This window comes from Silvimonas amylolytica, assembly GCF_014645555.1.
Taxonomy (GTDB): Bacteria; Pseudomonadota; Gammaproteobacteria; order Burkholderiales; family Chitinibacteraceae; genus Silvimonas; species Silvimonas amylolytica.
In genome coordinates this window covers 1-167,534 of sequence record NZ_BMLY01000008.1, presented here as the reverse complement: position 1 = coordinate 167,534, position 167,534 = coordinate 1, and the positions used below count along the sequence as shown (strand labels likewise).

Sequence of the window (167,534 nt, the reverse complement as noted above, 5' to 3'; positions counted from 1 at the left end):
ACACTCCTCCTGCCTGCGCAGGTTCTAGTGTGTTGCATCGACCGGTTGAATCCACACCGAAGAGCAGTCGAATTACCTTCGAGCCGTTGCATAGCAAACTCGGAACTCACCCCTGAGCGACACTGAGGCGTATGTTGATTGCGGCTTGGCTTGGCTTGGCGCTGTTCAGGCCGGGGCGTACCTGCTGGAGCCGCTATTGCAGCAACACACCCTGGCATCGCTGCCCGTTCCCTCAAGCTGTGACACGATTTGCAGCAAGTCCATCTTGCGCAGCACATTTTCCAGTCATTGCAACAACGCGTCGCGTGGGTTGGGTAACCGGATCGTCCATCGTGACAGGCAAAGAGCGTGGATTGGCTATGGTCGGGATGGCGCTGGGGTGCAGCCAATTCGGTTACATGATGGCCGAAGACTAAAATCAGCAGGAATGCGCTAGATTGCTAATTCGCTGATTTTAAAGGGAGTGCCCGGGATCGGACTTGAACCGACAAGCCTAACGGCGGCGGATTTTAAGTCCGCTGTGTTTACCAATTTCACCACCCGGGCGGGGCAGATCAGAGGGGCGCATTGTAGCAAACTTGAAGCCTTCGGGGGGAATCTCGCTATGGGCTTTGCCTTGGCCGCCGTCGGTGTGGCCACGTCGGGTTTTGTGGCTATACTGCGGCGGCGTATCGCCAGGCTGGATGTTGTTCCGCTGGCTCTTTTTGTCTCTTGCCGGGCTGGGTTCTGATGGCATCAATCAAACTTCTGGGTGTGTCGGGTAGTTTGCGACAGCAGTCGTTCAATAGCGCCTTGTTGCGTGCTTGCGCGGCCATGTTGCCGGGTGAAGCGACACTTGAGGTGTATGAAGGGTTGGGGGCCTTGCCCTTGTTCAGCCCGGATGTTGAAGCGCAAGGTACGCCAGCGGCAGTGGCCCGGTGGCAGGCGGCGTTGAAAGAAGTGGATGGCGTGGTGTTTTCCACGCCGGAGTACGCGCACGGCGTGCCAGGGGCGTTCAAGAATGCGCTCGACTGGGTGGTGGGTAGTGGTGAACTGGTCGGCAAGCCCATGCTGCTGCTGGGGGCGTCGTCCTCTGAGACCGGTGCGGATAAATCTGTTGCGCACGTGTTTGGTACGCTCAAGGTGATGACGGGTGATCTGGTGGGCAATGGGCCCGTTTGTGTGGGTAGCGTGGGGCGCAAACTGGCCAATGGTGAAGTGACGGATGCGGCCACGCGAGACGCGATCCAGCTGCGGTTACAGATGTTGCTGGCGCGAATCAAGGTGGTGCGTGAGGCCGGGCAGGCATGAGCGCATCAGCGCGTTACCCATAAAAAAACCGCCATATTCTGGCGGTTTTTTTATGGGTGAACACCGATCTCAGACGCTGGGGATCAGTGGCGCAAAGCGATCACGCCCGTCTTCCAGTTTGCCATTGAACATGTCGGTCGGGCGGACCCACAGGCCTTGCTCATGCGGCCAGAGGTGTTCATACACCGTCATGGACTCTAGCGTTTCAGAATGCCGCGCCAGACCGACCACGCGGTACAAACCGCCTTTGTAGTGGCGGTGGGTGGCCAGTTGCAGGGCTTGGGTTTCAGTCATGGTCAGTTCCGGCGGTTGGATCAAAGCTGGAATTGTTCCACCAGACCATGCAAAGCGCGAGCCCGATCATTCAACTGGCGCACGGTACCTGAGGCATGCTGTACCGCCGCGTCGGTCTCGTTAGAGAGCCGGTTCAGTTGCTCAGCGGCCTTGGCCATTTCATTGGTCGCCACCGATTGCTCACGGGTCGCATCGGCAATTTCACGAATGCTCGATACCACGTGTTCCATGCGGCTATGAATGCCACCAATGCGATCGGCCACCGCGTGGGATTTATCCACGCCAGCGCTCACCGATTGCCGCGTGCTGGACATATCGCCCAGCGCAGCCTGGATCTGGTTGTCGGTCTCGCCAATCAGGCCGCCGATCTCCACCGTCGCTTTGGCGGTGCGTTCGGCCAGTTTGCGCACTTCATCTGCCACCACGCTGAAACCACGACCGGCTTCACCGGCGCGGGCGGCTTCAATCGCTGCGTTCAGCGCCAACAGATTGGTCTGGTCCGCAATTTCCTTGATCACATCGACGATATGGGTGATCTGGCCAGAGCGCACACCCAATGCTTCCAGCGTATCTGCCAGCGCGTCGACAGAGCGGGAAATCGCGTCGATCTCATTGGAGAGTTGCTGCACTTCGTCGGCCGATTGCAGCGATACCGCGCCGGTTTCGCTGGCCGTGCCTTCGCTTTGGCGGGCGCCATCGGCAATGTGATTGATACTGACGGTGATCTCTTCAATGGTCGCCGCGGTAGCGCTGGAAATATCGGCCTGGCGCTGCGATTCGTTGGATAAACGCTGCGTGACGTCGTTCAGATCACGCACGCCGCTGGTGAGGTGTACGGCGTTATCGCGCACATCTACAAACAGCGTACGCAGGCGTGAGACAAAGCGGTTGAAGGCTTCTGCGGTCAGGCCGATTTCATCACGGCGACCGACCGGAATGGTGCGGGTCAGGTCAGCGTGGCCGGTGGCGATTTCAGCCAGCGCATCACGCAGGCGGTTCAACCCGGCCAGCATGCTGGTGAGCGCTGCGGTGGCCAGAATAATAGCCAGTACACCGACCACGGCGCCAGAGACCAGCAGTGTAATCAGCAAGCCATTGAGCGGTGCCAGCATGGCTGATTTATCGCTGACTGTGGCCAGAACCCAGTCGGTGCCGGGCACGGCCGATGCGGTCACATATTTGTCTGCGCCGCCAATGGTGATCTCGACCAGATCATTTTGCTTCTCTGCATTATCCAGCGCATCCGGCGTGAGGCCCGGCATGATGTCAGAGACCGCCTTGAGTGTGGTGTCCGGGCTCGGGTGTGCCACGATCTTGCCATCGTGCGTGGCCAGGAACGCATAGCCATCGCCGCGCAATTCAATACCGGTCACCACCTTGATGACGTCTTCGAGCGCCACGTCACCACCGATCACGCCAGTCAGCGAACCGTTCTGCGTGACCGGCGCAGCAAAGGTCACACCCAGTTTGCCGGTAGAGGCGAACACATACGGGTCAGACACGATCGGACCATTGGCTTCAGCCGCTTTTTTGTACCAGGTGCGCCCGGTCGGGTCATAGCCAGCAGGTGGGTGCTTGTCCACAAGGTTGTAGATCATGCGCTTGTCAGCATAACCAGCGAACAACTGGTCGAACTCACCCGCTTGCTTGCCGACCAAAAGGAAGGGTACGGGATCGGCTACACCGGGCGCTTGCGCGGCCACGGCGGTGACGGCATTGCGGTGCTGGGTAACCCAGCGTGCCAGGGCGGCGCTGTTGCCATGCACGGCAGTGTGAATTTCATTGCGGGTGCCAGTGATGATTTCTGACTTCATGCGCAAAAAAGCCACGCAGGACAACACAGCAATGACGACGGCCACGAGCAGGGCCACGAAAACGAGCAATCTGGATTTGAGTGACATAAGAACCAATGCTTTAAAGACGACGGGCAACCGGACATTAAACCGCATCCGCTCCCCGTATGTTATTGGGATATTCCGTAAGGTTTGATGACAAATTAGTTCTGATTCGCCCCGATTGCGTTCGATTTGCTGTCATGCCGACAAACGGAGTGGCTTTTGCCTCTCGTAAATCTGGTGACCTAAACCTGCCTTGCCGGATGCCAGATCGCTTCTAGAATGAATCGTCGCGCTGATAACCTGATAGGGGAAAAAATGGAAAGCGACCTCGTTCGCCTGACTGAATCGGTCTCTGCTGCCCGTAGTCTTGAAGATCTCGCAAGACCTTTGCTGGAAATGCTGCATCACCTCACCGACTACGAATCCACCTATGTGACGCGTATCGATACCGAGGCTGCCACCCAACTGGTGGAGTTTGCCCGCAATGTTGGCGCGCTCAATATCGGCGAAAACATGACGGTGCCATGGTCAGATACCTTGTGCAAAAGGTCATTCGAAGAAGGCCGTCAGTACACCGATGATGTCCCTGGCCACTGGCCCGATTCCGTCGCCGCCAAAGCGCTGGGTATCAAAACCTATGTCAGTTCACCCATCCGGAACGCTAACGGCGAATTGCTGGGCACGTTGTGTGCCGCCAGCAAACGCCAGATGCCGTTGTCGGATCGCGCGCGCAGCGCGATTAATCTGTTCTCCAAACTCATATCCCAACACATGGAACGCGAAGCCGTGCTGGAACAACTTAAGAGTGCCAATCAGCGTCTCGCACTGTTCGCGCTGACAGACCCTTTAACCGGTATTCCTAACCGGCGCGCAATCAGTGACGAACTCTCCCGCTTGCTGGCGGCGGCCCGGCGTGAACAGACCACCGTACTGGTCGGGCTGGTTGATCTTGATAGTTTCAAGGACGTGAATGATCTGCATGGCCACGAAGGCGGCGATCATCTTTTGCGTGAGATCGCCATCCGCCTTTCTGGCGCAGCCCGGGGTACGGATATGGTGGGTCGGCTGGGTGGCGATGAATTCGCGGTTGTTGGCCCCGGGCCGGCCAATCGGGGTGATGCGCACATTGCCACCATTGCGATGACCGAGCGTTTTTCCAGTGCAGCCAGCGGTGTGTTTGGTATTGGCGGTAAAACCGTCAATTACCCCGGTGCCAGCGTTGGTTTTGTGGCGGTAGATGGCTCTGTGTCGGTCGACCAGGCACTGCGCCTGGCGGATAACGAGATGTACGCCATCAAGCACCGCCGCAAAAATATGGAGAACATCCGGTAACGTGGCTCAGGCGCGTTGCCGTATCAAGCGCCTGTCCCCGATGCGCAGGCCGGTCAGCAACAACAAGGTGCCAGACAACACCAGACACTGCACGCCCAGCGTCCAGAATACGGTGGGTGCCGCCAGGTGGCTGACCAGTAGCGCGCCCAGGAACGGCGCCAGAAACTGGATGGTTTGTTGAACCGATTGCAGTGTGGCGGTTGCTGCGCCGACCTGATCGCCAAACTGGGAAACCAGATAAACATTGCGCTTGACCGCGATCGCCGCGCCGTTAAGGCCAGTCCCGAAGAAACATAAACCCAGTCCGAAAATCCCGACGCCTGGCGGCAATAACAATGCGCAACCTAGCGCCAGAAAGACTAGCGCTGCCACCATGCCCAGCCTGATCAACCCGTGCAGTGTGGCTTGTCCACTACTACGTCGTGCCAGCACCAAACCACCCAGAATGCCGCCCGCCGCCGCGCAAGACATCAAGATACCGACTGCGCCTGAGCCATATCCGCTGTTCTTGAGCACGAGCGCAAACTGGCTGTTCACCGCCAATGTCAGCCCGCCATAAACCACTACGCTCGCAAAAAACGGCCATGCGCGCCAACCAGGGGTGTGCACTGGCGCTGCTTTGGCTGGCGCCGGGCGGGCGAGGGGGGCCGCAGTCGGCATGATCATGAAGGCGCCCGTTGCCAGAGCCAGCAAGACCACAGAGAGCAGCATGGTGTGCTGATCGCCGACCAGTGCAGCCGCCGCCGCACCCACTGCGGGCGCCAGAATTTTGGAGAGATTGCGTGACAGGGTCAGCTGTGAAAAAGCCCGCCCCAATTCATCATCAGCCATGCTGGCACGCGCCTGGACATTAATGGCCGGGTCCGCAAAGCTGACCGCCATGTACTTGATGCAAACCACGCCGATGAACAGGGCAAACGAGGGCGCCCATATCAGCCCCAGCGTCGCCAGTACCACCACCAGGGTTGATACACACAACACGATCTTCGGTTTGCAAGTGCCGGTGATGCGCCCAACCCACCGTGTCATCAACACCGATGGCAGCAGCGATGCTGCATTCAGAATCAGCAGATCGGTGGCTGTCCCGTGAAAGCGGTAGACCGCGATGTTGAGGATGGCCAGAAAATTGACCCACCCGCCAAACTGCGAAAAAAAGTGACCACAAAGCAATGGCGTGAAGCGTGAGTTGAGCATGTTCGGACTGAATGGGCGAGGTTGAAAGCCGGGCGCGGGGGAGTGATTCTGACATGAAATCCGCCAGCCTCTGCGTGCGACAAAAAGGACTGTGGTGTAACCGCCAGGGCTACAAAAAAAGCCACCCGAAGGTGGCTTGTTCAGGCTGGTTCAGCGTGCCGCCTGGCATACGCTTTCCATGCGCCAGTGCCGCGCCAACGTGCGTGTCTGGCCGGTGACAGTAATCATGGTAGAGAGCCGGATATCGCTGCTGGATGCGCCAATCTGGATGTCGAACTCGCCGGGTTCCACAATACGCTGGCCGCTATGGCCGGTGAAATTGAGCATGTCTACCGGTATGCGTACTTCCACTGTTTTACGTTCGCCAGCGGCCAGTTCAATCCGCCCAAACGCCTTCAGCTCTTTGACCGGGCGGACGGCGGAGGCCAGTTTGTCGCGCACATAGATCTGCGGGATTTCCACGCCGGCGCGTTGGCCGGTGTTGGTAATGTCAAAAGTGAGGACGACATCTCCCGTGTTGATATCGACTTGATCGGCACGTACAGCCAATGTGTCGTAGGCAAACGTGGTGTAGCTCTGACCGTAGCCGAAGGGGTAAGCGCTGCCAAAGTGAAAGGCAATCGGCGTGCCGGCACTTTTGAGTTTGTGGTTGTAGTAATACGGCACAGCACCGACGTTTTTGGGGATAGAAATCGTCATGCGGCCGCTGGGTTCGGCGATGCCGGCCAGTACCTCGGCCAGTGCAATGCCGGCTTGCTCGCCGCCGGTAAACGCCATGACCATGGCCGCCACGCGCTGCTCCAGCCCCTGCAGGTTGTACGGCCGGCCGCCGGTGAGCACCACGATGACTGGCTTGCCCGTATTGACCACGGCTTCAAGAAGTTGCTGCTGTACGCCAGGCAGGTTGAGCGAATCGGCATCGGAGCCTTCACCCACGGTGCCGGTCTGGAACAAGCCGGCCAGATCACCCACGCAAACAATGGCGACATCGGCATTGTTTGCGGCTTTGACAGCAGTGTCGATATGTTCTGCGTTCTGGCTCACCGGGGACGCATGCGCCAGTTCGGTGCTATTGGCTACATCGCCCGGGAACACCGGCGAACCATATTTGCGTTCTTCCAGAATGGCGCAACCCTGCGCGTAACTGACGTTCTCTGTACCGAAGATCTGGCGTACTCCGGCCAACGGTGTGACGACATGGGGCTCGGCCTGCGCCTGCTGGTCTTTGCTCAGGATCAGGTGCACTGGGAAGCTATAGCCACCCAACATCGCAAGGCTGTCATCGGCGGTCGGGCCAATGACCGCAATCCTGGGCTGGGAGGCCGGGTTCAGCGGCAAGGTGCCGTTGTTTTCCAGAATGACGACCGACTGCCGGGCGACTTCACGCGCCAGTTCCAGCGCGCGTGGGGTGCGCAGGCGGATGGCATGTTCATCCACGTAGGGGTTTTCGAACAACCCCAGGCGGAATTTCTCGGTCAGCACGCGGCTGACGATTTCATCAATGCGCTCTTCTGTGATCAGACCGCGTTTGAGTGCATCGGCCAGGCGCGTGGTGCAGTCGTCGCCGGGTAGTTCGATATCGAGGCCCGCGTTGAACGACAGCGCTGCGGCTTCGGCCGGGTCGGCGGCGACACCGTGGTGCTGGTACAGCAAACTCACGCCCACATAATCGGCCACCACAAGGCCATCAAAGCCCCATTGCTCACGCAAGATGTCGGTCAGCAAGTGGTGTGATGCGTGGCAGGGTTCGTTATCGATGTCGTGATACGCCGGCATGACCGAACCGGCATTGGCCTGCTTGACCGCCATTTCAAACGGCAACATGAATGTATCGTTGAGTTCACGCCAACCCAGATGAACCGGTGCGTGGTTGCGTGCGCCCTCAGAAAAGGAATGCCCGACGTAATGCTTGAGCGTGGCCAGCAGATCACGCTCGTCACCCTGCAAACCGCGCACATAGCGCGTGGCCATGACACCGACCAGATACGGGTCTTCGCCAAAGGTTTCTTCGGTACGGCCCCAACGCACATCGCGCGAGACATCTAGCACAGGTGCCAGGCCCTGGTGGCAACCAATGCTCCGGGCTTCGTCACCGATGACGGCCGCCATCTGTTCAATCAACCCCGGATTCCAGGTCGCGCCAAAAGCCAGCGCAGACGGAAACAGGGTTGCGCCGCTGGCCATCAGGCCCACCAGGCACTCTTCATGCGACATCACCGGAATGCCCAGCCGCGTGTTTTCCATCATGGTTTTTTGCAAGGCGTTGAACGCACGCACGCCTGCAGCGGCATCAATCTTGTGACTGCCCAGCGGGCGAGTGATCTGGCCCAAACCCAGTTGCAGCCGCTTTTGCAGCGATTCCTGATCGCTGGCGCCGGTAAAGCTGTCCGCACGGACGGTGTGTTTGCCGTCTTCAGACAAGATCAGCCAGAAGGCGTGCATCTGCGCCACTTTTTCTTCGGGTGTCATGCGGGCCAGCAGGTCTTGCACGCGGGCGCAGACAGGTTGGGATGAGTCTTTATAAATGGCAGTCATGATGTTTCCTGCGGCCGGCTGGGGCCTGGTTTTTGTATGGATGGGTCGTGCAAACAGGGGGTGTCTAGCCTTTGAGCGCCCCGGCCATCATCCCTTTCACAATTTTCTCCTGCCCAAAGGCATAGGCCGCAATCAGGGGCAGGGCCGTCAGGGTCACCACGGCCATCATGCCGGGGATGTTGGAGGCAAACTGGCTTTGGAAGTCCCACACGGCCAGGGGTAAGGTGCGGTGGTTGGGGGTAGAGGTCAGCACGTAGGCAAAAATGAATTCATTCCACAGATTGATGCCGTTGTAGATCGCTACGGTGGAGAGCCCCGGCCCGCACAGTGGCAAAAAGATGCGGGCGAAAATGGCGATCGGTCCGCAGCCATCCAGTTGTGCGGCTTCTTCCAGTTCACGCGGGATTTGTTTCATGAAACCGGTCAGGATGAAGATGGACACGGGCAGGCTCATCGCCACATAAGGCCCGATCAGTGCAAACATCGTGTCGTACAGCCCGGCCTGGCGCGTCATCAAATACACCGGCACCAGGGTGACATGCAGCGGCACGATCATGCCGGCCACAATCAGCCCGAACAGCGGCTGGTTGAACTTGAAACGCAAGCGGGCAAGGGCGTAAGCCGCCATGGCACCGAACAGCAAAATCAGCGCAATGGACACGCCAATCACAAAGACGCTATTGCGCAGGTAGATCAGAAAGTCCCCCTGCAAAACGGCCTTGTAGTTGATCAGATCCAGATGCGAAGGCAGCGCCCAGATGGGCGTAGCAAAGCTGTCTTCCTGGGTTTTGAAACTGGTCATGACCATAAACAGGAACGGCAGCAGCGTGACGGCCAGCCAGAAAAGACCCAGGGTCGGGACCACAACCCGGGATGGTGCAAAGCCGCGGCGTGGCAAAACAGGCGTGGTCAGCATGTTAAACCTCCGGCTCGAAACGGCGGGTCAGGCGCAGCGCCAGGCTGGCCACCAGCGTCACCACAATAAACATGGCCGAGGCAATGGTGCTGCCGTAACCCAGCTGGAATGAATCAAACACCGTGCGGTACATGTAGGTCGCCATCAGTTCGGAAGAATGCTCGGGGCCACCGCCCGACATCACGAAGATGAGATCGAAATATCGCAGCGAACCAATGATTGCCAGCAGCGCGCCGGTACGCAGCGTGCCGTACAGATGCGGCAGTTTGATATGCCAGAAGATGGTCCATTCGCTGGCGCCATCGAGGAGTGCGGCTTCTTGCAGTTCATCCGGAAACGACGCCAGCCCGGCCATGAACAGCACCATGTAAAACGGAATGTTTTGCCAGCACACCACCGCAATGATCGAGCCCAGCGCGTAGTGCGTATCGCCCAGCCAGTCATGCGCAAAGGCATCCATATGCAGCGCTTGCAGGATCAGGTTGATCGGCCCGAAGTTGGGGTCGTACAGGTTCTTGGCCAGCACGCCCAGCGCCACGCTGGACATGAGTAGCGGTAGAAAATAGACGATCTTGAGCACGCGCGAATAGCCGCCGGCTTTATCCAGCAAGACCGCCAGAGCCAGAGCGATAGGTAACTGGATAACGACGGAAAACACCGCCAAAAGACTGTTATTGCGCAAGGACAACCAGAAGATAGGGTCTTGCAGCAAATACAGCCAGTTATCCAGCCCGACAAACTTGCCCTGCGTACCCAGGCCATTCCAGTTCAGGAGTGACAACTGAAAACTCGAGAGCAGCGGGTACAGGAGGAAGACCACCAGCATGATGACGGCTGGGGCGAGAAAAAAGGTGGGGACGAGCCAGGCTGGCCAAGCCCGGACCGGGCGGGCTAGCGGTAAGACCTGGGTTTCGGTGTAACTTGTCATTGGCGGTTCTCGGGTGATGCGGTGGTCATGCTTTTATTGCAAATGCGTTCATTGCAAAGGTGATGAGTTGGCCTTTTTACTGTCTCGTCATTCCGGCCCTGAGCCGGAATCCAGTTATGTCGTTGGCAGATGCCACTTCGTAGCCCGGATGAAGCGTTAGCGGGAATCCGGGGTGGCGGACCTGGTTTATATTGTTGTGAGGTTTTAGCGCCCTGCGGCGCGTTGTTTACATACCCGGGGGTGCCCGGACCCACGTCACTTTCTTTGCTTCGCCAAAGAAAGTAACCAAAGAAAGGCGACCCCTGCGACAACGCCCTTCGGGCTCCCTGCGCTTCTCGCAAAGTCCGGCTGGCTCCAGGGAACTCGGGCTAAAGCCCTCAAACACCCTTACGCCGAAACCCCGGACTCCGCTGCGATGCTCGGCGCTGCCGGAGGGGACACGTCAAAAGCAAATTCAACGGCAACCCCAACTTCGTCTGCTTATTCCGGCGCGCTGTATGGCTTAACCGCGCAGCGCGCCGGCGACCCCTTATTTCAACTCCGTCTTCGCCGCAGTTTCCATCTGCTGCGCAGCCTCTTGCGGGGTCATGGACAGCCCAAACAGCGCTTGCAAGGTGTCCTTGTGCAACTCACCCATCTTGGGTGGCAGTTCCTGGTCGTACCAGAGCTGAATGCTTGGCGCTTGTGTCACCAGGGCCTGAATCTGCTTGAGGTATGGGTCAGATACAGCCAGCCCCTTGAGCGGAATCAGGCGCTTGTCCGCCAGGCGGGCCTGGGCAGAAGCGTCGTCGGTCATGGCCTTGATCAGTTTGAAGGCGGCATCCGGGTTTTTGCAGGCGGTGGAGATGCTCATGAAGTTGTCGCCCACGGTGCCGATCACGTCTTTTGGATCACCCTTGCCACCGGTGACGGACGGGAAGGCAAAGAAGCCGACCTTGCTGACAAAACCGGGGTTTTCGTTCTGGATGGTGGACAGCTCCCAGCTGCCCATCAGTTCCATGGCGGCTTTGCCGGAGTACATCAAGCGGCGGGATGCACCAATGTCGTAATCCAGCCCGTTGTAGCCCGGCGCGAAGGCACCGGCTTTCACGAGTTCCTGAATGCGTTCGCCCGCTGCAATAAACGGTTGAGCGGTAAAGCTGCCGCCCGGTTTGCGCTCTACCGCATTGCGGAAGGTGTCCGCGCCACCAATGCGGTCCACGAGGTACATGTAATACATCGACCCTGGCCACTTGTTCTTGTTGGCCAGTGCAAACGGTGCAACGCCGTTGGCTTTGAAGACCTTCACCACATTCATCAACTCATCCCAGGTCTGGGGTGGTTGCAATTTGTATTTGGCAAAGAGTTCTTTGTTGTAAAACACCACGGCGGCGGTGGTGTTCTCGGATGGTACGCCGTAGACCTTGTGGTCAATGGTGGCGGACATGAAGCCCGTTGGAATGAAGCGATCACGAAAAGCCGTGTCTTTGGCCAGATACGGTGTCAGATCAACGACCTGGCCGGATTTCACGTACTCCCGTAGCGGGCCGCCACCCCAGGTGGCAAACACACACGGCGGCTGACCAGCGCCAAAGGCGATCTTCAATTTGGTCTTGTAGGCGTCGTTCAGAATGTGGGATTGCTCGGCCTTGAAGCCAGGATTGGTGGCTTCAAAACGGACGCCGGCGTCGTTGATCAGTTTGGCGGCGGCGGTGTTGGTTTGCAGGTCCCACTCGGTAATGACCTGATCGGCCGCGCTGGCGCTGGCAGAGGCCGCCAGGGCCGCAATACAGAGCAGCGCGGACAGCGTACCGGTTCTGGCTTTTTGCATTTTTTCCTCCGGTAAAGCGGTAATTGGGCAGAGTCGCTTGAGGCGGAGGAAACGTTATGTTTTAACGTTATGTAGCGTCAATTGGATAACTACATCGTAACGTTGTCATACAGATGAACGGCAAGTTACGAAAGTCATTTTGCTGCGTTCATTTTTTTACCAATTCGTTGAAATATTGATGTTTTATAGCGTGTTTCATGATTTTTATTGCGGTGCGTCATGGCAAGGGGTATGCCGTGGGGTTTGATGCTTATAACGTAGTTTGTAACGTATACTCAATAGCGTGCAAAAACACACCGAACAGGGCGCTTTATGAGCAAGAATGACGTCTCGTTGATGGCCATCGCCAACGCCGCCGGGGTATCGCAGATGACGGTCTCGCGTGCGTTATCCAACAAACCGGGCGTATCACGTGAACGGCGGGAAGAGATTTTGCGGATCGCCGCAGAGATGGGGTACGTGGTGAACCGCACGGAGCAAAAGTCCTCCAGCCGGCGCAGCCACGTGATCGGCCTGGTGACGGCCGAGTTACATAACCCGTTTGTGAGTGAACTGGTTGCTGGCGTCGGCCGCGCGGCCCGAACAGCGGGTTATGAGTTGCTGGTGTATTCGCTGGTTGAGCCTGACCAGCCACCATTGCCGCGCGTGATCAAGCTGATGCAGCAAGTCATCGACGGCATCATTGCACTCTTGCCCTACGAACACAGTTATCTGGAAGTCCTGGCCGATGCGCGCGTACCCATCATCACGGTCGATCAGTACGGGCGCTTTGTGCGTTTTCCGTCGATAGCCTCTGATAGCTATGCCGGTGCTTGCCTGGCTGTACGGCATTTGCTCGGGCTGGGGCACAAGCGCATTGCCTTTCTGACGGGGGATGAGCGCCTGGCCTCTGCGCAGGACCGACACCGGGCCTACCTGGATACGCTCACCCAGTCGGGCATTGCAGTTGACCCGCAGCTGATCATCCCCGGTAACTATTCGCTGTCGCGCGGGCAAAGCGCGGTGAAAACGTTGTTGGCGTTGCCAGATCGGCCTACGGCTGTGTTTGCTGCCAATGACATGAGTGCAATTGGTGTGATGGCGGGCTTGCGGGAGGCCGGTTTGCGGTTGCCGGATGAGATGTCGGTCATTGGTTTTGACGACATCCCCGGCGCGGCGCAATGTCATCCTGCGTTGACCACCATCCGCCAGCCGATCCAGCAAATGGGGCGCTCTGCGGTAAACACCTTGCTGGCGCTGATCGCAGGACTGGAAGCGGCCTCCCCGCAAATTGTGCTGCCAACTGAACTGGTGGTGCGTGCGTCCACTGGCGTGCCGCGGGGTGGGTGAGGAAGCGCTCCGCGCCGCAGGGAGGAGCCTAGCGCCGTTGTTCTTCTGCGCGCAGCGTCAATACCTGGACGCCAGTGCGAGTAACGGCCACCGTATGTTCAAACTGTGCGGATAACTGGCCGTCGCGCGTGACCACCGTCCAGCCGTCGTCCTCAGTCCGCACCGCATGCCGGCCCTGGTTGAGCATGGGTTCAATGGTGAACACCATCCCTTCTTGCAACAGCAGACCCGTTTTCGGCTTGCCCCAATGAAGGACTTGCGGGTCTTCGTGCATTTCCCGGCCAATGCCGTGACCGCAATATTCGCGCACAACCGAATATCCGTTCTGGCGTGCATGCCGTTCAATGGCATGCCCCACATCGCCTAGCCTTGCACCAGGGCGCACGGCGCTGATGCCCTTCCACATGGCTTCATAGGTCACTTCAACGAGGCGTCTGGCCAGCGGAGAGACCTCGCCCACCAGGTAAGTTTTGCTGGAGTCGGCGATATAGCCGTTCTTTTCCAGTGTGATATCGAAATTCACAATGTCGCCGCTCTGCAGTACGTCTACCGCGGATGGCACACCATGACAAACCACGTTGTTGCGAGAGGCGTTCAATGCATACGCGTAGCCGTATTGGCCCTTGCTGGCCGGGCGCGCTTTGAGTTCCTGCACGATGAACTGATCGACCAGATCATTGACCTGCATGGTCGACATGCCGATCAGTTCCAGCGCGTTCAGAAAGCCAAAAACATCGGCCAGCAGACGGCCAGATTCAGCCATCAGCGCAATTTCTTCCGGCCGCTTGGTCATGCCGACGCTACTTTAACGGGCTGCGGCACGATGCCCGCCGTGCGTAATTCCTGCGCGACGATTTCGTTGAAGCTTTGCGTCGGGTTCATTTCGCACAGCATGCCGATCTTGATCCAGAACGCGGCCTGCGCGTTGATGGAGCGGCACGATACGGCGCTGGCTTTGCGCAGTTGATCGTGCAGATCGTCCTCAATGTTCACAATGCCCATACCCGTCTCCGTATATACGTTCCATATATGAATCATATATTGTTCATGTATCCCGAGGCAAGTAACCGGCATTTGCCGGTGTCCGTATTCGCAATAAAAAACCCGGTCACAGGACCGGGTTTTTTTGTCACAGCATTGACGATACTCAGGCCAGGTTGAGCGACACCGGCAACGCGCTGGCCGTGATTTCCACTGCAGCGCCCAGCGGTGTATCACGAACGGTCACGCCTGCTGGCTGCGCGCCCGCCTTCAGGTTGCGCAATACCAGCCGCACCACGCCTGCTTTGCCAGACTGCGCGACACGCAGTTGCTGACCCATGCGGGTGACGGACACGGTGCTGATCTCCTGGCCAGTCAGGTCGCGCAGCGTGGCTGCGGCGCTGGTGTGGTCGTCAAGCGCAAACAAATGCAGTTCGTGTTCAGCGACGTAATCGTAATCCGGACGCTGATCATTGCGCCCCAGTGCGAGCAGTGTGTTCGGACGCACGTACAGCGGCAGACTCATAAAACCATGCTGCTCACGTTGCCAGCAGCCGCCTTGGGCTTCGGTATTGCTGAATAGATGTGTCCAGCGGCCTGCGGGCAGGTAGAAATCCACATGGCCTGCTGCGTTGAATACCGGAGCCACCATCAGCGCATCGCCCAGCATGTATTGGCGATCCAGATAATCGCAGGCCGGGTCTTGCGGGAACTCCAGCATCATGGCGCGCAACGTGGGTACGCCCTGGGTGGCCTGGACGGAGGCGTCATACAGGTACGGCATCAGGCGGGATTTCCACTCGGTAAAGTGGCGCACCACGGCCACCGCCTCGTCATCAAACAACCAGGGCACCCGGTAGGATTTGCTGCCGTGCAAACGGCTATGGCTGGACAAGAGGCCGAACACCGACCAGCGCTTGTACACATCGGCGGGCGCGGTATTTTCAAAGCCGCTGATGTCGTGGCTCCAGAAGCCAAAACCCGACAGCCCAAGCGACAAGCCACCGCGCAGTGTTTCAGCCATGGATTCGTATGTCGCGCTGCAATCACCACCCCAGTGCACCGGCAACTGCTGGCTGCCTGCTGTACCAGAGCGCGCAAAAACCACCGCATCGCCCACGCCGCGTTTTTCGACCAGCACATCAAACACCACCTTGTTGTACAGGTAGCTGTAGTAGTTGTGCATCTTCTGCGGGTCAGAGCCGTCGTGGTACACCACGTCGGTGGGGATACGTTCACCAAAGTCAGTCTTGAAGCAATCTACGCCCATATCCAGCAGGCGGCGCAGATGGCCGGCATACCACTCGCATGCGGCCGGGTTGGTGAAGTCCACGATGCCCTGACCGGGTTGCCAGCGGTTCCATTGCCAGACGTCACCATTGGGTTTGGTCAGCAGATAACCCTTGGCCATGCCTTCGGCAAACAGCGGCGATGGTTGTGCAATGTAGGGATTGATCCACACACAGATCTTCAATCCGCGCGCTTTCAGGCGTTTGAGCATACCTTCCGGATCGGGGAAGGTCTCTTTGTTCCAGGTGAAGTCGCACCAGTGGAAAGCCTTCATCCAGAAGCAGTCAAAGTGGAACACATGTAGCGGAATGTTGCGTTCTGCCATGCCATCAATGAAATGATTGACCGTGCCCTCGTCGTAGTCGGTGGTAAACGACGTGGTTAGCCATAAACCAAACGACCAGGCCGGTGGCAGGGCAGGGCGACCGGTCAGGCGGGTGTAGCGATCCAGTACCTGCTTGGGCGTGGGGCCGTCAATCACAAAGTATTCCAGTGCCTGGCCGGCCACGCTGAACTGCACCTTGGCGACTTTCTCGCTGGCTACTTCAAAGCTGACGTTTTCCGGGTGATTCACGAACACGCCGTAGCCACGATTGGTGAGGTAGAACGGTACGTTCTTGTAGGCTTGTTCTGTGCTGGTGCCACCATCGCGGTTCCAGGTGTCGACCACCTGGCCATTCTTCACAAACGCGGTAAAGCGCTCGCCCAGACCGTAGACGTTCTCGCCCACACCCAGGTCCAGCCGCTCGAACATATACGGTGCACCGCCTTCATTGTTGTCGATCACCTGGCCGCTGGCACGGAAACCGCTGCCGGTGATGCGTTCACCGGCGCGCAAGAAGTCGATGGCCCAGTCGCCGGTCTTGGCAATGCGCACGGTCAGATTGCCGCTCGTGAGCGTGACGGCTTCATCGGTATTGGTGATGCTGACCGGGTGCGACTGGCGATTCAATTCAAAGTGCGGGCCGGTATTGGCGACGCCCTGGAAATGCGCCATCTTGATGCCAATCACGCCTGGCAGTGGTGAATGCACGCGCAGGGTGATCAGGCCGGTATCCAGTTGATACGCGCGGGAGGTCACGTCGCGAGGGGCGGCGTAGATCAGCAGTTCATCACCCACAATGTCCACGCTGTGGACCTGCACGGCGTACATCAGGTTGAGGCCATCGCGGATGAGCCAGTTGCCGTCGCTGATTTTCATGGTGGTTTTCCGTTGTAAGTCTGGCATGGCCGGAAACGTTTCCGGAAGTGCCTGTAACATTTGTTCAAAGATGTCGGGTCGGGTGGATTGCTGCGCGAATCCCCCCGACGATTTCAAATTGCTTTTTCGGTCTCTTTGTCGAAGACGTGCAGGTTTGCCGTATCGATAAACAGGTTCACCTTGTCCCCAACCACCACGGGCGCTTTGCCGCCGTGGGTGATCAGCATCGGTGTGTCGTTGCTGCCTTCGGGCTGGACTTCAATAAACGTCATCGACCCGGTGCTTTCTACGTTCTCTACCTGGCAGCGCAGAATCTGGCCGTTGCCTTCCAGTTGCAGGTGTTCCGGGCGCAGGCCCAGCCAGACGGGTTTGCCTACGGGTAGTTCGCGGCCAATGTTCAGAACATGGTTGGTACCAAACTGCACGCTACGGCCATCTGCGCCAATGCGGCCCTCCACAAAATTCATGGCTGGCGAACCAATAAACCCGGCGACAAACTTGTTGGCGGGTTTGTCGTACAGATCAATCGGCTTGCCTTGTTGTTCGACCTGACCGGCACGCAGCACCACGACGTGATCGGCCATGGTCATGGCTTCGACCTGATCGTGCGTCACATACACCGACGTGGCATTCAGGCGGTTGTGCAGCTTGCGGATTTCCGAACGCATATGTACCCGCAGGGCGGCATCCAGGTTGGAAAGTGGCTCATCAAACAAGAACACCTTGGGGTTACGCACAATGGCGCGACCCATGGCGACACGCTGGCGCTGACCGCCAGACAACTGCCGCGGCATGCGTTCCAGCAAATGGGTCAGGCCTAGCGTTTGCGCTACGCCGTTGATGCTGTCTTTGATCACTTGCGGCGCGCTGCGCTTCAGGCGCAATGAATACGACATGTTTTTTTCGATATTCATGTGCGGGTAGAGCGCGTAGCTCTGGAACACCATGGCGACATCGCGCTTGCGCGGCGGGGTTTTGTTCACCACATTGCCATCAATTTTCAGCGTGCCGCCGGTAATCTGCTCCAGCCCGGCAATCGTGCGCAACAGCGTGGATTTACCGCAGCCGGACGGGCCGATCAGTGCCACAAACTGGCCTTGAGGCACGGCAATATTGATGTCCTTGAGGATTTCAACCGGACCGTAGGCTTTGTACAGATGTTCAATTTCAATACGATTCATGATCAGTCATTCCTGGCTGCGCAATCAGAGGATGCGAAGTAGAGCGAATTCATTTGAGTGCCCCTGCGGTGAGCCCGGCCACAATGCGCCGCTGCAGCAACATGAAAGCAATCAGAATGGGCGTCACAAAGACGGCGGAGTAGGTCATGATCCCGATCCAGTCGATTTTGGTGGCGCCAATAAAGGCAGACAGCCCCACGGTGGCGGTCTGGTACTGGTCATCCAGAATCAGCGAGCGGGCGTAGACGTATTCGCCAAACGACTGCAGGAATACGAGGATCGCCGTCACCAGAATGCCGTTCACCGCCAGTGGCAAGATCACGCCAAAGAACGCACGGGAAGGGGAGGCGCCATCGACCAGCGCCGCATCACGCAACTCACGCGGGATCTGCACAAAGCTGGCGCGGCACAAGACGATGTAGAACGGTAGCGTCTTGGTGATCTGCGCAATCACCACGGCCAACCGTGGCGTCTCCAGCAAGCCCAGACCTTTGAAGGCGGTGAAGATCGGTGTGACCATCAGGCTGGAAGGCAAGGCCTGCAAGACCAGCACGGCGAAAATGGCAAAGGCGGTCCAGCGGTTTTGCACGCTAGCCAGCGCATAAGCCGCACCGGTACCGACAAACACGGTCACTGCGGTGGTACCGCAGGCAATGATGAACGAGTTCCACAAGAACTTGCCCATACCGCGCTCGGTAAACACCTGCCAGATGTGCGACTCGCCATGCGCCGGCCAGAATGTCGGCGGTGTCTGGAACATCTCTGCCGCGCTTTTGAACACGGTGATGTACATCCAGTACAGCGGGAACAGATAGACCGCGGTGACGATGAGCGCGATCACAAACAGCACGTAGCGCTTCATCACACCATCCTCTCGCTGCGGGTAGAACGTACGTAAAACACGGCGATGACCAGCACCAGCACCAGCATCAGCGTGGCGACGGCAGAACCGGCCGATACTTCAAACGTCTGGAACGACAATTGCCAGGACCAGTACTGCGCCACTTGTGACGAGTTGGCCGGGCCGCCCTGGGTGAGCGCGGCGATCAGATCAAACTGCTGCATGGTCATGATCGCGCCCAATGAGATCACCGCACCCAGCGTGGCTTTCATCATGGGCAGGGTGATGCCGAAGAAGCGCTGGAAAGCATTGGCGCCATCCAGTTCGGCGGCCTCATACAGGTCTGCCGGAATAGCCGCGATGCCCACGGACAACAGCAGCATGTTGAACGGCACGCCCAACCAGACGTTGGCGATGATCACGGCATAGAGGGAATAGCTCGGGTCAGAGAGCCAGAAGATGCGTTCATGCATCAGGCCAGAGGTCAGCAGCAGGTGATTGAGTACGCCAAAATCGCCCGCGAACAGCAGTTTCCAGATCACGCCAACCACAAGGCCAGGCATGATCCAGCCTGCCAGAAACAGGCCGCGCATAAAGCTGGCGAGCGGAAAATCCTGGGCAAACAGCAGCGCTAGCAAAAAGCCGATGACTACCTGGAACGTGAGCGACAAACCGACGAACAACAACGTATTGATCAGCACCTGGTGCATTTCAGGACGGCTGAAAATGTCGCGGTAATTGGCAAGGCCCGCAAACGGGCGCAAGAGCGTGGCGGGTTCCATCAAGTCGACTTGCTGGAACGACAACATGATGTTGTACAGCAGCGGCAGGCCGGCAAAAACCAGCAGATAAAGTAGCGCGAACACCGCCAGTGCGATTTCGAAACCACTTCTTTGCTCAAAGTGGCTCAGGAATTTTTTCATGGGTTGCCCCGAAATACGTGGCTACCAGGGTGGTAGCAAGACAGGCTCGAAACTCAAAAAAGCGGCCGGGCGCGGACAACGACCGGCCGCAAGAGGAGTCGTGAAACGTTATTTCTTGATCGACTGCACGGTCTGGTAGGCCGTGTTCATGGCCTGTTCTGGCTTGGCCTGATGGGTCAGCACAGACTGGACTGCAGTAGAGATCGCCTTGGACACTTTCGGCCATTCCGGATTCGGGCCACGCGGACGGGCGTACTGCATTTGCTCGTTGAAAGTCTTGTAGGCATCAGGCCATTTCGGGTTGCTGGTTACAGTGTCTTTGGACGGCGGCAGCATGCCGAACTCGTTCCAGTTACGGTTACGCTGGGAGTACATGTACTCCAGGAACTCGAATGCGGTTTGCGGATTCTTGGCCGTGCGCAAGATGGCATGGCTTTGTTCGCCCAGGGCAGACGCACGTACACCACCGGCCTTCTCCGTCGGCAACAGGGCTACGCGCCATTTGAATTTGGCTCCCTTTTCAACTGCCGGCAGTTCCCACGGGCCATTGATGTCCATGGCGGCGTTGCCGTTGATGAAGGTCGCAGCGGCTTCAGACTGGCGATGGCTCAGGGTATCGGGCGAGGCCAGTTTGTCATCCAGCAGTTTTTGCCAGAATGCGGCAGCACGGGCCGCGCCAGGGTTGTTCAGCTTGTCCCAATCGGCGCCGGTGGCCTGAATGAAGGGCAGGAACTGGAACACACCTTCTTCATCGCCCACGGCAGAGAACGCCAGACCGTAAACATTCTTGGCCGGGTTGGTCAGTTTTTTGGCATAGCTGTACAACTCATCCCACGTTTGCGGCGGCTTGTTCGGGTCCAGCCCGGCAGCCTTGAACTGGTCTTCGTTGTAATAGAGTGCCAGGGTATTGGCGCCGCGCGGAATGGCATAAACCTTGCCGTTCCACGAGGCATTTTTCAGCGGGCCGGGGAAAATCTGTTTGACGTCGATGACCTTGGATTTGGCCAGATAAGGTGTCAGATCCAGCAGCGCATTGCGGGCGGCAAACATGGCGGTATTCGGGTTGTCGACCGGGATGACGTCCGGGCCATTGCCCGACATGACCGCGCGCATGGCTTCGTCATTGAGCGCAGAGAACCCGACCTTGCGCACCGTCAATTGCACATCCGGGTGCAGTTTGACGAACTCACGTGCCATTTTTTCGGTGTAGTTGTCCGGTTCGTCTACGGCCCAGACCGACAAGCTGGCGGCCAGGCTAGCAAAAGACGTCAGGGAGAATGTCAGGCCCAGCGCCAGGGCAGTGGCGCGGATGTTCTTCTTCATAACTCCTCCAGAGTGTGCAAAGTCGTTGCCGCTAATATATTAGCTGGCATTGGTGACGCTGCGGGCGTCACTCGTGCGTTTCGCTTGCGTTACGGAGCGCGTCCGGGTGGCAGCCCGGCGCGATGTTGTGTTCAGTCCGAATGCGCTTGCGAGATGAATGTAGCGTTTTCTGGAGCGTTACGGAAACGTTTCCGGAAAACGTGGAGGGGATTTTTGATCTGCGCAAGAAGGGTGTCAAGCGGGGTGGTGAAAAAAGGAATTGGCGTTGCGAAAAAACGGTAAGGCAGAGTACTGATGCCGTGCGCGCAACTGACCCGCCCGGTAGCGTGGATTCAGGGTTTTTGGTGCCTGACCCGGGTCATCCGATCATCCCGCCATCGCTGTCGCGCACCCGCAACTGCAATGGCCAGAGCTGTTGCCGGGGTTCTTTCTGATGTTGCAGGGCAAATTCCGGCCATTGCGCCAACAGCGCGCTGGCCATATGCCGCCCCAGTTCATACGAATCCACCGTATAGCCCGACAGGCGTGGCGACAGATACTCCGGTACGTCGCCCGCCAGCACGCCACCGCAAATAGCGAGGTCTTTGCCCGGCGTGCGGCCGAGCTCATGCAGTTTGCGATAGGCGCCGATGGCCATGCTGTCGCTCTGAAACATGATGGCCGTGGGCGGTTCAGGCAGCGCGAGCAACGCTTCAGTGATCAGGTAACCACCGCGTTCAGACAACTCGTTGATCTGCACGCAAGATTCATGCACCGCTAGCCCATGCGCCGCCATATTCGCACGCCAGGCATTCAGGTAAATGTGCGCCTGCATGGCATCGTTACCGGGAATACCAATGGCGATGCGCTGGTGCCCGAGGGCGGCCAGGCGGGTAATGGTCGCCGCAGCGGCGGATTCAAAATCCAGATCAATCCACACATGATCGCCAGCAGATTCGCTACGCCCGAACGCCACGAACGGAAAGCGGCGACTGGCAACGTAATCCAGGCGCTCATCCGTACACCGCGTGCCAGCCAGAATCACGCCATCGACGTGCCGGCGTTCGACCACGCGGCGCAGGCGGGTGAATTCTTCCTCATAAGACTTGCTGCCATACATCACCAGATCCATGCCGTGTTCGGCCAACACGGATTGCAAGCCATCGGCTAGCCGCATGAAGAGGGCCAGCGTGTAGTTTTCCTCTTCCAGCCGCGCTGGCAGCATCAGCCCGACGGTGTTCATGCGCCCTTTGCGCAGGCTTTCAGCCGCGCGGTTAGGCGCATAGCCGTGGCGTGCAGCGGCTTCACGCACACGCTGACGGGTTTCGTCGCTGACTTCGTCGCTGTCGTTCAGGGCTCGCGAAACGGTAGAGACCGACAATTTCAGTTCGCTGGCGAGTTTGCGGATGCCCATGCGGTAAACCTTGCTGCTCAAAGAGACACATTGAAAGGGAAAACGCTGGCAGCGTAGCGCGTGATGGCGAATGGATACAAGCGGTGCAGGCGCAGTCTGCGGCTAGCGTGCAACGCGCTGACCGCAATAAAAAGAAGGAGCGGCCGACAGGTTTAGCGTGCGGGGCCGGTCGAATCGCGTGCGACCAATTGCGGGCGGGACGTCACCAGCATGGGGCGGGCGCCATCGGCCGGCTTGCCCTTGATCAGGCTCAATAGCAGGTTCACGGCCATCTCGGCCGCTTCTGCTGTCGGTACCGCCACCGTGGAAAGACTCGGCCGGATTTGATGCGCCAGGTTGATGTCGGTAATGCCGATGACAGATAAATCCGCAGGCACGCGCAGGCCCAGATCGGCTGCGCTTTGCAGCACGCCAATCGCCGGCAAATCGTTAGAGACAAAGATCGCTGTCACTTGTGGATTGGCGGTCAGCAACTGGTGCGCCGCTTCGTGGCCGGCTTCGATCGTATCGTGGCCAAACACCGTATGTTCGGCCAGATCGTCAATGCCCGCACGCGCCATGGCATCGGCAAAGCCGCGATAACGCCAGATATGGTTGCCGTTGCGTTCACTGCCCACGACCGCCGCGACACGACGATGCCCCAGGTCAAGCAGGTGCTCTGCCGCAATTTCACCAGCACGGTAAAAATCGACGGCAATGGAGGGCAGTGCGGGCGGCTGCTCTGGCCGCTCCCACATGCACAACACGACGGGCGTGCCGCGACGTTCAGCGGCCAGCAACACGTCCTGTTCCACAAAGTCTGCATTCATGACCAGCACGCCATGGGCCAAAGAACCACCCACTTGATCCAGATAGGCTCTCTCCAGTTCCGGGTCGTCATTGGTGTTACAGACAATCAGAAAGTAGCCCTGCTTGCGTGCAGCTTGTTCAGCGGCCAGCGTGAATTCCGGATAGAACGGGTTGGCGATGGAGGACACCACCAGCGCCAGCGTCAGCGGCCGGCCTTCAACCAGCGCGCGCGCGTGCAAGTTGGGCCGATAACCCAGTTCTTCGGCCAGCGCCAGTACGCGTTTTTTGGTGTCTTCCCCCACCTTGCCACGACCACGCAGGACGTTGGAAACGGTGGCCGGTGTAACCCCGGCTAGCTGGGCAATCTGGGCAAGTGTGGCCATACATGAGTCCTGCACGCTCAAAGCGTGAGCAGAAAGATTAAACGATTAATTTCATCTGATCAGATTACAGATCAAGCGTCAATCAAGCAGCTTGAACCTGGCAATGCTGGCAAAAGTGGGCAGTTTGCGACAAATCTGATGGCTCTTTTGTAACAAATCGGGCTGCTAAACCGCATTCAACCGTTGACATAGGTGTAAACCCTTATTGTCGATCGTGCGCTGACAAGAGAAATTCGTAGCAGGTAAAACGTTTAACTACAAATTAATCCACCCGAAACGACGCTCAAAGGCCCGATTTTCGGTGTATAAGGCGACCAGCGGACTCAACGGTATGCATTTTTCTGAAACAGAAGTCAAGCAACTACATGCGCAAGACATCACGGCCAGTGCGGACGTGCATGTTCATGTGCCGCTGGAAAACTCAGCGCCTGAGACCGGTTTTTTGTTGCAGAACTGGCAAACGGGCCCGCACGGTCATATCGGCATCAATAGCCGTTATCTGACCCGTGATGGCCTGCCGTGGATGCCCATCATGGGTGAGTTTCACTATTCGCGCTTCCCGCAGTCTGAATGGGCCGCCTCGCTGGCCAAAATGAAAGCGGGTGGCATCCAGATCGTCGCCAGCTATGTGTTCTGGAATCACCACGAAGACGTACAGGGCGAGTTTGACTGGCAAGGCAACAAGAGCCTGCGTGCCTATGTGCAAGCGGTGGCCGATGCCGGTCTGTTATTCTGTCTGCGCGTTGGACCATGGGTGCATGGCGAAGCGCGTTACGGCGGTTTCCCGGACTGGCTGATGGAGAGCGTGCCGGCCAGCGCCCGCCGCAGCAATGCGCCGGCTTATATGAAACACGTCAGCCGCCTGTATGCCGAGATCGGCGATCAGGTACGTGGCCTGATGTGGAATGATGGCGGCCCGATTGTCGCCGTGCAGCTGGAAAACGAATACGACCGTGTTGGCCCGGAATGCGGCGCCGAACACATTATTGAACTGAAGCGCCTGGCGATTGCATCCGGCCTGATGGTGCCGCTGTATACCGTCACTGGCTGGCCAACGCTGGATATCCCCGCACAAGAAGTGGTGCCGGTCTCTGGCGCATACGCCGATGGCTTCTGGCAGGGCTCGACCGATCCACTGCCGCCATCTGGCGTATTTGTGTTTGATACCGAACGCACCATTGGCGAGATGGGCAATGTCGGCGGTACGCCGGCGGAAGGGTTGATTGATCCACAGCATTACCCGTTCTTCCTGGCTGAGGCTGGCGGCGGCATGCATCAGTCTTATCATCGCCGCCCGGTAATCAGCACAGAGGACGTTTATGCCACTGCGCTCACGCAGATTGGCTCTGGCGCGAACCTCTACGGTTATTACATGTACCACGGCGGCACCAACCCCGTGGGCAGCCGTGGTTACCTGAACGAGACGGTCGATACCGGCTACCCCAACGACGTGCCGCAACTGGGTTACGACTTCCACGCACCGCTGGGTCAGTACGGGCAGATCCGGCCGTCCTGGGGCAAGCTGGCGCTACTGCATCACTTTGTTGCCGCCTATGGGCCGCAACTGGCGCCGTTGCCGGCGGTATTGCCGCAAGGCGCATCGCGTGATGCGCATGACCGCAAGCTGCGCGTGTGTGTCCGCGCTGATGTGGAAGGTGGTTTTGTCTTTATCAATAACCACGTGCGCCATCACCCGCGTCCAACCTTTGAAAATACCCGCATTCATGTACAGATCGGCGATGAAACCGTGGCTTTCCCACCGGTGACCTTTGCCGATGGCGTGGCCACCATCTGGCCGGTGTTGCAACGTCTGGGCGCTGCGCGTCTGCGTTACGCCACCGTGCAGCCGCTGACGCGTCTGTCGCAAGAGGCGGTGCCGTGCCATGTCTATGTCGCCATGGATGGCATCCCTGCAGAACTGGCGTTTGAAGCGGCCAGCGTGCAGCGCATTGACGCGCCGGCCGAATGGCAACAACGCGATGGCACGCTGCTGCGCGTATTGCCGCAAGTGGGCGATGCCCCGGTTGACATGCTGGTGACCGATACCAACGGTCGCCCGCATCGCATCATCCTGTTGAATGAAAGCCAGGGTCGCGGTTGTACGCCGACGCAGTTGCGCGGTCGCACGCGCCTCGTATTGAGCGAAGCAGGTAGCTGGGCGGACGGCGACGTTATTCATGTTGCCGCCGCAGCCGGGGCGATGACCGCCATTGATGTGTTCCCGGCCGATGGCATTTACGTGGCCGATCGGGGTTTTGCCCGCTTCAGTTGCCTGCAACCGGGCGCTGCCAGCGTGGCCGTGACGCCGCGCCTGATTCAGCAAGCCACGCCGCAACCGCTGCGCTTTGGCCCGCATATCAGCTGGCGACCAGGCCCGATGCCGCAAGCACCTGATGACGCCATTTTTTCGCAGCACGCTGCGCACTGGACGCTGGCTGTGCCTGATGCGGCAGATGCGACCGCGGTGTGCCGCTGGTTGCTGCGTATCAGCTATGCCGGTGACGCTGCACGTTTGTACGCCAACGATGTGCTGATTGATGACCAGTTCTTTGATGGCGCCACGTGGGAAATCGCACTGGATCGTCATATCGCAGAAGGTCAGTGGCCGCGTTTGCGACTGGAGGTTCTGCCTGCGCACAAAGAGGCACCGATGTTCCTGGAAGATGCCGCCCGCAAGGTGTTGGCAAACGCGGGCGTCCCGGCGGCATTGATCTCGGCAGAACTGGTGCCGGTGTATGACCTGACCTTTGACCTCGGCGGTGTTGCCGTTTGATTTGGAGCACCTGATAAAACCCGCCTGGCTGCGTTGCAGCGGGTTTTGTTAGCCACTCCCGGACCTGATTCAAGAAGGAGGCCATGTGGCCAGCGTTTCACTGCAGAACGTCTGCAAGATTTTTGATAACAATCCGCCGACCATCAACGATGTGTCGCTGGAGATTGCCGACGGCGAGTTTTGCGTGTTCGTCGGCCCGTCCGGCTGCGGCAAATCCACGCTGTTGCGCATGATTGCCGGTCTGGAAACCGTCACGTCTGGCGAGTTGTTCATTGGTGGCAAACGCGTTAATGAACTGGCACCGTCCGAGCGCGATGTCGCCATGGTGTTTCAGAACTACGCGCTGTACCCACACCTGACCGTGGCCCAGAACATGGGTTTTGGTCTGCGTCTGGCAGGGGTCAGCCGAGAAGAGATTGACCAGCGTGTCGGCGGCATTGCCAGCATGTTGCAGATTGAACGCTTCCTGGATTCCCGCCCGCGTGTGCTCTCGGGTGGTCAGCGTCAGCGCGTTGCCATCGGCCGTGCACTGGTCCGCGAACCGGAAGTGTTCCTGTTTGATGAGCCGCTTTCTAACCTGGATGCCAGCCTGCGTACGCAAATGCGCGTGGAAATTGCCCGCTTGCATCGTCAGTACGCCAAGGCCAGCGCGATCTACGTAACACACGATCAAGTCGAAGCCATGACTCTGGCTGACAAGATTGTGCTGCTGCACAGCGGGGCGGAAGTGGCCAGATACGGCAGCGTGGCGCAGATCGGCTCGCCGCTGGATTTGTACGAGCATCCGCGCAACCGTTTCGTGGCGGGTTTTATTGGCTCGCCCAAAATGAACTTCATTCCGGGCCGTGTGACTGCCATCAACCAGGGTGGTGTTGAGGTCACGACGGTAGACGGTTTTGTACTGCGCGCAGCGGTGAACCCGGGTGCCTTGACGGTGGGGGCAGAAGTGACCTTCGGTATCCGTCCGGAACACGTCGAACCAGGTCATGCCGGTGGCGCGAATGTGTTTGTACGTGAAGTGCAATGGGTGGAGCGTCTGGGCGAAAGCACCTACGCCTACCTGCGCGGCGACACCACGGTCCCGCTGATCGCCCGTCTGCCTGCCAGCAGCCGTGTGAACACGGGAGAGCAATTGGCGGTGTACGCGCCAGCGCACTGTGCGCATCTGTTTGATGCGGATGGCATTGCGTTGCAAAGACTGGTCGGTTGAAGACCGGGGAACATGGTCTGCGACCAGGTTTTTGAAGACCGGGTGGGTTCAATCCCCCCGCAGCGAATCCGGTGTTTGCCGGTTTCATTCCTGAAGTGATTGATGGTGAGAGGGCGAATATAAAATGGTATACAAGACTCTGACGAACCGGCTTGCACGCCTTGGCATGATCGTGGCCGCAAGCGCACTGGCCCTGCAGGCGCACGCCGCCGAACCGGGCAAACTCCTGATTTGGATTAACGGCGACAAAGGCTACGACGGCATCGCCAAGATCGCGCAGAAATTCACCAAAGACACCGGCATTCAAGTGACGGTGGAACACCCGGAAGACGCCATTGCCAAGTTTGAGCAATCGTCTGCTGCCGGCAAAGGCCCGGACATCTGGATGTGGCCGCATGACCCGGCTGGCAACTGGATTGCCGGTGGTTTGATCTCCCCGATCCAGCCGACCAAAAAGACCATCGACAGCATCGACCCGCTGGCATGGAAAGCCTGGACCATCGGCGGCAAGACCTGGGGCTACCCGATCTCCATCGAAGCCGTGGCCCTCTTGTACAACAAGGACATGGTGCCGACCCCGCCCAAGTCTTTTGATGAAGTGCTGACCCTGGACAAGAAACTTCAGGCCCAGAACAAGCACGCCATCATGTGGAACTTCACTGAAATTTATTACTCGTGGGCGCTGCTGGGTGCTGACGGTGGCTACGCGTTCAAGCGCAATCCGGATGGTTCGTACAACTCCAAGGATGTCGGCGTGAACAACAAGGGCGCGGTTGAAGGCGTGGAGATGATCCAGAAGCTGATCGCAGCCGGCGCCATGCCCAAGACCACGTCTTACGCTGAAGCGGAAGCCGCCATGAACGAAGGCCGCACCGCCATGATGATCAACGGCCCGTGGGCATGGAACAACCTGAAGAAGAGCAAGATCAACTTCGGCGTGGCCCCGATTCCGGGTATCAACGGCAAGCCAGGTGCACCGTTTGTTGGCGTGCTGGGTGCAATGATTGCTACCGCCAGCCCGAACAAGGAAATCGCGACCGAATTCCTGGAAAACTACCTCTTGTCGCAAGAAGGTCTGAAGGATATGAACGCAGCCGTACCGCTGGGCGTTCCGGCCAACAAGCAGTTCTACAACGAACTGAAGGGTGACCCGCTGATCGCCGGCACCATGGCTGCCGCCCGCGCTGGTACCCCGATGCCGTCCGCACCGGAAATGCCGCGCTTCTGGACTGCCATGAAGGCCGCGCTGGAAAACGTCACGCAAGGTCGTCAGACCGCACCGGTCGCGCTGGATCAAGCTGCAAAACGTCTGAAGGGCGATGCGCAGTAAGTGATGGTCCCCGGCCAACAAGGCCCCATTGGCCGCGTTACGCTCACTTGCCGTACCCATATGTACTGTCTGCGTTCGCGTGCCTTGCCACTGGGGCCTTGCTGGCCGGCTTTAGATGATGTTGTTTGCCTGGGTTGAAAAACCTTCGCAAATCGACGGTTTGCGGGGTTGCAGTGGTTGTTGGGGTTGGGGTTGTTTTTTGACTTTCTCCCCCTGTCGAGCGATTTGCCGATGGAGTGGAGGGAGACCTCGGGCTCCCGACCGACTGAGGGAACGCCGGAGGCGCAAATCGCGGGGGTCGCCTTTCTTTTGCCTACTTTTCTTTGGCGATCCAAAGAAAAGTAGGGTGGTCCGGGCACCCCCGGTATCAAAACGCTTTTCAAACTTGCGCCGCAAGGCGCTGAAACTGGTTGCCGCACCGCATACACCCTCCCTTTACTCGGGGTATTGGGAGGGTGTATGTCGGGACGGCACCACCAGGCCGGATAAATACCTGGCCATGCACGATAAAAACGGGTCGGCCGCGAAAAGCGGATCTATCCGCTCAAGACTTTTCCGGGGTATTTCATGAGACGTTCGCCTCTGCATTACGGGCTGGCGGCATTGGGTGTGATCAGCCTGCTGGCTGGCCTTGCACTCGTACCGCTGTTTTACCGCGCGCATCAACCATTGTTCGCGCTGGGCATGGTTGTCTTGCTGGGGGTAGCGGTATTCATTTACACCTCACCGCGCTTTTACCCGTACCGCTACGTCGTGCCAGGCGTCATGGCCGTGGCCGTATTCATTGTGTTCCCCATGGCATACACGCTGGGGATCAGCTTTACCAATTACAGCTCGCAGCACTTGCTCTCTAAAGAGCGCGCTACCGACGTGCTGCTGCAAAAGCAGATTGCCGGTGACCAGAGCTTTGATATGAAGCTCTACACAGCGGGCGATCGCTATCAGTTGTTTTTCCAGAGCGACGATGACGACAGCAAGAAGTTTGTCACCGCGCCGTTTGAACTCAAAACCGGCAAGGACGAAAACCACGTTCCGCTGACTGCCGCCACGGCTGAGCCCAATGGCCAGCCCGTGCTGCTCAAAGACTTGTTCAAGCTGCAAGCTGGTCTGAAGAACACCGTTGCCGTTTTGCCGACCGGTGAAGAACTGCGCCAAAGCAGCCTGCGCCGCTTTGCTCAGAGCAAGCCCGCTTACAAACTGGCTGCTGATGGTTCGCTGGTGGGGACGGATGGCAAATCCGTGCTCAAAGCCAATATGAAAACGGGCTTCTATGAAGACGCCCAGGGCCAGCAATTCGAGCCTGGTTTTCGCAGCAATGTCGGCTGGAACAACTACTGGCGCGTGTTTAACGACCCGGCATTCCACCAGCCGTTCTTGCGCATCTTTGCCTGGACCATTGGCTTTGCCTCGCTCAACACGCTGTTTACCTTTGCCATCGGCATCATCCTCGCGGTGCTCTTGAACTGGGAAGCGCTCAAGTTCCGCGGCACGTATCGCATGATGTTGTTCTTGCCGTACGCCGTGCCTGCGTTTATCTCGATCCCCGTGTTCAAAGGGTTGTTCAACGAAAACCTGGGTGAAATCAACATGGCGCTAGGCCTGTTTGGCCTGCACCCGGGCTGGTTCTCTGAACCCAACCTGGCGCGCGCCATGGTGCTGATCGTGAATACCTGGCTGGGTTATCCGTACATGATGATTCTGTGCATGGGCCTGATCAAAGCCATTCCGGAAGAACTGTATGAAGCCTCGGCGCTGGCCGGTGCCGGCCCGCTGATGAATTTCTTTCGCATCACACTGCCGCTGATTTTGCGGCCGATTGCACCGCTGTTGATCGCCTCATTTGCCTTCAACTTCAACAACCTGACGCTGATTGCACTGTTGACGAGCGGCGGCCCGGACTTCCTGGACACCCAGGTGCCCGCTGGCGCGACGGACTTGCTGGTGTCGTACACCTACCGGATCGCTTTCCAGGATTCCGGCCAGAACTACGCACTGGCCTCCGCGATTTCTTCCATCGTGTTCTTGCTTGTGGCGACGCTGGCCGTGGTCAACCTCAAGCTGTTTAAAGTCAACAAGAACTGAGAGGCGCACACCATGCCTGTCGTACTGAAAAAATCCACCCGCTGGCGGGTACTCGTAGCGCATATCGGCCTCATCGCCTTCATTGCGCTGACCGTGTTCCCGTTCTTGATGATCATCTCGATCTCATTGCGACCGGGCAACTTTGCCGGTGGCTCTTTGATCCCGCATTCCATCAGTTTTGAACACTGGAAACTGGCGCTGGGGATGTCCTACGTCGATGGCGATGGCAACCTGGTCAAACCGCCGTTCCCGGTGCTGTTGTGGATCTGGAATTCGGTGAAGGTGGCGTTCATCAGCGCAACCGTGTCTTTGGTGCTGTCGATCACCAGCGCTTACGCCTTTGCCCGCATGCGCTTCAAAGGTAAGGGCACGCTGCTCAACAGCTTGCTGCTGCTGCAGATGTTCCCGTCGGTACTGGCGCTGGTCGCCATTTACGCCTTGTTTGATCGCATTGGTTACTACGTGCCTTGGCTGGGGATTGATAGCCACTGGAGCCTGGCGCTGGCGTATACCGGCGGCGTTGCTCAGCACATCTGGCTGATCAAGGGCTACTTTGACTCTGTCCCTTATGAGCTGGAAGAGGCCGCACGCGTAGATGGCGCCACGCCGTTCCAGGCCTTTGTCTACGTGCTGTTGCCCATGGCCGTGCCGATCCTGGTGGTGGTGTTTGTGCTGGCCTTCCTCGGCGGCATGATCGAATACCCGGTGGCGTCTGTGCTGCTGCATGACGAGCAAAAACTGACGCTGGCGATCGGCTCACGCCTGTTCCTGTTCAACCAGCGTTACTTGTGGGGCGACTTTGCGGCAACGGCCATTCTGGCCGGTATTCCGCTGACCGCGATCTTCATGATCACCCAACGCTGGCTGGTTTCTGGTCTGACCGCAGGTTCCGTCAAGGGATAACCATGTCCACAACCGTTTTCTGCATGCCGGCACTGCTGGCAGGGGCCGTGCTGTCCGCCAACCTGTTTGCGGCCGGTACGGTAGAGGTTCAACCGGTCCCCAATCTGCCCAAAGATTTCATCATGGGCGCGGATGTCTCCACACTGGATCAGGTAGAGAAGGCCGGTGGCAAGTTCTACAACCTGGCTGGTCAGCAGCAAGACGCCCTGGCGATACTCAAGGCCAATGGCGTCAACTGGTTGCGCTTGCGCTTGTGGCACACGCCGGTCAACGCGGCGGATGTGATCGAAGACGGCAAAGTGATTGCCCACAAAGGTGATCCGGTCGGCGGTGGTAATAACGACCTCGCCACCACCGTACGCCTGGCCAAGCGTGCCAAAGCGTTGCAATTGAAATACCTGCTGGACATCCACTACAGCGATTTCTGGGCCGATCCACTGACGCAAACCAAGCCTGCCGCCTGGCAAGACCTGCACGGCGCAGCGCTGGAAAAAGCGGTGTACGACTACACCGCCAATGTCATGCATACGCTGGATGACGCCGGTGTTGCGCCAGATATGGTGCAAGTGGGTAACGAACTCAACGGCGGCTTCATGTGGCCGGATGGCAAAACCTGGAAAGCCAAACCCGATGAAGTCATTGGCGGCGACGCCGGTTTTGTCGCACTGATGCGTCAGGGCATTGCGGCGATCCGGGCCGATGATGCCCGCTTTGCTGGCCGGCACACGCGTATTGCCATTCACCTGGCCAACGGCACCAGCAACGATCTATATCGCCGCGTGTTCGATATGTTGACCCATGAGAAGGTCGACTTCGACATCATCGGCTTGTCTTACTACCCGTATCTGCATGGTGGCGTGGCCGATCTGCGCGCCAATATGGATGACATGGCGTTCCGTTACGCCAAGCCCGTGGCCGTGCTGGAAACCAGCTACGCCGCCACGCTGCAGAACGGGGATGCCACGCCCAATATCTTCAACGCGGATTCCCAAAAGGTCATCGGCTACAAAGCCACGCCGCAAGGGCAAGCCAGCCTGGTGCGCGATGTCATCGACGCCGTCTCGCAAGTGCCGGCGCAGCGTGGTCTGGGCTTGTTCTATTGGGAGCCGGCCTGGCTACCCAACGTGGGCTGGCGCACGGGTGACGGCAACGGCTGGGACAACCAGATCATGTTCGACTTTGACGGCCACGCGCTGCCTTCGCTGGCGGTCTTCAAGCGCGTGCGGGAGAAGTCTGACTACCAGCCCAAATTGCTGCAGCCCGGCCCGATTGAGCTGACTGCCTTTGTGGGCGAGCCCTTTGTGCCGCCAGAAACCCTGCGGCTGCCCTTCAGTGACGACGCAGAACGCCCGGTACTGATCGATTGGGCCAATGTCCCCGCCGGCAAAACCAGTGCACCGGGCGAGTTCACGCTCAAGGGCGAGATCACCGGCCAGCCCGATGTCACGGCGCACGTCACGGTCTCGCCACGCCGCAACCTGTTTACCGACGCCAGCTTTGAAAACGGCAAGCTCGACGACTGGACGATGACCGGCGACAAAAGCGCCGCCAGTAACGAGCGCAATCCGGGCAATGCACACAGTGGCCAGCAATCGCTGCATTACTGGGCCTCTGGCGCCTTCAAATTTGAGGCCAGCCATACCTTCAATGGTCTGAAGCCTGGCATCTATCACTTCAAGGCCTGGGCGGCCGGCGGCGGGGGTGAGAAATCCTTGACGTTGTTTGCCAGAGATTGCGGCGGCGAAACACAAAGTGTGGCGATGCATAACAACGGCTGGCAGCAATGGCACGGCTATCAAATCAACAACATCAAGGTCGGTGGCGAGCGTTGCACCGTCGGCGTGGCAGTGGATGCCAATGCCGGTAACTGGGGCAACGTCGATGACGTGGAATTCGCGGCCGACTGATCCCCCGGTCTTGCCAATCAAGTGTTCAAATCAACATTGCAGAGAACAAACATGATGCAACTTGGCGTTTGCTATTACCCCGAACACTGGCCACAAAACCAGTGGGAATCCGATGCCCGCCGTATGGCCGAGATGGGCATTACCCATGTGCGGATCGCTGAATTTGCCTGGTCACGCATGGAGCCGCGTCAGGGCGAGTACGACTGGTCCTGGCTGGATCGAGCCATTGAAGTGTTGACCAACGCTGGCTTGAAGATTGTGCTGGGCACGCCCACCGCTGCACCGCCGTACTGGCTGTGCAAAGCCATGCCTCAAATCATGGCCGTGCGTGCAGATGGCAAACCTTGGCGCTTCGGTTCGCGCCGCCACTATGATCTGTTCAGCGCAGATTACCGGCGCGAGTGTGCCCGCATTACCACCGCCATGGTCGAACGCTACGGCCAGCATCCGGCTGTGGTGGCCTGGCAGACTGACAACGAACTGGCCTGCCACGACACCGTGCCAAGCTATTCGGATGAAGCCAGAGCCGGGTTCCAGCGGTGGCTGGCTGCCAGATATGGCGACATCAACAAGCTCAACACGGCCTGGGGCAATGTGTTCTGGAGCATGGAGTACCCCGCGTTTGAGGCTATCGACTTTCCGGTACAAACGCCGACTGATGCCAACCCGTCGCACCTGCTGGATTTCCGCCGCTTCTTGTCTGATGAAGTGATTGCCTTTCACCAGCTGCAGGCAGACATTCTGCGCAAGCACGCACCAGGCCGGGATGTGCTGCATAACTTCATGGGCTTGTTTGGCGCGTTTGACCACTACCAGTTTGCCAAAAACGGCATCGACGTTGCTGCGTGGGACAGTTATCCGCTGGCCCGTACCGAAACCCAGGCGCTGCCTGAAGAAGAAAAAGCACGCTGGGCGCGCACCGGCCACCCGGACATCTCCGCGTTCAGCCACGATTTGTATCGTGGCGTTGGCCGTGGCCGTTTCTGGATCATGGAACAGCAAGCCGGCCCGGTGAACTGGGCGCCGCATAACCCGGTGCCTGCGCCTGGCATGGTGCGTTTGTGGGCATGGGAAGGGTTCGCCCACGGCGCAGAACTGGTGTCCTGGTTCCGCTGGCGTCAGGCGCCGTTTGCCCAGGAACAACTGCATTCCGGCCTGAATCTGCCCTCTGATGGTTTCTCGCCCCGCGGCGAAGAAGGCCTGGCCGTGGGCAAAGAGTTGCGCCAGTTCCCTGCGGCCGCCAACAACACCAAGGCCCAGGTCGCCATGGTGTTTGACTATGAGTCACTGTGGCTTTGCGACATCCAGCGCCATGGCGCGAGTTTTGACTACCAGCTTCACCTGCTGGCCTGGTATAGCGCGCTGCGCCAGTTGGGGCTGGATATTGACATCCTCCCGCGTGATGCAGACTTCAGCGGCTACGCCATGATCGTCGCCCCGACGCTCACGGTGGCCGACCTGCCGCTGGTTGAAAAGGTGAGCAAATCGGATGCGCTGTGGTTGTTTGGCCCGCGCACGGGCTCACGCACGGCGGATTTCCACATCCCCGCCACCTTGCCGCCTGGCCCGTTGCAAGCCGTGATGCCGATCCAGGTGCTGGAAGTCGAGTCTCTGCGCCCCACGCTGCGGCCGCAAACCACCATTGCCGGTCAATCTGGCGCGGTAGAGCGCTGGCGTGAGAACGTGCGCCCGATCGGCGATGTAGAGGTATTGGCCCGCTTTGAAGACAACTGGCCGGCACTGCTGCGCAAGGGCAATGTGCAGTACGCAACGGGCTGGTTTGAGCCTGCTTTGCTCAAGCACTGGCTGGCCGAATGTGCACTGGAAGTGGGGCTGGAAATCACCCATCTGGGCGCCGGTCAGCGCTTGTCACGCCGCGGTGATGTGACCTTTGCCTTTAACTACGATACGGAAACCTGGCAAGCACCGGTGCCCATGGATGCGGAGTTGTTGATCGGTACCGCCGAACTGGGGCAAGGCCAATTGTGTGCCTGGCGGGAATGAGGGTGGTCAATGGCTAACAGAAACGCGCTGCTTGTCGGCGCGTTTTTTTATGCCTCCGGCAAGGTGCTATCCCGCAACATCTCTGCGACCAGCCTCCAGAACGCCTCCACCAACGCGCCCGCATCCCCGGGCGGGCGCATCAAGCCAATCAACCAGCTGGCTGCCTCATCCTGCAGGGGAATGACCCGTACCCCAGGGTCATCAATCGAGGTGGAGGACGGCACTACACCCCAGGCCACCCCCGCCGCGGCCAGCGCCACTACAGAGACAAAATCCTGAACTGGCTGAATCTGCGCAATACGTAAACCTTTGCCCGCCAGGTAGTTCATCAAATGCGTATGAAACGCTGGTGCGCGGTGATGCTCGATGATCGATACCGGCTGGCTGGCCAGTTCTGGCAGTGTCAGCGCGGGGGACCAACTGGCGGGGATCACGGCCATGAAACGGGCCGCCACCACGGGCAAGTGTGGCCAGCCTGCTGGCGCGGGTAGTCGGCAGAAAGCCAGATCAAGCCGGCCTTCAATCAGCGCCTGGATTTGATGGTGGCTGGATAAATCGTTGAGTTCGATCTCTACACCGGGCCGTTCAACCCTGAAACGCGAGATCGCCGCGGGGACAAACAGCTTGGTGCCCACACCAAAACCAATCCGCAAGGTGCCCGCACTGCCACATAACGACGCACGTGCTTTGTAGCCCAGCGCATCGGCGGCGTGGATCAACTTGCGCGCATCAGCCAGCAAGTCCCGGCCAAGCGGGGTGAGGCGAGTGCCTGCATTGCTACGGCTGAATAGTGCGCCGCCCAGATTGTCTTCCAGCCGTCGTATCTGCTTGGAGAGGGCGGACTGCGTGACGTGCAGCCGCTCTGCGGCATCCGTGAAGTGCAGCAAATCTGCCAGGGTAACAAAAGCACGCAGGTCTCTGAGTTCCATGATTCCATGATGGAATGAAGTTGCTGAAAATATATCATTGGCCGGAATGAGATGGCTGCGCGCAAGCTGTGCGGTATCCCGCATATCGGAGGTCATCATGCATCACGCCAGACTCACACCCTTCCCGCAGGGCTTTCTTTGGGGCGCAGCCTCTGCCGCCTACCAGGTCGAAGGCGCTCACGACGCAGACGGCAAAGGGCCATCCGTGTGGGATGTCTTCACACACCTGCCCGGTAAAACCTTCCAGGGCAGTAATGGGGACGTGGCGGTAGATCACTATCACCGCATGGAAGAAGACGTGGCGCTGATGAAGGAAATGGGCCTGACGGCGTACCGGTTCTCGGTCAGCTGGCCGCGCATTTTCCCGACTGGGCGCGGTGAAGCGAACGAGGCGGGCATGGCCTTTTACGAACGCCTGATTGATGCCCTCATCGCAGCCGGTATCGAGCCCGTGCTCACGCTCTATCACTGGGATTTACCGCAAGCACTGCAAGAGGAGTACGGCGGCTGGGAAGACCGCCGCATCATTGCGGATTTTGAGCACTACTGTGTGGCGCTGTTCCAGCGGTTTGCCGGCAAGGTGAAATACTGGGTTTCGCTCAATGAGCAGAACTACAACACCACCAATGCCTATCAACTGGGTACGCACCCGCCTGCCGTGCAGGATCGCAAACGCTTTTTTACCGCCAATCACCACGCATTCCTGGCCAATGCGACCGTGATTGCTGCGTTCCGCAAACATGTGCCCAATGGCTTGATCGGGCCCAGTTTTGCGTATTCACCCGCGTACCCGGCCTCTTCAGCACCGGCCGATATGCTGGCCTTTGAAAACGCCGAGGAATTCACCAACTGGTGGTGGCTGGATACCTATTGCTTTGGCCGCTACCCGCAAGCCGCGCTGGCCTGGCTGCAAAAAACCGGTGAAGCGCCGGATATCCAGCCGGGTGACGTCGCCATTTTGCAAGCGGGTTTGCCAGACTTTGTCGGCGTGAATTACTACTACACCACCACGTTTACCGATAACCCGCGTGACGGCGCGACGATGCAACGCATCAACACCACGGGCCAGAAGGGGACCACGCCATCCAGCGGCGTGCCGGGTTTGTACCGCACGACACCGAACCCGCATCTGCCCACCAGCAACTGGGACTGGGCGATCGACCCCACCGGGCTGCGCATTGCCCTGCGCAGATTGGCTTCACGCTATGACTTGCCACTGATGGTGACTGAAAATGGTCTCGGGGAGTTCGACAAACTGGAAGCCGGCGACAAGGTACATGACGATTACCGTATCGACTACCTGCGCGCGCATCTGCAAGCCTGCCAGGAAGCCATGAGTGATGGCGTACAACTGCTTGGGTATTGTCCGTGGTCGTTCACCGATATCCTCAGCTGGCTCAATGGCTACCAGAAGCGCTACGGCTTTGTGTACATCAACCGCGATGAAACTGACGCCAAAGACCTGCGGCGCATCCGCAAGGACAGTTTTTTCTGGTATCAGACAGTGATCGCCAGCAATGGCCAGAAGCTGTGATGGATTGAGCAAAATACGTAAACAAAAAGCGCGACCGAAGTCGCGCTTTTTGTTTTCGGAGCGTACCGGTGATCAGCCCGTGATCTGGATCTGCATGCCGGTGCTGGTGTACACCGGTGTGGCTTTGAAACCAGCTACGTTCACGGTGGTGAACTTGCCTTGCAGTTTACCGGCGGTGATGACGGTCAGCGTGCTGCCCACCGCCGGGGCAAAGCCGCTGGCGAATTTCACATTCAGCGTGCCACCGACCAGGGTTACCGTCCCGCTGGCCTTCAATTGGCCCTGACCATTGTTGCCCAGATTGGCTTGTGTGCTACCGGCAGCCAGTTGGGTGTAGTTCACGGTGGTCACCGGGCTGGTGGCGTTGAACACGGCCGTGCCGCCAGCCACATAGACATCGCCATTGCCAAAGCCGGTCACCGAGTCTGCTTGCAGCGTACCGCCATCAATCTCTGTACCGCCGGTATAGCTGTTGTTGCCGTTGAAGACGAGTGTGCCGGTGCCAGAGAGGCTGAACTTGCCCTTGCCGGCAATATCGTTCTGCCAGTAATCCAGCGCGTTGAATCCACCTTGTGTGGCATCCATGGCCACGCTGACGTCACCGTTGAATGCACCATAGCCATCGGCAGCGGCAAACAGGTTCAGGCGGCCCCAGCCTTCTTTGTCATCCATGACCGGGTAGCCAGAGGCCACTGCGGTCGTCTTGAGCACGATGCGACGCTGGTCAGCGCTGAGGTAGGGCAGGCGGGTTTCCAGCAGGATTTCGGCATCCTTGGGCACTTGTGCGGTCTTGCCGGTATCGGCGATCTGCGGGAAACCATAGGTCAGGCGGCGCAGGTAATTGGCCTTGTTGGTGGCGTGATCAGCGAAGCGATCCGTACTGGTGGTGCCAGAGTGCGCGTACTGGTTGAACGCAGCCAGCGTGGTGGTGTTGGTCGCAGCCATCAGCGCGGTATGCGCTTGCGTGACAGCGGCCTGGCGGGTGGCGGCGGTGTTGGCGACCAGGTTGGCGGCGACCAGGGCTTCAGACTGGATACGACCGCCCATGACATCCAGCGGGGAATGCATGCCGGCAATGATGCGGTTCTCGCCCAGTTCCAGCGCACGGGTTGCCATTTCCTGGAAGCGTTCTGGCACCAGATAGGCCATGGCCAGACCATCGCGACCCGCTTCGGCGGCGTGACCGCTGGGGAAGCCACCGTCAACGTTCGGTGTACCGCTTTCCGCAGGCACCAGCGCCGGGACGACGATCACGCTGCTGCTCCAGCGCCACGGGCGGGCGTATTTGTAAAAGCGCTTGGCGGGTTCGGTCGAAGCATTGTTGCCCATGCTGCTGATCAGATCCACCGCAGCGCCAAAGCTCGTGTTGCCCGAAGACGTACCTACACCGATGTTGTTACCGTTGTCGTTGTACAGCACGGTGGTCGCATCAGAAGCCACGCTGGTGATGGTTGTGGTTTGCTGGGCGGCGGTACGCCAGGCGCCCGTCAGTGGGCCCATGCCATCCGTGACGCTGTAGCCTTTCTGGCGGCGGTCATCCAGGTACGCGGCAGTTGCTTGATCGGCTGTGCGGCTGGTGGTGGCGTTGATGACGTAATTGATATTGGTACTGAGGATGGACGCGTTGACGATGGTGCCGTCGGTGGAGTCCCCCGGAATACCTGTCCAGCTTGATGCCACCACAGCAGGGTAGCTGCCGTTTGCGGCGGCGGTCACGCCGGCATCGACGATCAGTGTGCTGGGCGTCCACAGCGCCAGGTAGCCATCCAGTACACGCACGCCAGCATTGGTGGCATCTGTCGCGTAGCGGGCATCGCCGCGCTGGTTGGTGTAGGCGTAGTCCACAAATGGCAGGATGCTGGCTTCGTCCTGGACCGGCGCGGTATCAGCGGTACCCAAGCCCTTGGGGGCTGCCGGCACAGAGAAATTATCAGGGCTGGAGGTGGCGGTTGAGTCATCACTACTACCACCGCAGGCCGCCAGGGCCAGGGTAACAGCAAGGGCGATGGGCAGAAGGGCGGCGGGCGGTGCGTATCGGTTGTTATGCATTTGGGTACCAGGCGTCGAAGAGAGAAACCCTGCAGTGGCAGGGCAAGAAAAAACGTCTGATATATTAGAAAGTTCATGTGATACATCAGTGACGGAAAATTGAAGATCAAATTGCAAAATTGTGGCGGCGCGTCATATTGTGCAAACCCGCATGCAGACTTGATACAAACCGGTTTGAAATAAATTCTGGAAAAGAAGCGCAAAGCCGTCAGAAATGCACTGCAGCATGACTGTAACCAGAGTGTCATTCAGGTAGAAAACGGGCAATTGTAGGCAATGGCCTACGTTTGGCGGCTGGGTGAAACAGCTTTGCTTGCAAGCAATGACAGCTTGCTATACTTGCGCAGGGCAAATATCCCGGGGTGGTGAAATGACACCATTGCAGCAATGTTATTACCGCAAGGCGATAGAACATCTGTATGCCTGGCCCGAAGATTTTGACCGGCTTAATCTGGCGATGTCGGCCATCGCGCAGTTGAGTGGCGCTGGTGTCGGGCACTATGTGGCCGTTGATCTGGCCACCCGGCAGTTGACCGAGTCATGTATTACGGTGCCGGCCCTGATCAAGGCTGATCAGGAATATCGTGACTACTTCGGCACCATAGACCCGCGGATTGAGTGGTATATCAATGCCGCGCTCGCGCAATGGCGGTGCGATCAGGATCGCTATGATTTGCGCTTTGTGCGCCAGAATGAGTTCTACAACGATTATTTGATTCACTATGGCTTTTGCCGTACCACTGCAACCGTCTTGCGCCGGACCGAGCGCATTGTGGAGTGCGTCGTGTTGGTCAAGGCCAGAGACGCACCAGATTACACGGCCAGCAGTTTGCAGCTGCTGTCCTGTATTTCATCACACATGGTGCGTGCCGCTCACCTGCGGGCGCGTCTGCGTGAGCTGGAAGCCCAGCAGAAGGCTTCAGAACAAACCTTGTCGGTATTGCCGTTTGGGGTAGTCTGGCTGGATCAGCAAGGGCAGGTGTGCTGGATGAACGCCTCTGCAAGATGCAGTCTGGCCAGCAGTGACGGATTGGGTATTCGCCAGAATAAATTATTTGCCAGCAACACGAACGTAGACCGTTTGTTGCAGCTGGCATTGCGACAAAGCCTGTGGGCCACACCCAGAACAGGTCAGGCATTGCGCGTGAACCGGCGAGATCTACCATGGCCGTTGTTGGTCTCTATCCTGCCCATGACGCGACCCACGGGCGAAGCATGCGGCGTGGCCGGCCAGGGACCTTGTGCGCTCGTGATCATCCAGGACACAGCCATCCGGGCAATGACGCAACCTCATCTGCTGGCACAGATGTTCGGGCTGACACCCGCCGAAGTGCGTTTGGCTCAGGCCTTGCTGGAGAACACCACAGTGGAAGAGTTCGCCACTTCGCAAGGCGTGAGTCGCACGACAGTGCGCACGCATCTGGCGCATCTGTTTGCCAAAACGGGAACCAGCCGCCAGGCAGAACTGGTCCGCATGCTGGGTCTCATCATCGGGTTCGTGACAATGGATGGGTCCAATACGGCATTACTGTCCTGACCACTCAGCAGACAAAACAAAACGGGCCGCATGTGCGGCCCGTTGCAGGTCAGGTCAGGCTTACGGTGCCGGGTTGGCCAGGCTACCCCACAACGTGCCGCCTGCCAGTTTGCCGGTTAGCACCTTGATTTTGGAGTTCGCCCAGGTGATCGCGCCCTGGTTAGCTGTATCGGTCCGGTCGATCTCATCTGTGGTCGTGTACACCGCGCCCAGTTGTGGCACATGGTGTTCCACATCATTTTCGGTCACGTTATAGCTATTGCCGGTCTGCGTCTGCGTGAAGGTGGCAGATACCTTGCAGGTCGCAAATGTGCCCAGCGGTGTGGTGATCGAACTGCGACCGTTATAGGTGTAGGCCCCCTGGAAGACGGTCTGGTTGACTGACCCCGGGGTGGTCCAGCTGTTTTGCTCATACTGGTTGATGGCCGAAGTGATGGTTTCACCCTTGCGCAGGCCATTGAACCAGACCAGCGGCATGCTGTGCGGGTCATAGAACACGCGCTGGAAGTAGCTGCCATCGACTGGCGCGTTGCTGGCGCTGTTTGGATCACCATCTTGTTCCCAGCCCGCCGGCGCACCGAACGGATCGAGCCAGGTATGCCCGTTCAGTGCCCACATCACACCGTTGTTGCTACCCGTGGGGCGGGTCGTTGGTGCCACAGAACCGGTGCCCGTCCAGCTGCCATTCACGAGGTAGCGGTTGGTCGCATCGCTGCCGCCGCTCAGGCGCGTTGGCTGACCCGCCACGAAGGCATAGTAAAACTGGTTGCTGACCGGCGTGTCCTGGATGACCAGACTGGAGTTACGCCACTCCCAACCTGTTGCTGTGCCGCTGGTGTAGGTAGTGACCAGGTCCTTGTCCAGACGGTAAATGCTTTGTGCGGCGTGCGTGGTATCGCTGCTGCTGGCCAGGCCGGCCGGCAGCGTGGTGCTCTTCAGGCAGCTTTCCAGCGTACTGTCATCGGGCACCAGCGATTGCCCATAGTTGGTGTTGCCGACCACAGCACCGATCAGATCGCGGTTATTGGTCATGACATAGGTGGTACCGCCGCTGCCATTGGAGTTCTTCTGGCTGTATTCGCGACGCACCGCACCGATCGTCGGCGCCGTATACATGATGGTTTGATAGCTGATGTTCACCTGGTTGTCCGGCCGGGTGAGCGTGCCCTTGGTGGTGTAGCTACACACATTGAGCGAGCCCAGCGGCGTGGTGATCGTTTTCTTGCCACTGTAGGTGACGGTGTAGTTCTCTTGCCACGGCGTCTGGTTGCCATCGTTCAGCTGATATCGCGTCCGTTGATACGACTGCCCTGAGCCAGTGAGCCCATCCAGCGGTGCTTCTGCCGTCTGGCCGGCTGCGTAATAAAAGCCAGACAGATAGTTGTTGTCGGCGCCCGCTGCGGACGGGTTGTCACTGCTGCCATGTTCTTGATAACCCAGGTAGGCGCCACCGATTGGGGCGTAGTAGTCGTCCAGATTCAGGAACCATGCCAGCGGATTGCCATTGCTACTACGGACAATCAGCCGGGTCGGGGTGACCGCCGCAGCGAGCGAGCCATTGCTGTCGAGGTAAGAGGCCGTCTGCCGTGGCTGCATTTCCCACAGCGCGGCGTTGTTCGTGCCTTCGGTGTCTGCACCGCGTGAAGCGCTCCAGGTCGTATTGCCACCGCCATCCAGATCGGATTGCTGGTAGCTGGTGGCGATCCAGCGTGCGTTGATATCCGGCAGCGTAGAGAGCGTACTGGTGGTGACACTGGCAGGCAGCGGGCTATTGAGCGTCAGGTCAGTCAGGCAACCGCCGTAGGTGGAGGTGTCGATATGCGCTGACGGAGGCGTGCCGCCAGAGGGCGGGGTCCCGCCGTTGTTCTGGGTGGTGGTTTGTGCCAGTTGGGCAATGAACGCGCTCAGGCTGGGCAGGGTGGCCGTGGTGTTTTCCAGGACCTGGTCCGCTGAATTGCCAGCGACAATATGGGCCGTGAAAAAATCACCGATATTGGTCGGATCAACACCCGCAGCAGTGAGTGTGTTTTGCACCATGGTTCTGGCGTTGGCAATGGCCGTTGCGTTGATCAGTGCCGAGGCCTGATGGCTAGTGCCCACCAGGTCAAAAAAGTCGGCAGGCAACTGGCCCGACAACGCAGCAACGACCATGCTGGTCAGCGGTGTGACATTGGTGGTACCGCCACCGGTTGAAATCGAATACAGATCACCGCTATTGCTGCTGGCCTTGATCACCAGCGGCGGCACAAGCCCGGCCAGTGTGGCTTGCGAGAGCGTGTAGTTGCCATTGCTGTCTGCGGTGGTGGTCACCGTCTTGCCGTTGCTGTCTTTGACGGTGATGGCTGCACCAGCGACGACCTGGCCCGTGGCGACGGTGCCGGTCATGGCGGCGGCCTGCGTGGCCGTAGCCGGGTTGTCAGAACCACCGCCGCCGCAACCGGCCAGCAGGGCGGTGGCGATCACACACGACAGTAACGGAGGGAGCGCCCGGCGCAAGGCGGGGCGTGTACGTTGGGATTTCATGGCTCATCTTCCTGATTCTGGGTTGTTATGTTTTCGTGCCTTTGATCACACCGGACACCGGTCTGTGCCAGGTTCCATGTTGTGATGCACGCTAGCGGCGATTGTAGGAAGCGCCCGCCGGGCCTGACCTCATCTGAATGAATGAGGCAGGCCCGACGCCGGTCGGGCCGTGTAAATTCGTGTATCCGAAAACACGGTGGACTGACCGAAGGCATAACTTTGTCATCTGGATGAATGAGGTCAAGCGCAGGCATGGTGCGCCATACTTCCCGTCGCATCGTTACAACACCAAAGACGGGCATGCAAAGGCGGGGGTGATCATGAAGCAGTGGCTGTTTTGCAGCGGGTTTTCAGCGACCTTGCTGGCTTTGGGCCTGGTGCTGGGCCAGCATAGCGTGGCGAGTGACGAAGTCGTGGTGTTTGAAGACAGCTTCAGCACCGCCCCGGATGCACGCTGGACCGGGCAAAAAGGCGGTTCACACGGCGGCAAGGTGGTGGATAACCCGATCGGGGAAGGCAAGGTGCTGACCTTCAAAAAGCCGGTCTTTGGCGGTGATCTCTTTACCGCCAAACTCATCGGGCCGGGGCATTATCGCTTGAGCGTGGATTACCTGGTGAAGGGGTGCCCGGATGACCGATGCGGCGGTGCAATTGCTCTGGTGGATGAGAGTGGCAAAGAACTGAAGTTGTTGTTCGGGCCATTCAATGTAGAGGGCACCAAAGCCTATCAAGGTGCCAAGTTTGACCAGGTGGTACCGCCCACTGCCACCTGGATGCCGCTAGAGGCAGATTTCATTGAGCAGGAGCCGTTTCGACTCTTGCTGGAACACTGGAATGCCGACGGTGCGAAAGAAGGGCACGTGTATTACCGCAATCTGAAGCTGGTAATGCAGAACCCCTGAACCTGGCCCGCCCGCGTCCGGTCATGTATCAGTCTGTATTGATATGCAGCCGTAAATGCAGGCTGCGATACGCCCGGGGCGATGTACCGGTCGCGCGCTTGAATACGCGGCGGAAATAGCCAGGGTCATCAAATCCGCACTGCAGGGCGATCTCGTCGATAGTGTGTTTGCCATCAGACAGCAGATTGGTGGCGTGGCGCACGCGCCGGGTGTGGATCGCTTCGGTCAGCGTGCACTGGTAATGCTTGCGGAACACGCGTCCCAGGTAGTCCGGATTGCACGCCAGTTGTGCCGCCAGGCTGGATGCCGTAATCGGCATATGAAAACTGGTACGGATCAGCGCCTCAGCACGTCCGGCCAGCACGGCAGACTGGCTATCGAGTTCACCGCCCACTGCGCGTGATGAAGTGACCTCCCACAACATCTGCATGGCCATCAGGTTCATCGGTACCGCACGTTCACCCAGCAAGGCTTGTTCATTGAGCAAGCGCCGGAATAAACCGGTCATGTGTTCGGGCCTGCTGACATAGGCGTGCTGGGGCACCTGCAATTGTGTGGCATCGCTGCACATCAGTGGTGCAGGCAACGTTAAATGCACCCAGAAAAATTGCAGGTCGGGTGGGAAGGGCGCCGTGCCGCCGTGCTCGCGATCAGGCCACAGCAGGAGGGTTTCCTCCTCTCCCACCTCAAAACGACGGCCGGATTCTTCAATCGAGAGCATGCCGCGTTTGACATAAATCAGCTCAAACGAGTCGATGATCCGCCGCGGATGCGTGCCTACGCCACGGGAAATAAACAGCCCGCCGTTAGAGACATGCACTGGCATATGGACATTCAGGCTAAGTTGCGTATCCATGGCTTAAAAGTCGGAATTGTCCCGTTCTGCAAGGTTTTCGTCATCTTGTCGGTCATTACGGCGGGCGTCAACATGCTCACACGTCATTGCCCTCATGTGGGGCAGTCGGAATGGCAACAGACCATCTCCCGGTGGCGTCCTGGTCGATAACATGGAGGAGACAGAAAATGAAAATTTCTGCTTTTGTAAAACGACTTGCAGGTGTACTGGGCACTTCCGCCCTGGTAGTCAGCGGTAATGTGCACGCAGAAGAAATCAGCTTCTGGGTACGTGCGGCTGATCAAGCTTTTGTAGAGCCCATGGTCAAAGCGTGGAACGACAAACACCCCACCAAGGTGGCGCTGACCGTGATTCCCAGTGACGATTTTGTCACCAAGTTTGGCACCGCAGTGGCTGGTGGTGGCGCGCCGGACGTGGTCGCCATCGACCTCATCTTTGTGCCCGCGTTTGCACAGGCGGGGCAGTTAAGTGACCTTTCCGCCGAGGTCAAAGGTCTGCCATACGCCAAGGAGTTGTCGCCCTCGCACATGCGGTTGGGTGCCTATAACGGCAAGCAGTATTCCGTGCCATTCAGTGCGGAAAGCTCCATCCTTTTGTACAACAAACAACTCTTCAAACGCGCTGGCCTGAACCCGGATGTCCCGCCTAAAACCATGGCGGAAATCCAGGCTGCGGCCAAGAAGATCACCGGGCTGGGTGGCGGGGTCAAAGGGTTCTATTTCTCTGGTGCTTGTGGTGGCTGCAATGTCTTCACGCTGACCCCATACGTCTGGGCATCTGGCGGAGATGTGCTGTCTGCCGATGGCAAGAAAGAAACGCTGGACAACCCCGCCCTGCGCAACACGCTCACCATGTACCGCCAAATGTGGACAGATGGCTTGATGCCCGGTGGTGCCAAAACCGATAACGGCAGCAACTTCATCAACCCGTTCTTCACCGGCAAGATCGGCATGATGGGTTCGGGTGCGTTCTCGATTGGTCTGCTGAAAAAAGAACACCCCGAAATCGACTTTGGCGTCGCACCATTGCCGGGTGCCAAGGGTGGTTCGGCCAGCTTTGCCGGGGGCGATTCGATTGCCATTCCGGCTACGTCAAAGAACAAGAAAGCCGCATGGGAGTTCATCACCTGGTGTCTGTCGTCTGACGTGCAGATCGACCAGTTTGCCAAGGGCGGCAGCATTCCGGTGCGCGCTGACTTCGCCAATAACACTTATGCCAAACAAGACCCGCGTGTCGGGATCGTGTCGGCCGCCATGCAATCTGGCAAAACGCCGTATTCGCCTTATTTCAACCAGCTCTTCAACGATCCCAACGGCCCTTGGCTGGCCATGATTCAGGAAGCCGTGTTCGGCAAGGGCGTTGATCCGGCGATCAAGGATGCGCAAGGGCGCTTCAAGCAGATCCTCGGCAACTGAGCGGCACTTACGTTGAAACCCTGCATCTGGCGGCAGGCAGGTTCTGGCTGCCGCCAGTGCAAAGGTGAGAACAGATATGACTCTGCTGACACGCCCTGTTCCGGCACGGCAGCTTGCCGGGTACTGGTTCATCCTGCCTTGTCTGACGGTGACGACGCTGTTTTTTATCGTCCCGCTGTTCATGACGATCTGGATGTCATTCAATCACTGGCCCTTGCTGGGTCACCCTGAATTCAGTGGTCTGTCCAACTACGTTGACCTGCTGCAGGATTCCTCGTTCTGGGCCAGTTTGTGGTTCACCGTCAAATACACCCTGGTGGTGACGCCGGCCATTTTCATCCTGGCCTTTGCGCTGGCCTTGCTGGTGCATCGCAGTGTCGGATTTGTCGGGTTTTTCCGCACAGCATACTTCTTGCCAGTCGTGATCGGCATGACTGCCGCCAGCTTGTTGTGGACGTGGATGTTCAACGATCAAGTGGGCATTTTCAGCGCCATTCTGATGGACCTGCATCTGATCGATGAACCCATCCAGTGGCTGGCCGAGACCAACTCCGCGCTCGGTTCCATTGTGGTGATGGTGCTGTGGAAAGCCACGGGTTTCACCATGGTGATCTTGCTGGTCGGTATGCAGGCTATTCCGGAGGACCTGTATGAAGCGGCCAATCTGGATGGTGCAGGCCGCGTGCAGCAAATTCGCTATATCACCATCCCCATGATGCGCCGCACCTTTGCGCTGGCGCTGATCATGTCCGTGATTGGCTCTTTCCTGGCGTTCGAGCAGTTTTACGTGATGACGCGTGGTGGCCCATTCAACAGCACCATCACCGTGGTGCACTGGATTTACCGCGCATCGTTCACGTATTTCAAGCTCGGATATGGCGCGGCCATGTCGGTGGTATTGCTCCTCATTCTGGTAGCGCTCTCGGTGCTGCAGATGTACCTGTTGCGAGAAGACAATGACTAACTTCGTCCCTATCGCGCTGGAAGCGCCCGCGTTGTCGGTGGAGATCGCGTCCTCCAGCAAAGTGTTGAAGCAGCGGCTGGTCGACACCGCGTATTACGTCATTGCCACGGTCCTGGCGCTGATGTTTCTGTTCCCGATCTTCTGGTCTTGCATGACGGCCCTGGAGACCTCGTCGGAAGCCATGGCCTCGCCCCCGCATTACTGGCCCAGCCGGTTTTCATTAGAAAACTTTGCCAACCTGGCGCATTACGGCCAGGGCATCGGGCAGTACTTGTGGAACAGCACCGCCGTGGCATTGATGACGGTTTCGGCCACGGCGGTGTTGTCCACGCTGGGTGGTTACGGGTTCTCCAGGTTCCGTTTTCCGGGTCGCAATCTGATTTTCATGCTGATCCTGTCGACGCTGATGATCCCGTTCCAGTCCATCCTCAACCCGCTATTCATCTTGCTGCGCGCCATGCACCTGCAAGACACCAAGGTCGGGCTGGCGCTGGTGTACACCACGTTCCAGCTACCGTTTTCGGTGTTCATGATGCGCAACGCCTTTGATGCTGTGCCAAGAGAGATCGAAGAAGCGGCGGTGCTGGATGGTTGCCGGCCATTGACGATGTTGCGCCTTGTCATGTTGCCGCTGGTAGGGCCAGGTCTGGTGACGGTCTGCCTGTTTGCTTTCTTTGGCTCCTGGAATGAACTGCTGGCCGCGCTGATTCTGATTTCCGACGCGCGCCAGTTCACCTTGCCGGTGATGCTGCTCAACGCACAAAGCGGCCAATTGGGTGCCGTGAACTGGGGGCTGATGCAAGCCGGCATCACGCTGTCCATCCTGCCTTGTGCAGCGCTCTTTTTGTTACTGCAACGCTATTACATCCACGGCCTTGTGGCCGGTGCTGTCAAGTAATGATTCAAAAACAAGGGGTTGTGTATGAATTCGCCTGATCGGATCAGCAAATATGCCGTTGACTTCAGCCGTTCCTGCCATGTGCAACTGCGCCCGGTGCCTGTTGGCGCTGTCACGCTGGGCGGAGATTTCTGGCAGCCGCGCATGCAGCGCAATATCGCCGTCACCCTGCCGTCACAGTACGCGCTGCTGGAGAGCACAGGCCGGCTGAACAATTTTCGCCGGCTGACGGGGGAATGCACCGACCCGTACGCCGGTATTTTTTTTAACGATTCGGACATCTACAAGTGGCTGGAAGCTGCGGCCTGGGCCCAGGTACACGGCCCGGTTCCTGAACTGGAAAAATATGTCGATACCGCGATCACGCTGATCGAAAAAGCGCAGGACAAAGATGGCTATATCAACACGTACTTCAGCCTGGAGCGCAAACACCTGCGCTGGACTGATCTGAGAGACTTGCATGAGATGTATTGCGGCGGACATTTGATCCAGGCCGCCGTGGCGCACCACCGTGTGACCGGGAGCGACCGGCTCTTGAACGTTGCTACACGTTTTGCCGACTTGTTATGCGAGATCTTCGGCCCGACCGAACAGGGCAAACGCGTGGCTGTCGATGGCCATGAAGAAATCGAAATGGCGCTGATTGAACTGGCGCGCGAAACCGGCAATTCCCGCTATCTGCAACAGGCCAGATTCTTTATCGAGGCGCGTGGTCAGCGCACGTTGACCGGCGGGCGCTGGGGAGTGGACTACTTTCAGGATCACGTACCCATCCGCGAGATGACCACGCTGTGCGGCCACGCTGTGCGCGCGCTGTATATGGCTTGCGGTGTGACAGATCTGGCGCTGGAAACCGGGGATGCCAGCTTGCTGGATGTCCTGGAAAAGCAATGGACCAATCTCGTCACCCGGCGCATGTATATCTCTGGGGGGTTGGGTTCCCGCCACGATGGCGAGGCACTGGGCAAGGATTTTGAACTGCCTAACGAGCGCGCCTACACGGAAACCTGCGCGGCCATTGGCAGCATGATGTGGAACCACCGTCTGCTGGCCGCCACAGGCAACGCCCGTTATGCCGATCTGATCGAATGGACGCTCTATAACGGCATGCTGCCGGGCTGGGGGCTGGACGGAAAACACTATTTCTATGTGAACCCGCTGGCGGATGACGGCGAACATCACCGCCAGGAATGGTATGACGTCGCCTGCTGCCCCCCGAATGTTGCGCGCACGCTGGCCGAGTTGCCCGGCTACGTTTACAGCACCAGCGAAGATGAAATCTGGGTCAACCTTTATATGCACAGCGAAGCCCGGATTCCGCTGGGCGATCGGGTGGTGACGCTTTCCCAGCTCAGCAACTACCCGTGGGATGGCCATATTGACCTGAGCGTGGGCACGGCGGGCAGCTATGCCATCAATGTCCGTATCCCGGGCTGGTGCCAGGAGGGGGCCTCGGTACGCGTGAATGGAGATGCACTGGCCAGCCGCGTTGTTCCGGGCGAGTACCTGGCCATTGAACGCTTGTGGAAGCCTGGCGATGTGATCGCACTGGATTTCCCCATGACCGTCCAGACCTGGCAAAGCCACCCGCATCTGCATGACAACGCGGGGCGCGTGGCGCTGTCACGCGGACCGGTGCTGTATTGCCTGGAAGAACTGGATCACTCTGGTGGCGACCTGCAGGACCTGGTCATCAAAGGTGACGTGCCACTTCAGGCCGTGTTCGAGCCAGGCTTGCTGGGTGGCGTGACGGTTCTCAAAGGCGAGGCGACGCGCAAGCTACCGGATGACGCCTGGCGCAACACGCTGTATCGGCCAGTCTCAGCAGTGACCAGGTCGGGTGGAGTCAGCCTGCCGGTGTTGGCGATTCCGTACTTTGCCTGGCAAAATCGCGGCGCATCACGCATGTCGGTGTGGCTGGAGCATGATGGCCAATGTGGCTGCGCGGGCTGAGGAAAACACCATGGCCAGCCTGCAACTCAGACATATCGGCAAGCAGTACGACAACACCGGGCCGGAGATCATCAAGGACCTTTCCATGGATATTCACGACGGCGAGTTTGTCGTGTTTGTCGGCCCGTCCGGCTGCGGTAAATCCACCATGCTGCGCATGATTGCGGGGCTGGAAGACATTACCAGCGGCAGCTTGATGATCGACGGTGTACGTGCCAATGACATCGCGCCCTCACAACGGGGGGTAGCGATGGTGTTCCAGAGCTACGCGCTCTACCCGCACATGACAGTGGGGGAGAACATGGGTTTTGGGTTGAAGCTGGCTGGCCATGACCCGCAAGAAGTACGCGAGATCGTTGGCAAGGCGGCAGAGATTTTGCAACTGTCGCACTTGCTGGACCGCAAACCCCGAGCGCTCTCCGGCGGGCAGCGGCAACGCGTCGCCATCGGCCGCGCCATTGTGCGCAAGCCCAAGGTGTTCTTGTTTGATGAGCCACTCTCTAATCTGGATGCCGCGTTGCGGGTCAGCATGCGGATCGAACTGGCCCGGCTACACAAAGAACTGGGCACAACCATGATCTATGTGACGCACGATCAGGTTGAAGCCATGACACTGGGCACGCGCATCGCGGTATTCAACCAGGGCACCGTGGCACAAATGGGGCCGCCGGTTGAGTTATATGACCGGCCGGCCAATCAGTTTGTGGCTGGTTTTCTGGGTTCGCCGACCATGAACTTCATTGCTTGTACACCGGCCTCTTCGAGCCGGGGTGAAGGCGCGAGTGTAGAGATTGGCGGCGGGCATCGTGTGACCGTGCCCAATATCATGCTGGATCAACAAGGTTTGCCCGCCACGCTTGGTATCCGGCCGGAGCATGTGCGCATTACCACCGAGTCTGAAGGGCTTGCGGCACGGGTCGATTTTGTAGAACACCTGGGAGACCATCAGGTGGTGCACGGCAAGCTTTTGCACACCGATCAACCTGTGGTGGCCAAGGTACCCATGTCAGTCAGTCTGGATGACGCCAATCCGGTGGTGGGGCTGGCGTTTAATCCGGCAGCGTGCCGCCTGTTTGATCAGCAAGGCGTCGCGTTGGTTTAAACCACAACGGCCTGTCCGCCTGGCAGGCCGTTGTGCGTTGGTGATGCAATTTAGCAATTGCGGCTAAGTGCCGAACAAGCTGATGCGCAATACTGCACGGCATGAACCCGCGACAATCCCAGGCGCTTTACCGAGAGCGCATCGCCCGTGCCGTGGCCGCCATCGTGCGCGACCCGCTGGCCGAGCACACGCTGCAAGGTCTGGCCGCGCTGGCGCATTTTTCGCCGTTTCATTTTCATCGGGTTTATCTGAGTGTGACGGGCGAAACCGTCGCCGCCACCATTCGCCGCGTGCGGCTGGCGCAGGCCACGCGGCAATTGGTGCAGCGTGAACCCAGCGTGACGCGGATCGGGCAGGATGCGGGTTATGACAGCCCGCAGGCGTTCTCCAGGGCGTTCCGGCAGTTTACCGGCGCATCGCCGCAGGCTTTTCGCAGCAGGTTGCGGCAACACCAGGGGCCGCCGGTCTTGCTGGAAACCCTGCCTGCCATGCAGGTACAGGCACTGCGTCATGTCGGCCCGCCTGCAACCATCCCCCACACCCAACGCCAGCTAAGGCAAATGCTGGGACCAACCCCGGTACGCACCTGGCTGGGTCTGGCTTGGGGTGATCCGCAAGTCGCCGGTGACTTTACCTACTACGCGGGTGCCGTGTTCGATCCCGCGACATTGATCCAGGGGATGACTCAACTGGAGGTGGCCTGTGGCCTGTATGCGATCTACACCCTGGCCGGCCCTTATGCGCAGATTGGCGCAGCGATCAACGCACTCTATGCAGTGTGGCTACCGCAAAGCGGCTATGAGCCGGAAGACCGGCCCGTACTGGAGCACTACCTGAATTCCCCCCGAGATACCGCGCCGGAAGCACTACAGACCCGGCTGATGATCCCTGTCCGCGCCATCAATGCGGCTGCCGGAGCAAGCGTATGAATCTGTTGTCTCAAGTCTTTGTTGCCGCGGTCATGGCGACGGCCAGTCTGGCTGCATCTGCCGCCGGTTTCGCCTGGATTACCGTGCCGGCCGATGCCACCGGCCCGGCATTGACGGGGGCGGTCTGGTACCCGTCGGCCGCGCCACCAGGCGCGCTGGCGCTGGCGCCCTTTACCTTGAATGTGGCCAAAGATGCGCCGTTGCAGGGCGATCATCTGCCGCTGGTGGTGATGTCGCATGGCACAGGCGGCAGCGCGCTCGGGCACCAGGACACTGCCGCTGCACTGGCTGATGCCGGTATGGTCGTTGCTGCCATCAATCATCCGGGCGATAACTTTCAAGACCTGAGCCTGCAGATGCATGTCGCGCCGTTTATATCCCGGCCACGTGATATGTCGCGACTGATCTCCTGGATGACGCATCAATGGCCAGGCGCCGGGCATATCAACGATCAAGCGATCGGGCTGTTTGGATTTTCACGCGGTGGCTACACGGGCCTCGTTGAAATCGGTGCCGTGCCGGATCTGAAACTGGGTGAAACTTTTTGCGTGCACCAGCCTGATTTACCTTTCTGCACTGAAATCAAAGGCCCGTTGCCCGCTTTCCCACCGGCGGACCCCCGGATCAAAGCCGCGGTGATTGTTGATCCGTTATCCGTGTTCAGCGCGGCGGGGTTGGCCAGAGTCAGCGTGCCTGTCCAGTTGTGGGCTTCTGAATTTGGGGGCGATGGTGTGACGCCAGAGCGCGTCGCGGCCATTGGCAAAGGCTTGCCGCAGGCGCCGGAGTTCTACAGCGTGCCGGGGTCAGGCCACTTCAGCTTTCTGGTGCCATGCCCGGCGCAGCTGGCATCTGCCCGACCGGAACTGTGCAAAGACCGCCCGGGGTTTGACCGGGTGGCCTTCCATCAGCGCTTTAATGCTCAGGTCACCGCGTTTTTCCAATCACATCTGGATCCGGCGCAGCCAGCAACGCATTGATGTCCACTGCCGCGGCCATGGCCTTGTTGCCGGCATCGCCAGGATGCAGGTGATCGCCCGAGTCATACGCTGCTTTCAGATGTAGTGGATTGGCCGGGTCTTGCATCAGTGCATCGAAATCGATCACTGCATCAAAGGTGTGGCTGGTTTTGATCCAGGCGTTGACCTGCTGGCGCAATGCATCTTTTTCTGGCTGGTAGTAGTTATCCAGCGGCGTGCCCGGTAATGCGCCGGCAAACGGGGTGAGCGTGGCGCCGATAACCCGCACTCCATGCAGGTGCGCCTGCCTGACCAACTGCGTATAACCCGCAGTCAGCATGGCACTTGGCGGACGCCTGGCTTGCGGGGCAAAGGCCGTGCCGGGCCAGCTGATGTCGTTGATGCCAATCAGTACAATGACTGTATCCACGCCGGGCTGTGCGAGTACATCGCGCTCAAACCGTACCAGCGCGCTTTCGCCCATGCCATCAGCCAACAAGCGCCCGCCAGAGATCCCGGCGTTGATCACCGCAATCCCATGCGGTGCCAAGCGCTCGGCCAGTGCGTCAGGCCAGCGAGTATCTGCATTGAGGCTGGCGGCGGCGCCGTCGGTGATCGAATCGCCAATAATGGCTACAGTGCGCGCAGGCTGCGGGGTTTCAATCAGGATGTCGCTGAGCAGAATGCGGGCGCTGGTACTTTGCACGCCAGCGGTTTCATCCTTTTCGGGCTGCGCGCTGGTCGTCTGGTTCCCTGGCATGATCCACGCGGTTTCCCGGCCATCCCAATGAAAGGTGGTCAGCGGCGTTGGTCGAGGCAAATACAGGTTGACGACCAGCCTGGCCAGCGCGGGCACCGGCAAATCAAGTGGATCGCTGATCAGGGTTGCACCGGGAGCGATCCGGGCGACGGGTTTGCCGTCAAACAAAAGCGGGTGGGTGGCCGCGCCAACCACGGCAACACTGGCGGCGCCCAACTGGATGGGTTGCGTCCCGTAGGTATTGGAGAACACAAGGCGCACGCGTTGACCACCCAGACTGATACGGACCACTTGGCGCACGGTCTGGTCATGCAGTGATTCGGGCACACGAGTGGGCAAGACAAACCCGGCACGCCAAACGCGTTGCGGGCTGGCGGTCCAGGTGGCCACCCAGTGATTGCCGGGCTGTTCTGCCCAGGCGGGCGCGGTGACCAACAGCGTTGCAATCCACAGCGCCGTACCCAGCCAGCGCGGTGCGGTCTGCCTGATGAAATGAGCTAAATGTGGCTTCATGATTTGTGACTTCATCGTTTAAAGGTGACTCAATGATGAAATCAACGACATGAATGAACTAGACTCTTCGCAGGAACAACATTTGTGACGTCAATTCATGGCCAGACTGGATATCAACCGCGCCGGCGAAATGGAAGTTTTTGTCCGCGTGATCGAACTCGGCGGTTTCTCTGCCGCTGCCCGCGCCTGCAACATGACCCCATCGGCCGTCAGCAAGCTGGTCTCGCGGCTTGAACAACGGCTGGGTGCGCGGCTGATCAACCGTTCCACCCGCCAGTTGCAACTGACACCCGAAGGCTGTGTGTTTTACGAGCGCGGCATTCGCGTACTGGCTGATCTGGAAGAAGCCGAACGTTGCGCCAGCAGCCACAGCACCCCGCGCGGACGTGTGCGGATCAACGCCAACGTGCCATTCGGCCATCACTTTCTGTTACCGCTGGTGCCGCAGTTTCTGGCGCAATACCCGGATGTCACGCTGGATATTGTTCTGACCGATGAAGTGGTGGACATCCTGGAGCAGCGCACAGATGTGGCGGTTCGTGCCGGGCCGCTCAAATCATCCAGCCTCACCGCCCGCAAGCTGGGCCAGACCCGCATGATGATCGTCGGTGCGCCAGACTACCTGGCCCGCTGTGGCACACCCACCACGCCGGATGAGTTGCTGGCACACAACCGCCTGGGCGCCAATTACGCGCGCGCCCAATCCGGCTGGCCACTGCGGTATGAAGGTGAAGACCTCATCCTGCCGGTGACCGGCAACGCGCAAGCCAGTGACGGCGAAGCACTGCGTCATCTGGCACTGGCTGGCTTGGGCCTGGCGCGGCTGGCGGCGTTTCAGGTGCAGGATGACATCGCCGCAGGGCGGCTCGTGCCGGTGCTGGAGCACGCTAACCCGGGCGATGAAGAAGAAGTCCACGCCGTGTTTGTCGGGCAGGGTGGTTACTTGCCATTGCGGGTGCGGGCGCTGCTGGATTTTCTGGTGGAAAAGGTCAGATTGTGAACAGAAGGCACCCCGCATTGGCAGCGAGGCGCCGTTGGCTCAGTTCGGGTCCAGGTAATACACTGCAGTGGGCGTTGCTAGCCAGATACGGCCGCCGACAACGGTATAAACGCTATTGCTGAGCGCATCGGGCAACACGTAGTCGCGCCACGTTGCGCCATGGTCGGTGCTGGTATGCAGGGTATGCCGGAAATCGGCCGCGCTTTTGGCAATGTCTGTTTTGTCTACGGTATCAATCAAGAGCAACCCGGGTGTCGCCCGAAAACGCGCAATCAGGCCTGGTTGCTTGCGTATCGCGCTGATTGCATCGCGCTTGACTGCAAACAGGGTGCCCGGTTCGGTTTCGTTGTCGGGCACGTGCAGCAGGTAGCCGGTACGCCCATCATCCTGAATGGATTGCAATATGCGCCCGTCAGGAGGCAATGTAGCGACGACGCTGTCCCGCTCTGGCGCGTACGGCAACACGATGGCATGAATCAGCGCGGGATGTTCGCCTTCTACATAGATAATGGTCCGGCCAGCGACGTGGACCAGAGACTGGCCGACATTCAATCGGGTGTGGGGCAGTGCATCGACCCAGCTTTTTCCTCCATCCTGCGTCTCTAGCACTTGCGTGGTGAAGTCAGGTTTCGCGTCCTGATGATATGTGCTGGCCAGGAGGAAATAGTGAGTCCCGCTTTCGGGATGAAGCGAGCAGCTGACCGGGCCGGTGCACGACACGGGCAGTGGGACAGGTGACCAGGTTGTGCCTTGATCGGCTGAACTGGCAAAGGTAGACCACCGGCTGTCCAGATTGTCGGCCGCATATTGTTCAATCTCTGCAGTCCATACGCCCTGGTGTTCTGCCTGCACATGCGCCACCTCGCTGGATGCAAAGATCTTGGCTGTCTGGCATTCACGGGTGGACGCAGTACAACGCATGAGTGGATTCCCGGCCCCTGATTGAGCGCTCTGCCATTGCCAGCGCATATTCACGCCGATCATGGCCGCATCATGGTTAGCGCCGATACGCAGATAGTCCTTCGCTTTGGCGGGCAACGGGAATGGGGCGGGCAGCAACTTGCCGGCGAAATGCCAGGGGCCGCAGTCGCCTTCCGTTGCGCCAGGGGCGCAGGCTGCACCAGTATTTGCGGCGGCAGGCGCAGCGGGTTGGCCCCACGCCGTATGAAGAGCCAAGCCAAAAACAAGTGCGCTCAACAGCGCGACGGGACGAATACGATCAGGCTTCATTTTCGGGGGGACTGAACCATTAGCATTGGATGTGCGACGGGCAGCACGCAGTCTACCAGCCTGATTGTTTTTGCAGCGAGGCTGGCCCGCCAGATTGTTTCATCCGGCGGGTTGGTGCCATTACATCATCAGAACGTCGTTGTCACACTACCAAACACGCTGCGCCGCGCGCCGTATTGCGGGGCGCCGACGCCCACGCCGGTGCCGTCTCGCAGCAGGTAAACGTGATCAAACACATTGAGCAACGCCAGTCGCCCTTCAATCTGCAAATTGCTGGCGGTTTTCCAGGTATGCGTATAGGTGGTGTTGAATACGGTGTACGAAGGCAGCGAGGCGCTGTTGGGCGCGCCGCCGCCCGGTGTACGGCGCAGGCCACTGCCAAACAACATGTCACCACTGACCAGGTTCTGCCCAAACCGATAGCCGACGCCAGATGACGCCGTCCAGGTCTGGTCGTGGTCCAGGTAGATATTGTGGTTGGCAATCCAGGCCAGCTCATCCGGATCAAACAAAGACTGGCCGGACACAATGTTCTTGCCCTGGGCTTTCTGGTACGCCACGTTCAGATAGCCATTCCATGGCCCGCTGCCGTAGGTGGCCGAGAACTCCACCCCGCGCGCATAGCCCTCTGCATAATTGAAGGGGGAGAGGATCAACGCCTGGCCAAACTGGCCTTCATCGAGCAGGTTTTTGATGCGCTTGTAGTAGGCATCCAGCGCAATGGTGAGTGCCGGTGTGAGTTTGTGGCTGGCGCCCACATCAAAGTAATGCGTGCGCTCTGCCTTGACGCTATCCGAAGTCGATACCGCAGGCTGGTTGGTGGTGCCGTTGTACAGATCAATGCTCGATTGCGCCGCCAGCTCTTGCGGCGGCGGCGTGAAATAACGCGAATAACCGGCGTGGATCAGCGTGTTATCACTGGCTTGCCAGGCCAGGTTGATACGGGGGCTGAACTGGTGTTCCTGGGTGAACGCGGAAACTTCATCAAACCGCAGCCCGTAATTGAGCGTGAACGCCGGGTTGATCCGCCATTCATCTTGCGCGTACACGCTCACCAGGCTACCGGTTTTGCTGCTGTTATCGATGACGGTGGTGGGGGCGTTGCTGGTTTGCGTGCCATCTTCATCCACCGCAAAGACCGATACGGTGTTGTTGCTGGCCGTCCCCTGGCGTTGCAATTGGGTGCCTGCCCGCAGCGTGTGTGCGGGGTTGATGCGCCAGGCGGCATCCAGTTGTACACCATTGGCAGAATTGGAGCGGAAGGTATCAGAGGCGACGCCGTTGTAGACCAGATCGCCAATCTGGTCTGGATAGAAGTGCAGATCTGAATACTGGTGGAAGACGGACAGCTGGTAATCGACCGCTTCAAAGCTTTGTTGCAAAGACAGTGCGACAAAGCGGTTGACCTCGCGCTGGCGCTCATCCACCTGGCTGGATGGATAGGTGTTGAACCCAGTGGCAGGATCGCTCACGCCGGCCAGGGCATAGGCCGGGTCTTGATCCGGATTGGCCGGGATTTCATAGCGCCCGTTGTAGGTGCCAAACAGCAAACCGACACGAGTTTGGTCATCCACAAAGTATTGGAAATTGCCAAAGCTGCGCGATTGCCAGGTGTCGTCATGCAGCGGGTCACGTGTGGGCTGCGGGTTTTCCAGCCCGGCAGAACTGGTCAGATAACTGCCAGACACGTAGTAGTTAAGCCGTCCGGCACTGCCAAACAGGGCGGCGCTGGGCGCGAAGGTATCGTTGCTGCCCACTTCCACCCCCACGCGGCCACCCGGCGTGATGGGGCCAGAACGCGTCTGGATGTCCACCACGCCTGCCGTACGCAAGCCGTACTGGGCGGGCAGTGCGCCGGTCAGGAAATCCAGGCTATCCACATAACGCGTATCAAATGCCGAGCCAAAGCCGGAGATCGCCTCGGGCAATTGCACGCCATCCACGCGGTATTGCACGTTGCCGTGATCATCCCGCACATGCAATGAACCCGAGCCTTTTGAGTCTGCATCCACGCCTGGCAAGCGCAGCAGAATCTGGTCGAACGAGGCGGCATCGCCACGGCCGAAGCTGTCGATGGTGCTGCGATCGATGTGATAGACCGTGGTGCCGACATCGGGTGACAGCTCGATCCGTGCATTTTTTAAACGCTCTGCCGTGACGGTGAGGCTGGGCAAATCAGCATCGGCGGCTGCGGTGTCAGCCTGCGCAATTTGGGGCAACGACAAACCGGCCAGCAGCAGGGCCAGCGGGCGCAAGGGGAACGGGAACATGGATTTGCTCTCTCTTTGATGATGCCGGGGATGGCGAAACCGAATTTGCAACAATGTTGCATTTGCCGCGCATGCTACCGGAATAAATACAAAATGCAACATTGTTGCAAAATGAAGGGGCAAAAAAAAAGCCTTCGCAAGGAAGGCTGCAGGGTGTGCGGAGGCTGTTGTTATTCAGGGTTATCCGCCGGCCTGCAAGGCAATGCAGGCAATCGGGTTGGCTGCGCCCTTTTAGCCACAGCAATTGTTGCTGGACGAGTGGATGTACCTTGCCCTGTGGGCCGGCCGGCCCGCATGCACGGCCGGCCGGCCTGGGTCACAGTGCGTATTTCAGTTGCGCATAGAAAGTACGTTGCGGGAACGGGTGATACAGGAAGTACTTGCGGTTGTTCAGGTTGTCGATACCGACAGCGCCTTGCCAGTGGGTGTCGATCTGCCACGCCAGGCGTGCATCCAGTACCAGAAACTGGTCAAAGCCTTGATAGGTGGATGCGTTGACATCGCTGTTGTCCACGGTGGCATACATCCGTGAGCTGTATCGGCCCGCCAGAGTGGCTGCCAGCCGTTCATCAAAGTGCCAGGTGCCTGCCAGCGTGGCGCGCCAGGTCGGGATATACGGCACCTGCTTGCCTACTGCGCTACTGCCGGGTGTGGTTGATACAAAACCGTCATCGGCCACGATGCGGCTATCCGCCCAGGTCACACTGCCAGAGAGCGAGAGTGGCCGCACAAACACGTGATCTTGATCCAGCGCCAGTTCCACCCCCGTTTCCCGCGTGCGGGTCACATTTTGTGTGAATGACACGGGTGTGGCGTAGCCGGCGATATTGGCGGTTTGCGAGATCAGTGCATCAGAGACGGACTCATCAAACACGGACAAGCGCAGCGGACCATTCCCGGTATCGCGCACGATAGCAAGCTCACCCGACAGCACGCTTTCCGGTTTCAGATACGGATTGGCTTGTACATAGGTCGTACCGGTCTGCACGCTTTGATATAACTCTCCCACCGTTGGGAAACGCAGTGCTTTGCCAAACGACCCCGTGACTGTCCAGGCTTCGCTGGCTGCCCAGGTCATCGAGAACTTGGGCGAAAACCCGCTATCTGTCACGCCTGGCTGGTTGATGCCGATGCCCGTACCTTTGCTGGTGGTGGCGAAGTTGTAGCCGTCAAATGCGTGCCATTGTTCATAACGCAGACCCAGCGTTGCAGAGAGGTCTGGCGCCAGACGCCAGACATCTTGCGCCCAGAACGCGCTGGTACGCGTCTTGCCAAGCGCATTGCCATACAGCGCGCCGTTGTCGCCAGAGACCCAGTTGCTGGTGGTGTACGTCGGGCTGGACAGTTTGAACTGATCGGCATGCACGCCTGCGCTGAAGGCGTGCGTGCCACCCGGGCCATCGGGCCGCCATATCCCTTGCACGTCGCCGGTCACCCAGCCGGTACCTTGCATATCGGTGGTGCGGCCCGGCCCGCCACTGAGGGCTGCGGGGTAGAGGCCGGTGGAAAGGCGGCTTTCGTCTTCCAGATAAGTGAACTGGCTGATCGCCACTTGCCAATCGAACACACCCGGGTGACGTGTGCCAACGGTGAGGCCCTGCATCAGATGCTGCTGCTCCACATTGTTGCTGGAGAACTGGCCGGCGAGGCTGCTGGCTGAATACGCATAACCGCCCAGGTTGATGCTGCCACTACTGGCTCCATAGTACGGCGTGCCCTCGGCCGTTTGTAGCCAGCTTTGCGCCGTGGCTTTACTGCTGTTCTGCCAATAGCCCAGGGTGTACAGCGCGCGCACATCGGTCGGGAAGTCATAAGCCAGCTTCAGGCTGGCGTTGTCTTGCAAGGTATGGACCAGGTTGCCCGCACCAAATACCTGAATGGCTCCCCCTGTGCGGTTGTGGTCTGCATAAGCGCCGGTCACCACCGGCAAGTTGCTGCTGGCCGGCGTGATGGACTGGCTGACTGTGGCAAAGCTCAGCGGCTGGCTAAAGCTATCGAGGTGGCTGGCAGAGAGCCACCATGACCAATCGCCACTGCGGTTGCCAATATTGGCGCTGTATTGCTCGGCGGGCTCCGTGCTGCTGTAGCCGTACAGCTTGAAAGGTTGTGTACTGACGGAGACATCCACGCTGCCTTCCAGTCTGGTCGGCATACGCGTGGTGATCTGCGTCACCGCGCCCCAGGAATTGCCCGGAAACTGTGCTGCAAACGGGCCGTACATGACGTCAATGCGGTCGATCTGGTCTGGCGTGACCATGAACCACTGTGGCGATCCGTTGCCGTTATTGTTGTTGATCAGGGTGGATAGCAAGAGGCCATCAGCGTAAATCAGGCTGCGGGCGCTGGCATTGATACCGGTTGTCCGCGTGGCCATTGGGGCTTGGGTATCGCCAATGAAACGTTTGCGTACCAGCACGGATGGCATGTACTTGAGCGCGTCTTCAGTATCCGTAGCGTTGATGGATGTACTGATGTCTTTACGGGTGACGCTGGCCGTGGTCTGTGGCAACTGATGTTGCTCCGCCCAGGATTGCTGGCCGGTGACATCAATGCGGGTCAGCGTGGCGGAGTCGTCGGCAAGCACGTTCAGAGTCAGGCTACCAAGCGCGAGCGCCAGTAATGTCGGGGCGTGACGGTACGCACCCGGACGGATGGATTGCGAAGTAAACATATGGGGTTCTCTGCAAAAAATAACCGGCAGCCAGCAGACCGCGCGGCATGGGCGGGCTCACTGGCCGGTAAAAGGTCAGATCAATGCAGAGGCGTGAGGAGGGGCGCGCGTGCGCGCCAGCGGGAACACTGCGGGCTCAATGGCCCGTACCCGCAGGTGCGGCAACTGCAGCACGGCCACCAGGGGCACCGCTGAGGGCGCCACATGCGGCAGGGTGGGCAGCAGCAGATGCGTAGCCTGCAAGGTGCAGTAGTCACACGCAGCCATGGCATCCGGGCTGGTGCCATGATCAAGCAACTGTTCGCTGTGCGGGCTGACCACGGAACACATCGCCACGGCCATGGGCGTGCTGCGGCCGGCCATAAGCAGTTGGCTGACCACAGGGGCCAGCACAAACAGGCTCATGGCGATCAGGCCGAGCCAGACAGCAAGCAGTTTGCGGGTGCGAAGGTTCATGGGGTGGGCTGCGTGAAGTGTTCACATAGCCTGAAAAAGTAGAAAAACCGTACTTCAGGGGCGAAGCAACGCCCGCAATATAAATGAGAATGACTCTCTTTTGAAACGATATTGCCTGTGCTGTGGCGAAACCGCCGCGCCCGCAGCTAGCGGGCGGTTGCCTGTGCTGCCGTTTCTGCGGCCAGATACCTGCCCGGCGTGGTGCCCAATGCACGGCGAAACATCTCGATAAACGCGCTGACGTTGTCATAACCCAACTCCAGCGCGATGTTGGTCACCGGAACCCGATCTGCAATCAGCTCCAGTGCCCGCAACAGGCGCGCTTGTTGCCGCCATTGCGCAAAGGTCATGCCTGTCTCGGCCCACCAGTGTCGGCTGAGCGTTCTGGGCGACAAACCGGCCCAGGCGGCCCAGTCTTCCAGATTGCGGCTGTTGGACAGGTCGGCTGCCAGCGTATCGGCAATGCGTATCAGGCGCGCGTCTGCCGGTTGCAGTAAACCCAGTGCTTCTGGTCGCGAGTTGGCCACCTCATCCAGAATGACTTCCGCCACCCGCGTTTGCACGGCATTCAGCGTTGTGCCGGGCCAGGTTGCGGCGCGACGTGCTGCTTCACGCAGCAAAGGTGTGGTCTTGATTGAGCGTGGTTCGGCTGGCAATTCAGCGCAACGGTGTTCGGCGACAAACACGCTCCATCCGGCAAACGGGCCAAACGAGCGCAGAGAATGCATCCAGTGTGGCGGAATCCAGATGGCATGCACGGCGGGCACCACCCACTGTTGCCGGTCCAGCCCGATGGAAATCAGACCATGCAAAGCGCCGACCAGTTGACCACGTTCATGGCTGTGTGACGGCGTGACCCGCACTGCGTCGCGCGTGAGTTCTGCTGCTGCCAGAAACGGGCCCGCAGAAGAAAGCACCAGATCGGGTCGGATAATCAGATCTTCCATGGCCCAAATACCGTATCGAATGACCTCCATGCCGGAGACCGACCAGATCAGTATGCCTAGACTGGCTACAACCTCACAACAGGAGCACACACCATGCGTGCTGAAGATTTACTACCCGATGAGCAAAACCGGATTGAACTCGCGGGTACCGTCATCCGCAAAGGGACGGTGGGCGCATTCCTTATGAATGCGGCGGTCTGGCTCGATCCGCATGCAGGGGTTGTTAACCGCAGTCAGGCCGAAGCAGATCTGCAAGCCGCACTGCCAGCGTTGCGCGCGCTGGGCCTGTTTGAGGTACTGGAAGTGCGCGATGCGGCCTTGCGCCAGTGGCTCGCCACGCGCTAATCCCGGTTTTGATTTACCGCATCCGCATCCGCACTTGTATCAGGAGTCATCATGAAAGCCGCTGTTGTTACTGCCGCAGGTCAGTTGCCTGTATTTACCGATTTTGAACAACCCATCGCCAAAGAGGGCCAGTACCTTGTACGCGTGGCTGCATCGGCGCTCAGTCAGCTGGCGCGCGCCAAAGCGTCGGGTACGCATTATTCCTCCCATGCGGTTTTCCCGTTTGTGGCGGGGGTAGATGGCGTGGGGCGGCTGGAGAACGGTCAGCGCGTGTATTTCTTTTCTCCTCAACCCCCCTTTGGTGCGCTGGCTGAATACACCGTGGTTGATGCCATGCAGTGCGTGCCCGTACCTGATGATCTGGATGACATCACCGCCGCAGCTGCCGCGATTCCCGGGATGTCATGTTGGGCGGCGCTGGTCGAGCGGGCCGGTTTCATCAAGGGCGAAACGGTGCTGGTGAATGGCGCGACCGGGGCATCCGGCCGTTTGGCGGTGCAAATCGCCCGGTATCTGGGGGCGGGCAAGATCATCGTGACAGGGCGCAACCCGGTGGCACTGGAGTGGCTCCGGTCAGCCGGTGCTGACGTGGTGATCTCGCTGGATCAGTCCGAAGACCCACTCAGTGCAGCACTGGCACCGCACTTTGCAGCGGGTGTTGATGTGGTGCTGGATTATCTGTGGGGCCCGAGTGCCCGCGTCGCGTTGATCACTGCCGCCAAAAACCTGCCTGAGGGTCGCCAACTGCGTTTTGTACAGATTGGCTCAATGAGCGGCGCAGAAATCAGCCTGCCGGCAGCTGTATTGCGCGCCACGGCCATTCAGCTGATGGGCAGTGGCATTGGCAGTGTTCCGTTACCGCGCTTGCTGCACGTGGTCAAACAAGTGCTGGCGGCCGTGATCCCGGCGCAATTGCAGGTCAAAACCCAGGCCGTACCGCTGGCCGAACTGGCAGGCCACTGGGCACAGGCAGATAGCCAGTTGCGTACGGTGTTTACCTTGGCGTGAGCGCATTCAAGCTGTCTGGTCTGACCTGACGGTTATTCTCTGCTAGCCTGAGTTGGCATTGATGACGCTACAAGAGACCTGACATGAGCAAAACAGAGGCTGGCCCGGATGGGCAATTGCGTTGCCGCTGGTGTACCGCCACGCCGGAATACCTCGATTACCACGATCAAGAGTGGGGTTATCCGGTCAGCAATGATCAACGACTGTTTGAAAAGCTAAGTCTGGAAGGATTCCAGTCTGGCTTGAGCTGGCGCACCATCCTGACCAAACGCCCAGGTTTTCGCGCTGCTTTTGCAGCGTTTGATTTCAACCGTATCGCCGACTTTACCGAAGCCGATGTAGAGCGTCTGGTTCTGGATGCGGGCATAGTGCGTCATCGCGGCAAGATTGCGGCCGTGATCAACAATGCAAAGCGCGCGCAGGAAATGGTGGCAGAGGAGGGCTCGTTGGCGGCATTCTTCTGGCGCTATGAGCCAGCGACCCTGCGCGTTCCGGATGGCACGGCCATGGCGACCTCGGTCGAATCAGAGGCGCTCTCCAAAGAACTCAAAAAGCGTGGCTGGAAGTTTGTCGGACCGACCACGGTGTATGCCTTTATGCAGGCCATGGGTCTTGTGAATGACCACGCGCCCGATTGCGTGATCCGCACGCAGGTGGCTAACGCGCGGGCAGCCTTCAGTAAACCGGCTGGCCAACCTTGGCCCAAGCCCTCGTAATCAGGTCTTTTCCCGCAAAAAGCCAGCACAGGTGTGCTGGCTTTTTGTTTACCTGCTTTTGTCACAAACCAGATACATACATCCCGTTGCATCGTTTTATTGATAACGATTATCATTATTGAAACAACGATACCGATGCTGCCACACCCATGCTGGCTGGCACGATCCCTGGATACCCACTCGCGCCCATGTCGGCCCTTATTGAAAACCAGCCCGCCGCCAGCCGGCAGCAGCGGGCGTTCTGGCTCAAGCATCTGCACCGCTGGCACTGGATCAGCTCGGCTCTGTGTCTGATCGGCATGCTGCTTTTTGCCATCACCGGCATCACGCTCAATCATGCAGCGCAGATTGAAGCCCACCCAACGGTAAAAAAGCGTGACGCCCATGCACCGGTACCGTTGTTGCAAAGCCTTAAACAAATCACGCATGCCGACAAAGGCCCGGTACCACTCCAACTGGTGGCCTGGTTGCACAGCGCCATGGGCATTGAGGCGGCGGATCGTGAAGCCGAATTTTCTGCGGATGAAATTTATATCGCACTCCCCCGCCCGGGTGGCGATGCTTGGGTGAGTGTGGCGCTGGCCGATGGCACCACGCATTACGAACTGACCACCCGTGGCTGGATTTCTTACCTGAACGATTTGCACAAAGGCCGCAACACCGGCAAGGCGTGGAACTGGTTTCTGGATGCGTTTGCCGTGTCCTGTCTGGTGTTCAGTCTCACCGGGCTGTTTTTGCTGAAGCTGCATGCGGGCGGCCGCGTTGCCACCTGGCCATTGGTGGGCCTGGGTGTTGTGCTACCGCTGGTGCTGGCTCTGCTGTTCATTCATTGATCAACGTTACTTTTCAAAGGTTTGATATGCGTCGTTTACTCACGGTCACGTTGACCGGTATGGCTGCCGCGCCGCTGGCGGGCACTGCATTGGCTGCAGATCTCTCGGTCAAGGTCGAGCTGCCGCAACTGTCGGTCGCGGAATATCACCGACCCTATGTGGCCATGTGGATTGAACATGCCGATCAAACCCCGGTCTCGACTCTGGCGGTGTGGTACGACGGCAAGAAACCCAACGCTGAAGGCACCAAGTGGCTGAAAGATCTGCGCCAATGGTGGCGCAAGTCCGGGCGCGATCTGACCGTGCCCGCAGATGGCATTACCGGTGCGACCAAAGTACCGGGTGAGCAAGCGCTGACCTTTACCGATGGCAAGGCCCCACTGGGCAAGCTGGCCGCAGGTGATTACCAGTTGGTCGTTGAAACCGCGCGTGAAGCCGGTGGCCATGAATTGGTGCGCGTGCCATTTACCTGGCCACCCAAAGCACCGGCTACGGCCAGCGCCAAAGGCGAGCACGAACTGGGTAGCGTCACCGTCAACCTCAAGCCGTAATGTCAGGAGCCGCCATGAAACTGTCCATGAAAAAGTTGCTGCCGGCATCCGTCATCGCCATCGCCGCGCTGTTGCCGTTTGAAGCGCAGGCCCACCGCCAATGGCTGCTGCCGTCGGCGACGGTCTTGTCCGGTAGCGATACCTGGGTCACGGTCGACGCAGCTGTCTCGAATGATCTTTTCTATTTTGAAGACTTCCCGCTGCGCCTGGACGGCCTGCAAGTCACGGCACCAGATGGCACTCAGGTGAAGCCGGAAAACACCAGCACCGGCAAACACCGCAGTGTGTTTGACCTGAATCTGACTCAGGAAGGCACATACAAGATTGCAGTGGTCAGTGACGGCTTGTTTGCCAACTACAAGCTCAACGGTGCCAACAAACGCTGGCGCGGCGATGCGCAAAGCTTCGCCAAAGAAGTGCCGGCCGATGCGCAAGATTTGAAAGTGACGCAGACCCAAAACCGCGTGGAGTCTTTTGTCACACGCGGCAAGCCGGGCACTGCTGCGCTCAAGCCGACGGGGCAAGGTCTGGAACTGGCGCCAGCTACCCATCCGAATGATCTGGTTGCCGATAGTGCAGCCCGCTTTCGTTTGCTGCTGGATGGCAAGCCGGCCAGCAACGTCAAAGTGAGCATCTTGCCAGGCGGCAAGCGTTATCGTGACCAGACAGGGGAGTTCAACATCACCACGGATGCCGACGGCCAATTCAGCGTGAAATGGCCTGCGGCCGGGATGTATTGGCTGGGTGCGGAAGTGACCGATGCCAAAGCCTCGCTCAAGCCGGCCACTGAACGTCGCGCGTCTTATATCGCCACATTTGAAGTGATGCCACAGTAATCGCCATGGTTGTGTCCGCAGAACTGAATTCGCCTGACGTGAGGGTGCTGATCCCGCCGACGCTCTCGCAAGATGCAGCGCAACCGGCACCGGGGCACGCACGCTTGTTGCGTTTTGCGGGCGATACCATGGGTACCACCTGGCGTGTGCTGTGTCTTGATGCGGATGATCGGCTGACCGTGACCGTGCAAGACGCCATACAGGTCGTGCTGGACCAGATGGTGCAGCAGATGAGCAACTGGCGGTCCGATTCAGACATCAGCCGCTTCAATCAGGCGGCGGCCAGCACTTGGGTGCCGCTGCCGCCAGATTGTTTTCACGTGGTTGCAACGGCGCTTCAGGTGGCCAGACTCAGTGGTGGTGCCTACGATCCGACTGCCGCTGCGCTGGTTAATCTTTGGGGTTTCGGACCGGCGCCGCGCCGCGACCGTGCGCCCGATCTGACTCAAGTGCTGCGTGCCCGCGAAGACTGTGGCTGGGGTCGGCTTGAGGTAGATGTGGCACGCAGCTGCATTTATCAGCCTGGTGGTATGGCCCTGGATTTGTGTGCCATTGCCAAGGGCTTTGCGGTCGACGCCGTCAGCGCCATGCTCAGTGAGTCAGGCTTGGTTCATCATCTGGTAGAGATCGGCGGTGAATTACGCGGCGCTGGCATCAAGCCAGATGGATTGCCCTGGTGGGTTGACCTGGAAGCGCCGCCATTCGAAGAGTGCACCACGCCAAACGTAGTGCCGCAGCAAGATCGTATTGCCCTGCATGACCTGGCGGTCGCGACCTCTGGCGACTACCGGCGTTATTTCATCGACCCCGCACAGCGGCAGCGCTACGCCCATACCATTGATCCGCGCACCGGCTACCCCGCCAGCCACGCGCTGGCCTCGGTGACCGTGATTCATGCGCAGTGCATGATGGCAGATGCCTGGTCGACTGCCCTGACCGTGCTGGGCCCGCAGGCGGGGCTGGATGTGGCTAACCGGCATCAGCTTGCCGCGCGCTTCATTGTGCGTACGCCAACGGGTTTTCGCGAAACCCTGAGCGCGGCCTATGCCGCCATGCTTGAATGACCGCTCGCACTCACCCCAGCATCGCAATGGGCCCGGCCGTGCCGGTCTGGTCATTGTTATTGGTCATCGGCGTGCTGGTCTTTTGCATTGCCAGCGCCCATCCGATCAAAGCGCTGGGTGTCATCCTGATATACGCAGGTGCTTGTGGTCTGATTTTCAGCCGCCACGGGCGACGCAAGCACGCTTCATCCGAACACGCTGCTGCCCCCGATACCACCCTGATCGTATGGGCCAGCCAGACTGGTTACGCGGAACAACTGGCGCAACAAACGGCTCGCTCGCTGGCGCAAGCGGGAGTAGCTACCCGCAGCCTGCCGCTATCAGCGCTTGATCCGGCCCAACTCAGTACCTGGCACAAGGCTTTGTTTATTGTCAGCACGACGGGTGAGGGCGATGCCCCGGATGCCGCAGCCACTTTTATGCGCAAAGCACTGCAGCTGCCTGTCCCGGCGCTAGCGCGGCACAATTATGGTCTGTTGGCGTTAGGAGATCGCAGTTATCGCCACTTCTGCGCTTTCGGTCATGAATTGGCGGCATGGCTGAATCGCCATGGCGCGCAAACGTTGTTTGATCTCATTGAGGTGGACAATGGTGATGCTGGTGCATTGCGGCACTGGCAGCATCAACTTTCCGCTCTGGCTGGCGGCAAAGACGTGGCTGACTGGGAGGCACCGCAGTACACAGACTGGACGCTGCGGCAACAGAGGTTGCTGAACGCGGGTTCAGCCGGTGCGCCAGTATTCATGCTGGAACTGACCCCGTCCGATCATGTATTCCCCGAATGGCAAGCTGGCGATATTGCAGAGATCGGCCCTTGTCATTCCGATCAATTTGTACGGCAATGGCTGGCAGAGCTTGAGTTCCCGGATGATCACCCCGTGTTGCTGGATGGCAAGATTGTCTCCCTGGCAAATGCGTTGGCAACCCGCATGAAGCCGGATATCCCGTTGCAAGGCAGCGCTCAGGAAGTGGTTGATCGCTTGCCGCGTCTCGCTCATCGGGAATACTCCATCGCCTCCATCCCCGCAGAGGGTTGCCTGGCATTGCTGGTACGCCAGGCTCATCATCCCGATGCCGGGCGAGCAGATGGCCTTCGACTGGGCCTCGGTTCTGGCTGGCTCACGCAATACGCCTCTCAAGGTAGCCAGATTGCATTACGCATACGCACCAATCGCAGTTTTCATCCGCCAGCAGATGACCGTCCATTGATTCTCATCGGTAACGGTACCGGTCTGGCGGGACTGCGCGCGCACCTGAAGACCCGGGCCGCACGTGGGCATCTCCGTAACTGGCTCATCTTCGGCGAACGCAACGCAGCCCGGGATGCCTTGCTGGATCATGAACTGACCCTATGGCACCAACAGGGTGTGATCGCACGACTGGAGCGGGTGTGGTCGCGTGATGGGCAGGCCATACGTTATGTACAGGACCAGATCAGTGCTGCTGGTGCGGATATTATCCGCTGGGTGGAAGAGGGTGCTGCCATCTATGTCTGCGGCAGTTTGCAAGGCATGGCCGGCGACGTGCATCGCGCGTTGGCTGATCTTCTGGGAGAGGACTGGCTCACGGTGCTGGCTGAGGAAGGGCGCTATCGGCGGGATGTGTACTGAGACGGCGGGGCAAACAAAAAAGCCATCCTGAAGGATGGCTTTTTTGTTGATGCTGGAGGCGCGAGCCGGAGTCGAACCGACCTACACGGATTTGCAATCCGGTGCATAACCGCTTTGCTATCGCGCCAGGCTAACTGGCAAAAAAGGGAAAGTCATTGCTGCTTTCCCTTTTTTAGAATTTGTGGAGCGGGAGACGAGGCTCGAACTCGCGACCTCAACCTTGGCAAGGTTGCGCTCTACCAACTGAGCTACTCCCGCATAGTTGTCAGCACATAAATCGATACAGTGGAGCGGGAGACGAGGCTCGAACTCGCGACCTCAACCTTGGCAAGGTTGCGCTCTACCAACTGAGCTACTCCCGCACTGTTTCGCTGCTGTGCTGCAACGAGGAGCGCATTATGGCTGGCCCCCTGAGGCCTGTCAACACCTCTTTTTGCAGAAATCCGAAAAGCGGTGCTTGATCCGTCACGTGCTTATGCTAATCTGGCTGACCCGGTATTGCATTGCGGGATTCGCAATGCGCAAAAAGTGCCGTGGTGACAGACAGTTGCGTCAATCTGGACGCTCAAGACCAATCGTTGTGCCCGTTTGCGGGAAAGCCCGCAAATTTTTTACATGGAGGAACGCCATGTCACGCCGCGTCGTCACGCTCGCGCATTACTATACCGAGCCCCACATCCAGCAAATGGCCGATAAAGTCGGCGATAGCCTGGAACTCTCCCTTTATGCCAAAGAATGCGAAGCCGACACCATTGTGTTTGCCGGCGTGCGCTTCATGGCAGAAACCGCCAAGATTCTGAATCCGCAAGCCGAAGTCATCTTGCCGGATCGCGGATCGACCTGTTCTTTGGTCACGCAGACCGACGTCACCGCGCTGAAAGCCTGGCGCGAAAGCTACCCCGATCACGTGCATGTGTCGTACATCAATTCATCCGCAGAGCACAAAGCCCTGTCTGACTGGATTGTGACCAGCCGCAACGTCGACGACATCATTGCCCACCTGTATGCCGAGGGCAAAAAGGTGATTTTCTCGCCCGATCGCAATATGGGTGCGTATCTGAATTTCCAGTACGACTACGACATGCCGCTGTGGTCTGCCGTGTGCGAAGTGCATGACAAGTTCAACCAGGCTGCGCTTGACGAAGCTTTTGCCGCGATTAAGGGTGACAAGTACCTGATTGCCCATCCGGAAAGCCCGCTGCCGGTGCTGCAAAAGGCCGATTACGTGGGTTCGACCTCCGGCATGCTGAACTGGATCAAGGCATACGACCAAGCGCCGGACGCTGTCATTTTCGTGGCAACTGAAGATGGCATCCTCTACAACATGCGCAAGGCCCGTCCGGATATGAAGATTGAACAGGCTCCGATCTATGCCGGTTGCCAATGCAATCAGTGCCCGTACATGAAGCTCAACACGCAGCAAGCGGTGGAGCGCGCGCAGGCCGGTGAAGGCATCCGTATTGATTACCTTTCTGAGGCGCAAATGGATGCAGCGCGCTTGCCGATCGAGCGCATGCTGGATTTCAGCCGCCGCTACTACCAATAAGCGGATTGCCAAGGGCTGTTGCGACAGCCCTTTTTCAATTCTGGCCGCCAGCCCCGGATCAGGAGAGTGATGGTTTATGCGTTTTGACTATCTGGTTTTCATTGGCCGCTTTCAGCCTTTGCATCTGGGCCACATGAAAGTGATTGAGGCCGCCATGCAGCAGGCCGCCAAGCTCATCATCATCTGTGGTTCTGCACGCCAGGCATTGAGCCCGCGTAACCCGTTCACGCAGGATCAGCGTGAAGACATGCTGCGCGCCGCCTTGCCCGCAGAATGGCAAGACCGTGTGTTCCTGGTCGGCTGTTCTGATCGCATGTACAACGATCAGCAATGGGTGACGGAAGTGCAGAATCTGGTCGACAAGGTGATCGCGGTGGATACCGCCAATGTCGGCAGCCGGGAAGCACAGTTCAACATCGGCGTGATTGGCAGCCCGTCTCGCCGCCATACCTGGTATCTGGATCTTTTCCCGCAGTGGGAACGGGTAGAGGTTGAAGATGAGCCAGATATTGATGCCTCGCACATCCGCCAGGGCCTGTTATGTGATGGCGGCCAACACTTTGCCGACTACGCCCGCAAGATGCCGGCCGCGGTATATGACTGGCTGAACGCGTTCCGTGCCAGCGCCACCTGGCAAACGCTGGCTGATGAATACCGCTGGCTGCAAGAGCACAAAAAGGCATGGTCAGTCGCGCCTTACCCGCCGACGTTTGTCACTGTGGATGCCGTGGTGATCCACTCTGGCCACATTTTGCTGGTGCGTCGGCGCAACTTGCCCGGGCGGGGCTTATGGGCGCTCCCCGGTGGATTTGTGGACGAGGATGAGCCCGTTCGCGATGCCGCTATCCGCGAACTGCGCGAAGAAACCCGGCTGAAGGTGCCCGCCCCAGTGCTGGCAGGGTCGATTCGCGCCAATCGCGTGTTCGATCATCCGCGCCGCAGCTTGCGCGGCCGCACGATTACCCATGCGTTTCTGATTGAACTGACGCCAACCGGCGATGGCCTGCCCAAGGTCCGTGGCGGCGATGATGCTGACCGCGCGCGCTGGGTGCCGCTGTTTGAATTCACCCGGATGGAAGCGCAGTTGTTTGAAGATCACTTTTATATAGTGAACTGGTTTTTGGGGCAGATTTAGGTCAAATAGACTTTCCTATCGACTTCACCAAGCGATGCTGCCCGAAAACTCGCCAAAGGAAGGCTCCTACAAGGAATTGAGTATTTCTTTTTTCTTTTCCGAAAATTCCGTTTCGTTTATAAGACCAGCTTCACGCAAAGCTACCAGCTTGCCAAGCCTCTCCTCTGCGCTCGTACTTATATTAGGTGTCCTGTCAGCGCTTGAGGCGGCAGCACACGCAGCACCGATGTCGTTCATTAATGCGATTTCGTCAAAAATGGTCTGGCCCTTTTTATCCCTCGTTAAATTCGAGTAAATCCGGCCAAGTGCGAGGGTGGTTTGTTTGAGATCAGCGTCGGTTGGTGAAGATTTGAGCTGTTCAAGTGAATTGACGTAGGCAACTCTGGCTGCTTCTTTCTCTTTCTCTTTTTTATGAGCCAGATAAATTGCACCTACAAAAATAAGAAGTAAACCAACGACTATCATCATGCCCATGAAAGTAGATTCCTTTTGAAAATGCCTAGAGTGCGGTGATAAAAACAACGATTTTTATCTTAACCATTGTCTAGTCATGTGGATTTGATCAAAAGGGGTATGGGCTAACGAGATTCAGGCTCCAGTTGACAGGCGCATAGAACGAATACAATGGGAATTTGGGAATTTGGGAAGCGCGTGGGATTTGGTAGAAGTGGTGATCATCACCGCCGCATCGCCCCGCCGCCGCCCGTGGGCCATTGCACAAACTTCCAGTCCTGATAGCTGTTCTTGTTGGCAAACGTCGCGTAGCTGGCGGGGAAGTTGTCCTGCTTGAGCGGTTTGTCAGTCGCTTTGCTGTAGACGCCCATGATGCCGCCGCCGGGTGCGGCGATATACAACCAGTCTTCACCCGTGATGGGGTCTTTGTAGGCCTTGCGCAGGAAGCGGCGGGGGAAGGGGACGCGCGGGTCCGAGACAAGGTCATCCAGCGTTTTGGGGTATTGCGCTGGTTGGCCGGTGGCGGTCTGGGCAATGTAGCCCGCCAGTGCGTGGCCAATCTCATCACCTTCGACCAGCAGTTCCTGTTCTTTGAGGCGCCGGATACGCGTCTGCCAGACTTCGGCGACTTCGGCCAGATAAATGCCCGTGATCAGCACCATCATCAGCGCCCAGGCGTAGGCAAAGCCGCGCTGGCGTCGCATCTCACCAGTCCTTGTAGGCAGTGCCGTCATGCGCGTTGCCGTCGGCGCCGCTTTTTACGTCATACACTCCAGTCCCATTTTCCGGGGACACAATAACCCAGGTGTCGCGCTGGCCGGTGATGGGGTCCAGCGGCACTTCGCGCAGGTATTTGCGGGTAACCAGTTCATCCAGATTCGTCGGGTAATGACCGGTGTCGGCGTCAAATTTGTCGATGGCGTCACGCATCGCCACCAGGTTGTGGCGTAGCACCACTTCCTGGGCACGGTCTGTCTGCTGGAAATACCGGGGCACGACCAGCGTCAGCAGGCTGGCCATGATAGCCAGTACCACCAGGAGTTCGATCAGGGTAAAGCCGGCATGGGCGGCGCGAGAGAAGGGGCGAATCAGCATGAATCAACGGCTACCACTGACGGTACGGTTGACCATTCAGGCCCACCGTTTCTGATAAAGAATAGACGTCGTACACGTCTTTGCCTTCTTCCGGCGAGTCCGGCGGACTGGCGTAGCTGCGCTTGCCCCAGGTTTCATCATTTTTTTTGCTTGGGCAATCACAAAACGGATCACGCGGAATGCGGCGCAGGAAATACATCTTGTTGCCAGCCGGGTCTTTCATGTCTTTCACGCCCTCAACCAGCACGTTGAGTGTTGGCGGGAAACCGGTATCTTCGATGGATTTGGTGATACGGCCATCATCGACCGCCTGTTTATAGGCGTCGATGGCCGCACGCATCTGCCACAGATCGCGCCGCAATTCTTCTTCACGTGTGCGTTGCGCTGCGATCTGCGTGAGCGGGAGTGCTACCGTGGCCAATACCGCCAGGATGGTGAGCGTCACCATCAGTTCGATCAGCGTGAAGCCGGCTTGCGGTCGCATGAGTGTGTCCCGGCGTAGCGCTTAACGCCGCCCCATGCTGCTGCGTACTTGCGGCACGGGCGTCCCGCTTGGTACGCCTGTGGGTTGACCGCTTGGCTGCGGTGCAGGTTGTTGCGGCAAGGGTTGCGGTTGCGGTACGCCCGGCAATTGCTGCTGCGGTACCGGCATGACCGGTTGCTGAACCGGAGCTGGTGCCGGCATGCTGCCGTCAGAACCATTGGTGATGTTCACGGTCGACTTGCTGCGTAGCAAGAGCGGCTCTGTGGTCATCTGGCCTTCGGTCCCGCTATCGAAGGTCGTGATGTATGAACTCGGGAGTGGCAGGTTGCGCACAATATGTGGCGTGATCAACAGGATCAGCTCAGTCTTGTTCTTCTGGGTGGATTTGGTGCCAAAAATGCGATCCAGAATCGGGACTTCGCCCAGCCCCGGGATGGCTGATCCGGAAATCTGGTCATTTCGCTGCAACAGGCCGCCCAGTACCTGGGTTTCGTTATCGTGAGAGGCCATCACGGTCTCGGCGTGGCGCGTACCGATCTGGTACACCGTCAGGCCGGTTTGCGTGGTGATGGTGTTGGTGACGTTAGAGACTTCCATCGTCACTTTCATGCTGATGTCACCCTCGACCGAGATCGTGGGTTCAACGTTCAGTGTCAGGCCGACATCCTGGTAGTTCACGTTCTCGCTGGTCACGCCGTTGCTGGTGGTGTTGGTAATCACTGGCAGACGGTCACCGATCAGGATCTTGGCCTTTTCCTTGTTCTTCACCCGGATATTGGGCGAAGCCAGCACGTTGGTGTTGCCCTTGTTGTGCTGCAGATTGGCGGTGATGGAGGGCGAACCGAAGTTCATCAGTACGTTGCTGCGGTTGATATTGGACAGCTGATCCAGCGTGAGCGAGCCAGTGTAGGTGCCGGTGGTGGTCGTGGTGCCATCCGTGCTGGTGCCGGGTACGCCCAGTGTGGCGGTGATCGCGCCAGGGTACTGGATGCCCAGATTCAACAAGTCAGTGCTGGAGACTTCCAGAATCTGCGCGCTGATGTCCACTTCAGACTGCGGCAAGTCAATGGCATGCACCAGGCGCTCGGCCACTTCAATGGCTTCGGGCGTGTCGCGCATGACGATCATGTTCAGACGATCATCAATGTAGACGTCACGCGTTTTCACCATCTGCTTGATCATGGCCAGTACTTGTTTTGGATCGGCATTGCCCACGTAGAACGTGCGCATCACCAGATCCTTGTAGTCGCGGTCTTTGTCCGGGCGCTTGGGGTAGATCAGGATGGTGTTGTCGTTCAGGATCTTCTTGTCGAGCTGATTGGTGGTCAGCAACAGGTTGATCACGTCCTGCACCGTGGTGTCGCGGGCAAAGATGGTGGTTTTCAGGTTGGGCGGCACGTCACGATCAAAAATGAAGTTGACCTTGCCAATCCGCGAAATGATGTCGAACACGCTAGTCAACGATTGATCGCGGAACTGCAATGAGATCGGGCTTCTGAGCGCGGCAGCCAGCGTCGGTTTGAGCGTGTTGTTGCGCGTGATCTTGCTCTGGATTTCATCCTTGAGGCGAATGGCCTGGATGTTGCGCGGATCATCCGACAAAACCTGATCCACCACGACCAGCGCGTTTTCTGGCTGATCGTTCTTGAGGGTTTGCGCGTATTTCAGCATCGAGTTATGGCGCAGATCGCCCTCAATCATGCTCACGCCTTCTTTCGCTACGGCGTTGCCTGGTTCCCACTGCAAAACATGCTGGAACGCTGCCAGTGCATTGGCACTATCGCCAGCGGCACGCGCGGCCTGGCCTTGCTGCACCAGCAGTTGCACATAGGTTTGTTTCTGGCGCTCATAGGTGGCGCGCAATTGCAGATCATCCGGGTGGGCGGCCAGTTCAGTCTGCATGTACTGCATGGCCTGTTCCGGATTGCCCTGCAGGATCATTTGCTTGCTCACGTCAGGCGCGCTGGGGGCACAGGCAGCCAGCAACACGGCGGTCAGTCCGTTGGCCAGGGCACATCGCAGGCGGGATTTCGCAATCATGGTCATCTCTTGTCTGCGCCGTTCAGGGCGCTCCTCCGACGGGAAGTGTCTGCACTTCATTCAGCGGCAGATAGGTCAGCACGACTGCATCGCGGGTGACTTTATCTACACGGTAAATGCCTAACAGCACTTCTCCTTGTTGTACGCGTCCCAGCGCATCGCAGCGCTGGCAGATCACATATTGCTGGCCACCCGCTTCGACCACGATCTGGTCACCGCGTGGATCATTCCAGGTCGCGACCACACGCAGTGGCAATGGGGGCGCCACTGGTTTGGGGGTCGGCGTGGGTTTGGGGGTTGGCGTGGGCGGCGGTGGCAACGGCTGCCAGTTTTGCCGTGGGAACAGATCCACAAACGCGACAGCTGACGCGGCAGACGCTGCTGATGCGTTCGATGCATTTCTGGCGGTCACGACACCACTGGCCGCGCTGGCCATACTGGCAGCTGCAGCGGTCGCATCGTTACTGGTCGCTGCTTCGCTGGCAATCTGGTTGATACGGGCAGGCCGCGCACGAGACTGCACGACGGCGCTGCTGGCGTTATCAGCATCTTCCTGCCGACCTTGCCACCAGGTGTAGCCAGTCAGGCACAAGGTAATGCCCAGCACAATCTGCAAGGGACGCGACAACATCAGCGCACCTCCGTCAGATAACTGAGCTGCAACTGCATCGACAGCAAATCGTCATCGATACGGCCACGTGTCATGACCAGGGTTTCAACCCGCACACCGGGCAGTGCTTGCAAGTCCTGGACCAGACCGCGGATGTCCACATACTTGCCCTGCGCCGGAAACTGCACGCCGTAGCGCACCAGATGACCATCTGCCTCAGCGGTTGATTTGTAATCGCTCTGGCTGATCATGATGCGGTGCTTGTCGCCCAGCGTGCTCACCTGACGCAGAAAACCGGTGAACGTATCGGGTGTTTTCAAGGGTTGCAAACCCGCCGTGGCAGAGGCTGCGCTGGCGTTGCTGCGCAGTCGGTGGGCCTGGTCTTCAACATCGGCTTCGCGCCGGTCCAGATCGCGGTTAAAAGGCACAACCGTCTGCCGGTAAACCAGAACGCCGGCGACAATCAGTGCCACCCCAACCCAGCCCAACAGACCGGCGTATCTGGGCCACTGCCGCAGTGTCCAGATCACTTGTGCCTGCTTCATGGTTGAGGCTCCCGCCACACCACTTCCAGCACCGATTGCGTCGGCTTGAACGGATCAGTGATCTTCACGCCTTGATGCGCCATGTTTACACGGGTGATACCTGGATTTTTTTGCAAGGTATCCACGAGGGCAAGCGCATCGTTCAGCGTGCGTGATTCCATTTCCAGCTTCAGATCGTGATCCGCCGTGTTGACCTCGATCTTGGTGTAGGCGATGTTCGGGCCCCAGGTTTTTTCCAGCAGGTTAAGGCCGGTTTCCGGGCTGATCATCTGGCCGCGGCGAACGGTGGCAATCTTGGCATTGGCCGGGATTTCCTTGCGCGCGGCCTGCTGTTGTTGTTCCAGATGCTTCTTCTGCCACGCGACCTGGTCTTCGCGCTCCGCGATCTGGTCGCGACGCTGTTTGGCAATGTCTTGCTGTGTCAGCGCCCAGAGCAGCACCACCACGCCAAGGGTGGTCATAACCAGACCAATCCATGGGGTGTGTGTCGGTTTTCGGTGGAAATCAAGCTGAATGGGTTGCATCAGGGCTGGCCCGCCAGAACAGGTTCAGCGGCTTCGCGCCAGTCGGCCGGCCAGGCAAAACGCGGATGCACGCCGCCCAGAACTTGCAAGCTCACGCCTTCGGCAGTGAGGGCAGAGAGCTGAATGTCGGATGACACCACGTAGACCTGACGCGGCATGAAGTCCGAAACCAGCATGGCAGCATCACGGACCAGCGCGGCAATCATTTCGCCATCCGGGCGCGGGTTGAGCGCAAACGGAAGCGTCACACTGGCTCGCCAGCCGCTACGCCAGAACACACAGGTGCTGTGTTCGGCTTCGATTAGCAAGAGGGCAAACTCTTTACCCTTGAGTGATTTGTGATGGCGGTTGATCGCCGTGGTCAGCAAAGGCGCGCATTGGGTCAGCCTCAGCTTCTGGGATTTGGCCATATCAACCAGCGTTTGATACAGGCCTTGATCCATGGCCGCAGCCAGCCGTGGCCGACCATAGACGCCTTCGGCTACCTGGATACGCCAGGTTTCTGTGCCCACACCATATTGCTGGCCCAGCAGTACGCGGGCATAGCCCTGCCAGTCGGCGTCACGCTTGAGGTTGTCTTGCCAGGGCAGCACGGTATAACGCACCCAGGGCGCGCCTATCATCAATTGCAGGGTGTCGATACCAAAGCGCCCGCGCGGGCTTTGTGCCAGCAGTTGTTGCAAACGGGTGATGGCGCTTTCGGTGGATTGTTCGATCGGGGCGCGGCGGCGTTGTGGCAAGGCCTTGCCAAAGGCCGGGCCACTGGCCAACAGCACATGACGACGCGAGAACCACGCGTGATGGTTAATCCAGGAATGTGACACGATTCACCTCCTGCAACGTGGTTTCTCCGCGAGACACCGCCGCAATCGCGGCTTTGCGCATACTGATAAATCCTTTACTGGCGGCCATGTGCTTGACTTCGACCGCCGGTGCGCGGCTGGCAATGGCTTGTTTGAGCGCGTCATCCATGCGCAGGACTTCAGCAATCGCTTTGCGGCCCAGGTAACCCGTACCCCGGCAGGCCTGGCAGCCCGCCCCTTTTTTGAATCGCCAGCCCGCCGTTTGCACACGGGTGACGCCGGATACGGCCAGCAGCTCGTCATCCGGATTGTCATCGGTCATACAGTGCGGGCAGATCTTGCGGATCAGCCGTTGGGCGACTACGCCAATCAGCGCATCGACAAAACTGTGGGTTTCAACGCCCATATGCAAAAAGCGGTCGAGCACGCTGAACACATTGTTGGCGTGGACGCTGGTCAGCACGAGGTGACCCGTCAGGGCGGCTTGCACCGCAATATTGGCGGTTTCACCGTCACGGATTTCCCCGACCAGAATCTTGTCCGGGTCATGCCGCAAAATGGAACGCAGACCACGCGCAAATGACAGGCCTTTTTTGTCGTTCACCGGAATCTGCAAAATACCCTGCAACTGGTATTCCACCGGGTCTTCAATGGTGATGATCTTTTCTTCGCCGGTGTTGATCTCGGAGAGCGTGGCATACAACGTGGTTGATTTACCCGAGCCCGTTGGCCCGGTCACCAGCAACAAACCGTAGGGCTCGGTGGCCAGGCTACGGATGTTGCTCATGGTGGTGTCATCAAACCCGAGGATATCCAGACGCAACTGTTTGAAGGCGTCCCCGGCGTTTTGTTTATCCAGCACCCGCAATACGGCGTCTTCGCCCCAGATCGAGGGCATGATCGACACACGAAAATCCACCTCGCGGCCATTGGCCAGCACTTTGAAACGGCCATCCTGCGGAATACGGCGCTCGGAAATATCCAGTTCAGCCAGCACCTTGAGGCGAGAAATCACCTGCTCGGCAGTCTCGACGCCGGCCGCGCCACCAATGTGAAGCAATACGCCATCAATCCGGTATTTGATCGACAGACCGGTGTTGGTGCTTTCCAGGTGGATGTCTGACGCTTTGGCTTTCAACGCGTCATACAGCGTGGAGTTCACCAGTTTGACCACCGGGTTGCTGTCTGCTGCCAGTGTGGCCAGCGAGATTTCCGGTACGCCCACATGGCCGTTCTCACCCTCAACACCGACCGCCAGCTGATCCATGGCGCGGTGAGAGGTCTCAAAACTTTCCAGCCACGTGCGTACGTCGTCGTAGTGTGCCAATACGGTGATATACGGCACGGTGACGCGTTGCTGCACCCAGTTGCGGGTCACCCGGTTGAACGGATCACCGAGGACCAGCCGCAACGAGCCATCGACGTCTTCTACCATCAAACACTGGTGGCCTACCGCATCGCCATACGGCAAGAGGTCATAACGGGGAAATTGCGCAGTCAGATCTTCGCGGCCCAAGGCCGGCAGGCCCAGGTAACGGCTGACTTCCTGGCGGTAGCCGTCGTTATCCAGCCCCAGCGTTTGTTGCAGCAACAGCGGCACGCCAGCTTCGCCCGCGCTTTGGCGCAGGTGGCTGATGAGTTCCAGGTTGAGCGTGCTCATTGCATGCTCCCGGCCAGCTGGAAGATCGGCATATATAACAGGAACACAATGGAGCCAATCAGCACGCCGATCAGCAGCATCAAAATGGGTTCGAAAAGACGCGTGAACATTTCAATGGCGCGATCCAGTTCTTCATCACAAAACTGCGCCGCGCGTTCACTCATGGTGGCCAGTTCACCGCTTTGTTCGCCCACGCGCAACAGGCGCTCGGCCACGGGTGTAGTCAGCCCGTAACGGGGCAGGGTGGAAGACAGCGACTGGCCGGATTTGATGTCCACAATGGCCTGGCCCAGCGCCAGACGCATGGGCGTGGGTAGCAGTTGCGCCGACATCTCCATGGCTGCGACCAGCGAAACCCCGCCCGACAGCAACAAACCCACTGTGCGGAAAAACCGGGTGAGCGAGAACAATCGGCGGTATTCATTCATGCGTGGCAAGCGCCAGAAGGCTTCGGCCAATGCCAGTTGCACCGCAGGGGTGCGCAGCAACACCACCGCCAGGATGATGGTGCCAATGATGCCGCCAAACAGGATGTCGCCGTGCTGGTGTACCAGTTCACCCCACCACAGCAACACTTCTGCCGCGAACGGCAGGTTCTTCATGCTGGCGTAAATCTGGCTGAATTTCGGGATCACATAGAACAACAAGAACAACATGATGCCGCCGCCAATGGTGATGATCACCATGGGGTAAATCAGCGCGGAGATGATTTTTTTCTTCACCGCCGCCAAGCGTGATTCGTAATGGTGATAACGCTTGAGTGCGTTGGCCAGATGCCCGGTTTTCTCCGCAGAGCCGACGGTGGCGATATACAGCGGCGGGAAGTGTTCCGGCATTTGCGCCAGCACGCGGGAGAATGTCAGCCCCTGATACAGGCCATCAATCATCAAACCCAGTACCACGCGGTTGCCATCGGCGGCGCTCTTTTCCTTGAGCGTTTCCACGGCTTCGACCAGCGTCAGGCCCGCTTCCAGCAGGGCAATCAGCTCTTGCGTGAACAAAGAGAGCGCGAACTCGCTCTTGCCCATGGTGAGCCGTTGCACCGGACGTGCAGAAACGAGAGCCGCACCCTGCGAAGCGAGGCGCTCTTTGAGCTCCGCCTCGTTGGCAGCGTCCAGCTCCAGTTCCTGCAGATGACCGGCAGAAAGGGCAGTGACCTTGTAGCGCATGGCGCAAGTCCGGCGCGCTTACTGGAAGTAAGAGATGTCGGCGTCCTCATCCGTACCGCCCGGCTTGCCGTCGGCACCATAAGAGATGAGGTCGAAATCGTGGCCGTTTTCGCCGGGGCGGCGATACACGTAAGGCCGATCCCATGGATCGTTCGGCACGTCCTTGGTCAGGTACGGGCCTTGCCACTTGGGCTCGTCATTGGGCTTGGCGTTAAGCGCAGCAAGACCTTGCTCGGTGGTGGGGTAGTGGCCCACATCCAGCCGGTAATGGTCCAGCGCATCCGCCAGAGATTTCATCTGGCTGGCCGCGGTTTTGATCTTCGCTTTGCCAACCTCGCCAAACAGCTTGGGGCCGACATAACCGGCCAGAAGGGCAATGATCAACAACACGACCAGCAATTCAAGCAGCGTAAAGCCGCTGTTACGCATACGACGATATTGCATTGCTTGTATCTCTACTTGTTTTTACCTTCTTGGCTGCGCCTTTTTGATCTGGCACAACTCCATCCTCGAATCGCATCGTATACGGCGGGTAAAGCAGCGGCAAGCGAGAGGGAGCACGGCAGGAAGAAGGTATGCTTAAAGAGTCAGTACCCACCACGAAGCTCACGGGGAGCTGACGGGCAGCAAACAGAATCTACAATGACTTGGCAAAAAAGGGTCAGAAAATCAGGCCTTTGTCAGTTAGAGACAACAATCTGCTTGAAGTGTTACAGATTATCGGAAAAACAACGCCGTTGGGCCGATGCAACAGCATGAAAGTATTGTCAGCTATTGTTGGGGACAGGATGAAGATAACGGCGTGCCTTGATGAAAGACCATCTGCCAGTGCGTGTTCCGGTATTGCCAGATAGAACTACGTAACGAACTTGCCCCTTTGCGGTGGGTTGCCGCCAGGCGTTCTACTCGGTAGGTAACCAGTGCAGTGTCAGGCGCCAGGCGGGTGAGGACAAAACGGCTGATCCGGCGTTCTGAAAACTGTTCATTCGCCAGGGCTTCGATCACGGCACTTTTGTGCCATAGCGTGCCGTTAATGCCGTGCTCAAAATAGTCATCTGCCAGCAAATGCCCCAGCTCGGCCGCATCTGCGCGGACAGATTGCTGGTGCAGTCGCTGTTCCAGATGCAAAAGATGGTCGGCCAGTGGGTTGTCGGTCATATCTTTGCCAAAGTCATCGTGTATGGATATATAGCCTGAACCGATCATTCAGGCGAGCTCACCCGTAGCCACTGTTTCACACCAGGAGAACCCATGACAGCCCCCGCAACTCTTGCGCCTGATGCCACTGCCGTTCGCACCGCGCTCTGGCGCGCGCTGCATCTCGAAGTCGATGCTGCGCCGGCCGTGCTGCACGATGATGTCGGCCTGAAACTGGCAGCACCGGAAGAGGGCTGGCGTGAGCGTCCGGACATGCATGCGCAGCGTACTGCGCCGTTCAGGGCTTCTATCATTGCCCGCGCGCGCTTTATTGAGGATTGCGTCATTGACGGGATCAAGGACGGGTTGGCGCGCCAGTATGTGCTGCTGGGGGCTGGTCTGGATTCATTTGCGTTGCGCCGGCCGGACATTGCCGCGCAGATGAACATCTTTGAAGTCGATCAGCCGGGTCATCAGGCCTGGAAACAAGCGCGGCTGGCAGAGCTGGACATGACGCCCCCGCCCTCCGTGCATTTTGTGCCGGTGGATTTTGAAGCCGGCGATGACTGGCTCAAGCGCCTTTGCAAAGCCGGGTTCAGCACGGGGGGGCCCGCCATCGTGACCTCGACAGGCGTCAGCATGTATCTGACGCATGAGGCCGTTGTGGCCATGCTGCGACAAGTGGCTTCGCTGGCAAAGGGCTCGCAGTTTGTCATGACCTTCCTGTTGCCGATCGAGATGGCGGATGAACCACTGCAACCCATCCTGCGCATGGGCGAGGCGGGCGCCGCCGCCAGTGGCACGCCCTTTATCAGTTACTTCAAGCCGCAAGACATGGTTGAACTCGCGCTGCAAGCGGGTTTTAGCGAGGTCAAACATGTCTCTGCAGATGACCTGGCCGGGCTTTACTTTGCTGATCGTACCGATGGCCTGCGCCCGCCAGCGCGTTGCGAGGAGTTGATCGTGGCGACGGTGTAAGCGCCGTATGCTGCTGTGTTAGATTGGCTGGCATCCGCACAAACATAACGATACCGCCATGAGCCTCTCGCTCAAGAATGTCCGCTATTTCATTGCCGTGGCCGAGGCCGAATCCATCACTGGCGCGACCCAGTCGCTGAATATTTCGCAGTCGGTGGTGACGGAAGCCATCAAGGCGCTGGAGGCTGATCTGGGCGCGCAGCTTTTTCAGCGTCACGCTCGTGGCATGGTGCTGACGCACGCCGGTCACCAGTTTTTGCGCCACGCGCACCAGATCCTGGCCACGGTGCGCAACGCACAAGAGGCGCTGTCGGCCCGGCCAGATACCATGACCGGCCACCTCAATGTCGGCGTCACCGCCATGATGACGGGCTACTTCTTGCCCTACCTGCTGGACCGTTACCGCCGCGTGTTCCCCAAGGTAGAAGTACGGGTAATTGAAGACCAGCGTGATTACATCGAACACTTGCTGGTCAATGGCGAGCTGGATGTCGCGGTGCTGCTGGTTTCCAACATCGAGAACAAACAGGCCATTGAATCTGAAGCGTTGATGAAAGCCTCCTGGCGCTTGTGGCTGCCCGCCAATCATTCTTTGCTGCAGCTCTCCAGTATCTCGATCAAAGAGATCGCCAATGAAGCCATGATCATGCTCAAGGTCGATGAACTGGAAGACAACACCACCGCCTACTGGCGCGCTGCAGGCTTGCGGCCCAATACGGTCATGCGTACTGCTTCAGTGGAAGCTGTCCGTAGTCTGGTTGCGACGGGTGCAGGTTTGTCGATTCTGCCGGACATGCTTTATCGCCCCTGGTCGCTGGATGGTGATCGGCTGGAAGTGCGCAACATCATGGAAGAACTGCCCACGGTAGACATTGGCATCGCCTGGCGGCGTGGCCTGCGTATGTCTGAAGCCACGCAGAATTTCCTCGTTGTAGCGCGTGAACACAGCCGCGCTCACGCCAAATAACCATCTTTTTTAGCGATAGATCACCATATTCGTTCTGTTTTTCCGAATTTAATGCAGTCTGATTTAACGCAATAAATCGGTCTCCATACCGTCAGCAGAGATATGCACCAGATAAATGCAATGCATCAATCTGGCAAAAAATGTAGTGCGTATCAGTTGGTTACATGTAAACAATGGGTTTGCAGCCTGATTGGGCTTGTACTTTGCGGCTGAAACTACGCGCTGTTTTGGCGCAGTGCGTCATGTCGACAAACTGAAAGGTATCGGTAAAACAGATAGTTTTTATCTGCAAAGCGCGCTTTGCGGGTCGCCCCGGCGCTCACAGAATGGTCCGCAGCAAGTTCAAGCACACAGAACCGGACCATTCCTGGAGAGGATCATGAAGCAGATGAAGATCACCGCATGGGTAGTAGGCTGTGCATTTCTGAATAGCGCGGCCTTCGCCGCACCCGTCAGCACATTGGGCAAGTCAGAAGGGCAGGTCAATATCATCGCCTGGCCGGGTTATATCGAACGCGGCGAATCCGACAAGAAATACGACTGGGTGACCGAGTTTGAAAAAGCCACCAGTTGCAAAGTCAACGTGAAGACGGCGGCGACCTCTGACGAAATGGTCTCGCTCATGAACCAGGGCGGTTATGACCTTGTGACAGCATCGGGCGATGCCAGTCTGCGCCTTGTGTATGGCAAGAAAGTGCAAGAGATCAATACCGCGCTGATCCCCTCCTGGCACACCGTTGAAAAACGCCTGCAAGATGCGCCGTGGCACACGGTAGATGGCAAGCACTATGGCGTGCCGTATCAGTGGGGTGCCAACTTCCTCGCGTACAACACCAAGGTTTTCCCGAAAGCCCCGGATTCCTGGTCGGTGGTGTTTGAAGAACAAAAGCTGCCGGACGGCAAATCCAACAAGGGGCGTGTGCAGGCGTATGACGGCGCAATCTACATTGCCGATGCCGCCATGTACCTGATGGCCAAGAACCCCTCTCTGGGCATCAAAGACCCGTACGAGCTCAACGAAAAACAATACGCCGAAGTACTCAAGCTCCTGCGCGGCCAGAAACAACTGACCCACCGCTACTGGCATGACGTGACCGTGCAAATGAATGACTTCAAGAACGAAGGCATTGCCGCGTCATCCGGTTGGGGCTACCTGATCAATGCCCTGCAGGGCGAGAAATTCCCCATTGCCGGCACCATCCCCAAGGAAGGCGCTACCGGCTGGGCAGATACCACCATGATGCACGTGAATGCGCCGCACCCGACATGTGCATACAAGTGGATGGACTGGTCGCTGAACAAGAAACTGCAGGTTGACCTGGCCGAGTGGTTTGGCTCTAACCCGGTGATCACCGATGGCTGCAAGAACAAGCCCGTGGGTGGTTCTGATGTGTGCGCCAGCAACGGTTATGCGCGGTTCGAGCAAATCCACTTCTGGAAAACGCCGGTCGCCAAGTGCAAGACCCAGGGGACGTGCGTGCCGTATAGCCGCTGGACGCAGGATTTCATTGCGATTATGGGCGGGCGGTGAGTGGTTGTTCCGGTTGAGGTTTAGCGCCTGACGGCGCGGGTAAAGGCGTTTTGATACCGGGGGCGCCCGGAGCACGGTACTTTTCTTTGGACCGCCAGCCTCGGCGGCCCCAAGAAAAGTACCCAAAAGAAAGGCGGCCCCCGCGATTTGCGCCTCCGGCGTTCCCTCAGTCGGTCGGGAGCCTAAGGTCTCCCTCCGCTCCATCGGCAAATCGCTCGACAGGGGGATAACGTCAAAAGCAACCCCAGACCCAACAGCAACAGCAACAGCAACAGCAACAGCAACAGCAACAGCAACAGCAACAGCAACAGCAGGGATCACTGGCGCACGGTGGGTTTGGCCGTTGTCCCCTTGACTGCGCCGAGCATCGCAGCAGCGCGTGGGGAATTCGGCGAGGACTGTTTGAGGCCGCAGGCCGAGTTCCGCAGCCGCCCACGTGATGCGAGAAGCGCAGGGAACCCCGAAGGGGCGGAGTCGCAGGGATCGCCTTTTCTTTGGGACCTTTCTTTTGGCGACCCAAAAGAAAGGTCCTTGCTGTCGGGCAACCCCCGACACCTCAATAACCGCGCCGCAGGCGCAAAAAAAAACCGTAAAACCGCATTGCAAACCGCGCAGCAAAAATAGAACCACGCAAGTTGAGGTACACAGCAAATGACCACCACTGCAGTCCAGTTCACCAACGTCTCCCGCCACTACGGCACCGTCAAGGCGGTTGATGATGTTTCCATCACCATTGCCGATGGCGAGTTCTTCTCCATGCTGGGCCCGTCCGGGTCAGGCAAGACCACCTGTTTGCGCTTGATTGCCGGGTTTGAGCAGCCGACCTCCGGCAGCATTCTGATCCACGGCAAAGAAGCCGCCGGCCTGCCGCCGTACGAGCGCGATGTGAACACGGTGTTCCAGGATTACGCGCTGTTCCCGCATATGAACATCCTGGATAACGTCGCCTACGGGCTGATGGTGAAAGGGGTGGGCAAGAAAGAGCGCTACAAAGAGGCTGAAGCGGCATTGGGCATGGTGGCGCTGGGGGATTTTGGCGGTCGCACGCCAGGGCAGATGTCGGGCGGGCAACGGCAACGAGTGGCGCTGGCACGGGCCTTGGTGAACCGGCCGCGCGTGTTGTTGCTGGATGAACCGCTGGGTGCGCTGGATCTGAAACTGCGCGAGCAGATGCAGACCGAACTTAAAACCCTGCAACGCAAGCTGGGCATCACGTTTATCTATGTCACGCATGATCAGGGCGAAGCGCTGTCGATGTCTGATCGCGTGGCGGTGTTCAACAAAGGCAAGATCGAACAAGTCGATAGTCCACGCAATCTGTACACCAAACCGGCTACGCCGTTCGTGGCGGATTTCGTCGGGACATCCAATGTGATTGAGGGCGAACTGGCGCAGGTTATCACTGGCGCGGCGCAAGCCTTCTCGGTACGACCAGAGCATATCCACTTTGCGCAGCCCGCCAGTGCGGATCATCTGGGTACGCAAGGCACGCTGATTGATGTGCATTACCACGGTGCCACCAGCCGCTTTGAAATCAAAGCAGCCACCGGCCAGTTGCTGGCAGTGACGATTTCCAACCGCGATGCCGAAGACCCGACACTGCCACGACCAGGGGATGCAGTAGCGCTGTCGTGGGCGCGTCAGGCCATGGTGCCCTTGTCGGCGGGAACACGGTGATGACCATGGCTGCTACTTTGCCCGTCACCGCGCCTGTCGTGACCGCCCGCAAGGGTGGGCCACTGCGTGCGGTGTCCAGCTTCCTTTATCGGCGCAGTACGCTGTATCTCTTGCTGTTACTCACGCCACCGCTGCTGTGGTTTGGTGTGGTGTATCTGGGTTCATTGCTGGCGCTGCTGTCGCAAAGCTTTTACACGTTTGATGACTTCACCATGGGCGTCACGCCCGATTTCACGTTGGCCAATTACAAGGCGCTGTTCACCGACGCTGCCAATTACGACATCGTTTTGCGCACATTGGGTATGGCGGCCTGTGTGTCGATTGCCAGTGCCATTCTGGCGTTCCCGATTGCGTACTACATGGCGCGTTACGCTACCGGCTGGCGCAAGGGGTTCTTCTACGTGGCGGTCATGCTGCCGATGTGGGCGAGCTACATCGTCAAGGTGTATTCCTGGACGGTGATCCTGGCCAAAGGCGGGATCGTGTACTGGATGATTGGCAAACTGGGGCTGACCCATGCGCTGGAAGCCGTGCTGGCGTTGCCGGTCGTTGGCGGGAACTCGTTGTCTACCTCCAATCTGGGCCGGTTTCTGGTGTTCACGTATATCTGGTTGCCGTTCATGATTTTGCCCATCCAGGCGTCGATTGAGCGGATTCCGGCCAACTTGCTGCAGGCCTCTGCTGATCTGGGTGCGCGCCCGCAGCAAACTTTTCGCACGGTGATCCTGCCGCTGGCCATTCCTGGCGTAGTGGCGGGCTCCATCTTCACGTTTTCGCTGACGCTGGGCGATTTCATCATCCCGCAACTGGTCGGCCCCAGCGGTTTGTTCATCGGCACCATGGTGTACACCATGCAAGGCTCGATCGGGAACATCCCCATGGCGGCAGCGTTTACCGTCGTGCCGGTGGTGATCATTGGGGTTTATCTGGCCATTGCCAAACGCCTGGGAGCTTTCGATGCACTCTGAGCAAAAACCATCGTTGCTGCTGAAACTGGCGGCGTGGGGCGGGTTGGTGTTCCTGCATTTCCCCATCTTTGTAGTGGTGCTGTACGCCTTTAACACCGAAGAGTCTGCGTTCAGCTTTCCGCTGCAAGGGTTCACGCTGCACTGGTTTGCAGATGCGTTCGGGCGGCAAGACATGCTCTCTGCCGTGTGGTTGTCGGTCAAGGTCGCCACCATGGCGACGATCCTCGCCATGGTGCTGGGTACGCTGGCGGCGGGTGCGTTGTACCGCAAGGATTTCTTCGGCAAAGAGTCCATCACGCTGATGCTGATCCTGCCGATTGCCTTGCCCGGCATCATCACCGGTATTGCGCTGTTGTCCGCCATCAAAATGGCCAATCTGGACCCGAACTTCTGGACCATCGCGATCGGTCATGCCACTTTCTGTGTGGTCATCGTTTACAACAACGTCATTGCGCGCTTCCGCCGAACCTCATTCAGCCTGATCGAGGCCTCGATGGATCTGGGCGCGGATGGCTGGCAGACCTTCCGCTACGTGGTGCTGCCGCAGATTGCCACCGCCTTGCTGGCCGGCGCCATCCTGGCGTTCGCGCTGAGTTTTGACGAAATCATCGTCACCACCTTCACCGCCGGGCAAGAACGCACGCTGCCCATCTGGTTGCTGAACCAGCTGGGCCGCCCGCGTGATGTGCCGATCACCAATGTGGTCGCGATGATGATCATGCTGATGACCGCCATACCAATCTTTGGTGCGTGGTACCTCACCCGCGGCACAGAAAACACCGCCGGTGCCAGCAAATAACCGTTACGAACAACCCGAATACACAAGCAACACGGCCGTCACGTGCGGCCGGAGCAACCCCGGAGACACAAGAATGGACAAGACCATGCACACCAAACTGTTGATCGGCGGCGACTTTGTGGCCGGTCAGGGTGACATCGAGGACATCCTCAACCCTGCGACGGGTGACGTGGTGGTCAAGGTGGCGGAAGCCTCGCTCGATCAAGTGCAAGCTGCCGTCGCCGCTGCGCAGAAAGCCTTCCCGGTCTGGGGAAAAACCACGCCGCGCGATCGCGCCACGCTGTTGTTACGCCTGGCTGATGCCATTGAAGCGCGCGCTACCGAGTTTGCCCGGCTGGAGTCGCTGAACTGTGGCAAGCCCTACCTTGCGGCGCTCAATGATGAAATCCCGGCTGTGGCCGATGTGTTCCGTTTCTTTGCCGGTGCCTGTCGCACTCAGCATGGCCAGTTGGCGGGCGAATATCTGCCTGGTTTTACCAGCATGGTCCGCCGCGATCCGCTAGGCGTAGTGGCCTCGATTGCGCCCTGGAACTACCCCTTGATGATGGCCGCCTGGAAAATCGCCCCGGCCATCGCCGCAGGCAATACCGTCGTGATCAAGCCATCCGAGCAAACCCCGCTGACCACGCTCAAGCTGGGCGAATTGATTGCGGAAATCTTCCCGGCTGGCGTGGTGAATATTGTGACGGGGCGTGGTGATACGGTGGGCTCGCCGCTGATCTCGCAGCCGGCTGTACGCATGATCTCGATTACCGGCGATGTCTCGACCGGCCAGAAAATTCTGGAAAGCGCTTCAAAGTCCCTCAAGCGCACGCACCTTGAACTGGGTGGTAAAGCGCCAGTGATCGTGTTTGACGATGCCGATCTGGAAGCCGTGGTCGAAGGTATCCGCACCTTTGGTTTCTACAACGCAGGCCAGGACTGCACCGCCGCCTGCCGTATCTACGCAGGCCCGAAAATCTACGAAAAGCTGGTGGCCGACCTCAGCAGTGCTGTCAGCAGCATCAAGATGGGTGAACAGCACCTGGAGGGCGTGGAAATGGGCCCACTGATTTCTGAACGGCAGCGCAGCCGCGTCGCCAGTTTTGTCGAACGCGCTGCCAGCCAGAACCACATTGAAGTCACCACCGGCGGCAAGCTGGGCAATAGCCGTGGTTTCTTTTTCGAGCCAACCGTGATTGCAGGCGCGCGCCAGGAAGACGAAATTGTCCGCCGTGAGGTGTTTGGACCTGTGGTTTCCGTGACCCGGTTTGACCAGGTGGATGACGCGGTGAACTGGGCTAACGACTCGGAGTACGGCCTGGCCAGTTCAGTGTGGACACGAGATGTGAACAAGGCGATGAAGGTCGCCGCCGAACTGCAGTACGGCTGCACCTGGATCAACACCCATTTCATGCTGGTGAGCGAAATGCCGCACGGCGGGATGAAGCGTTCAGGGTACGGCAAGGATATGTCGGTGTATGCGCTGGAGGATTACACGTGTGTGCGGCATGTGATGGCGAAGTTTGAGTAGTTGGTTTTTGCTGGGGCTGGTTGGGGTGTTAGCGCCGTTGGCGCGGATGTTTACATATCCGGGGGTGCCCGGGACCACCCCACTTTTCTTTGCGTCGCCAAAGAAAAGTGGGCAAAAGAAAGGCGACCCCAGCCTGGCGGCCCTCCGGGCTTCCCTCGGTTGGTCGGGAGCCTGAGGTCTCCCTCCTCGCCCTCGGCGCTTGGCTTTAATGGGGGAGAACGTCAAAGGCAACAGCAACAGCAAAAACCACGGCGGCTGGCACACAAAGGGTTTGGCCGTTGTGCCCTTGACTGCGCCGAGCATCGCAGCGGGGCCCGGGGTTTCGGCGAGGGGTGTTTGAGCGAAGCGAGTTCCCGAGCCTGCCGGGCCACGCGAGAAGCACAGGGAACCCGAAGGGCGCTGTCGCAGGGGTCGCCTTTTCTTTGGGACCTTTCTTTGGGGCCGCCGAGGTTGGCGACCCCAAAGAAAGGTTCTTGCTGTCGGGCAACCCCCGACACCCAAACAACCGCGCCGCAAGGCGCTGAAACGAGCAACAAAGCTTAAAACGGCAACAAAGCTTAAAACGGCAACAAACATAAATAAGCAAACAAAAGGCCGGCATACGACCAGCCCCCAAAAACCATGTGCGAGAGACACATCCACATCAACCGGAGTCGATGAACCATGCAATCCATCCTGAAGTCTCTCTGTACCCTGCTGGCGCTATTTGCCACGCTCAGCTTCGCCCCAGCCGCGCAGGCGGCAACCAAAGCGGATCCACTCTCCATCGTCCACGCCTACATGGATGGCTGGAACAAGCACGACCCCAACCTGGCTGCCATGAACCTGGATTTCGATGTCGAGTACTACGATGCCACCGTCGGTGAGTCTCAATTTGGTGTCGTCCCGGCGCGCGATAACGTCATCAAGTTCTTCATTGCCGCTCTGCCGGACCTGAAATGGAAAATGGTCGGCGACCCCGTGGTCAGCAAGGATTCCATTGCGTTCCGTTGGGTGTTTACCGGCACCAATACCGGTATTCCGTTTGAGGGCGACAAGCCCACTGGCAAGGCCATTGAACTGAATGGCCTGTCGCTGATCCGCGTGAAAAACGGCCGCATTGTGTATCAGGGTGATTTCTACGACGCCCTGACCCTCAAGAAGCAACTGGGCCTGATCAAGTAACGCACCCGGTTGATCTCTCTCTCGCACGCCTGGGGTATCAGGCTGCTTCAGGTGGCGGGTTTTCCGCCACCTTTTTTTCATCCCGCTTTTCGGCCAGCGCAGAACGCAGTAGTTGCTGCGCCAGCGCGTGAATTTCATCGATCAGGGCCGGGGGCGAGATCACGGTGAACTTGTAAGGCATCTGTGCCAGTTGCCGGGCCATCCATGACAGCGTATCCGCCTGGCTGCGCAAACGGGTGCCATCCGGGGTGCTTTCCAGAATGCCCAGATCCGCATACACATATCTGCGGGTGTCTTCCAGCGGGGCATGCAAGATGACTTCCACTTCAAAATCACGCGGGATGATGGCCATGGTGTGATTCAGAAACGCCAGCACGTCAAAGCCCTCAGGGCGCAGGAAACTGGCAGGCACGGGGCGCACAGCCAGCATGCGGTCCAGCCGGAATGAGCGCATTTCCTTGCGCAGATGACAATACCCCACCGCGTACCAGTGGCCATCACGCCAGGCCAGGCTGTAGGGATCGAACTGGCGTTCGGTCAGTACGCCGCCGGTCTGGTATTTGAGTTGCACGCGCTGCTGCAATTGCGCGGCAGTGGAGAGTGCCATCAGCGCGGCGTTATCTTGCACAGCCGGGGTACGGGTCAGGTCTAGCGTGACTGTTTCAGCCACGGCGCGTAACTGGTGGCGCAGCATGTCGGGGAGCACGCGTTCCAGTTTGGCCTGTGCACTACTTACGGCTGGCGCCGCTTGTGCCAGGCCCAGACTGCGGGCTGCTTGCAGCCCCAGCGAAAGCGCCAGGGCTTCTTCATTGGTGAACATCATCGGCGGCAGCTTGAAGCCGTGCATCAAGCGATAACCCCCATCCCGACCCCGCTCGGCAGTGATGGGGATGCCCATTTCCTCCAGCCGTGCGATATCGCGCCGCAAGGTGCGAACGTCGATCTCCAGCCTTCGTGCCAGTTCACTGCCGCTGACCAGGCCTTGGGTCTGCAGCACCTCCAGCATGGCCAGCAAGCGTTGGGATGAATGTGCCATGACCTGAATAGTACGCACGAATCAGGGCAATTTTTGTCCTCATTCGCGCATAAAGTTTGTTTGCGGCAAAGACCGCACCCGCGCAACAAGAAAACAGCTTTGAACACTGGAACAGGAACGCAGGAGCAAATCATGGATGGCTTGGCAGGACTCTGGTTGATTTTCGGGCAGGCAATTGCCGCCCAGTTACGCGGTTGGCTGGCGCACCGGATGCAGGCACGCTGGTGGTTGCCACGGCTGACCCTTGTGCTGATGCTGGCGCTGGCTTTGTGGCTGATTTACACCAACTTGCCCGCGTGGCGGCCGGCACCATTGCATTTTTCCATGGCGATCGACATCGACCTCTTCGAGAGCTGATCTGCAACCCGTCCGGCGCAATGGCGTACAAACCGCTAAAATTGCGGTTTTACTGCTGTGTGCCGGATTAAACCCATGTCTTTTGACACGCTTGGCCTGATCGACCCCCTGCTGCGCAACTTGCAGGCACTGAATTACCAGAAGCCCACGCCTGTACAGGCCAAAGCGATTCCAGCCGTATTGAGCGGGCGCGATGTGATGGCCGCTGCGCAAACCGGCACCGGCAAGACCGCCGGCTTTGCCCTGCCTGTTTTGCAACGTCTGGTGCAACACGGCCCGGCGGTCTCCAGCAACCGCGCCCGCGTGCTGGTGCTGGTCCCCACACGGGAACTGGCCGAGCAAGTGCTGCAGAGTTTTACCGAATACGGTCAAGGGCTGGATCTGCGTTTTCTGGCGGCCTATGGCGGGGTCAGCATCAACCCGCAAATGATGAAACTGCGCAAAGGGGTGGATGTGCTGGTCGCCACGCCAGGGCGATTGCTGGATTTGCATCGCCAGAATGCGGTGCAATTTGATCAGGTGCAAACGCTGGTACTGGATGAAGCCGACCGCATGCTCGATCTGGGCTTTGCGCGTGAACTGACCGCCGTGTTTGCTGCCTTGCCTACCCAGCGACAAACGCTGCTGTTCTCAGCCACCTTTACCGATGAAATCCGCAGTATGGCCGCGGGGATCTTGATCAACCCGCTCAATATCAGCGTGAGCCAGCCCAATGTCACGGCCAGCAAGATCAAACAATGGGTCGTGCCGGTCGACAAAAAGAACAAGCCAGAGCTGTTCATGCATCTGGTGGCAGAAAACAAGTGGGAACACGCACTGGTATTCGTCAAAACCCGCAAGGGTGTGGATTACCTGGCCGAGTTGCTGCATCACGCCGGTTACGTTGTCGACACCATTCACGGCGACAAACCACAACCGGCCCGGCTGCGCGCGCTGGAGCGCTTCAAGGCGCGTGAAGTGCAAATGCTGGTCGCCACCGATGTCGCCGCGCGCGGGCTGGATATTGATGATCTGCCTTTGGTGATCAACGTTGATTTGCCCATTGTTGCGCAGGACTACGTGCACCGTATTGGCCGTACCGGTCGTGCCGGTGCCAGCGGCGTGGCTGTGTCTTTGGTGTGCGCTGATGAAGCCCCGCAACTGGCGGCGATTGAAGCGCTGATCAAGCAAACGCTGGCCCGTGAAGAAGAACCGGGTTTCGAGGCGGAACACCGTGTGCCGGAAACCAGCAGCACCGGCCAGGTCATCAAAAAACCCAAGAAACCGAAGAAACCCAAAGTGCCTCAAGGTGCACCGCTGGGCAGTGCGGACCAGGTTTTGCGCAAGCAACCAAAGCCACAAGGTCGTGGCGATGACCGCCGTGGTGCGGGATCGCGCGGCGCGGGTAGTACACAAGGGGCTGGTGGCGACAGCGCCAATCCGTTCAGCCGCTTGAAGCCCGGCAGCAAGCCGGCAGCCGGTAAACCGGCGGCCAGCAAGCCGCGTAGCGGAGCGGGGAAACCGGGGGGTAAACCCGGCAGCAAGCCCACTGCGGGCAAGGGCCGGCGTCAGCCCTGAACCGTGGACTAGAACAAGCTAGCGGTTTGCGGGCCGCTGGCTGCAATCGGCGCGGCTTGCGCCGTCATTAACGCGGCAGGGAAGGGGCGCAAGAAACTGCGCGCCAGTTCCGGGTCTTTGCAAGCGAGCCAGGCGTCGTATTCGCCGGGCGGCACAATCACCAATGAGCGCTTTTCGTCATCCGGCTTATGAAAACGCCGCATCAACGGGTGATCATCGGCATTGATGGTGATTTGGGTAAACGAGTAACTCACACCCTCATCTGCTTCGCGCCAGGCGCGGATCAAACCGGCCACCGCAAATGGCTCGCCGCTTTCCATACCGATCCGCCAGCGTACCGGCCGCCCTGATTCATAGTTGGGTTCAAAGAAACCAGTCATGGGCACAAGGCACAACTGCCCACGTAGCCAGGGTTGCCGAAAACTGCGGGTCTCGCCCAGTGTTTCTGACCTCGCATTCATCGTGCTGTAGCGCACGCCTTCAGGCAGACGGCGTTTGGGGATCATGCCATAACTGCCCATCAACGCCCGTCGGGCATTTTCTCCCGCAGCGATCAGCGGCGCGGCGTAGTCCTGCCAGGTTTCTGCTGGCCAGGCGTCATGCTCAATCGCCAGTTCGGTACTGAAGTATTCCTTGATCTGCTGGCGTGTGGGCGGGACGAAATTAACGCACATGTTCGGGATGCCATGAATCGATAGGGCCATTGTATCCGCTGCTGTAGATGCACTGGCACTGGCCGTTCATCAAGCGTGTTCACTGGCGTGATCACTTTGAAGCAGAACCTGAGGCACCGGAGATTTTCCGGGTAGTGGCAGAGCGCCATGGCGGCCGAACATGGCGCGATGCCGAAATCCGCATGCAGCAGGCCCAGGTCGGGTCACGACTTACTTTGAAGCTCCGGCCGGGGCATCCAGTTCTTTTGCGACGTAACTCGCCCAGTCAAACCGGGTATCCGGAAAGTTGAGACCCGCAGCCCGACTTTGCGCCAGCAAGTAGCCGCTGTTCACCATCTGCAACATGGCTTCATCCATTCTGGCCAGCAGCGGCGAGCCTCGCCATTTGTTGGATAACGCAAAGTAGCCAGCCGAATTCTGGATGTGTGGCTGGACGGGCTTGATTGCAGAGAACTCGGGTTTGGCAATGCGCGGCGCAAAGTCGCGCTCGTTGCCGGCCACCAGCGAAATCCGGCCGGTGAGCAACAGACGCAAGGCCTGGTCTGACGAGTCGACTTCGACCAGGTTGAGTTGATTGCGAAACGCCTCAAAGCGCTCGCCCAGTGTCCAGCCACGGACCATGGCCACTTGCTGGCGCGGTAGACTGGCGATCTGTCCGTCCCAGGTAAACGGCACTTTGGCCAGCCCAAAGAACAGTGCGTCGTCAAAATAAAAGGGCCGGCTCAGGTAAGCCATATCGTGCTCACGCAGATGGGTGCGATAGGGGCCGATCAGCAGATCGGCTTCATTGCGTGCCACCAGCGCTTGTGCGCGTTTCCAGGGTAAGAGATCCACATTGCAGTGAAACCCGGCGCGTTTGCCCAGTTCAGTCAGGATATCCAGGGCGAAGCCGCGCGGGCCGTCTGGCGTGTTACGGGTCAGTGTGGTGAATTCGGTCCCGACGCAACGCAGTTCGGTGACGGCTGCGGCGACGGGCCAGGCCAGCAGCAGGCTGGCGGCCCAGAGCATGCGCAAGGTATGGATCGCGCTCATTGCCCGGACCCGGCCGGGGGCGCAGAGCCATTTCGGTCACACATGACGATGTCCCCCTTTTGTTTTGGCAAGTATAGAACGCGGCTCAATCCGGCCGTTGTGCACAGAAGAAATCTCCGACTACGGGTATGCCAGATTCGTTACGGATGGCGCCGCTACTGTAGTGGGTAATGACAAGTCCGCGCTGTTTCAGTTGCTCGTGAACCCAGCGGGTGCGGTGGCTGTAACGACCACTGGTATTCAATTGCCAGGGTCGGCCGGCGTCATCGGTCAGTGTCTCCGTGGTGAAGATCAGCCGAGCGCCAGGCTTGAGCGCATGGGCCGCCGCCTCAAACAACAGATCAAGGGCGCCAATGTAGATCAGCGTATCCAGGCAAACCAGCAAATCGAACGTATTGGGGTGACTGACCAGAAAAGTGTGGATATCAATGCATTGCAAGTCGGTGTAATGACCTTTGGCCGCGGCTTTTTCAAGCATGCCAGTGCTGAGATCAACCCCGGTCAAGATGCTCGCCCATGGGGCCAGGATGCCACCTGCCAGACCCGTGCCGCACCCTAGATCAGCGACCTTGAGCGCATGCGGTGCAGCCGGTTGCGTCGCCAGGTAATCAGCGAGCCATTGCGGGCCGGCGTAAGCCAGACGGCCAAGAATATGGTCGAAATTGGCAGCAAAGCCATCAAACGTATTCTGTACGTAGTCCGGCGTACAGCATGAGGGTGACTGCTGCTGATAAGCCGCCCGCAAATGCAGGGCTTGCGGGTGATCGGGCTCGGCGGCCAGCCAGCGCTCGAACACGGCCAGCGCTTCATCGGTGTGCCCCAGTGCATGCCATGCTTGAGCCAGCATGACCCTGGATGTCACTTGCTCCGGTGCGGCAATCAGACCCCGATGATTGAGCGTGCGTGCTTCAGCGTAGCGCGCTTGACGCAGGCACAGGGTCGCGTGCTGATACCAGGCATCCGGGCAAGCAGGGTTGATGTGTTGTGCCTTGATAAAACACTGTTCTGCGCTGGCTTCGTCACCCGCGTTTTCAAAGGTACTACCCAGGTTGGTCCAGTAAAAATACTGGGTAGGCGCCATCGCACATGCACGCTGCAGCGCATGAATGGCCGCGTGGTACTCGCCCAGTCTGGCCAGCGTGATACCCAGATTGAATTGCCATTCGCTGTGGCTATCGTCCAGGTTGAGGGCTATTTGCAGATGGGTTCTGGCTTCCGGTAGACGATCTTGCTGTTGTAACAAGAACCCTAACCAGTGGTGGAGGTCGGCCCGGTCTGGGGCTTCTTGCAGCAACTCGAGATAACCCCGTTCTGCCTCAGTAAACTGGCCTGCCAGATGTTGTTTCAACGTGATGTTCAAGCGCGCTTCTAATGCGGTGTGATCGGGCATGCCGGTTCCGTGAAAAACGCGGGTGAAGTCGGGGCTTATGTTGGGGGCATATTCCCACAGATTGCACGAAGTGGGCAGGGGGCCGGTTCGTTACAACACAATGCTGGCACAGGGCCTGTGCGTAGCGGCGTAAAGGTTGCCGCCCGTTCAGTCCGGACAATCCGGTGAAAGCCCCGCAGGCAGAGAAAGACCTGCGGGCTATCCGGCACAAGGGTGTTACCAGCCAATGGCCACAATCAGGTGCTGCGGGTTGTTACATCCGACATCTGAAGAATGGCTACCCACATCGTCATAAGAGAAGCCGTACGCCAGCCCGGCGATACCATGGGTGTGCCAGAACCTGGCGTACTGGTTTGATGGTTCGGCCGGGTAGAACGCGCTTTGGGGCTCGGTGCTCCAGAAACTGGGGTTCACCAGCGTGCCATCCGCTTTGAAGGTGCCGGGTTTTTCGGCCACGTGGCGCTCCACCGCCGCGATCAGATCGGGGCGCGAGCCATCAGCAAACCGCAAGAACGGCGTCGGCTTGGGCACGATGTTTTCATCAATCCCGTTGGCTGCCCAGACTTGATCGATATACGCGTTGTAATACGCCGCATTGGCGCCGTTCGCGCCAAAGTTGCTGGCGGTGCCGGGTTCCACAATCCGGTAGGGCGCGTACTGGGTAGCCGTGCTGGCAAAGGTGGAGGACACCTCACCCAGATACTTCTGGAAAGTCACCGAGCGATCTTCCAGGAAGGTGCCATAGTCTTCGCCGCGCTGGACATCTGTGCCATCCGCGCATTGCAGACGGATCGCCAGTTTCAGGCCAAATGCATCCACGCGCGTGGTGTCGCCGTTGAAGTTCCACGGTTGTGAGCTATTACTGCGGCCCACATTGAACTCGATGAAGTCGTAGTAACTAGTGTTGCTGGTGGTGGCGGCGGCCTGATTGGGGGCGATGAAGAAATACATGCGAGCGGAATTGATGCCAGGCATGTCGTAGACCGGTTCGTCGGCAATGGAATGGAATTCGTTGACCTGGCCACCGCTGGCGTTGGTGCCGGAAATCTTCCAGAACACCTGTGCATCCGGATATTTTCCGCCAGTCTGGTTCACAAACGACACCGTCATGACGTTGCTGGCAGCGGGCAACCCGGCCACGTTGCCCCAGAATGCGGCAGGCGGCGAACCATCTGCGTTCGGGTTGATGTGCGCTTTGGCGAGGGTCGATGTCGTGACACCAGTGGCACTGGCGACGGCCACGCCAAAGGTGCTGCCATCGTCAGTACTGACTGCGCTGGTGGCGAAGTAGCTTGAAGCGGTGGCGCCCGCAATGGCGACGCCGTTTTTATACCACTGCCAGCCTGTGGCACCCGGAGCAGTCACGAAGAAGAACGCGCGTTGTCCGGCAGAGACGGTCTGGTCTGCGGGTTGCACGGTAATTTGCGGGCCGCTTCCACTATTGGCGAAAGGGATTGTCGGGGCGCTGGTTGAAGTGCTGCCGGTGGTATCGCTACTACCCCCGCCACCGCCACACGCGGTCAGCAGTGTGAGCAGGGCAAGACTGGTCAGGCCGGGCGCAATACGCCGGCAACGGTTTGTTGAGCGGATCATGGAAAACCTTTGTCCTGGGTGGTTATGTCGTTATGGTTTGATGCGCAGGTGCAACAGGGCCCGCCAGCGCCTTCATTGAACGCGATTTGCTGGCGTTTTCTTCCCGTTTTTCGTGCGGGCGGTGCGTGCGACGTGACAACCGTTGCCGGTTGTTCTGCTCAAAACGGTTTGATGTTTTGAAGTGCGCTGAACACATACCGTTTTGTATGTTTTTTGAAACCGTTTTCAACAATATTGACCAATTCTTGATAACGCTAACAGTGCCGTTCGTGGTTTGAGGCAAGCCTCTTATCAGAAAAAACCGTCCATATGAACGTTTTTTGACCACTTTTTTGCAGTTTGATGGTTTAGAATCACCAAAAAATTGCAATGCTTCTGTTTGTTGCACCGCATTGGTGCAAAATGCTTTGAGAGCGCATTGTGAGGGAAGAGGTTGCTTTGGCGATTTTGGTGTAGCCAGATTTGAAATCGATTTCAAATTTTGCCAGGTCGTCAAAACAAAAAAGTGCATGCGGGCCAGGGGTTTACTGGCTTTTCATGCCGATATGTGCGCACAAGCGCATGGTGGAGATGAAATCAATTTCATGATCCGCATCTGGCCGCAAGTAGTAATTCAAGCGGCGGACGAGATCAGATCGGGATGAGCAAGGCGCGCAAAGCAGATCCGGATGCCCGCATGGGGCGGGACGCAGGATCGCTGCGCGGTATTCGTTTGGTCGTAGCGTCAGCGGTTCTTGCTGACGAAGTTCCAGTTCCAGTTCCAGTTCCAGTTCCTGTTCGTGTTGTGGCTGTGCAAAAAGATCGTCAACGTGGCTGACCGCCTCTTTCGGGGCGGCGTACGCCCGTTGTCGCACCATCAAGCAGTATGCGAGGGGTCGTCCATGAAACTTTACGAAACGAGGGCGTTCAGGCGGTTGGCAGGCTGCCTTGTCGCCGTTTCGGTGTTTACAGGGCTCTGTGCGCCCGCCGCTGACGCGGTGACGCTAGCGCCCTCTGAGCGCCAGAAAATCAATCTCGGCGAAACGCCGTGGAAATACATCAAGGATCAAGACCCGGCTACGGCCATGCAGACCGGGTTCGATGATTCGTCGTGGCTTTCGGTCGGTATTCCGTATTCCGCCAACCAGCTCGATACCTTTATCAACACCGAATCCGGTGGTGGGGAAGGGGATCTGGATGGCACCAAAAACTGGTATCGCAAGCATTTCACGCTGGATGCATCCAACAGCGGCCGCAAGGTGCTGGTGGAGTTTGAAGGCGCACATACCGGTGTGCAGGTGTACGTCAACGGCACGTTCATTCCCGGCACCAGCGCCATCAACCCGCAAGCGACGCACGTGGTCGGGTTTATCCCCTTCATGGTGGATATCACCCCGTACGTGAAGTTTGATGGCTCAGACAACGTGCTGGCGGTGAAGGTGGCCAAGGGTGATACCTTCTTCGAGTCACCCGGGTTCTCTCAAGCCTTCCGTTTTGGTCAGTCTGATGCAGGTCTGTTCCGGCCGGTGTACATGTACATCACGGACAAGGTCCATATTCCGCTCAACGTGTATGCCGGTCAGAACACCTGGGGTACGTATGTCGCGACGGTGAGCGCCACAGATGCCCAGGCGACCATCGACGTGCAGACCAACGTGCTCAATGAGGGCACGACGGCGCAACCGGTGACGCTGACCACCCAGATTGTCGATGCGGCCGGTAATGTGGTGGCCAGTGCGCAAGCGCAGAAAACCATCAGCCCCAATGGCACCGGCGCGTTGCAACCCACGTTGTTTGACCAGACCCTGACGGTGAACAATCCCACGCTCTGGTATCCAAACAACAGCCCTTACGGCAAGCCGTACATGTACAAGGTGTTCCACACCGTCAGCATCAATGGCGTGGTGGTGGACTCGGTGCAAAGCCCGCTGGGTATCCGGACGATCACCTGGGATAAAGACCTGCCCAGTATCAACGGGCATCGCATGTTCCTGTGGGGTGGCTCCAGCCGCTATGACTACCCGGCGCTGGGTACGTCTGTGCCAGAAGAGCAGCAATGGCGTGATCTGAAGCTGATGGCGGATGCGGGTGGCAATCTGTGGCGGCCAGGGCATTCGACATCCAGCCCTGAGTTCGTCGATGCTGCTGATGCCTTGGGCATTTTCATCATCCAGCCTAGCGGCGATGGCGAAAACGGTTTTGCCAATGCCTGCACCACACCGCCGTGTGATATGCAGACGCTCAAGACTGAACTGCATCGTGACATGATCGTGCGCGATCGCAGTCATCCGTCCATTCTGGCGTGGGAAGCCGACAACGGCGCCACGGACACCACCTTTGCGCAAAGCCTCAAGGCCTTGTCGAAGGTGTGGGACCCGATCAACACCCGTGCACAGTCTGACCGCACGCCCAATCCGGCCAATGGCGACATTCTGGGTTGTACGATGGAAGGGTGCGAAGTCCTGACCAAGCAAACCTATCCGGGTAGCCCGGCGTGGGGTGCGGAATACTGGGGTGCCGGTACGGCCCGCCAGGCATGGGACTATGAACTGGCTTTTGCTGCGCCATTTCTGGATAACTGGCGCAAAGGCGTGGCCATCAACGCCTTTGGTATGGCGCAGTGGTATTTCGCTGATTCCCCGGGGGAGAGCAGCACCTATGTAGAAGGCACTACGGGGCCGGGCGTTCGCTCGCTAGGCGCGTCCATGGTCGACATGAACCGCTTCCCCAAGCTGTTGTATTACGTCTATCAGGCTGCATGGACGCCTTATTCCATCAAGCCCGTGGTCAAACTGGCGCACCACTGGAACCGCTCCGGCAATATCCAGGTGAACGCTTTCAGTAACTGTCCGTCTGTGCGTTTGCTGATCAATGGCACCGCCCAGGGTTCGGATCAGACGCCTAATCCGTGGAACTCTGATTCCAGCGCCAACCTGACCCAAAGCACCACCAAAATGCCGTTCCAGGTGCACTGGAACGTGAACTGGGTTGCGGGTACGGCCACCGCGCAGTGTCTTGACCAGTTTGGTGCCGTACAGGCGACAGACACGCTGACGACCGCTGGCGCAGAAAACCGTATCTTGCTGACGATGGTGCCGGAACTGACCAAACCGGATGGCACGACTTTCGCGGTCACCGCCAATGGTTCTGATGCCGCCTTTGTAGTGGCCAAAGTGGTCGATGCCCAAGGCAATCTGGTGCCGACTGCCGCGGACAACATCAACTTCACGGTGAGCGGCCCGGCCACGTATATGGGCGGGTCCGAGCAATATGTCACCGCTGGCCAGCCGTTGACCTATCACTCGCCGGGCGACCCGCAATTGCAGGTTGAAGGCGGCATGACCAAGATCGCCCTGCGTTCGCAATTTACCGCCGGCTCGGTGACGATCACGGCCACGGCGCCAGGTCTGCAAACCGGTACGGTCAGCTATACCATCCAGGCTGTCTCGCACCCGACTCCACCAGCCAGCGCACCGTCCATCATTGCGCAACCGGTGTCGACGTCGGTCACATCTGGCCAGCCTGCCTTGTTCTCGGTGACGGCTTCCGGCGCAGCACCGCTGACGTTCCAGTGGTACAAGAACGGCACAGCGATTTCCGGTGCAAACGGGGCCAGCTATAGCACCCCGGCGACGGGTTCGGGTGATAACGGCGCCAGCTACACGGTGACCGTCACCAACAGTCTGGGCAATGTGACCTCCAGCGCTGCAACGGTGACCGTCGTTGCTGCGGCTGCACCGGTGATCCAGACCGCCCCGGCTGCGCAGAATGTCGATGCCGGCCAGACTGCCACTTTCAGTGTCGCAGCAACCGGTTCGCCAACGCTGCAATATCAGTGGCTGAAGAATGGCACGGCCATTAACGGTGCCACCAACACCAGCTACACCACGCCAGTGCTGACGACAGCCAACAATGGTGAGATGTACTCAGTGAAGGTGACCAATCCGGTCAACACGGTGACGTCTGCCGCTGTGAGCCTGACGGTGAATGCCGCCCGCGTGCCGGCCATTACCACGCAACCCAACAACATCACGGGTATTCCGGGGCAACCGGTTACGTTTACCGTGGCCGTGTCGGGTTCGTCGCCGTTCCACTATCAGTGGCAAAAGAATGGCACCAATGTCGGTACCGATTCGGCTACCTTCACCATTCCGACCGTACAGAACACCGACGCGGGTAATTACACGGTGACAGTGACCAACGTGGCTGGCTCGGTGACCAGTAACGTCGCCACGCTGACCATGGCACCTCCTGGCGTGAACCTGGCGCTGGGCAAGGTCACGGCGGCCAGCAGTTATGAGAACCAGCAAGGCAACCCGGCTTCCAACGTGGTGGATGGCAGCACGACCACCAAGTGGGGTTCGGCCTTTGTTGATCCGTCGTGGATTTCGATCGACTTCGGTGCTGTGACCGCGTTTAACCGCATCATCCTGCGCTGGGAAGCCGCTTATGCCGTGGCGTACCAGATCCAGGTGTCTAACGACAACGCCAACTGGACGACGGTTTACACGCAGACTGCCGGCACAGGCGGCAACGAAGACTTCAGCTTCCCAACGGCCCGCGCCCGTTATGTGCGCATGTACGGCACGCAGCGTGGCACGCAGTACGGGTATTCGCTGTATGAGTTTGAAGTCTACAACGTGGCCAATTGCGGCGATGCCAACGAGCGTTACACCATCGTTGATACCGCCAATGTGCATGACAACCAGACCGGCCTGACCTGGAAGCGCGCGCAATACACCTACACGACGCAAGGGGCGCAATTCACCCAGCAAGTCGCGGCCGGTTATTGTGCTAGCCAGAACACGCGCTTGCCGACCAAGGATGAAGCACTGGCCATCAGCGGTGCGAATGCGGCTTCTTGCGCGTTCCCGTCGCCGTGGAATACCTGGACTTCGACTAACCAGGACAGCACGTACTCCTACTGGGTGTCGTCGGCTGGTAACGCCAGCGTTGCCGTTGCCAACAACTTCCCGGGCTGGGCGCTGTGCACTTCCGGGACTTCGGCCCCGGCACCGACCATCACCACTCAACCGGCTAACCAGAGTGTGACGGCCGGCCAGACTGCAACGTTTAGCGTTGTGGCCAACGGCAGCGGTACGCTGAGCTATCAGTGGATGAAGAACGGTTCGGCGGTCGCCACGACCACCACTGGCTCTTACACCACACCGGCGACCACCTCGACTGACAACGGCGCGGTGTATTCGGTGGTGATTACCAGCTCGCAAGGCGGCAGCGTGACCAGCGCCAACGCCACGCTGACCGTCAATGGCGGCTCGGGCGGCGGCGGTACCACCATCAACCTGGCACTCAACAAACCGGCTACTGCCAGCGGCTACGAGAATCAGACCGTAGAACCGGCCTCGGCTGCGTTTGATGGCAGCACCACCACCCGTTGGTCCTCGGCCTTTGTTGATCCGGGCTGGATTGCGGTTGATCTGGGTTCGGCCAAAACCTTTGACCACGTCATCCTGCGCTGGGAAACCGCCTACGCGACGGCCTACCAGATCCAGGTGTCCAACGACAACACCAACTGGACCACTGTTTATACCCAGTCTGCGGGTGTCGGCGGGGTAGAGGACTTCCACTTTACGGCTGCCACCGCGCGTTATGTGCGTATGTACGGCACAGCACGCGCCACGCAGTATGGTTACTCGCTGTGGGAATTCGAGATTTATTCGACCGCAGCGCCGACCATCACCACGCAACCGGCTAACCAGAGCGTGAGCGCTGGCCAGACGGCGACGTTCAGCGTAGTGGCAACCGGCAGTAGCCTGAGCTACCAGTGGCAAAAGAACGGCGCGAACATTGCCGGTGCCACCACGGCCAGCTACACGACCCCTGCCACGGCCAGCGCTGACAGTGGTGCCGTGTTCACCGTGATCATCTCTGATACCAATGGCAACAGCCTGACCAGCAGTGCGGCCACGCTGACCGTGGGTTCGTCGGGTAGTGGTGGTTCGGGCGGGACAGGGGGTTCAGGCAGCAACCCGGGTACCAACCTGGCACTGGGCAAGACCGCCACCATCAGCAGCAATGAAAACCCGGCGTTCTCGCAAGCGGCCTTCGTGACGGATGGTGATCTGACCACGCGTTGGTCGTCGGCCTCGGCTGATCCACAATGGGTACAGATTGACCTGGGTTCTACCCAGAGCATTGGTCGCGTGATCCTGTACTGGGAAGCTGCCTACGGCAAGGTCTACCAGATTCAGGTGTCTAACGACGCCCAGAACTGGACCACCGCCTACACCCAGAGCAACGGGCAGGGCGGTACGGAGGACATCTCGTTTGCCACTGTGAGTGGTCGTTATATCCGCATGTATGGCACGCAACGCGGCACGCAGTATGGCTACTCGCTGTATGAGTTCCAGGTGTATGCCACCCAGGCCGCAGGCGGTAATACGCCAGCCGTAACCACCCAGCCGGCTAGCCAGGCCGTGACCGTGGGCGCCACCGCGCAGTTCTCGGTGACAGCCACCGGTACCGCGCCGCTGACCTACAAGTGGTACAAGAACGGTGCAGTGATCACTGGCGCGACCAGTGCCAGCTACACCACGCCGGCAACGACTGCGGCAGACAGCGGCGCGACGTTTGATGTTGTGGTGACCAATGGCAGCGGCTCAGCAACATCGGCCAATGCCGTACTGACGGTGAACAGCGCTGCGGGTGCCAATCTCGCGGCAGCCGCGGTGACCGCGAACGCAAGTACCGCAGCACCGTCGTACACCGTGTATCCAGGTTTTGTGGGGATCGATCTGCAAAACAACACGCGTGGCGCCTGGGCCGATAACCAGATCTACGTCGCTGTCATCGGGCGTGATCCGGCTACCGGCCAGTTCGCCTGGGTCAGCCCGGATGGCACGATCACCGACGCCAAAGTGTCTGACAACACCGCAGCCAACCACCTGAGCAAAAACGGCCAGAACTACTCGAACTACTTCTTCACACTGGCGCAAGCCAAACTGTTGAAGTTGCCCAAGATGGATTCGGGCCGGGTGTTCGTGTCGCTGGGTGGGCCGATGTACATCACCATCTTGTCTGACGTGAACGGCAACGTCGGTTTCGCCGGGCCAAACCCGTTGAACCCGACCGACCCCAACATCAACGTGTATTACGACTGGTATGAGTTCACCTATAACGACACCGGCCTGTGGATCAACACCACACAAGTCGATGAGTTTGGTATTCCGTTGATGGTGGATGTGTGGGGTGCCAATGCCACCTTCCATATGCAAACGGGTACGGGTGAACCGGTGGCGTCCATTTACAACGAGTTTGTGAATGAAACCCCGGCTGCTTTCCACCTCACACAGCCTGCCTTGCCGCGCATTCTGGCACCGGGCAAGAGCTCGTTTGATGTGGGCCAGCCCAATGCCAACTACTTTGATGCGTACGTGACACAGATCTGGAATCAGTACACCACCAATACCCTGACGGTTGATATGTGGGGCGGCAGCCGCCGCTTTGCCGGCAAGGTACAAGGCAATACCATGGTGTTTACTGAGGTCAATCTGAATAACGGCGCGTATGTCGGCGGCACCTACAACGTCAGCAAACCCACCACCCAGGACATTCTGGAAGGCAAGGGCACGCTGGCAACCGGCAATAGCACTGAGCTGGCACTGGAGGCGCAAATCTGCGCGGCCTTCAACCGCCACATCATGGAAGACGTGACCAAGTGGTCGACGCCGTCTGCGTGGTACCAAAGCGCACCGGCCAACTACTACGCGCAGTTCTGGCACAACCACAGCGTCGGCGGCCTGGCCTATGGCTTTGCTTATGACGACGTGTCCAACCAGAGCTCAACCATCATGTCGCCGACACCGGAACATGCTGCATTTGGCATTTACTGGTAAGGGTTGATTGGCAAGTTGAGCGCAACAAAAACCCCGCTTCGGCGGGGTTTTTCTTTTGGGCTGATCGCGTCGTGAAGACCTAATTGGCCAGGTGAACCCCCAGCTTTTCGCAATCCGCACTGTTCAGCCCCAGGTTGTATTGCGTATGTTCCAGTGCGTTGTTCAGCGCGGCGCGGGCTTTGTCTTGTTCATCCAGTGAGGCGCCCAGATGCAACCGGTATGCCTTTCCCTCTGCGGCGCCAACGGCATCGTGCGCGGCCAGGTCGGCATCCAGCAGGGCAGAGAATGCCGCGTCTTTGGTGCCGGGAATGCTCTTGAGCGCCTGGATGGCCACGTAATACACATTGCATGATTGGCGGGTACGTTCTTCATCCGTGCCGCTGGGTGTGCCCTTAAGCAGTTCAGTCGCCTTGTTCAAACGGGTGGTTGCCAGCTCGATCTGCGCTAGTGCAGGGGCGTCGATCGCCCATGCCACGGCTGCGAGCGTAGAGAAGGTCAGGGCGAGAAGGGTCAGGATTGTTTTCATGATTTTCTTTTGCCGGTGCGGCATGGGCGGTAATGCCAGGCCGGGTGAGTGTGGCAAATCCGTACGGATAAACGGCGAGATTAGCGCCGACGGGGCTCAGGGGCTTGTTGAAGCGGCCGTAACCAGCTACAAGAAAAAGAGGTTCCCTTTTTACTTCAAGGGTTTGGCTGGTTTCATTGATCCGCTGCCTAAAGTTTGGGCGGCGGGTACAGCGCGGGCTGGCTCTTGATGATGGCCAGTTCCATGATCGAATCCACAAACAGGGTCAAGATGGTTTCGGCTTCATCCATATTCATGTCATTGGGGCTGGAGAGCATAAACAGTTTCACGCCTTCGACAAGGCTCATGAAACCCATGGCCATAACCTCGGGCGAGGTAGGCGGTGTAGCACCGGCCAGTTGGTAGAAGTGCGAAATAATCGTAGCGACCTGACCGCGTTTTTCAACGAGGAGGGCAGATAGCTTGACCTGGAACTGTGCATCGCGCGCGGCGAGCATGCGAGCCTCCGTCCAGTTCATGAAGCATTCGTTGTCGCGGTACATGCGCGCGTACATCTCGCGGATGCGCTGGCGCAGTTCCTCCGGTGGCAACGGTTGACCCATCAGGCCAGCCATTTCATCAACGGCTTTTTGGTGATCGTTGCGAAGAAGTTCGATAAACAAATCGTTCTTGCTATCGAAATTTGAATAGAACGCGCCGCGTGTATAGCCGGCGGCTTCCGTAATGTCCTCGACGCTTGAGGCAGCAAGCCCTTTGCTGGCAATGAGTTTTTGCGCGGACTCCAGCAGGCGCTGGCGCGTCTGGTCGCGGCTCTCTTCTCGGGTGAGGCGTTTACGGGTCATGAGTCGATGTTATCACACGGTCAGAATGGGCTGACAGGCGCGGCGGGGCGCTGTGGTAAAGCCTTGCAGCCGCGCCGGGTACTTCGAGTATTGCAGTCGTCACGAGAAATTCAAGAATCCGATGTTGTATTCAGATACATGTGTGTATTAGGATGCAATGACAAATGAGTAGCTGATGTAGATATCCGACTTCAGGAGTGGCAGTGACCATGAAAGACCCGTTGTCCCACGCCGTACCCCGGCGCGCATTTTCGCTGGCGCTGGCCTTTCTTGTGGCGGGGGCATTGAGCGCCTGTAAAGACGCCGAGCCACCTCCAGCGCCGCTGGCAGTGGTCGTGGCCGGCCCGGTTCATGCCCAGACTGCACCCGATAGCGACAGCGCGTTGCATTACCCTGTTGAAGTCGCCGCCCGTTATAGCAACGTGATGTCGTTCCGCATTGATGGGCAGATTGTCAGCCGCGCAGTGCGCCTGGGCGATGCCGTGCACCAAGGCCAGGTAGTAGCCCGGCAAGACCCCACGGACGCCCAGAAACAGGTCGCGAGTGCCCAGGCTCAACTGGAAGGCGCTGAACACAAGCTGGTATTTGCCAAACAGCAACTGGACCGGGATCACGCGCAGGCCAAACGCAACCTGATTGCCACCACGCAACTGGAACAAACCCAGGATAACTTTACCGCCGCTCAGGCTGCGCGGGATCAAGCTGCTGCGCAATTGAAGCTGGCGCAAAACAATCTGCAATACACCACGCTGATGGCAGATCACGATGGTGTGATTACCAGCGAAAACGCCCAGACCGGAGAGGTTGTCAAGGCTGGGCAGGCCGTGTATGGCCTGGCGTGGAATGGCGATACCGATATCAACCTGGATGCGGCCGAGCGTGATCTGGGCAAGATGGCCGTCGGCCAGGCGGCATCGGTCACGTTTGCGGCGTTGCCAGACAAACACTACGACGCCAAGGTGCGTGAGATCTCCCCGGCTGCGGACCCGCAAAGCCGTACCTATCGTGTCAAGCTCACCTTGCTGCATCCTGGTCCGGAAGTGCGCCTTGGCATGACTGGAGATGCGATGCTGCAACCGGCGGGGAGCAAGAGCGCCGCCGTGGCGCATATCCCGGATGCCACTTTCCGCGTGCCGGCCACTGCGATCTTCCATCAGGGTAAAGACCCGGCCGTCTGGGTGGTGAAGCCAGGTAATACGCTGGAACTGCGTCCGGTTAGCGTGGCGGATTACGGTGAGCGTACGGCCACCGTGTCTGCTGGCCTGAAAGATGGTGAGCAGATCGTGCTCGCCGGTGTGCACACCGTGTTTGCGGGTGAGAAGGTCAAACCGGTCAAACCGCTATTTGAAGGTGAGGGAGACAACAGCCAGGCCAGCCAACCCGCCACAGCAGTGACGGCGGAGGCTGCGCAATGAGTGAGCCGCACGACCAGCCTGATCGGCACGTGGCCCCCGATACGCCGCGGCAGGAGGCCTCAGCGGGCATGCCTGCGGCGCACGCGCCGGATCACCCTCAGCCGCAGCACGAAGAACCACCGATCACGCCTGCCGAGGCGAGCCACCGGTTTAACTTGTCTGCCTGGACGCTGCATCACCAGCCGCTGGTGATCTTTTTGCTGGCGCTGATCACGCTGTTTGGCGTGCTCAGCTACGGCAAGCTCGCACAATCGGAAGACCCGCCGTTCACGTTCAAGGTCATGGTGATCCAGACCAACTGGCCGGGCGCCACCGCACGCCAGATGCAAGAAGAAGTCACTGATCGCATTGTGCGCAAGCTGCAAGAAACCCCCAACGTGGATTTCATGAGCAGCTATTCGCGCCCCGGTGTGTCCATGATCTTCTTCAATATCAAGGACTCCGCTCCCGCCAAAGATGTGCCCGATACCTGGTACCAGGTGCGCAAGAAAGTAGGTGACATCGGTTACACCCTGCCACCAGGCGTCCAAGGGCCGTTCTTCAATGACGAGTTTGGCGACGTTTACACCAACATCTATGCCCTGCAGGGGGATGGCTTCAATTTTGCCCAGATGCACGACTACGCCGAGCGCCTGCGTTCTGAACTCTTGCGCGTGCCCGGTGTGGCCAAGGTCGACTTTATTGCTGACCAGGAACAACGCATTTACGTCGAGATTTCGAACACGCAGATGGCCAAACTGGGCCTGACGCCGCAGCAGATTGCCGACGCGGTGAACGCACAGAACGCCGTGGCGGCCGCAGGTACATTTTTCACTTCCGATGATCGGGTGTTCGTGCGCCCCAGTGGTCAGTACAAAGACGTTGAAACGCTGGCCGATACGCTGATCCGCGTGAACAACCGCACAATTCGCCTGGGTGACATTGCCACCATCAAACGGGGTTATACGGATCCGCCAGCGCAGTACATGCGTTTTAACCAGCAGAACGTGCTGGGCATTGGCGTGACCATGCAATCGACCGGTGATGTGATCGCGCTGGGCAAGGCGCTGGATGGCGAAATGGGCCATCTGCAAGCCCAGTTGCCCGCAGGCCTCAAGCTGGTGGAGGTCTCCAGCATGCCCCATGCGGTGTCGCACTCGATTGATGACTTTGTCGAGGCGGTCGCCGAAGCCATCGGCATTGTGCTGGTGGTCAGCCTGATCAGCCTGGGTTTACGCACCGGCATGGTGGTGGTGATCTCCATTCCGCTGGTGCTGGCCGCCACGGCCCTGGGCATGCATATGTTCGGCATCGGTCTGCACAAGGTCTCGCTGGGTACGCTGATTCTGGCGCTGGGCTTGCTGGTGGACGACGCCATCATTGCAGTTGAAATGATGGCGGTGAAGCTGGAGCAAGGTTACGACCGTCTGCGTGCTGCGGCATTTGCCTACAGCAGCACAGCGTTCCCAATGCTGACCGGTACGCTCGTGACGGTCTCTGGTTTCTTGCCGATTGCGCTGGCTGAATCGGCCACGGGTGAGTACACGCGCTCGATCTTTGAGGTCTCGGCCATTGCATTGATTCTCTCGTGGCTGGCCGCGGTGATTGTGATCCCGTTGCTAGGCTACCGGATACTGTCTGAGCACCCGACGCGTCGCGCTTTTGGTCACCACGAAGACGGGCCCAATGCCGAACACCATGACATCTACGACACGCACTTTTACCGCAAGCTGCGCCACGTGATTGGCTGGTGCGTGAAGCAGCGCGTGGTGGTGTTGCTGGTGACGGTGGTGATGTTCGTCATCGCCATGGCCGCGTTCACGCTGGTGCCGCAGCAATTCTTCCCCAGTTCAGATCGCACAGAGTTGCTGGTTGATCTGCGACTGCCAGAAGGCGCTTCGTTTGCCGCCTCATTGCGTGAAGCGCAGCGGCTGGAAAGCATCATTGCCAAGCGGCCTGAAATCGACCATTACGTCGACTTCGTTGGGGCTGGTGCGCCACGTTTCTATCTGCCGCTGGACCAACAACTGGATTCGCCCAATTTCTCGCAGTTTGTGATCACTGCCAAATCGATTGATGACCGCGAAAAACTGGCGCATGACCTGACCGACATTCTGCACAATCAGTTTGCTTCGGTGCGCACGCGTATCAGCCGGCTGGAAAACGGGCCGCCGATTGGCTACCCGGTGCAGTTCCGCGTCACCGGCCCCGAGATTGGCACGGTGCGTCAGTATGCAGAGAAAGTCGCGCAGATCATGCGGGCCAACCCGGATACCACCAACGTCCAGTTTGACTGGGACGAGCCTGGTGAGCGCTCGGTGCATTTCGAAGTCGACCAGACCAAGGCGCGTGCGCTGAATGTGTCGTCGCAAGATATCGCCAACTACTTGCAGATGTCCCTCTCGGGTTACACCGTCACGCAGTTCCGCGAGCGCGACAAACTGATTGCGGTGGACTTGCGTGCGCCAGAACGTGATCGTGTTGATCCGTCCCGGATCGAGCGTCTGGCCATGCCGACGCAAGAGGGCACAGCCGTGCCGCTGGCAGCGCTGGGGCATTTCAGTTACGGCGTGGAGTATGGCGTCGTGTGGGAGCGCGATCGCCAGCCCAATATCACCGTGCAATCTGATGTACAGCATGGTGCGCAAGGGATCGACGTGACCAACGCGATTGATCCAAAACTCGATAGCCTGCGCCAGAGCTTGCCAATTGGTTACCGCATCGAGATCGGTGGCGCGGTGGAAGAAAACGGCAAGGCGCAGGGTTCTATCAACGTACAGATGCCGATCCTGGTGATCGCCGTGCTGGTGTTGTTGATGGTGCAGTTGCAGAGCTTCAGCCGCGTGTTGATGGTGGTGCTGACTGCGCCGCTGGGCCTGATTGGCGTGGTTATTGCGCTCTTGCTGTTCCATATGCCGTTTGGCTTTGTGGCCATGCTGGGGACAATCGCCATGTTTGGGATCATCATGCGCAATTCGGTGATCCTGGTGGACCAGATCGAACAAGACATCAAGTCTGGTCACCCGCGTTTTGATGCCATTATCGGCGCCACAGTCAGACGGTTCCGCCCCATTACGTTGACGGCCGCCGCCGCTGTGCTGGCGCTGATTCCGCTCCTGCGTTCCAATTTCTTTGGCCCTATGGCCACGGCACTGATGGGCGGTATTACCGTCGCCACGGTGCTGACGCTGTTCTATCTGCCCGCGTTGTACGCCTTGTGGTTCCGTGTGAAACGCACGGAAACGGCAGAGAAGGACGCATCATGATCCGTTCAACCAGACTGATGACCCGAACCCTGAAACCGCTGGCATTGACCAGCCTGACGCTCTCTCTCGCTGCATGTGGCGCGTTTGGCCCGGATCGCAACCCGCCCGTCATGCCGCAACCGGCGCACTATGCCATTGCCTCGCAACCCGCTGCGTTTGATGCCGACGGCACGGCGCAAACACTGGATGTCGGCGGCGCCCCGGTGCCGCAATGGTGGATGGTTTACAACTGCCCGGAACTCAACGCACTGGTGGACGAAGGGCTGGCCAACAGCCCGTCGCTGAAGTCCTCTCAACGCACCTTGCAAGCCGCACGCGATGGCTTGCGCTCGCAGATTGGTGAGTCTTTGTTCCCGAGCGTCGACGTTGGCTTCGCGCCGCAGCGTGAACGCGGCCTGGGCTTGCCGGGGTTGAGTCAGGAAACCTTTCTCTACAACGTGTTTGAGGCGCAAATCCAGGCCAGTTATACGTTTGATTTCTTCGGCGCCTCGGTGCTGGCCGACCGGGCGCTGGCAGAGCAAGTAGATCAGCAAGCGTTCCAGTTTGCCGCCACCCGGCGTGGGCTGGCGACCAACATTGTTGTCGCCACAATCAACGTCTCTGCCCTGCAAGAACAGTTGAACAATACGGCGCAAATGGTTGCGTTGGGCGAAGAGCGTGCCCAGCAAATGAAAGACCGCTATGAGCTGGGTAGCGCATCGCATGATGACGCGATGGCCGCCGAACAAGACGCCGCCAACACGGCTGCGACCTTGCCGCCCTTGCGTATGCAACTCCTGGCAGCACGCCACGCCCAAGCGGTACTGCTGGGGCGCGCACCTGATCAGGCGCCACCGGTATTGCCGCTCGCAAAGTTCAATCTGCCGCACAACGTGCCGGTTGCCATCCCCAGCAATCTGATCCATCAACGCCCGGATATCCTGGCCGCCGAGGCTGCCGTCCGGGCGACGGCGGACGAAGCCGGCGCAGCGACTGCATCCATGTTCCCGACGCTGACGCTGTCGGCCAACTACGGGCACGGCGGCTTTGACTGGACGACATTTACTTCGCCAGCCGGGTTGATCTGGGGTGTGGGTGCCCAATTGACCCAGCCGATTTTCCATGGCGGCGCGTTGGTAGCACGCAAGCATCAATACGAAAACCTGCACGAAGCGGCTGTAGCCGCCTATCAGCAGACTGTGCTCTCGGCCTTTGAAAGTGTCGCCAATAGCCTCGTCTCGCTGGAAGAAGACGCCAACACCCTTAAACAGACGCTGCGTGCGGAAAGTGCCGCGGCCGACATGACCAGTGACACGCAGGCCCGGTATCGCCTTGGTGCGACGCCTTACTACGCGACATTGACCGCCAGTCAGCAAATGTACATGGCACGTAACCAGTCCGTTCGCGCACGCGCAGCGCGCTTGAATGACACGGCGGCGTTGTTTGATGCCATGGGGGACCCGCCGGTGGAGATGAAACCACATGGCTTGTTTGGCATACGGATGCCGGAGCCGTACGACGCATCCGGGGTGGCGGTGGCGCAGTAGGTTTTTATGGGCCTCACCTTTGCCGGTAAGGCCCGAACCACGATGGGCCTCTGAGGCGTGGCCTGTTGCCACCAGCGTGCCCGGAAATCAGGAATACCTGTTGGCGTGGGATGCGCCGCGCCAAGACTGTCCACGCATGCCGACAGGCTCTTGCGCTCAAGGGGTGTTGCCGAATGCTTTGGATTCGCCCAACGGGTTGTCCATCGTGGCGAAGCCAGGGCATCTCATCGGGATTTGTTCTTGAATTGCACGAGCGCGTTTTCGCAAGTTGCATCGGGGTGCGGGGTGACGTCGCCATAAACGTTGGAGATGCTGATGAGCTTGCGTTGTAAAAACGGAAGCACCGGGTAGCGTTGGTACAGTGTGACGGTGTATCCGGCACTACTGCCTGCAGATCCCCATTGTTTGCCCGTGCACTGGATATCCGGGGTAATCCACTGGCTAGTGCCTGGCGCCGCTTCTTCATCTGCGGCGATAAACCCTAGCCCCAGCGCGCCGACGGTGGCCAGCAAACAACCACCAATGACAGGAAGAATCGCAATAACAAAGAGAAACCGCAGCACGTAGGGGCGAGCGCGCAACAGTAACGCCGTCATACCGCAGTAGCTGCAGTAAGCCAGTACCAGCACCAGCGCATTGGCCAGCGGGGCGGTGAGACTAAGCCCGCCTGCAATGGCGGCACCGACAACAAGCGAAGGGAGCGCCCAGACCCACCAGCGCTGTTTGCGCGGCCGTAACCACAACACAAACCCGCCGGCAGGAGCGAGCAGCAGTCCACTCCAATACACCAGAAAGAGAGGCATCAAGCGGGCCTTTGATTGTTATCTGTGAAAGAGGTCAGCCAGTGGAGGCCCGATTGCTCAGGCCCGTGCCGGCTCAAGGCGCTACAAACATCCGTGTATCGCCTACGCGCACAAACTCCGACCCTGCTGGCGAATCAAGCAGATTCACAATCGAGTCATCGATATTCAGCAGTGCCCCCAGTGTCACGTAAGAGACATTCGCCGGGCTGTTCATGTACGCCTCAGTTTCGTCACCCGCCGTCATGCACCAGCCGCTGTCTTCCTTGCTGTCGGATTCTTCACGGTACAGAAAGCCCACGGGGCGGTTTAGCTTCATGACCTCGTTGGATACGAGGCAGTAGGTCTGATATTTCGCCAGCGGGTTGGCACTGGTGTCGTTCTCAATACGCAGGATATGGCCGTGAGCAAAGGCAACGGAGTCGCCACTGCTGATGCCCGCCTCGGTAACGGGGCTATCGAACGTGCCACCAAACTGGCCCGCACCAGACACCAGCTTGATGGTCACGGCTGCAGGCAAAGGTTGTGTGCCGCCAGCGACTTTGACACCCAGTTGCACGCGCAGGCCAGGTACCAGCGCGCGTAGTGCGGCTTCAGAGGGGGCGTTGAAGGTGTAGGGGAACTGCGCGGCGACGGCGGCGGCGCCATCCAGAGACCAGTTGGCCATGTCGGATCATCCGTTTGCTATGAATGAGCAGGATGATACGGTGCATGGCAGACAGACAAAAGCCCGGATTGATCACCTCTCCGGGCTTTGAGCTGGGTAAGCGCCTGCCCGCTACGGTGGATCGCGAAACCGGGTGTTGCGCACGGCACCCACAATGCCAAGGCCAATGGCAATAATCAGGCCCGCGATGAGCCAGTGATCAGGCACGTGGGCCAGATGGGCAGCGTAACCCAGGCCGGCTATGGCAATCACCACACCAATGAGATAAAGCGCAAAAGAAGACATGCAGCCTCCGGTTTCGGGCTTTTGATCTGGCCAGTGTGCCTGTTTGTGCAATGGGCTGCCGTCGGTGGCTGCGGGGGCTTTTTGTCAGATGTGACTGACGGGGGTATTTATATGAAAAAACCCCGCGGCAAGGCCAGCGGGGTTTTGTTCTATTGCCGCAACCCTGCGGCAATCAGCGCAATCAGGCAGCAAAGCGTTGGGAAACGACGTCCCAGTTCACCAGCTTCCAGAAGCCGCCAAGGTAGTTCGGGCGGCTGTTGCGGTAGTCGATGTAGTAAGCGTGTTCCCAAACGTCACAGGTCAGCAGTGCCACGTCAGCGGTGGTCAGCGGCGTTGCAGCGTTGGAAGTGTTTACCAGATCAACGGAACCGTCGGCCTTCTTCACCAGCCAGGTCCAGCCGGAACCGAAGTTGCCAGCGGCGGAAGCGTTGAAGGCTTCCTTGAACTTGTCGAAAGAACCCCACTTGGCATCGATAGCGGCAGCCAGGGCACCGGTCGGAGCGCGGTCAGCGCCGGCAGTGTTCGGCGCAAAGCCCAGCCAGAAGAAAGTGTGGTTCCAGATTTGCGCAGCATTGTTGAACAGACCGCCGGCCGGAGCCTTCTTGACGGTTTCTTCCAGGCTGGCGTTTTCGAACTCGGTACCCTTGATCAGGTTATTCAGGTTCGTGACGTACGTCTGATGATGCTTGCCGTAGTGGTATTCCAGAGTTTCTTTGGACATGTACGGGGCAAGAGCGTCGAGTGCGTACGGCAGTTCAGGCAGTTGATGCGCCATGGGATTCTCCTCGGTTTGGCTGGGAATGCGGACCCGGTCTGTGCGCCCGTGTGGCGGCCGGTATCCACACCGTTAAAACTTGGACAACGTGATCTGTGGAAATGCGATCTTATAACAACCAGCTAACAAGTTGGGTGACAGCCAGTTGTTTTCAAGTACCGCATTGCTGTTTGCAGGCTGACACGGCCGCCACGTTTGGGCGTCAAGGGCGGGTGTGGTATCTTTGCCGGCCGAAGTACCGTGTGTTGCACGTACTGTCTATCCTGTCATCATACGAAAAATCCGGAGCGATACCGTGCGTGACGGGCTGATCCACCGGTCGGCCCCCGTCTGACAGTGTATGTTCCGCTGGATGGAGCTTATGACTTTTCTGGCATTGATTCTTGCGCTGGCGCTTGAGCAGTTGCGCCCCATCAGCAGCCGCAACCCTGCGTATCTGGCCTTCATCCGCATGGCCAATAATCTGGAACGCAGCCTGGATGCTGGCGAATTCCGCAATGGCGTGTACGGCTGGCTGCTGGCCATGATTCCGCCGCTGGCTGTCTCGCTGATCGTGTACTTTGTCCTGGCGCATCATAGCCAGCCGCTGGCTGTAGCCTGGACCGTGGCGGTACTGTATTTCACCATGGGGTTCCGCCAGTTTAGCCACGCGTTTTCCGGCATCTCCCGCGCTTTGCAGGCCGGCGAGACCGATGTCGCCCGCTTGCTGTTGTCCGACTGGACAGGTCAACACACCTCTGAAATGAGCGAAGACGAGATCTCTCGCGTTGCCATCGAACAAGGGCTGGTGGATTCCTTCCGGTACGTATTCGGAACGGTGTTCTGGTTTGTCGTGTTGTGCTGGTTTGCCGGCCCGGCAGGCGCTGTGCTGTATCGGACTTCCAGCCTGCTGGCGCAAAAATGGGGTGCGTTTGATAACCCCAATGCCTTTGGTCGCTTTGCACGCTGGATTCAAGACTTGCTCGATTACGTCCCCGTGCGCCTCACTGCGGTGAGCTTTGCCATCATGGGTGATTTCCAGGATGCCGTAGATTGCTGGAGTGCGCAGGCCCGCACGTGGGCCGACTACACCAGTGGCATTTTGTTGGCAGCTGGTGCGGGTGCCATTGGTATCAAACTGGGTGATGTGCTGCATCAGGATCACACGGTCAAGTTCCGTCCGGAACTGGGTTTGGGCGATGCAGCAAACCCGGATTATCTTGCCAGTGCGGTAGGGTTGATCTGGCGTTCGGTGTTGCTATGGCTGGCGTTGATTCTGTTGATTTCCGTGGCCCACTGGGTGAGTTGAACCCTGTTCGCATTCGTTTGTCATCCAGACCTGTCAATGTCTCGTTAGTCTGAGCTGAGTGTGGAGCTAACCGTGCCGCAAATCCGGATCGCAGATCAAACCCTGAACGTTGCCAACATCTTTTGTGTTGGTCGCAATTTTGCCGCGCATGCCGCGGAAATGGGCTCGACCATCGGTGAAGAGCCGATGGTGTTCATCAAGCCAACGTCAGCCATCTTGCCGGAAGGCGAGGCTATTCCGCTGCCGTCCTGGTCCAGAGAAATTCACCATGAAACCGAACTGGTGGTGGCGATTGGCAAGGGTGGCCGCAATATCGATCCCGAAGACGCCATGAGCCATGTCGCCGGTTATGCGCTGGGGCTGGATCTGACCGCGCGTGATGTTCAAGCTGAAGCCAAGAAAAAAGGCCAGCCCTGGACCCTTTCCAAGGGTTACTACGGCGCGGCAGTGTTGACGGATTTTGTGCCGGCCACTGCCATTGCCAATCCGGCTCAGACCACCTTTACCTTGCATATTGATGGTGAATTGCGCCAGCAGGCCGATACGCGCCAGATGGTGTTCACCGTGCCCACGCTGATCGCCTGGATATCCTCTCGTTTTGGTTTGACCGAGGGAGATCTGATCTACACCGGTACACCCGAAGGCGTTGGCCCGATCCTGGCCGGCCAAACGCTGCAACTGACCTTGCCTGGCGTGATTGATCAGCGCTTTGTGGTGGCCAAATGAAGCTGCTGCGGACCGGCGTCGATGATCTGCCAGCGCTGCAATCCTGCTTTTTTGCCTCCGTATCGGTACTGGCCGCCAAAGACTATACGCCCGAGCAACGGCGGGCCTGGGTCAGCCGTGCGCTGGATAACGCCAATACCTGGCGAGACAAGCTGGTGAGTCAGTTTGGCTGGAAAGCGGTAGAGAACGAGGAAGTGCAGGGTTTTATCCTGCTCGTGCCGCAAGATAATCTGATCGACTGGTTGTATGTCTCGCCAGCTGCCGCCAATAACGGTGTTGCGACCAATCTGCTGCGCGAGCTGGAGCGTACCGCCCGTACGCTGGGTATTCCGCATCTGGAAACCCATGCCAGTGTTACCGCGCAGCCCTTCTTTGAGCGGCGCGGTTATGAAGTCGTGGAAAAAGAAGAAATTGAGGCCGGCAACTGTGTCTTGCCCAGAGCCTTGATGCGCAAAAAGCTCTGAGCGTTGCCGGATTGTCCTCAGGCGACAGCCGGCAGGCTGGACAAATCCCAGCGCGGGCGGCAGTTGTAGCTGTAATCGGCTTCGGCAAACTGCAAGCGCATCGCCCCGGCAAAAGCAATCATGGCGCCGTTATCGGTGCACAGATCCAGCGGTGGATAGAACACTTCAAACTTGCGGCGCTTTGCCGCCTCGTCCAGTGCGCGACGTAGTTGCTTGTTGGCACCGACGCCGCCCGCAATCACCAGTCGCTGCATGCCTGTTTGCTTGAGCGCGGCCAGGCACTTCTTCAGCAGAACCTCAACAATGGCTTCCTGGAAAGCTGCGCAGATGTCTGCGACGGTTTTTTCATCCAGTTCAGCTTGTTGTTTGACCAGATTGAGTACTGCCGTTTTCAGGCCGGAGAAGCTGAAATCCAGATCGCCGGAATGCAGCATGGGTCGCGGTAGCTTGAAACGTGTGGCATCGCCTTGATCGGCAAGTCTGGATAAGGCTGGCCCACCTGGGTAACCCAGGCCCAGCAACTTGGCGGATTTATCGAACGCTTCGCCTGCGGCATCGTCTACTGTTTCACCCAGCAACTCATACTGGCCAATGCCACGCACGGCCATCAGTTGAGTGTGGCCCCCAGACACCAGCAAGGCGACAAACGGAAAGGCGGGGCGTGGATCAGCCAGTAAAGGTGACAACAAATGACCTTCCAGATGATGCACATCGACGACCGGTTTTTGCAGTGCAAACCCCAACGCATTGGCAACGCTGGCGCCGACCAGCAGCGCGCCGGCAAGGCCTGGTCCGGCCGTGTAGGCAATGGCATCAACATCATTGAGCGTCAGGCCTGCTTCGGCCATGCACGATTCGGTCAGCGGCAGCACGCGCCGGATGTGATCACGCGACGCCAGTTCGGGCACCACGCCGCCGTATTCGGTGTGCATGGCAATTTGCGAATGGATGCGATGCGCCCTCAGGCCGCGCTCGGTGTCATAGAGCGCAACCCCGGTTTCATCGCACGAAGATTCAATACCTAGCACCAGCATGACTTTGACTTTTTCCTAACATCTTGTATCAAGAGCGTTATCGTACCCGTTCACGCCACACCCGCAAAGCACAGGGTTTTGACATCTGGATTTACTTGGTGGATAATCGCCAGCTTTCTTCCGGGCAATAGCCCTAAACAAACAGGATTTCTGCTCGATGCCTTCTGTACGCGTTAAAGAGAACGAGCCCTTTGAAGTTGCAATGCGTCGCTTCAAGCGCTCTGTTGAAAAAACCGGTCTGCTGACCGAACTGCGCTCCCGTGAATTTTACGAGAAGCCAACTGCTGAGCGTAAGCGCAAGCTTGCCGCAGCTGTGAAGCGCCACTACAAGCGCCTGCGCAGCCAGCAACTGCCCCCGAAGCTGTACTAAGCCGGGTCGCAATCGAATATTGAGAGGCCGCACACGTGCGGCCTTTCCGTCTTTGTGTCGTTCGCGGCGACATCTGTCAGTCCGACACCTTCAGTTCATAAAGGAAACATCATGAGCCTCAAGGCACGTATTACCGACGACATGAAGACGGCGATGAAAGAGAAGCAGACGGAGCGTCTTGGTACGATCCGTCTGTTGCTGGCTGCCATGAAGCAGCGCGAAGTGGATGAGCGTATTGAACTGGATGACGCCGCCATTGCCGCAATCATCGAAAAGATGCTCAAGCAACGCAAAGACAGCATCTCGCAATATGAAGCTGCGCAACGCCAGGATCTGGCCGACAAAGAAAAATTCGAAGTCACGGTGCTGACTGAATATCTGCCTGCACGCATGTCGGATGAAGAAGTTGCCACCGTTGTGAACGCTGCCATTGCCACGCACGGCAAAACGCCGGCGTCCATGGGCAAGATCATGGCTGACTTGAAGGCACAACTTGCTGGCAAGGCCGATATGGCCGAGGTCAGCAAGCTCGTCAAAGCTGGCATGCAATAAGACAAGACAGGGCACCCGCGTCGATCAAATTTCGCTTTTGATGGCGCCGGTGTGCCCTGGTCTGGCACGCCGATGGCCCGTATCCCAGAGTCGTTTATTCAGGATTTGCTCAATCGCGTAGACGTTGTCGACGTGGTGGAGCGCTATCTGCCGCTGAAAAAAGCCGGCCAGAATTACTCTGCCTGCTGTCCGTTCCATAAAGAAAAATCACCGTCGTTTACTGTTAGCCCGACCAAGCAGTTCTACCACTGCTTTGGCTGCGGCGCGCATGGCTCGGCGGTGAATTTTGTTATGGAATACGAAGGGTTGTCATTCCCTGAGGCCGTGCGCAAGCTGGCTGAATCCGTCGGCTTGCAAGTGCCGCAGGAAGCTGCCGCGATCGAGCCCAAGGGTGAGCCTGGTATTTACGACGTACTCAAGACGGCGAGTGATTATTACCGTCAGCAACTCAAGAGTGCGCCGCAAGCCATTGCTTATCTGAAAGGGCGTGGTCTGGATGGTAAAACGGCGGCCCATTTTGGTCTGGGTTATGCGCCGGCCGGGCATGCGCTCAAGCAGATTTTTGAAGATTACGACTGGAACAAACTGCTGGCGGAAGCGGGTTTGATTGGTGAGGATGAAGAGTCCCATCGCCGTTACGACCGTTTCCGTGACCGCGTCATGTTCCCGATCCTGAATCAGCGTGGTTCTGTGATCGGCTTTGGTGGTCGGGTGATGGGTGATGCCAAGCCCAAGTACCTCAATAGTCCGGAAACGCCGGTTTTTGAAAAAGGCCGTGAGCTCTATGGCCTGACTCAGGCTCGGGCTGCCATTCGCGCCAATGGTCGCGTGCTGGTCGTTGAAGGCTATATGGATGTCGTGATGCTGGCGCAGCACGGCGTGGAATACGCGGTGGCAACGCTGGGTACTGCATGTACGCCGCATCATGTGCAAAAGCTGCTCAAGCTGGCTGATGAGGTTGTGTTCTGTTTTGACGGGGACAAGGCGGGCCGCAAGGCAGCGTGGCGTGCGCTGGAAAACAGTCTGGAGTATCTGGTGGACGGCAAGCGCCTGGCGTTTCTGTTTCTGCCGGAAGAGCACGATCCAGATAGTTATGTGCAGGCGTTTGGTCGTGAGCGTTTTGAAGAGGTTGTGACCCAGGATGCTGTACCCCTGGCGCAATTTCTGCTTCGTGAACTTTCCGCACAAGTAGAACTGGACACTGAAGAAGGGCGTGCCAAACTGGTTCATCTGGCCAAGCCTTTATTGACCAGGGTGCAAGCCCCGGCGTATGCGCTGATGGTAAAAAAACGCCTTGCGCAATTGTGCCAACTGGAACTCTCGGAACTTGAGCCCATATTGAGTACAGGGCAAGGCAACAGTGGCGTGCAGCAACAGCATGATCACTACGTATCCCGGCAGGGTTATGTACCCATGCCTCAGGATGAGGGCTGGCAGCCCGTACAGGCATATGAAGGGGCTGGCGACGCGCCACAGTATGGTGATGGCGGACAACAGCGCTTCAAGCGGCGTGGTGATGGCAACTGGAAGGGCAAGCGTAAAGGCTCAAAGTGGCGTAATGATGACGATGAGCGTCCATTTTTACCGCCGCGCGTCCAGCCAGACATGGTGCAAGGTCTGTTGCAACTGGTGTTATACGAGCCAGTACTGGCCACCGGGGTTGAGCCTGTCTGGTTAACCTGGCCGGACAACGGCGATGATCTGTTGCTGGATGTACTCAAGTCCGCCCGGCAACATGGGGCCCGCATGAACTCCTCGCAATTGCTGGAGCTGTGGCGGGAGTCCGAGCACTACACGCGGTTGGCTGCACTGGCCGCAAAAGGGACTGAAAAGTTTGACCGCTGGCCGCCGGAAGAGCGCCAGTCGGAGTTTGTGAATTCGCTGGCAGCGGCCGGGCAAAGTCTGGTGCGCGCGGCTACACTAAACCGAAAGGCAGAACTGGAACACAGGCAGGCCCATGGCGGGCTCTCCGATGCTGAAAGGCAGGAATATATGATGCTGTTGATCCAGTCCCGCTCGTCGGCTAACTGACATGTTGTGCATATACCATTGCGCAATAAGCCCAATCTGAAAAGTACAGATTGGAACAATTGGAAAATGAATCTTCTGATTCCATGTGGATCAGAGGGTTATCTGATATAATCCTCGGTTTTTCCGAATCTTTCTGAGTCTCACGAGTCATGGCGGCAGAACACGAATTCGATAAAGAAGACACCGAACGCACCGATTTCCGCGCTGGCGGACGGGAAAGCGACGATGAACCACTTGATCCTGAAGCCCGAAAGGCCAAGTTCAAGTCCCTGATCGTGCTCGGTAAAGAGCGCGGTTATCTTACATACGCTGAAATTAACGACCACTTGCCTGAAGACATGCTCGATGCCGAGCAGATCGAAGGCGTGATCAGCATGATCAGCAATATGGGCATCCAGGTCTACGACGAGGCACCCGATGCCGAAGACCTGCTGATGTCCGATGCCACGCCGGCCGTTGCGGACGACGATGCTGTGGAAGAGGCCGAAGCGGCACTTTCCTCGGTGGACTCCGAATTCGGCCGGACTACCGACCCTGTGCGGATGTACATGCGCGAAATGGGGACGGTGGAGCTTTTGACCCGTGAAGGCGAAATTGAAATCGCCAAGCGGATCGAAGATGGCCTCAAGCACATGATCCAGGCGATTTCGGCTTGTCCGACCACCATCACCCAGATTCTGGAGCTGGTGGACAAGGGTCTGAACGACGAAATCCGCATCGACGACATCATCGACGGCTTTATCGACCCCAACGCGGTTGAGGAAGAAGAGCAGCCGCCAGTTGAAGTGGCCGAAGAAGAGCTGGGCGAGGACGAAGAGACCGAAGAAGGCGAAGAGAGCGATGAAGATGGCGCCGCCATTTCCAGCGCCAATCTTGAGCTTCTGAAGGAACAGGCGCGTGAGCGCTTTGAGCCGGTGCGTGCAGCTTATGCCCGCATGGTGGCGTCCCTGCAGAAAGACGGTGTGCAAAGCAAGGGTTACCTGGAAGCGCAACAAGTCATTTCCGACGAATTCCAGAATATCCGCTTCTCTGCGCGTCAGGTTGAAGCCCTCTGTGACCATCTGCGTACCATGGTTGATGAAATCCGCGGTTTCGAGCGCGAGATCATGGATCTGTGTACACAGAAAGTGCGCATGCCGCGCGAGCACTTCATCAAGACTTTCCCGGGTCGTGAAACCGATCTGGAATGGGTGATCGAAGAGCTGTCTTCCGGCCAGGCTTATGCCGAGGTGCTGGAGCGCTATCAGCATGCCATCATGGAAAAGCAGGGCAAGCTCAAAGAGCTGCAAGAGCTGGCCATGCTGCCGATCAAGGAGCTGAAGGAAATCAACCGTCAAATGTCGACGGGTGAAGCCAAGGCTCGCCGCGCCAAGCGCGAAATGATCGAAGCCAACTTGCGTCTGGTCATCTCGATTGCCAAGAAGTACACCAACCGTGGCCTGCAGTTCCTCGATCTGATTCAGGAAGGCAACATTGGCCTGATGAAGGCCGTGGACAAGTTCGAATACCGTCGCGGTTACAAGTTCTCCACGTATGCAACGTGGTGGATCCGTCAGGCCATTACACGTTCCATCGCGGATCAGGCGCGCACGATCCGGATTCCGGTTCACATGATCGAAACGATCAACAAGATGAACCGTATCCAGCGTCAGATCCTGCAGGAAACCGGTCTGGAGCCGACGCCGGAAGAACTGGCCGGCCGCATGGAAATGCCGGAAGACAAGATTCGCAAGATTCTGAAGATCGCCAAAGAGCCGATCTCCATGGAAACCCCGATTGGTGACGATGATGATTCGCACCTCGGCGATTTCATTGAGGATTCGGTAACAGTGGCGCCGGCAGAAGCTGCGGTCTACGCCGGCCTGCGTGAAGCCACGCGTGAAGTGCTCGATACCCTGACTCCGCGTGAAGCCAAAGTGCTGCGCATGCGTTTCGGCATCGATATGAGCACGGACCACACGCTGGAAGAAGTGGGCAAGCAGTTCGACGTGACCCGTGAACGGATTCGTCAGATCGAAGCCAAGGCACTCAGAAAGCTGCGTCACCCGACCCGTTCAGAACGCCTGAAGAGTTTCCTTGAAAGTGTGAGCAACGAGCCGTAATATCACGCCTCCCGGTCGGGTAACTGACCGGGAGTTTGTTTGATATCGGGCCTCTAGCTCATGCTTGGTTAGAGCAGCGGACTTAACAAAACGTCTTTCCTGCAGCCTGCAAGGTATGGATGACGTTGTATGGGTTGCCTTGGGGCACGTTCACTCTGCCCTTTGGTAGAACTGCTCAAATTCGGGGAAGCCTCTGGTGTGGTTCAACCGCAGCCGTGGTAATCCCGAGCGAAGCCTGCCGCTGTTGAAGGTGGCGGGAACGTGTAGAGACTGTACGGGCAGGTCGTAAAGACAAGAGACAGTCCAGACCACAAACCCGAAAGGGGCGGTGAAAACCGTAGCTGGTACGCATAATCCGTTGGTGCCGGGTTCGACTCCCGGGGGGCCCACCAAATCATTCAGTCATGAAACTTCATGACGCCAGAAAACCCCGTTGAAGCGTTGACTTCACGGGGTTTTTTCTTGCCGCCGCCGCTAGCCACGAAGCATCAAGTGCCCCTGCGGGATGTCCGCATTCATGGGGTGCGGAGAGGGTTGTGCGCACCGAATTGAGGGAGGGATGCCTGCCCCGAATGATTTATCCAGTGAACGGTATTGTGCGGACTTGTCTTTAGTTTCGTGTTGCCAGCCAGTAATTGGCCATGCCTCACATGGTCACCAAACCCCGCACAGGCGCAGGCCTGGCGGGTTTTTTTGTGGCCTGAAAAACGGGGCCGGGTCACTGCAGATACTGTCGGCTCTTGCAGGTGCGCTGCCATGGCGCATTTCTATAGTTATTGAATCCTGTTTGGACTTAATGAGTGACTGCTTATGGGCCTCTTCGAGCGCAGATGCGTCATTGTCGTGACGGTCGTGCTACCCGTCTTGCTGGCGGCGTGCATGTCTGGCGGTGATGATCCGGCCTCTGTGGCCACGCTTGCAGTCACGCCCGCACCTGATTCAAACCCCACGCCGACGCCAACGGCTTCGCCGCTGCCCGTTATCGGGGGAGTGCTCCACGGTTTGCAAGCGCTCACGGCGTTGCAATTACAGAACAATGGCGCAGATACATTGGTGCTCACCGCCAACGGTGCCTTTTCATTCGCGACCCCAGGTCGCGTTTATGCGGTCACCGTGGCCACCCAACCATCGGGGTTTCAGTGGTGTTCAGTCGCCAATGGCGTGGGCAGTACCTTATTCAGCCTCAACACAGTTGATGTGTCGTGTGCATCTGCGGTCGGGTTTGTCTCTACCATTGCTGGCAGCGCCAATACGCCAGGTCGGCAGGATGCGCAGGGCAGTACGGCTCGTTTTTATTATCCGCTGGGTCTTGCTGTGGATCATGCGGGGACTGTGTATATCGCTGATTTTTATAATCAGCAAATACGCAAAATGACTGCCGATGGCACGGTCTCGACCCTGGCGGGGTCAGGCGCCTATGGCCATACAGACGCTCAAGGCACGAATGCGTCATTCTTTTTTCCCGAAGGTGTGGCCGTGGATGCCGCGGGCAATGTGTATGTCGTTGATACTGATAATTATGTAATTCGCAAAATTGCACCGGATGGGACAGTCAGCACGCTGGCGGGATATCCTGGTACTCAGGGCAGCAGCGATGGTCAAGGGGCAGGGGCATCCTTCAACTTGCCGGGCGGTATCGCAGTTGATAGCAATGGCGTTGTTTACGTCGCAGATACCGAAAATCATGAGATCCGCAAAGTCCTGGCAGACGGAACGGTGTCGACGCTGGCGGGCTCTACGGCACCAGGCGCAGCAGATGGCACTGGCGCTGCGGCCTCCTTCAATGAGCCCGCAGCGGTAGCGGTAGATCAGAACGGCAATGTCTTTGTGGCAGACGCCAGTAACAATGAAATCCGCAAAATCACGCCCGCTGGAACGGTCAGCACTATCGCTGGTTCAACAACAGCAGGAAGCGCAGATGGCACGGGTTCTGCGGCCGCATTCAATTCGCCGCACGGCATTGCGGTGGATGCCTACGGCAATCTGTACGTTGCGGATCTGAACAATCGCAGTATTCGCAAAATCTCTCCGGGCGGTGTCGTGAGTACACTTGCTAACGCAAACGGGAGCCCGGGTGTTGCCGATGGCAAAGGGGCTGCGGCTACATTTGAGTTTCCTTGGGGGATTGCCACGGATACGGCGGGCAACTTGTATGTGACTGATTATGCAGCTTCAACCCTGCGCAAAATCACGCCCGCACAACCCTGATTGCCTGACGCCTGGGTAAGGCGCGGGAGGTGGAGTGGGATTTGTGTTGCACTGCACAGCAGCATTGCCTGTAGAGAATTCTGACTGTATCTTTCTGTTTGTATTCATTAATAGAAAGCGTTCAGGCTCATTCTGTATAGAGAATCAGTGCAACGCCTACAGACAGGATTACCTCAGTGACTGCCCCCACCCCCGTTCGCCATGATGGTGCCCCTTTGGCTGTACTGGTCTGTGAAGCCTTGCCTCGTTCTGGCGAGAACGGTCCGGGTAGTTACAATATGACTGTGTTGCGGGCAGTGGCGGCATTGGGCTACCGCTTGCATCTGATCGTCACCGGCTTGAATGTAGCGGGCGGGGTGATCGAGCCGGAGTTACCCTGCACCATCAGCTACCTGCATGCCCGGCAAGTCGGGCGCTGGTTGTTCCCGCTTTCAATCAGTGCCGGGGCACGCTGGATCAAGAACAGACTGGGCCTGAAAGTACGCAAAGGCGCATCGGACAAAGTGGCGTGGATAGGCCGTTTTTTATCGGAAGGCGAGGTCGCCCGCGTTGGCGCAAGCCTGCCTCCGGTTCCCGTGGATTTGCTGCTGATAGATACCATCTTCCGGGCAGATGCGGTGCGGGCGATTCCGCAAGCGCATCGCAGAGTCCTGATCGCCCATGACATCTTTCACCAGCGCTGCGCTTCTTTTCGCGCCAATGGCTTTTTGCCCCGGCCCGCCGTCGAAGCCGGGCTGGAAGCGCAGAAAACGGCCTTGTTCGATGCCATCATTGCCATCAACCCGCACGACGCCGCTGAACTGGCCATGATGGCGCCAGACGCGCGTGTGAGCACCATCCTGCCTGTGGTGGCCAATGCCGGGCAGACCCGGGTGCGAACCGGCGAGCATGAGCGAGAACCTCACCGGATCTTTTATCTGGGCTCCAGGGCGTACCACAACGTAGATGGCTTGCGCTGGTTCCTGGAGCACGTATGGCCTGCGGTACGAGCCAATGTGCCGGATGCTCATCTGGATGTCGCCGGTGGCGTGTGTGGCGAGTTCTCTGCGGGCAATCAACCGGGTGTAACACTACACGGGCGTGTAGATGATCTGGCGGCGTTGACTCGCCATTGCAGCTTCGCGATCAACCCGGTGCTGATGGGCAGCGGTATCAAAATCAAAATGGTGGATTACTTCTGCCTCGGGCTCGGTTGCATTACCACCGCCAACGGTGCGGCTGGCTTTCCAGAACAGCCCGCGCCGCCCTTTGATGTGGCCGAAGGCAAGGCTGACTTCGCCGCTGCTGTGGTGGGTGCCATGCAGCGGACTGACCATGCCGCCCAGTTGCGCGAGCGTACCGTGGCATATACCCCGCATTTTTCGCATGAAGCTGCCGTCGCCAGGTTGCGTGAATTGCTCACCCCAGCCTCATCCGTCCCTTCTTCTGCGTCGGTCATCGCAGCGGCACAGCCATAGCCGCGTTTCCCTTGTCTCTGCTGTTGTGTGTGTGGGAGTTCACACACGCCGTTGCTGACAGTCAGAAAGCTTGAAGCTTGTGTTGCCTTTCTGCTGTTTGCGACGCTTGCCATGTCGCCAGGAGGGCCTCGCGGGGCGGGTTTTCCCGGGTTTCTGCAAGTTACTGAAATGACGATATTTTCTGATGAAACATTACCGTTTTTTCATAAAACGATCAGATTTAACGTATATCTTTTTCAGCAAGGACGATGGTTTGTTTAAATAATCAATAATTATTTGAAAGGTTGTGGTAAAAAATTATAAAGAAGCAACGTTGTGCCCGGCACGCCCGAACAGGTGGGAATGGCCGGTTGGGGAGGTAAGGCTGCACGCGCAGGAGCACGGGTGCAGACCATATACAAGCTGCCAGGAGAATTTTGATGAAAACAAGACTGAAGTTGCTGCCACTGGGTTCTGTATTGGCCTCGGCCATGTGTGCGGCTGCGTATGACCCCAGTGACTCGATCAGTACGTATGCCCAGTTGGGGTACATGTACGACAGCAACGTCTTTCGCCTGAGTGATTCGCAAGACCCGGAGCAGGCTCTGGGCAAGGATCACCGCGGTGATTCCATCATTACCCCCCAAGTGGGTGGGCATATTGCGGCGGATGTATCGCGCCAGCAGTTCACGCTTGATGCCAACGTCTACGCGCCGCGTTACATGTCGTTCAGCGATCTCAACTATGTCGGCTGGAACAATAGCGTTGGCTGGAACGGGGAGATTGGCCACAGCTGGTTCGGCTCAGCGTCCTTTGGCGATCAGAAAGTCGTTTCCGATTTCGGTGACGTGCTGCTGAACCAGGAAGACCTGATGCGCACGCTGACGGGCAGTGCAGAGGGTGGCTACCGTATCAATAGCAGTGTCTCGTTGATCGTGGATGCCAGCCGCGCCCGGGTTCGCCATAGTCAGGAAACCACGCTTGATCTGTACAACACGCAGTACGCCGGCAAGGTGCAATACACCACAGACCGGGGCGGTGTGTTCTCTTTGGGTGAGCGTTATCAGACGGTCGATTACGAGAACCAGACCTTCAATGGCTTTACCGTCAACCAGGACTATACGCAGCGCATTACCCAGTTAACCGCGTATTACCCGTTTGATCCGCGCTTTGATATCGCTGGTGGCTATGGCTACGTGAAAATCCATACCGATACCACAGATCAGTCCGACTGGCAGGCCAATGCCACGCTGAACTGGCACACCACGGATCGCACCAAGCTTTCTTTCGGGTATTCCCATGCGCTCAATGCGCCGGGTAGCACTTACGGCGAGTCGATCAAATCGCATTATCAGCTGGGCGGTGAGTGGAAGGTCACAGACAAGATTGTGACCAACGCCTCCCTGGCTTACGACAAATATGACTATCCAGCCTCGTTGAACGTCGCCGCGTACAACGACAACGTCAAAACAGCCTATATCGGGGCTAGCTGGAAGCCCCGCCCTTCAATTGACACCACCTTCTACGCTTCTTGGGCCAACCGTGATTCCAACGTCGAGATACGCACCTACGACGACTGGCAACTTGGCGCAACAGTCCAGATACTTTTTTAAGTTAGCTTAAGTCACCTTTAAGGTTGTAAGAAATAAACTAACAGCAATGGAAAGTAAATCACTTGTTTTTTGATTGAAGCGGATGTAAAAAGCTTTCTGGAAGTTTCTTGTTGCGTCGCACAACGGATTGTCCTGAAGAAAGGCGTGCCCTTGAAAGCCTTATTCCTTCGGGGTTGTAGGACTGACAATGACAACGACCCGCTTGCATGGTGACGGTTTGACCGCCGTAGCGATGGATGCGCCGTGACTGGCCCCGAGGTGGGGCCGGTTCACATTGGTATTCGGGATCTATCAGCATTTGCTGACATTGCTTCTGTCTTGTGTAAGCAATGTGGATTGGTTCAAACCCCCTGGACACGGAGTTGAAGCCATGGAACGACTTGTCAATCGCACGCCCAATGTAGAGCAAATGGCTCAACCGCTGACCCATGGCGGTGGGGGCAATTTGCTGCATTTTTCCGCGCGGGAGTCCGACGCCCCGGCGGTCGGCATGCTGAATGACCGGTTTGAAGAGTTTTCCAAAGCGGCGCCGATTGCCAGCTTGTTCAAGCTGGTGATCGACCCGGTGATGGTGGTGGCCACACTGCTGGTGCTGGCCCGCGCGTTTGATCTGGCATACGACGGTTACGTCATCATCCTGGCAGTCATCGCCTTCTTGCTGTCGGCCTTGATTCTGGAAGGTACCTTTTTGTTTGTGCCCGGCTATTCGCGGCCGCTGCTGGGTATGGCGCGCTTTGCCACGGGTTGGCTGCTGATCTGCGCCCTGGTGATCATGATTGGCTGGGCAACCCATTGGTCGGTGTATTACGACGAGAACTTTGTGCTGGCGTGGATGATCCTGGCGCCGGTCAGCCTCGTTGCCACGCATTGGCTGATTCGCGTGGGCTTTCTGTTCAAGGAAGGCCGGGCACAAGCCAATGCGGCCACCCGTAAAGTAGTGGTGATCGGGGCCAATAAAATGGGCCGCGCGCTGGCTCGCCGCATTCAGCATAGCGCGCTGCAGAACATGACCTTTCTGGGCTTTTTTGATGATCGCGGTCTGGATCGGCTGGAAGGGGTGAAAGAAGAAGAGATGCTGGGTGGACTGGATCGCCTGCCTGAGTTCATTCGCAGCAACGACGTACACGAGTTGTATATCTCTCTGCCGATGACCAAGCAACCGCGCGTCATGCAAATGCTCGATGAAATGCACGACACCACGGTCTCTATTTTCTTTGTGCTGGATTTCTCCGTCTTCGATCTGATTCAGGCGCGCTTTGAACTGGCTGCAGGCATGCCGGTCGTGGCTGTGTGCGAAAGCCCGTTCCTTGGCTTGCGGGGCCTGGCCAAGCGGTTCTCTGACATTGTGCTGGCGACGTTGATTCTCTTGTTGATCTGGCCGGTAATGCTGGCGGTGGCGATTGCCGTCAAGCTCACATCCAAGGGTCCGGTGTTCTTTACCCAGCAGCGTTATGGCGCTGATGGTGAACGCATTACGGTCTACAAATTCCGTTCCATGAAAGTGCACTCTGAACACGCCGGCACAGTGACCCAGGCCACTCGTAATGATCCGCGCCTGACACCTATTGGCGGCTTTTTGCGCCGTACCTCGCTGGATGAATTGCCGCAATTCATTAATGTGCTGGAAGGGAAAATGAGTATTGTCGGGCCGCGTCCGCACGCCAATGCGCATAACGAGATGTATCGCAAGCTGATCAAGGGTTACATGATGCGCTACAAGGTCAAACCGGGAATTACCGGTTGGGCCCAGGTGAATGGCTATCGTGGTGAAACAGAAACACTGGAAAAAATGCAGAAGCGTATTGAATACGATCTGGATTATTTGCGTAACTGGTCATTGTGGCTGGATATCAAAATCATTCTGGCAACCGTCATGATGATTATCCGCGACAAAAACGCGTATTAAGCGCGTACTTGATGAGGGTCCTGGGGGATATATGAATAAGCGGTTTGGTTTCAGTTTTATTCTGGCATTGGCGGTGACTGCCGCTTTGTCGGGGTGTAAAAATGATACGCAGGCGCCGCCCAGTCAGGTGCTGGCTCGTGTCAATGGGGATGAAATTACCGTTAACCAGCTCAATTATCTGCTGGCTTCGCAAAAAACGGTGGACGACCAGACCAAGCAACGCGCGCTGGATACCCTGGTGACCCAGGACGTACTGGTGCAAAAGGCGGTTGAAGCCAAGCTTGATCGTGACCCTCGCGTGCTTTCCAGTATCGAGTTCTCTCGCCGGCAGATTCTGGCTCAGGCCATGCTGTCCAAAGAAGTGGGTTCGGCACCGCAGATTACCGATGCAGACGTCCAGAAGTTCTACACCGCCCGCCCGGAGCTTTTCGAAAAGAGAAATATCTACATCCTTGATTCTTATATTGTTCCCGGTTCTGCAGTAACGGATGCACTGAAAAAGCAGCTTGATGCCGTGCATACCGTGCAGGACATGCGCGCCACGTTGCAGGCCGCTGGGGTGACTTTCAAAGAAGCGCAAGAACGTACTGTTCCAGAAAAAATGCCTGAACAACTGCTGAAGATCGTCACCCCACTCAAGGCCGGTGATGTTGCTGTCATGGTGCAGAACGAGCAGGCCATGTTGTTGCTGGCGGAGCACGTAGAGCCCGCCCCGGTTTCACTGAAAGATGCCACGCCGGCCATTCAGGCTTATTTGCGGCAGGAGCGCGCGGCAAAACTGGCACAACAGAAAATTGACGATTTGAAAAAAGCGGCAAAGGTGGAATACGTGCAGCAATTTGCCGCTGCCACACCGCAGGCCGCTCCGGCTGCCGAAAAAGAAACACCGGCAAATGACAATGACCATATCAAATCAGGGATGGGTCTTAAATGAAAAAACTGATTACATTTTTTGCACTCTGCGTGCTGGCCATCACCATGCAAGTCAAGGCGGCCGATACGGGTGAATATCGCCTGGGTACGGGTGATGTATTAAAGATATCTGTTTATGACCATCCTGAACTGGAAAAAGAAATTCAGGTGAGTCAGGAAGGCACAATTACTTACCCGATGATTGGCACGGTTTCAGTAAAAGGTAAAACCTTTTCTGAAGCGGAAGCACTGATTGCCAAAAAGCTGATTGACGGCGATTTCATCAAGAAACCCAACGTCAATATTCTGGTTTCCCAATACAAAAGCCAGATGGTTTCAGTCGTTGGTGAAGTCAATCACCCCGGTCGTTTCCCGCTGGATGCCTCTATCAACGTGGTCGATCTCCTGGCTATGGCCGGCGGGATTTCGTCTAACGGTGGCGACAAGGTGTTCCTGGTGCGTGATAACCAGCGTACCGAAGTCATGCTGCCACGCCTTGTGACGGGCGGAGAAGGTGCCTCGGCGCTGGAAACCAAGCTGAAAAATGGCGATGTGATCTATGTCCCGCGCATGGCGATGATTTATGTGTATGGCGACGTCAATCGCGCTGGCGGGTTCCGTCTTGAACAGAACATGTCGGTGATGCAGGCCTTGTCGCTGGCCGGTGGTTACACCACGCGCGCTTCGCATTCCAGCCTGGTCCTGACCCGGACTAGCGTAGACGGCAAGGTTACCCGCAAGGATGCCAAGCCTGATGATCTCTTGCAGGAAAACGATGTCGTTTTCGTGCCGGAAAGCATTTTCTGAGTGTCATTGAAGGGAGAGAGCGATGACGATCGGACAACTTCTACAGATTCTCAAGGCGCGTAAGCGGCTGGTGTTTCTGGTGCTTTTTGTGATGGTCGCGTTGATGGTGGCCATTGTGATGTTCTTCCCGCCGCGTTATGCAGCGGAAGCCATCCTGACCATTGACGTTGGTTCTGTCGATCCGGTGAGTGGCCAGACTGATGCTGAAACCAGTGCGCCGGGTTATCTGGCTACGCAGGCCCGGATCATCGAAAGCCACAATACGGCGATCAAGGTGGTCCATGCGCTCAAGCTGGGCGACGACAAGTCAGTACAACAGTCCTACATGGATGCCACGCAAGGCAAGGGCACCATGGATGACTGGCTGGCCGACCAGTTGCTGCAACACGTGAAAGCAACGGTGGCACGTGATGGCAACATCATCACCATCAAATACACCTCGCCCGACCCCAGGTTTTCTTCGTTGATGGCTAACGGGTTTGCCACGGCATACGTGCAAATGGTGACGGATCTGCACTCGGGTACAGAACAGCAGAACAATGCGTTCTTCCAGTCTCAGCTCAAGACCTTGCAGGCCAATCTGGCTACGGCTCAGCAAAAGTTGGCAGATTTCCAGCAAAAGAACGGAATTATCGCCACAGATGAAAAGCTGGATGTCGAATCCCAGCGACTGACCGAACTCTCTGCCCAGATGGTGGCTGCCCAGGCCCAGGCGCTGGAAGCGCAGTCCCGTGCACGGGGCCGGACCAACCAGCCGGATGTAATCAACAATCCGCTCGTGCAGAACCTGAGAGGGCAGGTGGCCCAGCTGGAGGCCAAGTTCAATGCACTGGCCGCCAAGGAAGGCAGCAACAACCCGGCTTATCAGCAGTCTCTGGCTGAACTCAATGAAGCCAAAGCGCAATTGGCGCAAGCCATGGCGACTTATAGCCAAGGGTTGTCCAACAGTGCCAGCAACGCGAGCTCGCGCTTTGCCGGTCAGCAAAAAGAAATGGAAATGCAGCGTGAAAAACTGCTGCAAATGAAGACGCAACGCGCCCAGTCGCAGATTCTGGAGCGTGAAGTGGAAAGCGCACAGAACGCGTTTGATACCGCACTGCGTCGCCAGACGGAAACCTCGCTGCAAGCCCGCGTAACGCGTGGCGATACCGGCATGCTCAAGTCCGCACCTGAGCCCCTGGGGCCGTCATTCCCGCGTGCTGAGATCATGATCCCGCTGGGGATCATCCTGGGCTTGTTGTTCGGCGGTGCGCTGGCCGTGATTGTTGAACTCTCCAACCGTCGCCTGCGTTCTGTGGTGGATGTCGAGCTGCTGCTCAACCTGCCAGTACTGGCCACGATCAGCCCCAAGCACGGAAAAGTTGCTCTTTTGCCGCAACGCAGTGCAGCCAAACTCACGCTTAATCACGGAGCAGGCTCATGAAAAATGAACTTATCGTCGCCGAAGCCGCAGATCAGTCCGCGCGCATTGGCCAGATTCTCCTGAGTGACGGCAAGCTGACCCAGGCTCAGGTTGACCAGATTACCGAAGTGCAGATGGAAACCGGCATGCGCTTTGGCGAGGCGGCCATCAAACTGGGGCACGTGACGGATGAAGACATTCGCCGTGCCGTTGCCCGACAGTTTGACTATTCCTGGCTGGATGCGCGCGATGGCGCCTATGACACGTCGCTCGTCGCGGCCTACAAGCCGTTTTCCCGCGAGGTGGAGCAACTGCGTAACTTGCGCAGCCAGTTGGTACTGCGTGAAGACGCAGTGGCGGAACGTTGCTTCGTGGTGGCCAGTGTGGACGATGAATCGGCTTCAAGCTGGGTGGCCGCCAATCTGGCGGTGGTGTTTGCCCAACTGGGTGAGCGCACTTTGCTGATCGACGCCAATCTACGCACGCCACATTTGCAAAAGCTGTTCCGTCTGGGTACTGGTCACGGTCTGGCCGATATTCTGGCCGGTCGCTCTGGCAATGAATGCATTCAGCACCTGGGGCAACTGGGTGATCTGTCGGTGCTGACCTCTGGCACTGTGCCGCCCAACCCGCAGGAACTGTTGAGCCGGCAAGCTTTTCGCGGTCTGTTGCAAGAAGCCCGGCCGCACAACGACGTGATCATTATTGATAGCCCGCCGTTGACCGACGGCGCGGATGTGCAACTGCTGGCTGCACGCGCCGGGGCTGCTGTGCTGGTTGCGCGGCGCCACAAGTCTTCGGTGCGCACCATGCTGCAACTGCGCGATGAACTGCTGGTGACCGGTGCCACGGTCCTCGGCGTGGTCATGCTCAACTAAGCCCGGAAAGTTTGCAAAAGGCCAGCCTTATGGATCGCATTCCGGTTACTCCGCAGTTTGCCCTGCCAGGTCTGTTCAACGGACGCCGCCTGGCTGTGCTGGCGTTTGCCAGTGCGCTGCTACCCACGCTGTATACGCTGATGAATACGTTGTGGGCCACGCCTGATCAGGAACATGGTCCGATTATTCTGGTGCTGGTGTTGTGGCTGTTCTGGCGCAAGCGCGGGGCTCTGGCGGCGTTGCCGGATCGATCCAGCGGGTTGGGCTGGGCTGCGCTACTGGGTTTTGCGCTCAGTTACGGCTTGGGCCGCTCGCAAGGTATTTACTTCCTGGAAACCGGATCGTTCATCTTGCTGGTATCCGGATGGTTGCTGCTGGAAAAGGGCTGGGCTGGTGTACGGGTGATGTGGTTTCCACTGTTTTTCATGCTGTATTTGCTGCCTTTGCCCGGGCCCGTAATTGATGCGATCACCGCAGGACTGAAAGAGTCGGTGTCACACGTGGCAGAAGCGGTGTTGTATTGGGCTGGCTATCCCATTGCCCGCAACGGGGTGGTCCTCAATATTGGCCAGTACCAGTTGCTGGTGGCGGATGCGTGTTCCGGTCTCAACTCCATGTTCAGCCTGTCGGCGCTGGGTTTCCTGTTTGTGCATATCACGCAGCCGCCCCACTGGTGGCAGCGTGTGATCATCATCCTGGCGCTGTTGCCCATTGCCTTTATTGCCAACGTCGTACGCGTGATGGCGCTGGTGTTGCTGACTTACTACCGCGGTGACGCGGCCGGTCAGGGCTTCATGCACACCGCAGCGGGGTTGACCGTGTTTGTGGTGGCACTGGTGCTGGTCGGCACGCTGGGTGAAATCCTGATGCGCATGGGTCGTCACGCGACCAAAAGGAGCCTGCAATGACGCTGGCCTTGCCCACTTTGCAATGGCGCCCGGTACTGCTGGCCGTGTTGATTACTGCTGGCCCCGTCCTGGCCTGGACATTTACGCCGCATCATCTGATGGCAGATGGCCGGCAGGGCGTTGAGCTGGAAAACACGCTTCCCGCGCGCATTGGCGAATGGCAGATGGTGCCCGGCGGCGATAAAGCCGTGATCTCGCCAGACGTGCAGGCGGCGCTAGACAAGTTTTATTCACAGACGCTGTCCCGCATTTATGTGAACCCGCAAGGCTATGCGCTCATGTTGTCCATTGCCTACGGCAAGCAGCAAACCGATTCGCTGCGTCTGCATAACCCGGAAGTCTGCTACGCGGCGCAGGGCTTTGCGCTGTCAGACCGCTCCAACGCAACCGTGCTCAATCCGTCCGGGCCGTTGCCCGTCAAGCGTGTGCTGGCTCAGGCTGGGCCGCGTATTGAGCCCATCACCTACTGGATCACCGTGGGCGATATTGTCGCCAACGAGACGACGCATCGTAAGTGGCTGCAGATTGAATATGGCCTGAAAGGGCAGATTCCGGACGGCGTTCTGGTGCGTGTCTCCAGCATCGATGCCGATACCGGTCGCGCCTATGCCATGCAGGATTCGTTTATCCACGCCATGAACAAAACCCTCTCGGCAGAGGGGCTGCGCATGATGATGGGGCAGCATTCATGACGGCAATACGGCAGATGCGCCCACAGCCCTCGCTGGCGTTTCGCGAAGAGCAAGCCAGACCCAAGCCGGATAAGGCCTGGAAGCGCTTTCGCAACTATTGGTTGTTTGCCAATAGCTTCATGATGATCAACCCAGGCGTGTTGCTGGGTCTGGGCAGTCTGAACTCGGTCGAACGCTTTTTGTTCTTGCTGACGGGGATTGCCTATTTGCGGACGCGCAAGCCGGACTGGACCAATCTGGGCTTGTTCGGCGGCATCGTGGTTCTGACCTGGGGGTTTGGTTTGCTGACCAGTTTCCCGGACTTTTCCTGGTTCCGTTACGCCCAAGCCATCATTTCCTTCTTTGCCGTGATGTCGTTCATGTGTGCCTGGCCGACCCAGCGCGAGCGCAAGCTCATGTTGTGGACGCTGACCATCGTGCCGATTGGCATGGTGGCGCTGGGCGGTGTGTACCAGTTGGGCGGGATCGGTTCAGTTCTGGCGCATGACTACACCGGCGTGACCCGTTTGCAGGGTAACTCCATTCCGGCCTTTCTGGCTGCGGCCGGGTTTGCTGGCAGCATCGCGGCGGCCTTTCTGACCACCCTGTTTGATCGCCGCTGCATTGTGCTGACCGCGATCAATCTGGCCATCACCATCCTCACGGCTACACGGATGCCTTCTGCGGCAGCCCTGATCGCCGTCAGCGTCATTTTGTTCTCTGGCCTGCGTTCTGGCGTGTGGCGGCTGATTCTGGTGGTTTACGGTATCGCGGTGCTGGCAACCTTTTTTGCCGTGTTCGGCGGGGAACTGATTACCCGGCTTGAAGCGGGCGGCTCCAGCGGTCGCGAACTGATGTGGAACTCCCTGCTGGCCTCGCTAGAGCGTTACCCGTGGACGGGCGTGGGCTTTGGTCACCATGGACTGCTGATCCCGGAGAGTGTTTCGCACTTTACCGGCACGGTTGCAGCCCATAACGAATACCTGCGTATGGCTGTAGAACTGGGGTATGTCGGTGCCGGCATCTTCCTGGTGTTGTTCCTGGCCATATTCGGCCGTCTACTGCTGGACCCGCGCAATGGCAACCGTCTGGCGTTCTTTGTCACCGTGGCCATGTATCTCATGGATTCGTATTCCGACAACACAATCACCGCGACCAGCTGCTTCATGATTCTGGTCGCCGGCTTATGCGGCGTCGCCCTGGCAGACCCGATTCACCAGAAAAAGCGCGAGGCCCCCGTTGCCATGACGGGCTGGGCCGGACCACAAGCCATGAATGGCAATCCGCGCGTGCGTGCCGCACGCCGGGTCACAAGCTGAATGAAGGTGGAGGAGTTCCTGGCCGGCCGGGAGGCTGGACCAGCACAAGAAACCAAACAGGGCAAACCTGGCCACAAGCGGGGTTTGCCTGGATCGACAGACTGGACAAGGGAGAAACCTGACCATGCAACCGTCTTGCAACGATTGCGTTTTGGCCACCGGAGGCATGCATGAGTGCCTTTGACAGCCAGTTGATGCCCGCGTCGACCGGCCAGGGCCAGAGAGAGGCAAGTGCCGCTGCTGCACCTGTGCCCGCCGATATCTCGGTGCGCTTTGCACTATTGCGCTTTCCGCTGATCGTGGCGGTGGTGTACATCCACAGCTTTGTGACTACGGTCGGGCTGTCGTCCTTTCGTATTGGCAACATGTATTCATCTCCCACGTCCTGGATGGTGCGGGAGTTTTTCTCTCAGGAACTGTGCCGCCTGGCGGTACCCGGTTTTTTCCTGATTTCCGGATACATGTTCTTCTGGAATTTCCAGGGCACGCTGCAAGGCTATGCAACCCGTCTGAAGAAACGCGTTCCGACCCTGCTGGTGCCCTACATCTTGTGGAACCTGCTGGTGATCGGGTTCTACGCTGCATTACAAAGCGTGCCGGCCGCCAGCGGCTTTATCTCCGGGCAGAACGTACCGGTGGCCCGTTTCGATGCCATGGACTGGCTGAATGCTTTCATCGGCTGGCGCACTTACCCGGCGGCCTACCAGTTCTGGTTTATCCGTGACTTGATGGTCATGGTGCTGCTCTCTCTGCCGCTTTACTGGCTGCTGCGCTACGCCAGCCACGTGGTCATGGCCTTGATGCTGGCGGCGTGGTTTTTGCAGTTGTTACCCGGTATTCCGCCATTTGATGAACCGCCGCTGTTTTTTGTTGCCGGTGCCTACATCGCGTATCACCGCATTGGTCTGGCCGGACTGGACCGGCTCGGCCCATGGCTGAGCGCACTGACGCTGTTGCTCGCTTGCGTGTCGACGGCCAATGAAGTCAACGATCTGGGCTTGGGCGCGGTACCCCACCAACTGATGATTCTGTCCGGACTGGCCAGCATTTACTGGCTGGTCGGACGTATCTCTGAGCAATCTGCGTTGTTCAGGGCATTGATGTGGGGCGCGGGCGCCAGCTTCTTTGTGTTCGCCGCCCATGAGCCACTGATGATGGGCGTGCGCAAACTGATCTATTACGTCGTGCGCCCGGATGCTGATGGCGCGCTGCTGCTGTATTTCCTGATTCCGCCGTTGGTGATCGCCATTTGTCTGGCCGTCTGGAGTGCCATGCGTATTGTGATGCCGCGCGTTCTGGCGGTGCTGACCGGAGGCCGTGTATGACCCCCATCCCCACTGTGATCCAGAATTCGCAGGAAGCCATGCTCGATTTTGTCCTGCTGACCACGTGCGACTATCAAGGTGGCCGCCGCGATGAACTGGAACGGCTGATTGAGAGCGTGAAGAACAGCGTGGCCGAACATGGCCTGCGGGTACGCCATTACCTGCTGCTGCAACGTTGTCAGGCCGACGAACCAGCCCCTGAAGTACCTGAATATACTGAATTGATGCGCGTGGACCGGCAGGTGTCACTCTCGGCCGCGCGCAACATGATGCTGCGACGCGTGCATGCCGATGGCGTGCTGGCCCATGCCCGGACGGTTTGTTTTCCGGATGACGATGCCTGGTATCCGGACGGCACTCTCAGTGCCATCGCCACGCTGTTTGCCCGGGATGCACAGCTGGGGGTCATCATTTGCCGCTATGCCTCCAGCCCGGTGACCATCAAAGAATGTCCGGGCGGGTTGGCGCTGGCCCGGCGGCCGGGTTCTAAACAATTTGTGATCAATGCGTCCTCCAACACCCTGTTTGTGCGGGCGTCGGTGGTTGAACACGTGCGCTACTTTGATGAGCGTCTTGGCGTGGGCGCTGCACTCAACGGCGGCGAGGATCTGGATTTCGCCCTGCGCGCCCGCGCCCATGCCAAGGGCAATGCGCTTTGGCTGGATGCACCGCTGGTTGGGCATCGTGACAAAAACCGGACGCTGCGGGCCCGCTACTTTACGGGCAGCTTGTATGCCATCGCCCGTTCTTCGGGTGACCCGGGCGTTGCGGTGCAGGCGCTGCGCAAGATTGCCGTCGGCCTGTACATGGTAGCGACCGGCGACTTTGCACCGCGCGACTGGTTGCATTCGGTCCGTGTGGGTTTGCAGGGCCGCTCTCAGCCAGAACCGGAGGTCAGTAGCCAATGACCCAGGAATCTGCATCCGCCATGTACCCCGGCCAGATCCTGGCCAATGCCCCCGGTCGGGAAGCGGCCAGCACGCGCTGGCCCGATATCGAGCGAGGCAAGGGGCTGGCCATCATTCTGGTGGTGCTGGGGCATTTGCTGCGTTACGACACCTTGTCTGAGCCGGCCTGGTATGAATGGGTCAAGCACACCATTTATTACTTTCATATGCCGTTCTTTATGTACCTGAGCGGGTTTGTGTTTTTCCTGACGGGGGCGCAGACCACCTGGGGCAACGCGTTCGGCCAGTACATGAAACGCCGGGCCAATCGTCTGTTGCTGCCATTCGTGCTGTTTGGCGTATTGATCATTACCGGTAAGTATCTGGCGGGCTTTTATCTGTATGTGCAAGACCGCCCCGATGGGTACTGGGCAGGGTACTACCACCTGTTCTTTCAGACTGAAGACAGCCCGGCTCTTTCAGTCTGGTATGTGCTGGTGCTGTTTGTGTACTCCTTGCTTACGCCGGTGCTGTGGCGCTTGTCTGGCGGCCGCATTTTGTTGTTGGTCGCGCTGGCTGCCTTGCTGCATTTTGCGCCCGTCACAGACGACTTTTATCTGGACCGGATTGCCCGTTTCTTTGTGTTTTTCCTGGCGGGCGGCGCCATGGCGCTGTATCGGGCACAAAGCCTGGCCTGGCTGGATCGCATGACCTGGGTGGCGCTGGTGCTGTTTGTGTGCGCAGCGATCAGCATGAACGATGGCCCCTACACCATGTTTGTTGTGGGTGGACTCTCGTTGTTTGCTTTGCATGGTCTCGTCCGCTTGCCATTTCTGGGGCAAGACAAGCTTCTGTATTTCTTTGGTCGCAACTCCATGGTGATTTATCTCTTCAACACGATCTTCATCGGTCTGGCCAAAGGGGTGTTCATCAAGTTTTTTCCATACACCGGCAACTGGATGTTCTTGCTGTTGCTGGTGACGTTCTGCGCCGGGCTGCTGTTACCCGTGCTGCTCAAACAAGTGATAGACCGCTTTGTGTTTCTCAAGCCGGTCTCTCGCATCATTGCCTGAGCCAGAGGTATTGCCATGTTCCGGTTTGCTAAACCCGTTGATGATCATCTGGCCGGCCTTGCCTTGATCCTGGAGGTCCTCGCATGAGCAGCCAGATCGAGGGAGTCGCGGTGCTGGGCAAGGATGCCGTTGCCGGCAAGGTGCGCTCCGGCCTGATCTGGTCGGCAATCCGCAATTGGGGAGGCCGGCTGGTTGGTTTTGTCATTTATTTCCAGCTGGTGCGCTTGCTGGAGCCAGCCTCTATTGGTGCCTTTGCCGCGGCTTTTGCTGTTTTTTCTTTCCTTGAACTGTTTGTTGATCAAGGCCTGGGCGATGCGATCGTGCAGCGGCCGAATGTGTCCCAGGGGCAACTCAACACGGTGTTTCTGGTTAACTTTTTGTTGTCCCTGGTGGTGGTGGGCTGCATCTGGTTGCTCGCACCGGTGATTGAACATGCGATGAACATTCCGGGGCTGATCTCCATTTTGCGGATTGGCAGCCTCTCCTTGTTGATCAATGCGCTGGGTTTTTGCCAACTGGCGTTGTTCCGGCGGGATTTTCAGTTCAAACGTCTGGCCATGCGCGGTCTGGTTTCGACCATTGCTGGCGGTGTGGTGGGTGTGGTGCTGGCGAGCCTTGGCTTTGGTGTCTGGGCGCTGGTCGCGCAATTGCTGGTGGCGGCGGTCACGAATCTGGCCATGTTGTGGTGGCGTTCGCGCTGGTATCCGTCCCGTGAACTGGACTTCAATGGTCTGGGGCAGATGAGCCGGTTCGGGCTCAATATTCTGGGTATCCGCGTGATCGAGTTCGGGGCCTACCGGGTGCTGGATCTGGCCGTGGGTTTCTGGATGGGCGTGGTTGCGCTGGGCATGTATTCCGTGGGCTCCAAGTTGTATTACATCTTTGCCCAGTTGCTGGCTTCCGTCTTGCTGGATGTCGCCATGCCGGCTTTTTCGCGGATTGCCGGAGATCGGGTTCGTTTACGTGAGGCGTATTACCAGTCGGTGTCCATGACGGTTTTCTTTGCCGTTCCGGTATGGATACTCGTGGCGGTGCTGGCACCGGAAATGTGTCACGTGGCGTTTGGCGCACGTTGGGCTGGCAGTGAAAACATTCTGTTTCCGCTGGCGCTGGTGGGTGCGGTGCAGTCGATCCAGTATTACGACAGCACCATTCTCAATGCTTGCGGCAAGCCATCGCACTCGCTGATGTTGTCATCGTTTAAAGCGGTGGCTGTGCTGATCAGCATCTGGTTCTCTCACCGGTATTCCCTGCAGGTGATCATTCAAGGCTACGTGCTGGCTCTGCTGGTTCCCATGCCGCTGAGCTTCTGGTTGACGCGTTCCGCCTTGGGCTTGTCATTGCCGGAGCTACTGAAACGGATCATGCCGTTTGCCTTGGCCGTGCTGGTGATGGCGGCAGGGGTGGCATTGCTCAAAGAGCCGTGCGCCAGCATGCCCGCCCTGATGGCGCTCGTGTTCAAAGGCTGCGCCGGTGTGGTGTTGTACATCGCCACCCTTTGGTTGTTTGCCCGTCAGCGCCTGCTGACCTTGCTGTCCACTGTGAGGAGCATGAAACGTGGCACGGCCTGATCTGGCACACCGACATGTTCTCTTTGGCTTGCTGGCGTTATTGCTGCTGCCGGGCCTTGCCCTGGCGGCAGAGGACGATCAAGCAGTGCGCGCGCGGATGGCTGAAGTCAAGGCAGGCAGCGGTCCGTACGCGCCAGCCCGTCAGGCGCAGGAAGACTGGAACCGTGCCCGTAATCTGATGGGCAGTGATCCAGCCTGGCAAGATTTCATCAACCAGCGCCGTTATGCGCTGAATGCCTGGATGAAAGATCAACACGATGATCCTGCTCAAGCTGTGGGCTGGGGCCATGACTATGTGGATCTGAACACCGGTGCCTGGTTAACCTGGACGCCATCGACACCGATGCCGGCGGCGACGGGCAGCAATCAAAAACAGATCGCGGCATGGGTCGCGCTGACGCGCATGTACAACCTTGATCGCATGCTGGATGCCGCGCGCTTTTACAAGATGAACGGGGACACCCGCTATCGCGACTGGGCTGCCGCCCAGATGGACTTCTACGCCCGTAACTACCAGAAGTTCCCGCTGCAAACCTGGAATGGCCAGTCGCGCATGTTTAGCCAGGCACTGGATGAATCCGTGCAGATGTTTGCACTGGTCGAGATCGTGCGGCTATTGCGCGGCGGTGTGGATCAATCGCGCATTACCGACTGGCAAAACAATCTGTTTGCGCCCATGGTGGATTTGCAACTGCAATCCCGCCGGCAGGTGCACAACATCTCTGTGTGGGAGTCCGCGGCAGTCACTGCGGCTGGCATGGAGTTTGGTAAACAAGACTGGATTGCGGCGGGTACGCAGGGTCCGTTGGGCTTGCGCGGGCTGCTGGATGCGGGCGTGTCACCGGATGACTTCTGGTTTGAGGGCACGCTGTCTTATCAAGAATATGTCGTCCAGGCTCTGGTCTCGGTATTGACGGCGGCCTCTTTGCGTAACCAGCTTGATGGGCTCAAAGATGTGCTCTGGCGCGCACAGAACCTGATGATTGCGCCAGCACAACTGACTTTCCGCCCCGGCGTAACCCCCGCCATGAACGATACGCAACCCAACCGGGCCAGCCCCAACCGGCCGCTGTGGTTGCAATCCTGGCGTGTCTTGCCGACCTGGATGGGGCTGGCGGATGCCGCAAAAACCAGGGACTGGAGCACACTCCTTGACGCGCCGCCTGCGGTCACGAAGCCCGAAGCGGCCCCGGCTGTTAAAACGGCCCATTTTCCGGGGCTGGATGCCATCCAGCTGGTCAATGGCCAATGGCATGCGCTGCTGGTTTATGGGCAGAAGTCCCGCTCGCATGCGCACCAGGAAGGCTTGAACCTGCAACTGCAATATGGCGACGACTGGATTTTGCGCTCGCCCGGGACGGTCGGTTACGGCTCACCGTTGCATGCGCGGTACTTCCGCCTTGGACCATCGCATAACGTGCCGCTGGAAGAGGGTGACGGGCAGCTGCCGTATCCCGCCGAAGGGCGTTTTGTCAGCCTGACGGACAGCGCCGCCGCTGCTGCGCAACCCGCCTGGCGCAAGGATGCTTCGGCCCAGCGCCAAGTGTCCATTCGCGGGGAGGAGCTCACCGATACGGTCGAGATCACCCGCCAGCAGCCTACGCAGGCGCGGCTAGGGATGACCTACAACACCAATTGCCAGGTGAAGGCCGATGCCGCAGCCAATGGTAGCGACGCCTTGCCGGCCTCTACGGCGTTTTCGTACTGGAAAAACACTGCTGTGTACAACGTGCAAGGCAGCTGGTCTGCGGTTTTGCAATGCGGTGCACACAGTTATCGGTTGAGTGTGTCCGGGCCGGTTTTGCAGCGCGTTTTCGTGGGGGCGGTGCCTGATTCCGTCAAGCCCTGGACGCGGACCGGTATCTATCTGGAAGGCAATGCGGCTACGGCGCGTTTTGTCACCCGTTTCAGTCCTTTGAATTGAAGCTAGTGAGACACGGTTCATGCGATTGACTTTTATTTGTGGCGAACTTCCATACCCACCCAATCATGGCGGCACCGCAGATATGTGGCGGCGGATTTGCGCGCTGAAAGAGGCCGGTGTGAAGGTGCGCATTGTGTGTTGGCATGAAGCCGCCGCAGATGACGCTGCACTGGTCAGCTATGTAGCCAAAGTGCGGGAAGTGGCCGAAAGCGTTGCGGTTTACCCCTTTCAGGAAAGTGGCAGCAGCAAAATCTGGCGATTGGCCAACTTGTTTTCATTGCCTTGGGGCGCTAGCGCGCGTGCTTTGTCGGGCAAGCATTTTGTGGCCTTGCTCGCTAATGAACGAGCCGCAGCGCCAGATGCGGTCTGGCTTGACGGTCTGTTTGGTGGCGATGTGGCCCTGAAGCTGGCCGATGCGTTGAAAACCCCGCTGTTCTACCGTTCACAAAATATTGAGCACCGTTATATCGGTTACCAACTGGCCAGCGCGAAGGGAACCAAGGCTCGTTTGCATTGGGGCCTGCGCAATCAGGGCATTCGTCAGTTCGAACTCAAGGTCATGCAAAGGGCGCAGGCATTTTTCGATATCTCGGTGGATGACCTGGCCTGGTGGCGGCAAGAGGGCCTTACCCACGGCTACTGGTTGCCGCCGCTGGTTGATACCGGCATGACCAGCGCGCTGAGTGCGCCGCTGACTGTTCCGGCGACTTACGACGTGGGTTATCTGGGCAATTTGTTCATGCCCAACAATGTCTTCGGAGTCAGCTGGTTTGTTCAGGAGGTCGTGCCCTTGCTGCTGCGGCAGCGTCCTGATGCACGCATCTTTATTGCCGGCAACCGTCCTTCAGAACAAATCCGTGCGTTGCTGGCCACTACACCGCACGTGGTGTTGATCGAAAGCCCGGCTGATGCGGTACCGGTACTGCGTGACGCGCGTGTGCTGATCAACCCGGTGTTTGCCGGTAGTGGCGTCAATGTGAAGTCGGTCGAAATGCTGTTTACCCCGGCTCACCTTGTCAGCACCCCCAAGGGGTTGGCGGGTTTGCCGCAAACAGTAGTGGACTGCTTCCAGGTGGCGGATCAACCGCAAGCCTTTGCTGAGGCCATTCTCAAAGCGTTGCAAGCGCCCTCTGCAGAAGGAGCGTCCAGCCAACGGCAACGGGCGCGGCAACTTTTTCTGCCAGGGCGCATTGCCGACATTCTGCCTGTTTTGCAGGCCGCGCCCAGTCTGCGTGAGCACCCGGGAGCACTGCGGGACACACCGCAGCCCCAGGAAACAGCGCAATGACAGATTTGTTTATTTCTGACCGGAGAGACTTGTAAAAATGTCAGCCCAGGTACCGACCGTCAGTATTGTGGTTCCCAGTTACAAACGCGCGCATCTGCTGGAACAGACGTTGCCGACTTATCTGCAAGAACATGTGATCGAACTGATTCTGGTCGATGACTGCTCGCCGGATAACACGCAAGAGGTCGTTGCCCGGCTCACGGCCAGCGACAGCCGTATCCGTTATGTGCGCCAGGATCATAACCAGGGCCAGATGGCCGCCAAGAATCGTGGCAAAGCGATGGCGCGTGGTCAGTACATCTATTTTGGTGATGATGACTCCGTGCTCCTGCCCGGATCCATCACGGCGTTGCTGGAAACCATGCAGAGCCACCCTGGCAGCGTGGTTGGTACTGCCTCTGTGTACATGAACCACAACGAAACCTCGGCCGTTGCCGCTGCGGCGCGTCGTCTTCGAGTGCAAACCCCGCTGGAAGTGGTGAATCTGCGCCATTTGCATTTTCGTTTTGATTGCGTGGCAGACCGCCTGCTTGACGTCGCGGTATGTCCGAACTGCTTCATGATCGAAGCCGGACAGGCACTCAAGCAAGACTTTGACAGCATCTACAAGGGCAATGCCTATCGCGAAGAAACCGACTTCATGTTGCGCATACGTGCCCAGGGCGTGCCCATGTGGCTGGACACACGTGCCGTGCAGGTCAATCTCCCGGTCAAGATGTCCACCGGCGGTTCACGCAAGGGGTTCTGGCGTACCGAGTACTTCGTAATGGCCAACTCTTTGCAGATGATCAAGCGTAACCGGCAGATCTTGCAGCAACTCGCTCCCGGCTTTTCTACGACAACGGCCATGACCGCCTTGCTGGGTGAACGCATTGGCGGCGTGATCCGGCGTAACCGTAACCGTGGCAGAAAACTCTGGAAGATGCTCAGCGCCAGCGCATGAGCATGCTCCCGAATCATTTTTTTATTTTAAAAAGAGGTACAGGAAAATGAAAATCAGCATCTTTGGTATGGGTTATGTGGGTGTGGTGGCTGCCGGGTGCCTGGCAAGTGAAGGCCACACAGTGATTGGTGTAGAACCTAACGCGGGCAAGGTAGAACTGATCAACAAGGGGGTGCCACCCATTGTTGAAAAAGACATCGCCGAAATGGTGGCTGCTGCCGTCAGCGCTGGCCATTTGCGTGGGACCACGGACGTGCACGCTGCCGTGTTGGCGACTGAAATGTCGTTCATCTGCGTGGGGACTCCCAGCCAGCTTAATGGTGCGCTGGATCTACGCTATGTCCGTCGGGTTTGCGAAGAAATTGGCCTCGCAATCAAAGAGAAAAGTGACTTTCACATTGTCGTGGCGCGCAGCACCATGCTGCCTGGCACCATGAAAGACGTGGTAATCCCGACGCTGGAACAGTATTCCGGCAAGAAAGCAGGCGTGGATTTTGGCGTGTGCAATAACCCTGAGTTTCTGCGCGAAGGCACGGCCGTGTGGGACTATCGCAATCCGCCCAAAACGGTCATTGGCGAAACAGATCGCAAGAGCGGCGACGCGCTGGCAGCCTTGTACGCTGACTTGAAAGCGCCGCTGATCCGTACCGATATCGAAACCGCAGAAATGGTGAAATACGTCGATAACGTGTGGCATGCGCTGAAGGTGTCGTTTGCCAACGAGATCGGCAATATCTGCAAGAGCCTGACCATTGACAGCCACCATGTCATGGACATTTTCTGCAAAGACACCAAGCTCAATCTATCGCCGTATTACCTCAAGCCAGGTTTTGCGTTTGGCGGCTCTTGCCTGCCCAAAGACGTGCGCGCACTGACCTACAAGGCCCGTAGCCTGGATCTGGATGTGCCCATCCTGAACGCCATTCTGCCCAGCAACGAACGCCAGATTGAACGCGGCTACAGCATGATTACGGCCAAGGGCAAACGCAAAATCGGCGTGCTGGGTTTCTCGTTCAAGGCGGGTACCGATGATCTGCGTGAAAGCCCGATTGTCGAAGTCATTGAACGCCTGATCGGCAAGGGCTATGACCTCAAACTGTATGACCGCAACGTCAACCTGGCTGCACTGACCGGCGCGAACCGGGACTACATCTTCAATATGATCCCGCATATCTCGCGCATCATGGAGCAATCTCTGGATGCCGTGCTCGACCATGCCGAAGTACTGGTGATCGGCAACAATGCTGCCGAATTCCAGGATGCCTTCACGCGTCTGCGCCCCAACCAGGAAATCATCGACTTTGTCCGCGTGATGGATCACAAGAGCGAGGAGGGCAAGTACGATGGCATCTGCTGGTAAAACTCGCAAGGTACTGATTATTGTAGAGAACCTGCCATCCCCGTTTGATCGTCGGGTGTGGCAGGAAGCCACCACGCTGCGCGATGCCGGGTATGAAGTCTCTATCATTTGCCCGACTGGCAAAGGCTATGAAAAGCATTTCGAGGTGGTAGAGGATATTTATATCTACCGCCACGAACTGCCGCTGGAGGCTGAAGGCGCCAAGGGCTATTTGCTGGAGTATTCCGCCGCGTTGTTCCATGAGTTCAGGCTGGCATTCAAAGTACTGTTCAGCCGTGGTTTTGATGCCATTCATGCTTGCAACCCGCCCGATCTGATTTTTCTGGTCGGCGGGTTTTTCAAGCTGTTCTTTGGCAAGAAGTTCTTGTTTGATCATCACGACATCAACCCGGAACTGTACGAAGCCAAATTTGGCAGGCGGGATTTTTTCTACAAGCTGATGGTGTTGTTTGAGCGCTGGACGTTCAAAACCGCCAGTGTGTCGATAGCCACCAACGAATCGTACAAACGCATTGCCATAGAACGCGGCGGTATGGACCCGGCCAAAGTGCATGTGGTGCGCAGCGGCCCCAAGCTTGATCGCCTGCGTACCGTTCCGCCGGTGCCTGCGCTCAAGAAAGGGCGGGATTTTCTGATCGGGTATGTTGGGGTGATGGGCAAGCAAGAGGGGATTGATTACCTGTTGCGTGCCATGGCCTACATCGTGAAAGAGAAGAAACGCACCGATATCCAGCTAGGGCTGGTGGGGGGCGGCACGTCGCTGGATGAAATGCAGGCTTATGCAGAGGAGCTGGGTATTGCTGATTACGTGACCTTTACCGGGCGCGTGCCGGACCAGCAATTGCTGGAAATGCTCAATACGGCAGATGTCTGCGTGAACCCGGATGTGGCCAATGAGATGAACGACAAGTCCACCATGAATAAAATCATGGAGTACATGGCGCTGGCCAAACCGATTGTGCAGTTTGATCTGACCGAGGGCCGTTTCTCGGCGCAAGACGCTTCTTTGTATGCCAAGCGTAACGACGAAGTGGACATGGCCGAGAAGATCCTCACCCTGCTGGCTGACCCGGCCTTGCGTAAAACCATGGGGGATTACGGCCAGCGGCGCGTGATGAATGAGCTGGAGTGGAAATACGAAGCCCCGAAACTTCTGGCGGCTTACGATGCCTTGTTTGCATCATCCCGGGATGCCGCGCAAATCAGCGCGCCGCAGCCCGCCAAAGAAGCTGCTCGCGGCGAGTAACGAGCCAGCCAGTGTGAAAAAAAGCCCGGGAGGTTCCGGGCTTTTTTATTGGATATGTGTGGTTGGAAACTGTGCTCCAATACCCGCACATAAAAAAACGGGCCCGCGACGGCATTCGCAGGCCCGTTTGTGTGTGTCACCCCGAAGGGCGAAACGTGACTTAAGCAGCGACTTCAGTGGTATCCACGCGAGCGGAGTCACCCAGCTTGCGGCGACGTGCACGTGCAGCAACCAGAGCCACCAGACCCAGACCCATCAGGGCATAGGTTTCTGGTTCCGGAACCGGAGTCAGCGTGCCCGAAATGCCATACTCACCCAGGGTGGAGCCGGACTTCAGTGTGCCAACAACTTCCAGTGTGTAGGTCACGCCTGGCAGGAAAATTGCCGGGAAGTCAGTACCAGGGTCACTCGGGGTGGTGCTCAGACCGCGTGTGCCCATCAAGGTGGTGCCATCCCACAGTTTCAGGGTGGCATCGGCGATGTTCAGGGCATTGACCAGGGCCAGCTGGCTGAACACAACGGCGGTAGCTTTGGAAGGGATATCGGTACCAAAGGTGATGAACTGGTCAAAAGACGGACCATTGACATAGTTCTGGATCACAAACTGTTCCGGCGGAGTAGCAATGCCGGCATCTGTGATGGTGGTCAGAATGTTGCCGTTGATATCAATGGTGCCACTCTGATACACCGTGAGGGCGAAGGCACCTTGAGCGGCCCCGATAAAGGCCAGACCTGCAACTAAAGTACGAAGTTTCATGACCCACTTCTCCTGATTCGTTGTTGCTTAGTGCTAAAAAGACCCGCGGCAGAACGGGTCCGGTTAGAGCCCGGAAAAACGTATGGTTAAAAGCGGTCTCAAGCAGTGGGCAACTTGCTTGTGACTGAATCCTCGGGATGCCCCCCCGTGGTCAGGCTCAGTGACATGTTTTGTTGGGTCTAATGCCGTGTCACCTTGCGATGTACTGACGAGTTCCTTGACTCATCGCATCAGGTCAAATTCTAACAAGTAAGTAAACTGCTTTCAAATACTATTTATTAAATTTAACTTAAATCGAAAGAGTTTGTAAGTTTGTAAAAACTGGAATGATATTTGCTGCGACGCAATATTTACAAACGCTAGATTTTTGACAAGAACTTTTTTAAAAAAAGTCTTTATAAATAATTAGTTTGTGTGATTTACTTGATGAATAGCATGATTTACAAACGTAAGAAACTCTAGTTTTCTTCCCTAAGTCTTACCAAATTTTGTAAGATTGTTGCTTTCCGGGAAATTGCCGTTTATCGGTTTTGAAAGACCAAAATTGTATTATTTTAGCCAAAAACCGTTTCGTGTAAGGTTTGTGTGAGAATGACAAAGAGCTGGAGCGTGTTTTGCCGGGTAATCGACAACTACGGCGATATCGGAGTTTGCTGGCGCCTGGCACGTCAGTTATGTGGCGAATACGGCCAGCAAGTCACCCTTTGGGTGGATGATCTGGTTGCATTTGGTCATATCGCGCGGGTAGTAGCTGATGCTGACGAACAGGTGCTGGAGGGCGTGCGCGTCTGCCATTGGCGTCCGGATGCCCGGCCGGCGGATACAAGCGACATCGTGATCGAGGCCTTTGGCTGCGAATTACCCGACAGTCAACAAGTGGCCATGCGTACTCGCACCACGGCGCCGGTTTGGCTGAACCTGGAATACCTGTCTGCTGAAGATTGGGTGGCCAGCTGCCATGGGCTGGCATCACCGCAAGGTGGTGGTCTGAACAAGTATTTCTTTTTTCCTGGCTTTGCTGCGGGTACCGGAGGCGTGCTGGCTGAGCGCTCGCAGCTGGCTGCCCGGGCAACCTGGCAAACCCGGGACCGCACCTCGTGGTTGGCTGGCTTGGGTGTCAAGCAGCCAGATGCACTCACGATCAGCTTGTTTGGTTACGAGAACGACGCCATCACAAGGTTGATTGAACAACTGTGCGGCAGCGGCGAACTCATCAATGTACTGGTGCCCGTGGGCCGGGTTTTGCCCCAGGTCGCCTCAGCCATCGGGCAGGGGGTGCTGACACCGGGTCAGCATGTGCAGAGAGATGCACTGAATATATATGTAGTGCCCATGCTGCCGCAGGCTGATTACGATCACATGCTGTGGAGTAGCGATCTGAATTTTGTGCGCGGTGAAGACAGCTTTGTACGAGCCCAGCATGCGATGCACCCGTTCGTGTGGCATATCTACCCGCAAGACGATGCCGCTCACGAAACCAAGTTGCTGGCATTCGTTGACCAATACACGCTGGGCTGGCCTGAAGAAGATGCGAAAGCGTTGCGGGCGTTCTGGCTGGCGTGGAATCGGGGTGATCTTGCGCCAGGTCAATGGGCAGCGTTGCGGGCTTTGCTGCCACAGTGGCAGTTGCGGGCACGCGCCTGGTCAGCGCATCTGGATAGCCTTGGCAATCTTGCCGGCAATCTGGTCAAATTTGCTAAAACCAAGTTAAAATAGCGGGTTAACAGATTTCAGTTTTATTTGCCGCCCGTTGTGAGTGCTGTAAAAAGCGCGCCGGGGCAGCATTCGCAAACCCCATCCTGCCTTAGGCAATCAGGAAACTTTCGCAATGAAGACCGCTCAGGAAGTCCGCTCTGGCAACGTGATCATGGTTGATGGTCAACCGCTCGTTGTACAGAAAACCGAATACAACAAGTCCGGCCGTAACTCGGCAGTTGTAAAGATGAAGATGAAGAACCTGCTGAACGACAGCCCGTCTGAAGCAGTGTACAAGGCCGACGACAAGTTCGACGTTGTTGTTCTGGACAAGAAAGATTGCACCTACTCGTACTTCGCTGACCCGATGTACGTGTTCATGGATACCGAATACAACCAGTACGAAGTCGAAGCCGAAAACGTCGGCGACGCTGCTGCGTTCATCGTTGACGGTATGGAAGAACACTGTGAAGTGACCTTCTACGAAGGCAAGGCGATTTCCGTTGAGCTGCCGACCACCATCGTGCGCGAAGTGGAATACACCGAACCTGCCGTCCGTGGCGACACGTCCGGCAAGGTGATGAAGCCTGCCAAGCTGAAGGGCTCCACGGTTGAGATCCCGGTTGCTGCTTTCGTTGAAATCGGCGACAAGATTGAAATCGATACCCGCACCTACGAATTCAAGCGTCGCGCCTGATCGTTGTTGCTGTATCAGAAAAAAACCCGCCAATGGCGGGTTTTTTTACGTCCTGATCTGGCCCGCTGTGGTCTGTTACGGTACGGCCCAGCCCAATGCGGTAATCACTGCGGCAAACTCTTCGGCCAGCGGGCAGTGCAGTGACAGTGTTTCTCCCGTGATCGGGTGGGAGAACTGCATATCGCTACACGCCAGAAACAGCCTGTTTACACCCAGTTCTTCGGCAAATTTGCGATTGTGGATGCCTTTGCCATAAGTGGCATCGCCGATGATGGGGTGGCTGATGTGTTTCATATGGCGGCGTAACTGATGACGCCGCCCTGTTACGGGCGCCAGAGCCATCAATGCATAGCGCGTGTGTGGATAACGATCAACCGTCCAGGGCTGCTCAGTGATCGCTAATCGTTCAAAGTGCGTGCACGCCGGCTGGATAGGGCCTTGTGGTGCGCCATTGCGGATTTCAGACTCATCGAGCTGTTTGGCGAGCGCGTGGTCTATGACGCCGGTTGCTGCGGGCCAGCCGCGCACAATGGCGTGGTATTTCTTTTCCACACTCTGCGCTTCAAATGCCATCGCCAGGGCGCGCCCACTTTCTGGCGTCAGCCCGAACAAGAGCAGGCCTGATGTCCCTTTATCCAGCCGGTGTGTCGGATAGACCCGTCGCCCCAGTTGGTCGCGCAATAACTGGACGGCGAAACGTGTTTCGTGCCGGTCCAGCATCGAGCGGTGTACCAGCAACCCGGCAGGCTTGTGGATGGCGACGAGATCTTCATCCTGATAAATGATCTGCAGCATGCCAGCCGTGTCAGTCGTGCCCAAACGCGCGTTCGCGCAGCGTCTTGAGCTGGTCGCGCAGCTGTGCGGCTTTTTCGAATTCGAGATTCTTCGCGGCTGTCATCATGTCTTTCTCCAGGCGCTTGAGTTCGCGTGCCAGGTCTTTCTCATCCATCTCGGCCACGACGCGTTGACGCTTGGCTTCCAGGCGCTCTGCCGCAGCTTCTTCGGCGTTGTAAACCCCGTCGATGATGTCCTTGATGCGCTTGGATACGGAGCGCGGCACGATGCCGTGTTCTTCGTTGAATGCCACCTGTTTGGCGCGACGACGTTCGGTTTCGTCGATGGCGCGCTTCATTGAGTCTGTGATCACGTCGGCATACAGAATCGCCGTGCCGTTCAGATTCCGTGCAGCACGACCAATGGTCTGGATCAATGAGCGCTCGCTGCGCAAGAAGCCTTCTTTGTCGGCATCCAAAATGGCCACGAGTGAAACCTCCGGAATATCCAGGCCTTCACGCAGCAGGTTGATCCCGATGAGCACGTCGAACACCCCCAGCCGCAAGTCACGCAGGATTTCCACGCGCTCGACCGTATCAATATCGGAGTGCAGGTAGCGCACTTTCACGCCGTGTTCGCCAAGGTACTCGGTCAGTTGTTCTGACATGCGCTTGGTCAGCGTGGTCACCAGTACGCGTTCGCCCACGGCAACGCGTTTGCCGATCTCGGACAAGAGATCATCTACCTGTGTGCCCACCGGGCGGATTTCCACGCGGGGGTCGACCAGACCCGTCGGACGCACAACTTGTTCTACGACCTGGCCCTGGTGTTCTTTTTCATAGTTGGCTGGCGTGGCGGAAACAAACACGGTCTGCGGCATCATGTGTTCGAATTCTTCGAACTTCAAAGGCCGGTTATCCAGCGCCGAAGGCAGCCGAAAACCGTAATCCACCAGGTTTTCCTTGCGCGAGCGGTCGCCCTTGTACATGGCGCCCACCTGGCCGACCAGCACGTGAGATTCATCCAGGAACATCAGGCAATCTTTGGGTAGGTAATCGATCAGTGTCGGCGGCGCTTCTCCGGCTTTCTTGCCAGAGAAATGGCGCGAGTAGTTCTCAATGCCCTTGCAAAAGCCCATCTCGTTGAGCATTTCCAGATCAAAGCGCGTGCGTTGTTCCAGCCGCTGCGCTTCGACCAGCTTGTTTTCACGGTGATAGAACGCCAGCCGGTCGCTCAGTTCGGCCTTGATGGTGTCCACTGCACGCAGCACGGTGGCACGCGGCGTGACGTAATGGCTGGCGGGGTAGACGGTGAAAATGCCCATGCGCTGTTTGATGTGGCCGGTCAGCGGATCGAACAGGTGGATGGTCTCCACCTCATCATCAAATAAGCTGATGCGTACGGCCAGTTCGGCGTTTTCTGCCGGGAAGATATCAATGACATCGCCCCGTACACGGAAATGCCCGCGGCTGAATTCCATTTCGTTGCGTTGATACTGCATGCCCGTCAGGCGTTTGATGATCTCACTCTGCGGGCGGGTTTCACCTTCTTTCAGGTGCAGGATCATCTGGTGGTATTCGGACGGATCGCCAATACCGTAAATGGCTGACACGGTGGCCACGATAATGCAGTCGCGCCGCTCCAGCATGGCTTTGGTGGCAGAAAGCCGCATCTGTTCAATGTGCTCGTTGATGGCCGAGTCTTTCTCAATAAACAGATCTTTGGAGGGGACGTACGCCTCGGGTTGGTAGTAATCGTAATAAGAGACGAAATACTCCACCGAGTTTTCCGGAAAGAACTCACGGAACTCGGAGTACAACTGGGCAGCCAGCGTTTTGTTGGGGGCCATGACAATGGCGGGACGGCCCGTCTGCGCGATCACGTTGGCCATGGTGTAAGTCTTGCCAGAACCCGTTACACCCAGCAAGGTCTGGTACTTGAGGCCGTCGTCCAGCCCATCGAGCAAGCTGGCAATGGCGGCAGGTTGATCACCGGCCGGAGGAAAGGGCTGGAACAACTTGTAAGGTGAACCGGGAAATTCAACAAACACGTGGCACTCCTTCGCGCGGGGCGGACCTGGGCCGATGACAAGCGCGTTATTCTACGCCCTTGTTGCACCAAATGAAACGATCGTTCTACGTTGGTTTCAAAGCAAGATGTGGCCGGATGTGGCTCAAAAAAAAGACCCCATGCGAACATGGGGTCATGATGGGCTGCCGAGGTCGGTCGACAGCAATACTCAGGCTGGCTGTTTACAGTGCGCTATGGCGCAACTGATCCAGAATGGCCGGGTTTTCCAGGGTCGACACATCCTGGGTAATCTCTTCGCCCTTGGCAATCACGCGCAGCAAGCGGCGCATGATCTTGCCGGAACGGGTCTTGGGCAGGTTATCGCCAAAACGGATTTCGTCCGGCTGGGCAATCTTGCCGATCTCATGGGCGACCCATTCACGCAGTTCCTTGGCGATGCGCCTGGCTTCTTCGCCTTCCGGGCGAGCTTGCTTGAGCACCACAAAAGCGACCACGGCTTCACCCTTGATTTCGTGCGGTTTGCCGACCACAGCAGCTTCTGCCACCAACGGGTTGGCAACGAGGGCGGATTCAATTTCCATGGTGCCCAGACGGTGGCCAGAGACATTCAACACATCGTCGATACGGCCCATGATCCAGATGTAGCCATTCTCGTCGAAGTGGGCTGAATCACCGGCCAGATACAGCTTGCCGTTGAATTCTTCCGGGAAATACGTTTTCTTGAAGCGCTCGGCGTCATTCCAGATGGTCCGGACCATGGACGGCCACGGGCGCTTGATGACCAGTGCACCGCCCTTGCCTGGGTCAACCGGCGCGCCGGCTTCATCGACGATGTCGGCCATGATGCCCGGGAGTGGCAGAGTGCAAGAACCTGGCTTGGTTGCTACTGCTCCGGGCAACGGGGCAATCATGTTGGCACCGGTCTCGGTTTGCCACCAGGTGTCGACGATCGGGCAGCGGCTGCCGCCAACGACTTCGTAATACCAGATCCACGCTTCGGGGTTGATCGGCTCACCCACCGTGCCCAGGATGCGCAGGCTTGAGAGATCATGCTGTTTGGGCAGATCAGCACCCAGTTTGATCAGCGAACGGATGGCCGTCGGCGCGGTGTAGAACGTGGTGACCTTGTGTTTGGCGATCATGCTCCAGAAACGGCCAGCATCCGGGTAGGTCGGCACGCCTTCAAATACCACTTGCGTGGCGCCAATGGCCAGCGGGCCGTAGCACACGTAGCTGTGGCCGGTAATCCAGCCTACGTCAGCGGTACACCAGTACACGTCGCCTTCGCGGTAATCGAACACCCACTTCATGGTGACCAGCGCGCCCAGCAGATAGCCCCCCGTCGTGTGTTGAATGCCTTTGGGTTTACCGGTTGAGCCAGAGGTATAAAGGATAAACAGCGGATCTTCTGCGTTCATCCATTCCGGCTCACACTGCGCCGGCTGACTCTGGGTCAGTTCATGCCACCACAGATCACGACCGGCCTTGAAGGCGACATTGTCATGATCGGCTCGGCGGTAAACGATCACGTTTTTGATCGACTCGCTGCCTTCCAGACCCAAGGCTTCATCCACCACGGCCTTCAGCGGTACCGGCTTGCCGCCACGCACGCCTTCATTGGCGGTGATGACCAGAGTGGCTGCGGCATCCTGAATGCGGTCACGCAGTGCGCCGGCAGAGAAGCCACCAAACACGACAGAATGGATCGCGCCGATGCGTGCGCATGACTGCATGGCGACGACGGCTTCGATGCTGTGCGGCATGTAGATGACAACGCGGTCACCCTTTTTGACGCCTTGTGCCTTGAGCGCATTGGCAAACTGGCATACCTGAGCGTGCAACTGGCGGTAGGTGATGTGTTTGGACGAACCGTCATCGGCCTCGAAGATGATGGCGGTTTTGTCGCCACGTGCATCCAGATGGCGATCCAGACAGTTGTAAGAGATATTCAACTCGCCGTCTTCAAACCATTTGAAGAATGGCGCATTGGTTTCATCCAGTACCTTGTTGAACGGTTTCTTCCAGGTCACCAGATCGCGTGCCAGTTCAGCCCAGAAACCTTCGTAGTCGTTATTGGCTTTCTCACACAGGGCGTTGTAGCCCTCCATGCCAGAAACATTGGCTTTGATGCGAAAGTCTTCAGACGGCGGGAACAGGCGGTTTTCCTGGAGGACAGAATCGATAGTGCTCATGAGTTTTCCTTTTTTGCACGCCAACGTAGGTAATTTTGTGTATGCCGACTGTAAACGGCACGCCGCAAGCAATCCAATCGTGTTTTTTTATGCGGAGAATCAGTTCCGCTGATAGTGCGGTGCAGCATCAGGATGGGTGTATCGATGGCGGGGAGGATGCATTTTGAGAATGCCATTCTGCTTGCGTCTGGCATATCACAAGCGCCCGGATTTACATGGATCGGTCTTGATCGGATTGCTAGATTTCGCGGTTTTTCAAGCAAAGGAAAAGGCGAAATCATGGCACGCAAAGCGTTGGGCGCCGAGTTTTTGGGGACGGCCATTCTGGTGTTACTGGGTTGTGGATCTGCAGTATTTGCGGGCGAGTTCATTGGTTACGCCGGGATCTCGCTGGCGTTTGGTCTGGCGATCGTCACTGTGGCGTATGGTTTTGGTCATCTGTCGGGTGCGCATGTGAATCCGGCGGTTACGCTGGGCGCCTGGGTGGCAGGTCGCATGCAACTGAGCCATGCAGCGGGTTACATCGTGGCGCAATGCCTTGGGGCACTCGCTGGGGCAGGGGTGATCTATTTGATCGCTTCCGGCATGGGGGCACATGCCGGGCAGTTTGGCCAGAACATGTTTGCCCCGGGCGCGCTGCAAGCCGCACTGGTGTTTGAGTTTGTGGCCACCTTCATTTTTGTGCTGATGATCCTGGGGACCACTTCACGGGTGGATAACGGTCTGGTGGCAGGTCTGGCCATCGGCCTGACATTGACGGCAATCCACCTGGTGGGGATTCCGCTGACTGGCACTTCGGTAAATCCGGCGCGTAGCCTGGGGCCAGCGTTGTTTGCCGGTGGCCAGGCGCTGGCGCAATTGTGGTTGTTTATTGCCGCGCCGGCTGTGGCAGGCGTTGCTGCGGGGATTGTCCATCGGCGGGTTCTGGGCCAGCACTGAGCCCGGCGTCTTGCCAATGAAAACGCCCCGCATTGCGGGGCGTTTTCGTTTCTTCTTCTTGTTTGCAGTGTCGTACCTTCTTTTGAGGTCTCGTGTACTCCATCCATCCCGTTGTTACGGTACTGCTTGCTTTCAGATGCTTAGTGGTTCGATGCACCTTCGGCGCCCACGCCTGTCATCGAGCGGACGAACTGGGCCGGGAAGGCGGCATGTTCGCGCTGGGCAGCGGCGCTGGTATCCAGTTTGGAAACCAGGTAGATCACGAAGAAAGCGAGTGGCATGGAGAAGATCGACGGGTTGTCATACGGGAAGATCGGGGCGGCATTGCCCAGAATCTTCACCCAGACCGTCGGACCAGTCACGATCATGGTGACGGCGCAGATCAGGCCGATCGAACCGCCAGTGACGGCACCACGGGTCGTCAGGCCACGCCAGAACATGGACATGAACAGCACCGGGAAATTGGCCGAGGCTGCCACCGAGAACGCCAGACCGACCATGAATGCCACGTTGGTTTTCTGGAAGGCGATCCCCAGCAAAATGGCGATCACACCGAGCGTCAGCGTGGCGTACTTGGAGACACGGATTTCCTTGGCTTCGTTGGTATGGCCACGGGCAAACACGTTGGCGTACAGATCGTGCGATACGGCAGATGCGCCAGACAGGGTCAAACCCGACACCACGGCCAGAATGGTGGCGAAGGCCACAGCCGAGATAAAGCCCTGGAACCAGTCACCGCCGACGGCGTTGGCAAGGTGAATGGCTGGCATATTGGCGCCACCAATCAGTTGCGTCACCGCTTTGCCTTTTTCCATCACGGTGGTGGTGTATTCCGGCTTGCCCATGACCAGCATGATTGCGCCAAAGCCGATGATGAAGGTCAGGATGTAGAAATACCCGATGAAACCGGTCGCAAAGAAGACAGATTTGCGTGCTTCTTTGGCGTCTTTCACCGTAAAGAAACGCATCAGGATGTGTGGCAGGCCAGCCGTGCCGAACATCAGGCCGACGCCCAGAGAGATGGTTTCAATCGGGGTCGTGCCGCCCGGTGCCATGATCGCTGCGCCCTTGGGGTGAGCCTTGATGGCTGCAGCAAACAGGTTATCGAGACTGAAGCCTGTCGCCGAGAGCACCATGAAGGCCATGAAGGTCGCACCGGCGAGCAACATGACTGCCTTGATGATCTGTACCCAGGTGGTAGCCAGCATGCCGCCAAAGGTTACGTACAGCACCATCAGTACGCCGACGATAACTACCGCATAGGAATACGGCAGGCCAAACAGCAACTGGATCAATGCCCCGGCGCCCACCATCTGGGCAATCAGGTACAAGGTCACGACCACCAGCGTACCCACGGCCGCAAACGTGCGGATCGGCGTTTGCTGCAGGCGGTAAGAGGCAACATCGGCAAAGGTGTATTTGCCCAGGTTACGCAGGCGTTCGGCCACCAGGAACGTAATCAGCGGCCAGCCGACAAGGAAGCCCAGGGAGTAGATCAAGCCGTCGTAACCCTTGGTGAACACCATGGCCGAAATACCCAGGAATGACGCGGCAGACATGTAGTCGCCTGCAATCGCCAACCCGTTTTGCAGACCGGTAATACCGCCGCCGGCCGCATAGAAGTCTTTGGCAGAACGGGTACGCCGCGCAGCCCAGTAGGTAATACCCAGGGTGAACGCGACAAAAATGACAAACATGATGATGGCGTGCCAATTGGTGGAACGCTGGGTGACCGGGCCTTCAATGGCACCGGCTGCCAGCGTTTGTACGCTGGCAGCAAGGGTCAGCGCAGCCAGACCCAGGCGGTTGACGATACCTGTTTTCATCGACGTGCATCCTCGACAAGTTGTTGATTGAGCTGATCAAACTCGTTATTGGCGCGGCGCACGTAAATACCGGTCAGTACAAAAGCCAGTACGATCAGTGCAAGGCCAAGCGGAATGCCTAGCGTCATGACCCCGCCTGCGGAAACGGGGGCGCCCAGTACGGCAGGCTCAAAGGCAATCATCAGGATCAGCCCGAAATAGGCCACCAGGATCACCAACGTCAACAACCAGCTCAAACTGCTTTTCTTCTGTACCAGTTCGTGAAACTTGGGATTGTCCTGGATTCTCTGAATCACCTGGTCATCCATGTTGCTCTCCTCTCATCGGTGCGGAATACCCTGCAATGGTGCATGAGCACGTTCTCCCGACGTGTTGGACTCATGCGTGCAAGGCCCACGGCTAATGTATGAGTAGCGCCAGGCATAAGCTAATTGCAAATTCTGATGTGCGAAATCAGGATTGCTTATGTTGCGTTGCACGAATCTTACGTAAAGTGGCGTAGTTGCTTGATTGCAACTACATGCCGCACAGCTTTGCGGCGTCCGCCAGCGATCTGCGCAATAATCGGGCATATGGAAATCTATCAACTGCGTACATTTGTTGCGGTTGCACAGCAGGGGCACCTGACGCAGGCGGCCGAGTTGTTGCATCTTTCCCAACCCGCGGTCACCGCGCAGATTAAAGCGCTAGAAGAAGAGCTGGGTATGTCGCTGTTTGAGCGCTACCCGGGCGGCGTGCAACTGACGGAAGCTGGCAAGGCGTTTTTGCCGGATGCAGAGCATATCCTGTCGGTTTCGCGTGACATGCTGTATCGCGCGAAATCCATGTCAGCCGAGCCGCGTGGCAAGATTCGTATCGGCACCGTGGGTGTGCCAGCGCGCTTGCGTATTGGTCCGTGGCTGGCTTTGCTGCGCCAACGCTGCCCGCTGATCACGGTGCAGACCACGCATGGCATTTCCGGCGTGATTCTCAATGACGTACGCAAGAAGATGCTCGATGGCGGCTTTTACTTTGGTCGCAACCCGTTTCAGAACGTCAACACGGTGCCACTGGCGGAGTTGGGGTTTTGCGTTGCCATGCCGGCGGCCATGGGGCATGAACATCATGAGTCTGACTGGAAAACCCTGGGCAAACTGCCCTGGTTGGGTTTGTCGCAATTCATGAGCCTGTGTGGCATTACCCAGGAGTTGTGGCGCACGCACAATATCGCACCCAAGCGGGTGGGAGAATTTGACGACGAAGGCACGTTGGTGGAGTTGGTGAAGGCGGGTCTGGGCATCTCGCTGCTGGCAGAGCGTACAGCGCGGCGGTTTGCGGCAGACGGGTCGATTGTGCTGTGGCGCGGTGGCGAGATTGCCATCTCTGCACCATTGCAGTTTTTGTATTCGGCAGAGCGGCAAAATGACCCCATGATTGCCATGCTGCTCGATACCCTGCGCGAGGTCTGGATGCCGGAATGAGCGCTGCTGGATGGCGCGACAAATAAAAAACCCGCTCAAGGAGCGGGTTTTTTATTTCCGGCACGGGACCAGGGAATCCGTTTGCCGTTGGAAAAGCCAACGACGCAGCTGAATTACTTCAGCTTGATTTCCTTGTAAATCACGTGCTTGCGAACAACCGGATCGTACTTCTTGATCTCGAGTTTTTCGGGAGTGGTGCGCTTGTTCTTGGTGGTCGTGTAGAAATGACCGGTACCGGCGCTGGATTCGAGCTTGATTTTTTCACGCATGATCGTTTACCTGGTTACAGTTCGCCGCGGGCGCGCAGGTCAGCCAGGACGGCATCAATGCCGTTCTTGTCGATGGTGCGCAGGGCAGCATTGGATACGCGCAGGCGCACCCAACGGTTTTCGCTTTCAACCCAGAAACGGCGAGATTGCAGGTTCGGGAGGAAACGACGCTTGGTTTTGTTGTTGGCGTGGGAAACATTGTTCCCGGTCATCGGACGCTTGCCGGTGACTTTGCATACACGTGCCATGGTTAGGATTCCCTGACTTCTGGAAAAAACACGATTTATATCACGACTTGGTCTATTTGTTCAAGCCAAATCAGCGGGCGACATATTCTACACGCGACAGGGCTGTGCTGTGTAAACAAGCAGTTAAGTCTTGTCGGTCCAGGCCAGATGCGTTGCCGCTTTGGCCCTTGGCGCCCGGTTTCGTGATGTCGGACGCGTATGCTAAAGCGGGAAGGCGCATTTGGGAATAGTTGCGAGAGCAAGTGTGGCTTGGCTGTTAAATATTTGTGACGAAATGCCGTTAATCCCACGTTTTACCCATGCTCGCCGTCCTGGTGTGATCAAACGCTTTTCAAATTGTCTTCGGGCACGGGCAGCGGATCACGCTCACCCAAAACAAAAAGCGCCAGGTTTCCCCGGCGCTTTTTGTCTGGCCAACCGCAGAAGGTCACTCCCCGGTGGCTGGCGCCAGTACCGTCCGGTTGCCGTTGCTTTCCATGGCGCTCACCAGACCTGCGTTTTCCATCTGCTCAATCAGGCGGGCTGCCCGGTTGTAGCCAATGCGCAGTTGCCGCTGGACGGAGGAGATGGAGGCACGACGGCTTTTGAGCACGAATGAGACGGCTTCGTCGTACAGCGGGTCGCTTTCCTCGCCACCGGCTTCGGCCCACGGTGCACCGCTGCTGCCAGCCGCCGCTTCAGCGTCCAGCCCGCCGTTCAGAATGCCTTCCAC

Annotated in this window: 137 protein-coding genes, 4 tRNA genes and 1 pseudogene; 76 read left to right on the top strand and 66 right to left on the bottom strand. The window is 58.1% G+C overall.

What is annotated here, in order from left to right; all coding sequences use genetic code 11:
• Positions 1-464: 464 nt before the first annotated feature.
• Positions 465-546 (bottom strand) — tRNA-Leu (locus IEX44_RS19045).
• Between the two features lie 183 nt (positions 547-729).
• Between IEX44_RS19045 and IEX44_RS19040 the strand changes: the two genes are divergently transcribed.
• Positions 730-1,290: an NADPH-dependent FMN reductase gene (locus IEX44_RS19040; protein ID WP_188697921.1), complete on the top strand. Its 561-nt coding sequence runs from the start codon at positions 730-732 to the stop codon at positions 1,288-1,290.
• Positions 1,291-1,359: 69 nt separating this feature from the next.
• Here the strand turns inward: IEX44_RS19040 and IEX44_RS19035 are convergent, their stop codons facing one another.
• Entirely contained in the window at positions 1,360-1,584 is a 225-nt protein-coding gene (locus IEX44_RS19035; RefSeq protein WP_188697918.1) for a DUF1653 domain-containing protein, read from the bottom strand.
• A gap of 20 nt (positions 1,585-1,604) precedes the next feature.
• Positions 1,605-3,485 carry a methyl-accepting chemotaxis protein gene (locus IEX44_RS19030; RefSeq protein ID WP_188697916.1) on the bottom strand — a complete coding sequence of 627 codons (1,881 nt, stop codon included), beginning with the start codon at positions 3,483-3,485 and terminating at the stop codon, positions 1,605-1,607.
• A gap of 252 nt (positions 3,486-3,737) precedes the next feature.
• Here IEX44_RS19030 and IEX44_RS19025 point away from each other — a divergent pair, with 252 nt between their 5' ends.
• Complete coding sequence (locus tag IEX44_RS19025) at positions 3,738-4,754, top strand: sensor domain-containing diguanylate cyclase (protein WP_188697953.1); 1,017 nt, start codon at positions 3,738-3,740, stop codon at positions 4,752-4,754.
• A gap of 6 nt (positions 4,755-4,760) precedes the next feature.
• On the opposite strand, the gene IEX44_RS19020 is transcribed toward IEX44_RS19025, so the two are convergent.
• The 5 genes from IEX44_RS19020 to IEX44_RS19000 form a co-directional block, all read right to left on the bottom strand.
• Positions 4,761-5,948 (bottom strand): MFS transporter, encoded by a 1,188-nt coding sequence (locus IEX44_RS19020; protein WP_188697914.1) that lies wholly within the window; start codon positions 5,946-5,948, stop codon positions 4,761-4,763.
• Between the two features lie 150 nt (positions 5,949-6,098).
• On the bottom strand, positions 6,099-8,483 hold the full coding sequence (locus IEX44_RS19015) for a glycoside hydrolase family 3 N-terminal domain-containing protein (protein ID WP_188697912.1): 2,385 nt from the start codon (positions 8,481-8,483) through the stop codon (positions 6,099-6,101).
• Between the two features lie 64 nt (positions 8,484-8,547).
• Entirely contained in the window at positions 8,548-9,399 is an 852-nt protein-coding gene (locus tag IEX44_RS19010) for a carbohydrate ABC transporter permease (protein WP_188697910.1), read from the bottom strand.
• Between the two features lies 1 nt (position 9,400).
• Complete coding sequence (locus IEX44_RS19005) at positions 9,401-10,327, bottom strand: carbohydrate ABC transporter permease (protein WP_188697907.1); 927 nt, start codon at positions 10,325-10,327, stop codon at positions 9,401-9,403.
• A gap of 529 nt (positions 10,328-10,856) precedes the next feature.
• Complete coding sequence (locus tag IEX44_RS19000) at positions 10,857-12,137, bottom strand: extracellular solute-binding protein (RefSeq protein WP_188697905.1); 1,281 nt, start codon at positions 12,135-12,137, stop codon at positions 10,857-10,859.
• 312 nt (positions 12,138-12,449) lie between these two features.
• Between IEX44_RS19000 and IEX44_RS18995 the strand changes: the two genes are divergently transcribed.
• Positions 12,450-13,466: a LacI family DNA-binding transcriptional regulator gene (locus tag IEX44_RS18995; protein ID WP_188697903.1), complete on the top strand. Its 1,017-nt coding sequence runs from the start codon at positions 12,450-12,452 to the stop codon at positions 13,464-13,466.
• 28 nt (positions 13,467-13,494) lie between these two features.
• On the opposite strand, the gene map is transcribed toward IEX44_RS18995, so the two are convergent.
• The 9 genes from map to IEX44_RS18950 form a co-directional block, all read right to left on the bottom strand.
• Positions 13,495-14,259, bottom strand: a complete 765-nt coding sequence (map, locus tag IEX44_RS18990; RefSeq protein WP_188697900.1) for a type I methionyl aminopeptidase — start codon at positions 14,257-14,259, stop codon at positions 13,495-13,497.
• Positions 14,256-14,468, bottom strand: a complete 213-nt coding sequence (locus IEX44_RS18985) for a ParD-like family protein (RefSeq protein WP_188697897.1) — start codon at positions 14,466-14,468, stop codon at positions 14,256-14,258. Before IEX44_RS18985 ends, map begins: the two co-directional genes overlap by 4 nt.
• A 145-nt stretch (positions 14,469-14,613) precedes the next feature.
• Complete coding sequence (gene yicI, locus IEX44_RS18980; protein WP_188697895.1) at positions 14,614-16,938, bottom strand: alpha-xylosidase; 2,325 nt, start codon at positions 16,936-16,938, stop codon at positions 14,614-14,616.
• A 113-nt stretch (positions 16,939-17,051) separates the two neighbouring features.
• On the bottom strand, positions 17,052-18,119 hold the full coding sequence (locus IEX44_RS18975; RefSeq protein ID WP_229679332.1) for an ABC transporter ATP-binding protein: 1,068 nt from the start codon (positions 18,117-18,119) through the stop codon (positions 17,052-17,054).
• A 49-nt stretch (positions 18,120-18,168) separates the two neighbouring features.
• Positions 18,169-18,981 (bottom strand): carbohydrate ABC transporter permease, encoded by an 813-nt coding sequence (locus IEX44_RS18970; RefSeq protein WP_188697893.1) that lies wholly within the window; start codon positions 18,979-18,981, stop codon positions 18,169-18,171.
• Positions 18,981-19,883 carry a carbohydrate ABC transporter permease gene (locus IEX44_RS18965; RefSeq protein ID WP_188697888.1) on the bottom strand — a complete coding sequence of 301 codons (903 nt, stop codon included), beginning with the start codon at positions 19,881-19,883 and terminating at the stop codon, positions 18,981-18,983. Before IEX44_RS18965 ends, IEX44_RS18970 begins: the two co-directional genes overlap by 1 nt.
• Positions 19,884-19,991: 108 nt before the next feature.
• The gene (locus tag IEX44_RS18960; protein WP_188697883.1) at positions 19,992-21,206 is read right to left on the bottom strand and encodes an ABC transporter substrate-binding protein; all 1,215 of its coding nucleotides are present in this window, start codon (positions 21,204-21,206) and stop codon (positions 19,992-19,994) included.
• Positions 21,207-21,564: 358 nt separating this feature from the next.
• Positions 21,565-22,599, bottom strand: coding sequence for a LacI family DNA-binding transcriptional regulator (locus IEX44_RS18955; protein WP_188697880.1), 1,035 nt, complete (start codon positions 22,597-22,599; stop codon positions 21,565-21,567).
• Positions 22,600-22,751: 152 nt separating this feature from the next.
• On the bottom strand, positions 22,752-23,771 hold the full coding sequence (locus IEX44_RS18950; RefSeq protein WP_188697877.1) for a LacI family DNA-binding transcriptional regulator: 1,020 nt from the start codon (positions 23,769-23,771) through the stop codon (positions 22,752-22,754).
• Positions 23,772-24,102: 331 nt separating this feature from the next.
• Between IEX44_RS18950 and IEX44_RS18945 the strand changes: the two genes are divergently transcribed.
• The 7 genes from IEX44_RS18945 (at position 24,103) to IEX44_RS18915 (ending at position 35,980) form a co-directional block, all read left to right on the top strand.
• A complete protein-coding gene (locus IEX44_RS18945) occupies positions 24,103-26,544 on the top strand; it encodes a beta-galactosidase (protein ID WP_188697875.1) in 2,442 nt (813 codons plus the stop codon).
• A gap of 85 nt (positions 26,545-26,629) precedes the next feature.
• Positions 26,630-27,754 (top strand): ABC transporter ATP-binding protein, encoded by a 1,125-nt coding sequence (locus IEX44_RS18940; RefSeq protein WP_188697872.1) that lies wholly within the window; start codon positions 26,630-26,632, stop codon positions 27,752-27,754.
• Positions 27,755-27,878: 124 nt separating this feature from the next.
• On the top strand, positions 27,879-29,084 hold the full coding sequence (gene malE, locus IEX44_RS18935; protein ID WP_188697869.1) for a maltose/maltodextrin ABC transporter substrate-binding protein MalE: 1,206 nt from the start codon (positions 27,879-27,881) through the stop codon (positions 29,082-29,084).
• A 567-nt stretch (positions 29,085-29,651) separates the two neighbouring features.
• Positions 29,652-31,166, top strand: a complete 1,515-nt coding sequence (gene malF, locus IEX44_RS18930) for a maltose ABC transporter permease MalF (RefSeq protein ID WP_188697866.1) — start codon at positions 29,652-29,654, stop codon at positions 31,164-31,166.
• 12 nt (positions 31,167-31,178) lie between these two features.
• Positions 31,179-32,069 (top strand): maltose ABC transporter permease MalG, encoded by an 891-nt coding sequence (gene malG / locus IEX44_RS18925; RefSeq protein ID WP_188697863.1) that lies wholly within the window; start codon positions 31,179-31,181, stop codon positions 32,067-32,069.
• A 2-nt stretch (positions 32,070-32,071) separates the two neighbouring features.
• A complete protein-coding gene (locus IEX44_RS18920) occupies positions 32,072-33,976 on the top strand; it encodes a glycosyl hydrolase 53 family protein (RefSeq protein WP_188697860.1) in 1,905 nt (634 codons plus the stop codon).
• 51 nt (positions 33,977-34,027) lie between these two features.
• The gene (locus tag IEX44_RS18915) at positions 34,028-35,980 is read left to right on the top strand and encodes a beta-galactosidase (RefSeq protein WP_229679324.1); all 1,953 of its coding nucleotides are present in this window, start codon (positions 34,028-34,030) and stop codon (positions 35,978-35,980) included.
• A gap of 47 nt (positions 35,981-36,027) precedes the next feature.
• Here IEX44_RS18915 and IEX44_RS18910 read toward each other — a convergent pair whose 3' ends face one another.
• On the bottom strand, positions 36,028-36,909 hold the full coding sequence (locus IEX44_RS18910; protein ID WP_188697857.1) for a LysR family transcriptional regulator: 882 nt from the start codon (positions 36,907-36,909) through the stop codon (positions 36,028-36,030).
• Between the two features lie 97 nt (positions 36,910-37,006).
• Between IEX44_RS18910 and IEX44_RS18905 the strand changes: the two genes are divergently transcribed.
• The gene (locus IEX44_RS18905; protein ID WP_188697854.1) at positions 37,007-38,443 is read left to right on the top strand and encodes a glycoside hydrolase family 1 protein; all 1,437 of its coding nucleotides are present in this window, start codon (positions 37,007-37,009) and stop codon (positions 38,441-38,443) included.
• Positions 38,444-38,515: 72 nt separating this feature from the next.
• Here the strand turns inward: IEX44_RS18905 and IEX44_RS18900 are convergent, their stop codons facing one another.
• Complete coding sequence (locus IEX44_RS18900; protein WP_188697850.1) at positions 38,516-40,492, bottom strand: acid phosphatase; 1,977 nt, start codon at positions 40,490-40,492, stop codon at positions 38,516-38,518.
• A 370-nt stretch (positions 40,493-40,862) separates the two neighbouring features.
• On the opposite strand from IEX44_RS18900, the gene IEX44_RS18895 reads away from it, so the two are divergent.
• Positions 40,863-42,029 carry a helix-turn-helix transcriptional regulator gene (locus IEX44_RS18895; protein ID WP_188697846.1) on the top strand — a complete coding sequence of 389 codons (1,167 nt, stop codon included), beginning with the start codon at positions 40,863-40,865 and terminating at the stop codon, positions 42,027-42,029.
• Between the two features lie 60 nt (positions 42,030-42,089).
• On the opposite strand, the gene IEX44_RS18890 is transcribed toward IEX44_RS18895, so the two are convergent.
• Positions 42,090-44,552: a carboxypeptidase-like regulatory domain-containing protein gene (locus IEX44_RS18890; protein WP_188697844.1), complete on the bottom strand. Its 2,463-nt coding sequence runs from the start codon at positions 44,550-44,552 to the stop codon at positions 42,090-42,092.
• Between the two features lie 320 nt (positions 44,553-44,872).
• On the opposite strand from IEX44_RS18890, the gene IEX44_RS18885 reads away from it, so the two are divergent.
• Positions 44,873-45,454 (top strand): hypothetical protein, encoded by a 582-nt coding sequence (locus tag IEX44_RS18885; RefSeq protein ID WP_188697841.1) that lies wholly within the window; start codon positions 44,873-44,875, stop codon positions 45,452-45,454.
• Between the two features lie 28 nt (positions 45,455-45,482).
• Here IEX44_RS18885 and IEX44_RS18880 read toward each other — a convergent pair whose 3' ends face one another.
• A complete protein-coding gene (locus IEX44_RS18880; protein WP_188697838.1) occupies positions 45,483-46,310 on the bottom strand; it encodes a helix-turn-helix transcriptional regulator in 828 nt (275 codons plus the stop codon).
• 167 nt (positions 46,311-46,477) lie between these two features.
• Between IEX44_RS18880 and IEX44_RS18875 the strand changes: the two genes are divergently transcribed.
• The 7 genes from IEX44_RS18875 to IEX44_RS18845 all read left to right on the top strand — a co-directional run bounded on the left by IEX44_RS18875 (position 46,478) and on the right by IEX44_RS18845 (position 54,548).
• Positions 46,478-47,725, top strand: coding sequence for an ABC transporter substrate-binding protein (locus IEX44_RS18875; RefSeq protein ID WP_188697834.1), 1,248 nt, complete (start codon positions 46,478-46,480; stop codon positions 47,723-47,725).
• A gap of 76 nt (positions 47,726-47,801) precedes the next feature.
• Positions 47,802-48,689, top strand: a complete 888-nt coding sequence (locus IEX44_RS18870; protein WP_188697831.1) for a carbohydrate ABC transporter permease — start codon at positions 47,802-47,804, stop codon at positions 48,687-48,689.
• Positions 48,682-49,587: a carbohydrate ABC transporter permease gene (locus IEX44_RS18865; RefSeq protein WP_188697829.1), complete on the top strand. Its 906-nt coding sequence runs from the start codon at positions 48,682-48,684 to the stop codon at positions 49,585-49,587. The genes IEX44_RS18870 and IEX44_RS18865 overlap by 8 nt, the downstream gene beginning before the upstream one ends.
• A 24-nt stretch (positions 49,588-49,611) precedes the next feature.
• Positions 49,612-51,540 carry a glycoside hydrolase family 127 protein gene (locus tag IEX44_RS18860; protein ID WP_188697826.1) on the top strand — a complete coding sequence of 643 codons (1,929 nt, stop codon included), beginning with the start codon at positions 49,612-49,614 and terminating at the stop codon, positions 51,538-51,540.
• A 10-nt stretch (positions 51,541-51,550) separates the two neighbouring features.
• Entirely contained in the window at positions 51,551-52,642 is a 1,092-nt protein-coding gene (locus tag IEX44_RS18855) for an ABC transporter ATP-binding protein (RefSeq protein ID WP_188697823.1), read from the top strand.
• Between the two features lie 101 nt (positions 52,643-52,743).
• Entirely contained in the window at positions 52,744-53,571 is an 828-nt protein-coding gene (locus IEX44_RS18850; protein ID WP_188697820.1) for an AraC family transcriptional regulator, read from the top strand.
• Entirely contained in the window at positions 53,568-54,548 is a 981-nt protein-coding gene (locus tag IEX44_RS18845; protein WP_188697818.1) for an alpha/beta hydrolase family protein, read from the top strand. Before IEX44_RS18850 ends, IEX44_RS18845 begins: the two co-directional genes overlap by 4 nt.
• Here IEX44_RS18845 and IEX44_RS18840 read toward each other — a convergent pair.
• Positions 54,496-55,800, bottom strand: a complete 1,305-nt coding sequence (locus tag IEX44_RS18840) for an SGNH/GDSL hydrolase family protein (RefSeq protein WP_188697815.1) — start codon at positions 55,798-55,800, stop codon at positions 54,496-54,498. The genes IEX44_RS18845 and IEX44_RS18840 overlap by 53 nt on opposite strands.
• A gap of 97 nt (positions 55,801-55,897) precedes the next feature.
• Between IEX44_RS18840 and IEX44_RS18835 the strand changes: the two genes are divergently transcribed.
• Entirely contained in the window at positions 55,898-56,800 is a 903-nt protein-coding gene (locus IEX44_RS18835) for a LysR family transcriptional regulator (protein ID WP_188697812.1), read from the top strand.
• Between the two features lie 39 nt (positions 56,801-56,839).
• Here IEX44_RS18835 and IEX44_RS18830 read toward each other — a convergent pair whose 3' ends face one another.
• From IEX44_RS18830 to IEX44_RS18810, 5 genes are all read right to left on the bottom strand, one after another.
• On the bottom strand, positions 56,840-58,030 hold the full coding sequence (locus IEX44_RS18830) for a hypothetical protein (RefSeq protein WP_229679322.1): 1,191 nt from the start codon (positions 58,028-58,030) through the stop codon (positions 56,840-56,842).
• 128 nt (positions 58,031-58,158) lie between these two features.
• Positions 58,159-60,300, bottom strand: coding sequence for a TonB-dependent receptor (locus IEX44_RS18825; RefSeq protein ID WP_188697806.1), 2,142 nt, complete (start codon positions 60,298-60,300; stop codon positions 58,159-58,161).
• A 316-nt stretch (positions 60,301-60,616) separates the two neighbouring features.
• A complete protein-coding gene (locus IEX44_RS18820) occupies positions 60,617-62,971 on the bottom strand; it encodes a TonB-dependent receptor (RefSeq protein WP_188697803.1) in 2,355 nt (784 codons plus the stop codon).
• 75 nt (positions 62,972-63,046) lie between these two features.
• On the bottom strand, positions 63,047-63,427 hold the full coding sequence (locus IEX44_RS18815) for a DUF2946 domain-containing protein (protein WP_188697799.1): 381 nt from the start codon (positions 63,425-63,427) through the stop codon (positions 63,047-63,049).
• A 146-nt stretch (positions 63,428-63,573) separates the two neighbouring features.
• Positions 63,574-64,374 (bottom strand): AraC family transcriptional regulator, encoded by an 801-nt coding sequence (locus IEX44_RS18810; protein WP_188697796.1) that lies wholly within the window; start codon positions 64,372-64,374, stop codon positions 63,574-63,576.
• A gap of 93 nt (positions 64,375-64,467) precedes the next feature.
• On the opposite strand from IEX44_RS18810, the gene IEX44_RS18805 reads away from it, so the two are divergent.
• From IEX44_RS18805 to IEX44_RS18770, 8 genes are all read left to right on the top strand, one after another.
• A complete protein-coding gene (locus tag IEX44_RS18805; protein WP_188697793.1) occupies positions 64,468-64,719 on the top strand; it encodes a hypothetical protein in 252 nt (83 codons plus the stop codon).
• A gap of 51 nt (positions 64,720-64,770) precedes the next feature.
• Positions 64,771-65,727 (top strand): quinone oxidoreductase family protein, encoded by a 957-nt coding sequence (locus IEX44_RS18800; protein ID WP_188697791.1) that lies wholly within the window; start codon positions 64,771-64,773, stop codon positions 65,725-65,727.
• Between the two features lie 83 nt (positions 65,728-65,810).
• Complete coding sequence (locus tag IEX44_RS18795) at positions 65,811-66,443, top strand: DNA-3-methyladenine glycosylase I (protein WP_188697789.1); 633 nt, start codon at positions 65,811-65,813, stop codon at positions 66,441-66,443.
• A 188-nt stretch (positions 66,444-66,631) separates the two neighbouring features.
• On the top strand, positions 66,632-67,276 hold the full coding sequence (locus tag IEX44_RS18790) for a PepSY-associated TM helix domain-containing protein (protein ID WP_188697786.1): 645 nt from the start codon (positions 66,632-66,634) through the stop codon (positions 67,274-67,276).
• 26 nt (positions 67,277-67,302) lie between these two features.
• Positions 67,303-67,827: a DUF2271 domain-containing protein gene (locus IEX44_RS18785; protein ID WP_188697781.1), complete on the top strand. Its 525-nt coding sequence runs from the start codon at positions 67,303-67,305 to the stop codon at positions 67,825-67,827.
• A gap of 26 nt (positions 67,828-67,853) precedes the next feature.
• A complete protein-coding gene (locus IEX44_RS18780) occupies positions 67,854-68,663 on the top strand; it encodes a DUF4198 domain-containing protein (protein WP_229679320.1) in 810 nt (269 codons plus the stop codon).
• A 5-nt stretch (positions 68,664-68,668) separates the two neighbouring features.
• The gene (locus IEX44_RS18775; protein ID WP_188697777.1) at positions 68,669-69,727 is read left to right on the top strand and encodes an FAD:protein FMN transferase; all 1,059 of its coding nucleotides are present in this window, start codon (positions 68,669-68,671) and stop codon (positions 69,725-69,727) included.
• Positions 69,724-71,337 carry a sulfite reductase subunit alpha gene (locus IEX44_RS18770; RefSeq protein ID WP_229679318.1) on the top strand — a complete coding sequence of 538 codons (1,614 nt, stop codon included), beginning with the start codon at positions 69,724-69,726 and terminating at the stop codon, positions 71,335-71,337. Before IEX44_RS18775 ends, IEX44_RS18770 begins: the two co-directional genes overlap by 4 nt.
• A gap of 53 nt (positions 71,338-71,390) precedes the next feature.
• Here IEX44_RS18770 and IEX44_RS18765 read toward each other — a convergent pair.
• From IEX44_RS18765 to IEX44_RS18755, 3 genes are all read right to left on the bottom strand, one after another.
• A tRNA-Cys gene (locus IEX44_RS18765) sits at positions 71,391-71,464 on the bottom strand.
• A 55-nt stretch (positions 71,465-71,519) separates the two neighbouring features.
• Positions 71,520-71,595, bottom strand: a tRNA-Gly gene (locus IEX44_RS18760).
• 28 nt (positions 71,596-71,623) lie between these two features.
• A tRNA-Gly gene (locus IEX44_RS18755) sits at positions 71,624-71,699 on the bottom strand.
• Positions 71,700-71,965: 266 nt separating this feature from the next.
• Between IEX44_RS18755 and nadA the strand changes: the two genes are divergently transcribed.
• Positions 71,966-72,883, top strand: coding sequence for a quinolinate synthase NadA (nadA, locus tag IEX44_RS18750; RefSeq protein ID WP_188697774.1), 918 nt, complete (start codon positions 71,966-71,968; stop codon positions 72,881-72,883).
• Between the two features lie 76 nt (positions 72,884-72,959).
• The gene (locus IEX44_RS18745) at positions 72,960-74,018 is read left to right on the top strand and encodes a bifunctional nicotinamide-nucleotide adenylyltransferase/Nudix hydroxylase (protein WP_188697771.1); all 1,059 of its coding nucleotides are present in this window, start codon (positions 72,960-72,962) and stop codon (positions 74,016-74,018) included.
• Positions 74,019-74,084: 66 nt separating this feature from the next.
• Here the strand turns inward: IEX44_RS18745 and IEX44_RS18740 are convergent, their stop codons facing one another.
• The 13 genes from IEX44_RS18740 to IEX44_RS18680 all read right to left on the bottom strand — a co-directional run bounded on the left by IEX44_RS18740 (position 74,085) and on the right by IEX44_RS18680 (position 84,559).
• Positions 74,085-74,492: an SHOCT domain-containing protein gene (locus tag IEX44_RS18740; RefSeq protein ID WP_188697769.1), complete on the bottom strand. Its 408-nt coding sequence runs from the start codon at positions 74,490-74,492 to the stop codon at positions 74,085-74,087.
• Between the two features lie 203 nt (positions 74,493-74,695).
• A complete protein-coding gene (locus tag IEX44_RS18735; RefSeq protein ID WP_188697767.1) occupies positions 74,696-75,175 on the bottom strand; it encodes a type II secretion system protein in 480 nt (159 codons plus the stop codon).
• A gap of 1 nt (position 75,176) precedes the next feature.
• Positions 75,177-75,566, bottom strand: coding sequence for a type II secretion system protein (locus IEX44_RS18730; RefSeq protein WP_188697763.1), 390 nt, complete (start codon positions 75,564-75,566; stop codon positions 75,177-75,179).
• A gap of 10 nt (positions 75,567-75,576) precedes the next feature.
• On the bottom strand, positions 75,577-76,050 hold the full coding sequence (locus IEX44_RS18725) for a type II secretion system protein (RefSeq protein ID WP_188697760.1): 474 nt from the start codon (positions 76,048-76,050) through the stop codon (positions 75,577-75,579).
• 21 nt (positions 76,051-76,071) lie between these two features.
• On the bottom strand, positions 76,072-78,090 hold the full coding sequence (locus IEX44_RS18720) for a secretin GspD/PilQ domain-containing protein (RefSeq protein WP_188697758.1): 2,019 nt from the start codon (positions 78,088-78,090) through the stop codon (positions 76,072-76,074).
• A gap of 22 nt (positions 78,091-78,112) precedes the next feature.
• Positions 78,113-78,721, bottom strand: a complete 609-nt coding sequence (locus IEX44_RS18715; protein ID WP_188697755.1) for a hypothetical protein — start codon at positions 78,719-78,721, stop codon at positions 78,113-78,115.
• Positions 78,721-79,245 (bottom strand): hypothetical protein, encoded by a 525-nt coding sequence (locus IEX44_RS18710; protein WP_188697753.1) that lies wholly within the window; start codon positions 79,243-79,245, stop codon positions 78,721-78,723. Before IEX44_RS18710 ends, IEX44_RS18715 begins: the two co-directional genes overlap by 1 nt.
• Positions 79,242-79,706, bottom strand: a complete 465-nt coding sequence (locus tag IEX44_RS18705) for a hypothetical protein (RefSeq protein ID WP_188697748.1) — start codon at positions 79,704-79,706, stop codon at positions 79,242-79,244. Before IEX44_RS18705 ends, IEX44_RS18710 begins: the two co-directional genes overlap by 4 nt.
• A 62-nt stretch (positions 79,707-79,768) precedes the next feature.
• On the bottom strand, positions 79,769-80,593 hold the full coding sequence (locus tag IEX44_RS18700; RefSeq protein ID WP_188697745.1) for a hypothetical protein: 825 nt from the start codon (positions 80,591-80,593) through the stop codon (positions 79,769-79,771).
• On the bottom strand, positions 80,574-82,232 hold the full coding sequence (locus IEX44_RS18695; protein WP_188697742.1) for a GspE/PulE family protein: 1,659 nt from the start codon (positions 82,230-82,232) through the stop codon (positions 80,574-80,576). Before IEX44_RS18695 ends, IEX44_RS18700 begins: the two co-directional genes overlap by 20 nt.
• Entirely contained in the window at positions 82,229-83,401 is a 1,173-nt protein-coding gene (locus tag IEX44_RS18690; RefSeq protein ID WP_188697738.1) for a type II secretion system F family protein, read from the bottom strand. Before IEX44_RS18690 ends, IEX44_RS18695 begins: the two co-directional genes overlap by 4 nt.
• Before the next feature lie 18 nt (positions 83,402-83,419).
• Positions 83,420-83,845: a type II secretion system major pseudopilin GspG gene (gene gspG, locus IEX44_RS18685; protein WP_188697735.1), complete on the bottom strand. Its 426-nt coding sequence runs from the start codon at positions 83,843-83,845 to the stop codon at positions 83,420-83,422.
• Between the two features lie 327 nt (positions 83,846-84,172).
• The gene (locus tag IEX44_RS18680) at positions 84,173-84,559 is read right to left on the bottom strand and encodes a nuclear transport factor 2 family protein (RefSeq protein ID WP_188697732.1); all 387 of its coding nucleotides are present in this window, start codon (positions 84,557-84,559) and stop codon (positions 84,173-84,175) included.
• 93 nt (positions 84,560-84,652) lie between these two features.
• Between IEX44_RS18680 and IEX44_RS18675 the strand changes: the two genes are divergently transcribed.
• From IEX44_RS18675 to IEX44_RS18640, 8 genes are all read left to right on the top strand, one after another.
• A complete protein-coding gene (locus tag IEX44_RS18675) occupies positions 84,653-85,516 on the top strand; it encodes a class I SAM-dependent methyltransferase (RefSeq protein WP_188697729.1) in 864 nt (287 codons plus the stop codon).
• Between the two features lie 58 nt (positions 85,517-85,574).
• On the top strand, positions 85,575-86,483 hold the full coding sequence (locus IEX44_RS18670) for a LysR family transcriptional regulator (RefSeq protein ID WP_188697724.1): 909 nt from the start codon (positions 85,575-85,577) through the stop codon (positions 86,481-86,483).
• 379 nt (positions 86,484-86,862) lie between these two features.
• Entirely contained in the window at positions 86,863-88,014 is a 1,152-nt protein-coding gene (locus IEX44_RS18665; protein ID WP_229679316.1) for an ABC transporter substrate-binding protein, read from the top strand.
• A gap of 651 nt (positions 88,015-88,665) precedes the next feature.
• A complete protein-coding gene (locus tag IEX44_RS18660; protein ID WP_188697720.1) occupies positions 88,666-89,691 on the top strand; it encodes an ABC transporter ATP-binding protein in 1,026 nt (341 codons plus the stop codon).
• 5 nt (positions 89,692-89,696) lie between these two features.
• Positions 89,697-90,659: an ABC transporter permease gene (locus IEX44_RS18655; protein WP_188697719.1), complete on the top strand. Its 963-nt coding sequence runs from the start codon at positions 89,697-89,699 to the stop codon at positions 90,657-90,659.
• Positions 90,649-91,458 (top strand): ABC transporter permease, encoded by an 810-nt coding sequence (locus tag IEX44_RS18650; protein WP_188697716.1) that lies wholly within the window; start codon positions 90,649-90,651, stop codon positions 91,456-91,458. The genes IEX44_RS18655 and IEX44_RS18650 overlap by 11 nt, the downstream gene beginning before the upstream one ends.
• Positions 91,459-91,543: 85 nt before the next feature.
• Entirely contained in the window at positions 91,544-92,971 is a 1,428-nt protein-coding gene (locus IEX44_RS18645; protein WP_188697937.1) for a gamma-aminobutyraldehyde dehydrogenase, read from the top strand.
• Positions 92,972-93,634: 663 nt separating this feature from the next.
• On the top strand, positions 93,635-94,135 hold the full coding sequence (locus tag IEX44_RS18640) for an ester cyclase (protein ID WP_188697713.1): 501 nt from the start codon (positions 93,635-93,637) through the stop codon (positions 94,133-94,135).
• Positions 94,136-94,172: 37 nt separating this feature from the next.
• On the opposite strand, the gene IEX44_RS18635 is transcribed toward IEX44_RS18640, so the two are convergent.
• Positions 94,173-95,171 (bottom strand): helix-turn-helix transcriptional regulator, encoded by a 999-nt coding sequence (locus IEX44_RS18635; protein WP_188697710.1) that lies wholly within the window; start codon positions 95,169-95,171, stop codon positions 94,173-94,175.
• A 132-nt stretch (positions 95,172-95,303) separates the two neighbouring features.
• On the opposite strand from IEX44_RS18635, the gene IEX44_RS18630 reads away from it, so the two are divergent.
• Both IEX44_RS18630 and IEX44_RS18625 read left to right on the top strand, forming a co-directional pair.
• Positions 95,304-95,528, top strand: a complete 225-nt coding sequence (locus IEX44_RS18630; RefSeq protein WP_188697708.1) for a hypothetical protein — start codon at positions 95,304-95,306, stop codon at positions 95,526-95,528.
• Between the two features lie 75 nt (positions 95,529-95,603).
• Positions 95,604-97,085: a DEAD/DEAH box helicase gene (locus tag IEX44_RS18625; RefSeq protein WP_188697705.1), complete on the top strand. Its 1,482-nt coding sequence runs from the start codon at positions 95,604-95,606 to the stop codon at positions 97,083-97,085.
• An 8-nt stretch (positions 97,086-97,093) separates the two neighbouring features.
• Here the strand turns inward: IEX44_RS18625 and IEX44_RS18620 are convergent, their stop codons facing one another.
• The 6 genes from IEX44_RS18620 to IEX44_RS18595 form a co-directional block, all read right to left on the bottom strand.
• A complete protein-coding gene (locus IEX44_RS18620; RefSeq protein WP_229679310.1) occupies positions 97,094-97,789 on the bottom strand; it encodes an SOS response-associated peptidase in 696 nt (231 codons plus the stop codon).
• A gap of 180 nt (positions 97,790-97,969) precedes the next feature.
• Positions 97,970-98,791, bottom strand: coding sequence for a substrate-binding periplasmic protein (locus IEX44_RS18615; RefSeq protein WP_188697701.1), 822 nt, complete (start codon positions 98,789-98,791; stop codon positions 97,970-97,972).
• An 85-nt stretch (positions 98,792-98,876) separates the two neighbouring features.
• Positions 98,877-100,181 (bottom strand): tetratricopeptide repeat protein, encoded by a 1,305-nt coding sequence (locus IEX44_RS18610; RefSeq protein WP_188697697.1) that lies wholly within the window; start codon positions 100,179-100,181, stop codon positions 98,877-98,879.
• A gap of 216 nt (positions 100,182-100,397) precedes the next feature.
• The gene (locus IEX44_RS18605; protein WP_188697694.1) at positions 100,398-101,774 is read right to left on the bottom strand and encodes a beta-1,3-glucanase family protein; all 1,377 of its coding nucleotides are present in this window, start codon (positions 101,772-101,774) and stop codon (positions 100,398-100,400) included.
• Positions 101,775-101,796: 22 nt separating this feature from the next.
• Positions 101,797-102,285: a hypothetical protein gene (locus IEX44_RS18600; protein ID WP_188697691.1), complete on the bottom strand. Its 489-nt coding sequence runs from the start codon at positions 102,283-102,285 to the stop codon at positions 101,797-101,799.
• A 13-nt stretch (positions 102,286-102,298) separates the two neighbouring features.
• Positions 102,299-102,631: a hypothetical protein gene (locus IEX44_RS18595; protein WP_188697688.1), complete on the bottom strand. Its 333-nt coding sequence runs from the start codon at positions 102,629-102,631 to the stop codon at positions 102,299-102,301.
• Between the two features lie 24 nt (positions 102,632-102,655).
• Between IEX44_RS18595 and IEX44_RS18590 the strand changes: the two genes are divergently transcribed.
• Positions 102,656-109,609, top strand: a complete 6,954-nt coding sequence (locus IEX44_RS18590; RefSeq protein WP_188697684.1) for a beta-1,3-glucanase family protein — start codon at positions 102,656-102,658, stop codon at positions 109,607-109,609.
• A gap of 79 nt (positions 109,610-109,688) precedes the next feature.
• On the opposite strand, the gene IEX44_RS18585 is transcribed toward IEX44_RS18590, so the two are convergent.
• Positions 109,689-110,135: a hypothetical protein gene (locus IEX44_RS18585; protein WP_188697682.1), complete on the bottom strand. Its 447-nt coding sequence runs from the start codon at positions 110,133-110,135 to the stop codon at positions 109,689-109,691.
• 188 nt (positions 110,136-110,323) lie between these two features.
• Complete coding sequence (locus tag IEX44_RS21205) at positions 110,324-110,977, bottom strand: TetR/AcrR family transcriptional regulator (RefSeq protein WP_188697679.1); 654 nt, start codon at positions 110,975-110,977, stop codon at positions 110,324-110,326.
• 209 nt (positions 110,978-111,186) lie between these two features.
• Between IEX44_RS21205 and IEX44_RS18575 the strand changes: the two genes are divergently transcribed.
• The 3 genes from IEX44_RS18575 to IEX44_RS18565 are packed head-to-tail and all read left to right on the top strand — an operon-like array spanning position 111,187 to position 117,163.
• On the top strand, positions 111,187-112,392 hold the full coding sequence (locus IEX44_RS18575) for an efflux RND transporter periplasmic adaptor subunit (protein ID WP_188697676.1): 1,206 nt from the start codon (positions 111,187-111,189) through the stop codon (positions 112,390-112,392).
• Complete coding sequence (locus IEX44_RS18570; RefSeq protein WP_229679308.1) at positions 112,389-115,637, top strand: efflux RND transporter permease subunit; 3,249 nt, start codon at positions 112,389-112,391, stop codon at positions 115,635-115,637. The genes IEX44_RS18575 and IEX44_RS18570 overlap by 4 nt, the downstream gene beginning before the upstream one ends.
• Positions 115,634-117,163, top strand: coding sequence for an efflux transporter outer membrane subunit (locus IEX44_RS18565; protein WP_229679306.1), 1,530 nt, complete (start codon positions 115,634-115,636; stop codon positions 117,161-117,163). The genes IEX44_RS18570 and IEX44_RS18565 overlap by 4 nt, the downstream gene beginning before the upstream one ends.
• Before the next feature lie 224 nt (positions 117,164-117,387).
• Here IEX44_RS18565 and IEX44_RS18560 read toward each other — a convergent pair whose 3' ends face one another.
• From IEX44_RS18560 to IEX44_RS18545, 4 genes are all read right to left on the bottom strand, one after another.
• Positions 117,388-117,966 (bottom strand): hypothetical protein, encoded by a 579-nt coding sequence (locus IEX44_RS18560; protein ID WP_188697673.1) that lies wholly within the window; start codon positions 117,964-117,966, stop codon positions 117,388-117,390.
• A gap of 73 nt (positions 117,967-118,039) precedes the next feature.
• On the bottom strand, positions 118,040-118,630 hold the full coding sequence (locus IEX44_RS18555) for a DUF2185 domain-containing protein (protein WP_188697670.1): 591 nt from the start codon (positions 118,628-118,630) through the stop codon (positions 118,040-118,042).
• 111 nt (positions 118,631-118,741) lie between these two features.
• Positions 118,742-118,915, bottom strand: coding sequence for a hypothetical protein (locus IEX44_RS18550; RefSeq protein WP_188697668.1), 174 nt, complete (start codon positions 118,913-118,915; stop codon positions 118,742-118,744).
• Positions 118,916-119,096: 181 nt separating this feature from the next.
• Positions 119,097-119,690: a superoxide dismutase gene (locus IEX44_RS18545; RefSeq protein WP_188697666.1), complete on the bottom strand. Its 594-nt coding sequence runs from the start codon at positions 119,688-119,690 to the stop codon at positions 119,097-119,099.
• Between the two features lie 361 nt (positions 119,691-120,051).
• Here IEX44_RS18545 and IEX44_RS18540 point away from each other — a divergent pair, with 361 nt between their 5' ends.
• The 3 genes from IEX44_RS18540 to IEX44_RS18530 all read left to right on the top strand — a co-directional run bounded on the left by IEX44_RS18540 (position 120,052) and on the right by IEX44_RS18530 (position 122,168).
• Positions 120,052-120,978: a CobD/CbiB family protein gene (locus IEX44_RS18540; RefSeq protein WP_188697664.1), complete on the top strand. Its 927-nt coding sequence runs from the start codon at positions 120,052-120,054 to the stop codon at positions 120,976-120,978.
• A 72-nt stretch (positions 120,979-121,050) separates the two neighbouring features.
• Entirely contained in the window at positions 121,051-121,704 is a 654-nt protein-coding gene (locus IEX44_RS18535; protein WP_188697662.1) for a fumarylacetoacetate hydrolase family protein, read from the top strand.
• On the top strand, positions 121,701-122,168 hold the full coding sequence (locus IEX44_RS18530; RefSeq protein ID WP_188697659.1) for a GNAT family N-acetyltransferase: 468 nt from the start codon (positions 121,701-121,703) through the stop codon (positions 122,166-122,168). Before IEX44_RS18535 ends, IEX44_RS18530 begins: the two co-directional genes overlap by 4 nt.
• Positions 122,169-122,185: 17 nt before the next feature.
• Here IEX44_RS18530 and tsaD read toward each other — a convergent pair whose 3' ends face one another.
• Positions 122,186-123,202 carry a tRNA (adenosine(37)-N6)-threonylcarbamoyltransferase complex transferase subunit TsaD gene (tsaD, locus tag IEX44_RS18525; protein WP_188697657.1) on the bottom strand — a complete coding sequence of 339 codons (1,017 nt, stop codon included), beginning with the start codon at positions 123,200-123,202 and terminating at the stop codon, positions 122,186-122,188.
• A gap of 157 nt (positions 123,203-123,359) precedes the next feature.
• On the opposite strand from tsaD, the gene rpsU reads away from it, so the two are divergent.
• The 24 genes from rpsU to IEX44_RS18405 all read left to right on the top strand — a co-directional run bounded on the left by rpsU (position 123,360) and on the right by IEX44_RS18405 (position 153,934).
• Complete coding sequence (rpsU, locus tag IEX44_RS18520) at positions 123,360-123,572, top strand: 30S ribosomal protein S21 (protein ID WP_053936257.1); 213 nt, start codon at positions 123,360-123,362, stop codon at positions 123,570-123,572.
• Positions 123,573-123,683: 111 nt separating this feature from the next.
• A complete protein-coding gene (locus tag IEX44_RS18515) occupies positions 123,684-124,124 on the top strand; it encodes a GatB/YqeY domain-containing protein (RefSeq protein WP_188697655.1) in 441 nt (146 codons plus the stop codon).
• A gap of 72 nt (positions 124,125-124,196) precedes the next feature.
• Entirely contained in the window at positions 124,197-126,155 is a 1,959-nt protein-coding gene (dnaG, locus tag IEX44_RS18510; RefSeq protein WP_188697654.1) for a DNA primase, read from the top strand.
• Positions 126,156-126,304: 149 nt separating this feature from the next.
• The gene (gene rpoD, locus IEX44_RS18505) at positions 126,305-128,257 is read left to right on the top strand and encodes an RNA polymerase sigma factor RpoD (protein ID WP_188697652.1); all 1,953 of its coding nucleotides are present in this window, start codon (positions 126,305-126,307) and stop codon (positions 128,255-128,257) included.
• An 810-nt stretch (positions 128,258-129,067) separates the two neighbouring features.
• Positions 129,068-130,465: an NHL repeat-containing protein gene (locus IEX44_RS18500; RefSeq protein ID WP_229679304.1), complete on the top strand. Its 1,398-nt coding sequence runs from the start codon at positions 129,068-129,070 to the stop codon at positions 130,463-130,465.
• Positions 130,466-130,641: 176 nt separating this feature from the next.
• A complete protein-coding gene (locus IEX44_RS18495; RefSeq protein ID WP_188697649.1) occupies positions 130,642-131,922 on the top strand; it encodes a glycosyltransferase in 1,281 nt (426 codons plus the stop codon).
• Positions 131,923-132,341: 419 nt separating this feature from the next.
• The gene (locus IEX44_RS18490) at positions 132,342-133,514 is read left to right on the top strand and encodes a porin family protein (protein ID WP_188697647.1); all 1,173 of its coding nucleotides are present in this window, start codon (positions 132,342-132,344) and stop codon (positions 133,512-133,514) included.
• Between the two features lie 370 nt (positions 133,515-133,884).
• Complete coding sequence (locus IEX44_RS18485; protein WP_229679302.1) at positions 133,885-135,420, top strand: undecaprenyl-phosphate glucose phosphotransferase; 1,536 nt, start codon at positions 133,885-133,887, stop codon at positions 135,418-135,420.
• 31 nt (positions 135,421-135,451) lie between these two features.
• Positions 135,452-136,354, top strand: coding sequence for an EpsD family peptidyl-prolyl cis-trans isomerase (locus IEX44_RS18480; RefSeq protein ID WP_188697644.1), 903 nt, complete (start codon positions 135,452-135,454; stop codon positions 136,352-136,354).
• A complete protein-coding gene (locus tag IEX44_RS18475) occupies positions 136,351-137,139 on the top strand; it encodes a polysaccharide biosynthesis/export family protein (protein ID WP_188697640.1) in 789 nt (262 codons plus the stop codon). The genes IEX44_RS18480 and IEX44_RS18475 overlap by 4 nt, the downstream gene beginning before the upstream one ends.
• 22 nt (positions 137,140-137,161) lie before the next feature.
• Positions 137,162-138,562, top strand: coding sequence for a Wzz/FepE/Etk N-terminal domain-containing protein (locus IEX44_RS18470; protein ID WP_188697637.1), 1,401 nt, complete (start codon positions 137,162-137,164; stop codon positions 138,560-138,562).
• Entirely contained in the window at positions 138,559-139,419 is an 861-nt protein-coding gene (gene epsG, locus IEX44_RS18465) for a chain length determinant protein tyrosine kinase EpsG (RefSeq protein ID WP_188697634.1), read from the top strand. The genes IEX44_RS18470 and epsG overlap by 4 nt, the downstream gene beginning before the upstream one ends.
• A gap of 29 nt (positions 139,420-139,448) precedes the next feature.
• Positions 139,449-140,327, top strand: a complete 879-nt coding sequence (gene xrtB / locus IEX44_RS18460) for an exosortase B (RefSeq protein ID WP_188697631.1) — start codon at positions 139,449-139,451, stop codon at positions 140,325-140,327.
• Entirely contained in the window at positions 140,324-141,019 is a 696-nt protein-coding gene (gene epsI, locus IEX44_RS18455; protein ID WP_188697626.1) for an exosortase-associated protein EpsI, B-type, read from the top strand. Before xrtB ends, epsI begins: the two co-directional genes overlap by 4 nt.
• The gene (locus IEX44_RS18450) at positions 141,016-142,317 is read left to right on the top strand and encodes an O-antigen ligase family protein (protein WP_188697624.1); all 1,302 of its coding nucleotides are present in this window, start codon (positions 141,016-141,018) and stop codon (positions 142,315-142,317) included. Before epsI ends, IEX44_RS18450 begins: the two co-directional genes overlap by 4 nt.
• 170 nt (positions 142,318-142,487) lie before the next feature.
• On the top strand, positions 142,488-143,642 hold the full coding sequence (locus IEX44_RS18445; protein ID WP_188697622.1) for an acyltransferase family protein: 1,155 nt from the start codon (positions 142,488-142,490) through the stop codon (positions 143,640-143,642).
• Positions 143,639-144,550, top strand: coding sequence for a glycosyltransferase family 2 protein (locus IEX44_RS18440; RefSeq protein ID WP_188697619.1), 912 nt, complete (start codon positions 143,639-143,641; stop codon positions 144,548-144,550). Before IEX44_RS18445 ends, IEX44_RS18440 begins: the two co-directional genes overlap by 4 nt.
• Positions 144,547-145,602, top strand: coding sequence for an acyltransferase family protein (locus IEX44_RS18435; protein WP_188697616.1), 1,056 nt, complete (start codon positions 144,547-144,549; stop codon positions 145,600-145,602). Before IEX44_RS18440 ends, IEX44_RS18435 begins: the two co-directional genes overlap by 4 nt.
• Positions 145,603-145,685: 83 nt before the next feature.
• Positions 145,686-147,173, top strand: coding sequence for a lipopolysaccharide biosynthesis protein (locus IEX44_RS18430; RefSeq protein WP_188697614.1), 1,488 nt, complete (start codon positions 145,686-145,688; stop codon positions 147,171-147,173).
• Positions 147,160-149,097: a heparinase II/III family protein gene (locus IEX44_RS18425; RefSeq protein WP_188697612.1), complete on the top strand. Its 1,938-nt coding sequence runs from the start codon at positions 147,160-147,162 to the stop codon at positions 149,095-149,097. The genes IEX44_RS18430 and IEX44_RS18425 overlap by 14 nt, the downstream gene beginning before the upstream one ends.
• A 19-nt stretch (positions 149,098-149,116) precedes the next feature.
• A complete protein-coding gene (locus IEX44_RS18420) occupies positions 149,117-150,385 on the top strand; it encodes a glycosyltransferase (RefSeq protein WP_188697609.1) in 1,269 nt (422 codons plus the stop codon).
• Between the two features lie 37 nt (positions 150,386-150,422).
• Positions 150,423-151,328 carry a glycosyltransferase family 2 protein gene (locus IEX44_RS18415; protein WP_188697606.1) on the top strand — a complete coding sequence of 302 codons (906 nt, stop codon included), beginning with the start codon at positions 150,423-150,425 and terminating at the stop codon, positions 151,326-151,328.
• Positions 151,329-151,374: 46 nt separating this feature from the next.
• Complete coding sequence (locus IEX44_RS18410; RefSeq protein ID WP_188697604.1) at positions 151,375-152,688, top strand: nucleotide sugar dehydrogenase; 1,314 nt, start codon at positions 151,375-151,377, stop codon at positions 152,686-152,688.
• Positions 152,672-153,934: a glycosyltransferase family 4 protein gene (locus tag IEX44_RS18405; RefSeq protein ID WP_188697600.1), complete on the top strand. Its 1,263-nt coding sequence runs from the start codon at positions 152,672-152,674 to the stop codon at positions 153,932-153,934. The genes IEX44_RS18410 and IEX44_RS18405 overlap by 17 nt, the downstream gene beginning before the upstream one ends.
• A gap of 160 nt (positions 153,935-154,094) precedes the next feature.
• On the opposite strand, the pseudogene IEX44_RS18400 reads toward IEX44_RS18405, so the two are convergent.
• Positions 154,095-154,649 (bottom strand): annotated as a pseudogene (locus tag IEX44_RS18400) (FxDxF family PEP-CTERM protein); the annotation flags it as partial.
• Positions 154,650-155,282: 633 nt separating this feature from the next.
• On the opposite strand from IEX44_RS18400, the gene earP reads away from it, so the two are divergent.
• Complete coding sequence (gene earP, locus IEX44_RS18395; protein WP_188697595.1) at positions 155,283-156,407, top strand: elongation factor P maturation arginine rhamnosyltransferase EarP; 1,125 nt, start codon at positions 155,283-155,285, stop codon at positions 156,405-156,407.
• 112 nt (positions 156,408-156,519) lie between these two features.
• On the top strand, positions 156,520-157,083 hold the full coding sequence (gene efp, locus IEX44_RS18390; protein ID WP_188697593.1) for an elongation factor P: 564 nt from the start codon (positions 156,520-156,522) through the stop codon (positions 157,081-157,083).
• A 75-nt stretch (positions 157,084-157,158) separates the two neighbouring features.
• Here efp and IEX44_RS18385 read toward each other — a convergent pair whose 3' ends face one another.
• The 3 genes from IEX44_RS18385 to acs all read right to left on the bottom strand — a co-directional run bounded on the left by IEX44_RS18385 (position 157,159) and on the right by acs (position 162,080).
• Positions 157,159-157,878, bottom strand: coding sequence for a pseudouridine synthase (locus IEX44_RS18385; protein ID WP_188697591.1), 720 nt, complete (start codon positions 157,876-157,878; stop codon positions 157,159-157,161).
• Positions 157,879-157,888: 10 nt separating this feature from the next.
• Positions 157,889-159,907, bottom strand: coding sequence for an excinuclease ABC subunit UvrB (uvrB, locus tag IEX44_RS18380; protein WP_188697588.1), 2,019 nt, complete (start codon positions 159,905-159,907; stop codon positions 157,889-157,891).
• A 202-nt stretch (positions 159,908-160,109) separates the two neighbouring features.
• Positions 160,110-162,080, bottom strand: coding sequence for an acetate--CoA ligase (gene acs, locus IEX44_RS18375; RefSeq protein WP_188697585.1), 1,971 nt, complete (start codon positions 162,078-162,080; stop codon positions 160,110-160,112).
• A gap of 279 nt (positions 162,081-162,359) precedes the next feature.
• Here acs and IEX44_RS18370 point away from each other — a divergent pair, with 279 nt between their 5' ends.
• Complete coding sequence (locus IEX44_RS18370; RefSeq protein ID WP_188697582.1) at positions 162,360-163,019, top strand: aquaporin; 660 nt, start codon at positions 162,360-162,362, stop codon at positions 163,017-163,019.
• A 140-nt stretch (positions 163,020-163,159) separates the two neighbouring features.
• On the opposite strand, the gene IEX44_RS18365 is transcribed toward IEX44_RS18370, so the two are convergent.
• Both IEX44_RS18365 and IEX44_RS18360 read right to left on the bottom strand, forming a co-directional pair.
• The gene (locus IEX44_RS18365; protein WP_188697579.1) at positions 163,160-164,845 is read right to left on the bottom strand and encodes a cation acetate symporter; all 1,686 of its coding nucleotides are present in this window, start codon (positions 164,843-164,845) and stop codon (positions 163,160-163,162) included.
• Positions 164,842-165,153, bottom strand: a complete 312-nt coding sequence (locus tag IEX44_RS18360) for a DUF485 domain-containing protein (RefSeq protein ID WP_188697575.1) — start codon at positions 165,151-165,153, stop codon at positions 164,842-164,844. Before IEX44_RS18360 ends, IEX44_RS18365 begins: the two co-directional genes overlap by 4 nt.
• A 264-nt stretch (positions 165,154-165,417) precedes the next feature.
• On the opposite strand from IEX44_RS18360, the gene IEX44_RS18355 reads away from it, so the two are divergent.
• A complete protein-coding gene (locus tag IEX44_RS18355; RefSeq protein ID WP_188697572.1) occupies positions 165,418-166,305 on the top strand; it encodes a LysR family transcriptional regulator in 888 nt (295 codons plus the stop codon).
• Positions 166,306-166,418: 113 nt separating this feature from the next.
• On the opposite strand, the gene rpmG is transcribed toward IEX44_RS18355, so the two are convergent.
• The 3 genes from rpmG to IEX44_RS18340 form a co-directional block, all read right to left on the bottom strand.
• Entirely contained in the window at positions 166,419-166,574 is a 156-nt protein-coding gene (gene rpmG / locus IEX44_RS18350; RefSeq protein WP_184099169.1) for a 50S ribosomal protein L33, read from the bottom strand.
• Positions 166,575-166,588: 14 nt separating this feature from the next.
• Positions 166,589-166,822, bottom strand: coding sequence for a 50S ribosomal protein L28 (rpmB, locus tag IEX44_RS18345; protein ID WP_184099167.1), 234 nt, complete (start codon positions 166,820-166,822; stop codon positions 166,589-166,591).
• A 427-nt stretch (positions 166,823-167,249) separates the two neighbouring features.
• Positions 167,250-167,534 (bottom strand): DNA translocase FtsK (locus tag IEX44_RS18340; RefSeq protein WP_308423813.1); only part of this gene is annotated, 285 nt, incomplete at its 5' end.

Bases quoted from the DNA above. Each gene is read 5' to 3' on its own strand.
- IEX44_RS18635 (WP_188697710.1), bottom strand. From the start codon at position 95,171: ATGGCACATTCATCCCAACGCTTGCTGGCCATGCTGGAGGTGCTGCAG.
- IEX44_RS19005 (WP_188697907.1), bottom strand. From the start codon at position 10,327: ATGACAAGTTACACCGAAACCCAGGTCTTACCGCTAGCCCGCCCGGTC.
- IEX44_RS18790 (WP_188697786.1), top strand. From the start codon at position 66,632: ATGTCGGCCCTTATTGAAAACCAGCCCGCCGCCAGCCGGCAGCAGCGG.
- IEX44_RS18365 (WP_188697579.1), bottom strand. From the start codon at position 164,845: ATGAAAACAGGTATCGTCAACCGCCTGGGTCTGGCTGCGCTGACCCTT.
- IEX44_RS18905 (WP_188697854.1), top strand. From the start codon at position 37,007: ATGCATCACGCCAGACTCACACCCTTCCCGCAGGGCTTTCTTTGGGGC.
- IEX44_RS18630 (WP_188697708.1), top strand. From the start codon at position 95,304: ATGGATGGCTTGGCAGGACTCTGGTTGATTTTCGGGCAGGCAATTGCC.
- rpmB (WP_184099167.1), bottom strand. From the start codon at position 166,822: ATGGCACGTGTATGCAAAGTCACCGGCAAGCGTCCGATGACCGGGAAC.
- IEX44_RS19000 (WP_188697905.1), bottom strand. From the start codon at position 12,137: ATGCAAAAAGCCAGAACCGGTACGCTGTCCGCGCTGCTCTGTATTGCG.
- rpsU (WP_053936257.1), top strand. From the start codon at position 123,360: ATGCCTTCTGTACGCGTTAAAGAGAACGAGCCCTTTGAAGTTGCAATG.
- IEX44_RS18600 (WP_188697691.1), bottom strand. From the start codon at position 102,285: ATGCACTTTTTTGTTTTGACGACCTGGCAAAATTTGAAATCGATTTCA.
- IEX44_RS18640 (WP_188697713.1), top strand. From the start codon at position 93,635: ATGCAATCCATCCTGAAGTCTCTCTGTACCCTGCTGGCGCTATTTGCC.
- IEX44_RS18660 (WP_188697720.1), top strand. From the start codon at position 88,666: ATGACCACCACTGCAGTCCAGTTCACCAACGTCTCCCGCCACTACGGC.
- IEX44_RS18540 (WP_188697664.1), top strand. From the start codon at position 120,052: ATGACTTTTCTGGCATTGATTCTTGCGCTGGCGCTTGAGCAGTTGCGC.
- IEX44_RS18735 (WP_188697767.1), bottom strand. From the start codon at position 75,175: ATGCGACGCCAGCGCGGCTTTGCCTACGCCTGGGCGCTGATGATGGTG.
- IEX44_RS18485 (WP_229679302.1), top strand. From the start codon at position 133,885: ATGGAACGACTTGTCAATCGCACGCCCAATGTAGAGCAAATGGCTCAA.
- IEX44_RS18950 (WP_188697877.1), bottom strand. From the start codon at position 23,771: ATGGCCACACTTGCCCAGATTGCCCAGCTAGCCGGGGTTACACCGGCC.
- IEX44_RS18620 (WP_229679310.1), bottom strand. From the start codon at position 97,789: ATGGCCCTATCGATTCATGGCATCCCGAACATGTGCGTTAATTTCGTC.
- IEX44_RS18475 (WP_188697640.1), top strand. From the start codon at position 136,351: ATGAAAAAACTGATTACATTTTTTGCACTCTGCGTGCTGGCCATCACC.
- IEX44_RS21205 (WP_188697679.1), bottom strand. From the start codon at position 110,977: ATGACCCGTAAACGCCTCACCCGAGAAGAGAGCCGCGACCAGACGCGC.
- IEX44_RS18865 (WP_188697829.1), top strand. From the start codon at position 48,682: ATGACTAACTTCGTCCCTATCGCGCTGGAAGCGCCCGCGTTGTCGGTG.
- gspG (WP_188697735.1), bottom strand. From the start codon at position 83,845: ATGCAATATCGTCGTATGCGTAACAGCGGCTTTACGCTGCTTGAATTG.
- IEX44_RS18900 (WP_188697850.1), bottom strand. From the start codon at position 40,492: ATGCATAACAACCGATACGCACCGCCCGCCGCCCTTCTGCCCATCGCC.
- IEX44_RS18470 (WP_188697637.1), top strand. From the start codon at position 137,162: ATGACGATCGGACAACTTCTACAGATTCTCAAGGCGCGTAAGCGGCTG.
- IEX44_RS18710 (WP_188697753.1), bottom strand. From the start codon at position 79,245: ATGAAGCAGGCACAAGTGATCTGGACACTGCGGCAGTGGCCCAGATAC.
- IEX44_RS18880 (WP_188697838.1), bottom strand. From the start codon at position 46,310: ATGGATACGCAACTTAGCCTGAATGTCCATATGCCAGTGCATGTCTCT.
- IEX44_RS18955 (WP_188697880.1), bottom strand. From the start codon at position 22,599: ATGGGCATCCGCAAACTCGCCAGCGAACTGAAATTGTCGGTCTCTACC.
- IEX44_RS18500 (WP_229679304.1), top strand. From the start codon at position 129,068: ATGGGCCTCTTCGAGCGCAGATGCGTCATTGTCGTGACGGTCGTGCTA.
- dnaG (WP_188697654.1), top strand. From the start codon at position 124,197: ATGGCCCGTATCCCAGAGTCGTTTATTCAGGATTTGCTCAATCGCGTA.
- IEX44_RS18740 (WP_188697769.1), bottom strand. From the start codon at position 74,492: ATGGGCATGATGATAGTCGTTGGTTTACTTCTTATTTTTGTAGGTGCA.
- map (WP_188697900.1), bottom strand. From the start codon at position 14,259: ATGACCAAGCGGCCGGAAGAAATTGCGCTGATGGCTGAATCTGGCCGT.
- IEX44_RS18530 (WP_188697659.1), top strand. From the start codon at position 121,701: ATGAAGCTGCTGCGGACCGGCGTCGATGATCTGCCAGCGCTGCAATCC.
- nadA (WP_188697774.1), top strand. From the start codon at position 71,966: ATGTCACGCCGCGTCGTCACGCTCGCGCATTACTATACCGAGCCCCAC.
- IEX44_RS18440 (WP_188697619.1), top strand. From the start codon at position 143,639: ATGACCCCCATCCCCACTGTGATCCAGAATTCGCAGGAAGCCATGCTC.
- IEX44_RS18410 (WP_188697604.1), top strand. From the start codon at position 151,375: ATGAAAATCAGCATCTTTGGTATGGGTTATGTGGGTGTGGTGGCTGCC.
- IEX44_RS18705 (WP_188697748.1), bottom strand. From the start codon at position 79,706: ATGACCACCCTTGGCGTGGTGGTGCTGCTCTGGGCGCTGACACAGCAA.
- IEX44_RS18800 (WP_188697791.1), top strand. From the start codon at position 64,771: ATGAAAGCCGCTGTTGTTACTGCCGCAGGTCAGTTGCCTGTATTTACC.
- IEX44_RS18555 (WP_188697670.1), bottom strand. From the start codon at position 118,630: ATGGCCAACTGGTCTCTGGATGGCGCCGCCGCCGTCGCCGCGCAGTTC.
- IEX44_RS18870 (WP_188697831.1), top strand. From the start codon at position 47,802: ATGACTCTGCTGACACGCCCTGTTCCGGCACGGCAGCTTGCCGGGTAC.
- IEX44_RS18645 (WP_188697937.1), top strand. From the start codon at position 91,544: ATGCACACCAAACTGTTGATCGGCGGCGACTTTGTGGCCGGTCAGGGT.
- IEX44_RS18845 (WP_188697818.1), top strand. From the start codon at position 53,568: ATGAATCTGTTGTCTCAAGTCTTTGTTGCCGCGGTCATGGCGACGGCC.
- IEX44_RS18370 (WP_188697582.1), top strand. From the start codon at position 162,360: ATGGCACGCAAAGCGTTGGGCGCCGAGTTTTTGGGGACGGCCATTCTG.
- IEX44_RS18650 (WP_188697716.1), top strand. From the start codon at position 90,649: ATGCACTCTGAGCAAAAACCATCGTTGCTGCTGAAACTGGCGGCGTGG.
- IEX44_RS18360 (WP_188697575.1), bottom strand. From the start codon at position 165,153: ATGGATGACCAGGTGATTCAGAGAATCCAGGACAATCCCAAGTTTCAC.
- IEX44_RS18810 (WP_188697796.1), bottom strand. From the start codon at position 64,374: ATGGAAGATCTGATTATCCGACCCGATCTGGTGCTTTCTTCTGCGGGC.
- IEX44_RS18895 (WP_188697846.1), top strand. From the start codon at position 40,863: ATGACACCATTGCAGCAATGTTATTACCGCAAGGCGATAGAACATCTG.
- IEX44_RS18405 (WP_188697600.1), top strand. From the start codon at position 152,672: ATGGCATCTGCTGGTAAAACTCGCAAGGTACTGATTATTGTAGAGAAC.
- IEX44_RS18825 (WP_188697806.1), bottom strand. From the start codon at position 60,300: ATGTTCCCGTTCCCCTTGCGCCCGCTGGCCCTGCTGCTGGCCGGTTTG.
- IEX44_RS18545 (WP_188697666.1), bottom strand. From the start codon at position 119,690: ATGGCGCATCAACTGCCTGAACTGCCGTACGCACTCGACGCTCTTGCC.
- IEX44_RS18490 (WP_188697647.1), top strand. From the start codon at position 132,342: ATGAAAACAAGACTGAAGTTGCTGCCACTGGGTTCTGTATTGGCCTCG.
- earP (WP_188697595.1), top strand. From the start codon at position 155,283: ATGACAAAGAGCTGGAGCGTGTTTTGCCGGGTAATCGACAACTACGGC.
- IEX44_RS18780 (WP_229679320.1), top strand. From the start codon at position 67,854: ATGAAAAAGTTGCTGCCGGCATCCGTCATCGCCATCGCCGCGCTGTTG.
- IEX44_RS18550 (WP_188697668.1), bottom strand. From the start codon at position 118,915: ATGTCTTCTTTTGCGCTTTATCTCATTGGTGTGGTGATTGCCATAGCC.
- IEX44_RS19035 (WP_188697918.1), bottom strand. From the start codon at position 1,584: ATGACTGAAACCCAAGCCCTGCAACTGGCCACCCACCGCCACTACAAA.
- IEX44_RS18565 (WP_229679306.1), top strand. From the start codon at position 115,634: ATGATCCGTTCAACCAGACTGATGACCCGAACCCTGAAACCGCTGGCA.
- IEX44_RS18480 (WP_188697644.1), top strand. From the start codon at position 135,452: ATGAATAAGCGGTTTGGTTTCAGTTTTATTCTGGCATTGGCGGTGACT.
- IEX44_RS18595 (WP_188697688.1), bottom strand. From the start codon at position 102,631: ATGGTGCGACAACGGGCGTACGCCGCCCCGAAAGAGGCGGTCAGCCAC.
- IEX44_RS19030 (WP_188697916.1), bottom strand. From the start codon at position 3,485: ATGTCACTCAAATCCAGATTGCTCGTTTTCGTGGCCCTGCTCGTGGCC.
- IEX44_RS18575 (WP_188697676.1), top strand. From the start codon at position 111,187: ATGAAAGACCCGTTGTCCCACGCCGTACCCCGGCGCGCATTTTCGCTG.
- rpmG (WP_184099169.1), bottom strand. From the start codon at position 166,574: ATGCGTGAAAAAATCAAGCTCGAATCCAGCGCCGGTACCGGTCATTTC.
- IEX44_RS18820 (WP_188697803.1), bottom strand. From the start codon at position 62,971: ATGTTTACTTCGCAATCCATCCGTCCGGGTGCGTACCGTCACGCCCCG.
- IEX44_RS18605 (WP_188697694.1), bottom strand. From the start codon at position 101,774: ATGATCCGCTCAACAAACCGTTGCCGGCGTATTGCGCCCGGCCTGACC.
- IEX44_RS18670 (WP_188697724.1), top strand. From the start codon at position 85,575: ATGAGCCTCTCGCTCAAGAATGTCCGCTATTTCATTGCCGTGGCCGAG.
- epsI (WP_188697626.1), top strand. From the start codon at position 140,324: ATGACGCTGGCCTTGCCCACTTTGCAATGGCGCCCGGTACTGCTGGCC.
- IEX44_RS18850 (WP_188697820.1), top strand. From the start codon at position 52,744: ATGAACCCGCGACAATCCCAGGCGCTTTACCGAGAGCGCATCGCCCGT.
- IEX44_RS18680 (WP_188697732.1), bottom strand. From the start codon at position 84,559: ATGACCGACAACCCACTGGCCGACCATCTTTTGCATCTGGAACAGCGA.
- IEX44_RS18445 (WP_188697622.1), top strand. From the start codon at position 142,488: ATGAGTGCCTTTGACAGCCAGTTGATGCCCGCGTCGACCGGCCAGGGC.
- IEX44_RS18795 (WP_188697789.1), top strand. From the start codon at position 65,811: ATGAGCAAAACAGAGGCTGGCCCGGATGGGCAATTGCGTTGCCGCTGG.
- malG (WP_188697863.1), top strand. From the start codon at position 31,179: ATGCCTGTCGTACTGAAAAAATCCACCCGCTGGCGGGTACTCGTAGCG.
- IEX44_RS18915 (WP_229679324.1), top strand. From the start codon at position 34,028: ATGATGCAACTTGGCGTTTGCTATTACCCCGAACACTGGCCACAAAAC.
- IEX44_RS18435 (WP_188697616.1), top strand. From the start codon at position 144,547: ATGACCCAGGAATCTGCATCCGCCATGTACCCCGGCCAGATCCTGGCC.
- IEX44_RS19015 (WP_188697912.1), bottom strand. From the start codon at position 8,483: ATGACTGCCATTTATAAAGACTCATCCCAACCTGTCTGCGCCCGCGTG.
- IEX44_RS19040 (WP_188697921.1), top strand. From the start codon at position 730: ATGGCATCAATCAAACTTCTGGGTGTGTCGGGTAGTTTGCGACAGCAG.
- efp (WP_188697593.1), top strand. From the start codon at position 156,520: ATGAAGACCGCTCAGGAAGTCCGCTCTGGCAACGTGATCATGGTTGAT.
- malE (WP_188697869.1), top strand. From the start codon at position 27,879: ATGGTATACAAGACTCTGACGAACCGGCTTGCACGCCTTGGCATGATC.
- IEX44_RS18960 (WP_188697883.1), bottom strand. From the start codon at position 21,206: ATGAAGAAGAACATCCGCGCCACTGCCCTGGCGCTGGGCCTGACATTC.
- IEX44_RS19020 (WP_188697914.1), bottom strand. From the start codon at position 5,948: ATGCTCAACTCACGCTTCACGCCATTGCTTTGTGGTCACTTTTTTTCG.
- IEX44_RS18450 (WP_188697624.1), top strand. From the start codon at position 141,016: ATGACGGCAATACGGCAGATGCGCCCACAGCCCTCGCTGGCGTTTCGC.
- IEX44_RS18910 (WP_188697857.1), bottom strand. From the start codon at position 36,909: ATGGAACTCAGAGACCTGCGTGCTTTTGTTACCCTGGCAGATTTGCTG.
- IEX44_RS18965 (WP_188697888.1), bottom strand. From the start codon at position 19,883: ATGAAAAAATTCCTGAGCCACTTTGAGCAAAGAAGTGGTTTCGAAATC.
- IEX44_RS18675 (WP_188697729.1), top strand. From the start codon at position 84,653: ATGACAGCCCCCGCAACTCTTGCGCCTGATGCCACTGCCGTTCGCACC.
- IEX44_RS18815 (WP_188697799.1), bottom strand. From the start codon at position 63,427: ATGAACCTTCGCACCCGCAAACTGCTTGCTGTCTGGCTCGGCCTGATC.
- IEX44_RS19010 (WP_188697910.1), bottom strand. From the start codon at position 9,399: ATGCTGACCACGCCTGTTTTGCCACGCCGCGGCTTTGCACCATCCCGG.
- IEX44_RS18560 (WP_188697673.1), bottom strand. From the start codon at position 117,966: ATGCCTCTCTTTCTGGTGTATTGGAGTGGACTGCTGCTCGCTCCTGCC.
- IEX44_RS18885 (WP_188697841.1), top strand. From the start codon at position 44,873: ATGAAGCAGTGGCTGTTTTGCAGCGGGTTTTCAGCGACCTTGCTGGCT.
- IEX44_RS18695 (WP_188697742.1), bottom strand. From the start codon at position 82,232: ATGAGCACGCTCAACCTGGAACTCATCAGCCACCTGCGCCAAAGCGCG.
- IEX44_RS18975 (WP_229679332.1), bottom strand. From the start codon at position 18,119: ATGAATCGTATTGAAATTGAACATCTGTACAAAGCCTACGGTCCGGTT.
- IEX44_RS18945 (WP_188697875.1), top strand. From the start codon at position 24,103: ATGCATTTTTCTGAAACAGAAGTCAAGCAACTACATGCGCAAGACATC.
- IEX44_RS18610 (WP_188697697.1), bottom strand. From the start codon at position 100,181: ATGCCCGATCACACCGCATTAGAAGCGCGCTTGAACATCACGTTGAAA.
- IEX44_RS18970 (WP_188697893.1), bottom strand. From the start codon at position 18,981: ATGAAGCGCTACGTGCTGTTTGTGATCGCGCTCATCGTCACCGCGGTC.
- IEX44_RS18835 (WP_188697812.1), top strand. From the start codon at position 55,898: ATGGCCAGACTGGATATCAACCGCGCCGGCGAAATGGAAGTTTTTGTC.
- IEX44_RS18985 (WP_188697897.1), bottom strand. From the start codon at position 14,468: ATGGGCATTGTGAACATTGAGGACGATCTGCACGATCAACTGCGCAAA.
- IEX44_RS18830 (WP_229679322.1), bottom strand. From the start codon at position 58,030: ATGAAGCCTGATCGTATTCGTCCCGTCGCGCTGTTGAGCGCACTTGTT.
- IEX44_RS18355 (WP_188697572.1), top strand. From the start codon at position 165,418: ATGGAAATCTATCAACTGCGTACATTTGTTGCGGTTGCACAGCAGGGG.
- IEX44_RS18995 (WP_188697903.1), top strand. From the start codon at position 12,450: ATGAGCAAGAATGACGTCTCGTTGATGGCCATCGCCAACGCCGCCGGG.
- IEX44_RS18745 (WP_188697771.1), top strand. From the start codon at position 72,960: ATGCGTTTTGACTATCTGGTTTTCATTGGCCGCTTTCAGCCTTTGCAT.
- IEX44_RS18855 (WP_188697823.1), top strand. From the start codon at position 51,551: ATGGCCAGCCTGCAACTCAGACATATCGGCAAGCAGTACGACAACACC.
- IEX44_RS18385 (WP_188697591.1), bottom strand. From the start codon at position 157,878: ATGCTGCAGATCATTTATCAGGATGAAGATCTCGTCGCCATCCACAAG.
- IEX44_RS18690 (WP_188697738.1), bottom strand. From the start codon at position 83,401: ATGCGCTACAAGGTCACTGCCCTTTCTGCCGGTCATCTGCAGGAACTG.
- IEX44_RS18415 (WP_188697606.1), top strand. From the start codon at position 150,423: ATGTCAGCCCAGGTACCGACCGTCAGTATTGTGGTTCCCAGTTACAAA.
- malF (WP_188697866.1), top strand. From the start codon at position 29,652: ATGAGACGTTCGCCTCTGCATTACGGGCTGGCGGCATTGGGTGTGATC.
- IEX44_RS18730 (WP_188697763.1), bottom strand. From the start codon at position 75,566: ATGCTGATTCGCCCCTTCTCTCGCGCCGCCCATGCCGGCTTTACCCTG.
- acs (WP_188697585.1), bottom strand. From the start codon at position 162,080: ATGAGCACTATCGATTCTGTCCTCCAGGAAAACCGCCTGTTCCCGCCG.
- IEX44_RS18625 (WP_188697705.1), top strand. From the start codon at position 95,604: ATGTCTTTTGACACGCTTGGCCTGATCGACCCCCTGCTGCGCAACTTG.
- IEX44_RS18430 (WP_188697614.1), top strand. From the start codon at position 145,686: ATGAGCAGCCAGATCGAGGGAGTCGCGGTGCTGGGCAAGGATGCCGTT.
- IEX44_RS18615 (WP_188697701.1), bottom strand. From the start codon at position 98,791: ATGAGCGCGATCCATACCTTGCGCATGCTCTGGGCCGCCAGCCTGCTG.
- IEX44_RS18720 (WP_188697758.1), bottom strand. From the start codon at position 78,090: ATGATTGCGAAATCCCGCCTGCGATGTGCCCTGGCCAACGGACTGACC.
- IEX44_RS18860 (WP_188697826.1), top strand. From the start codon at position 49,612: ATGAATTCGCCTGATCGGATCAGCAAATATGCCGTTGACTTCAGCCGT.
- xrtB (WP_188697631.1), top strand. From the start codon at position 139,449: ATGGATCGCATTCCGGTTACTCCGCAGTTTGCCCTGCCAGGTCTGTTC.
- IEX44_RS18875 (WP_188697834.1), top strand. From the start codon at position 46,478: ATGAAAATTTCTGCTTTTGTAAAACGACTTGCAGGTGTACTGGGCACT.
- IEX44_RS18515 (WP_188697655.1), top strand. From the start codon at position 123,684: ATGAGCCTCAAGGCACGTATTACCGACGACATGAAGACGGCGATGAAA.
- IEX44_RS18805 (WP_188697793.1), top strand. From the start codon at position 64,468: ATGCGTGCTGAAGATTTACTACCCGATGAGCAAAACCGGATTGAACTC.
- tsaD (WP_188697657.1), bottom strand. From the start codon at position 123,202: ATGCTGGTGCTAGGTATTGAATCTTCGTGCGATGAAACCGGGGTTGCG.
- IEX44_RS18570 (WP_229679308.1), top strand. From the start codon at position 112,389: ATGAGTGAGCCGCACGACCAGCCTGATCGGCACGTGGCCCCCGATACG.
- IEX44_RS18590 (WP_188697684.1), top strand. From the start codon at position 102,656: ATGAAACTTTACGAAACGAGGGCGTTCAGGCGGTTGGCAGGCTGCCTT.
- IEX44_RS18920 (WP_188697860.1), top strand. From the start codon at position 32,072: ATGTCCACAACCGTTTTCTGCATGCCGGCACTGCTGGCAGGGGCCGTG.
- IEX44_RS18420 (WP_188697609.1), top strand. From the start codon at position 149,117: ATGCGATTGACTTTTATTTGTGGCGAACTTCCATACCCACCCAATCAT.
- IEX44_RS18785 (WP_188697781.1), top strand. From the start codon at position 67,303: ATGCGTCGTTTACTCACGGTCACGTTGACCGGTATGGCTGCCGCGCCG.
- IEX44_RS18840 (WP_188697815.1), bottom strand. From the start codon at position 55,800: ATGAAGCCACATTTAGCTCATTTCATCAGGCAGACCGCACCGCGCTGG.
- IEX44_RS18585 (WP_188697682.1), bottom strand. From the start codon at position 110,135: ATGAAAACAATCCTGACCCTTCTCGCCCTGACCTTCTCTACGCTCGCA.
- IEX44_RS18715 (WP_188697755.1), bottom strand. From the start codon at position 78,721: ATGTTGTCGCGTCCCTTGCAGATTGTGCTGGGCATTACCTTGTGCCTG.
- IEX44_RS18725 (WP_188697760.1), bottom strand. From the start codon at position 76,050: ATGCGACCGCAAGCCGGCTTCACGCTGATCGAACTGATGGTGACGCTC.
- IEX44_RS18665 (WP_229679316.1), top strand. From the start codon at position 86,863: ATGAAGCAGATGAAGATCACCGCATGGGTAGTAGGCTGTGCATTTCTG.
- IEX44_RS18770 (WP_229679318.1), top strand. From the start codon at position 69,724: ATGACCGCTCGCACTCACCCCAGCATCGCAATGGGCCCGGCCGTGCCG.
- IEX44_RS19025 (WP_188697953.1), top strand. From the start codon at position 3,738: ATGGAAAGCGACCTCGTTCGCCTGACTGAATCGGTCTCTGCTGCCCGT.
- IEX44_RS18655 (WP_188697719.1), top strand. From the start codon at position 89,697: ATGGCTGCTACTTTGCCCGTCACCGCGCCTGTCGTGACCGCCCGCAAG.
- IEX44_RS18775 (WP_188697777.1), top strand. From the start codon at position 68,669: ATGGTTGTGTCCGCAGAACTGAATTCGCCTGACGTGAGGGTGCTGATC.
- rpoD (WP_188697652.1), top strand. From the start codon at position 126,305: ATGGCGGCAGAACACGAATTCGATAAAGAAGACACCGAACGCACCGAT.
- IEX44_RS18890 (WP_188697844.1), bottom strand. From the start codon at position 44,552: ATGAAATCCCAACGTACACGCCCCGCCTTGCGCCGGGCGCTCCCTCCG.
- yicI (WP_188697895.1), bottom strand. From the start codon at position 16,938: ATGAAAATCAGCGACGGCAACTGGCTCATCCGCGATGGCCTCAACCTG.
- epsG (WP_188697634.1), top strand. From the start codon at position 138,559: ATGAAAAATGAACTTATCGTCGCCGAAGCCGCAGATCAGTCCGCGCGC.